This window comes from Pannonibacter sp. (assembly GCF_051860505.1).
GTDB lineage: Bacteria > Pseudomonadota > Alphaproteobacteria > Rhizobiales > Stappiaceae > Pannonibacter.
On record NZ_JBHYDX010000009.1, the window covers coordinates 1 to 167,492 of the forward strand.

The 167,492-nt window shown below is 63.5% G+C and carries 131 protein-coding genes, 6 tRNA genes and 1 riboswitch; of the genes, 47 read left to right on the forward strand and 90 right to left on the reverse strand.

The features are described from left to right. Positions 1-171: 171 nt before the first annotated feature. The 9 genes from paaZ to ACTIFE_RS08095 form a co-directional block, all read right to left on the reverse strand. Positions 172-2,238 carry a phenylacetic acid degradation bifunctional protein PaaZ gene (paaZ, locus tag ACTIFE_RS08055; protein WP_439528649.1) on the reverse strand — a complete coding sequence of 689 codons (2,067 nt, stop codon included), beginning with the start codon at positions 2,236-2,238 and terminating at the stop codon, positions 172-174. Between the two features lie 26 nt (positions 2,239-2,264). Next, positions 2,265-3,032: a Phenylacetic acid catabolic protein gene (locus ACTIFE_RS08060; RefSeq protein WP_439528650.1), complete on the reverse strand. Its 768-nt coding sequence runs from the start codon at positions 3,030-3,032 to the stop codon at positions 2,265-2,267. A 34-nt stretch (positions 3,033-3,066) separates the two neighbouring features. After that, positions 3,067-4,146: a 1,2-phenylacetyl-CoA epoxidase subunit PaaE gene (gene paaE / locus ACTIFE_RS08065; protein WP_439528651.1), complete on the reverse strand. Its 1,080-nt coding sequence runs from the start codon at positions 4,144-4,146 to the stop codon at positions 3,067-3,069. 59 nt (positions 4,147-4,205) lie between these two features. Next, a complete protein-coding gene (paaD, locus tag ACTIFE_RS08070) occupies positions 4,206-4,706 on the reverse strand; it encodes a 1,2-phenylacetyl-CoA epoxidase subunit PaaD (protein WP_439528652.1) in 501 nt (166 codons plus the stop codon). A gap of 7 nt (positions 4,707-4,713) precedes the next feature. Beyond that, positions 4,714-5,469, reverse strand: coding sequence for a 1,2-phenylacetyl-CoA epoxidase subunit PaaC (gene paaC / locus ACTIFE_RS08075; protein ID WP_439528653.1), 756 nt, complete (start codon positions 5,467-5,469; stop codon positions 4,714-4,716). After that, a complete protein-coding gene (gene paaB, locus ACTIFE_RS08080) occupies positions 5,469-5,750 on the reverse strand; it encodes a 1,2-phenylacetyl-CoA epoxidase subunit PaaB (RefSeq protein ID WP_106753251.1) in 282 nt (93 codons plus the stop codon). Before paaB ends, paaC begins: the two co-directional genes overlap by 1 nt. A 29-nt stretch (positions 5,751-5,779) precedes the next feature. Beyond that, a complete protein-coding gene (gene paaA / locus ACTIFE_RS08085; RefSeq protein WP_439528654.1) occupies positions 5,780-6,772 on the reverse strand; it encodes a 1,2-phenylacetyl-CoA epoxidase subunit PaaA in 993 nt (330 codons plus the stop codon). A gap of 55 nt (positions 6,773-6,827) precedes the next feature. Continuing rightward, complete coding sequence (gene pcaF, locus ACTIFE_RS08090; protein ID WP_439528655.1) at positions 6,828-8,033, reverse strand: 3-oxoadipyl-CoA thiolase; 1,206 nt, start codon at positions 8,031-8,033, stop codon at positions 6,828-6,830. 427 nt (positions 8,034-8,460) lie between these two features. Then, a complete protein-coding gene (locus tag ACTIFE_RS08095; protein WP_439528656.1) occupies positions 8,461-9,411 on the reverse strand; it encodes a PaaX family transcriptional regulator C-terminal domain-containing protein in 951 nt (316 codons plus the stop codon). A 169-nt stretch (positions 9,412-9,580) separates the two neighbouring features. Between ACTIFE_RS08095 and lexA the strand changes: the two genes are divergently transcribed. Further along, positions 9,581-10,297 carry a transcriptional repressor LexA gene (gene lexA, locus ACTIFE_RS08100; RefSeq protein ID WP_439528657.1) on the forward strand — a complete coding sequence of 239 codons (717 nt, stop codon included), beginning with the start codon at positions 9,581-9,583 and terminating at the stop codon, positions 10,295-10,297. A 187-nt stretch (positions 10,298-10,484) separates the two neighbouring features. Here the strand turns inward: lexA and ACTIFE_RS08105 are convergent, their stop codons facing one another. After that, positions 10,485-12,635, reverse strand: a complete 2,151-nt coding sequence (locus ACTIFE_RS08105) for a ComEC/Rec2 family competence protein (protein WP_439528761.1) — start codon at positions 12,633-12,635, stop codon at positions 10,485-10,487. A 330-nt stretch (positions 12,636-12,965) separates the two neighbouring features. On the opposite strand from ACTIFE_RS08105, the gene gltX reads away from it, so the two are divergent. Continuing rightward, positions 12,966-14,390, forward strand: a complete 1,425-nt coding sequence (gltX, locus tag ACTIFE_RS08110; RefSeq protein WP_439528658.1) for a glutamate--tRNA ligase — start codon at positions 12,966-12,968, stop codon at positions 14,388-14,390. Between the two features lie 234 nt (positions 14,391-14,624). Further along, entirely contained in the window at positions 14,625-15,917 is a 1,293-nt protein-coding gene (gene gltA, locus ACTIFE_RS08115; protein WP_439528659.1) for a citrate synthase, read from the forward strand. A gap of 374 nt (positions 15,918-16,291) precedes the next feature. On the opposite strand, the gene lpxB is transcribed toward gltA, so the two are convergent. The 41 genes from lpxB to ACTIFE_RS08320 all read right to left on the reverse strand — a co-directional run bounded on the left by lpxB (position 16,292) and on the right by ACTIFE_RS08320 (position 60,629). Next, positions 16,292-17,500 carry a lipid-A-disaccharide synthase gene (gene lpxB / locus ACTIFE_RS08120; protein WP_439528660.1) on the reverse strand — a complete coding sequence of 403 codons (1,209 nt, stop codon included), beginning with the start codon at positions 17,498-17,500 and terminating at the stop codon, positions 16,292-16,294. Next, positions 17,500-18,384, reverse strand: coding sequence for an LpxI family protein (locus tag ACTIFE_RS08125; RefSeq protein ID WP_439528661.1), 885 nt, complete (start codon positions 18,382-18,384; stop codon positions 17,500-17,502). Before ACTIFE_RS08125 ends, lpxB begins: the two co-directional genes overlap by 1 nt. A 3-nt stretch (positions 18,385-18,387) precedes the next feature. Beyond that, positions 18,388-19,185 carry an acyl-ACP--UDP-N-acetylglucosamine O-acyltransferase gene (gene lpxA / locus ACTIFE_RS08130; RefSeq protein ID WP_439528662.1) on the reverse strand — a complete coding sequence of 266 codons (798 nt, stop codon included), beginning with the start codon at positions 19,183-19,185 and terminating at the stop codon, positions 18,388-18,390. Positions 19,186-19,254: 69 nt separating this feature from the next. Further along, on the reverse strand, positions 19,255-19,719 hold the full coding sequence (fabZ, locus tag ACTIFE_RS08135; protein ID WP_439528663.1) for a 3-hydroxyacyl-ACP dehydratase FabZ: 465 nt from the start codon (positions 19,717-19,719) through the stop codon (positions 19,255-19,257). A gap of 64 nt (positions 19,720-19,783) precedes the next feature. After that, positions 19,784-20,827 (reverse strand): UDP-3-O-(3-hydroxymyristoyl)glucosamine N-acyltransferase, encoded by a 1,044-nt coding sequence (gene lpxD, locus ACTIFE_RS08140; protein ID WP_439528664.1) that lies wholly within the window; start codon positions 20,825-20,827, stop codon positions 19,784-19,786. Between the two features lie 92 nt (positions 20,828-20,919). Further along, complete coding sequence (bamA, locus tag ACTIFE_RS08145) at positions 20,920-23,292, reverse strand: outer membrane protein assembly factor BamA (protein ID WP_439528665.1); 2,373 nt, start codon at positions 23,290-23,292, stop codon at positions 20,920-20,922. Between the two features lie 158 nt (positions 23,293-23,450). Continuing rightward, positions 23,451-24,587 carry an RIP metalloprotease RseP gene (gene rseP, locus ACTIFE_RS08150; RefSeq protein ID WP_439528666.1) on the reverse strand — a complete coding sequence of 379 codons (1,137 nt, stop codon included), beginning with the start codon at positions 24,585-24,587 and terminating at the stop codon, positions 23,451-23,453. Between the two features lie 172 nt (positions 24,588-24,759). Then, on the reverse strand, positions 24,760-26,010 hold the full coding sequence (locus ACTIFE_RS08155) for a 1-deoxy-D-xylulose-5-phosphate reductoisomerase (RefSeq protein WP_439528667.1): 1,251 nt from the start codon (positions 26,008-26,010) through the stop codon (positions 24,760-24,762). Positions 26,011-26,028: 18 nt separating this feature from the next. Further along, a complete protein-coding gene (locus tag ACTIFE_RS08160) occupies positions 26,029-26,889 on the reverse strand; it encodes a phosphatidate cytidylyltransferase (RefSeq protein WP_439528668.1) in 861 nt (286 codons plus the stop codon). Beyond that, the gene (locus ACTIFE_RS08165; protein WP_439528669.1) at positions 26,889-27,668 is read right to left on the reverse strand and encodes an isoprenyl transferase; all 780 of its coding nucleotides are present in this window, start codon (positions 27,666-27,668) and stop codon (positions 26,889-26,891) included. The genes ACTIFE_RS08160 and ACTIFE_RS08165 overlap by 1 nt, the downstream gene beginning before the upstream one ends. Before the next feature lie 31 nt (positions 27,669-27,699). Then, positions 27,700-28,263: a ribosome recycling factor gene (frr, locus tag ACTIFE_RS08170; protein ID WP_439528670.1), complete on the reverse strand. Its 564-nt coding sequence runs from the start codon at positions 28,261-28,263 to the stop codon at positions 27,700-27,702. Positions 28,264-28,445: 182 nt separating this feature from the next. Next, on the reverse strand, positions 28,446-29,168 hold the full coding sequence (pyrH, locus tag ACTIFE_RS08175) for a UMP kinase (protein ID WP_439528671.1): 723 nt from the start codon (positions 29,166-29,168) through the stop codon (positions 28,446-28,448). Between the two features lie 87 nt (positions 29,169-29,255). Next, positions 29,256-30,179 (reverse strand): translation elongation factor Ts, encoded by a 924-nt coding sequence (tsf, locus tag ACTIFE_RS08180; RefSeq protein WP_439528672.1) that lies wholly within the window; start codon positions 30,177-30,179, stop codon positions 29,256-29,258. 305 nt (positions 30,180-30,484) lie between these two features. Further along, positions 30,485-31,258 carry a 30S ribosomal protein S2 gene (gene rpsB / locus ACTIFE_RS08185; protein WP_439528673.1) on the reverse strand — a complete coding sequence of 258 codons (774 nt, stop codon included), beginning with the start codon at positions 31,256-31,258 and terminating at the stop codon, positions 30,485-30,487. Between the two features lie 207 nt (positions 31,259-31,465). After that, a complete protein-coding gene (gene dnaE / locus ACTIFE_RS08190; protein ID WP_439528674.1) occupies positions 31,466-34,909 on the reverse strand; it encodes a DNA polymerase III subunit alpha in 3,444 nt (1,147 codons plus the stop codon). A 573-nt stretch (positions 34,910-35,482) separates the two neighbouring features. Then, positions 35,483-36,163 carry an ABC transporter ATP-binding protein gene (locus tag ACTIFE_RS08195; protein WP_439528675.1) on the reverse strand — a complete coding sequence of 227 codons (681 nt, stop codon included), beginning with the start codon at positions 36,161-36,163 and terminating at the stop codon, positions 35,483-35,485. Positions 36,164-36,202: 39 nt separating this feature from the next. Continuing rightward, on the reverse strand, positions 36,203-37,426 hold the full coding sequence (locus tag ACTIFE_RS08200) for a lipoprotein-releasing ABC transporter permease subunit (RefSeq protein ID WP_439528762.1): 1,224 nt from the start codon (positions 37,424-37,426) through the stop codon (positions 36,203-36,205). A gap of 353 nt (positions 37,427-37,779) precedes the next feature. Beyond that, a complete protein-coding gene (proS, locus tag ACTIFE_RS08205; protein ID WP_439528676.1) occupies positions 37,780-39,108 on the reverse strand; it encodes a proline--tRNA ligase in 1,329 nt (442 codons plus the stop codon). 579 nt (positions 39,109-39,687) lie between these two features. Next, positions 39,688-39,948 carry a DUF1467 family protein gene (locus ACTIFE_RS08210; RefSeq protein ID WP_439528677.1) on the reverse strand — a complete coding sequence of 87 codons (261 nt, stop codon included), beginning with the start codon at positions 39,946-39,948 and terminating at the stop codon, positions 39,688-39,690. 100 nt (positions 39,949-40,048) lie between these two features. Then, on the reverse strand, positions 40,049-40,453 hold the full coding sequence (gene mce, locus ACTIFE_RS08215; protein WP_439528678.1) for a methylmalonyl-CoA epimerase: 405 nt from the start codon (positions 40,451-40,453) through the stop codon (positions 40,049-40,051). A gap of 60 nt (positions 40,454-40,513) precedes the next feature. Next, positions 40,514-42,181, reverse strand: coding sequence for a ribonuclease J (locus ACTIFE_RS08220; protein ID WP_439528679.1), 1,668 nt, complete (start codon positions 42,179-42,181; stop codon positions 40,514-40,516). A 40-nt stretch (positions 42,182-42,221) separates the two neighbouring features. Continuing rightward, entirely contained in the window at positions 42,222-43,001 is a 780-nt protein-coding gene (locus tag ACTIFE_RS08225) for a biotin--[acetyl-CoA-carboxylase] ligase (protein WP_439528680.1), read from the reverse strand. Positions 43,002-43,008: 7 nt separating this feature from the next. Continuing rightward, positions 43,009-44,451, reverse strand: coding sequence for an NADH-quinone oxidoreductase subunit NuoN (gene nuoN, locus ACTIFE_RS08230; RefSeq protein ID WP_439528681.1), 1,443 nt, complete (start codon positions 44,449-44,451; stop codon positions 43,009-43,011). Between the two features lie 27 nt (positions 44,452-44,478). Beyond that, a complete protein-coding gene (locus tag ACTIFE_RS08235) occupies positions 44,479-46,005 on the reverse strand; it encodes an NADH-quinone oxidoreductase subunit M (protein WP_439528682.1) in 1,527 nt (508 codons plus the stop codon). Then, entirely contained in the window at positions 46,005-48,032 is a 2,028-nt protein-coding gene (gene nuoL / locus ACTIFE_RS08240; protein ID WP_439528683.1) for an NADH-quinone oxidoreductase subunit L, read from the reverse strand. Before nuoL ends, ACTIFE_RS08235 begins: the two co-directional genes overlap by 1 nt. Before the next feature lie 6 nt (positions 48,033-48,038). Beyond that, positions 48,039-48,347, reverse strand: coding sequence for an NADH-quinone oxidoreductase subunit NuoK (gene nuoK / locus ACTIFE_RS08245; protein ID WP_439528684.1), 309 nt, complete (start codon positions 48,345-48,347; stop codon positions 48,039-48,041). 90 nt (positions 48,348-48,437) lie between these two features. After that, on the reverse strand, positions 48,438-49,052 hold the full coding sequence (locus ACTIFE_RS08250; protein WP_106753281.1) for an NADH-quinone oxidoreductase subunit J: 615 nt from the start codon (positions 49,050-49,052) through the stop codon (positions 48,438-48,440). A 132-nt stretch (positions 49,053-49,184) separates the two neighbouring features. Further along, positions 49,185-49,673, reverse strand: coding sequence for an NADH-quinone oxidoreductase subunit NuoI (gene nuoI / locus ACTIFE_RS08255; RefSeq protein WP_106753282.1), 489 nt, complete (start codon positions 49,671-49,673; stop codon positions 49,185-49,187). Between the two features lie 22 nt (positions 49,674-49,695). Further along, the gene (locus ACTIFE_RS08260; RefSeq protein WP_439528685.1) at positions 49,696-49,926 is read right to left on the reverse strand and encodes a hypothetical protein; all 231 of its coding nucleotides are present in this window, start codon (positions 49,924-49,926) and stop codon (positions 49,696-49,698) included. A 4-nt stretch (positions 49,927-49,930) separates the two neighbouring features. Next, positions 49,931-50,980, reverse strand: a complete 1,050-nt coding sequence (gene nuoH, locus ACTIFE_RS08265; RefSeq protein ID WP_439528686.1) for an NADH-quinone oxidoreductase subunit NuoH — start codon at positions 50,978-50,980, stop codon at positions 49,931-49,933. A 16-nt stretch (positions 50,981-50,996) separates the two neighbouring features. Further along, positions 50,997-53,066 (reverse strand): NADH-quinone oxidoreductase subunit NuoG, encoded by a 2,070-nt coding sequence (nuoG, locus tag ACTIFE_RS08270; RefSeq protein WP_439528687.1) that lies wholly within the window; start codon positions 53,064-53,066, stop codon positions 50,997-50,999. A 28-nt stretch (positions 53,067-53,094) separates the two neighbouring features. After that, positions 53,095-54,396: an NADH-quinone oxidoreductase subunit NuoF gene (gene nuoF / locus ACTIFE_RS08275; protein ID WP_439528688.1), complete on the reverse strand. Its 1,302-nt coding sequence runs from the start codon at positions 54,394-54,396 to the stop codon at positions 53,095-53,097. Positions 54,397-54,405: 9 nt separating this feature from the next. Then, a complete protein-coding gene (locus ACTIFE_RS08280; protein ID WP_439528689.1) occupies positions 54,406-55,590 on the reverse strand; it encodes an NADH-quinone oxidoreductase subunit E in 1,185 nt (394 codons plus the stop codon). Positions 55,591-55,807: 217 nt separating this feature from the next. After that, positions 55,808-56,992 carry an NADH-quinone oxidoreductase subunit D gene (locus tag ACTIFE_RS08285; RefSeq protein WP_439528690.1) on the reverse strand — a complete coding sequence of 395 codons (1,185 nt, stop codon included), beginning with the start codon at positions 56,990-56,992 and terminating at the stop codon, positions 55,808-55,810. A gap of 10 nt (positions 56,993-57,002) precedes the next feature. Beyond that, a complete protein-coding gene (locus ACTIFE_RS08290) occupies positions 57,003-57,608 on the reverse strand; it encodes an NADH-quinone oxidoreductase subunit C (protein WP_439528691.1) in 606 nt (201 codons plus the stop codon). Between the two features lie 126 nt (positions 57,609-57,734). Further along, positions 57,735-58,316 (reverse strand): NuoB/complex I 20 kDa subunit family protein, encoded by a 582-nt coding sequence (locus ACTIFE_RS08295; protein ID WP_198647003.1) that lies wholly within the window; start codon positions 58,314-58,316, stop codon positions 57,735-57,737. Continuing rightward, entirely contained in the window at positions 58,307-58,672 is a 366-nt protein-coding gene (locus tag ACTIFE_RS08300; RefSeq protein WP_106753291.1) for an NADH-quinone oxidoreductase subunit A, read from the reverse strand. The genes ACTIFE_RS08295 and ACTIFE_RS08300 overlap by 10 nt, the downstream gene beginning before the upstream one ends. 432 nt (positions 58,673-59,104) lie before the next feature. Further along, positions 59,105-59,181 (reverse strand) — tRNA-Asp (locus ACTIFE_RS08305). Between the two features lie 42 nt (positions 59,182-59,223). Further along, a tRNA-Asp gene (locus ACTIFE_RS08310) sits at positions 59,224-59,300 on the reverse strand. A gap of 436 nt (positions 59,301-59,736) precedes the next feature. After that, positions 59,737-59,812, reverse strand: a tRNA-Val gene (locus tag ACTIFE_RS08315). 277 nt (positions 59,813-60,089) lie between these two features. After that, on the reverse strand, positions 60,090-60,629 hold the full coding sequence (locus ACTIFE_RS08320) for a winged helix-turn-helix transcriptional regulator (protein ID WP_439528692.1): 540 nt from the start codon (positions 60,627-60,629) through the stop codon (positions 60,090-60,092). 39 nt (positions 60,630-60,668) lie between these two features. On the opposite strand from ACTIFE_RS08320, the gene ACTIFE_RS08325 reads away from it, so the two are divergent. Next, the gene (locus ACTIFE_RS08325; protein WP_439528693.1) at positions 60,669-61,049 is read left to right on the forward strand and encodes a VOC family protein; all 381 of its coding nucleotides are present in this window, start codon (positions 60,669-60,671) and stop codon (positions 61,047-61,049) included. 244 nt (positions 61,050-61,293) lie between these two features. On the opposite strand, the gene ACTIFE_RS08330 is transcribed toward ACTIFE_RS08325, so the two are convergent. From ACTIFE_RS08330 to ACTIFE_RS08360, 7 genes are all read right to left on the reverse strand, one after another. Further along, positions 61,294-61,569 (reverse strand): HU family DNA-binding protein, encoded by a 276-nt coding sequence (locus ACTIFE_RS08330; RefSeq protein ID WP_106753294.1) that lies wholly within the window; start codon positions 61,567-61,569, stop codon positions 61,294-61,296. Positions 61,570-61,757: 188 nt separating this feature from the next. Next, positions 61,758-64,193, reverse strand: a complete 2,436-nt coding sequence (gene lon, locus ACTIFE_RS08335; RefSeq protein ID WP_439528694.1) for an endopeptidase La — start codon at positions 64,191-64,193, stop codon at positions 61,758-61,760. Positions 64,194-64,514: 321 nt separating this feature from the next. Further along, positions 64,515-65,777 (reverse strand): ATP-dependent Clp protease ATP-binding subunit ClpX, encoded by a 1,263-nt coding sequence (gene clpX / locus ACTIFE_RS08340; protein ID WP_106753295.1) that lies wholly within the window; start codon positions 65,775-65,777, stop codon positions 64,515-64,517. A gap of 207 nt (positions 65,778-65,984) precedes the next feature. Beyond that, positions 65,985-66,620 (reverse strand): ATP-dependent Clp endopeptidase proteolytic subunit ClpP, encoded by a 636-nt coding sequence (gene clpP / locus ACTIFE_RS08345; RefSeq protein WP_106753296.1) that lies wholly within the window; start codon positions 66,618-66,620, stop codon positions 65,985-65,987. Between the two features lie 210 nt (positions 66,621-66,830). After that, entirely contained in the window at positions 66,831-68,201 is a 1,371-nt protein-coding gene (gene tig / locus ACTIFE_RS08350; RefSeq protein ID WP_439528695.1) for a trigger factor, read from the reverse strand. 214 nt (positions 68,202-68,415) lie between these two features. Continuing rightward, positions 68,416-68,500, reverse strand: a tRNA-Leu gene (locus tag ACTIFE_RS08355). Positions 68,501-68,598: 98 nt separating this feature from the next. Then, complete coding sequence (locus tag ACTIFE_RS08360; RefSeq protein ID WP_439528696.1) at positions 68,599-70,170, reverse strand: NAD(P)H-hydrate dehydratase; 1,572 nt, start codon at positions 70,168-70,170, stop codon at positions 68,599-68,601. Between the two features lie 412 nt (positions 70,171-70,582). Between ACTIFE_RS08360 and ACTIFE_RS08365 the strand changes: the two genes are divergently transcribed. Both ACTIFE_RS08365 and glnA read left to right on the forward strand, forming a co-directional pair. Continuing rightward, positions 70,583-70,921, forward strand: coding sequence for a P-II family nitrogen regulator (locus ACTIFE_RS08365; RefSeq protein WP_106753298.1), 339 nt, complete (start codon positions 70,583-70,585; stop codon positions 70,919-70,921). Positions 70,922-71,041: 120 nt separating this feature from the next. Next, positions 71,042-72,451, forward strand: coding sequence for a type I glutamate--ammonia ligase (gene glnA, locus ACTIFE_RS08370; protein WP_439528697.1), 1,410 nt, complete (start codon positions 71,042-71,044; stop codon positions 72,449-72,451). A 279-nt stretch (positions 72,452-72,730) separates the two neighbouring features. Here glnA and ACTIFE_RS08375 read toward each other — a convergent pair whose 3' ends face one another. Further along, entirely contained in the window at positions 72,731-73,969 is a 1,239-nt protein-coding gene (locus ACTIFE_RS08375) for a hypothetical protein (protein ID WP_439528698.1), read from the reverse strand. Positions 73,970-74,152: 183 nt separating this feature from the next. Here ACTIFE_RS08375 and tyrS point away from each other — a divergent pair, with 183 nt between their 5' ends. Further along, the gene (gene tyrS, locus ACTIFE_RS08380) at positions 74,153-75,406 is read left to right on the forward strand and encodes a tyrosine--tRNA ligase (protein WP_439528699.1); all 1,254 of its coding nucleotides are present in this window, start codon (positions 74,153-74,155) and stop codon (positions 75,404-75,406) included. Between the two features lie 71 nt (positions 75,407-75,477). Here the strand turns inward: tyrS and ACTIFE_RS08385 are convergent, their stop codons facing one another. Beyond that, positions 75,478-78,768 carry an AsmA-like C-terminal domain-containing protein gene (locus ACTIFE_RS08385; protein WP_439528700.1) on the reverse strand — a complete coding sequence of 1,097 codons (3,291 nt, stop codon included), beginning with the start codon at positions 78,766-78,768 and terminating at the stop codon, positions 75,478-75,480. Positions 78,769-78,959: 191 nt separating this feature from the next. Here ACTIFE_RS08385 and bcp point away from each other — a divergent pair, with 191 nt between their 5' ends. The 3 genes from bcp to ACTIFE_RS08400 all read left to right on the forward strand — a co-directional run bounded on the left by bcp (position 78,960) and on the right by ACTIFE_RS08400 (position 81,746). Further along, positions 78,960-79,427 carry a thioredoxin-dependent thiol peroxidase gene (gene bcp / locus ACTIFE_RS08390; protein ID WP_439528701.1) on the forward strand — a complete coding sequence of 156 codons (468 nt, stop codon included), beginning with the start codon at positions 78,960-78,962 and terminating at the stop codon, positions 79,425-79,427. 33 nt (positions 79,428-79,460) lie between these two features. Next, the gene (locus tag ACTIFE_RS08395) at positions 79,461-80,297 is read left to right on the forward strand and encodes a ferritin-like domain-containing protein (RefSeq protein WP_439528702.1); all 837 of its coding nucleotides are present in this window, start codon (positions 79,461-79,463) and stop codon (positions 80,295-80,297) included. A 114-nt stretch (positions 80,298-80,411) separates the two neighbouring features. Continuing rightward, positions 80,412-81,746: a M23 family metallopeptidase gene (locus ACTIFE_RS08400; protein WP_439528703.1), complete on the forward strand. Its 1,335-nt coding sequence runs from the start codon at positions 80,412-80,414 to the stop codon at positions 81,744-81,746. Positions 81,747-81,825: 79 nt separating this feature from the next. On the opposite strand, the gene prfB is transcribed toward ACTIFE_RS08400, so the two are convergent. From prfB to ACTIFE_RS08415, 3 genes are all read right to left on the reverse strand, one after another. Then, positions 81,826-82,960, reverse strand: a protein-coding gene (prfB, locus tag ACTIFE_RS08405; RefSeq protein WP_439528704.1) for a peptide chain release factor 2 whose coding sequence is annotated in 2 segments (ribosomal slippage) — positions 81,826-82,890 and positions 82,892-82,960 — 1,134 coding nt in all. Because the reading frame shifts where the segments join, the coding sequence is not laid out codon by codon here. 125 nt (positions 82,961-83,085) lie between these two features. Next, complete coding sequence (locus tag ACTIFE_RS08410) at positions 83,086-85,527, reverse strand: penicillin-binding protein 1A (RefSeq protein WP_439528705.1); 2,442 nt, start codon at positions 85,525-85,527, stop codon at positions 83,086-83,088. A gap of 169 nt (positions 85,528-85,696) precedes the next feature. After that, positions 85,697-87,007 carry an N-acetylmuramoyl-L-alanine amidase gene (locus ACTIFE_RS08415; RefSeq protein WP_439528706.1) on the reverse strand — a complete coding sequence of 437 codons (1,311 nt, stop codon included), beginning with the start codon at positions 87,005-87,007 and terminating at the stop codon, positions 85,697-85,699. A 780-nt stretch (positions 87,008-87,787) separates the two neighbouring features. On the opposite strand from ACTIFE_RS08415, the gene ACTIFE_RS08420 reads away from it, so the two are divergent. Continuing rightward, on the forward strand, positions 87,788-90,478 hold the full coding sequence (locus ACTIFE_RS08420; protein ID WP_439528707.1) for an Rne/Rng family ribonuclease: 2,691 nt from the start codon (positions 87,788-87,790) through the stop codon (positions 90,476-90,478). A gap of 79 nt (positions 90,479-90,557) precedes the next feature. On the opposite strand, the gene ACTIFE_RS08425 is transcribed toward ACTIFE_RS08420, so the two are convergent. Together ACTIFE_RS08425 and ACTIFE_RS08430 are read right to left on the reverse strand one after the other, a co-directional pair. Continuing rightward, complete coding sequence (locus ACTIFE_RS08425) at positions 90,558-91,370, reverse strand: hypothetical protein (RefSeq protein ID WP_439528708.1); 813 nt, start codon at positions 91,368-91,370, stop codon at positions 90,558-90,560. A 59-nt stretch (positions 91,371-91,429) separates the two neighbouring features. After that, a complete protein-coding gene (locus tag ACTIFE_RS08430; RefSeq protein WP_439528763.1) occupies positions 91,430-92,545 on the reverse strand; it encodes a pyridoxal phosphate-dependent aminotransferase in 1,116 nt (371 codons plus the stop codon). Between the two features lie 307 nt (positions 92,546-92,852). On the opposite strand from ACTIFE_RS08430, the gene ACTIFE_RS08435 reads away from it, so the two are divergent. From ACTIFE_RS08435 to aat, 6 genes are all read left to right on the forward strand, one after another. After that, a complete protein-coding gene (locus tag ACTIFE_RS08435) occupies positions 92,853-94,286 on the forward strand; it encodes a M48 family metalloprotease (protein ID WP_439528709.1) in 1,434 nt (477 codons plus the stop codon). A 52-nt stretch (positions 94,287-94,338) separates the two neighbouring features. Beyond that, a complete protein-coding gene (locus ACTIFE_RS08440) occupies positions 94,339-95,097 on the forward strand; it encodes a DsbA family protein (RefSeq protein ID WP_439528710.1) in 759 nt (252 codons plus the stop codon). 125 nt (positions 95,098-95,222) lie between these two features. Further along, on the forward strand, positions 95,223-95,663 hold the full coding sequence (gene aroQ / locus ACTIFE_RS08445; RefSeq protein ID WP_439528711.1) for a type II 3-dehydroquinate dehydratase: 441 nt from the start codon (positions 95,223-95,225) through the stop codon (positions 95,661-95,663). Between the two features lie 24 nt (positions 95,664-95,687). Beyond that, positions 95,688-96,158, forward strand: a complete 471-nt coding sequence (accB, locus tag ACTIFE_RS08450) for an acetyl-CoA carboxylase biotin carboxyl carrier protein (RefSeq protein WP_439528712.1) — start codon at positions 95,688-95,690, stop codon at positions 96,156-96,158. Between the two features lie 11 nt (positions 96,159-96,169). After that, positions 96,170-97,516: an acetyl-CoA carboxylase biotin carboxylase subunit gene (gene accC, locus ACTIFE_RS08455; RefSeq protein ID WP_439528713.1), complete on the forward strand. Its 1,347-nt coding sequence runs from the start codon at positions 96,170-96,172 to the stop codon at positions 97,514-97,516. Between the two features lie 28 nt (positions 97,517-97,544). Continuing rightward, complete coding sequence (gene aat, locus ACTIFE_RS08460; protein ID WP_439528714.1) at positions 97,545-98,243, forward strand: leucyl/phenylalanyl-tRNA--protein transferase; 699 nt, start codon at positions 97,545-97,547, stop codon at positions 98,241-98,243. A gap of 255 nt (positions 98,244-98,498) precedes the next feature. Here the strand turns inward: aat and ACTIFE_RS08465 are convergent, their stop codons facing one another. From ACTIFE_RS08465 to ACTIFE_RS08485, 5 genes are all read right to left on the reverse strand, one after another. Beyond that, positions 98,499-99,029 (reverse strand): DUF2155 domain-containing protein, encoded by a 531-nt coding sequence (locus ACTIFE_RS08465; protein WP_439528764.1) that lies wholly within the window; start codon positions 99,027-99,029, stop codon positions 98,499-98,501. A gap of 140 nt (positions 99,030-99,169) precedes the next feature. Continuing rightward, positions 99,170-102,001: a valine--tRNA ligase gene (locus ACTIFE_RS08470; protein WP_439528715.1), complete on the reverse strand. Its 2,832-nt coding sequence runs from the start codon at positions 101,999-102,001 to the stop codon at positions 99,170-99,172. 158 nt (positions 102,002-102,159) lie between these two features. After that, a complete protein-coding gene (locus ACTIFE_RS08475) occupies positions 102,160-102,843 on the reverse strand; it encodes a PopZ family protein (protein ID WP_439528716.1) in 684 nt (227 codons plus the stop codon). 343 nt (positions 102,844-103,186) lie between these two features. After that, a complete protein-coding gene (locus ACTIFE_RS08480; RefSeq protein WP_439528765.1) occupies positions 103,187-104,500 on the reverse strand; it encodes a TolC family outer membrane protein in 1,314 nt (437 codons plus the stop codon). A 309-nt stretch (positions 104,501-104,809) separates the two neighbouring features. Continuing rightward, positions 104,810-105,472, reverse strand: coding sequence for a protein-L-isoaspartate O-methyltransferase family protein (locus ACTIFE_RS08485; protein WP_439528717.1), 663 nt, complete (start codon positions 105,470-105,472; stop codon positions 104,810-104,812). A 291-nt stretch (positions 105,473-105,763) separates the two neighbouring features. Here ACTIFE_RS08485 and ACTIFE_RS08490 point away from each other — a divergent pair. Then, a tRNA-Cys gene (locus ACTIFE_RS08490) sits at positions 105,764-105,837 on the forward strand. Positions 105,838-105,893: 56 nt separating this feature from the next. Here the strand turns inward: ACTIFE_RS08490 and ACTIFE_RS08495 are convergent. Next, complete coding sequence (locus ACTIFE_RS08495; protein WP_439528718.1) at positions 105,894-108,218, reverse strand: sensor domain-containing protein; 2,325 nt, start codon at positions 108,216-108,218, stop codon at positions 105,894-105,896. 308 nt (positions 108,219-108,526) lie between these two features. Here ACTIFE_RS08495 and cobD point away from each other — a divergent pair, with 308 nt between their 5' ends. The 3 genes from cobD to ACTIFE_RS08510 are packed head-to-tail and all read left to right on the forward strand — an operon-like array spanning position 108,527 to position 111,150. Beyond that, complete coding sequence (gene cobD / locus ACTIFE_RS08500) at positions 108,527-109,528, forward strand: threonine-phosphate decarboxylase CobD (RefSeq protein WP_439528719.1); 1,002 nt, start codon at positions 108,527-108,529, stop codon at positions 109,526-109,528. 3 nt (positions 109,529-109,531) lie between these two features. Continuing rightward, positions 109,532-110,506 (forward strand): adenosylcobinamide-phosphate synthase CbiB, encoded by a 975-nt coding sequence (gene cbiB, locus ACTIFE_RS08505; RefSeq protein ID WP_439528720.1) that lies wholly within the window; start codon positions 109,532-109,534, stop codon positions 110,504-110,506. Positions 110,507-110,544: 38 nt separating this feature from the next. Beyond that, on the forward strand, positions 110,545-111,150 hold the full coding sequence (locus ACTIFE_RS08510) for a DUF938 domain-containing protein (RefSeq protein WP_439528721.1): 606 nt from the start codon (positions 110,545-110,547) through the stop codon (positions 111,148-111,150). Positions 111,151-111,172: 22 nt separating this feature from the next. Here the strand turns inward: ACTIFE_RS08510 and ACTIFE_RS08515 are convergent, their stop codons facing one another. The 6 genes from ACTIFE_RS08515 to ACTIFE_RS08540 form a co-directional block, all read right to left on the reverse strand. After that, positions 111,173-112,624, reverse strand: coding sequence for a cobyric acid synthase (locus tag ACTIFE_RS08515; protein ID WP_439528766.1), 1,452 nt, complete (start codon positions 112,622-112,624; stop codon positions 111,173-111,175). Positions 112,625-112,692: 68 nt separating this feature from the next. Continuing rightward, a complete protein-coding gene (cobO, locus tag ACTIFE_RS08520; protein ID WP_439528767.1) occupies positions 112,693-113,328 on the reverse strand; it encodes a cob(I)yrinic acid a,c-diamide adenosyltransferase in 636 nt (211 codons plus the stop codon). A 35-nt stretch (positions 113,329-113,363) separates the two neighbouring features. Further along, a complete protein-coding gene (cobN, locus tag ACTIFE_RS08525; protein WP_439528722.1) occupies positions 113,364-117,254 on the reverse strand; it encodes a cobaltochelatase subunit CobN in 3,891 nt (1,296 codons plus the stop codon). Between the two features lie 203 nt (positions 117,255-117,457). Continuing rightward, complete coding sequence (gene cobW, locus ACTIFE_RS08530) at positions 117,458-118,567, reverse strand: cobalamin biosynthesis protein CobW (RefSeq protein ID WP_439528723.1); 1,110 nt, start codon at positions 118,565-118,567, stop codon at positions 117,458-117,460. Continuing rightward, positions 118,564-119,121: a bifunctional adenosylcobinamide kinase/adenosylcobinamide-phosphate guanylyltransferase gene (cobU, locus tag ACTIFE_RS08535; RefSeq protein WP_439528724.1), complete on the reverse strand. Its 558-nt coding sequence runs from the start codon at positions 119,119-119,121 to the stop codon at positions 118,564-118,566. The genes cobW and cobU overlap by 4 nt, the downstream gene beginning before the upstream one ends. A gap of 6 nt (positions 119,122-119,127) precedes the next feature. Continuing rightward, positions 119,128-119,769 (reverse strand): HupE/UreJ family protein, encoded by a 642-nt coding sequence (locus ACTIFE_RS08540; protein ID WP_439528725.1) that lies wholly within the window; start codon positions 119,767-119,769, stop codon positions 119,128-119,130. Positions 119,770-119,802: 33 nt separating this feature from the next. After that, a riboswitch (cobalamin riboswitch) is annotated at positions 119,803-120,022 on the reverse strand. Between the two features lie 320 nt (positions 120,023-120,342). Here ACTIFE_RS08540 and ACTIFE_RS08545 point away from each other — a divergent pair. Beyond that, positions 120,343-120,418 (forward strand) — tRNA-Asn (locus tag ACTIFE_RS08545). A gap of 178 nt (positions 120,419-120,596) precedes the next feature. Here the strand turns inward: ACTIFE_RS08545 and ACTIFE_RS08550 are convergent. The 7 genes from ACTIFE_RS08550 to ACTIFE_RS08580 form a co-directional block, all read right to left on the reverse strand. After that, positions 120,597-121,352, reverse strand: coding sequence for an SDR family NAD(P)-dependent oxidoreductase (locus ACTIFE_RS08550; protein WP_439528726.1), 756 nt, complete (start codon positions 121,350-121,352; stop codon positions 120,597-120,599). 387 nt (positions 121,353-121,739) lie between these two features. After that, a complete protein-coding gene (locus ACTIFE_RS08555) occupies positions 121,740-123,191 on the reverse strand; it encodes an aldehyde dehydrogenase (RefSeq protein WP_439528727.1) in 1,452 nt (483 codons plus the stop codon). An 80-nt stretch (positions 123,192-123,271) separates the two neighbouring features. Beyond that, on the reverse strand, positions 123,272-123,985 hold the full coding sequence (locus ACTIFE_RS08560) for an ABC transporter ATP-binding protein (protein WP_439528768.1): 714 nt from the start codon (positions 123,983-123,985) through the stop codon (positions 123,272-123,274). Continuing rightward, positions 123,972-124,709, reverse strand: coding sequence for an ABC transporter ATP-binding protein (locus tag ACTIFE_RS08565; protein WP_439528728.1), 738 nt, complete (start codon positions 124,707-124,709; stop codon positions 123,972-123,974). Before ACTIFE_RS08565 ends, ACTIFE_RS08560 begins: the two co-directional genes overlap by 14 nt. Continuing rightward, the gene (locus ACTIFE_RS08570; RefSeq protein ID WP_439528729.1) at positions 124,706-125,692 is read right to left on the reverse strand and encodes a branched-chain amino acid ABC transporter permease; all 987 of its coding nucleotides are present in this window, start codon (positions 125,690-125,692) and stop codon (positions 124,706-124,708) included. The genes ACTIFE_RS08565 and ACTIFE_RS08570 overlap by 4 nt, the downstream gene beginning before the upstream one ends. Continuing rightward, on the reverse strand, positions 125,689-126,564 hold the full coding sequence (locus tag ACTIFE_RS08575; protein WP_106752383.1) for a branched-chain amino acid ABC transporter permease: 876 nt from the start codon (positions 126,562-126,564) through the stop codon (positions 125,689-125,691). The genes ACTIFE_RS08570 and ACTIFE_RS08575 overlap by 4 nt, the downstream gene beginning before the upstream one ends. Positions 126,565-126,690: 126 nt before the next feature. Beyond that, positions 126,691-127,923 carry an amino acid ABC transporter substrate-binding protein gene (locus ACTIFE_RS08580; RefSeq protein ID WP_439528730.1) on the reverse strand — a complete coding sequence of 411 codons (1,233 nt, stop codon included), beginning with the start codon at positions 127,921-127,923 and terminating at the stop codon, positions 126,691-126,693. A 214-nt stretch (positions 127,924-128,137) separates the two neighbouring features. Between ACTIFE_RS08580 and ACTIFE_RS08585 the strand changes: the two genes are divergently transcribed. From ACTIFE_RS08585 to ACTIFE_RS08650, 14 genes are all read left to right on the forward strand, one after another. Then, positions 128,138-129,058, forward strand: coding sequence for a helix-turn-helix transcriptional regulator (locus ACTIFE_RS08585; RefSeq protein WP_439528731.1), 921 nt, complete (start codon positions 128,138-128,140; stop codon positions 129,056-129,058). Positions 129,059-129,224: 166 nt separating this feature from the next. Then, a complete protein-coding gene (locus ACTIFE_RS08590) occupies positions 129,225-130,256 on the forward strand; it encodes a TRAP transporter substrate-binding protein (protein ID WP_439528732.1) in 1,032 nt (343 codons plus the stop codon). A gap of 10 nt (positions 130,257-130,266) precedes the next feature. Further along, positions 130,267-130,839, forward strand: a complete 573-nt coding sequence (locus ACTIFE_RS08595) for a TRAP transporter small permease (RefSeq protein ID WP_439528733.1) — start codon at positions 130,267-130,269, stop codon at positions 130,837-130,839. Then, positions 130,836-132,131: a TRAP transporter large permease gene (locus tag ACTIFE_RS08600; protein WP_439528734.1), complete on the forward strand. Its 1,296-nt coding sequence runs from the start codon at positions 130,836-130,838 to the stop codon at positions 132,129-132,131. Before ACTIFE_RS08595 ends, ACTIFE_RS08600 begins: the two co-directional genes overlap by 4 nt. 24 nt (positions 132,132-132,155) lie before the next feature. After that, entirely contained in the window at positions 132,156-133,397 is a 1,242-nt protein-coding gene (locus ACTIFE_RS08605) for a M24 family metallopeptidase (protein ID WP_439528735.1), read from the forward strand. Positions 133,398-133,549: 152 nt separating this feature from the next. Next, positions 133,550-134,974, forward strand: coding sequence for a sigma-54-dependent transcriptional regulator (locus tag ACTIFE_RS08610; protein WP_439528736.1), 1,425 nt, complete (start codon positions 133,550-133,552; stop codon positions 134,972-134,974). Beyond that, the gene (locus ACTIFE_RS08615) at positions 134,964-137,015 is read left to right on the forward strand and encodes a sensor histidine kinase (RefSeq protein ID WP_439528737.1); all 2,052 of its coding nucleotides are present in this window, start codon (positions 134,964-134,966) and stop codon (positions 137,013-137,015) included. The genes ACTIFE_RS08610 and ACTIFE_RS08615 overlap by 11 nt, the downstream gene beginning before the upstream one ends. A 261-nt stretch (positions 137,016-137,276) precedes the next feature. Beyond that, positions 137,277-138,938 carry an OFA family MFS transporter gene (locus tag ACTIFE_RS08620; RefSeq protein ID WP_439528738.1) on the forward strand — a complete coding sequence of 554 codons (1,662 nt, stop codon included), beginning with the start codon at positions 137,277-137,279 and terminating at the stop codon, positions 138,936-138,938. 86 nt (positions 138,939-139,024) lie between these two features. After that, positions 139,025-139,972 (forward strand): LysR family transcriptional regulator, encoded by a 948-nt coding sequence (locus ACTIFE_RS08625; protein ID WP_439528739.1) that lies wholly within the window; start codon positions 139,025-139,027, stop codon positions 139,970-139,972. 100 nt (positions 139,973-140,072) lie between these two features. Continuing rightward, on the forward strand, positions 140,073-140,552 hold the full coding sequence (locus tag ACTIFE_RS08630) for a formate dehydrogenase subunit gamma (RefSeq protein WP_439528740.1): 480 nt from the start codon (positions 140,073-140,075) through the stop codon (positions 140,550-140,552). Next, positions 140,549-142,093 carry a formate dehydrogenase beta subunit gene (locus ACTIFE_RS08635; protein WP_439528741.1) on the forward strand — a complete coding sequence of 515 codons (1,545 nt, stop codon included), beginning with the start codon at positions 140,549-140,551 and terminating at the stop codon, positions 142,091-142,093. The genes ACTIFE_RS08630 and ACTIFE_RS08635 overlap by 4 nt, the downstream gene beginning before the upstream one ends. Then, positions 142,090-144,969, forward strand: coding sequence for a formate dehydrogenase subunit alpha (fdhF, locus tag ACTIFE_RS08640; RefSeq protein ID WP_439528742.1), 2,880 nt, complete (start codon positions 142,090-142,092; stop codon positions 144,967-144,969). Before ACTIFE_RS08635 ends, fdhF begins: the two co-directional genes overlap by 4 nt. A gap of 31 nt (positions 144,970-145,000) precedes the next feature. After that, positions 145,001-145,855: a formate dehydrogenase accessory sulfurtransferase FdhD gene (fdhD, locus tag ACTIFE_RS08645; RefSeq protein ID WP_439528743.1), complete on the forward strand. Its 855-nt coding sequence runs from the start codon at positions 145,001-145,003 to the stop codon at positions 145,853-145,855. Next, positions 145,845-146,060 carry a formate dehydrogenase subunit delta gene (locus ACTIFE_RS08650; protein ID WP_439528744.1) on the forward strand — a complete coding sequence of 72 codons (216 nt, stop codon included), beginning with the start codon at positions 145,845-145,847 and terminating at the stop codon, positions 146,058-146,060. Before fdhD ends, ACTIFE_RS08650 begins: the two co-directional genes overlap by 11 nt. A 118-nt stretch (positions 146,061-146,178) precedes the next feature. Here ACTIFE_RS08650 and ACTIFE_RS08655 read toward each other — a convergent pair whose 3' ends face one another. From ACTIFE_RS08655 to ACTIFE_RS08675, 5 genes are all read right to left on the reverse strand, one after another. Beyond that, positions 146,179-147,714: an indolepyruvate oxidoreductase subunit beta family protein gene (locus ACTIFE_RS08655; protein ID WP_439528745.1), complete on the reverse strand. Its 1,536-nt coding sequence runs from the start codon at positions 147,712-147,714 to the stop codon at positions 146,179-146,181. After that, complete coding sequence (locus tag ACTIFE_RS08660) at positions 147,711-149,873, reverse strand: thiamine pyrophosphate-dependent enzyme (protein ID WP_439528746.1); 2,163 nt, start codon at positions 149,871-149,873, stop codon at positions 147,711-147,713. Before ACTIFE_RS08660 ends, ACTIFE_RS08655 begins: the two co-directional genes overlap by 4 nt. A 110-nt stretch (positions 149,874-149,983) precedes the next feature. After that, on the reverse strand, positions 149,984-150,454 hold the full coding sequence (locus tag ACTIFE_RS08665; protein WP_439528747.1) for a MarR family winged helix-turn-helix transcriptional regulator: 471 nt from the start codon (positions 150,452-150,454) through the stop codon (positions 149,984-149,986). Further along, positions 150,451-152,013 carry a phytoene desaturase family protein gene (locus ACTIFE_RS08670; RefSeq protein WP_439528769.1) on the reverse strand — a complete coding sequence of 521 codons (1,563 nt, stop codon included), beginning with the start codon at positions 152,011-152,013 and terminating at the stop codon, positions 150,451-150,453. The genes ACTIFE_RS08665 and ACTIFE_RS08670 overlap by 4 nt, the downstream gene beginning before the upstream one ends. 4 nt (positions 152,014-152,017) lie before the next feature. Then, positions 152,018-152,809 (reverse strand): cyclase family protein, encoded by a 792-nt coding sequence (locus ACTIFE_RS08675; RefSeq protein ID WP_439528748.1) that lies wholly within the window; start codon positions 152,807-152,809, stop codon positions 152,018-152,020. Positions 152,810-152,907: 98 nt separating this feature from the next. Between ACTIFE_RS08675 and ACTIFE_RS08680 the strand changes: the two genes are divergently transcribed. The 6 genes from ACTIFE_RS08680 (at position 152,908) to ACTIFE_RS08705 (ending at position 159,609) form a co-directional block, all read left to right on the forward strand. Beyond that, positions 152,908-154,473: a phytoene desaturase family protein gene (locus tag ACTIFE_RS08680; RefSeq protein ID WP_439528749.1), complete on the forward strand. Its 1,566-nt coding sequence runs from the start codon at positions 152,908-152,910 to the stop codon at positions 154,471-154,473. 25 nt (positions 154,474-154,498) lie between these two features. Further along, a complete protein-coding gene (locus tag ACTIFE_RS08685) occupies positions 154,499-156,016 on the forward strand; it encodes an ABC transporter substrate-binding protein (protein ID WP_439528750.1) in 1,518 nt (505 codons plus the stop codon). 76 nt (positions 156,017-156,092) lie between these two features. Further along, a complete protein-coding gene (locus ACTIFE_RS08690; protein WP_439528751.1) occupies positions 156,093-157,103 on the forward strand; it encodes an ABC transporter permease in 1,011 nt (336 codons plus the stop codon). Continuing rightward, entirely contained in the window at positions 157,096-157,947 is an 852-nt protein-coding gene (locus ACTIFE_RS08695; protein ID WP_439528752.1) for an ABC transporter permease, read from the forward strand. Before ACTIFE_RS08690 ends, ACTIFE_RS08695 begins: the two co-directional genes overlap by 8 nt. Then, the gene (locus ACTIFE_RS08700) at positions 157,944-158,816 is read left to right on the forward strand and encodes an ABC transporter ATP-binding protein (protein WP_439528753.1); all 873 of its coding nucleotides are present in this window, start codon (positions 157,944-157,946) and stop codon (positions 158,814-158,816) included. Before ACTIFE_RS08695 ends, ACTIFE_RS08700 begins: the two co-directional genes overlap by 4 nt. After that, a complete protein-coding gene (locus tag ACTIFE_RS08705; RefSeq protein WP_439528754.1) occupies positions 158,809-159,609 on the forward strand; it encodes an ATP-binding cassette domain-containing protein in 801 nt (266 codons plus the stop codon). The genes ACTIFE_RS08700 and ACTIFE_RS08705 overlap by 8 nt, the downstream gene beginning before the upstream one ends. A gap of 332 nt (positions 159,610-159,941) precedes the next feature. On the opposite strand, the gene hemA is transcribed toward ACTIFE_RS08705, so the two are convergent. Further along, positions 159,942-161,159 (reverse strand): 5-aminolevulinate synthase, encoded by a 1,218-nt coding sequence (gene hemA / locus ACTIFE_RS08710; protein WP_439528755.1) that lies wholly within the window; start codon positions 161,157-161,159, stop codon positions 159,942-159,944. A 767-nt stretch (positions 161,160-161,926) separates the two neighbouring features. Here hemA and ACTIFE_RS08715 point away from each other — a divergent pair. From ACTIFE_RS08715 to ACTIFE_RS08735, 5 genes are all read left to right on the forward strand, one after another. Continuing rightward, the gene (locus ACTIFE_RS08715) at positions 161,927-162,514 is read left to right on the forward strand and encodes a hypothetical protein (protein ID WP_439528756.1); all 588 of its coding nucleotides are present in this window, start codon (positions 161,927-161,929) and stop codon (positions 162,512-162,514) included. Between the two features lie 228 nt (positions 162,515-162,742). Beyond that, positions 162,743-164,068, forward strand: a complete 1,326-nt coding sequence (locus ACTIFE_RS08720; protein ID WP_439528757.1) for an NAD(P)/FAD-dependent oxidoreductase — start codon at positions 162,743-162,745, stop codon at positions 164,066-164,068. A 14-nt stretch (positions 164,069-164,082) separates the two neighbouring features. Further along, positions 164,083-164,973 carry a DUF1365 domain-containing protein gene (locus tag ACTIFE_RS08725; RefSeq protein ID WP_439528758.1) on the forward strand — a complete coding sequence of 297 codons (891 nt, stop codon included), beginning with the start codon at positions 164,083-164,085 and terminating at the stop codon, positions 164,971-164,973. 11 nt (positions 164,974-164,984) lie between these two features. Beyond that, complete coding sequence (locus ACTIFE_RS08730) at positions 164,985-166,265, forward strand: class I SAM-dependent methyltransferase (protein WP_439528759.1); 1,281 nt, start codon at positions 164,985-164,987, stop codon at positions 166,263-166,265. A gap of 156 nt (positions 166,266-166,421) precedes the next feature. After that, entirely contained in the window at positions 166,422-167,225 is an 804-nt protein-coding gene (locus ACTIFE_RS08735; protein ID WP_439528760.1) for a transporter substrate-binding domain-containing protein, read from the forward strand. Positions 167,226-167,492: the final 267 nt, after the last annotated feature.

The following is a 167,492-nucleotide window of genomic DNA, read 5'->3' on the forward strand; positions in this document are numbered from 1 at the left end:
TGAGCCTCCAAGAGCCAAGCGAAAATACCAGTCAATCAAATGCATAAGTTAGCGCGTATGGGCCTTGTGCCGGGACCCGTCAGGCGCGCACCGCGACACCCCACCAGGTCCCGGCTCAAGGCCGGGACAGCGCGGAGATTGTTTCGCGTGCACCTGACGACCGCCGTTCCCTCAGGCGGCCATGGGCCAGACCTTCGCCACCATCGTCAGCACGTCATACTGGGCCACCACTTCGCTGCGGTGGTTGGTCACTGTAGTGTCCCACCGCACCTCACCATAGTCTGCGCCCTCACGCGGATTGATTTCCTTGCAGGTGAGCGAGACCTGCAGCGTGTCGCCCGGATAGACCGGCGTCAGGAAACGCAATGCGTCGACGCCGTAGTTGGCCAGCACCGGCCCCGGATCGGGCTGCACGAACAGGCCTGCCGCCGCCGAGACGATGTAATAGCCATGCGCGACGCGCCCCTCGAAGAACGGATTGGCCTTGGCCGCCGCCTCGTCCATGTGGGCGTAGAACGTGTCGCCGGTGAACTCGGCGAAATGCTCGATGTCCTCCAGCGTCACCGTGCGGGTGCCGGTCACCAGTGTGTCGCCGATCTCCAGCTCTGCCAGAGACTTGCGGAACGGATGCTCATTGCCGGTCCGGATGGCGGATCCGCGCACCCACTTGCCCGCCACAGCGGTCAGCATGTCCGGAGAGCCCTGAACCGCCGTACGCTGCAGGTAGTGATGCACACCGCGCAGGCCGCCCATTTCCTCCCCGCCACCGGCCCGTCCCGGGCCGCCGTGGATCATCTGCGGCAACGGCGAGCCATGGCCGGTCGAGGACTTGGCCGTGGTCCGGTTGCCGATCAGCACGCGGCCATGCCAGGGCGCAAGGCCCAGCACGGCCTCGCGGGCGAAGCCGCCATCATTGGTGAAGACGGATGAGACCAGGCTGCCCTCACCGCGCGCGGCCAGTTCGATGGCCTCGTCGGTGCTGCGATAGGGCATTACCGTCGCCACCGGACCGAAGGCCTCGACGGAGTGGACCATGGCCGCATCCAGCGGCTGTCCGCAATAGAGCAGAACCGGCGACTGGAACGCGCCCTTGTCCGGATCGCCGGCGATCGGATCGACCGCATCCGGCGTGCCAAAGGCCAGCTCGGCCTCGCGGCAGAGATCCTTGATCCGGCCACGCACTTCCTCGCGCTGCGACAGGCTGGCCAGCGGCCCCATGCGCACGCCCTCGGCGCGCGGATCGCCAATTGTCGTCTTGGCCAGCTTCTCGCCAATCGCCTTGATCACCGCCTCCGACAGGGCTTCCGGCACGATGACGCGGCGGATGGCCGTGCATTTCTGCCCCGACTTCACGGTCATCTCGCGCACGACCTCGCGCACGAACAGGTCGAACTCCTCCGTGCCCGGCACCGCATCCGGGCCAAGCACCGACGCGTTCAGACTGTCGGCCTCCATGGTGAAGCGCACCGAATTGGCGATGATCTCGGGATGCGAGCGCAGCATGCGGCCGGTTGATGCCGAGCCGGTGAAGGTCACGACATCCTGCGCCGTGACATGGTCCAGCATCGAGCCGACCGAACCGGAGACCAGCTGCAACGCGCCTTCAGGCAGCAAGCCGCTGTCGATGATGCGCCGGACCATCAACTCGGTGAGGTAGGCCGTCTGGCTCGCCGGCTTGACGATGGCCGGCATGCCGGCAAGCCAGGTCGGTGCGAGCTTTTCCAGCATGCCCCAGCACGGGAAGTTGTAGGCGTTGATGTGCACCGCCACGCCCTCGAGCGGGCTGAGAATGTGCTGGCCAGCAAAGCTGCCGTCCTTGGACAGGACTTCCGGTTCGCCGTCGATCAGCAGACGCGTGTTGGGCAGCTGGCGGCGGCCAATCGAGGAATAGGCAAACAGCGTGCCGATACCGCCTTCGATGTCGACCCAGCCATCGGTCCGGGTGGCGCCGGTGGCGCTCGACAGGGCGTAGAACTCTTCTTTCGCCTCCATCAGGTGCTTGGCGAGTTCTTTCAGAAGACCGGCGCGCTGGTGATAGGTCATCGCGCGCAGGGCCCTGCCACCGGTTTCCCGGCCATAGGCCAGCATCGCCGCAGTATCGAGACCGGCGGCATCGATGACGGCCACCGGTGCCCCGGTCGAGGCATCGGCCAGCACCTGGCCCTTGCCGGTCCCGGAAACCCAGGCGCCACAGGCGTAACTCTGGAGGCGGCGCGGCGCATCGCTCATAAGGGTCATGTCGTCTCTCTCTTGCAATTCGATGATCAGCCGGCGGCAGGCGCCTGGCTAAGGTCGGTGAAAAGATCGGCCACGTCCTGCTGCCACCGGGCCGCGAGCGTCTCGTTGGGCGTATGGCGCAGGCCAAGACGGGCCAGGCCCTCAAATCGGCTGGACCGCGCGGCTCCGAAGCTGGCGGCCACGCGCGGGTGCCAATAGGCATAGGCCGTCTGGATCGCCGCCATCGCCCCGGGTTCACCCGCCAGCGCCTTCAGTGCCGCAATGCCTGAGGCTGCGTGCCGGGTCTCGACCGCCAGGATCTCCCGCATCACCTCGGCCAGCGGCTGGTAGGAGCAGCGCGCCAGTTCCTCGATCTGCAGCAGGCTCGCCTTGCCCATCAGCACGTTCATGACGACGCTGTCGGTCCAGTCGGTGATCGGGGAATGGAACACCGACAGGCGCATGTCGCCGCCCTGACGGGTCTGGCCGATGTCGGCATCGCGGGACAAGCGCGCGGCCCAGGGGTGCTGCGCGGCATAGCGCCGGATGTCGGCGCCAAAATCGCCCATCACGCTCAGAACCTTGGCCGCATTCTCGAATTTTTCCGCGACAATGCGCGCAGCCGCCGCACGCTGGGCGAGGCCCGGCGCCTCGTTGATCCGGTCGGCAAAGCCGGCGGCCCCCGCCAGTTCGCTGTCGACGAAGCTCGCCATCAGCCGCATCAGCTCGGCCCGGTAGCGCGCAGGCACATTGGCCGGCGACGTCAGCTTGCCACCCTTGGCCAGATAATCGGCCAGTTCCATGTCTTCGCTCATGCTGCCCTCCTCCCGAGGTCCAAGGCCGGATCGCTCACTGGTCGTAATCCACGACCACATGGTCGCTGACGGGGTAGCACTGGCAGGTCAGCACATAGCCGCGCCGCACCTCATAGTCCTCCAGCGCGTAGTTCGCCTCCATCTCCACCTCACCCTCGGTGACAAGGGCACGGCAGGTGGAGCAGACCCCCGCCTTGCAGGCGTAAGGCGCATCAAGGCTCGCCCCCAGCGCAGCATCGAGCAAGCTCTGGCCCTTGCGCGGCATTTCGATCACCCGCGTTGCCCCGTCGACGGTGATGGTGGCCCGGCAGATATCACCGGCAGCGCGGGCGGCGTCGGCCGCTTCCGCACGCTGCTTCGCCCGTCCCGGCTGGCCGGAGGCAAACAGTTCGAACTTGATCCGGTCCTCAGGCAGCCCGTTCTCCTTCAGCGCGGCCGAGACGGCCAGCATCATCGGTTCGGGACCGCAGATGAAGGCCATATCGGCCTTGGCCACGTTGACCCAGGTGCCGAACAGCGTCTTGCACTTCTCAGCATCCAGCCGGCCGGAAAACAGGTCGATGTCCTGCGACTCGCTCTCCAGGATATGGATGATGTTGAGCCGGCCAAGATAGGTGTTCTTGAGATCCTCAAGCTCCTCGCGGAACATGATCGCGTTGATTGACCGGTTGCCGTAAACGAGCGTGAAGTCCGACTTCGGCTCTTCCGCCAGCACCGTCTTCAGGATCCCCAGCACCGGCGTGATGCCCGAGCCGCCGGCAAAGCCGAGATAGGATTTCGGCCGCGCAGGCTCGATCGGCGCATGGAACGTGCCCATCGGCGGCATGGCCTCAAGCACTGTGCCTGCCGTCAGCTCGTCATTGACCCAGGAGGAGAAGGCCCCGCCATCGACCCGCTTGATGCCGACCTTCAAGGCCCCCTCGCCGCGCGCGGCGCAGATGGAATAGGAGCGGCGCAGCTCTTCCCCGTCAAAGTCGCGGCGGAAGGTGAGATATTGCCCGGCAAGGAAATCGAAGGCCGCGCGGTCCTCCTCACGCGGCACCAGCGTCAGCACCACGGCGTCGCGCGTTTCGCGCCGCACCTCGGTCACGCTCAGGGGATAGAACTGCGCCATGTCGCGCTCCTCCTAAAGTCCGCTCGTCAGGCCTGTTGCACGGGGCCCGGCTGAGCCGGTCAGATGCACTTGAAGTAATCGAAGGGTTCCAGGCAGTCGCGGCAGCGGTATCCGGCCTTGCAGGGCGTGGAGCCGAAGCGGCTGACCATTTCCGTGTTGGACGAGCCGCAGCGCGGGCAGGCGACCACCGGGTTCGACAGCACGCCACCGCCACAGGACGAGCCTGCCACCGGCGGGGCAATGCCGTAATCCGTCAGCTTCGCCCGTCCCTCGGCGCTGATCCAGTCTGTGGTCCAGGCTGGGGACAGCTGGCGCTCGAGGCGGAGATCGGCGATGCCGTGATCGCGCAGCGCCCTCTCGATCTCGAAGTTGATGACGCTGGTCGCCGGGCAGCCCGAATAGGTCGGCGTCACCTTCACCACCAGCGTCCCGTCCTGCCAGCTGACATCGCGGATGATGCCGAGATCGACCAGCGAGATGACCGGGATTTCCGGGTCCGGCACGTCAGACAGCCAGCTCCAGATCTCCTCGACAGCAGGATGAAACGGCGCTGTTGTCATCGCTGCCTCACCAGGTCGCGGTCGGATAGGCCCGCTGCAGGAACTGCATTTCGGCCAGGATGTAGCCCAGGTGTTCGCTGTGCAGCCCGCGCTTGCCGCCCTTGTGCATGTAGCCGGAGGCCGGCTTGGCAAGGGTTGCCTGCGTCAAGGTTGCCTCCACATGGGCGTGCCAGGCGGCCGCAACGGGGTCAAGGTCAGGGGCAAGCCCTGCCTCGCAAAGCGCGGCATCGACCTCGTCCGCGACCAGCATCTCGCCCGTGTAAGGCCACAGTTCGTTCAGTGCGGCCTGCATGCGCGCATGGCTTTCCGGCGTGCCGTCGCCGAGCGAGATCACCAGATCGGCGCTGCGGGCGATGTGATAGGACACTTCCTTCAGCGCCTTTTCGGCAATCCCGGCCACGCGGCTGTCGCTGGAGGCGGTCAGCCCCTGCAGCATCGGATAGTGCCAGGCATCAAACAGATACTGCCGCATCAGGGTGTGGCCGAAGTCGCCGTTCGGGCGTTCAGCAATCAGCAAGTTGCGATAGGCACCCTGATCGCGGCGGTAGGCCAGTTCGTCAGCCGAACGGCCCTCGCCCTCAACCTCGGCGGCAAGTCCCAGCCAGAGCTGGGTCTGGCCAACCAGATCCAGCGCGATGTTGGCAAGGCCGATGTCCTCTTCCAGCACCGGCGCATGGCCGATCCATTCCGAGGTGCGCTGCGCCAGGACAAGGCACGTGTCGCCCATCCTGAGGCACAGATCGAAAAGCGGCAGGTCGCTCATCACATCGCTCCGACTTCTTCGGGAATGTCAAAGAAGGTCGGGTGGCGATAGGCCTTGCTGTTCGAAGGATCGAACAGCGGGCCCTTGTCGCCCGGCGCGCTGGCGGCGATGTGGCGGGTTTCCACCACCCAGATGCTGACGCCCTCGTTGCGGCGAGTATAGACGTCCCGCGCGGCCATGATCGCCTTTTCGGCGTCCGGCGCATGCAGGCTGCCGACGTGACGATGCGACAGGCCATGCTGTCCGCGGATGAAGACTTCCCAGAGCGGCCATTCGTTCATGGACGTTTCTCCCTCGTATGCGCGTCGGTTCAGGCTGCAGCCTTTGCGGCATTCTTCTTGCGGGCATGGGCCAGCAGGCCTTCCCGGTACCAGGCGCCGTCGTCCCAGGCCTTGACCCGGGCGGCGAGCCGTTCCTTGTTGCAGGGACCGTTGCCCTTGATCACTTCGTAGAATTCGGTCCAGTCGATCTCGCCGAAGTCGTAGCCGCCCTTTTCCTCGTTCCACTTCAGGTCCGGATCGGGGATCTTCAGGCCAAGGTATTCGGCCTGCGGCACGGTCTGGTCGACGAACTTCTGGCGCAGTTCGTCGTTGGAATTGATCTTGATCTTCCAGGCCATGGACTGGGCGGAATGCACCGAGTCCGCGTCGGACGGGCCGAACATCATCAGCGCCGGCCACCACCAGCGATTGATCGAATCCTGCGCCATTTCCAACTGCTCCGGCGTACCCTGCCGGCACATCTTCACCAGCGCATCATAGCCCTGGCGCTGATGGAAGCTCTCTTCCTTGCAGATGCGGATCATCGCCCGGCTGTAGGGACCGAAGGAGCAGCGCTGCAGCGGCACCTGGTTCATGATCGCCGCGCCGTCCACCAGCCAGCCGATCATGCCGACATCGGCCCAATTCAGCGTCGGATAGTTGAAGATCGAGGAATATTTGGCCTTGCCGGAGTGCAGCTGCTCCAGAAGCTCGTCGCGTGAGATGCCAAGCGTCTCGGCGGCGCAGTAGAGATAAAGGCCGTGCCCGGCCTCGTCCTGCACCTTGGCCAGCAGGATCGCCTTGCGCTCCAGCGTCGGCGCGCGGCTGATCCAGTTGGCTTCCGGCAGCTGGCCGACGATTTCCGAATGGGCATGCTGCGAGATCTGCCGGATCAGCGTCTTGCGGTAGCCCTCCGGCATCCATTCCTTGGGCTCGATCTTGATGCCCGCGTCGATCCGCTGCTGGAAGGCGCGCTCGTCGGCGTCCATCTCATCCAGTGTCTTCACGCTGTTGGCGTCGGTCTTCACCATCTGTGCGTACATATGCGTCCTCCAGAAGCCTGAATTGACCTTGCGGGGCCGGACTGGCCCCCGTTTCTCACACCCGTTCGAGGATCAGGGCGATGCCCTGCCCGACACCGATACACATGGTGCAGAGCGCATAGCGTCCCTGCACGCGCTGCAACTGATAGGCGGCCGTCGTCACCAGCCGCGCGCCGCTCATGCCGAGCGGATGGCCAAGCGCAATGGCCCCGCCGTTCGGATTGACATGGGGCGCATCGTCGGCAAGTCCAAGCTGGCGCAGCACCGCCAGCGCCTGCGCCGCGAAAGCCTCGTTCAGCTCGATCACATCCATCTGGTCCAGCGTCAGACCAGCCTTGGCCAGAACCCGGCGCACCGCCGGCACCGGACCGATGCCCATGACGCGCGGCTCGACACCGGCCGCAGCCATGGCGACAACCCGCGCCATCGGCGTCAGGCCGTGGCGGGCCGAAGCTGCTTCGCTCGCCAACATCAGCGCGGCGGCGCCATCATTGACGCCGGAGGCATTGCCTGCCGTTACGGTCAGCTCTGGACCATTGACGCCCTTGAGCTTGGCAAGCTGCTCGGCCGTCGTGCCCGGGCGCGGATGCTCGTCAACCGAAACGGTAAGCACCTCGCCCTTGGGCCGCGCGACCTCGACGGGCGCAATCTCCTGCGCAAAAAGCCCCTGATCCTGCGCACTGGCCCAGCGGGCCTGGCTGCGGGCGGCAAAGGCGTCCTGATCCGCACGGGCGATGTTGAAATCCACCGCAACATTGTCCGCCGTTTCCGGCATGGAGTCGATGCCGAAGGCAGCCTTCATCTTCGGGTTGACGAAGCGCCAGCCGATGGTGGTGTCGTAAACTGCGGAACTGCGGGAAAAGGCCGCATCAGCCTTCGGCATCACGAAGGGCGCCCGCGACATGCTCTCGACGCCGCCGGCCAGCACAAAATCATAGTCGCCAGCCCGGATGCCCCGCGCGGCCATGCCGACCGCATCCATGCCCGAGCCGCAGAGACGGTTGACCGTGGTGCCAGGCACCGATACCGGCAGCCCGGCCAGCAGCCCGGCCATGCGAGCAACGTTGCGATTGTCTTCGCCGGCCTGGTTGGCACAGCCGTAAATGATGTCCTCGACGGCACTCCAGTCGAGATCAGGGTGGCGCGACACAAGGGCGGCCAGCGGCGCGGCGGCCAGATCGTCAGCGCGGACGGACGACAGCGCCCCGCCATAGCGGCCAATCGGCGTGCGGACTGCGTCGCAGATAAAGGCGTCGGACATCCACTTCCTCCCTCAGAAGCGTCCCAGAAACTGTCACGCGGGCCTGCTCAGACCTGCCGGCGACCGAGATCCGAGCCTCACCCTCAATTCATCGACCGCACGGTCACCATATGCATAGTTTCATCACGCCGCAACAGCTATTTTCGATATTCTTGTGACGCGTTGCGGTATGGCTGTGCTCCTTCAGCGAAAATCCGTACCGGCCTCCACCAAAGGAACGAGGCCCACGGACTTGAACCGGCCGTTCAGTGCCCCCATTTCAGGTGTGTGGTTTCCAAGGTCAGAAACCTCCCGGACAGGCGATCCCGCTCCCCGCAACCCTCGGCGGGATTGCCTGCCTCCCCTTTCCAGAGTCTCGCTCTCAAGAAAATACGCCAACGGCAAGCCATGCCGCAGCACGCCGGACCTGAATCAACCGGTCTTCACGTCAGGATGAAACGCCCGCAAGCCGCGCCTGCCGCTCCAGCACCTCAGGCGGCGTTGCCGTGAGTGCGCCGCCAAGGCCGGCAAAACTGGCGACATGCGCATCAGCGGCGGCACTCAACGCCAGATAGGTCCGGGCAAAAAGGGCCCTCGCCCGCTCGCCGGCCCAGTCGTCCGGCAACGCCGGCCGCGCAAGCCCCGGATCACGCAAGGCCAGGGCACGGAAGCCATGCACCAGCAACAGCCTTGCAGACAGGGCACTCAGCCCGTCCGTCAGTCGCTCCCCTTGGGCGAGCAGCTGAGCCAGCGGCGAGAACCGGGCCATGAACGCATCATATCCCGCTTCCAGCTCGCCAAGGTTCCAGACCCTGCGCACAGCCGCGCGCAGCGCCGCGCCGTCAGTCAGATCACCGGGCGCAACCGCAAGCCGGGCCCATCCGGCGGGCACTGGACGCTCACCGATGGCCAGCGCCAGCCCGTCACCCAGCCGAACGAAGCCTGCCGCCTCCAGCCCGGCGTCGACAGTGGCTGCATCACTTTCCCCACCGCGCAGGGCCAGCGTGAACCCGAGCTCACCTGCCCCTGCCGACAGCGTATAAAGCCGCGCAGCAGCGGCACTGAACTCGGCCCGCGCCGCATCGGTAAGCCCATAATAGCCAAGCCGCCCGACCCGGGTGCCTTCAAGCCGCCCGGTAGCGACAAGCCGCGAGGCGGCCGTGCGCACCAGCGTTTCACTGATCCCGACACGGGCGCAGGCCTCGATCACATTGCCGACCCACAATGATCCACCGCGCGGCACCACCACATCGCCATACAGAGTGACGATGAAGGCCCCGGCGCGCAAAGGCCGCCGGCCAGCAAACTCCTCGACCAGACGGTCGACCGCGGCCGCCGCCGAGCCCGGGGCGCCAGACGCAATTTGGGGCGTTGTGTTCATCTGCATCGGCTCGGGCATGGCAACGGAGATCCGGTCATTTGCCCTTTCCTAGCCGCAGTTGGTCTCCCCGTCCATGACCCCATCACGCGGAACATCCCGCTAACTTCGCCTTAAGACTTGTGGAACACAGTGAGAACGAGTAATCTGCGTTCATGATTTGTACCGCCTCCCGCCACGGGGATTCGCCATGCTGACCCGCAAGCAACACGAACTGCTCATGTTCATCCATGAGCGCCTGAAGGAAAGCGGCGTTCCGCCCTCCTTCGACGAGATGAAGGACGCGCTCGACCTCAGGTCGAAGTCGGGCATTCACCGGCTGATCACCGCGCTCGAGGAACGGGGCTTCATTCGACGTTTGCCGAACCGCGCCCGCGCCATGGAAGTGGTGCGCCTGCCGGACTCCATGTCGCCAGGGCTTGCCGCCCCGCGCGGCAAGGGATTTTCGCCATCCGTGATCGAGGGATCGCTCGGCAAGACCCAGCCTCCCCCACCCGCCCGGTCCGAGCCAGAAACCGTCAGCGGCATGACCAGCATTCCGGTCATGGGCCGGATTGCCGCCGGTGTTCCGATCGAGGCAATCCAGACCCACAGCCATACCATCAACGTGCCCCAGGACATGCTGGGGCGGGGCGAGCATTTCGCGCTGGAAGTGCGCGGCGATTCGATGATCGAGGCTGGCATTCTCGACGGTGATACGGTGCTGATCCGCCGGACGGACGCGGCCGAAAGCGGCGACATTGTCGTGGCGCTCGTCGATGACGAGGAAGCGACGCTGAAGCGGCTGCGCAAGAAGGGCGCCTCCATCGCGCTGGAAGCGGCCAACCCGGCCTATGAGACCCGCATCTTCGGCCCCGGCCGGGTTCGGGTTCAGGGCAAGCTGGTGGCGCTGTTCCGCCAGTATTGAGCCAGATGCAAATGCTGCAGCGCCGGCGCTGCCTGCGAGCCGGGAAGTAGCTGGAGCCGTCCGCCGTTTTCAGGCTGCGTCGGCGTTGCCACTGGTTCTGCTGGCCTTGGTCGTCGGTGTGGTTGTGGTCGTGGGTGTGGTTGTGGGCGTGAATCCACCAGCACACTCCGCCCGCTCGTGCAGAAGATCAGCGCGGCGCATCCGGGTCCGGTCCCGTCACCGGGAGCTGCCAGGGCCGCGTGCCACCGGGGCGGCTGTAGCGAATATGCGAAACCCTTGTTTCACCGGCGACGGTCTCCAGCCACAGCGCGGCCCCACCGAGACGGCGGCTGCCACCGTCGAGGATCAGCGGAGCAGTGCAGTTGGGGGGGGCCGTCAGGCCGGTTACCAGGATGTCAGCGGCAAGGCAGTCGCTTTCAAGAGCATCAGGCTTGCGCGGCATCGCAATGTGCAGCGGTGGCGGATGACTGGAGAGCGTTTTTCCTTTGGCCGGCCCGGTGTCCATCAGGCTGCCTGCAGGAGACCGGCTCCTGGCCGGTGGATAGGCCGCAACGACACAGCCGAGAGGATCGCAGCTGGCCTGGTCGGCGCTCTGTCGATGACTGGCGAACCGGCGCTCGGGCACGCCTTCGCCGGTGAGCCAGACTTCAGCGCTGAACCCGATCCGGCCGCCGGTGATGCGCAACGTTCCGTCCCGGTCCCGCGCCGCGATCTGGGTGCCGCGATCACTGACATAGATGTCAGGCGGGCGGTCAAGGCCCCACAGGATCAGGCCAACCAGAGCCGGGCCGACGGCAAGCAGCCGCTGCAGACCTTCGGCGAGAAACGCCCAGAATACAGCAACTGTCAGCAGAAGCCCGGCAAGGGCTGGCAATTGGCCGATGACCCCGTCGCTGTCGCTGAGGCTGGCCGTGAAGCTGGCCGCAGCCAGCATGAAGGCGATCCCCTGGCCCATCACGGTGAGAGCAGGAGCTGCAAGGCCGAGTGGCTGCATCAGGAAGGCCGCCACTCCGGCAGGCATGATGACCATGGAGACGGCTGGCATGGCCAGAAGATTGCCGAGAAGTCCGTAAGGCGCCAGCCGATCAAAATGGTGAGCCGCGATGATGCCGGTGGCAAGGCCGGCGATCAACGAGGTCGCTGAAATGCCGCACCCCCAGGTCCATAAGCGGTGAACCAGGTGGCGCAGCAGCCCGTGGTCGGACGGCCTGCGCCGGCCGGCGCGGGCGCGTGACCAGCGCCCGTAGTCGCCATAGGCCGCGATCAGGCAGATCACGGCAGCGTAGGACATCTGGAAGCCTGGCGCGAAAAGCTCCTCCGGCCTCAGGGCCAGCAGCAGCAGCCCTGACAGCGCGACACTCCTCAGGCTGAGCCCCCGCCGGCCGGTCATCAGGCCAATGAACACCAGCCCGATCATCAGATAGGAGCGCTGGGTGGCAATGCTTGCCCCCGACAGGAGCAGGTAGCAGGTGGCGGCCAGCAGCGCGGCCGCGGCAGCAAAGCGGGAAATCGGCAGGCGAAGGGCAAGCGTTGGAAACAGGGCGAGCCCGCCAAGGACGACCGCATACATGCCACCGGCAAAGAGCGCCATATGCAGGCCGGAAATCGACAGGACGTGCGACAGGCCGGCCTCGCGCAGGTCCGCTTCAGCCTGGCGCGAGATTTCGCCGCGCAGGCCGACGAGCAGCGCGGCGGAGATGGCGCTCTCATCCCCCTTGCCAAGGGCCGCATCGGCCTCTTGCGCCACATCGATCCGAAGCTTCTGGATCGCGGCCATGAAAGACAGCCAGGCACCGGGTGGACCCAAGTCAATCCGCTCAGGTGCCCCGAAGACAAAGCCAGTGGCCCCTATACCACGAAAATAAGCGGCGAAGGCAAAGTCATAGCCTCCGGGGCGAACCGGTCCGGAGGGCGGCAGCAGGCGTGCCCTCAGGCGGACGCCCTCCCCCGGCAGGAGGTCGCCTCCGCTTGTTCCCCGCAAGGACAGCCGGACGCGGCGCGGCATCGCCTGGCGGCCAAGGCCCTCCGCAGAAGATAGCTCCATCACCAACTGGCTGCCGGCGGCGGTCGGAACCCGCTCGATCACCCGGCCGGTCAGGGTCGCGCTGCGCGGCAGTTCCAGCACCGGCGCGGCGACGCTGGCTGTACGCCAGGCTCCTGCCGCAACGCCGCAGAACAGCGCCAGGGCAAGCAAGGCTGCCGGCGGCAAGCGTCCCTGGCGGTGCGCAACAGTTGCGGCGAGGAGCCCGCCGCCGGCAAGGCAAAGCAGAAGGGCCAGGGAGGGCTCAGCCGGCAACTGGAAATAGAGCGCGATCCCGGCTGCGAAGGCAAAGGCCACATGCAACAGCCGGTGATCCTCGGCTATGCGGCCGGACGGGCGGCTTCTGTCCTCCCTGGCTGGTTGCCTGCGTGCCGCAAGTGTCGTCCACAGCCGATTCGCTGTTGCGGTTGCCCTGGTGGAAGAAAAGGATAACCGGGACGCCGTTGAAGTGCTGGGCGGGGCGTCATCCACCGCCGCAATCCCGGTCTCGCTGCCGTCCCCGCGCTGCATGGCAGCCCTCGAACTGGCCCGGTTTGCCCGTCCGCCTGCCTGTGCTAAACACCGCAGCAGTCTCGCGCTGGCCCCCGGGCCCTCGCCTCACCTTGACAGAGAACCATCCCCAAGACCATGGCCGACCAGATCATCACCCGCTTCGCGCCCTCCCCGACTGGCTACCTGCACATCGGCGGCGCCCGTACGGCCCTTTTCAACTGGCTTTTCTCGCAGCGCCACGGCGGCAAGATGCTGCTGCGCATCGAGGATACCGACCGCGCCCGCTCCACCACGGCAGCGGTGGATGCCATTCTCGATGGCCTGACCTGGCTTGGTCTTTCCTGGGACGGCGAGCCGGTATCGCAGTTTGGCCGCGTCGCCCGCCACCAGGAAGTGGTCACCGAGATGCTGGCCCGCGGCACCGCTTACAAGTGCTACTGCACGCCGCAGGAACTGGACGAGATGCGCGAGAAGGCCCGGGCCGAAGGTCGTCCGCCGCGCTATGACGGGCGCTGGCGCGAGCGCGACGCCTCCGAGGCACCGGAGGGCGTGGCCCCGGCCATCCGCCTGCGTGCGCCGCTGGACGGCGAAACCGTGATTGATGATCAGGTGCAAGGCCGCGTCGTATTCCCGAACAAGGACCTCGACGATCTCGTGCTGCTGCGCTCCGACGGCATTCCAACCTACATGCTGGCCGTGGTGGTCGATGACCACGACATGGGGGTCACCCATATCATCCGCGGCGATGATCACCTGACCAACGCCGCCCGCCAGAAGCTGATCTACGAGGCCATGGACTGGGCCGTGCCGGTGATGGCGCATATCCCGCTGATCCACGGTCCGGACGGGGCGAAGCTGTCCAAGCGGCATGGCGCGCTGGGGGCCGAAGCCTACCGGGCCATGGGCTATCTGCCGGCGGCCATGCGCAACTATCTCGCACGCCTCGGCTGGAGCCATGGCGACAGCGAGATCATGTCCACGGACGAGATGATCGCCTGGTTCGGACTGGAGTCTGTCGGCAAGTCGCCGTCCCGGTTCGACTTCAAAAAGCTGGAGAATCTCAACGGCCACTACATGCGGGCGACGCCGGACGCCGAGTTGCTGGTGCACTGGAAGGCCTGCCTCGCCCATGTCGAAAGCGGCCAGAGCGTGCTCGACTGGATGGCGGCCCCTGGCAACGAGGCAAAGGTGCTCGCCGCCCTGCCCGGCCTCAAGGAACGCGCCAAGACGCTGGTCGAACTGACAGACAGTGCTTCCTACCTGTGGCGCATGCGGCCTCTCGACATTGAAGACAAGGCTGCCGCACTTCTGGATGCCGATGGCAAGGCGATTCTCTCTGGTCTTCTGCCCCATCTGGCCGCAGACGCGGAGTGGTCGCTTGCCAGCACGGAAGCCATCGTCAAGGCCTTTGCTGAGACCGAGGGCCTCAAGCTGGGCAAGGTGGCACAGCCGCTCCGCGCAGCGCTGACGGGTCGGGCAACCTCCCCGGGGATCTATGACGTGCTGGTTGTGCTGGGCAAGGATGAGGCATTGGGCCGCATCGCTGATCAAACCCGCTAATCCACATCGGCAGAGTGCTGCATACTTTCGTATACATTTAGGGCGAGTTGCGGCGTTTCGGCGCTGTGACCCGCCTCCGGCAGCACAGCATGCGCTTGCGGCCCCCCCCCAAATGGGATACGCAATCCGAGGCTATTTCTCTGGCCGCGAGAGCATCGGTGCAGTTTCCAAGGACTGGCCAGGCGTACCCAACGCCAGGATGCAGCGGCAGTTCCAGACAAGGGGGTTACCTGAATGGGCGACACGAAAGCCAACCTGACCATCGGTGGCACCAGCCGCGAATATTCTGTGCTCGACGGTACAATCGGTCCGTCGGTCGTGGACATCTCGTCCCTGTACAAGGACACGGGCATGTTCACCTACGATCCGGGCTTCACGTCCACGGCATCGTGCGAATCGAAGATCACCTATATCGACGGCGATGAAGGCACCCTGCTCTATCGCGGTTATCCGATCGAACAGCTCGCCGACCACGGCGACTTCCTGGAATCCTGTTACCTGCTGCTGTATGGCGAACTGCCGACCCGGCCGCAGAAAGAGGACTTCGTGAACCGTGTGACCAAGCACACGATGATTCACGAACAGATGAGCCGCTTCTTCACCGGATTCCGCCGCGACGCACACCCGATGGCGGTGATGGTCGGCGTGGTTGGCGCCCTGTCGGCGTTCTATCATGACTCGACGGACATCGCTGATCCGCATCAGCGGATGGTTGCCTCGATCCGCATGATCGCAAAGATGCCGACCATTGCGGCGATGGCCTACAAGTATCACATCGGCCAGCCCTTCGTTTACCCGAAGAACGACCTCGATTACTCGGCCAACTTCCTGCACATGTGCTTCGCGGTGCCTTGCGAGGAATACAAGGTGAACCCGGTTCTGGCCCGCGCCATGGACCGCATCTTTATCCTGCATGCCGACCATGAGCAGAATGCCTCGACCTCGACCGTGCGTCTGGCCGGTTCGTCGGGTGCAAATCCGTTCGCCTGTATCGCAGCGGGCATTGCCTGCCTGTGGGGCCCGGCGCATGGCGGTGCCAACGAGGCAGCGCTCAACATGCTGACCGAGATCGGCACTGTGGATCGCATCCCCGAGTTCATTGCCCGCGCCAAGGACAAGAACGATCCGTTCCGTCTGATGGGCTTCGGTCACCGGGTCTACAAGAACTACGACCCGCGCGCCCGTATCATGCAGAAGACGACGCATGAGGTTCTGGCCGAACTCGGCATCAAGGACGACCCGCTTTTGGACGTCGCGATGGAACTGGAGCGCATTGCGCTCAGCGACGAATATTTCGTCAGCAAGAAGCTCTATCCGAACATCGACTTCTACTCGGGCATCACCTTGCGCGCCCTCGGCTTCCCGCCGCACATGTTCACCGTGCTGTTCGCTCTTGCCCGCACCGTGGGCTGGATCGCGCAGTGGAAGGAAATGGTGGAAGATCCGGGTCAGCGCATCGGCCGTCCGCGCCAGCTCTATACCGGCGCACCGCAGCGGGACTATGTCCCGGTGGAACAGCGCCGCTGATCAACCCGCAAGAGCTTGAGACAGACTGAGAGACAAGGGGCGGCCAATGGCCGCCCCTCTGAGCTTGATGACAGACCTCGACCTCACCGAAGTCATCCCGCCAAGCGAAGCGCCGAGCCGGGACAGGGGAGCTGCGGCCACTATGTTTCAATGAGTTATCCCAGGAGAGACCTTGGCTCTCCGATCCCGGGTCTCCGCTCCGCTGCGCCCGGGATGACGATGGAGGGCATGTCAGCAGTCTGAGGGGTGGCCAATGGCCGCCCCTTTTCCGTTTGTCGATCACTCGTCTGCGCCTGCGCCATAGTCATCGCGGGCACCACGCAGGGACGACATAGGTGAGTGGTGGCGCATCCGGGTTCCACCGCGCCGACCGGTCAGGCGCGGCCGATCAGGTCCAGGACCAGATGTGCCGCCGTGCTGCTCTGGCTGTGGCCGTCGGGAAGTCGCATGGCGGTATCGAGATCGGTGAAGGCGTCAACCTGGACCTGCCGCTCCGGCGAGGAGGCAAGCAGCCTGTCCACCACGTCGACAAGCTGCTCCGGTGCTGCTGCTTCATCCAGAAACTCAGGGACGACATTTCGCCCCAGAATGATGTTCGGCAACACCATCGAGGAAACGGACGCGATCGGGAAGATCCGATGGATCTGTTTCAGGCGGCGATAGAACCAGTCGAGGCGGTAGCAGATCGCCATCGGGATACCGGAGGCCGCCAGTTCCAGGGAGACGGTGCCCGAAGCGGCCAGCGCAGCATGGGCGCGGCGGAACGCGGTGAATTTGGCCACCTCTCCCTCAACCACCGTTACATTGACCGGCCAGGTGGAGACTGTGGACCGGATGCGGGCCGCCAGATGCGGGACAGCCGGCAACAGGATCTCAAGGCCAGGACGACGGGCCAGAAGCAGGTCCGCTGTCTTGCCGAAGTCCTCCAGCAGCATGTCAACTTCACTGCGGCGGCTGCCAGGCAGAAGCAGAAGCACATCGGAGCCGCTGCCGAGCAGTGCTCTCTCGCCGGGGCCGGGGCGCAGTTCCGCGACACGCTCGATCAGGGGGTGTCCGACATAGAAGGTCGTCGGCCCACCAAGACGGCGATGCGCCTCGGGCTCAAACGGCAGCAGGGCAAGAAGGCGGTCGACATAGACGCTCATCTTCTTGGCCCGGCCGGGACGCCAGGCCCAGACCGAGGGAGAAACGTAATCGACAATGGGAATATGCGGCGCACGCTTGCGGACCCGCTTTGCGACATTGTGAGTGAAGTCAGGGCTATCAATGATGACGAGAACATCAGGCTTCGCCGCGACCGCAGCATCCACCGTCTGGTAGACCCGTTTCACAATGCTTGGCAGTCGGGCCAGCACCGCTGTGAGCCCCATGACGGCGATGTCGGCCAGAGGAAACAGGCTGACGAGCCCTTGCTGGCCCATGCGATCGCCGCCGACACCGGCAAACTCGATCTCTCCGGGGTATTGCTGCTTCAGGGCCTGCATCAGTTTGGCGCCCAGTGCGTCGCCAGATTCCTCGCCGGCGACTAGAAATACGCGCAATGGTTGACCGTGTCCGGTACCGGCCAGAGTTGGGGACGTCATCACGCTTGTTCCTCAGCTTCCTGTGGCCGGGCGAGACCATATACGAACAGGCCGGAAGCACGGGCGGCGGCAAGCGTTGCGGCCCGACCAGCAATCAGTGACCGGCCCGCTTCAACAGCAATTCCAGCAAGACCGGCGGCGCGGGCCAGATCAATCGTACGCGGACCAATTGCCGGAAGATCCACGCGCAGGTCCTGTCCCGGCTTGGCAGCCTTGACAAGGACACCAAACGCCCCTTTCGCCCGAACCCGGCCGTTGGCGCGCAGGTCGGCGCAGCGCTGCAACATTGCATCGGTGCCTTCCGCCCCTTCCAGTGCGATCACGCGCCCACCGACCGCCACCGCAGCCTGGCCGATATCCAGCTCGCCCAGCCTGCGGACGGCCTGATAGGCCAGATGCATGTCCTCGCTGCTGCCGACATCCAGCGCGCCGCCACTTATGACCCCGCCCGATGCAAGAAGCCCGGGGGCAACCTCTGCAACGCCGACAACCTGCAGATTTTCGCCCTCGAAAATGCGAATGACGCGGGTCAGTAGGCTGTCGTCCCCACCGACCATCGCCTTCACGATGGTTGGCAGCCGGCGCATGGTGCCGAGATCTCCGAGAATCGAAGTGAAGTCCGGACGCCGTGTGATGCCGCCGATGAGGATGACCCGGTCACAGCCGGCCGCATGCAGCGCCTTGAACAACTGGCCGATCTGGCCCCAGCCGAGCTCATAGTCAGCCTGTGCGGCAAGAGCTGGTTCCGTCTCACCCTTGATGGCAATGGTGAGCACGGGTTCGCCGCGTGCCTTGAGATCGGCGAGGATTTCCAGCGGCAGTTGGCCCCCGCCGGCGATAAGACCGAGCGGTGCCCGGCCTCCAGCTGCGGCGCCTGGGGTCATCGATCAGTCGCCCTGCGGGCCACGTGGGGTACAGAACCGCCGTTCACCCTCGACCAGGATGAAGTCCAGCACCTGCCGGACCAAGGGCTCCTCGCCGACGGTTGAAGCAAGTTTCTGTGCCCGGTCACGCAAGGTGCCTTCCTCGCTCTCGAACAGGTCGCGGTAGGCAGAGCGCAGGGCATGGATCTGTTCGCGCGGGAAGTTGCGCCGCTTCAGACCGACGAGATTGAGGCCGCCGAGACGGGCACGGTTGCCGGTCACCATGCCGAAGGGAATGAGGTCGTTCTCAAGGCCGGCAAGGCCGCCAATGAAAGCATGATCGCCAATGCGGGTGAACTGGATGACGGCAGACCCGCCGCCGAAGATGACGTGGTCACCGACAGTGACATGACCGGCAATCATGACGTTGTTCGACAACACGACGTTGCTGCCAATGTGACTGTCGTGGCCAACGTGGGAATTGGCCAGGAAAGCGCATCGGTCGCCAACGGTCGTGGAATGTCCACCTGCCGCCGTCCCGGGGTTCATCGTCACCCCTTCCCGGATCAGACAGTCAGATCCGATGCGCAAGGTTGCAGGCTCACCGCGATACTTGAGATCCTGAGGCTGATGGCCGAGCGATGCGAAGGGAAAAACGACCGTGCGTGCGCCAATGGTCGTATCACCGGCCACCACCACATGCGATTTCAGCTCTACACCGTCGCCGATCTTCCCGTCCTTGCCGATGTGACAGAACGGGCCGATGCGGACACCGTCGCCAAGAACGGCGCCGTCCTCGATCACTGCGCTTGGATGGATCACAGTCTGAACTCCTCGGCACTTACGCGATACCGTTGATGCATTGCTTCAGGAGGGCATGGGCCCGCCCCGTCAGGCATCCACCAGCATGGCGCTGATCTCTGCTTCTGCCACCTTGGACCCGTCCACCATCGCAACGGCCTCAAACCGCCAGATGTTGGAGCGGTTGCGGATCTTCTTCACATGAAAATGGACCTGGTCGCCCGGACCTACCGGCTTGCGGAACTTCGCCTTATCGATGGTCATGAAATAGACCAGCTGCGGCGTGTGGTCACTGCCCAGCGAATGCACGCACAAGGCACCGGCGGTCTGCGCCATCGCCTCGATCAGGAGCACGCCCGGCATGACCGGCCGTGTGGGAAAGTGGCCCTGGAAATGCGGCTCGTTGATCGTGACGTTCTTGATGCCGATGCAGGATTCATCGCCCTTCATTTCGATGATCTTGTCGATCATCAGGAATGGATAGCGATGCGGCAACAGCTCCATCACCTTCATGATATCGGCGGATGCCAGGGTCGTGGTGTCTTGATTTTCCATGTGCTCTGCCCCCGTCAAGGGAAAATGTGCCTTCTTTGCTCTTTAACTGAGCAGCGGCGTCGTGTCAGGTCCCTGAACCGCGTTCGGCCAGTTTTTTCAAAGCTGTCAGCTCGCGGAACCATTGTTTTACAGGCTTTGCCGGCGTACCGCCGTAGCGGCCGCCGGCCGGAACGCTGTCATTGACAACGCTGACGGCGGCAATCTGCGCGCCCATTCCGATCTCGACGTGGCCGGCGACGCCGGACTGGCCGCCAATGGCGACATAATCCGCGAGAGTAGAGGAGCCAGACAGGCCAACCTGCGAGACGATGATGCAATGTCGCCCGATGTTGACGTTGTGTCCGACCTGAACCTGATTGTCGATCCGGGTGCCCTCGCCCACCACCGTGTCACGGTTGGCACCGCGGTCGATGGTCGTGTTGGCTCCGATCTCGACGTCGTCCTGGATGATGACACGGCCGATCTGCGGCACCTTGAGATGCCCCTCCAGCCCCATGGCATAGCCAAAGCCATCCTGGCCAATGGCGACGCCCGGATGCAGGATGACGCGATTGCCAAGCAAGGCATGCTGCACAACCGCATTGGCGCCGATGTGGCAATTCCGGCCGATGCGCACATTCTGCCCGATCACAGCATTCGGACCAATCTGAGTGCCGCTGCCGATCTCGGCGCCTGCCCCGATCACCGCTCCAGGTTCTATGGTCACGTCTTCCTCTAGCCGAGCCTCGGGATGGACCGTCGCGCGAGGCGAGATCCCCGCCTTATCGTCAAAGGCTGGCAGGGGCACCATGGCTTGCGGATAGAGCCGTGCCAGAACCTTGGCCCAGGCGCGGTAAGGATCCTTTGAGACCAGCAGAGCGACGCCTTCCGGCACTTTTCCGGTGTGTTTGGGCGCGACAATGCAGGCTGTTGCACGGGTGGCAGCCAATTGCTCCAGGTAGCGCGTGTTGTCAAAGAACACCAGGGCCCCTTCTCGGGCGTCCTCAAGCGGCGCGACACAGGTAATCGTCAAATCCGCGGCACCACGCTGCAGCTCTGCGCCACACACTACGGCCAAATCGGCAAGACGCAGCACCGGCATCGGCGCGAAGAACACAGGATCTGCCATTCGACGGCTCCTTACAACCGGCGCGACCGGCTTTCAAAAAGCAAACGGCCGCCGAGGCAAGCGGCGGCCGTAGCTCAAACATGTGTACGACCTTAGAAGCGGGTACCGCCGGACAGACGGAACAACTGGGTCTGATCGCCCTTCTGCTTCATGAGCGGCCAGGCGAAGTCCATGCGCAGCGGACCGAACGGCGACACCCAACGGACGCCGAAGCCGGCAGAGGCACGCAGATCGAAGCCGTTCGAGTTGACGCCATTGGTACCGACTGCCTGGATCAGCTTGGAATCTGCATCCCACAGCGAACCGGCGTCGGCAAAGACCGCACCGCTCAGGCCGAACTCTTCCGGAATGACCGGGAACGGGAAGGTCGCTTCCAGCGTACCGGCGACATAGAAACGCCCGCCGATTGCATCACCCGTCTTGCGGTCACGCGGACCGATACCACCGTTCTCGAAGCCGCGAACCATGTCGCCGCCCATCATGAACTGGTCGGAGATGCGCAGACGCTTGCTGCCCAGGGCCTGGATGTGACCGCCACGCAGGGTGATGTTGCCGACGATCCCGGCGTCCGGATAGATTTCCTTGTAGATGCGTCCTTCCGCAGTCGTGCGGATGAACTGGGCATCACCGCCGATACCAGCGAATTCCTGCTGGAACTTGCCGTAAAGGCCATCAGACGGGTTCTGGTTATTATCCAGTGTGTTGTAGATCAGCGCATAGCCGGCCAGCGAGGTCAGGTAGGTGCCGAGCGAGTCGCAGACTGCCGGAGACAGATCCGGGTTCTTCGAACAGTTCGACAGGCCTGTTGCCAGCTTCTTCGGATCGGTGATCTTGGTCTCATAGATGTTGTAGAACAGCTTGAGCGCAAGTTCATCTTCCCGAAGCGGCAGCGTGAAGCCGAAGCCACCACCAGTCACGTCTTCCTTGTAGCTGCGGTAGTCGTTCTTGTCCGAAACGCGGCGATAAGCGTCAAGGTCAAGCGCGATCCGGCGACCGAGGAAGAACGGCTCACGGAACTGGAACTCATAATTCTGAGACGACTTGCCACCGCCGACACCGACGCGCACATACTGGCCACGGCCGAGGAAGTTCTTCTCGCTGATCGACACATCACCGATGATGCCGTCAGAGGTCGAGTAGCCGATACCGAAGGAAACTTCACCGGTTGCCTGCTCTTCAACATCCACGTTGATGATGACGCGATCCGGAGAGCTGCCACGCTCGGACGTAATGCGGACTTCCTTGAAGAAACCGGTGTTGCGCAGCCGGCGCTCGGCCTTGTCGAGAAGGACGCGGTTGAACGCATCGCCTTCGGCAAGATCAAACTCGCGGCGGATCACATATTCACGGGTGCGGTCGTTACCGCGGATGTTGATCCGCTCGACATAGGCACGCGGACCTTCCTCGATGTTGTAAACGAGGTCGATCGTCTTGGTTTCATAATTACGAAGGGCGCGCGGGCGCACTTCCGCAAAGGCATAACCGTCTTCCGACACCTTCAGGGTGATGTCTTCCAGCGTCTGCTCGACACGGCGCGAGTTATATGTGTCACCCGACCGGGTGCGCACGTTCCCCTTCAGCGCTTCCGGATCGATCGAGGACAGCGAGCTCTGGATCTCGACGTTGCCGATTTCGTATTTCTCACCTTCCTCAACGGTGAAGGTAACAAAGAAGACGTTCTGCTCACGATCCAGATCGGCGCTGGTGGCGACGATACGGAAATCGGCATAGCCGTTCTGGTAATAAAACTGGCGCAGCAGTTCCTGGTCAGCAGCAAGACGATCCGGATCATAGGTATCCGTGCTGCGCAGCCAGCTCAGCAGCCCGCTTTCACGGGTGCGAATGACCTCACGCAAACGGCGGTCGCTGAAATTGCCGTTGCCGATGAAGGTGATGCGCTCAACACCGGTCTTTTCGCCTTCGGAAATCTCGAACACGAGATCGACGCGGTTGTTGCCGCGATCAATGATCTTCGGCTCCACGGACGCACGATAGCGACCGGTGCGGCGATAGGCTTCCAGGATGTTCTGGACGTCGGACTGAACCTTCGAGCGCGTCAGCATGGAGCGCTCGGTGGTCCGCACGGCCGTCTTGAGCTGATCGTCGGAAACGCGGCGGTTGCCCTCGAAGGAAACACGGCCAATGACCGGATTCTCTTTCACGGTGACGACAAGTGTGCCGCCCTCGGAACTGATGCGGACATCCTCGAACAGACCCGTCGCAAAGAGCGCCTTGAGGGATTCATCCACATCAGCTGCGGAATAGGACCGTCCACGCTGAATAGTCAGGTAACTGACTACCGTCTCGCCCTCGATGCGCGTATTGCCACGCACAACGATATTGCCGGCGACCGCGGCTTCAGCGCTCGTGACAGAAAGACCGAACGGGTCAGGAATGATCCCGCCAGCCACAAAGAGCGGTGCCGACAAAATAACGGCACGAGAAATTTTCCGCAGTCGCTGCATATCCGAGCTATGCCTTTTTCAATTGAGACCGGATTAGGGCCTTCGTCAGATTCTCAGCATCCGGCATGGTTTTTACATCCTTTTGCCGAATACGCAACCGCAAGCCTCACCCGAAACGGATTTCATTTGAAGGCGTTGCGGCCATGTCACGCCTGCGGTTACCCGCCGGCGAGACGCGATACATCATTCCATGTGGCAAACACCATCAGCATCAGAACCAGGGCGATACCGATCCGGAAACCGACATCCTGAACCCGTTCGCTCAAGGGTTTGCCACGCACGGCTTCCACCGCGTAGTAGACCAGATGGCCGCCATCCAACATGGGGACGGGCATCAGGTTGAGTAGGCCGATGGACACCGACAGGACCGCAGCGAGTTGCAGGAGGGGAATAATCCCCAGTCCTGCCACCTGGCCGGATACCTGCGCCACCCGGATCGGACCCCCGAGCTGATCGGCGGATTCGCGGCCCGTCACCACCTTGGACAGATAGTCGAGCGTGCGGGCAGCGATGAACCAGGTCTCGCGCGCGCCTTCTGCCACGGCCTCCAGCGGTCCGTACTGGATCCGGGTCAGGTCTTCCTGCGCCGGAGAACGGGTAACCCCAAGAAGACCAACTTTCTGAGTGCCGCCAAAGCCGTCGGAGATTTCCTTGTACTGGGGGGTCACGACTACGCGCACCACCTCCCCCTTGCGGTCGACATCCAGCGTCAGCGCGACATCGGCACTCGCGGAGACGATACGCTGCAGATCGGTAAACGTCGTGATCTGGCGCCCATCAACGGAAAGGACCAGATCGCCTGGCTGCAGGCCAGCCTGTTCGGCGGCGCTGCCCGGGTGGATCTCCTGAAGCAGCGGGGACGTGACCACCTTGCCATAGACACCGAACACGAAGGCGAAGATCACGATGGAAAGCAGGAAATTAGCAATGGGCCCAGCGGCAACGACTGCTGCCCGCTGCCAGACCGGCTTGGACGGAAAGGTCCCTGCCCGCTCGGCGTCGGTCATGCCGGCAAGCCCCGTCCGATCCGGCATGCTGGCCGCATTCTCGTCGCCGGCAAATTTCACATAACCACCGAGGGGAATCAGGCTGAGTTTCCAGCGCGTGCCGTGGCGGTCGTTGAAACCTGCCAGTTCGCGGCCGAAGCCAACCGAAAAAGCATCCACCCGCACCCCGCACCAGCGGGCAACGAGAAAATGGCCAAGCTCATGGAAAAACACGACAATCGTCAGGACAAACAAAAACGCGGCGAGCATCGTCACCGACTGGGTCAGATAACCTGAAACAAGGTCCATACGCTTATCCTACGCCAAGGGAGGCGGACCGCAGAGGCCTCCCCGTTACCAGAACCCTAAAGCTCAAATCGTAATTGTAGTTTAACATAGCGACACAGGTTCGCGCTGGCCAGCCCGGAACATGCGGCCTGAAAGATGCACGCGGGATAAAGGCGGATCAATAGCTGGGGTATCAGGCGGCCCGGCGCTCAATCGCCTTCATGGCCTGGCGCCGAGCAGCCCCATCCAGTTCCAGAACCGCCTCGACCGAAGCCGGGGCCGTCAATGCGCCGGCACCGGACAAGGCTTCCAGGACGTCGGCAACCACTGCGGCAATGTCCAGAAAGCCGATGCGCCCGGCCAGGAAGGCGGCAACGGCCTCCTCATCGGCTGCATTAAGCGCGGCAGGTGCCCCACCACCGCTGCGCATGGCAGCCAATGCCAGGCCAAGAGCTGGAAACCGTGTCAGGTCCGGCGCCTCGAAAGTCAGGGTTGCAAGTCGGGCGAGATCCAGCCGCGCAACAGGCAGGTCCAGCCGGTGTGGCCAGGCCAGGCAATGGGCGATGGGCGTGCGCATGTCGGGACTGCCCATTTGCGCCAGCAGCGAGCCATCCTTGTATTGCACCATGCCGTGGATCACGGATTGGGGATGCACAAGGACATCCAGCTGATCATGGGACAGCGGGAACAGGTGCGATGCCTCGATGACTTCCAGCCCCTTGTTCATGAGTGTGGCGCTGTCAATCGTGATGCGGCTGCCCATGTCCCAGTTGGGGTGGCGCAGAGCCTCGGCCGGGGTAACCTTGCGCATGTCCTCAAGCGACGTGGTGCGGAACGGCCCGCCGGATGCCGTCAGCACGATTTTCTCGACCTCGGCAAGGTTGCGGCTTTCCAGCACCTGGAAAATCGCATTGTGCTCGCTGTCCATCGGCAGCACGGCGACCTGCTGTCGCCGGGCTTCGGCCATGAACAGGTCACCGGCACAGACGAGGCATTCCTTGTTGGCAAGGGCGATGGTGCGTCCTGCTTGCAGGGCGGCAAAGGTGGGTGCAAGACCCGCCGCGCCGACAATGCCGGCAACTACGATATCGGCTGGATAGAGCGCTGCCTCGGCAACGGCGGAGGGCCCTGCCCCGCTCGCAATCCCGCTTCCCGAAAGCGCTTCAGCCAGGCGGCCACCGCCTTGCGGATCGGCGATGGCCGCAAAACTGACGTTGAACTCGCGCGCCAATGCTGCGAGGTCATCGGCACGCCGGCCAGCGACCAGGGCGACCACCTCGTAGCGGTCCGGATGATGGCGTACAATATCGAGTGTGCTCTTGCCGATCGAGCCGGTGGCGCCCAGCACCACCAGGCGGACGCGATGTGTGGATCGGGACGGGCGCGGTGCCGGATCGGCCTCAAGGCCGGGGGCCGCGGAAACGAAGCGGTTGCTGGGGGTCACGACAGTCCCTTGTTTGGGTCAGCCAAGGCCAAGGCCGGCGACCGGTTCATGCAGGGTGCCGCCGAGCAACAGACCCAATAGCGCCGCTGCAACCGCTGCTGCGACAAGGCCGTCGACCCGGTCCATCATGCCGCCATGGCCTGGGATGAGCGACCCTGAATCCTTGACGCCAAAGCGGCGCTTGACGGCGGACTCCGCAAGATCTCCGACCTGAGACACCACCGACAATACGACGGCGAGGCCAAACCAGACCAGCAGGCCCTCGCGGCCATAAAAGGCAGCTGCCCCAATCCCCGCCAGCGCCCCGGCAACCAGTCCACCGATGGCGCCGGACCAGGTTTTCTTCGGCGAAATGCGAGACCACAGCTTCGGCCCGCCAAAACGGCGGCCGACGAAATAAGCGGCAATGTCGGTCACCCAGACCGTCGCAATGAGAAAGAAGCTGAAGGCCTCGCCGATCTCGCCGCGACGAACGACCAACAATGCGCCGACAGACAGGGTCGCATAGAGAAGGCCTTCTGCAGTCCAGCGGCCGGGCCGCCCGCCGCCTGCTGCCGCATAAAGCGCGGCTGTCGCGCCGGCAAGGCCTGCCAATGCGACCAGTTCAAAGGACAGGTGTACGAGGATAGTGAAGGCGAGAACCGAAGCATAGCCGAGGTACGGCACCAGACCGGTTTTGGGCGCGCCGATGATCAGCAGCCATTCGCGCAGGATCACCAGTCCGCCAAACGCAATCAGGACCGTGTAGGGTTCTTCTCCCCACCAGACGACGGCCAGAACGAGTGGCCCGAGCACCAGGGCCGAAAGGACACGGGCGCGCAAGTCCGACGCCGGACGCCGAGGTGTTCCGTCTCTGGAACCCGTGTCTGCCTCGCCCATCAGCCCCCTCCTGCCGACACCGCACCAAACCGCCGCTCGCGCGCGGCAAACGCATCGAGAGCCGCGTCAAAGGCCGCCGCATCGAAATCCGGCCATAGCACCGGCGAGAACACGAATTCCGCATAGGCGGCCTGCCAGAGCAGGAAGTTCGACAGGCGCTGTTCACCACTGGTGCGGATGATGAGGTCTGGATCGGGAATGTCCGACGTGTCAAGCCGGGACGCGATATCCTGCTCGGTCAGGCCAGCCGGATCGAGTTGCCCTGCAGCCACCGCCGCAGCCAGCTGACGGGCAGCCCTGAGGATCTCGTCCCGCCCCCCGTAATTGAAAGCCACGACGAGTGTCATGCCCGTGTTGGCGCGTGTGAGAGCCTCCGCCTCCTCAAGCAGGCCACAAATCCCCGGCTCAAGGCCCGTACGAGCGCCTATGACACGCACTCGGATATTAGCCTGGTGCAGTTCCGACAGGTCACGTTGCACAAAGCGGCGCAACAGGCCCATCAGAAAGCTCACCTCGGTCGGTGGCCTGCTCCAGTTCTCGGAGGAGAAACTGTAGACTGTGACAAAGTCGATGCCGCGCTGCCCGGCATGCCGAATGGCACCGCGCAAAGCGTCGAGCCCCTGGCGATGCCCCTCCGTCCGCGGCAAGCCACGCGCATTGGCCCAACGACCGTTGCCATCCATGATGATGGCAACATGTCGCGGAACGCCATTGTGCCTGGCGGCCTCCCGAGGGATCTGACCGGACTTCAGCGAACCGGTGTCAGGACTGGTTGTCATTCACACCCTCGGCGCCGCGCGGGATCAGGTCTCAGACCTGGGAAATTTCCTGCTGCTTCTTGTCCAGCATGCTGTCAACTTCCGCAATTCGGCCGTCCGTCAACTTCTGGACGTCGTCCGATGCGACGCGGGCATCATCCTGGCTGATCTTGCTGTCTTTTTCGAGCTTCTTGATCAGATCCATGCCGTCGCGGCGAACGTGGCGGATCGAAACCTTGGCGGCTTCGGCATATTTATGCGCGACCTTGATCAGTTCCTGGCGGCGCTCTGCGTTCAGTTCCGGGATCGGCAGGCGCAACAGCTGGCCATCGATCACCGGGTTGAGGCCAAGGCTTGATTCGCGGATTGCCTTCTCGACGGCGCTGACCATGCTCTTGTCCCAGACCTGGATCGCGACCATACGCGGCTCGGGAACCGAAACGGTACCAACCTGAGCGATTGGCATGGTCTGGCCATAGGCGGTCACGACAATCGCATCAAGCATGCTGGAAGATGCGCGGCCGGTGCGCAGACCCGACAATTCGGTTTTCAGTACGCCGAGTGCGCCCTGCATCCGACGCTCAAGATCTCCAAGATCGACACCTTCTACCGGCATTTTGATCCTCGCAATTCATGTTTGTAGGGGCCCGGACGGGCCGGGGCGCAACGATGGCACAGTCTTGCCCAAAGACAAGAATTACCGAACCATTGCAATGATAATCACACCCAGTCCCCATGCCTTTGCTCCCGCTCCCGTCGCAGGACGGACGAACGCTGCATAAGCCTGTCAGAGATTTTTCAGGCTGCGCTGACCACAGTATACCGCCCACGCTGCAGAAGCACATCCACAAGCGACCCGGGCGTGTGGATGGAAAAGACAACGACGGGGATCCTGTTGTCCCGGGCAAGCGCGATGGCTGTCGTATCCATGACCTTGAGGTTGCGGTTGATCACATCCTCATAAGTCAGCTCGGTGTAGCGCTCGGCATCCGGGTTGATCTTCGGATCCTCGGAGTAGATGCCGTCGACCTGCGTGCCTTTCAGGAAGGCATCGCACTTCATCTCGGCCGCACGCAGCGCCGCTCCCGAATCGGTGGTGAAGAAGGGGTTGCCCGTGCCGCCGGCGAACACGATGACGTCACCGTCTTCCATGTAGCGTTCGGCGCCGCGCTGGGTGAACGTCTCGCAAATCGAGGGCACCGGTACCGCAGAGAGCACGCGAGCCGGAACCTCCTGGCGACGCAGGGCATCGGCGAGGGTCAGGCTGTTCATGACGGTCGCCAGCATCCCCATGTGGTCGCCGGTGACCCGGTTGCCCCCCTTTGCGGCGACGGCGACGCCGCGGAAGATGTTGCCGCCGCCCACCACCAGGCCGACCTGGGCGCCAAGCTTGACCGCATTGGCCACTTCCACCGCAATGCGCTCAACGACCGAGGGATCGATGCCGAAAGGCTGGCTGCCCATCAGGGCTTCACCGGAGAGTTTCAGCAGGACCCTGCGCCAGCGCAACGTGGTGGTCATCGGCACACCTTCTTTTGAGTTTATGGAATGACGGAAATCAAACAGCAGTCAGAAAAAAGGCGCCGGGGTCGCCGGCGCCTTTGGCATTCAGTGGCCGGCGGCCGCGGCCACTTCGGCCGCGAAGTCCGTTTCTTCCTTCTCGATGCCTTCACCGAGAGCGAAACGGACGAAGCCGGTCAGCTTCACGGGGGTGCCGAGATCCTTGGCCAGGGCCTCGACCGCCTGCTCCACGGTCTTGTCCGGATCGATGACAAACGCCTGCTTCACGAGGGTGACTTCCTCGTAGAACTTGCGGATGCGGCCTTCCACCATCTTTTCGATGATGTTGTCCGGCTTGCCGGATTCGCGGGCCTGCTCGATGAACACGTTGCGCTCACGCTCGACAACGGCCGGATCCAGCTGGTCGACGTTCAGAGACAGCGGGCTGGTTGCGGCGATGTGCATGGCAATCTGGCGGCCGAGACCGTTCAGCTTGTCCTTGTCACCGGCAGATTCAAGCGCGACGAGCACGCCGATCTTGCCCAGACCCTCGGTCACGGCGCTGTGGATATAGGTTGCAACGACGCCTTCCGATACGGCCAGAACGGCAGCACGGCGCAGGGTCATGTTTTCACCGATGGTGGCAATGTTGTCCTTGATGACGGCATCAACGGACTTGTCGGCACCCGGATAGGTGGCGGCGGAAATCGCCTCGACATCCGAACCGGTTTCAATCGCAACGCTGACAACGTCGCGGACGAGCTTCTGGAAACCATCGTTGCGCGCTACGAAGTCCGTCTCGGAGTTCAGCTCGATCACTGCGGCCTTGACACCCTGGGAGGCAACGCCAACCAGACCTTCAGCTGCGACGCGGCCGGCCTTCTTGGCAGCCTTTGCCAGGCCCTTGGTGCGAAGCCAGTCGATTGCCGCTTCCATGTCGCCGCCCGTCTCGTTCAGGGCAGTCTTGCAGTCCATCATGCCCGCGCCGGTCTTCTCGCGGAGCTCTTTTACCATCGCTGCGGAAATGCTCATCGAACGCCTCGTGGATCGGGGGTTACAATTGTTGCCCGGTTTAGCGCATGCGCCACCGCGGCTTTATGACGATATGTATGGTTTATTCACACATATCGGGCCCTCGCTGATGCTGTCTGACAAGCAGACAATCTGAGGGCCGGGCGAATTCTACGGACAGCCGCGGAACGGGCCAGATGACCCAGCGATCCCGGACTTGCCGAGGGACCTGCTCCCGTTAGACAGGAACAGGGCAGAAAACCGAACGACCGTCGGCCATTCGAAACAGGCGGCGCGGCGGTGATCCACCGCGCCTGCCCTTGAACTCAGGCCTCGGCCTGCTCGTCGTCAGCCAGGACCGGCTCGACCGGAGCGGCTTCCGAAGCGCCGACGTCCATGCCCATGTTGCCCTGGGCACGCGAAATGCCGTCGATGGCAGCGCGGGCGATCAGGTCGCAGTAGAGCTGAAGCGCGCGGCCGGCGTCGTCGTTGCCCGGGACCGGATAGGTGATGCCTTCCGGCGAGCAGTTGGAATCAAGGATGGCTGCAACCGGGATGCCCAGACGACGGGCTTCCTGGATGGCAATAGCCTCGCGGTTCGTGTCGATCACGAAGATCAGATCCGGCAGGCCGCCCATGTCCTTGATGCCGCCCAGGTTCCGCTCGAGCTTCTCGCGCTCGCGGTCCATGAACAGCTTTTCCTTCTTGGTCAGACCCGAGGTGTCCGTCGACAGGACTTCTTCGAGCTTGCGCAGACGCTGGATCGAACCGGAGATGGTCTTCCAGTTGGTCAGCATGCCGCCGAGCCAGCGGGCGTTGACGAAATACTGCGCGGAGTTGCGCGCGCATTCAGCAACAGCTTCCTGGGCCTGGCGCTTGGTGCCGACGAGCAGCACGCGGCCGCCATTGGCGACGGTGTCGCTGACGACCTTCAGGGCCTGGTGCAGCAGCGGAACGGTCTGCGCGAGGTCGATGATGTGGATGTCGTTGCGAACGCCGAAAATGTACGGCGCCATGCGCGGGTTCCAGCGGTGCTTCTGGTGACCGAAGTGAACGCCTGCTTCCAGCAGCTGACGCATGGTGAAATCGGGCAAAGCCATGGCCCTAAACTCCTGATTTTTCCGGTTATGACCTCCACGGGGAGTGCAGCGGCGGCGTCAAGCCGCAACGGACACCGGACGGAACCGGGCATGCCGGATCCTTCCCCGTGTGTGGAATGGGCGCCTTATAGGCGTCGAATTCTCGAAACACAAGCCCTTAGGCCACTTCAGACACAAGACAACAGATCCCCGCCGAGGCGGCGGCTATCACGCCATCTGGACGTCCGTGACGCCCGGAACCGCTTTCAAGGCACCGGCGATTTCCGGGGACAGGCGGTATTTGCCGGGCAACCTTACCTCGACCTCGCGCTTGCCCTCGTCCAGCAGCAGAACGACATTCACCTCGCCCTCCCCCTTGGTCGACAGATGGCGGGCAAGGCTTTTCATCGGACGTGCATCGCGCAGGAACACCCGAAGGCTCTTCTGCACGCGCGCGGCCATGGTCTCGATCGGATCGACCTGCTCGATTCGCACCGAGGGCTCGTCGTCCCGCATGTCGGCGCTGACGAGGACCACCATCGACTTGCCCACCTCTAGCACATCGCGGAACTGGGCCAGCTTTTCGGAGAACAGCAGTGCCTCGAACTGGCCGGTGGCATCCGAGAAGCGGACAATGCCCATGCGGTTGCCGGACTTGGTCTTGCGCTCCTGCTTGGAGACGACCGTGCCGGCCAGCCGACCGGCGGATGCGCCGCGTTTGACGGCTTCGGAAAACTGCGCCCAGGGCTGCACCCGCATCCGTTCGAGCAGGGGTTGGTATTCATCGAGCGGATGGGAGGACAGGTAAAAGCCGATGGCCTGATGCTCCCGCTGCAGGCGCTCGGCGGGCAGCCAGCCCGAGACCTCGGCCAGTTGCAACTCGTCCCCTGCCCCGCCCCCGCCGCCGAACATGTCGTTCTGGCCGAGCGTGGTATTGGCCTCGGTGCGCTGCGCCTGGCCGATGATCCGGTCGAGCCCCTCAAAGACACGGGCGCGATTCGGCTCCAGGCAGTCAAAGGCGCCGGCATTGACGAGGCTTTCCAGGACGCGCTTGTTCAGGAACTTCGGTGAAATGCGCGAGGCAAAATCGCCAAGGCTCTTGAAGGGCCTGTCGCCGCGCACATCGACGAGATGCTGGATCGCCTGTTCGCCCGCCCCCTTGATTGCCCCCATCGCATAGACAATGCGGCCGTTGTCGACGTCGAAGGGCACCATGGAGCGGTTGATCGAGGGCGCAAGAACCTCGACGCCCATGCGCCGGGCCTCCTGGCGGAAGTCGCCCAGCTTGTCTGTGTTGCCCAGATCGAGCGTCATAGACGCGGCCAGGAACTCCACCGGATGGTTCGCCTTGAGCCAGGCCGTATGGTAGGAGACCAGCGCATAGGCGGCAGCGTGCGACTTGTTGAAGCCGTAGTTGGCGAATTTTGCCACAAGGTCGAAGATCGTACCGGCCTGGTCCTTGTCGACGCCGCGCTCGACGGCACCGTCAACGAAGCGGGCGCGTTGCACCTCCATCTCGGCCGCGATCTTCTTGCCCATGGCGCGGCGCAGGAGGTCAGCTTCGCCCAGCGAGTAACCAGACAGCACCTGCGCGATCTGCATCACCTGCTCCTGGTAGACGATGATGCCATTCGTCTCGGTCAGGATGGGTTCCAGCAGCGGATGCAGGTAATCAGGCTCCTGTTCGCCATGCTTGACGGCATTATAGACCGGAATGTTTTCCATCGGGCCCGGACGATACAAGGCCACGAGCGCAATGATGTCCTCGAACCGGTCCGGCTTCATGCCGGCGATGGCCCGGCGCATGCCCTGGCTTTCCAGCTGGAACACGCCGACGGTCTCGCCGGCCGCCAGCAGACGATACGTTCGTGGATCATCGAGCGGCACGGTTGCCATGTCGACGTGAATGCCCTTTCGGGCGATCAGCTTCACAGCCGTGTCGATGACGGTGAGGGTCTTGAGGCCGAGGAAGTCGAACTTCACCAGTCCGGCTTCCTCCACCATCTTCATGTTGAACTGCGCCACCGGCATGTCGGAACGCGGATCGCGGTAGAGCGGAACCAGTTGCTCCAACGGCCTATCGCCAATGACCACACCGGCGGCGTGGGTCGAAGCATGGCGGTAAAGACCTTCAAGCTTCTGCGCCATGGCCAGCAAGCGTTCGACGCTTTCTTCGTCGCGCGCGGCCTCACGCAGGCGTGGTTCCTCCGCGATGGCCTGGGCGAGCGTGACCGGATTGGCGGGATTGGCCGGGACCAGCTTGCACAGACGGTCGACCTGGCCATAGGGCATCTGCAACACGCGTCCGACGTCACGCAAAACGGCGCGGGCCTGCAGCGATCCAAAGGTGATGATCTGCGCCACCTGGCTGCGGCCATATTTCTCCTGGACGTAGCGAATGACTTCTTCACGCCGGTTCTGGCAGAAGTCGATGTCGAAATCCGGCATCGACACGCGCTCCGGATTGAGGAAGCGTTCGAACAGCAGCGAGAACCGCATCGGATCAAGGTCAGTGATCGTCAGCGCCCAGGCAACCACGGAGCCGGCGCCCGAACCACGGCCCGGCCCGACAGGAATGTCATGTGCCTTGGCCCATTTGATGAAGTCGGCCACGATCAGGAAGTAGCCTGGGAACTTCATCCGCTCGATGACCGACAATTCGAAATCGAGGCGATCCCAGTAGTCCTGCTCGCCGAGGTCCGGGGCAAGTCCATGAGCGGCCAAACGCATGGCCAGACCATCGCGCGCCTGGCGTCTCAGTTCGTCGGCTTCTGCCCTCTCAGCCTGTTCGGGATCGGCATCGGCACCGGCAAAACGCGGCAGGATCGGATCGCGTTTCAGCGGCCGATAGTGGCAGCGCCGAGCGATCTCGAGCGTGGCGTCGCAAGCCTCCGGCAGGTCAGAAAACAGCGCCTGCATCTCGGCTCGGGACTTGAAATAGTGCTCCGGCGTCAGCTTGCGCCGGTCATCATCTATGAGTACCCGGCCTTCCGAAATCGCGATGAGAGCATCATGGGCCTCGTAGTCGTCGCGCTTGGGAAAGAAGGGTTCGTTGGTGGCGACAATGGGCAGGCCCTTGTCATAGGCCAGATCAAGAAAACCCGGCTCGGTCTTGCGCTCCGCGGCCATGCCGTGACGCTGCAGTTCCACATAGCAACGCCCGTCGAAGGCTGCAGCCAGGCGGTCGAGGCGGATGGCGGCAAGCCTGCGGTTGCCGGTCAAAAGCGCCTTGCCGACTGGCCCCTGCGTACCGCCGGTCAGAAGGATCAGGCCCTCAGCGCGCGCTTCCAGCAGAGCCAGCGGCACATGCGGGCTCTGGCCCGTTGGCGTATCGAGGAACGCCCGGCTCGTCAGTTCCATGAGGTTCATGTAGCCTTGCTCGCTCATGGCGAGCACAACCACGTCACTCAAGGCGGGTTCACCGCGGCGGTCATCGCCGGCCTCGTCGTCAAAGGCTACGGCGAGCTGGCAACCGATGATCGGCTGGATGCCGGAGCCCCAGGCCTTGCCGGCAAACTCCTGCGCCCCGAACAGGTTGCCGGTGTCCGTGATCGCCAGCGCGGGCTGACCGTCCGCCTTGGCAAGGTCGAGCAGCTTCTTGATCGGCAGCGCGCCTTCCAGCAAGGACAGGGCGGAGTGAACACGAAGGTGGACGAAGCCGATCTCGGACATGACAACGGGTCCCGGTAAGAGAGCATCATCCCAACCCGTCACCGGATCCTGGATGATCAGCCGCTTGTCCCTTTGACATGCCCTGAAGCGGGGGGCGCTGTCGAGATGCGATCAGGCCGATCACGGCCCGATCCAGTGTTTCCTGCGCCGGCGGCGAGCCGTGATGGGCCGGTGCACCTCAGTTGAACGCGAGCAGAACCTCTCCCCAGACGGCAATGGTGGCGGCGAAAACAACGAGCGAACCGAAAGCGGCGATATCGCGGGCCAGGAATGTCATGGCATGCTCCTCTCTTTCGAACCGGCAGCTCCGCTGCCTCGGGTTCCGTGGTCTGGGGCCGCACCGGCCCCTTGGTCAGCAGATTGTTCTCTTTTTGTTCTTTTGACAAGCCTCAATCAGACCCGCAGCGTCGGAGGCCCCGTTGTTCTCATGCGAGGGTGAACAAATAATGAACAGAGCAGTGGCGCCAGAGATTGCACCTGCCGAACACTCAGCTCCGCAAGCGCGATACCTACCCCCCTTGCGCGGCTTGGAACGTCGCAGGTCAGGTATAAGAACCAGCGGGCCCAGCGGGATCAGTAATCGAGAATCAACCCGTCACGGAGCGTGATGACACGGTCCATCCGTCCGGCCAGTTCCATGTTGTGGGTGGCAAACAGGGCCGCAACGCCGGTCGCCCGCACCAGCGCCTGCAGTGCTTCAAAGACATAGTGAGCTGTCTGCGGATCCAGATTGCCGGTCGGCTCGTCGAGCAACAGGAGCCGCGGCGCATTGGCTACGGCACGGGCAATGGCCACGCGCTGCTGCTCGCCGCCGGACAGTTCGGACGGACGATGGGTGCCCCTGGCCCCTAACCGCATGTAGGCAAGGAGCTGGCTGGCGCGTTCGGCTGCGGTCTTTTTCGGCAGGCCCTGGATCATCTGCGGCATCATCACATTCTCCAGCGCGGTAAATTCCGGCAGGAGATGATGGAACTGGTAGACGAAACCGATGTCGTTGCGCCGGATGGTCGTGCGGGCGTCATCACCGAGCGCCCCACACGGCTTGCCGTCGACATAGACCTCACCCGAATCAGGCTTTTCCAGCAGGCCGGCGATATGCAGCAACGTTGACTTGCCCGTGCCGGAGGGCGCGACCAGAGCGACCATCTGGCCAGCTTCAAGGGAAAGGTCTGCGCCCTTGAGGATCTCCAGCTTGCCCGACGCTTCACTGAATACACGGGTGATGCCACTCAGGCGCAAAACGGACGCGGACATGGACGAAGTCTCTCCTGGGGATCCTGCGGCGGCCATTACTTACTCGTACCGCAACGCTTCAACCGGATCGAGGCGCGCAGCACGCCAGGCCGGATATATCGTTGCCAGAAGGGACAGCACCAGCGCCATCACCAGCACCATGATCGTCTCGCCCTGATCCATTTCAGCCGGCAGGCGGGAGAGGAAGTAAAGCGTCGGGTCAAACAGTTGCGTGCTGGTCAGCCAGGAAATGAACTGGCGGATGCTCTCAATGTTGAGGCACACGACCAGACCCAGAAGGAAGCCCGCAAGCGTACCGACAACACCAATGCTGGCACCGGTGATGACGAAGACGCGCATGACCGCCCCCCGCGTTGCCCCCATGGTGCGCAGGATGGCGATATCGCGCCCCTTGTCCTTCACAAGCATGGTGAGGCCGGAAATGATGTTGAGCGCGGCCACAAGCACGATCAGCGTCAGGATCAGGAACATGACATTGCGCTCCACTTCCAGGGCGGAGAAGAACGTCATGTTGCGCTGGCGCCAGTCACTGACAAATGCTGGTCGCCCTGCCCCTTCCTCGACCGCCGTGCGATATTCGCCGACCTTATCGGGATCATCGGTGTAGACCTCGACACCCGTCGCCTTGCCGTCCATGCGGAAGAAGCCCTGGGCTTCGGGCAGCGGCATGAAGGCGATGGTGCCGTCATATTCCGACATACCGATCTCGAAGATGGCGCTGACCGGATAGGCCTTGGTGCGCGGCGTTACACCCATCGGGGTCACCGCACCACGCGGCGAGATGATGGTGATGCTGTCGCCGACCTGCAGGCCGAGCTGCTGCGCCATGCGCGTGCCGATGGCAATGCCGCCGCCCGTGTCAAATCCCTCCAGAGAACCCTGACGGATGTTGCCGGCAACCAGGGGCAGGCGCTTCAGATCGCTCTCGTAAAGCCCGCGTACCAGCGCCCCGAGGTTGCCAGCCGGGCCCGCCACAAGGGCCTGGCCCTCGACAAAGGGAATGGCGGCAACGACACCGGACACACCCTGCAACCGTGACGCAACTGCGTCGTAGTCGGTGAGCGGTTGATCAATCGGCTGAACCAGCATGTGGCCATTGATGCCGAGGATCTTGCTGAGGAGTTCCGTGCGGAAGCCGTTCATCACCGCCATAACGATGACGAGGGTCGCAACGCCCAGCATGATGCCGGCAAAGGAAAACCCGGCAATGATCGAGATGAAGCTGTCGCGGCGACGTGAACGCAGGTACCGACCGGCGATCATCCACTCGAACGGCGCAAACGGACGAACCGCACCCGGACCGCTCTCCCCCTTGGAGTTGCCCGCACTCCCGGGCTTCTCCGGCTTGGCATCCTTCGATTGCGGCGATGTGGTGCGTGCGCTCATGATCTGCCTTGAAGGTGGAGCAAGGGCTCGGCCCTGGCACCGGACGTCCTGCACTGTCGCGAGAGCGTCCGGTCTGCCTGCTTGTTCTGTTTCCCGAATCTGCCCCGGCACTAGAGCTTGGGGCAACAGGACCGCGCTCTACTCGCCAAAACAGGCAGGATTGCGAGCACATCGGCTGTTTCTGCAGCCAAGTGCAACGAATCCCCTGTCACGAGGATCCGCGAGTGGGATCACGAGGTCAATGCATCGCGGATCTTGTTGAAGGCCGTCTCAATGGACAAGGTCTCGCGCGCGCCTGTTGCGCGCTCCTTGACCTCGACTTGCCCGTCTTTCAGGCCACGCGGACCTGCGATCAGCTGGAACGGAAGGCCAATCAGATCCATCGTAGCGAACTTTGCACCGGCGCGGGTGTCCGCGTCGTCGTAGAGCACTTCGATACCGGCATTCTCGAACCGCTGGTACAGCGCCTCGCAAGCCTGATCCGTCTCGGCGTCGCCGGGCTTCAGGTTGATCAGGCCAACGTGGAACGGGGCCACCGAGGCCGGCCAGATGATGCCGTCATCGTCATGGCTCGCCTCGATCAAGGCCCCCATCAGGCGCGACACGCCGACGCCATAGGATCCCATGTGGACCGGCACTTCGGTGCCTTCCGACGTCATGACCTTGGCGCCCATCGGCTCGGAATACTTGGTGCCGAAATAGAAGATGTGTCCCACCTCGATGCCACGGGCCGAAACACGGTCGTCTTCGGGGATGGCATTGAAAGCCGCCTCGTCGTGCATCTCTTCGGTCGCCGCGTAAGGCGTCGTCCAGCTGTCAACGACTGGCGTCAGGTCGGAGGCAAAATCGGTATCGAGGCCGGGCGTTGCCATGTCCAGGAGGCTCTTGTCGCAGAACACGGCGCTTTCGCCGGTGGCGGCCAGGATGATGAACTCGTGGCTCATGTCGCCGCCGATCGGGCCGGTGTCGGCGCGCATCGGGATCGCCTTCAGCCCCATTCGGGCGAAAGTACGCAGATAGGCGACGAACATGCGATTATAGGCGTGACGGGCCGATTCCTTGTCGATGTCGAAGGAATAGGCATCCTTCATCAGGAACTCACGGCCGCGCATGATGCCGAAGCGCGGACGGACCTCGTCACGGAACTTCCACTGGATGTGATAGAGATTGAGCGGCAGGTCCTTGTAGGACCGCACGTAGGACCGGAAGATCTCGGTGATCATTTCCTCGTTGGTCGGCCCGAACAGCATCTCGCGCTCATGGCGGTCGGTGATGCGCAGCATTTCCTTGCCATAGGCATCATAGCGTCCGCTCTCGCGCCACAGATCCGCCGTCTGGATTGTCGGCATCAGCAGTTGGACAGCCCCTGCCCGGTTCTGCTCTTCCTCAACGATCTTTTCGATCTTGCGCAGCACGCGAAAGCCGAGCGGAAGCCAGGAGTAGATACCCGCAGACTGCTGGCGGATCATGCCGGCACGCAGCATCAACCGGTGCGAGACGATCTCGGCTTCCTTGGGGGTTTCCTTCAGGATGGGCAGAAAAAAGCGGGACAGTCGCATGTCAGGTTCCTGAATATCGCGGGCACCCACCACCGGGCCGCGCCGCAGTCAAACCGCATGCATCTCCAAAACACAAGTCCCTTGCAGAAATGCGGCAGGAAAAGCTTGGGATTCCAGGGGCCAGGCCACCTTCCCCGGGGGACATCCCCTTGAGGAATAAGACTTTCCGAAACGCCCCCGGAAGCAGCATGCAAAAATTTTGGGCTTATGCGCTCAAAATAGTGACAAGTTTGTGTCAATGCGCTAGTTTGCCTCTCCATAAGAACAGAGGCAGTGAGCGGCAACGTTCTAAGCCTTTCATAACAGGCATCGCGGTCTGAGTCTTGGGAGGAAGATCCCTCTGGCGCACCCACAAGGTTCGCAGCCGACACAGTGAAGTTTCCAAAAGGAACGCACTGATGTATCGAGGGAGTTTTGGACGCGGAACTAAAAAAGCAGGGCAATCGCCCTGCTTTTTTTTCGTCTTCAGCACTGTTTCCACTCAGGAGATTTTATCGGGCGTCTGCCACAGGGCATCGGTCCGAAGGCTGCACACGGAAGCCAGCCCCCGGCCTGCCGTTCATCGGCCGGAACCTCGGCTCAGCGCGGTCCGGGCAGCGGGATGTCGTCCAGGGTGATGCCGGACTGACGCAGCCAGACAAAGCCCGCGAACAGCACCGTTGTGACGATGGTTGTCCAGATCGCCGTGCGCAGCATGCGGAACCGGGCCGGGGCGCTTGCTTCGGTACCGGGCACCACTTCGCCTTCTTCTGCCTGGGTCCTGACGCCGAAGGGCAGGATTGCAAACAGCACGATCCACCACATCATGAAATAGATGGCGAGTGCAAAAGGGACTGACATGTCGCAAGGGTCCTAAGGTTCAACTGCTTCGCCTGGCTGCCGGGGTCAAGCGGGTAGATGCGGAGCCAACCGGCCAGCCAGCCGGCTCCAACTGGAGTGATCAGGCTTGTTCGAGTTCGGTCAGGGTACCGAGAAAGTCCTTGGGGTGCAGGAACAGCACGGGCTTGCCATGAGCACCGATCTTCGGCTCGCCGTCCCCAAGGACGCGGGCACCGCGCGCAACCAGTTGATCACGTGCGGCCAGGATGTCCTCGACCTCGTAGCAGACATGGTGGATGCCACCGGACGGGTTCTTTTCAAGGAACCTGGCGATCGGAGAGCCGGCGCCCAGCGGTTCCAGCAACTCGATCTTCGTATTCGGTAGGTTGATGAACACGGTCGTCACGCCGTGTTCCGTCTGCGCCACCTTGGCCGAGACCTCCGCGCCGAGCGTATCGCGATAGACGGCGGTTGCCGCGTCAATGTCAGACACGGCAATCGCCACATGGTTCAAACGTCCGATCATGCACACTCCCCCAGGGGTCGGGGGTGCGGCCTTTGCGGGAACCAAACACCCACCGGGTTGTCAAACTCGGGTGACGAGTGCCTTGCAGAGCGCCTTCTTGCCCCACACGGATGTCACCGATGCACGCGCCGCACGCCGCAGAGCCTCCGCGACCATATCATCGTCCTTGCGGCGGGCTTTCGGGATGCCAGACAAGGCCCCTGTGACCGCCTTACGGACAATTTCCTCCATCGGATCGCCCTCGGTATCCGTTTCCGGAATGCCGAACAGGGCAACGGCCGGATCGTCCATCATGTCACCGGCCCGGTTCAACACGACGGAGACCACCAGAGCGCCGGCGATGGCCAGCTTGCGCCGTTCCTTGACGCCGGTCATCTCCGGGTCGCCCATGACATTGCCATCGACGACCGTGAGGCCAAAGGGGGCCTCGTCGATCACCTTGGCATCGCCCGGGAACAACCGGATGATATCGCCATTGCCGGCAATCACGACGGAGCCGATGCCCTGACTGCGCGCAAACTCGCCATGGGCCGCAAGATGGAACGGTTCGCCGTGCACGGGAACCACCACCTTTGGCTGAACCAGCTTGTAGAGCTCGGCCAGTTCTCCGCGACGCGGATGGCCCGAGACATGGACCAGCGCATCGCGGTCGGTGACGATCTGTACTCCGGTCTTTGCAAGACCGTTGACGACGGCACCGACTTCCTTCTCGTTGCCCGGAATGGTACGGGCTGAGAAAATCACGGTATCCCCCTTGGCCAACGCGATGTTGCGATGGGACCCTGCCGCAATTCGGGACAGGGCTGCGCGCTCTTCGCCCTGCGACCCCGTGCAAAGCAGCACGGTCTTCTCCCGCGGCAGGAAGCCATAGCTGTCCTCGTCGAGGAATGGCGGCAACCCATCAAGATAGCCAAGCTCGCCGGCCACATCGATGACGCGGCGCATGGAGCGGCCAACGACAACCAGGTTGCGATCCGCAGCAGCGGCGGCCTCCGCAATGGCCCGAATGCGGGCCACGTTGGAGGAAAACGTTGTTACGGCAACGCGGTGCTTGGCTTCCCTCATAATCCGGGTGAGCTCGGCACCAACATCCGACTCACTCGGGCTGAAGCCGTCGCGATAGGCGTTGGTGCTGTCGCAAACCAGCGCCGTGACGCCTTCGTTGCCCAGTTCCTCCAGACGCTTGAGGTCGATCGGCAGGCCAAGACCCGGCTTCAGGTCGATCTTCCAGTCGCCCGTATGCAGCACCATGCCTTCCTGGAACCGCAGCGCAAGCCCGCAGGGCTCCGGGATAGAGTGGGACATGGCGACAAACTCGACATCGAACGGTCCGATGTTGAGCCGCTGGCCCTGCTGGACGACCGTCACCGGAATGTCTTCCGCACCGGGTTCGCCCTCGACCTTGGCCTCGATCATTCCAGCCGTGAACGGCGTCGCATAAACCGGCGCCCGCAGGAGCGGCCACAGATGCACGAGACCACCGTAATGATCCTCATGCGCGTGGGTGATCACAATGCCGGCAATGCGATCCTTCTCAGCCTCGAGGAAGCTGATATCGGGCAGAACCAGATCGATGCCAGGCAGTTCCGGGCCGGCAAAGGTCACGCCGACGTCCACCACCAACCAGGTGCGATCATCCTCCGGACCATAGCCATAAAGGCCCAGATTCATGCCGATTTCGCCAACACCGCCGAGCGGCAGGAAGACGATTTCGTTGGCCTCAGCCATGCGTTCAAACTCCTTCTGTCATCTTGCGCGGCGGGCTGGATCAGCCCTCAGATCGCGCACCGAAGAACACGTCTCCGGCCGAAACAATGCGTCTTTTCCCGCCTGGAAGCTCAAGCACGAGCTGTCCGCGCGGGTCGATATCCCTGAAGTACCCGATCAGGTCCTCTTCAGGCAGGCGAACGGTGATGGTCTCACCCAATTTCAATGCCCGTTCCAGCCAGGCGCGCCGGGCGGGCTCAAAGCCATCCTTGCGCCAATTATCCAGCCGGCTTGCGACGCTGGCCGACAGGCAGCGGAACATCGTTCCGGCCTCGACCCTGTAGCCAAGCGACGCCAGATCCGTTGCCGGATAGTTTTCTGGCTCCGGATGGCTGGCGCAATTGACCCCGAACCCGCAGACGACCGCCAGATGGCCATCCGCCAGCGGCTCTGCCTCCAGAAGGATGCCGGAAAGCTTGGCGCCGCCAACGAGCAGGTCGTTGGGCCATTTGAGCCGCGCGAGGCCAAAGGCCCCAACGGCCGTATCCACCGCTTCTGCGAGCGCGACTGCCGCAACCAGCGGCAGTTCCCCGATCCGTTCGCGCGGGCCCGGATCGATCAGCAGCACACTGGCGAACAGGTTGCCGGCCGGCGACACCCAGTTGCGGCCACGCCGTCCACGCCCTTGCGTCTGCACATCGGCGAGAACCCAGAGCCCACTCGCCTGCCCCGCCCGCGCCGCTGCCATCGCCGTGCTGTTGGTCGAGGGCAGACTCGCGTGCCTTTCAAAGCGGAAGCCCGGCGCCTGAGGCACCGGGCCGAAAGTCAGGTCAGCTGACATCCGCGTCTCAGAACAGGCTCTTGGCCGCAAGCGCTGTCGCCGTCGTGATCGGCTGCGGCAGCACGATGTAGAAGATCACGAAAATGCTCGAGAGACCCAGCACCACCTTCAGTTCGGCAGGCATTGCCTCGAACTTCTCGGCCGGCTCGTCAAACAGCATCACCTTGATGACGCGAAGGTAGTAATAGGCGCCGACCACAGACGCAACCACGCCGATGATCGCCAGCGGATAGAGCCCAGCTTGCACGGCAGCCGAGAACACATACCACTTGCCCCAGAACCCGACGAAGGGCGGAATGCCGGCGAGCGAGATCAAGATGACCGACAACAGCATCGCCATCGGCAGGTTGGTGCGCCACAGACCGGAGAGGTCAGCGATCTCCTCGACCATGCCATCCTTGCGGCGCATGGACAGGATGCACGCAAAGGCGCCGAGCGTCATGCCGAGATAGGCGGTCATGTAGAACAGAACGCCTTCCACGCCTGTCTCCGTGCCTGCGGCAAGACCGACCAGGGCATAGCCCATGTGGCCGATCGAGGAATAGGCCATCAGGCGCTTGATGTTGCTCTGTCCGATCGCCGCGAACGCACCCAGCACCATCGAGGCGATGGAGACAAAGACGATGATCTGCTGCCACTCATGCGTCACCGGCTGGAACACATCGACGACGACGCGAACCAGGAGCCCCATGGCAGCAACCTTCGGTGCGGCGGCAAAGAAGGCCGTGACCGGTGTCGGAGCGCCTTCATAGACGTCCGGCGTCCACATGTGGAACGGCACGGCCGAGATCTTGAAGGCGAGGCCCGCCAGCATGAACACCAGGCCGAAGATCAGGCCGAGCGAGGCACCATCCCGGGTCAGGACTTCGGCAATCTGCGGGAAGCCGACATTGCCGGTGAAGCCATAGACCAGCGACATGCCATAGAGCAGCATGCCGGAGGACAGCGCACCAAGCACGAAATACTTCAGGCCGGCTTCCGTCGAGCGGACACTGTCACGGTTGATGGCGGCGATGACATAAAGCGACAGGCTCTGCAGCTCAAGGCCGAGATAGAGCGCGATCATGTCATTGGCCGAGAGCATGAGCATCATGCCGACGGTCGCCAGCAGGATCAGCACCGGATACTCGAACTTGTCGAAATTCTGGCTGCGCGCATAAGCCCAGGACATCGCAATGGCGAAGAACGAGCCGATCAGCACGAGCTGCTTCAGGTAGTAGGCGAAGCTGTCGAGAATGAAGGCGCCCTGGAACGTGGTGCCAAGCTGCGCGCCGAAGGGCATCACGAACAGGGCCGTGGCGGCGATGAGACCCATCGCCATGCCATTGACCAGGAAGCTGATGCGCTGACCGCCGAAGACGCCGATCATCAGCAGGGCGAGTGCCCCTACGGCCAGAAAGATCTCCGGCAGCACGGGCAGAAGGTCGGGCAACTGGGTGAGTTCAGTCATTGCACGCGTCTTTCGTCCTGTCGGGGATCAGTGGGCAACCGCCGGGGCGCCAGCCTGGACCGTATGTCCCGCCGCCTCGATGGCTGCCTGATAGTTGGTGATGAGCGCATCCACGGAGCCCTGCGTCACATCCAGGATCGGAGCCGGATAGAAGCCGAACAGGATCGTCAGGATGATCAGCGGAACCAGGATCACCTGCTCGCGAAGCGACAGATCGGTGATCGACTTCAGGCTTTCCTTGTCCAGCGCGCCGAAGACGACGCGGCGGTACAGGAAAAGCGCATAGGCAGCCGAGAGAATGACGCCTGTTGCAGCAAAGAGCGCAACCCAGGTGTTGACCTCGAATGCCCCCATCAGCGTCAGGAACTCGCCGACGAAGCCGCTGGTGCCCGGCAGACCGACGTTTGCCATGGTGAAGATGAGGAAGGCCACCGCATAGAACGGCATCCGGTTGACAAGGCCGCCATAGGCCGCGATGTCGCGGGTATGCATCCGGTCATAGATGACACCGACGCAGAGAAACAGTGCGCCGGAGACGATGCCATGCGACAGCATCTGGAACAGCGCGCCCTGGATGCCCTGCTCCGTCATCGTGAAGATGCCCATGGTCACGTAGCCCATGTGGGCGACGGACGAATAGGCAATGAGCTTCTTGATGTCTTCCTGAACCAACGCCACGAGCGAGGTGTAGATGATCGCGATGATCGACAGGGTGAAGACCATCGGTGCGAACATCTCGCTCGCTTCCGGGAACATCGGCACCGAGAAGCGCAGGAAGCCGTAACCACCCATTTTCAGGAGAATCGCAGCGAGCAGGACCGAACCGGCTGTCGGGGCTTCCACGTGTGCATCCGGCAGCCAGGTGTGCACCGGCCACATCGGCATCTTCACCGCAAAGCTGGCGAAGAAGGCAAGCCACAGCCATGTCTGCACATCGGAGGCAAAAGGATACTTGGCCAGTGCCGTGATGTCAGTGGTGCCGGCGCTCCAGTACATCGTCATGATGGCGATGAGCATCAGGACCGAGCCAAGCAGCGTGTAGAGGAAGAACTTGTAGCTGGCGTAGACGCGGCGCCTGCCACCCCACACGCCGATGATCAGGAACATCGGCAGGAGGCTGGCCTCGAAGAACACGTAGAACAGCACCAGATCCTGGGCACAGAACACCCCGATCATCAGCGTCTCGAGCACCAGGAAGGCGATCATGTATTCCTTGACGCGCTTCTGGACGCTCTCCCAGGAGGCGAGAATGCAGAAGGGCATCAGGAACGTGGTCAGGATCACGAACAGCATCGAGATGCCGTCGATGCCCATCTTGTAGCCGATGTTGCCGCCGAGCCATTCCTGGGTCTCGACGAGCTGCAGGCCCGGGTTGGCGTAGTCGAACGCGCCCCAGATGAACAGGGAGAGCACAAAGGTGAAGAGGGTCGTCACCAGCGCAACCATGCGGATGTTGCGCTTGGCGCCCTCGTCTTCCCCCGGCACCAGGAGAATGGCCAGCACACCTGCCAGCGGCAGGAAGGTGGTGGTCGTCAGGATCGGCCAGTCGATCATCAGTGCGCTCCCCCGCCGGTCGAAACACCGGTGAACATCGACCAGGTGACGAGCGCCGCCACACCGATCAGCATCGCAAAGGCATAGTGGTAGAGATACCCGGTCTGCAGGCGCACGACCCAGGTGGTGACGTTCTGGACCCGGGCCGCGACACCATCGGGGCCGCAGCCGTCGATGACCACGCCATCGCCCTTCTTCCACAGCATGCGGCCAATCCACATCGCCGGGCGGACGAAGATCCAGTCATAGAGTTCGTCGATGTACCACTTGTTGAGAAGGAACTTGTACAGCCCCTCCTGCTCGACCGCGAGACGCTTCGGCGTCTCGGGCGAGCGGATGTAGAAGTACCACGCCACGATAAAGCCACCGGCCATCATCACGAAGGGCGACACCTTCACCCATTTCGGGACGTCATGGATCGCATGCAGGATGTGGTTATCCGGTCCGGTGAACAGTGCCCCCTTCCAGAACGCATCATAGGCATCGCCGATGAACTGGGGCTTGAACACCATACCGGCTACAATCGCGCCCACCGACAGGAGGAACAGCGGAACCAGCATCACCATCGGCGACTCATGCACGTGCTTCATGACATCGACCGGGGCACGAGGCTTGCCATGGAAGGTCATGAAGGTCAGGCGCCAGGAGTAGAACGAGGTCAGGCCAGCTGCGACGACAGTCATCCAGAAGGCATACTGAGCCGCCGGATTATGGCCGGCAAACGCCGCCTCGATCACCGCATCCTTCGAGATGAAACCGGCAAAGCCGATATAGGTCAGCGGAATGCCGACGCCGGTGAGCGCCAGCGTGCCGATCATCATGGTCCAGTAGGTGTAGGGGATATGCTTGCGCAGACCGCCCATGCGCCGCATGTCCTGCTCGTCCGAGACCGCGTGGATGACCGAACCGGCGCACAGGAACAACAGCGCCTTGAAGAAGGCATGCGTGAACAGGTGGAACACGCCAATCGAATAGGCGCCGACGCCGAGAGCCACGAACATGTATCCAAGCTGCGAACAGGTCGAATAGGCGATGACCCGCTTGATGTCGTTCTGGACCAGACCGACGGTCGCGGCAAAGAAGGCCGTGGTCGCACCGAAAATCGTCACGACGGTCAGGGCAGTCGTCGACAATTCGAACAGCGGCGACATGCGGGCGACCATGAAGACGCCTGCGGTCACCATCGTTGCGGCGTGAATGAGAGCCGACACCGGGGTCGGGCCTTCCATCGCGTCCGGCAGCCAGGTGTGCAGCAGGAACTGCGCCGACTTGCCCATCGCACCAACGAACAGCAGGAGGCAGACCACGGTGATCGCCGACTGGGCATCCAGATGATAGCCGAGGAAGTTCAGGACCTCCGGACCATGCGCGGTTGCAGCTGCTTCCGCCCCATGGGCAACGACCCCGACCACCGCCGGAGCATTGGCGAATATGGTCGACAGGTTGATGGTGTCGAACATCACGAAGACACCGAAGATGCCAAGGATGAAGCCGAAGTCACCGACACGGTTGACGACGAAGGCCTTCATCGCCGCAGCGTTGGCCGACGGCTTCTGATACCAGAAGCCAATCAGCAGATAGGAGGCAACGCCCACGCCTTCCCAGCCGAAGAACATCTGCAGCAGGTTGTCGGCCGTCACCAGCGACAACATCGCAAAGGTGAAGAAGGACAGATAGGCAAAGAAGCGCGACCGGTGCGGGTCGTGGTGCATGTAGCCGATGGAATAGATGTGCACGAGCGCGGACACGCTGTTCACCACCACCAGCATCACCACGGTCAGCGTGTCGATGCGCAGAGACCAGGACACATCCAGCGTGCCGGAGGTGATCCAGCGCAAGATCTCGACCTGAACCAGCGCCGTTTCACCATAGCCGATCTGGAAGAACGCGACCCAGGACAGGAGCGCTGCGATCACCACCAGGGTGGAGGTCACCAGTTCGCTCGCCTTGTGGCCGATGGCGCGGCCGAAGAGGCCGGCGATCAGGAAGCCGATCAGGGGCAGGAAGACAATAGCCTGAAATAACATCTCTCCTCACCCCTTCATCATGTTGACGTCTTCCACGGCAATCGAGCCGCGGTTACGATGGAACACGACCAGGATGGCCAGACCGATGGCAGCTTCCGCAGCCGCGACGGTCAGGACGAGCATCGTGAAGATCTGGCCCATCAGGTCGCCGAGGTACGACGAGAAGGCGACGAAGTTGATGTTGACCGCGAGCAGGATCAGCTCGATCGACATCAGGATGACAATGACGTTCTTCCTGTTCAGAAAGATCCCGAAGATCCCGATCGTAAACAGGATGGCCGCGACCGACAGGTAGTGCGACAGACCGATTTCCATGGGCGCCGCTCCGTGCTCCCTCGTTTATCCAGATCCGGCCGAACGCGGTTTCAAGGACCGCCAGGCCGGGTTTCATGCGCGTTGCAGCGCTCAGATGCCTTTGCCCGGCTCCACTTTGCGGATCTCGATCGCGCTCGCCTTGTTGCGGGCGACCTGAGTTGCAATGTCCTGACGCTTGACGCCTTCCTTGTGGCGCAGGGTCAAGACGATGGCTCCGATCATGGCCACCAGCAGCACGAGGCCGGCAGCCTGGAAGAAGAAGATGTACTTGGTGTAGAGCACCTGGCCGATGGCCTCGATGTTGCTCACCTGATCGATCGGCGGCGTCGGCTCAGACCCGTGTCCCAGCATCTCGGGTGCAATCACCCAGGCGCCGATGCCCATCAGCAGCTCGACAAGCATGATCAGCCCGACGAGGCCGCCAATCGGCATGTACTGCAGGAAGCCCTGGCGCAACTCGACGAAGTCCACGTCGAGCATCATGACAACGAACAGGAACAGCACCGCCACCGCGCCGACATAGACCACGATCAGCAGCATCGCCAGATATTCGGCACCGAGCAGGATGAACAGGCCGGACGCATTGACGAAGGCGAGGATGAGAAACAGCACCGAGTGAACCGGGTTGCGCGAGGCAATGACCATCAAGGCCGATGCCACCGTCACACCGGCGAACAGATAGAAGAAAAGGGCTTTCAGGATCATGTCAGGACCTGCCTGTCTCGGTCTCTTGCCTAAACACTCACCGGCCAGTGCAGCCAGTGAGCCTTCGTCAGCGTCTGGTCCCCTGCCCGGCTCGCGTCTGCCTGGCCGGGGAACCCGGAACTGGACGCTCCCTCAGCGGTAGGGCGCGTCCATTGCGATGTTGCGTGCGATCTCGCGTTCCCAGCGATCGCCGTTCGCGAGAAGCTTTTCCTTGGAATAGTAAAGCTCTTCGCGCGTCTCGGTGGCGAATTCGAAGTTCGGTCCCTCGACAATGGCATCCACCGGGCACGCTTCCTGGCAGAAGCCGCAATAGATGCACTTGACCATGTCAATGTCATAACGGGTCGTGCGGCGGGTGCCATCGTTACGGCGTGGGCCGGCCTCGATGGTGATCGCCTGCGCCGGGCAGATCGCCTCGCACAGCTTGCAGGCGATGCAGCGCTCTTCCCCGTTGGGGTAGCGCCGCAGCGCATGTTCGCCGCGGAAGCGCGGGCTCACCGGTCCCTTTTCGAAGGGATAGTTCACCGTCGGTTTCGGCTTGAAGAAATAGCGCATGGCGAGAAAGAACGCCGACACGAATTCCTTCAAGAAGAGCGATTTAGCGGCCTGATCAAGTCCCATCGCCGTTGCCTTCCTCTCGCGTTCAGCCAACCAGCTGCCACGCGGCCAGATACCCGATCACCGGAAAACCGAAGACCGGGAGAATGAACACCAGTTTGCGCAGGACGGGTTCAAACCGAACGGCGAAGCCGCCGCCCTTGCGCTTTTGCTTTTCCACCATCGCCGCCAGCAGCCCGTTGAGGATGCCGTAGTCGATCCAGCCGATGTAGAGGCCGATGGCGCCTCCGATCAGCCCGGCGATGGACACCTCCATCGCCTTACGGTGCCCAGCCCATCAACTGCAGCATGCCGGCCACGAGGACCACCATGAACAGCGACAGCGGCAGGAACACCTTCCAGCCAAGGCGCATCAGCTGGTCGTAGCGATAGCGCGGGACCATTGCCTTCACCATGGCGAACATGAAGAAGACCAGCAGCGCCTTGAGCGAGAACCAGACAATCCCCGGCACCCAGGTGAAAGGCGCGATGTCGAACGGCGGCAGCCAGCCCCCCATGAACAGGATCGTCATCATCGCGCACATCAGAGCGATGGCAACATACTCACCCAGCATGAACATCATGTACGGGGTCGAGCCATATTCCACCATGAAGCCGGCAACCAGCTCGGATTCTGCTTCGGCAAGATCGAACGGCGGGCGGTTCGTCTCGGCGAGGGCCGAGATGAAGAACACGACGAACATCGGGAACAGCGGCAGCCAGTACCAGTTCAGGATCGACAGCCACGGCAGACCGACATAGCTCGCCAGACCCGTCTTCTGGGCATGGACGATCTCGGTCAGGTTCAGCGAACCGGCGCAGAGCAGGACGGTGACGATCACGAAGCCGATGGAGACTTCATAGGACACCATCTGCGCAGCCGAGCGCAGGGCCGACAGGAACGGGTACTTCGAGTTCGACGCCCAGCCCCCCATGATGATGCCATAGACGCCGAGCGACGAGATCGCGAAGATATAGAGAATGCCAACGTTGATGTCGGCAATCACCCAGCCTTCTGCCACCGGCATGACGGCCCAGGCGCTCAGGGCGAGGAGCACGCTAAGCAGGGGAGCCAGAAGGAACAGGCCCTTGTTCGAGCCTGCCGGGATCACCGGCTCCTTCAGCACGAACTTCAGAAGATCGGCGAAGGACTGGAAAAGCCCCCAGGGGCCAACCACGTTCGGGCCACGGCGGATCTGGACGGCGGCCCAGATCTTGCGGTCGGCGTAGAGGATGTAGGCGATGACCACCAGGAGCACCACGAGCATCACCACGCTCTGAAGCGCCATCCAGAGGAAAGGCCAGCCGTAGGTCGTCATAAACTCCGACATGTCTGTCCCCTGCCCCTTATTCCGCAGCCGCTGCCATGCGTGCCTTGGCCAGGGCGGAACATTCCGCCATGACCTTCGACGCACGGGCAATCGGGTTGGTCAGATAGAAATCGCTGATGACGTTGTGGAACGCCGCCGAGTTGGCCTTGCCGCCGGCTGCTGCCAGCTTCGCCACATCCGCCGGGTCACCGGCGGCAATGCTGTCGATCCCGGCCATGTGCGGATGCGCCTCGAACAGCTTGGCGCGCAGCTGCGCCAGCGTATCGAACGGCAGCGCCTTGCCCAGCACCGCCGAGAGCGCGCGCAGGATGGCCCAGTCTTCGCGGGCCTCGCCAAGCGGGAAGCCGGCGCGCTCGCCGAGCTGAACGCAGCCTTCGGTGTTGACGTAGATCGCCGACTTTTCCGTGTAGGCAGCACCCGGCAGGATGACGTCGGCGCGATGTGCGCCCTTGTCGCCGTGGGTGCCCTGGTAGATGACAAAGGCACCTGCCGGAACCGAAATCTCGTCGACACCGAGGAGGAACAGCACATCGAGGTTGTTCTCGGCCAGGATCTGGCCGGTGGTCAGGCCGCCCTCGCCCGGCACGAAGCCGATGTCCAGCGCGCCAACCTGGGCTGCTTCCGTGTGCAGGATGCTGAAACCGTTCCAGTCGGCACGGACTGCATCGCGGCTTTCGGCAAGCTTTGCAGCCAGCGCCAGAACGGCAGCCCCGTCCGGACGGTTGATAGCGCCCTGGCCAACGGTGATCAGAGGCTTCTTGGCGCCTGCGAGGAACGACGCATCGTCGATAAGCGCAGCGAGCGTATCCGGGCCAGCGCCGCGATAGGTCGCCGGGTAGGTCAGATCCGCGTTCTGGCCGATGATGTTGACCTCGACCGGACCCTTGACCCAGCGCTTGCGCAGACGGGCGTTCAGGACCGGAGCCTCGAGGCGCGGGTTGGTGCCGATCAGGACAATGGCGTCGGCCTCGTCGATGCCGGCGACCGTTGCATTGAACAAGTAGCTGGCGCGGCCGTTCTTCGGATGCAGCGGCGATCCGGGATAGCGGCTGTCGAGGTTCTTCACGCCCAGGCTCTCCATGAGCAGTTTCAGCGCAAACATTTCCTCAACGCCAGAGAGCTGGCCAGCAAGCGCGCCAATCTTGTCGGCGCCCGTCGCCTTCACCCTGTCAGCGATAATCTGGAACGCCTCGGCCCAGGACACGGGCACGAGCTTGCCGTCCTTGCGGGCATAGGGGCGATCGATGCGCTGTGTCTTGAGGCCATCCCAGATGTAGCGGGACTTGTCCGAAATCCACTCCTCGTTGACCTCTTCGTTGAGGCGCGGCATGACGCGCATCACTTCGCGGCCACGGGTGTCGACACGAATAGCCGAGCCGAGGGCGTCCATGACGTCGATGCTTTCCGTCTTCACCAGTTCCCAGGGACGGGCCTTGAACTCGTAGGGCTTGTGCGTCAGCGCGCCCACCGGGCACAGATCCGCAACATTGCCCTGCATTTCGGACGACAGCGCAGCTTCCAGATAGGTCGTGATCTCGGCATCCTCGCCGCGACCGATCAGCCCCATGTCGGCGACGCCGCAGACTTCGGTGGTGAACCGGACGCAGCGCGTGCAGTGGATGCAGCGGGTCATGATCGTCTTGATCAGCGGACCGATCTGCTTGTTTTCGACCGCGCGCTTGTTCTCGTGGAACCGCGACCCGTCGACACCATAGGCCATCGCCTGGTCCTGCAGGTCACACTCGCCGCCCTGATCGCAAATCGGGCAATCCAGCGGGTGGTTGATGAGCAGGAACTCCATCACGCCTTCGCGCGCCTTCTTGACCATCGGGCTCTTGGTCAGGACGACGGGCGGTTCGCCATTCGGTCCGGGACGCAGGTCCTTGACGCCCATGGCGCAGGACGCGGTCGGCTTCGGAGGACCGCCCTTCACTTCGACAAGGCACATGCGGCAGTTGCCGGCAATGGACAGACGGTCATGATAGCAGAAGCGCGGCACTTCCGCGCCGGCCTCTTCGCAAGCCTGCAGCAGGGTGTAGTCCGCCGGAACGTCTACTTCATTGCCGTCGATGATCAGTTTTGTCATCGCGTGTCTCCGAATCCTCGTTCCCGGTTCACTCGGCCGCAACCAGCGTCTTGGGCGCACGGGTCTTGGCGACATAGTCGTCAATCCGCGCCTCAATCACCGGACGGAAGTTCTTGATCAGGCCCTGGATCGGCCAGGCAGCCGCATCCCCAAGGGCGCAGATCGTGTGGCCTTCGACCTGCTTGGTCACGTTGAACAGCATGTCGATCTCCTCGCGCGAGGACTGACCCTTGACCATGCGTTCCATGACGCGCCACATCCAGCCGGTGCCTTCACGGCACGGCGTGCACTGGCCGCAGCTCTCATGCTTGTAGAAGTAGCTGAGACGGGCAATCGCCTTGATGATGTCGGTCGACTTGTCCATGACGATCACCGCCGCCGTGCCAAGGCCGGAGCCCAGGCCGCGCAGGGTATCGAAGTCCATGGCGACGTCCTTCATCTGCTCGCCAGTAATGCAGGGCACGGACGAACCGCCCGGGATCACCGCCAGCAGATTGTCCCAGCCGCCACGAATGCCACCGCAGTGACGTTCAATCAGCTCGCGGAACGGAATGCCCAGCTCTTCTTCAACCGTGCAGGGCCGGTTCACATGGCCCGAGATGCAGAACAGCTTGGTTCCAGTGTTGTTCGGCTTGCCGAGACCGGCGAACCAGGCACCGCCACGACGCAGGATCGTCGGAGCGACGGCGATAGACTCGACGTTGTTCACGGTCGTCGGGCAGCCATAGAGGCCAACGTTGGCGGGGAATGGCGGCTTCAGGCGCGGCTGGCCCTTCTTGCCTTCCAGGCTTTCGAGCAGCGCGGTCTCCTCGCCGCAGATGTAAGCCCCTGCGCCGTGATGGACGTAGATGTCGAAATCGTAGCCGTTCTTGTTGTTCTTGCCGATCAGGCCAGCCTCATAGGCCTGGTCGATGGCACCCTGAAGGCGCTCACGCTCGCGAATGAACTCGCCGCGCACATAGATATAGGCCGCAATGGCGCCCATGGCGTAGCCGGCGAGCAAGCAGCCTTCGACCAGCGTATGCGGATCGTGGCGCAGGATCTCGCGGTCCTTGCAGGTGCCCGGCTCGGACTCGTCGGCGTTGACGACGAGGTAGGACGGACGGCCATCGCTGGCCTTCGGCATGAAGGACCACTTGAGACCGGTCGGGAAGCCTGCGCCGCCACGACCGCGCAGGCCCGACCCCTTCATCTCGTCGATGATCCAGTCACGGCCCTTTTCGATCAACGCCTTGGTGTTGTCCCAATGGCCACGCTTGCGCGCGCCCTCAAGACCCCAGTCGTGCAGGCCGTAAATATTGGTGAAGATCCGATCCTGATCCTTCAGCATCTCGCCAACTCACCCCTCACTCTTGCTGGACGGCACATCGCCACTGTCCACGCGCTTGGAGAATTCCGTTTCGCCGCCAGTCGCCAGGGTCTTCGCCTGAGCAATCCAGTCTTCTCGATCGACACGGCCTTTGAAGCTCAGGCGGCTTTCCACCCAGGCCTTATTCGCATCGGTCCAACCGGCGATCTGGTCGAAATGATGCACCCCAATTTCATGCAGGGTCGCCTCGATCTTCGGGCCAATCCCCTTGATCCGCTTCAGATCGTCACTCGATCCGCCACGCGGCGCTGACAGAAGCTCAGGCTTTTCGCCTTCTTCGATCGGCGCGTCCGGCTTGGCAGGTGCGGCCGCTGCAGGAACTGCGGCGGCGGGTGCCGGTGCCGGCGCAGCAGACGGTGCGGGCGCGGCGGCAGCAGCCGCCTTGCGGGCCGCAACTTCGGCCTTGACGCGGGCGACCGCATCTTCGGCTGGCGTCGGTACGCCATTGTAATCATGACCGCCGCCGTTGATCGACGCGCCGGCGAAGGCATGCGATGCCTTGGCGTTGCCGTCGACGACATGGGCGAAGGGCAGCGCGCCGACCGTGTCGTCGCTGAGGGTCGTCAGCGTCGTCGCTCCACCTTCCGGGGCGCCAAAGCGGCGGTCGATCTGCGGACCGGGGGTGACTTCACGGCCAGCAGCGATATCTTCGATCAGCTTATCGAGGCTCTCCGGTGTCAGGTCCTCGTAGGTGTCCTTGAAAATCTGGACCATCGGCGCGTTGACGCAGGCGCCAAGGCACTCGACCTCTTCCCACGAGAAATTGCCGTCAGCCGAGAGTTCGTGCGAATGCGCCGCGATCTTCGACTTGCAGACACGGATCAGGTCTTCCGCTCCGCGCAGCTGGCACGGCGTGGTACCGCAGACCTGGATATGCGCCTTCTTGCCCACCGGCTGAAGCTGGAACATCGTGTAGAACGTGGCGACTTCCAGCACACGGATATGCGGCATGGCCAGCATGTCCGCCACATAGCGGATCGCCGGCTCGCTCACCCAACCCTCGTTCTGCTCCTGTGCACGCCACAACAACGGGATCACTGCCGAGGCCTGACGACCTGCCGGATAGCGGTCAATCACTTTCTGAGCCCAGGCAAGGTTCTCCGCTGTGAAGGCGAAGCTGTCCGGTTGTTCCGCGGCAAGTCTGCGAACCGCCATGGTCTGATCCCCGTTCCGTATGTCTCAGGCCGCTTGGCCCTGTCCTGAAGCAGCCCGATCCGGACGACTTCACGATAAGGCCCGCGGCGACTGCGGGTTGCGCCAGGGCAAGGCCCCGGTGCTGATTGAACTGTTGCCGGACAAGGGCAATCCCCTGCCCGGCTTCGAAATCTTGCTCCGGCAACCGGTCACGCCGGAGCCGAAAAAACTGGCCGCACTAGCGGTCAACCTCACCGAACACGATGTCGAGCGAACCAAGGATCGCCGACACGTCCGCCAACTGGTGGCCACGGCACAGGTAGTCCATCGCCTGCAGATGGGCATAGCCGGGAGCCTTGATCTTGCAGCGATACGGCTTGTTGGTGCCGTCGGCTACGAGATAGACGCCGAATTCGCCCTTGGGCGCCTCGACAGCGGCATACACTTCGCCGGCCGGGACGTGGTAGCCCTCGGTGTAGAGCTTGAAGTGATGGATCAAGGCTTCCATCGACCGCTTCATCTCGCCGCGCTTCGGCGGAACGATCTTGCCGTCGGTGGACGAGATCGGACCCGTCTCCTTGGTCAGGCGCTCAAGGCACTGCTTCATGATGCGGATCGACTGGCGCATCTCTTCCATGCGGATGAGATAACGGTCGTAGCAGTCGCCGTTCTTGCCGATCGGAATGTCGAAATCGAGATCGCCATAGACCTCGTAGGGCTGCGACTTGCGCAGGTCCCAGGCCGCCCCAGAACCGCGCACCATGACGCCGGAGAAGCCCCAGGCCCAAGCCTCCTCAAGTGTCACGACGCCGATGTCGACGTTGCGCTGCTTGAAGATGCGGTTGTCGGTCAGCAGGCCTTCGATGTCGTCCAGCGTCTGCAGGAAAGGGTCGCAGAAGTCCCAGATGTCGTCCAGCAGCGCACGCGGCAGATCCTGGTGCACACCACCCGGACGGACATAGGCTGCATGCATGCGGGCGCCGCAGGCGCGCTCATAGAACACCATCAGCTCTTCGCGCGGCTCGAAACCCCACAGCGGCGGGGTCAGCGCGCCGACGTCCATGGCCTGCGTGGTCACATTGAGGAGATGCGACAGGATGCGGCCGATCTCCGAGAACAGGACGCGGATCAGCTGGCTACGCATCGGCACGGTGATGCCGAGCATCTTTTCCACGGCCAGTGCGAAGGCATGTTCCTGGTTCATCGGCGCCACGTAGTCGAGGCGGTCGAAATAGGGAACGGCCTGCAGATAGGTCTTCTGCTCGATCAGCTTTTCGGTGCCGCGATGCAGCAGGCCGATATGCGGATCCACGCGCGTGACCACTTCGCCATCCAGTTCCAGCACGAGGCGCAACACACCGTGCGCCGCAGGATGCTGCGGACCGAAGTTGATGTTGAAATTGCGAACCTGAGCCTCAGCCATCTCGCCCGCCTTAATTCGTCGTGGCCTTCTCGTCGCCGGGCAGCACGTAGTCGGTGCCTTCCCAGGGCGAGAGAAAGTCAAAGTTACGGAATTCCTGGTTCAGACGCACGGGTTCATAAACCACGCGCTTCTTCTCGTCGTCGTAACGCACTTCGACGTATCCAGTGACGGGAAAGTCCTTGCGCAGCGGATGGCCGTCAAAACCATAGTCGGTCAGGATGCGGCGCAGATCCGGGTGGCCGGAGAACAGGATGCCATACATGTCGTAGGCTTCACGCTCGAACCACTCGGCGGCAGGAAACACCGGAATAAGCGAGGGAACCGGCGTGTCTTCGTCGGTAGCGACCTTGACGCGGATGCGCTGGTTCTGGACCGGGGACAGGAGATGATAGACCACGTCGAACCGCTTTTCGCGGGCCGGGTAGTCGACACCGCAGATGTCCGTCAGATTGAGGAACTTGCAGCTTGCATCGTCCCGCAGATAGCGGATTGCATCCACGATTGCCGGCGCCGCGACCACAACGGTCAGTTCGCCATAGGCAACGGTCCAGGACAGGAGCTTGCCCTGCAGCCCTTGCTGGATGTGCTCGCCGAGTTCCTTGAGCGTCTCGTCCATCGTATCGACCTCGACAATGGCCCCGTGCGCGTCACGCGGGGCTCTCCCTCAAGACACCGTTGCCGGTGCCGCTGGCAGGTTGTCCCCGCCCGTCCTACCCGGCCAGACTTTCGCCTGGCCCGGGCCTTAGCGTTCGATCGTGCCGGTGCGGCGGATCTTCTTCTGCAGCATCAGCACGCCATAGAGCAGCGCTTCAGCCGTCGGCGGGCAGCCCGGGACATAGATGTCAACCGGAACGATGCGGTCACAGCCGCGCACCACCGAATAGGAATAGTGGTAGTAGCCGCCACCATTGGCACAGGAGCCCATGGAGATGACATAGCGCGGCTCCGGCATCTGGTCATAGACCTTGCGCAAAGCCGGGGCCATCTTGTTGGTCAGCGTGCCGGCTACGATCATCACGTCCGACTGGCGTGGGCTGGCGCGCGGCGCGAAACCGAAGCGCTCGGCATCATAGCGCGGCATCGACATCTGCATCATCTCGACGGCGCAGCAGGCCAGACCGAAGGTCATCCACATCAGCGAGCCGGTACGGGCCCACTGGATCAGGCTGTCGGTCGAGGTGACGAGAAAGCCCTTGTCGGCCAGTTCATCGTTGACCTGCGAGAAAAAGGCATCGTTCGAGCCGATCGGCTTGCCGGTGGCCGGATCGATCAGGCCCTTTGGCTGCGGCGCGACGAGCGGGCCGGAAGACGTGGTCAGTCCCATTCCAGAGCCCCCTTCTTCCATTCGTAGATGAAGCCGATCGTCAGCACGCCCAGGAACACCATCATCGACCAGAAGCCATACCAGCCGAGATCGCCGAAGACGACGGCCCAGGGGAAGAGGAAGGCGACTTCCAGATCGAAGATGATGAAGAGGATCGAGACGAGGTAGAAGCGCACATCAAACTTCATGCGCGCATCATCAAAAGCGTTGAACCCGCACTCATAGGCGGACAGCTTTTCGGGATCCGGCTTTGAATAGGCCAGCAAAAACGGCGACACCAGCAACGCCAGGCCGATGACCAGCGAGATGCCGATGAAGACGGCAATCGGGATGTAATCCCGCAACAGATCTTCCATGTCTTTCGCGTCCTTGCATCTGGCGGGCCGGATCGGGAGGAGATCCAGTCGCAACGGACAGGCGCGATGACGCGACTCATGCCCGCAGCGGCCCCGGTTTAACCAATATGCGAGGGCACGCTTAGCCCACGTCCATGGGCAACGCAAGAGCCCAGACCGGTCAAACACAAGCACAATTCGTTCCGCCCGCTGCTTTGAGACGGCGTTTTCCGGCCCAGACGCCTTGCAAGCGGCAGAAAACCGCCCACAAGCCGCCGCAATTCATGCCCTGCCTGCATGGATGTACGGCGACACCTCGACGCAGGACGGAGTGCGGGGATGGTTATTGGCTGGCAAACGAGGGCAAGAGAGCGGAAGGAGAGGAATTGGCGCAGCGCAGGCTCGCCGGCAAAAAGAAGAAGGCCCCACAAGGGGGCCTGTTCTTTTCGTGAGTGGCGCGAGTGACGGGGCTCGAACCCGCGACCTCCGGCGTGACAGGCCGGCACTCTAACCAACTGAGCTACACCCGCACATCTCACGAAGCGGTCGCCACTTGTCCAAAACCAGGAAAGTGGCGCGAGTGACGGGGCTCGAACCCGCGACCTCCGGCGTGACAGGCCGGCACTCTAACCAACTGAGCTACACCCGCTTCGCTCCCGCAAGCCATGTGGCCCGCAAGAAGTGGGCGTGGTGTACGGCGCGGCGAGCGGGAAGTCAAGCACCTGAAACAGCGTTCGGTGAGGTTTTTCAGCGATCGCAGAAACTGCGCCAGACCCTCGCGGAAACTCTCGCTTTCACTTGCGAAAAAGCGCCCTGTCCGCAGCCAACTAAGGATCTACACAGGTAGAAATCTCTTCTGCTGCAAAAGGTTATCCACAGCCAATGCGAGAAAGCCGGTCCGAACTGCAAAAGGTCCGAAGCGCGCGAGAACAGGCAAATTTTGCGCAAGTCCCCTCGCCTGCAATCTGCCTTGCTTTTTCGCGGAAGACCGCCGGCAAAGCTTCAGGCGTCGCGAGACACAAAAAAACCCGGCGCCTTTCGTGCCAGGTTCGTCTCATCCAGTTGTCCGCGATGATCGGGCGGGATGGTGGGCGGTGAGAGACTCGAACTCCCGACATCCTCGGTGTAAACGAGGCGCTCTACCAACTGAGCTAACCGCCCGCCGATGGAAATGCCTCTTAGGGGCTTCGGTTCAGCTTGGCAAGAGGCAATCGAAGCAGCCATTTCTTTTCATTAATAACCTGTGGGCAACCTTTTGCGCCCTGCCCGCCCGGCCAGAGGTTTCCGGAGGCTTCCACGCGCTCCGAAAATGAGACGACAAGCATCAGCACACACGAATTTCAAAATGGAGCTGCAAGCTGGAAGCCGAAGCATGCCACTTTCCAACCTTTCAAATTCTATCGTGGCGAAAGTGCTTTATGCGAAGTCTTCATCAGTTTCATTTCACAAGTATTTCATTTGTCAGACTGCTGATCATAGCACCGTTGTTTATAGCAGAGTAAAATGGTCTTGGCGGTCGCGTTGCTTCGTCAACGCGCCTGAGGACCCAGGTTCTCTGCTCCATACAGCGCAACGACTGCGACAAGGCCCGATCCGTGATCGATGCCAAGCTCCGCTTTATTTCACCGAACTGATGTGCCGTCTGCAACGTTGTTAGCACCGGCAAAGTCCAGGACAGACGCAGGAGATCCTGCTCGTCCGTCTTGGCAATACTGAGAACCTCATTTGCCAGTTTGGCCGCCACCTCCCCCGCCGGCGTCAGCCGAAATTCCGGGCGCAAGGGATGCCCGTAGCCAGGATTTCGCTCCAGCAGCCCAATCATCAAGAGATGATCCAGGCTTTGCAGAAAAGCCGTCCTGCCGGCTCCGGTGGCTGCCAACAGCGCAGCCTGCCGCCCGGGAATGCCGAGATGCAGCTTGTCGAGGATGGGCAACGCCCAGGCCCTCGACGTGATCTTGACAATGAGATTTATGTCCATATTGTATAGTTACTATATTTTGGAACGAAAGGATAGCCCGTGGCACTCATCGCATTGGATCAGACAATCACCATCGCCCTATCGGTCAAGGACAGGCACAGGAGCGCAGATTGGTACCGGGAGGTGCTGGGCTTCGAGACAATCGTCCACATCGATGACGCCGGCTGGTCAGAACTCCAGACGAACACTCAGAATGTAACGCTCGGCCTTGGGGAGCATGTAGAGCCGGTGCCAGGGAACTGTGTTCCGGTCTTCGGTACTGCCGATCTCGATAATGCACGCGCCAGCATGGAGAAGATCGGCATCCGGTTTGATGGTCCGACAGTCGTCATCGAAGGCATGGTCAAGACCGCGACCTTCTATGATCCCGACGGAAATGCCCTGATGCTTGCCGAGAACCTGATGGCATCCCCATCGTGATGCACCGCTGAGGGTATAGGCGGTCGTTGATCTCTTGATCGCACCTTCCGATTGCACGGAGTGAACGCCCGACACGACCGGCCGCCCTTCGTTTCGCACAGTGCCGCGGAAGCATGCGTCACGCTTTGACCGGCGCGACGTCACCGCAAACGTCCGCAGTTAAAATCGCATCAAGGCAAGAGCACAAAAAAACCCGCGCATTCAAACGAATGCGCGGGACATTTTGTCCTGACGGACCGCCTGATCAGGCGTTCACAGAATCCTTCAGGCCCTTGCCGGCCTTGAACTTCGGCGTCTTGGAGGCCGGGATCTGGATCGTTTCGCCGGTGCGCGGGTTGCGACCTTCGGTGGCGGCGCGCTCGGAGACCGAGAAGTTGCCGAAGCCGATGATGCGGACTTCATCACCGCCCTTGAGCGCCTGGGTCACGGCTTCAAAGGTCGCATCAACGGCTTCTCCAGCCTGCGCCTTGGTCAGGCCGGTCTTCTCGGCCACAGCCGCGATCAGATCGTTCTTGTTCATAGCAGTCCCTTTCTACAAAACGGCGAAAAGCAGGCGATTCACGCCAAAAGCCGCTGGCCGGAAATTCGTGGGAAACGCCCCTCAAATCAAGCCATTTCTCGCAGAAATCCGCCATTTTCACGCGATTCAGATGCAAAAAGCCCCGGTGGGGACCGGGGCTTTCGCTCGTCTAGACAAATTTTGCCGTATCAGTGCGCCACAACGCCCGATGCATCATCGTCGGCGGGGCGTTTGTCGGCCGCCGCAGCAGCGCGCGCCTCGTCCCATTCGATGGCTTCCGGCATGCGCAGAAGGGCGTTTTTCAGCACTTCCTCCATGCTCGAGACCGGGATGATGTCGAGCGCGTTCTTCACGCTGTCAGGAATATCCGCCAGATCCTTGGCATTGTCTTCCGGGATCATCACGGTCTTGATGCCACCACGCAACGCCGCGAGCAGCTTCTCCTTCAACCCACCGATCGGCAGGATCCGCCCGCGCAGGGTGATCTCGCCGGTCATGGCAACGTCGCGGCGGACCGGAATGCCGGTCATGACCGAGATCACGGCCGTTGCCATTGCAATGCCCGCTGACGGACCGTCCTTCGGTGTCGCACCTTCCGGCACGTGCACGTGGATGTCGCGCTTGTCGAACAGCGGCGGCTCGATTCCGAAATCGATGGCGCGGGAGCGGACATAGGATGCTGCCGCCGAGATCGATTCCTTCATCACGTCGCGCAGGTTGCCCGTGACCGTCATCTTGCCCTTGCCGGGCATCATGACGCCTTCAATGGTCAGCAATTCGCCGCCCACTTCCGTCCAGGCAAGGCCCGTGACCACACCGACCTGATCCTCAAGCTCGGCCTCGCCATAACGGTAGCGTGGCACGCCGAGATATTTCTCGACCATGTCGCTGTCCACATGCACCGTCTTGACGCCGGTCATGAGGATGTCCTTCACGGCCTTGCGGGCCAGTGTCGCCATTTCTCGCTCAAGATTACGCACGCCGGCTTCACGGGTGTAGCGGCGGATCACCTTGCGCAGGGCTTCCGCATCGACGGAGAACTCACCCTCGCGCAGGCCATGGTCCTTCTCGGCCTTCGGCAGCAGATGGCGGCGGGAGATCTCAACCTTCTCATCCTCGGTGTACCCGGCGATGCGAATGATCTCCATGCGGTCCATCAGCGGCGCCGGAATGTTCAGTGTGTTTGCCGTCGTCACGAACATCACGTCCGACAGGTCGTATTCGACCTCCAGATAGTGGTCCATGAAGGCGTTGTTCTGTTCCGGATCCAGCACCTCAAGGAGGGCCGCCGACGGATCGCCACGGAAATCCATGCCCATCTTGTCGATCTCGTCGAGAAGGAACAGCGGATTAGATTTCTTGGCCTTCTTCATCGACTGGATGACCTTGCCGGGCATCGAGCCAATGTAGGTGCGCCGGTGGCCACGGATCTCGGCCTCGTCGCGCACGCCGCCGAGCGACATGCGAACGAACTCGCGGCCCGTTGCCTTGGCAATCGACTTGCCAAGCGAGGTCTTGCCGACGCCCGGAGGGCCGACCAGGCACAGGATCGGTCCCTTCAGCTTGTTGGCACGCGCCAGCACCGCGAGATATTCGACGATGCGTTCCTTGACCTTGTCGAGGCCGTAGTGATCTGTGTCGAGCACCTGTTCGGCAAGCGCCAGGTCGTTCTTGACCTTGCTCTTCCTGCCCCAGGGAATCCCGAGGATCCAATCAAGATAATTGCGCACCACGGTGGCTTCCGCCGACATGGGGCTCATCTGCTTGAGCTTCTTGACCTCGGCATGAGCGCGTTCGCGCGCTTCCTTGCTGAGCTTGGTCTTCTTGATGCGCTCTTCCAGTTCGGCCAGCTCGTCGCGGCCGTCTTCGCCGTCACCAAGCTCCTTCTGGATCGCCTTCATCTGCTCATTGAGATAGTACTCGCGCTGGGTCTTCTCCATCTGGCGCTTGACGCGCGAGCGGATGCGCTTTTCCACCTGCAGGACCGAGATCTCGCTTTCCATCAGGCCCAGCACGCGCTCGAGGCGTTCGGCGACGGAATCGATGGCAAGGATGTCCTGCTTTTCCGGGATCTTGATCGCCAGATGCGAGGCGATGGTGTCGGCCAGCTTCGAGTGATCCTCGATCTGGTTGACCGCGCCGAGCACCTCGGGCGAGACCTTCTTGTTCAGCTTGACGTAATTCTCGAACTCGGCGACCACCGAGCGGGCCAGCGCCTCGACCTCGATGTTCTCGCCATCCTTCTCCGGCAGCACTTCCGCTTCGGCTTCATAAAAGTCAGTGCGGTCGGTGTACTGGGTGATGCGCGCACGGGCGCCGCCCTCGACCAGCACCTTGACGGTGTTGTCCGGCAGTTTCAGCAGCTGGAGAACGGTCGCAAGCGTGCCGATCTCATAGATGTCATCCGAGGCCGGATCATCATCGGCAGCATTCTTCTGGGTGGCAAGCAGGATGTGCTTGTCGGAGGTCATGACCTCTTCGAGGGCGCGGATGGATTTCTCACGCCCGACGAACAGCGGGACAATCATGTGTGGGAACACAACGATGTCGCGCAGCGGGAGCACCGGATAGACGCTCTTTCCGGCCTCGTCGAGGGAGCGCGTTTCGGATTCGCTCATGTCCATTCCTTTCTGCGGGCCCATGGCACCCCGGGGAGGAAGGGGGTACCTGCGGCTCTCCTTGGATGGTCTTCCGCCCCGGAAGTGGTGCGGATCCTGGCCGGCTCCGGACGTCCCCACTGGGCAACGACGCTGAACCGCCGAACCATCGTTCTGTCTATTAGGTGGACACCGGGGGGCGAGGTGTCAAGGCAGCGGCGGAAGATGGTGGGTCAAGGTTGTTGAAGACACCCGCCTTCCCACCGCTTCCTGCAGAATTGGTATCAGAAATGCAAAATGCCGCCCGAAATCCGGGCGGCATCTAATGCATTGGGCAGGTCTGGCGGATCAGGCCGAGGTGGCTGTCTCAGCGCGGTCTTCGTAGATGTAGAGCGGGCGTGCCTTGCCTTCCACCACATCTGGCGAGATCACGACTTCCTTCACGCCCTTGAGCCCCGGCAGTTCGTACATGGTGTCGAGCAGGATCGATTCCAGAATAGACCGCAGGCCGCGCGCGCCAGTCTTGCGCTCGATGGCGCGGCGAGCGATGGCCTTGAGGGCATCCTCATGGAAGGACAACTCGACGTTCTCCATCTCGAACAGCCGCTGGTATTGCTTGACCAATGCGTTCTTCGGCTCGGTCAGGATCGTCATCAGGGCCTCTTCATCGAGGTCCTCAAGTGTCGCGATGACCGGCAGACGACCAACGAATTCCGGGATCAGGCCAAACTTCAGCAGATCCTCAGGCTCCAGTTCCGAGAACAATTCACCGATGCGGCGGTCATCGGGACCGACCACGTCGGCCTTGAAGCCCATCGAGGACTTGCGGCCGCGATCGGAAATGATCTTGTCGAGGCCGGCAAAGGCTCCGCCACAGATGAACAGGATGTTGGTCGTGTCCACCTGCAGGAATTCCTGCTGCGGATGCTTGCGCCCGCCCTGGGGAGGCACGGAGGCCACGGTGCCTTCCATGATCTTCAGCAGGGCCTGCTGTACGCCTTCCCCCGAAACGTCACGGGTGATCGACGGATTGTCAGCTTTGCGGGAGATCTTGTCGACTTCGTCGATATAGACAATTCCGCGCTGTGCCCGCTCGACATTGTAGTCGGCGGCCTGCAGCAGCTTGAGGATGATGTTCTCGACATCCTCACCGACGTAGCCAGCTTCCGTCAGCGTCGTCGCATCAGCCATGGTGAACGGCACGTCCAGGATGCGCGCAAGGGTCTGGGCCAGCAGCGTCTTGCCGCAACCGGTCGGGCCGCAGAGCAGGATGTTCGACTTCGCCAGTTCCACGTCGTTGTTCTTCGACGCGTGGTTCAGGCGTTTGTAGTGGTTGTGCACGGCCACCGACAGCACCTTCTTGGCGCTGTTCTGACCGATCACATAATCATCCAGGACATGGCGAATTTCCTGCGGCGTGGGGATGCCATCGCGCGATTTCACCAGCGAGGACTTGTTCTCCTCGCGTATGATGTCCATGCACAGCTCGACACATTCATCGCAGATGAAAACAGTCGGGCCGGCGATCAGCTTGCGAACTTCGTGTTGGCTCTTGCCGCAAAAGGAGCAGTAGAGCGTATTCTTGGAGTCGCTGCCGCTGGCCTTTGTCATCTAATCAACCCCGCAGGTTCCGAGAGGGCATATGCCCATCCCCTTGTCGTTCCGGATCGGGCGTTGCCCACCTGATCCGACAATCGGTCCATGACCGCTTTTCTGGCGACTTCCACGGACGATGATCGTTTCATGCTTCGCCCGTAAAAATCAATATTCGTTTAAGCGGGCCAGACGAAGCTGGCCCTTTTGCCAAGGCGGCCTGCGTCAGGTTGCAGGCGTGGCCGACAGGCTGGCCCGATCCGTGATCACCGCATCGACAATACCGAAGGACTTCGCCACTTCGGCAGTCATGAAGTTGTCACGTTCCAGCGCTTCTTCCACCTGGTCAAGCGACTGACCGGTGTGCTTCACGTAGATTTCATTCAGCCGACGCTTCAGGCTCAGGATTTCCTGGGCATGCAGCATGATGTCGGCGGCCTGGCCACGGAAACCGCCGGACGGCTGGTGCACCATCACGCGGGCGTTGGGCAGCGAGAAGCGGCTGCCCTTGTGGCCGGCGGCCAGCAGCAGCGAGCCCATCGAGGCGGCCTGGCCGATGCACAGCGTCGACACTTCCGGCCGGATGAACTGCATCGTGTCATAGATCGCAAGGCCAGCCGTCACGAGGCCGCCGGGCGAATTGATGTAGATCGCGATTTCCTTGGTCGGGTTTTCCGATTCCAGGAACAGGAGCTGGGCGCAGACGAGCGTTGCCAGATGATCCTCGATCGGACCGGTCAGGAAAATGATCCGCTCCTTCAGGAGGCGGGAATAGATATCGAAGGCCCGCTCACCCCGGTTCGTCTGCTCGACAACCATCGGCACGAGCGTGTTCGTGTAGAATTCGACGGGATCCTTCATACCTTATCCATTTGCTGGCGCGTGCCGGACCGGGGGATGCCGGCCGACAGGCGAAGACACGCGATGTTCGAGTTCACAGCGACGCTCTGGCCCCATGAGTCGAAAAGAGCGACACCCATACATAGGGGATGCCGCCCAGATCGCAAGATTGTGGTCGATGCGGCGTGAAGGCAAGGTTAAAGCGATCACGCCGCCGGAACACTGAAACGGTCAGCCGGCGGCTGCCTCGTCTTTTTCCTCGTCCTCAGCCACGAGCTTCTGCAGCTCTTCCTTGGTCACGGTCTTGTCGGTGACCTTGGCAAGGGTAAGGATGAAATCCACGACCTTTTCTTCGTAGATCGGGGCGCGCAGGGTTGCGAGAGCCTGCGGGTTGTTCTTGTAGAACTCGAACACCTGACGCTCCTGGCCCGGGAACTGGCGCACGCGGTCGAACAGCGCGCGCTGGACTTCCTCGTCGGTCACCTGGACAGCGTTCTTCTCGCCGACTTCCGACAGCACCAGACCCAGGCGCACGCGGCGCTCGGCAATCTTGCGGTAATCGGCCTTGGCGGCCTCTTCCGTGGTGCCTTCGTCTTCGAAGGTCTTGCCATTGCGGGTCATGTCGTTCTCGACCTGGTTCCAGATGTTCTGGAATTCGGTGTCGAGCAGCTTGGACGGCAGGTCGAACGTGTAGACGGCATCGAGCTTGTCGAGCAACTGACGCTTGACGCGCTGGCGGGTCATGGCGCCGAACTGGCTCTCAATCTGGCCGCGAATGATGTCCTTCAGGCTGTCGAGCGATTCAAGGCCGAGGCTCTTAGCGAACTCGTCATCAACCGTGACTTCACCCGGTGCTGCCACGTCCTTCAGGACGATGTCGAAGGTGACTTCCTTGCCGGCAAGATGCTCGGCCTGGTAGTCGGCCGGGAACGAGACGGTGATGACCTTTTCTTCGCCCTGCTTCATGCCGACAATGGCTTCTTCAAAGCCCGGGATGAACTGGTTCGAGCCAAGGACCAGCTGGCCGTTGTCGTCGGCACCGCCATCGAACGGCACGCCGTCGAGCTTGCCCAGATAGGACATGGTGACACGGTCGCCATTCTCGGCAACTGCACCCTCACCCTTGCTGACGAACGGACGGTTGTTGGACGCAATCGCCTCGACCTGCTCCATCACACCGGCTTCGGAAATCTCGACGATCTCGCGTTCCAGTTCGATCGTGGAAAAATCGACGATGTCGAAGGTCGGCAGCAGGTCATAGATGACCTTGAAGGCCAGATCCGCGGTGCCTTCGATGATGGCTTCCGCCTCGTCATCGGCCAGATCGATATCCGGCTGCAACGCCGGACGTTCCGAGCGGTCCTCGATGGCCTTCAGGCTGGTTTCCTGAATGGTCTTGGAGACGATTTCCGCCATCGCCTGACGACCGTACATGCGCTTCATGTGCGCAGCCGGAACCTTGCCCGGACGGAAGCCGTTGATCCGGACCTTGTCCTTCAGTTCATCGAGGTACGAATCAAGCTTGGACGCCAGCTCGGTTGCCGGGATGACGATCTTCAGTTCGCGCTTGAGGCCCTCGGAAAGGGTTTCGGTCACCTGCATGATAGTGTGCTTCGTCCTTGGTGTGGAACCCGGCTGGATCCCAACTCATGTTTTCAATCGGCCCCGGAGGGCCCTCATCAGGGCGATCGCGACGCTCAGGATCCACATGACTGCCTGCAATCTCGACGAAGTATCTGTCGGATCTTAGGAAGATGGGGACCGGCGCGCAGTCGACCGGTTCAGCCTCGGCTGGCGGATCCGGGCCATATCGCCATGGTGCGGGCGGAGGGACTTGAACCCCCACGGCTTACGCCACCAGAACCTAAATCTGGCGTGTCTACCAGTTCCACCACGCCCGCGACGGCTTAGGACGCCCGAAGCCGGGGCGCGGCCTCTATAACACCCGACTTTGCCGCATCAAAGCAAAAATGCCGCACACGGCTAAAACACGCAGCCTTTATTCCGGCAGCTGCCCGGCCAGCACCTGCGGCAGAGCCGGCAAAAGGTCTTCGGCTGTCATTGCCTCGCCGCACTGCGCTCCGGCAGCCCCGTGAATATACACCGCCATGGCCGCTGCCTCGAAGGCAGGAACAGCTTGCGCCAGCAGGCCGGCGACCAGCCCGGCCAGCACATCGCCCGACCCCGCCGTTGCAAGGCATGGCGGGGCATTGTCATTGACATAGATCCGCCCGTCCGGTGCCGCGATGAGGGTGTCTGGACCCTTGAGCACGACGATCGCCCCCGACCGTTGCGCAGCTGTTCGCACCGAAGACAGCCGATCTATTTGGCCAAGGTCGGGAAAAAGCGCCCGGAACTCTCCGGCATGCGGCGTCAGGACAGCCGGATCAGACCTTTGCTTCAACCGCATAAAGAGGGGATCCGGCTCACCTTTGAAAACCGAAAGGGCATCTGCATCCAGCACCAAGGCGGGCCGGGCGCCGGCAAGATGCAACACAAGATCAACAAGTGCCGGCGCACGGGTTTCACTGCGCCCTGCCCCCGGCCCCACGAGGCAGGCCGACAGGCGCGGGTCGGCCAATGCGGCCTCAAGCTCGGCAGGATCGCGCAGGGGCCGGACCATTACGGCTGTGAGATGCGACACCAGCGCCGCCGTTGATGATGGATCGCAGGCCACCGTGACGAGACCCGCCCCGACCCGCAGCGCCGCCTCTGCCGACAGGCGAATGGCACCGGTCATGCTGAAGGGACCGGCAAAGGCGAGAACGGATCCCCGCGAATATTTGTGGGCATCCCGCCGAGGACGCGGCAACGGACAGGGCCAGGCAGATGGACCGTTTCGACGGACTGACGGCGCAACGGCGACTATCGTTTCATTGGTGATGCCAATATCGCAGACATCTGTTAATCCGCATAAAAGGCGGCCGGAAAAGAGAAGATGGCCGGGCTTCTTTCGGGCAAAGGTGACGGTGCGATCGGCTTGGACAACTGCCCCTGTCGCTGTTCCGCTGCCGCCATCAAGGCCGGAGGGAACATCCACAGCCAGCACCGGACACCCCGACCGGTTGATGGCCTCGACCACCGCAGCCGCGAGCCCCTCCAGCGGCCGCGAAAGCCCGGCGCCATAAAGTGCATCGATCACGACGAGCCCCTGGGTCTCCTGCAGTGCAGCCCGGATCGGACCGACGTCAGCCAGCGCCACGGTGCCACCCCCTGCCCGTTCGAATGCATCGGCGGCCTCGCCGGCGTCTGAGGAAAGCGTTTCCCGCTTCGCCAGCAGGAAAAGCTGGACAGGCACACCCCAGCTGCGCAGGACCGCAGCTGCAACAAAGCCGTCGCCGCCATTGTTGCCAGGACCGCACAACACCAGGACCGGTCGCCCGGCCCGTCCTTTTTGCTGCTGCAGCACGAGGGCTGCCCGGGCAACAGCCGCGCCAGCGCGCCGCATCAGGACGATCCCCGCCGTACCTGAGGCAATGGTTCGCCGGTCTGCCTCGGCCATTTCTGCCGGGGCCAAGAGGGCCGATGAGGCCTGGCGGGCATCCCAGCCCCAGGGAATATTGCCTGTCATGTAATTGGTCCAATCTGCGCCTTGTCTGTTCAGCATAGCCGCGAACCGGTTTCGTGGCAGCCACTGACCAGGCCAGCCCTGCACAGATCCCCTATGGCAACCCGGACGACAACACCTGCTGAGCCGCCCGGCATCCTGCCCAAGGATTCGGCGGCACCATTCAAACCAGCAGCCGGCAATCGCTGCTTATTTGGTATGCATCTGCCTATTTTGCTGGCAGCATAAGGTGCGAGTGCCGAAAGCTGCCCCGTTTTGGCCGGTAGACTTGCTGCTTTTTTCACCGTTTCGATCCCTTGCGGGAACTGGCACGGCATGTGCTTACATGGAGGCGACCACGGCAGGCCCGATACGACGTCCGCCCACGCAACACCACCGGCCTCAAGGCCTCAGACACGGAGAGAGACCCAAGGCGATGAAAAAGATCGAAGCGATCATCAAGCCCTTCAAGCTCGACGAGGTGAAGGAGGCGCTGCAGGAGGTTGGTCTGCAAGGCATTACCGTGACCGAAGCCAAGGGCTTCGGCCGCCAGAAGGGCCACACCGAGCTCTATCGCGGCGCGGAATATGTCGTCGACTTCCTGCCGAAGGTCAAAGTCGAGGTCGTATTGCCGGATGAAATGGTCGAAAAAGCAGTCGATGCGATTCGCAACGCTGCCCAGACCGGTCGCATCGGCGACGGTAAGATCTTCGTCTCCAACATCGAGGAGGCGGTCCGCATCCGCACCGGCGAATCCGGCGTCGACGCGATCTGATCCCTTTCGCGGGCCACGCCCGTTCCCCCTTTCGGTCCTGATGGATCCGGCGCCCTCGAGCGCCATCCCGGGCCCGAGAACAAGCCCAAGTGACAACCAGAACACCAGGGAAGTGAATACATGACCACCGCTGCTGAGATCCTCAAGGATATCAAGGACAAGGACATCAAGTTCGTCGACCTGCGCTTTACCGATCCGCGCGGCAAGATGCACCATGTCACGATGGACGCCGGCCTTGTCGATGAAGACATGTTTGCCGAAGGCGTTGCCTTCGACGGCTCGTCGATTGCAGGCTGGAAGGCCATTGATGCCTCGGACATGACGCTGGTCCTCGACCCGGCCACCGTGCACATGGATCCGTTCTTCGCCCAGTCCACGATGGTGATCCTGTGCGACATCGTCGACCCGCGCACCGGCGAGACCTACAACCGCGACCCGCGCACCATCGCCAAGAAGGCCGAGGCCTATGTCAAGGCTGGCGGCTTTGGCGACACCATCGTGTTCGGTCCGGAAGCTGAATTCTTCATCTTCGACGACGTCCGCTTTGCGTCCGACCCCTACAACACGGGCTTCAAGCTGGACTGCTCCGAACTGCCGACCAACCTCGACACCGAGTATGAAGCCGGCAACATGGGCCACCGCCCGCGCATCAAGGGCGGCTACTTCCCGGTTCCGCCGATCGACAGCGCCCAGGACATCCGTTCCGAGATGCTGTCCGTCATGTCCGAAATGGGCGTGGTTGTTGAGAAGCACCACCACGAAGTGGCTGCTGCCCAGCACGAACTTGGCATCAAGTTCAACACCATGACCACCTGCGCCGACCACATGCAGATCTACAAGTACGTGGTGCACCAGGTCGCCCATGCCTATGGCAAGACCGCAACCTTCATGCCGAAGCCGGTGTTCGGCGACAACGGTTCGGGCATGCACTGCCACCAGTCGATCTGGAAAGACGGCAAGCCGCTGTTCGCCGGCAACCTCTATGCTGACCTCAGCGAGATGTGCCTGTACTACATCGGTGGTATCCTGAAGCACGCCAAGGCCCTGAACGCCTTCACCAACCCGTCGACCAACTCCTACAAGCGTCTGGTCCCGGGCTATGAAGCTCCGGTGCTGCTGGCCTACTCCTCCGGCAACCGTTCGGCCTCCTGCCGCATCCCCTACACCTCGTCCCCGAAGGCCAAGCGCGTCGAAGTCCGCTTCCCGGATCCGGCTGCGAACCCGTACCTGGCTTTCGCTGCACAGCTGATGGCCGGTCTTGATGGCATCAAGAACAAGATCCATCCGGGCGATGCCATGGACAAGAACCTCTACGACCTGCCGCCGGAAGAGCTGGCCGAGATCCCGACCGTTGCCGGCTCGCTGCGCGAAGCCCTGCAGTCGCTGGACATCGACCGCGAGTTCCTGAAGGCCGGCGGCGTGTTCGACGACGACTTTATCGACAGCTACATCGAGCTGAAGATGGAAGAGAACATGCGCTACGAAATGACCCCGCATCCGGTTGAGTTCGACATGTACTACTCCGTCTGATCCCTACCGGGATGGAACAGGAAAGGCCGGGCAATCGCCCGGCTTTTTCGTTTGTGGGGTCAGAACTTCCGGTATCAAATTTGAACCGTCATTCCGGACAAGGTGAGCGTTCAGCGAACCGCAGATCCGGAACATGTCCCGGACCTGATCCGGGAGCCAGCGCGTCAGCGCGAGCGCAAGCGAGCCCGTAGCCGGACCAACATCTGCGGGAGACTGGAGTTTTTTTGTCGCGCTGCGCGCGGCTGATGTCTGGATCCCGGCTCGGCGCTTCGCTAACGCTCAGCTGGGCCGGGATGACGGCATCACGACCGCCCGTTGCCGCTCCCGGTCCGGGGCCCAGGCGACAAGCATCTCGCGCACCGAACTGGGTCCGAGCGTCAGTTTGTGGAAATCAAACGTATCGTCCCGCTGCGAGGCGAAGAAGTAGCAGAAATGCAGCGCGAAAAACCGCCAGCGCAGTCGGTTGAAACGGTCCCGCCCCAGAGCATCAGGCGCCCTGCCGCTGTAGCTGCGCGGTGCCAGCATCGGCGTCTCACTCCATCGCCGGCCATAGTCGGCGACCGGGTTGGCCCGGCCACAGCACAGGGCGTCCTGCGGCACGTAGATGTCGCTCCAATCGATCCCGGGCGCCTCTGCGACCTTTGCCACCGCCCGCTCGAACGTGCCGCCCGCATGGTAGCCGCCGATGTAACCGAACGCCGAGCCAAGCGTCGCCAGCGCAATGCCGCCCCGTGCGACACCGAGGTCCGGTTTTTGCTCCAGCGCCTTGGCAAGCGCCATGACGAGGACGAAGGCACCGGAGCTGTGCGCACACAAAAGGATATCGTCATCCGCCCCCGCCTCGCGCTCCACCTGCAGGATCTGACCGGCGAAATGCTCGATACGTGCGGTCATTTCCGCATCGCGGTCAAAGGCAAGCTGACGGATCGCGTGCCAGTCGTTGACGAGATACCAGAAGTAGGTCGATGGCTCGCTGAGACGGGATAGGCCATGCACCGCGACCGCCCAGAGCCCCCATCCGGCGATCCAGACTGGCCAGGCCACAAGCTCCGGCAAGCCGACCTCGTTCACCACCCCTCGCACCGGCTCAAGCAGGGCGGCGGGCACACACAGGAGCATCAGATAAATCACCAGGAGGAGGACCGGATAGACATGAAAGATGCCGTTCGGCCAATGACGACGGAAGCTGTCGATATATCCGCCGCTGATCGCAAAACCGGCGAAACTTGCAAAGGCTCCCAGCATCCGCTTCGGCCAGGAGCGCTGGAAGTCGCGCTTGGCGAGATCGCGCCAGCCAAGGAGATGGAACACCGTTCGCACCTCCCCCTCTGGCCAGGTCGCCCGGCCGCTCCAGGTCGCCGACGCACCGCCCGGCCCCTGGCCATCCACGAAGCCGGCAAGCTCCGCATCAACTCCGCGGATCCGGCCCATCGCCTCGGCTTCCTCAGCCATCGTCGACTGGAGCAATGATGGCCGGCGCAGGTCATAGCCCGGAATGAAGACGACATGTCGCAGCACGGGATCGGCACCAGTTGGAAATCAAGGGAAGCGGCTTATGCCAGAGCTTGCGGACCAGATCAGGATTTTTCCGGCTGAACCGGTGAAATCACCACTGACTTCCGATATAGCGGACACAATCAGTTTCAGACTAGGGTCAAGCCTCGACGCCTGTACCCGCTTTTGACATGGAATGCGCGAAAGATGACTGAATACAAGTCGGAGTTCCTGAAAACGCTCGCCGAGCGCGGTTTCATCCATCAGGTGTCGGATCATGAGGCGCTGGACAAGCTCCTCACCACGGAAACCGTGACCGCCTATATCGGCTTCGACTGCACCGCACCGAGCCTGCATGCCGGGTCGCTGGTCACCATCATGATGCTGTACTGGCTGCAGCAGACTGGCCACCGGCCGATCGCTCTGATGGGCTCCGGCACCACCCGCGTCGGCGATCCGACCGGCAAGGACGAAAGCCGCAAGATCCTCTCCGACGAAGACATCGAGGCCAACAAGGCCGGCATCCGCAAGGTCTTCGAGAAACTGCTGACTTTCGGCGATGGCCCGCGCGACGCCATCATGCTCGACAATGCCGACTGGCTGATGAAACTCAACTATGTCGAGTTCCTGCGCGACATCGGCCGCCATTTCTCGGTCAACCAGATGATCCAGCGTGACAGCGTGCGCCTGCGTCTTGAGCGCGAGCAGCACCTGTCGTTCCTGGAATTCAACTACATGCTGCTGCAAGGCTACGACTTCCTGGAGATCTACCAGCAGACCGGCTGCCGCCTGCAGATGGGCGGTTCCGACCAGTGGTCGAACATCCTGTCCGGTGTTGACCTGATCCGTCGCAAGGCCGGCATCGAGGCCTTCGCGCTGACCGCGCCGCTGCTGACCACCTCTTCGGGCGCGAAGATGGGCAAGACCGCCGCAGGTGCTGTCTGGCTCAATCCGGAGCAGCTTTCGGCCTATGACTATTGGCAGTACTGGCGCAACACCGAGGATGCCGACGTCGAGCGCTTCCTGAAGCTGTTCACCGTCCTGCCGCTCGACGAGATTGCGCGGCTCGCTGCACTGGAAGGCGCAGGCATCAACGAGGCCAAGAAGGTGCTGGCGACAGAGGCGACCGCCATGGTCCATGGCCGGGAAGCCGCGGAAGCGGCCGCTGAAACCGCCCGTCGTGCCTTCGAGGAAGGCGCAATGGCCGAAGGCCTGCCGACCGTCGAGATCGCCGCCGCCGACCTTGCCGCCGGGATCGGCGTCCTGTCCGCCTTCGTGACCGCAGGCCTGTCCGCCTCCAATGGCGAGGCTCGCCGCAACATTGCCGGCGGCGCGCTGAAGATCAACGACGTCTCTGTCACCGACGACAAGCGCGTGCTCGGCACGGCCGATCTCACCGGCGAAGGCGTCATCAAGCTGTCGATGGGCAAGAAGAAGCACGTGCTGCTGAAGCCGGTCTGACACCTCAATTCTGGTTCCAGACCCAGAGCCCGGCCCTGTGCCGGGCTTTGTTGTTTTCGCGGGCGTGGGGCTTACCGGAACTCGAACATCTTGCGGAAAATGCCCGGAGCAATCGCAGACACCGGATTGACGGTGAGGATCGGTGCGCTGATCGGGCCAGACAGGCGATAGGTGACGCCAATCAGCCCCTCCTGGCTCCCCCCACCCAAAGCAAAGCCGAGCAAGGGGATCTTGGCGAACAAGTTGTTGAGCGCAAAGATCGGCACGAATGTCCCTGTCAGGGACATTTCGCGGCTGCCCAGATCGACAGTCCCACCGACGGTGCCGCCGACCACAGCCCCCTGAAGAATTCCTTCTTCAAGGGTCAGTGTTTCGCCTTTCCTGGAAAACCGGATGTCCATCCGGTCGAAGGAGGCCTCGCCACTTTCGCTTACAATCGCGCTGCCCGACACAGGTCGATTATCGGGTCCAGGAGCCGAGACCTGAGGCAACTCGGCGAGCTTACGCAGCGCCGGATCCTCGGTGATTGAGAACCCGCGCACGCCGAGCGTACCGAACCAGGACGTGTCTCTTGGCAGGGAAACCAGGAGACGTCCCGTCCCTCCCCGCATCCGTTCATAGAGGTCGAGAAAACGCAGCACAGCACCGGTGTCCGAAAACTCCGCGCTTGCGGCCCGCGCATCTCCCTCGCCGGTGATCTCGAACCGGAAGGCGCCGCGATTGTTGGTGGCGCCTGTCACTTTCAATCGCGACAGTTCCCCCTTCTCCGCCAGGATCTCTCCGGTCACATCCGTCGCAAACACGCCCTGGAAGCCCTGAAGCCGGCCGATTTTCAGATTAATACGATAGGACGACGTACCGTTTGCCTTGCCATTTTCTTCAGACTTCTTGTCCCGTATCTGTTTGATCAGCCCACGCCCGTCGAACTGGGCCCCGGAGAGAGACACCCGATAACGGCCAGCGCCTTCTCGCATGATCCTGAGAGCTGCAGAATCGCCCGGCCGGATCTGGAAGGTCCCGAAATCGGCTTCCCGGAATTCACCGGACTTGGTCAGGAGAACAGATCCCTCGAGCGCAACCCCTTCCGAGCGCAGCGAGAAATTCTTCAGGCGCCGCTCCGTCGCTGTCTCAGTCAGGAGAAACGAAGCGCTGGCCGGAACGCCCGGCGTCTTCTCCCACCCGATTTCGGCAAGCCGCAGGCTCGCGTCCTTCAGATCAATCTCGAACCGCTGGCCTTCCGGGGTGTCTGCAAGCTTCAAGGCCAGCGCGCCGGCCACCAGCGTGCCAAGGTCAATGCCACGCTTGGCCAGTTCCGCCGCCGTCACTTTCAGTTCAACATCCTGACGTGCAGCCACATTGCTGTTGTCGAGCGGATAGACGATGTCGAGATTGGCCAGCAGACCGTCGATCCGGCCTCGCCCCTTGATGTCCACCTGTGTCGGATCCGCCGTCAACTGGAGCGCTGCATCCGTGATCCTGTATCCCCGGATCGGCTTGTCTGCTGAAAAGCCGGACAGCTTTGCCCGGGCAGCCCAACCCACCTCATCAACGGACAGGGCGAGTTTCAGCGGAAGTTTCGCCGTGATGTCAATGTCACCGGACCCTTTCAGCTCGACACCACCAAGGTCTGCCTTGTCGAGAATGCGGAACGGGGCGGAATTGGCAATCTCGGCAAGGGGACCCAGCGCACCTTGCAGTTTCAGGTCCAGGGTACCGGTCTTGATGCCTCGGTCTGCAAGATCGGAAATATCAAAACGCCCTGCTGGCACGGCCACAGAACCGCCCTTGGGAGTAACAATGCTCCCCGACCGTAGATCCACGGACAACCGTTCGTTCTCGATCCGCACGCTGCCCGCAAGATCGCTGATGACCGGCAAAGTCGCCAACGGCGCAACTTCTGTATTGATCAGGCTGAGGTCCAGCTTGAGATCGTCCCCGCCCCAGCCGGGATCCGGGTGGGCCTCATCAAAGGCTGGCGGGCGAACTGAGGCATCGACACGCGCGCTCTGGATAAGTCCGCCTTTCAGATGTTCAATGACCCAGCGCCTCGCCGGCGGCGTCAGCGTGATCGGCCAGATCTGCTTCAGCATCGCGACAGGCATGTTTTCCGCATCAGCAGCCAAAGCCAGGTAGGGCCCGTCATCGCGCAGGTCGAGAGAACCGATCGCGCGAAAGACGGCCGTTCCCGAATGTAGTTGCAGCCGGTCGAGAAACAGAACCTTCGCGGCAAGGTCGACGCGTCCGTCAAGACTGAGGTAGTCGGCGACAACGGTCGGTTCTGTGACATCAGCGGAGCCGAACCGCGCCCGATCAGCGTCAATTTTATACGTCCAGTCTGCACCGTCGTCCGCAGGCGGCTGGACGGCACCGGTGAAAAAGATCTCCGTCTCCCCGCGAATGACATGCGACTTGCCGATCATCACGCCGGGATGCCCCGCCGCCCAGCCGAGCGCCAGTGCCACATCATCGAAACGGATGACGGTTTGCCCGGACCTGAACCAGCCATCCTGTCCGCGCGCAACCAGGTTGGCCGCTTCAAACCTGCCGTCGGCACCGAGATTGGCGTTGAACTGGATCTCCAGCGGCAAGCCCAGTCCCTTGCCGCTGTCGACCTGCTCGTTGGCGGGAAACAGTTCCGCCAGCGCCATGTCGCGAATGAAGAGGCCGATCTGGCGTTCGCCGTGTTCCGGGTTTACAGCCCGGCGTAGGCCGAGATCCCAGAGCCCCATGCGACCGGCAATCTCGGCTTCCGCCAGAATGCCACCCTGGCCGTCGCGGCGCAGAACGGCGTCTATCTCGTTGATTCGCCTGGGCACCGGGCCAACAACATCGACCCGACCGTTGCGCAGGCGAACCTCGGAGAGGTCACGCTTGCGGAACTCTTCGTCGACGATGGCGGCGATCCGGTCAACGGCTTCCATCATCTCGCCCATTGACAGGATGTCAGTCTCGGCATCATCCGGCCTGAGGCGCAGATGCGGGCGATCGATGTCGAGGGCGGTGAAGCGCAACGAACCGGACAGCAGTGGCTCCAGTTCTAGGACGGCTTCAACCCGCGGCAATGTCAGGTCGATGCGAGCCTCACCAGGAACGGTCAACTGGGCCGTCTCGATGATCACCCGGCTGCCGCCGTCCGCAAAAAGATCGAGAAGCACGTTGCCAACGGTCAAGCGCGCGCCCTCGGCCCTCGCCTGCTGCTCGATGAAACCCGCAACACCGGGAATGGACGTCGCGCCGTTCGACAACAGCAGCAGCAGGCCACCAATGCCAACCATCACGACCAGCACCAAGGCAATCAGCACCCGGCGCAGCCAACGCAATCCGGCACGACCCGATGCTCGTATGGCAGGCAGGTTCGACATGGTCTGGGACTGCGGCTGGGGCTGGGGCTGTGTCAGCGCGTTTTGTCCTTTTGCAGTTTGGCCAATGATCGAGTCGGCTTGCAAACTATGATAATTCAGCCTGGCCAAAAACCAGAACCTCTGTCGCAGAGACCGGGTCGGACCTATTCAGTGCCGGATAAACCGGTGCAGTATGACGGAAGGAAGGCAGCATGAGCGAATTGCAGATTGGCGACACCGCCCCGACGATCGACCTGACCCTCGACAATGACCGGTCCGTGCCCTTGTCGTCGCTCCAGGGCAAGTCCGTTGTCCTCTATTTCTACCCCAAGGCCGACACACCGGCCTGTACACAGGAGTGCATCGCCTTCAGCCAGATGAAGGGCGAATTCGCTGCTGCTGGCGCGGAGGTGATCGGCGTTTCTCCCGACGAGGTCAAGAAGAACGCAAAATTCAAGACCAAGCATGAATTGACGGTCGATCTCGCATCGGATCCCACCAACGCCATCTGTGAAGCGTTTGGCGTCTGGGTTGAAAAAGCCATGTATGGAAAAAAATACATGGGCGTTGAACGCAGTACCTTTCTGATCGGGCCGGATGGCAAGATTGCCGCAATCTGGCGCAAGGTAAAGGTTCCGGGCCACGCCGAAGCTGTGCTGCAAGCCGTCAAGACACTCTAAGTCCCATACCTCCGTCACCGGGTCCCAATTCCGATGTCCCTGTCCCCAGAAGCCGGTCGCGCGGACACGCTCGTTGCCCGCGCCAATGCCATCGTCAGTGCCTGTGACACGGCCGAGAAGGTCCGCCTCGCCTATGACACGGCAAAGGCTTGGTTTTCCCGCCAGATGGCTCTCGGCAGCCCCTCGCTCAGCGGTCCGATGCCGGACCGACCCGGGCGGCCGGAGCAGCCTGTCCTGCTGGCCCCGCGCGACATGCCAAAGCGGGCGCTCGGCGGGGAAGCTGGCAGGGTCGCGCTGCTGCACTCCCTTGCCCATATCGAGCTCAATGCGGTCGACCTGACCTGGGACCTGATCGGCCGCTTTGCCGACACCCGCCTGCCGCGCTCCTACTATGACGACTGGGTGCGGGTGGGGCTGGAGGAGGCCAAGCATTTCTCGATGCTGGAAGACCGGCTGGCGGAGCTTGGCTCCTTCTATGGTGCCCTTCCGGCCCATGACGGGCTGTGGCAGGCCGCGCAGGCCACAGGGCGTGATCTGGCAGCCCGACTGGCAATCATCCCGCTGGTGCTCGAGGCGCGCGGTCTCGACATCACGCCGCCGATGATCGCAAAAGCGGAGGCACTCGGCGATCATGCAACGGCACGGGTGATGGGCATCATCTATCGCGACGAAAAGAATCATGTGGCGTTCGGGGCGAAGTGGTTCCGATTCCTGTGCGACCGCACCGGTGAACGGCCTGAGCCGAAGTTCCACGAGTTGGTCCGGACGCATTTCCGCGGGCCCCTGAAGCCGCCCTTCAACGATCGCGCCCGATCCGAAGCCGGCCTGACGCCTGGGTTTTACCGACCTCTGGCGAAACTCGTCGGATGAGGCCGGCCAGGCGCTTCCGTTTCGTCAGTCCGCAAGGGCTTTGTTAACCTTACCGCTTTCTAATCACCTCAAGCGGCGGGCATGAAGCCTGCCTTGAGGATGACGGCGAGCGACATGTCCGACACCACAGCCAGTTCCCGCCATGGCTTCGGAAAACGTAAGTCCCTGCATCATGTCACCATAACCACGGGTGACCGAAGCCGTACCTTCACGTTCCGCCCTTGGGTGCTGGGATCTGTTGTCGGCTGTGTCGGGATCTTTGCACTCGGCTATCTCTCCGCCACGGCTTATCTTTTCTGGCGCGATGACATTCTTGCGGCCCGGGCAACCGAGCGGTACCAGATCGAGGCGTCCTACGAGAACCGCATTGCCTTCCTGCGGGCGGAGATCGACCGGCTGGCCAGTTCGCAGGTGTTTGAGCGGCGGTCTGTGGAGACAATGGTCGATTCGCTGATCGAGAGGCAAAACAGCCTCTCCGACAAGCACGCCCGAGTCCGCGCCGTCCTGGACAAGGCCGCAGCCACCGGACTGACTGCAGGTCTCTCCACCCCTGTTCCGGCCGAAAAGCCTTCCTTGCCCGCAAGCGCCCTGTCCTTCCTGCCAACCGGCGATGCCCAGGCCATCGGCGGCGAGCCCGCGCCGCTCCCCTCCGGCCCCCTCCCCTCGCTTGGACTGCGTGGATCCTCGTCCGATGTCGGCACCGACGATGCCGCTGCCCCGGCAGCAGGTACTGGTTCGTCGGCGCTTGCCCCGCAGGCGCGTGCCGACGATCTCCTTGGGCTTGGCGCGACACTGGACCAGATGAATTTCGAAAGCGAACGGGTGCTCGATGCGCTTGCCTTCAATGCCGAACGCAACATTCGCACGCTTACGGCGACTTTGCAGCCGCTCGGTCTCGACCTGAAGACACTTGCGCCGGAAGCCATGGGGGGGCCCTTCGTGCCGCTGGCGACAAATTTTGACGATCGGCTGCTGCGTGCCGAACGGGCGATCTCAGCCTACGATGTGTTGCGCGGAACTGCCCGCCGTTTGCCGCTTGCCCGACCGATCCGCAATGTCGAGGTCTCCAGCGACTTCGGACCGCGGCTGGATCCGTTCCTGGGCACGCTTGCCATGCACACGGGCATCGATTTCAAGGCCGATTACGGTACAGCCATTCGCGCTGCTGGCGCCGGACGCGTGGTCACCGCCTCCTATCAAGGCGGGTACGGCAACATGGTCGAGATCGAACATCCCGGCGGCTATTCTACGCGCTATGCGCATATGAGCCGGATCATGGTCAGCGAAGGCGAAGAGATCCTCGCCGGCGAGATGGTGGGCCGTGTCGGCAGCACTGGGCGGTCAACAGGGCCGCATCTGCACTATGAATTGCGGCGCGGCGCGACCCCGCTCGATCCCTCGAGCTTCGTCATCGCCGGCGACCGGCTCGCGGCCCTTCTGCAACGGTGACATCCGCGATCTGACAAACAGAAGCCGCCCAGTTGCCCGGGCGGCTTTTGTCTTGTCTTGAGCCTGTTTGACGACCGACTTACTCGACGTCGCGGATCTCGGTTCCATCGTCCTTGCCATAGACACGCTGGGCGAGCGCTGCCTCCATGAAGGCATCGACATCGCCATCCAGCACATCGCTCGGTGCGGTGCTTTCCACGCCCGTGCGCAAGTCCTTGACCAGCTGGTAGGGCTGCAGAACATAAGAGCGGATCTGATGCCCCCAACCGATAGCTGTCTTGGAGGCGGCTTCCGAGTTGGCCGCCTCTTCACGTTTCTGCAGTTCGGCCTCGTAGAGCCGCGCCTTCAGCATGCTCCAGGCCGTTGCACGGTTCTTGTGCTGTGAACGGTCGTTCTGGCACTGCACGACAATGCCGGTCGGGATATGCGTGATGCGCACGGCAGAGTCGGTCGTGTTGACGTGCTGGCCACCGGCTCCAGACGCGCGATAGGTATCGATGCGGCAGTCGCTTTCGTTGACTTCGATGTCAATCGAATCATCGATGACCGGATAGACCCAGGCACTGGCAAAGGACGTGTGACGGCGGGCCTGGCTGTCATAGGGCGAAATGCGCACAAGGCGGTGAACACCAGATTCGGTCTTCAGCCAGCCATAGGCATTCTCGCCCTTGATCAGCAGCGTTGCCGACTTGATGCCGGCTTCTTCGCCGTCATGATATTCAAGCAGTTCGACCTTGTAGCCGCGCTTTTCCGCCCAGCGGCGGTACATGCGCAGCAGCATTGACGCCCAGTCCTGGCTCTCCGTGCCACCGGCGCCGGAGTTGATTTCCAGATAGGTGTCGTTGCCGTCGGCCTCGCCCGACAGGAGAGAGGCAAGCTGCAGCTTGTTGACCTCGGCCTTCAGGCTGCGCATGGCGGCCTCTGCCTCTTCGACGACCGACTTGTCACCTTCGTCGGTGCCCATTTCGATCAGCTCGATATTGTCGGCCAGTTCGCCCTCAAGCCGGCGGACGCCGGTGATGCCATCTTCAAGCTGTTGACGTTCACGCATCAGCTTCTGGGCTTTGGACGGGTCATTCCAGAGGCTCGGATCTTCGGACAGGGCGTTCAGTTCGTCCAGCCGGACAAGGGCCTGATCCCAGTCAAAGATGCCTCCTCAGCAGGCTGAGGGCCTGCTTGATCTCGTCGACGACGGCTTCCATTTCGGCGCGCATCGGATACCTCGCTACGGGGTTGCCGGAAGGGTTGAATGAGCACCGGCCCGCCTTTGGGACGGGCCGGAACTTTGGGGCGTGAACCTAACTGCGCAGGGCGCCCGTGTAAACTGCGGTCTCGGCGATCAGTAAAGGCCGCCGGTTCCCGTCAGCACAGCCTCGCCGGCTTCCGGCGAAACGGTGCGCGGAATGCCCATTTCGTCCTGGAACCCGATCACCGAATAGGTGTCCGGAGGCGCTGTGCCCGGCTTGAAGGCTTCGAGGATCGTGTCGGATCCGCCTGCCACTGCCCGCAAGCCTGTGCGGCGGTTGATCGGGATCAACTGCAGGCCTTTCGGGACGCGAAACTCGACCGGTGGCTTGTCCTTGAGAGCCATGGACAGGAACTCGGTGAAAATCGGGGCCGCCACCTGGCCACCCGTACCACCGCGCCCCATCGGCCGCGGCTGGTCATAGCCGAGGAAGACGCCAACCGCCAGGTCCGGGGTATAGCCGATGAACCAGGCGTCCTTTTCCTCGTTCGTGGTGCCTGTCTTGCCCGCGACAGGACGGGCAAGTGCCTTGACGCTGGTCGCCGTACCGCGCTGGACCACGCCTTCCATCATCGACGTGATCTGGTAGGCGGTCATCGGATCGAGCACCTGCTCGCGCTCGTCGATGAGGTCCGGCTCGTCCTGGCCACGCCAATCGGCATCGGAGCAGGATTCGCAGATGCGACTGTCGTGCTTGTAGATGGTGCGGCCGTAACGATCCTGGATGCGGTCGATCAGGGTCGGGGTGATCTTGCGCCCGCCATTGGCGAGGATCGAATAGGCTGTGACCATGCGCAGCACGGTCGTCTCACCGGCCCCCAGTGACATCGACAGGACCGGCAACATATTGTCATAGATGCCGAAGCGCTTGGAATACTCGGCAACCAGCGGCATGCCCATGTCCTGCGCAAGCCGGATGGTCATCAGGTTCCGCGACAACTCGATACCCGTACGCAGGGTCGAAGGGCCATAGAACTTGCCGCCATAGTTCTGCGGGCGCCAGACGGCCTGTCCAGGAACAGCAAGTTCCAGCGGCGCATCCATGACCACGCTGGACGGGGTATAGCCATTGTCGAGCGCTGCCGCATACAGGAACGGCTTGAACGATGAACCCGGCTGGCGCATCGCCTGTGTCGCCCGGTTGAACTCGCTCTGGGCAAAGCTGAACCCGCCGACCATTGCCAGGACACGGCCGGTAAACGGATCCATGGCCACAAGCGCGCCCGAAATTCTCGGGATCTGCCGCAACTGATAGCCGCCATCCACGGCTTCAACATAGACGACATCGCCCTGTTTCAGGACATCGCTCACGGCTCCCGGCGCGCGGCCGTTGACCCTTGCCCATTTCATGTCTGCGAGCTTCAGGGTCGCTGTCTGGCGCTCAGGAGCGAGCTGACCGCTGATGAGACGCCCCGGCTGCAGCCCGACATCCGCCTCGTCCTTGCCGGCTGAAAGCACGACGGCCAGGCGCCATTCCGGCAGGTCGGACAGGGCCTCGACCTTGCCAAGATCAACGCCCCAATCGGCGCTCAGCGCAAGCTCCGCGACCGGACCACGCCAGCTGCCTCGCTTCTGGTCAAAGTCCAGCAGGCCGTCAATCAGCGCCTTGCGCGCCATGATCTGCATCTTGGGGTCAAGCGTCGATCGAACCGACAGGCCGCCCTCATAGAGGCTGTTCTCACCATAGATGTTCGCGACCTCCCGGCGAACTTCCTCGGTGAAGTATTCGCCGAACACCAGCTGGGAGCCGGTTTCGCGCGGGGTCACTTCCAGCGGCCGCGCCTTGGCACTTTCGCCGTCGGCAGCTGTCACATAACCGTTCTCGACCATCCGGTCGATCACCCAGTTCCGACGTTCGATGGCGCGTTCGCGGCCGCGGAACGGATGGTAATTGTTCGGAGCTTTCGGCAGGGCAGCGAGATAGGCGACCTCCTCCAGCGTCAGCTCATGCACGGACTTGTCGAAATAGACCAGCGAGGCGGCGGCGACACCATAGGCACCAAGTCCGAGATAAATCTCGTTCAGGTACAGTTCGAGGATCTCGTCCTTGGTGTAGGCCTGCTCGATGCGCAGCGACAGGATCGCTTCCTTGATCTTGCGGTCAATCGAGACCTCATTGGTCAAGAGGAAGTTCTTGGCGACCTGCTGGGTAATGGTCGAGGCGCCTTCCGGGCGGCGGCCTGAGCCGTAATTCTGGACGAAGCGGATGGTCGCACGGGCAATGCCCTCCGGATCAATCCCGACGTGGCTGTAGAAGTTCTTGTCTTCCGAAGAGATATACGCCTGCTTGAGCAGATCCGGGATCGCCTGGATCGGCAGGAACATGCGGCGCTGCTTGGCATATTCGGCCATCAGGCTGCCGTCAGAGGCGTGGACGCGCGTCATCACCGGCGGCTCGTAGTTCTTGAGCGCGGTGTAGTCCGGCAGATCCTTGGACAGATTGTCGAGATAGACCCAGACACCGGCGGCCACCAGCAGCGCAAGCACGGCGCCGATGCCAAACAGATACCCGAAAAACTTGATCAGAAACTTCATGCGTCCGGCTCGCCCTAAATCCAGGCCTCAGGTCGTCAGGCGCCCCACCTAACACACTCGTGACGGAGCGGCACCGGTTTTCGGTGCGGGCGCGATCTTACGCTCCTTAGTCCTTGAGCAATATGGCGATGCTGAGGCATCACCGGCATAGCACCTTGCAGATGCACGCCTATTGCGCTGTCGCCTGCGCCGCAGCCGGCTTTTCCATCGCAAACCGCGGCTGGAAGAACGCGTCCACCGCCTCCGCCACCGCTGTTGCAGTCCGCTCCCGCCACTCCGGTGAGATCAGGAGCTTCTCGTCGTGCTCATTCGACAGATACCCAAGCTCGACCAGAACAGACGGGACATCATGTGCTTTCAGCACAAGGAAGCCGGCCGAGCGATGCGGATTGTTGATCAGCTTGACCGCGCTCTTCAGTTCCTCGACCAGGGTGCGGGCGAAGTGGATCGAAAACACTTTCGTCTCACGCCGGGCAAGGTCGATCAGAATATCCGTGACCTCTGCCGGCTCGGCACTCAGTTCAACGCCGGCAATGACGTCCGACAGGTTTTCAGACTCAGCAATCTGCGCAGCAACGTCGTCCGAGGCCCGGTCAGAGAGAGTATAGACCGTTGCACCCCGGACAATGTCCTTGCCGCTGCGCACGGAATCGGCGTGAACGGAAATGAACAGGTCAGCGCTCTTTTCGCGTCCGATGGTCACGCGCTTGCGCAAAGGAACAAATGTGTCGCTGTCGCGGGTCATATGAATTGTATAACGGCCGGTCGCCTCGAGCTTGCGTTGCAACTCGCGGGTAAACTCGAGCACGACTGCCTTCTCCAGCGTCCCATGCACGCCGACAGCCCCTGTGTCGAGACCACCATGCCCGGCATCCAGAACGATGACGGGTTTGGTCTTTGCTCCTGTATCAAGTCGATCCCCTTTTGGCGCGGCAACCGGATCGGCACCTGCAGCAGGCTGGCGCGTCGCCTCCACGGCAGCAAGGAAGGTCGTCCGGTCAGACTTCACCAGATCCAGAACCAGCCGTGCCGGCTGATCCTCGACTGCGGGTAGAACGAAACTCTTGTCGAGATCGACCGGCTCGCCCACATCCAGCACGATGCGGGACTTGCCCGGCGCAAAGGACCCGTAGCGCCACGCCTTGATCAGGCCCCGCCCCTCTTCGCCGGCGCGCGGCGGCAGGCGGAAGTCCATCGCCGGCAGATCGATGATCAGGCGATAGGGATCGGCCAGCTTAGAGACGGAAAATGTGATCGGCGTATCAAGGTCAAGCACGAACCGGGTCCGCGTTTCGTCACCGGCGATTCGCGCGTCTGTCGCCGCAGCAACCGGCTGGGAGGCCGCAGCAACCGGTTGTGGCGCAAAAACAAGCGTCAACAGAAAGACGGCAAACAACATTGCAAGCGCACCGAACCGCCCGTCGAACGGACGCGGCACGGACACCTGAGGATGTGTCAGCGGGCGGCGGCTGCGATACATTCCGTGAAGCTCCAACTCTGCCAACACGCCAGCGGCGGCTTTTGAAGCCCCGCGATGGCCGGTTTCCAGCCGTTTCTGCCCTAGCGGCACCATCAGCGAAGACGGGCATCCACAGACACACGCTTGCGCCAGCTCGCCGGATTGTTTGCCCGACAAGGCTGCCCGTCTCAGGTTAACCTTTCGCTAACGCTTGACACAGTTCGATGCAAGCGTCCCTCCTCCATTTCCATTGCTTGCCAAGGCGCGCAACGGACCGTAAAAGGGACTTTACGGATTTCGGTTTGCAACCGATACCGGTTAGACAGATGGAACAGCATGGCTTTCCACATGTCATCGCAGGTTTGACCGGACGCACGGCAGGGGAAGAGGCCAAATCATCCCCGCCTTCTGCGGCCCGACCGGATGGCGAAACAACCGGCAGCGTGTTGCAGGCTTCACGGGAATGCCCGCCTTTTTTGACGTGGTTGCTTGCCGGGAGTGCGGCCCGGATCCGGATCATCAGAGACAGGGTGCAAAGGCAAGGGCCGGCGCACCAGGCCTCATAGCGTAACACCAGTTCAACGACGGCAGGCACTGCCTTGACGATTTTCGCGATGCAGGCGGGGACAAGACAAGCGGCGGATCATCCCTTCAGGGGCCGCCGGTCCGCAGGTATCAGCGCGCGCAGGCCCGCCTTTTTCATCTTCACATCAAGCGACAAGAAAACGATCAGCCGTGCCCTCAGAGATGGAGCGCGTTCGCCGCGCCCAGAGGGATCGGTGATCGTGGAGATCCCAGTCTATGGCAAACAAGATGCTGATCGACGCGGCGCACCCGGAAGAGACCCGGGTCGTCGTGGTCCGTGGCAATCGGGTTGAAGAATTCGACTTCGAGGCAGCTAATCGCAAGCAACTGCGTGGAAATATCTATCTGGCCAAAGTGACGCGTGTCGAACCGTCCCTGCAGGCCGCCTTTGTGGAATATGGCGGCAATCGCCACGGCTTCCTTGCCTTCAGCGAAATCCACCCGGACTATTACCAGATCCCGATGGCCGATCGGCAGGCGCTGATCGACGACGAGCGCGCCGAGGACGAACGTCGCGAGGCAGCCGAGCGCGCCGCCCAGGCCCGCCGGGGCGAGGACGATCATTCCGACGAGGACGGCGACAGCGAAGCCAACGGCGACGGCGAAAATGGCCACGGCGACGATGACGCCGATCACGTTGAATCCGTCGGCGCAGAAGACGCCATGGAAGAAGTGCCGGAACGCCGCCAGCGCCAGCGCCGGCAGTACAAGATCCAGGAAGTGATCAAGCGCCGCCAGGTGCTGCTGGTCCAGGTGGTCAAGGAAGAGCGCGGCAACAAGGGCGCGGCCCTCACAACCTATCTCTCGCTCGCCGGACGCTATTCGGTGCTGATGCCGAACACCGGTCGCGGGGGCGGCATTTCCCGCAAGATCACCCAGCTGACCGACCGCAAGCGCCTGAAGAAGATCGCCTCCGAGCTGGACGTGCCGGAGGGCATGGGCGTTATCCTGCGCACCGCTGGTGCCAGCCGGACCAAGGCCGAGATCAAGCGCGACTTCGAGTATCTGATGCGCCTTTGGGAGAATGTGCGCGACCTGACGCTGAAATCATCGGCGCCCTGCCTCGTCTACGAGGAAGGCAGCCTGATCAAGCGCTCGATCCGCGACCTCTACAACAAGGATATCGACGAGGTTCTCGTCGCCGGCGAGGACGGCTACCGCGAGGCCAAGGACTTCATGCGCATGCTCATGCCGAGCCATGCCAAGAACGTCCAGCCGTACCGCGATGCGACCCCGATCTTTACCCGCTTCGGTGTCGAGCCGCAGCTGGACGCGATGTTCTCGCCGCAGGTCACCCTGCGCTCGGGCGGCTATATCGTCATCAACCAGACCGAAGCGCTGGTCTCCATCGACGTCAACTCGGGCAAGTCGACCCGTGAGCACAACATCGAGGACACCGCCCTCCAGACCAACCTTGAAGCCGCTGAGGAGATCACCCGACAGTTGCGCCTGCGCGACCTGGCCGGCCTCATCGTCATCGACTTCATCGATATGGAGGAAAACAAGAACAACCGGTCCGTCGAGCGCAAGCTCAAGGATTGCCTGAAGAACGACCGCGCCCGCATCCAGGTCGGCCGCATCTCGCACTTCGGCCTGCTGGAGATGTCGCGCCAGCGCATCCGCACCGGTGTTCTGGAAAGCTCGACCACGGTCTGCCCGCATTGCCATGGCACCGGCATGATCCGCTCGGTTGAATCCGTTGCCCTGCATGTGCTGCGGTCGCTGGAAGATTTCCTGCTGAAGGGCGTCACGCACAACATCATCGTGCGCACCAATGCGTCGGTGGCCCTTTATATCCTGAACCAGAAGCGCAAGCATCTGGGTGACCTTGAGGCCCGCTTCGGCCTCGAGATCAGCGTCCTGGCCGAGGACATCGGCCATGGCCAACATTACGTGCTGGAGCGCTCGACCCTGATCGACCGGGACCGCATTCCCCTGCCGCCCCCGCCGATGGTCCAGCCGCACACGATCACCATCGAGGAGATGGATGACATCGTCGAGGAGATCGAGGACGAAGACGAGGACGACGAGGAAGAGGTCGCCGCGCCTGATGCCAAGCGGTCCCGTGGTCCGAAGGCTGCCGAAGAGGGTGACGGCGAGAGCGAGGGCGAGCGCAACCGCCGCCGCCGCCGCCGCAAGCGTCGGCGCAGCCCGGATGCCGGCCAGGCTGGCGAACAGGACGAAAGCCGCGCCTCCCCAAGGGCCGCAGGCGATTCGGAAGCTTCCGACGACCAGGACGGCGATGAGGATGGCGAAGGCGACGACAATGGCGACGAACAGTCGGCCATCGGTGCCGATGGCGAGACCAAGCGCAAGCGTCGCCGGGGCCGGCGTGGCGGGCGTCGCGGCCGCCGCAATGGCGAGCGCGAAGGCGGTCTGGACGAAGAGGGATCCGAGGACGGCGACGGTGAGGCGCTGAACGACAATGTCGACGCGTCCGAAGCCCCGGCCGCCGCGCAGGACACCTCCGATGCATCGGAAGCGGGTGACGTGAGCGGGGCAAGGACGGCCGAACCTGTCGCCGTGACTGCTGAGCTCGAGATCCACGCCGAGGCTGCAGAGCCGGTTGTATCTGCAACGGATGTTGCAGCAGGCGGCGCATCCACGGACGTTGAAACGCCGGCGGTTGCGGAGGCTGACGGTTCCGACAGCGCCGAAGCAACCCTGGACACGGGCGGCGAGGTTACTGTCGAGACTGTCGCTGACAAGGTGGACGTTGCAGCGCCTGAGGTTGCAGCTGAGGCCCCTGCCACAGAAGCGGTCCCTGCCGAGCCGGTTGTCGAGGCCCCTGCCCGGCCCCGCGCCCCGCTGACGCCGGTCGTGACCAGCGAAGGCAACGGCCAGGGTGACGGCGGCGATGACAAGCCGAAGCGTTCCGGCTGGTGGCAGCGCCGCTCGTTCTTCTGAGCTGGTAAGCACTTGAAACTGAAAACACCTCCGGGATCGCTCCCGGAGGTGTTTTCTTTTCAGGCCCCTGCCCTGCCACTCAGGGACAGGCAACGCCATTGGCCGTGCCACACTGGAAGAACTCCTCGCCTCCGGTGTTCCACTGGATCAGCAGTCCGTAGTTATGGCTCTCGCCAATCGGATAGACTGGCGCATTGAGGAATGTCGCCTGGACCGCGAGCCGGAACGCTTCGAGACCGGCCATGTCGGCATCATCGGCAAACTGCCTGCAGGCCGTTTCCCAGGGCTGGCCTGTGCCGGCGTAATCACCATTCTGCCAGATCGCCATGATGTTGCCGGCGACCGCGTCGAACTGGTTCTCCGGCAGCAGTTCCGCATTGTAGCGGCTGGCGGCCGTGGCAAGGTCCGGGCTGCCGTTGCCGACAATCTTGCAAAGGCCCTTGGGCCCAAAGATCTCCGGAACCAGATTGCCATAAGCGGCATTGGTCAGCGCCAGCACCGTATCGTCGCCAAGTGCCGTATTGCAGCTGTCAAAATAGACCTTGTCCGGCCGGGTCGGATGCGCAGCAAGAAGGTTCGCGGCAAAATCCGCCTTCGGGAACGGCCCGACATCCTCTTCATTGCCATGCGAAACAACATAGATATCGGCATAGGTGTCGAACCCGTCAGCCGCGTTCATGGCAACGACCGCACCGGTGTCTTCCCGCATGAAGAAGACATCCGTTGCCCCGTGATGCAGGGCGAACCATTGGCTGTCGATGGAATCCCGAGGGTTGTCGCAGATGGCCGAGGTCATCAGCACCGCGCTGTCGGCAAGGGCTACGGAAACCTGCGCAGCCGCCAGGGCAGCCCCGATAATCAGACGTTTCAGGATAGAGAAATGGAACGACATTGGCGTCTCCCGGTGGTTGGTCACACCGGGAGAGACGCCGGACAGGACGATCTGTGAGTTCAGCCGCGCCGCTGCATCCAGACGGAGAGACGATCCAGCGCTTGTGCGATATCGCCTGTTGCCCCCGCGAACGAGAACCGCATGAAGCTGGCCCCGTGCACCGGATCAAAATCCGCGCCGGGCGTTGCTGCAACCCCGGCCTCGGTCAACATCGCCCGGGTAAAGCCAAGCGAATCATCACAGAAACCGCCGATGTCCGCGTAGACGTAAAAAGCGCCATCCACGGGCAGCAGCCGGTCAAATCCGATGCGCGGCAAACGCTCGAGCAGCATCGCCCGGTTGGCCGCATATCCGGCTTTGACCAGTTCCAGTTCGGCTGTCGCATCAAACGCCGCCGTGGCGGCGATCTGGGACAGTTCCGGCGGCGAGATGTAGAGCGACTGGGCAATGCGCTCGGCCGGCCGCATCAGGCAGTCCGGCAGGATCATCCAGCCGATGCGCCAGCCGGTCATGCAGTAATATTTCGAGAAGCTGTTGATCAGGATGACATTGTCGGAGGTCGACAGGGCCGTGGCCTGCTGCCCCTCATAAACCAGCCCGTGATAGATCTCGTCGGAGATGAACCAGATGCCTTCATCCTCGCAATAGCGCACCAGGTCCGCAAGGGCCTCCGGCGCCATCATGGTCCCTGTGGGATTAGCCGGGCTTGCAACGAGGACGCCCTTTACCGGGCCATTGGCACGGGCGGCATCGATCAGTTCCGGGGTCAGGCTCCACCGCGTCTCGGGTCCCACTTCGATTTCGACCGGCACCAGCCCCAAAGCCCGGATAATGTTGCGATAGGCTGGGTAACCCGGCGCCGTCAGGACAATCCGGTCACCGGGGTCAAAGGCCGCCAGAAAGGCGAGGTTGAAGCCGGCTGAAGAACCGGTTGTCACCATGACGCGGCTCTCGGGCACATCAACACCGTATGCGTCGAGATAGTGCCGGGAAATGCGTTTGCGCAGGGGCAGGATACCGGCAGCTTCCGTATAGCCAAGGCGGCCGCTTTCCAGGGCCTGGCGTGCGGCCTGCAGAACAAGAGCCGGCGCCGGCGCACCAGGCTGCCCCACCTCCATGTGGATAATACTGCGACCCTCTGCCTCGAGCTTGCGGGCCGCGGCCAGAATGTCCATCGCGATGAAAGGGTCGACAGAACTGCGGCGTGAGGGGATGAGTTGGGGCGAGGACACGGCAATACTCCAGGTACTTGGGCATCGGCATCAAGGGAAAAGCCGCCACAAAGCGGACCCGGTCGCTTCCCTACCCCATCGGCGTCGCGCTGTCGCCTCAATCCATGGGTTGACTTGATGCTTCGGGGTGAGGTTGACCTGCTGTCCGGTCCTGCCTACCTTTTCAGGCAGCATTGCCCAGACGGAGCGGGTGACGCCCGTTCGCCGAAGTCTGTTCCGGTTGACCACGAGACCAAAGGTGCGCGCGCCCGTGAGCGACAAGACACAGCAGCCGACCGATCGTCGCCCCTCTGGTACACAGGCCTCCTGCCGCCGTTTTCTGGCGCTGGCGCTAGCCTGTGCCCTTTCGTTTTCCCTTGCCTTCTCGGGCCCGATGGCAAGCGCGGAGGCCCAAGGGCGCAAGATCCCCTTGGTGCGCGACGCGGAAACCGAGGAACTGCTGCGGGACTATGCCAGGCCGATCTTCAAGGCGGCAGGCATCGCACAGGGCCAGGTCGAGATCATTCTTGTCAATGACAAGGACTTCAACGCCTTCGTTCCCGATGCCAGGCGCATGTTCATCAACATCGGCGTCATCATGGACGCTGAAACGCCTGGCGAAGTGATCGGGGTGATCGCGCATGAGTCCGGCCATATCGCCGGCCGCCATCTGGTGCGTTTGCGCGAAGCCCTGGCGAATGCGCAGATCATGTCGGTCATCGGCACCGTTCTGGGCGCTGGCGCGGTCGTCGCCGGTGCCTCGCAGGGTGCCGGCGGGATCGACGGGCGGGGCGCTGCCATGGCGCTGAGCGCCGGCAGCATCGGTCAGCGCTCGCTGCTGGCCTATCAGCGCGGCGAAGAGGCCGCTGCAGACAAGGCTGCGCTTCGGTATCTCGAAATGACCGGACAGTCGGCCAAGGGGATGCTGAAGACATTCGAGCGCTTTGCAGACCAGCAACTCGTTGCCTCGAAATACGCCGATCCTTACGCCCTCAGCCATCCGATGGCGCGCGAACGCTTTGCAGCGCTTGAAGAGGCTGCCGCCAAGAGCAAGTTCTTCGACAAGCCGGCCGATCCGGCGCTCCAGGCCCGGCACGACATGGTCCGGGCGAAGTTGATTGCCTTCTCAAGTCATCCCAATGCAGTCGCCCGCGTCTATCCCAGTTCGAACACCAGTCTGCCGGCTCAATATGCCCGCGCCATCGCTGCGATGAAGTCGCGCGGCAAGGGAGCGCTGAAGGACATCGATGCGCTGATCCGGCAGCAGCCGGACAATCCGCATTTCCATGAACTGAAAGGGCAGACCCTGCTCGAATCAGGGAGCCCACGCGAAGCGATCCCATCGTTCCAACGCGCGCTTGCCCTGCGCCCGAACGAAGGCCAGTTCCACATCTGGCTTGGCTACGCTCTCGTGGGCGCGAATGACAAGTCACTGTTGCCGGAGGCCGAGCGGGTGCTGCGGGCCGGGATCCAGCGCGATCCAAACTCAGGCATCGGCTACAGCCAGCTCGCCATAGCCCTTGGGCGTCAGGGCAAGCAGGCCGAGGCCGATGTTGCCACCGCGCAAGGCCTGTCGATGGCCGGTGATTTCGAGGGCGCGCGACGCTATGCCGCCCGGGCTCAAAAGAATTTGAAACGCGGATCCCCCGCATGGCTGCAAGCGGATGATATTGTCGCGTATAAGCCACCTACGCTCGGGCGTTGAACGCCGCCCCAGACTTTCCAGGCCCGGTTGTCGGGTCCTGCCGGAGACAACAATGAACCGCCTGCTTGCTGCTGCCCTTGGCACCCTGATGCTCCTGACCCTTCCGATGTTGCCGGCTGCAGCTGAGGGCAAGCCGCTCAACAAGGCTGCCGTCGAAGCGATCGTGAAGGAATATCTCCTCACCAACCCGGAGGTGGTGCGCGATGCCCTGATTGAACTGGATCGCCGCGAAAAGGCGGAGGCAGAGGCCGCCACCGCCAAGCTGGTCAGCGACAGCTCCGGCATCCTGTTCAACTCCACCCGACAGGTGGTTCTGGGCAACCCAAAGGGCGATGTCACCCTGGTCGAGTTCTTTGACTACAACTGTGGCTACTGCAAACGCGCCATGACCGACATGGAGCGGCTGATCGAGGAAGATCCGAACCTGCGCGTCGTGCTGAAGGAATTCCCCGTGCTCGGCCAGGCGTCCATCGAGGCCGCACAGGTTGCCATTGCCGTGAACACGGTCGCTCCGGACAAGTACGGCATTTTCCATTCGGCCCTGATGAGCAATCGCGGCAAGGCTGACAGGACTGTCGCCCTGGAGATGGCGAAGGATGCCGGCGTTCCCGTCAAGGACCTTGAGGCGGCGATCCGTTCGGACGAGATCCTGGCCACGCTTGAGGAGGTCTATGGCCTGGCCAACCAGCTTGGCCTGTCCGGCACACCGGCCTATGTCATCGGTTCGGAGGTCATTCCCGGCGCCGTCGGCTACGACAGCCTGAAGACGGCGATTGCCTCGGTCCGCAAATGCGGCCAATCAAGCTGCTGACCTCGACACCATTCATCTTGGCGTTACACTTCCTGGGGGCATGAAGGCCATGCCCCCTGATCTGGGCTTTTCCTGAGGCCTGCAAGTCCCTATAAGAGAGCGGACTTCGCGGCCCTGGAGACGGAATGCCCGCACCCCTGTTCATTCTGAACGGCCCCAATCTCAACAGGCTCGGCAAGCGCGAGCCGGAGACCTATGGCCGGACCACACTTGCGGATATCGAGGCCCAGTGCCGCGCAACAGGCGCGCGCCATGGTTTCGACATCGTCTTCCGCCAGTCCAACAGCGAAGGCACCCTGGTCGACTGGATCCAGGAGGCTGGCGATGTCGCGCGCGGCCTTATCCTCAATCCGGCGGCCTACACCCACACCTCGGTGGCCCTGCACGATGCGATCCGCGCAGCAGGCATTCCGACGGTGGAGGTGCACCTGTCCAATGTCTTCGCCCGTGAGGCGTTCCGGCACCATTCCTATGTGTCGCCGGTTGCCCTGGGCGTGATCTGCGGCTTTGGCGCCAAAGGCTATGACCTGGCGATCGAGGCCCTGGCACATAAGATCGGCGCTTGACGCCAGAACCGAAAGAACTCCGTGATGACCAAAGAAAACAACGGTTTCGACAAGAATCTCATCCGTGAGCTGGCTCTTCTCCTCGATGAGACCAACCTGTCCGAAATCGAGCTGGAACAGAAAGACTTCCGAATCCGCGTCGCGCGCCAGCTGCGGATCGAAGCCTCTGTTCCGACCTATGCCGCACCGGCACCAGTTGCGGCAGCAACCGCAGCAGCTCCGGCTGCAGCGGTGGTGGAAGTTGCGGATCCAGCCCGGCATCCGGGCGTGGTGCCCTCACCGATGGTCGGCACGGCTTACCTGTCACCGGAACCGGGCGCACGGCCCTATATCGAAGTTGGCGACCGCGTCAACGAAGGCCAAACGGTCCTGATCGTCGAGGCCATGAAGACCATGAACCAGATCCCGGCTCCGCGCAGCGGCGTGCTGAAGCAGGTCCTCGTCAAGGACGCACAGCCGGTTGAATACGGCGAGCCGCTCTTCATCATCGAATAAGGGGCGACCTCATGTTCACCAAGATCCTGATCGCCAACCGCGGCGAGATCGCCCTCCGGGTGCTGCGCGCCTGCAAGGAGCTCGGCATCTCAACGGTGGCCGTGCATTCCACGGCCGATGCCGATGCAATGCATGTGCGCCTTGCCGATGAAAGCGTCTGCATAGGCCCGGCGCCGGCGCGCGACAGCTACCTCAATATCCCGTCGCTGCTGGCCGCCTGCGAGATCACCGGCGCGGATGCGGTGCACCCGGGTTACGGCTTCCTGTCGGAAAACGCCCGTTTTGCCGAGATCCTGGAAGCGCACAACATCACTTTCATCGGACCGACTTCAGACCACATCCGCATCATGGGTGACAAGATCGAGGCCAAGCAGACCGCCAAGCGCCTCGGCATTCCGGTGGTTCCCGGCTCCGACGGGGCTGTCGGCCCGAAGGACGACGCCCATGCGATTGCCCGCGAAATCGGCTTCCCGGTGCTCGTGAAGGCCGCTGCTGGTGGCGGTGGTCGCGGCATGAAGGTCGCCCTCACGGCAGATGACCTCGACAACGCGCTGGCCACCGCCCGCGCCGAAGCCAAGGCCGCGTTTGGCGATGACGCGCTCTACATGGAGAAGTATCTCGCCAAGCCGCGCCACATCGAGATCCAGGTTCTCGGCGATGGCCAGGGCAATGCGATCCATCTGGGCGAGCGCGACTGCTCGCTGCAGCGCCGTCACCAGAAGGTGCTGGAAGAGGCTCCCTCGCCGTCCCTGAACGCCGAGCAGCGGGCGCAGATCGGCGAGATCGTTGCCGATGCCATGCGCAAGCTGAAATATCGCGGCGTCGGCACGGTTGAATTCCTCTATGAGGACGGCGAATTCTATTTCATCGAGATGAACACCCGACTGCAGGTGGAACATCCGGTGACGGAAATGATCACCGGCATCGACCTCGTCAACGAGCAGATCCGCATTGCCGCTGGCGGCACGCTGAGTTTGCGGCAGGAGGATGTGCTGTTCGAAGGCCATGCCATCGAATGCCGCATCAATGCCGAAAACCCGCGCACCTTTGCTCCGTCTCCCGGCATGATTACCTATTACCACCCGCCCGGCGGGCTCGGCGTACGAGTCGATTCCGGCGTCTATCAGGGCTACAAGATCCCGCCCTACTATGACAGCCTGATCGGCAAGCTGATCGTGCACGGCCGGAACCGGGTGGAATGTATGATGCGTCTGCGCCGCTGCCTCGACGAGTTCGTCGTGGACGGCGTACAGACCACGATCCCGTTGTTCCGCGACCTGGTCGACAATCAGGACATCGCCAATGGCCAGTACGATATTCACTGGCTGGAGAAATACCTGGCGGAAGACAAGGCCTGAACGGGAGCCGTCAGCCCCGGAAACGGTCATGACAAAGCGAAAGAACAAGAAAGGCGACCTGCCGGAAATTACGCCGCAGCTGGTGCTTCGCGCCTATGCCTGCGGCATCTTCCCGATGGCAGAGTCTGCGGAGGATCCAGACCTGTTCTGGGTCGAACCCGAGCGGCGGGGTCTCCTGCCGCTCGATGCGTTCCATGTACCCCGGCGTCTCGCCCGCACGGTGCGCAGCGACCTGTTCGAGGTCCGCATCGACAGCACGTTCGAGGGCGTCATCGATGGCTGTGCGACGCCTGCCCCTGGACGGCGCAAGACCTGGATCAACAACGAGATCCGCCGGCTCTATGGCGAGTTGTTTGATCTTGGCCATTGCCACACGGTGGAAACCTGGCGCGAGGGACAGCTCGTCGGCGGGCTCTACGGCATCAGCCTCGGCGGCGCGTTTTTCGGCGAAAGCATGTTTTCCTTCGAGCGCGATGCCTCGAAAGTGGCCCTGATCCACCTGGCCGCACGGCTGATTGCTGGCGGCTACCGTCTGCTCGACACCCAGTTCGTCACTGACCACCTTGCACGCTTCGGCGCCATCGAGGTGGACAAGCAGGACTACGAGATCCTGCTGCAGGGCGCCCTGCCGCTTGAGGGCGATTTCCACGCCCTGTCCGCTGTCACGACAGGCGCGGTGGTGATGGACGTTCTGGATTGCGTTGCCAAGACTGACAGCACTCGCTGAACAAGCAATCACGAAGACCCGTCGGGACCGGTTGAAGGGCGTAAGCCGGCAAGCTAGCTGACAAACCTCGACCTCACCTCCGTCATCCCGGCCCAGCGAAGCGCCGAGCCCGGACCGGAGAGCCGATGCCTCGATGCTTCAATGAGCCATCATCCGAGGGACCTTGGCACTCCGGTCCCGGATCTCCGCTTCGCTGCGTCCGGGATGACGATAGATAGCTTGTCAGCGGTCTGACGGGCGATAAGCCTGCTGTGCTTAGAACAAAGGCGGCTTGGGACGCGGTGCCGGGACATTGGCCCCATCCAGCGGGGCTGCAGCGGCGTCTTCTGCAATCGGCGCTGCAGAGCCAAGCGTGTCAGCGCCCTCCTCCACCACCTGGACCGGTGGGCCGGCGTACCCTTCGGGCGGTGCGACCGTCGAGGTCTGGCTGCAATCGGTCAGCCAGACGTCATAGACAGGGTGCTCAACCGCATGGAGGCCCGGGCTGGCAGCGAACATCCAGCCGGAGAAGATCCGCCGGACCTCGTTGTTGAGGGTAATCTCGTCGACCTGGACGAAGGAGGTCGTCTGCGGGTTTTCCGTTTGTGGCCTGGTGTTGCAGACGCGCGGCGTCACCTGCAGCGCGCCGAACTGCACCGTCTCACCGATATAGACATCGAAGCTGGTGATCCGGCCGGTGATCTTGTCAAGACCGGCGAACACGGCGACCGGGTTCTCGATCTTTTCGGCAAGGGCCGGCGCGAGCCACGGACCCGCCAGAACGGTCAAGCCCAACCCGATCTGCATCATCCTGATAGAAAGCCGCATGACATCCTTCGGCAATGAAATTGCTGCACCAAACCAACAGGGCAACTAGCACCCGATTGCGGCCCCGAAAAGGCCGGCAAAGCAGCCGGAGCCCTGCTGATGGCAAGGCCCCGGTTCTGTCAGCCAATCTGCGCCAGTCGGCTCAGAGCAAGTTCTGTCTGGACCTTGCGGGCGGTGAGTTCGACGAGTTTCTCGCGTTCCCCCTCGACCACTTCTTCTTTCGCCTTCTCGATGAAGGCCGGGTTCGACAGCTTCTTTTCGATACGGCCAGTCTCGTCGGTGATCTTGGCCAGTTCCTTGTTCAGGCGCGCCTGCTCTGCGGCCAGGTCAATGACGCCGGCCAGCGGCAGGCAGATCGTGGCTTCGCCATAGATGATCTGCGCCGCGCCCTTCGGCAATTCATCGGCCTGGGTCAGGCGGTCTGCCCGGGCAAGCCGTTGGATCGCGCCCTCATGGGTCGCCAGGCGGCCTTGCGTGCGAGCATCGGCCCCAACCACAACAATCGGAACCTGCGCGCCTGCCGGCACATTCATCTCGGAACGCACCGACCGGATCTCACTGATCAGGCCGACCAGCCAGTTGATCTCGTCAGCAGCGGCCGCATCGACCAGCGCAGGAGCCGGCCAGCGGGTCAGCATCAGGATCTGTTCGGGCTTGCCCGTCTCCTCGCCAAGACGCTCCCACAGCTCTTCGGTCAGGAAGGGCATGAAGGGGTGAAGGATCTTGAGGATTTCATCCAGCGTCCAGGCAGCCGTGGCCCGCGTTTCTGCCTTTGCCGCTTCGTCATCGCCGTTGAACACCGGCTTGGCCAGTTCCAGGAACCAGTCACAATAGGTGTTCCAGACGAACCGGTAGACTGTGTTGGCCGCATCATTGAAGCGGTAGCCCTCGAGTGCTGCCGTGACCTCTTCGGCACAACGGCCAACCTCGGTCGCGATCCAGCGGTTGAGCGTGTGGCTCGTACGGGCGGGATCAAAGCCGGCAACGCGCTTGCAGCCGTTCATCTCGGCAAAGCGGGCGGCGTTCCACAGCTTGGTGGCGAAGTTGCGATAGCCGCCGACGCGGCTCGTCGCCAGCTTGATGTCGCGCCCCTGTGCAGCCATCGCCGCCAGTGTGAAGCGCAGCGCATCGGCGCCGAACTCGTCGATCAGCTGCAGCGGATCGATGACGTTGCCCTTCGACTTCGACATCTTCTGCCCCTTCTCGTCACGGACGAGGGCATGGATGTAGACGGTCTCGAACGGCTCGGTCTTCATGAAATGCAGCGACATCATCATCATCCGGGCAACCCAGAAGAAGATGATGTCGAAGCCGGTGATGAGAACCGAGGTCGGGAAATAGCGGGCGAGTTCCGGCGTCTTGTCCGGCCATCCGAGCGTGGAGAAGGGCCACAGCGCGGAGGAGAACCAGGTGTCGAGCACGTCCTCGTCGCGGTGCATGAGGACTTTGTCCCCTGCCCCGGCTTCCCAGGAGGCGATGGCCACTTCCGTATCCGTCACCTCGACCGGCTTGCCGTAGAAGGCGCTTGCGGCAGCAACCGCCTCGGCTTCCGACTTCTCGACGAAGACCTTGCCATCCGGACCGTACCAGGCCGGGATCTGGTGCCCCCACCACAGCTGGCGCGAGATGCACCAGGGCTGGATGTTCTCCATCCACTCGTAATAGGTCTTGTCCCAGTTGGCCGGAACGAACTTGGTGCGGCCTTCGCGGACGGAGGCAATCGCCGGCTTGGCGAGCGTTGCCGCATCGACATACCACTGATCGGTCAGCATCGGCTCGATCGGCACGCCGCCGCGGTCGCCATGCGGCACCATGTGCGGGTGATCGTCGATCCGGTCAAGGAGGCCCTGCTCTTCCATGCGGGCGACCAGCGCCTTGCGGACGACAAAGCGGTCCTGGCCGTGGTAGGCGGCAATGGTCGCCTCCAACTCGGCCGACGCGGCCACGCCCTCAAGAAACTCCGGATTGTCCTTGAGGACGACTGAGGCTTCGCGATCAAGGATCGAGATCATCGGCAGATTGTGACGCTTGCCGACCTCGAAATCATTAAAGTCATGCGCCGGGGTGATCTTCACCGCACCGGAGCCGGCAGTCGGATCGGCGTAGTCGTCCCCAACGATCGGAATTCGGCGGCCGACGAGCGGCAGGATGACATGCTTGCCGATAAGGTCCTTGTAGCGCGGATCTTCCGGGTTCACGGCAACAGCCGTATCGCCCAGCATGGTTTCCGGGCGCGTGGTGGCGACGACGATATAGTCGCGGGTCTCGAACTCGGTCGGATTGCCCTCCTCATCAAAGGCAATCGGCGCCTGATAGGTCGCCCCGCCTTCCAGCGGATAGCGGAAGTGCCAGAGGTTGCCCTTGACGTCCTGCTGCACGACTTCAAGGTCCGAAATCGCGGTCAAGAGCTTCGGGTCCCAGTTGACGAGCCGCTTGTCCTTGTAGATCAGCTTGTCCTTGTACAGCGAGACGAAGACCTCAAGGACGGCGGCCGACAGGCACTCGTCCATGGTGAAGCGCTCGCGGCTCCAGTCACAGGAGGCGCCAAGGCGCTTCAACTGGTTGAAGATCATGCCGCCGGACTCGGCCTTCCAGTCCCAGATGCGCTGGACGAAGGCATCGCGGCCCATGTCGCGGCGGCCCGGCTCCTGCCGTTCCATCAACTGGCGCTCGACAACCATCTGCGTCGCGATGCCTGCATGGTCCATGCCCGGCTGCCACAACACGTCCTTGCCGCGCATGCGTTCGAAGCGAACGAGGATGTCCTGCAGCGTGTTGTTCAGCGCGTGGCCCATGTGCAGCGAGCCGGTGACATTGGGGGGCGGAATCACGATGGTGTAGGACGGTGCGCCCGCGTCAGCGCCGGCTCCGGCGCGCGAGGCTCCGGCCTGTTCCCACATGTCGGTGATACGCGGCTCGACGCTTGCCGCGTCATAGGTCTTGTCCAGCATGAAACTACTCGAAGCTCGAGGATATGTGATCCCGTGTAAATCGGATGGCCGGAGCCGAGTCAACCGGCCACAGCGGGATAGGCAGGACGGAATGGCAGAAACGGCAACGCCGCCCGGCGGGCGGCGTCTCCAGACTGGTCGGCTCCGTCCGCGATCTGTCAGCGGCGGCGCGATACGCGCTCGATCTCCTGACGGACGAGACGCTCGACCATCACCGGCAGGTTCTGGTCCAGCCAGTTTTTTAACATCGGTCGCAGCATGTCGGTCACGAGATCTTCAAGGGTCCTTGCATTTGCCGAAAGGATCGTGGTGGACAGGTTCTCAAAGGCTGCGTGGACAGCTGCGCCCGCGTCACCCGACACAAGCGGCTCGCCCTCTTCAAGGTCATCGAGCTGGCTCATGTCGACCGGCTTTGATGCCATAACCGGCTTTGGCGCCGGCTTGGGCATCGGCATCTCGAAGGCGTCGTCCTCGTCTTCTTCGATGAAGGCTATGTCACCGCTGTCGCCGTCGACGCTTTCGGCAAGTCCCTCGACCATGTCGAAGTCATCCGCCTCGTCATCGTCAAGGGCGAGTTCTTCGGTCAACTCAAGGACATCCTCGGCGCCGTCCTCGGCGAATCCGATGTCATCGTCCATCGAGACGTCGTCGTCCGAACTGTCCATGTCGAACAGCTTGTCCAGGTCGTCCTGGGACATTGCGACGTCTTCCTCGGCCTCGGCGGCTTCAAAGGCATCGTCAATGTCCAGCTCTTCCTCGACAAGCGCAGGCGCGGCATTCTTGGCGGCCGGAACTTCCTCGTCGGAGATAATACGGCGGATCGACGCCAGAATTTCTTCCATCGAGGGTTCTTGGGCCTGACTCGCCTTCGACATGAGTTCCCCCAGCACTTCAATCAGATACGCACCGTCGCAAGGACCAATCGTTACGATTCGGTTAAATCAATTATGAGGCGTCAAGTCCTTGCCGCATAGGACGCGTAGGGTCCCAATTCAGCCTTTTCCCCTTCAAAAGCCGCAGCAGCGTCAATGAACGGTCAATGCAAGCCGGCGGATTTGAAAAAAGCAGCCCTGACACGCCAGAAGTCAGCCCCCTTAGCCCGGGAGAGCGACATCCACCATAAAAAAACAAAAGCCAGGCATTGAGCCTGGCCTCTGCTGATTCGTCCTGGGCCCTGACCTACGCTCAGCGGCCGTCCGGCGTGCGCATGCCGAACCACTTGTCGCGCACCTTGTCATAGTGCTCCTTCGGGTCGTAACGGGCGACCTTGAGGCCAAGATATTCGGCATCCAGCCTCCCCGTTGCAGAGATCAGCTGGAACGCGGCGACAATGCGATTGCGCTGCGCGGTCACCAGATTAACCCGCTGGTCGACCAGTTCCCGCTGGGCATCCAGGACATCCAGTGTGGTGCGCTGACCAACCCGCTGTTCCTCGATCACGCCTTCCAGCGCGAGTTGCTGCGCCTCGACGGCGGCCTGCGCGGCGCTGATCGATGCTTCGGCGGCCTGATACTGGCCCCAGGCGGAGATCACATTGGCGCGGATCCGGTCACGAACCACGTCCAGCTGGATCTGGGTGCGCCCCAGTTCCTCTTTCGCCTGACGCACGCGCGACGACGTGGTGCCGCCCTGATAGATCGGTACCGAAACACGGCCGAACACGGACGCAGAGTTCGAGACCGCCACATTCGAGGACGGGTTCCAAGACCGTTCGATCGATCCCTCGACGGAGACGGTCGGCAGCGCTTCGCCTTCGATGGTCTTCACGGCAAACTGTGCCGCGTCGACCAGGTGCTGTGCCTGCCGGATCAGCGGCTGGCTTTCTTCGCTGGTCCTGAGGGCAACCTCGAGCGATTTCGGCACCAGCTTGCCAACCGGCGTGCTGGCCGACAGGCTGCGCGCCTCGATGCCGACGATCTGGCGGTAGATTGCCCGGCTGGAATTGAGATTGGCCATGGCGCTGTTGAGGCTCGCCTGCGCTTCCGCACGACGGGCTTCGGCCTGCGACACATCTGTCCGGGTGCCCTCGCCGACCTCGAACCGGTCACGGGCTGCCCGCACCTGCTCGGCCAGGAACTCCACGTCCGAGCGCTGCAGCGAGACCAGGGCCGTGTCGCGAATAACGTTGACATAGATCTCGGCCGCCGAGAGCAGGATATCCTGCTCGGTGGCGCTGAGGCTTTCACGCTGTGAACGGACAATCGCTTCGGCCTGGCGGGTCGAGTTGACCGTCCGGAAGCCACGGAACAGCGCCTGCTGCACGGTCAGCGAGATGGAGGCGTTGTTGCGGTAGTTGCTAAAGCCAGATCCGCTCGAACGGATGCTGCCGACGCCAGCATTGGCGGTAATGGTCGGACGCCAGCCGGCAAGAGCCTGCGGCACGCGTTCATCGACACCACGCAACTCGGCGCGCGCCGCGTTCAGCGTCGGGTTGTTGGCATAGGCCAGAGCCAGCGCCTCGGCGATGGTTTCTGCCCGGCTGCCGGAGACCGAGGCCATTGCGGCAAGGCCAACAACTGCGGCAGTCAGAGATACGCGAAAATACACTGAAGTCAGCCCCTTATGTCACGGACCCCCACCCGTGCCGAAAGATGGTGGCAGTATAGCCACCGGAAACACCCTGCCTACCCCGAACGATCCGGAAGGATCGATATTCCGGCACCGTGCGGCACGGGAGCAACATGTTGCGAAACGGTTAACAAGTCAAAGGCGAAAACTGGCTGGCTTGCACGCCTGTGCCGGGACTGGCGGCGGCCGCCAAACTCCGGGCAGGCAAGAGCGCAGACATACAGTCTGCCCGGATCCAGATCAGAATACGAACTGATGCGCCTTTTCGAAGCCGGGCAGCAGATGCGCATTGGCATTGAAGCCGAAGCGGGCCCCGATGGTCTCGCCGGAATCCTGATAAAGACGCGCGACGCCGGCGCGGCCAAGGCCCTCGATCGCCACCAGGCGGCCGCCCGACTTCAGCTGACCAACCAGCGCTTCAGGAAGCACCTCGACGGCACCGTCGAGGACGATCACGTCATAGGGGCCTTCCGACGCACAGCCGGCGGTGAGCTTGCCCTCGACCACTGCGGCATTCTCGATGCCCAGTTCGACAAGGGTCGCCGATGCGCGTGCCGCAAGTTCCGAATCTTCCTCGACCATGACGACAGCTCCGGCCAGGCTTGCCAGCACGGCGGCGCTATAGCCCGTCGAACCACCGACGACCAGAACCACATCCGTCGGCTTCACCAATGCCAGTTGGACCAGCTTGCCGAACACATGCGGCTTCATCAGATAGCGGTCCAGGCCGAGATCGGACACAAGGATGTCCTCATCGATATAGGCGACCGGGCGCTTGGAGGCTGCCACGAACATCTCGCGCGGGATACGCTCCATCGCATCGAGAATCCGGTTGTCGGTGACATCATTTGTCCGAAGCTGGTTGTCGACCATTTTCGTGCGAGACTGTGCATAATCAGCCATGGCGAGCCTCATGCCTTGCGCGGCCGCGCGGTGCGACCGTCCTCTTTCACCCGTTCCCTTAACGAGGCAGACCCGTGCTGACAAGGCCCACATGCGCTGCAACGCGGCCTCGTCCCCGCGTCATCGCGCCCCGCATGCCATTCGACCGGAGTTCAGCATCGGGATATCGGGCGTGTCGGGGGTCCAACCGACCAGGCTGCGCCCCTGTCACGAGGCATTTGTGCAAATTCGGTGACAGGGGATGCGCCAGCTCTTGACAGGACGATGCAACTCCTTGAAAAGGCACGCATCGGCCTCGTGGCGGAGTGGTGACGCAGCGGATTGCAAATCCGTGAACCCCGGTTCGATTCCGGGCGAGGCCTCCAAGATCTTGAAAAGGCACCGGTTTCCGGTGCCTTTTCTGATTCAGATGCCTTCGGAATCAGGGACCTTGGAAAACGAAGGCTGTCCCGAGTCTGGTCGCCAGATCCGACGGCGACATCGGCCGCGCGATCAGGAAGCCCTGGGCTTCGTCACAGCCTGCCTCGCGCAGGAACGCCAGTTGCTCCGGTGTCTCCACCCCTTCGGCAATCACCCGCAGATGCAGTTTGTGCCCGAGCGAGACGATGGCCTCGGCAATTCCGCGGCCGCTGCTGTCCTCCGCGACATCGCGAACAAAGGCCTGGTCGATCTTCAACCGGGAGACAGGGAACGACCGCAGGGCACTGAGACTGGAGTAGCCGGTGCCAAAGTCGTCGATCGCGAAGCGCACACCGATGCTGCACAGGTCATTCATGGTGGCGATTGCCTGCTCGACGTTCCGCATCAGCATGCTTTCCGTCAGCTCCAGTTCCAGCGCATGCGGGTCAAGGCCGGTGCGGTTGAGGATACCTTTCACCTGCTCTGCCCAGCCGCGCTGGGCGAACTGGCGCGCCGAAACATTGACGCTCATGGTGACGGGCGGCAGCCCCTGGAGCTTCCAGGCCTGCGCCTGCCGGCACGCCATCTTCAGCACCTGCTTGCCAAGCGCATTGATCAGGCCGCCCTCTTCCGCAACAGGAATGAACAGATCCGGCGCCAGCAGGCCGCGCTCCGGATGCTGCCATCGAACGAGAGCCTCGACGCCGCAGATTTCACCGGTCAGCAGGTCGATCTGTGGCTGGTACTGCAACACGAACTCGCGGCGCGCGAGGCCGGCCCGGATCTCCTCCAGCAGGACGAGATTGGGGGCGCTCTCATCCGCGCGCAGCGGACTGTAGATCTCAAATGTGTTCCGGCCAGCCTGCTTGGCGCCATACATGGCCGCATCGGCATGAACCAGCAGTGTGTCTGCGTCCTCGCCATTCTGCGGATAGATGGCGATGCCCATGCTGCAGGTAACGTGAAAGGCTTGGCCGAGGACTTCGACCGGTTCTGCGATTGCCGCCCTGAGCCGGACAAGCAGAGACTGCAAGGCCGCCGGTTCTGCCGCCTCCCCGGTCAACAGCAGGACGAATTCATCTCCGCCAAGACGCAGCACCACATCGCTTGACCTCAAATGCGCCTTCATCCGCTCGGCAGCAATGACCAGAAGCTGGTCCCCGGCCGCGTGACCGAAGCTGTCGTTTACCGCCTTGAAATGATCAATGTCGAGAAACACGACGGCAATACGTGGGGTCTGCGGCGAAGCCTGGCGAACCGCCCGATCCAGGCATTTTGCCAGCTGGCTGCGATTCGGCAATCCGGTCAGGGGGTCATGGTGTGCGAGGAAGCGGATCTGCTCTTCAGCCTGCTTGCGCTCGATTGCGATGGCCGCAATGCGTGCCGTGTCATTGATGAGGCGCAGTTCCGCCGGATCCGGTGCCTTGGGAACACGGGAGTAGATCGCGAATGTTCCAAGCACCTTACCGGCCAGCGACTTGATCGGTGTCGACCAGCAGGCACGAACTCCGCCCAGTTCGGCCAGGGCATGGAAATCAGCCCAGAGCGGATCGGTGAAGATGTCGGATACGATCACCTGCTCGCGCCGATAGGCCGCCGTGCCGCACGAGCCGATGCTGGGGCCGATCTCGATGCCGTCCACGAGCCGGGTGTATTCCGGATTGAGGCTCGGGGCGGCACCATGGCGCAGGTGAACCCCATCCTCGTCCAGCAGCAGGATCGAGCCAAGCAGCCCGTCGAGTTGATCCTCGATCAGGCGGACAAGGCAATCCAGCACTTCAGACAAGGGGGCGCTGGAGGAAATCATTTCCAGCACCTGAGCCTGGCCGTCCCGCAGCCGGTCAGCCTTCTTTCGCTCGGTGATATCACGGGAAATGCCGAAAACGCCGATCAGTTCCCCGGTCGAGGCGCGAAGCGGAAACTTCGATGAAGCAAGCCAGCGCTTGCTGCCATTGGGCAGGACCACGAATTCTTCCTGGTCGATGATGGGCTTGTCGGTCCGCATCACCTGCTTGGCGTCGCGGTAGAAAGTCATGGCGATCGGAAAGGGATACAACTCAAGGTCCGTGCGCCCGATCAGGTCTTCCGCGCTCTCGAAGCCAAGGTCGCTTGCCATGGCACGGTTCGCCATAATGAAGCGACAGTTCGTGTCCTTGACGAACATGTAGTCGGACACCTGGTCGACCATGGTGCGAAGCCATGTCTTTTCTTCGCGCAATACACGCAGAAACGATGCCTCGTTCGCATCCGCTTCGGCTTCCACCGCCTTTGCCACGGAGCCCGCACTTGTTCCGCGGTCGTCGTCTCTGACGATATCGTCTCCATAGGATGTCAAGCGAGCAGCCATTCAACGGCCCCTGTATTAACTTTCGAGTTTTCCCTCATTCAATCCAGACTTGCCAAATGAAACATAATTTCACGTTAAATCAAAGTTCGAAACCAGTTTGCTTTATGAATTATAGATAATATTTCTTAGCAACTCAGTTGCATCTTCCTCCATCTGCGTAAGTCACTGATGATGCACCAATTTCGTTGCAACCACGGCCATGTCGCATAGAAGCAAGATCGACCCGTTTGCAGTCTCCTCACACCGGCACGGATCAGATAGACAAGTGCACACACGCCCGCTCAGGGCCAGGGAGGTGCAATTTCATCATGCGGCATGGCGGTGATCTCGCGGAAGCCCGCGCAATTCATGGCGGCGAGCGCCATGACTGGCTTGATCTGTCGACAGGCATCAACCCGCATGCCTGGCCGGTCCCTGCGCAACTGGAGCACCGGTTCTGGACAGACCTGCCATCATCGGCGGATCTCGCCGACCTTTTGGCAGCGGCAAGGCATGCCTATGCAGTGCCATCCCACCTCGGACTGGTTGCCGCTCCAGGCACCCAGGCGATCCTGCCGCTGCTGCCCCGGCTGGCGCCGGAGGGACCTGTCGCCATCGTCAGTCCGACTTATTCCAGCCACGCTGATGCCTGGCGGAGAGCCGGACGCGAAATCCTGGAGATCCCCTCCGCTTTTGACGCGCCACCGGACACGAAAGTCCTGGTTCTGGTCAATCCGAACAATCCCGATGGCCGCCTGCTCGCGCCTTCAGCCCTGCTCCATCTTGCAAGCGAAATGCAGGCGCGCGGCGGCCTTATCGTGGTGGACGAGGCTTTTGCCGATGTCGTCCCTGGCTTAAGCGTCCTGCCGCACCTGACCTGTGAGCCGGTGCTGGTGCTGCGGTCCTTCGGAAAGTTCTTCGGCCTTGCAGGCCTGCGGCTCGGGTTCCTGGCTGGTCGGCCCGACCTGGCGGACAAGGCGGCCATCATGCTGGAAAGCTGGGCGGTCAGCGGCCCGGCCCTGGCGCTTGGCCAGACTGCGCTCCGTGACACTGCCTGGCAGGACGCCATGCGGCGTCAGCTTGCCGACGAGATGGCCGACCTCACACTCGCCCTGTCGATGGCCGGCCTCACCGTGTTCGGCGGAACGGCCCTTTATGCTCTTGCCGGCCTGCGCAAGGCTGAGGCCCTGCACACGGCCCTCGCCCGGCGCCACATCTGGACCCGGCGTTTTGAGCATTCCCCGACGTGGCTGCGGTTCGGACTGCCGGGAAGTCCGGCGGCACTGGTGCGGTTGAGCGGCGCTCTGGCCGAAGCCGTGACCGAGATCTGACCCATGCTGCTGGATCCCTTGCTGCTGTTTGTCCTGCTGGCGGCGCTTGCCATTGATGCCCTTGTCGGCGACCCGGACTGGCTGTGGCGCCGCCTGCCGCATCCCGTGGTCTGGATCGGCAGGCTGATTGCCTGGCTCGACACCAGCTTAAATCGCCCCGAGTGGACCGCCGGCACCCGCAAGACAGCCGGTGTTCTGGCACTTGTGATTCTGGTCACATTGGGGCTGGCGCTCGGTTCCCTGCTCCAGACCGCCCTGCTCTCTCTGCCGTTCGGCTGGATTGGCCTTGCCATCATTGCCAGCATCCTCCTGGCGCAGAACAGCCTTTACAGCCATGTCCGCGCGGTCGCTGATGGGCTCGAAGGGGATGGGCTGGCCGGCGGACAGCGGGCCGTGTCAATGATCGTCGGGCGAGATCCCGAGCAACTGGATACGGCCGGCGTTTCCAGGGCGGCCATCGAATCCTGTGCCGAGAATTTCTCCGACGGAGTTGTTGCCCCCGTCGTCTGGTTTGCCCTCCTCGGCTTACCAGGCCTCATCGCCTACAAGGCCGTCAACACCGCCGATTCCATGATCGGCCACAAGACCCAGCGGCATCAGGCCTTCGGCTGGGCCTCTGCCCGCTTCGACGACCTCGTCAACCTGCCGGCCTCGCGCCTGTCTGCCTTGTTCATCGCGCTGGCTGCACCGCTGGCGGGCGGCTCGACCGCGCGTGCCCTCGCGTGTGTCGCCCGCGATGCCGGGCAGCACCGCTCCCCCAATGCCGGCTGGCCGGAAGCCGCCATGGCCGGGGCGCTGGACATTGCACTTGCCGGCCCCCGCGCCTATGCCACCTACAGGGTCGAGGACCCGTTCATGAACCCAACCGGCAACAAGGTGATCGGCGCCGGGGAAATCCGGCGCGCGCTTCGGGTGCTTGCAGGGGCTTGCGTCATCGAGGCAATGCTGGTTCTGATACTCGCCTTGGTGCTTTTCTGAAGGGGTGTCCCTTCGTTCCTCTCACCTGCGACCCGTCCATGCTCCCCTTCTCCGCAGCCGCTGAAACCAACAAAACGCCGATCCTCACCATTCTCAAGAATGCCTTCGCCGATGTGGCCCGGGTGCTGGAAATCGCCAGCGGCACCGGCCAGCACGCGGTGCATTTTGCCAGGAACCTGCCGCATCTGACCTGGCAACCGAGCGACATTCCCGAGCATCTGGCAGGCCTGGAACAGCGGATCATCGAGACCGATCTCGAAAATCTGTACGAGCCCATCGGCCTTGACGTGCGCGACCTGCCCTGGCCGACGCCCGACCAGGACGCGGACGACGCCTTTGACGGCATCTTCACCGCCAACAGCCTGCACATCATGAGCTGGGCCGGGGTCGAGGCCTTCTTCGCCGGCGTTGACGAAACGCTCGCCTCGGGCGGCACGCTCGCCATCTATGGCGCGATGAAATACGGCGGCGCCTTCACCACGCCGAGCAACGAGGCCTTCGACCAGAGCCTGCGCAAGAAGGATCCGGAGAGCGGCCTGCGCGATTTCGAGGCCATCGACGCGCTCGCCCGCAGCATCGGCCTGACGCTCGTCGCCGATCATGCCATGCCGGCGAACAACCAGTTGCTGGTGTATAGGCGCTGAGGACTGGCGTAGAGGACTGGCGTTACCGCTGCTGCGCCAAATGAAGGATCTGATCCGTATCCAGCACCGCCTCCAGATGCCGGGCCAGATCGTCCAGAATCGCGTCGATCCGCTTGTTGTAGGCAAGGTCCGACACGGCGCCGAAGCCTGACAGGAAGGCCGTGCGGTACGCGTCGTCCGTGAAAAGGCCGTGAAGGTAGGTCCCTGTGACCCGCCCGTCGGTTGACGATGCGCCGTCCACTCTCGGCGCAGCGCCCTCGCCGTCGAGGCGGAACACCGGGCGAGCACAGTCCGCCCCCGTGGTGCGACCGATGTGGATCTCGTAACCGCTGACGCTTGCCCCGCTTGCCAGATGCGTGCCCGTCGCCTTGACCAACGACTTGTCAGCCGTCAGCACCGTCTCGACATCAAGGTATCCCAGCCCCTCGACCGTCCCGGCCCTGCCCTCGATCCCCTCGGGATCGGAAATGGTACGCCCGAGCATCTGGTAACCGCCGCAGATCCCGAGCACATGGCCGCCGCGCCGGTGATGCGCCTTCAGGTCGATATCCCAGCCCTGCGCCCGGCAGAATTCCAGATCACCGATGGTCGACTTGGACCCAGGCAGCAGGACCAGATCCGCATCCAGAGGAAGCGGCGACCCGGGTGGAACCAGCTCCAGCGTGACATCAGGCTCCAGGCGCAAAGGGTCGAGATCATCAAAATTGGCGATCCTGGAGATGATGGGGACGACGACCTTGATCGGGCCATTGCCTTCCCCTCGCGCCAGATCCAGCGCATCCTCCGCCGGCAGCTTGCCTGCGTCCGCAAACCAAGGCACGACACCCAGCGCCGTCCAGCCCGTGCGGGTGACGATTTCCTGCATTCCCTCGTCGAACAGCGAGGGGTCGCCGCGAAACCGGTTGATGAAGAACGCCTTGATCCGCGCCCGCTCGGCCGCCTCCAGCACCGCATGGGTGCCGACCACCGAGGCGATGACGCCGCCCCGGTCGATGTCGCCGCACAGGATCACGGGCAGGTCGGCCGCCTCGGCAAAACCCATGTTGGCGATGTCGCCGGCCCGCAGGTTGATCTCGGCCGGGCTGCCGGCACCTTCGACGATCACCAGATCCGCCGTTGCGGCAAGATGTGAAAAACTCTCCAGAACCTTCGGCAGAAGCTCGGCCTTGCGGGTGCCGTACTCGCGCGCGCGCATCGTGCCGAAGCGCTTGCCCTGCACGATCACCTGCGCACCCGTGTCCGTCTCCGGCTTCAGGAGCACCGGGTTCATGTGCACGCTCAAGGGCCTGCGACACGCCATCGCCTGCAGCGCCTGCGCCCGGCCGATCTCACCGCCATCGGCGGTGACAGCGGCGTTGTTCGACATGTTCTGCGGCTTGAACGGGGCAACCTTCATGCCCCGGTTGGCAAACAACCGGCACAGGCCCGCCACGATCAGGCTCTTGCCGACATTCGAGCCTGTGCCCTGGATCATCAGGGCGGGTGTGCGGGATCGCTCATCAACCACGGGACCTGTCTCCAAGCCGGACCGGACACATGTCCTCAGTACTCGATGCCGGACTGCGGCTTCACGCCGGAGCGGAATGGGTGCTTCACCTGCTCCATCTCGGTGACAAGGTCAGCCACCTCGATCAGTTCGTCCTTGGCGTTGCGTCCGGTGATGACGACATGCACGTCCTCCGGCTTTTCGGTCTTCAGGAACTCCACCACTTCCTCGACCGGCAGATAGTCGTAGCGCAGCACGATGTTCAGCTCGTCGCAGAGCACCAGGTGATGCTCGCCCGAGACGATCAGCTCCTTGGCCGCTTCCCAGGCCTCGCGGGCGGCGGCGATGTCGCGCTGCCGGTCCTGGGTCTCCCAGGTGAAGCCCTCGCCCATGCGCCGCACGGTGACGAGGTCGCCGAAGCGCTCCAGCGCGTGGGTCTCGCCGGTGTCGAGCCGGCCCTTGACGAACTGCACCACGCCCACCTTGTAGCCATGGCCGAGCGAGCGGAACACCATGCCGAAGCCGGCAGTCGACTTGCCCTTGCCCTTGCCGGTGTGGACGATGATCAGGCCCTTGGCGATGGTCTTGGTGGCCATGATCTTGTCGCGCGCCGCCTTCTTCTTGCGCATCTTGTCGGCGTGGCGGGCGTTCAGCTCCTCCTCGGTCATCGTGCGTTCGGCATCGTCAGGCATCTTGTCGTCGGGCGTCGTGTCGGAGGTCGTATCGGTCACGGGATCAGTTCCTTGGTGGCAGCCTGTTTCAGGTCGGAAATCTCGGCGTGGACGGAGTTGCGGCGCGGGATCCAGAAGCCGCGCCGGATGGCTTCGCTGAAGCGGTCCAGCATGGACGCGAGCGCACCCGGATTGGCGGCGCGGATGAAGTCGCGCACCGTTTCATTGCCAATGTAGGCATCGAAGAGCTGGTCGAAGTGATGGTCGCCGACCGCCCGCGTGGTGGCTGCAAAGGCGTGCAGGTAGTCGAGCGTCGCCGCCATTTCGGACGCGCCCTTGTAGCCATGCCGCATGGCACCAGTTATCCATTTCGGGTTGGCCGCCCGGCCCCGGACGACGCGCGAGATTTCTTCCGACAGCGCCCGCACCACGGGCCGCTCGGGCCGGGAGTGGTCAGCGTGATAGCTCGTCGGCACCGCGCCGGTCAGGCTTTCGACCGCCGCCGCCAGCCCGCCCTCGAACTGGAAATAGTCGTCGCTGTCGAGAAGGTCATGCTCGCGGTTGTCCTGGTTCTGCAGCACGATGTCGACGCCCGACAACCGGCTCTCGAACTGCCCCCGCGCCGCCTCGCCGCCAGCCCCGCCGCCATAGGCGTGCCCGCCCCAGGCCAGAAAAGCCTCGGCCAGATCGCCGCGTGTCTCCCACTGGCCATCATCCATCAGGCCCTGCAGGCCGGCACCATAGGCCCCGGGCTTCGCGCCAAAGACGCGGAAAGCCGCCTGCCGGGCTGCCTCGGCAACCGCCAGACCATCGGCGGCAAGCCGGGCGGTCTCGGCGCGGACCCGCGCGGCAATCGGATTGGCTTCTTCCGGCTCCGCCAGGTCTGCAACGGCGGCCACCGCACTCTGGAACAGGTCGATCTGATGCGGGAAGGCATCGCGGAAGAAGCCGGAGACCCGCAGTGTCACGTCGATGCGCGGCCGCTGCAGCGCGGACAGGGGAAGGATCTCGAAGCCGTTGACCCGGCCCGAGCCCGGCTCCCAGACGGGCCGCGCGCCGATCAGCGCCAGTGCCTGCGCCACGTCATCGCCGCCGGTGCGCATGTTGGCCGTGCCCCAGCAGGTGAGCACCAGCGCCTTTGGCCACTCGCCCTCCTCCTGGAAATAGCGCTCGGCCACCAGCGCCGCCGACGCCTCACCGATGCGCCAGGCGGTCTCGGTCGGAACAGTGCGCACATCGACGGAATAGAAGTTGCGCCCGGTCGGCAGCACGTCCGGCCGCCCCCGCGTCGGCGCGCCGGAGGGACCGGGCGGCACGAAGCGCCCGTCGAGTGCCGCAAGCACCGCAGCCAGTTCGGCAGGTCCAGAACCAACCACGGCGGGCCGGATCCGCGCGTCGATCTCGTCGAGAACTGCTTGTGTCTCAGGTAGATGAAGCCCTTTCTTCTGACCTGCAACAAGCTGCGCCGCCAGCAGCTCCAGCCGCTCGACCGTATCGCCGCACGTCCGCCAGGGCTGCTCCGTCAGCCCGGCCAGCAGCGCCGGCTTCGGCCCCTGCCAGGGGGCAGCATAGTCGCAGGCCAGGGGATCGAAGGCACCGGCTGCAGCTCCTGGCTCCTCTCCCCCTCGTGGGGGCCGAAGGCGGGTCGAGTCCGTTGGCTCGACCCAGGTAGGGTTGGGGGTGGGAGGAACGGCGGCGCGGATGTCGCCAGCGCCAGTCTCAATTCTCGCCTCCCCCAGAAGGTCCCGTGCGAGCGCCCGCAGCAGGCTGTCGGCGGCGGGACGCGACCCGCGCGGCACCCGCGCCAGCGCCACCAGCAAATCCGTCAGCAGCCGGCCCTCCGGCGACAGGCCCAGCACATGCAGCCCATCGCGGATCTGCAGTTCCTTGAGATCGCAGAGATGTGCATCGAGCCGCGCCAGCCGCGTCGTCTCGTCCATGTCCGGCGTCAGGCCGATGTCGCGGTCAAGGCCATGGGCGGCGGCCAGGTCGAGAATATCGCGGGTCAACTGCTTCAGGCGGCGCGGATCGACGCCGCTGGCGAGATAGTACTCGTCGAGGAGCGTTTCCATTTCATTGGCAACGCCATGACTTTCCGCCCGGGTCAGCGGCGGCGTCAGGTGGTCGATGATGACCGCCGCCGTCCGGCGCTTGGCCTGCGCGCCCTCGCCCGGATCATTGACGATAAAGGGATAGATGTTGGGCGTCGGCCCCAGAATGGCATCCGGATAGCAGCCCTCGCTCAGCGCCAGCGCCTTGCCCGGCAGCCATTCCAGGTTGCCGTGCTTGCCCAGATGCACCACCGCATCGACGCCGGCCTGATGGCGCAGGAAGGCGTAGAAGGCGAAGTAGTTGTGCGGCGGCACCAGGTCCGGATCGTGATAGGTGGCCTTCGGGTCGATGTTGTAGCCGCGCGAGGGCTGGATTCCGACCAGCACCGCGCCGAAGCGGGCGAGCCCGAGGCGGAAGGCGTTGCCCGCGACAAACGGGTCATCCTCCGGCGCGCCCCAGCGGTCGCTCACCGCCTGGCGCATCGGCTCGGGCAACCCGTTGAAAAAGGCCAGATACTGCTCGAGCGGCAGGAAACTCTCGCAGGTTCGCTGGTCGAGGGCGGCAATGGCATTGGTCACGCCGCGCGTCAGCCGGGCGATCAGGGCCGCGCCGTCAGCGGGTGCTCCCTCGATCCCATACCCAGCCGCCGCCATCGCCTGCATGAGATGGGCGCAGGAGGCGGGCGTGTCGAGGCCGACGCCATTGGCCAACCGGTCATCGGCATTGGGGTAGTTGGCCAGGATCAGCGCCACCTTGCGCTCCGCCGGCGTCTTGCGGCCCAGCCGCGCCCAGGCTGCCGCAAGCCGGGCGACATGGCCCATGCGGTTGGCATCCGGCACGAAGCGCACCGAACGGAACTGCGTCCGCGGGTCATAGACCCCCTCTTCCTTGAAGGAGACCGCACGGGTCATCAGCCGGCCGTCGATCTCCGGCAGGACCACATGCATTGCGAGGTCACGGATCGACAGCCCCTGCGGGCTCTCAAGCCAGCCCTCGCGGGAGGAGGACGAGAACACCATCTGCAGCACCGGACGCCCCGGCCGGTCGAGCGGCGTCGGCTGATGCGGCCCGCCGGTGCTGGAGACCGCAAAGGCGGTGGCATTGAGGACAACCGCCGGCGGGCAGGCCTCCATCAGCCCGCCGAGGATCGCGGCAGACTCGGCCTCCTTCAGCGACGAGACGAAGACCGGCAGCGGATTGATTCCGTTTGCCGTCAGTTCCCTGCACAGGGCCTCCACCGGCGCGGTCTCGCCCGCCTGCACCAGCGCCCGGTAGAAGACGACCGCCGCGACGGGCCGGTCCGGCTCCGGCCAGCTCGCGATCAGATCGGACAGGGCTGGCGCGCCATGGCCGGGCAGGAACAGGCCGGCACGCGGCAGCGGCGCGGGCGGGGCCGGCTCCTCGGAGAGGCCCGCCAGATGGGCGCCGTAGCGCAGCACATTGGCATGGTTTTCCGGACCACCCTCGAGGAAATAGCGATAGAGCCGGCGCACCGCCTCGACAGGAACCGAGGAGCGGGCCGCCAGCGCCTCGTCCCACTTGTCGCAGCCGGACATGATCGCAAGCTTCGCCCCACCCCGGTTGGCCTCCTCGCAGAGCCGTTCCACGCCATAGGGCCAGTAACTCTCGCCGCCGAGCAGCCGCACGATCACCAGTTTCGAGCGCCAAAGGGTTTTCTCGGCGTAAAGGTCGACCGAATAGGGATGCCCCAGCGCCATCAGGCTGGCGAGCCGCAGGCTGGCAAAGGCCTCGCCCTGCTTGCCCCGCGCCGCACAAAGGGCCGCCAGTTCCGTGTCGGCCGCCGACAGCACGACGAGATCGGCCGGATCCTGGGCGAGATCCACCGCATCGTTGCCGTCTTCCACCCGTCGGGTCTGGCTTGCGAGAATATGCATCACTGGTCCATCTGCACGGACACCCGGTGTCCGGTTCGTTTGGTCGGGTCAGGGGCCGGTCTCGGGGCCAGTTTCTGGACACGTCCTGGCCCCCCCCCGCATCGCCTCTCCGCCCCTCCCCCTCGTAGGGAGGGACGCTGAGGGGCCGCGCCACACGAGACAAGTCACTTGCAGACCCGGCATTTGCTGCAGCGCCGCTGCCTTCAGGCCGCCTTGACCTCGCCAAGGGCCCCGGTGATGGCCGAAAGATCCAGCCCCTTCAGGCCGATGACAACGAAATGGCCGGGCATCCTGGCCGCGGCGGCGAACCAGGTCTCGACGCGTGGGCCGACCGCCTGCACCAGCGCCGGCGCCGCCTTGCCCGTCACCGATGCAGCTCCCTTGATGCGCAGCACGCCGGGCAGCGCCATCGCGCGGGCGACGGCCTGCTCCAGATCCTTCAGGCTGGCGAAGGCCGCGACCGGCACCACATGGCTCTCGAAGTCATCGTGGTGATGATGATCATGATCGTCGTCCTCATGATCGTCGTCGTGATCATGATCGTGGTCATCATCGTCATGGTCGTGATGGTGATGATGATGCGCCCGGCGCGCGGCCAGATCGTCCTCGGCGGCGGCCGCGCGGCCGAGCAGCACGTCAACCGGCAGGTTGCCCTTCTCCGCATGAATGATCTCGACGCCGGACCGGACATCCTCGGTGATGTGCTCGCGGATATGGGCCAGCTGGTCCGCGTCCACCAGATCGGCCTTGTTCAGCACGACGAGATCGGCGCAGGCGAGCTGGTCGTGGAACAGCTCCTCGACCGGATTGTCATGGTCGAGCGAGGCATCGGCGGCACGCTGCGCCGCCAGCGCCTCCTCGTCGAGCGCGATGCGGCCTTCCGCCAGGGCGGCGGCGTCCAGCACGGTGATGACACCGTCCACCGTCACGCGGGTCCTGACGCTCGGCCAGGAGAAGGCGCGCACCAGCGGCTGCGGCAATGCGAGGCCCGAAGTCTCGATGACGATGTGATCGGGCGGCGTCTCGCGCGCCAGCAGCATTTCCATGGTCGGCAGGAAGTCGTCGGCCACGGTGCAGCAGATGCAGCCGTTGGTCAGCTCGACCACATCGTCGGCGCTGCAGGTGGGGTCGACGCAGCCGTCCAGCAGCGAGCCGTCGAAGCCCATGTCGCCGAACTCGTTGACGATGAGCGCGATGCGGCGGCCGCCCGCATTGAGCAGCAGGTTGCGGATCAGCGTCGTCTTGCCGGCACCGAGGAAGCCGGTGACGATGGTGGCGGGGATCTTGCCGCCTTGAGTGAGCACGGTGGTCATAACTGGATATCCGGACAGGAATTGGGTTTGAGGAGCAGCGGCAGCCCGCAAGCGACCAGCACGACGCGGTCGCAGACCCGGGCAAGCTCCTGGTTGAGGCGGCCCTGCGCGTCGCGAAACGCGCGCGCCATGGCATTGTCAGGCACGATGCCGAGGCCGACTTCGTTGGTCACGAAGATGACGGGGCCAGCGAGATCGGGAATTGCAGCAGCAAGGCTTGCGGTATCCGTGGCAAGGTCCCGGTCGGCCAGCATCAGGTTGGTGAGCCAGAGGGTCAGGCAGTCGACGAGCACGATCCGTTCGGGGCCGCAGTGCAGGGTGATCGTGCCGACCAGATCCAGTTGTTCCTCGACCGTCGTCCAGCGTTCGTCGCGCCGGGCCTTGTGATGGCCGATGCGGTCGGCCATCTCCTTGTCCCAGGCGGCGGACGTGGCGACATAGATCGGGCAACGCCCGGCTTTCAGCGCCAGCTGCTCTGCAAAACCACTCTTGCCGGACCGGGCGCCGCCGGTGACCAGCACCGACCGCGCGGGCTCAAGCCCTTCAGATTGCACGGGATCTCAGCCGAACAGCTGCGAACCGACGGCACTGAAGCCGACACCAACAATGCCGGCGGCAACCAGTCGCGCCGTCACCGGGGTCGAAACGGCTGCCGTCTTCGGGTTGGTCAGCATCATGGCGAGGCTTGCGATGGCAAACTGGATGACAGCAAAGCCGATGAAATAGGCGTAAAGCGGTGCCGGCTCGGCGCCGATGATGGACTCGCCATAGGCGTAGCCGTGGAAAAGCCCGGCAATTGCGAACAGAACAGCCCAGGCGCCAGCCGGAAGCTCGGTTTCAGAGACAATAAGCCCCCCGGCGATGACAACCGAGAGCGCGATCACAAGTTCTGCCAGCGGCAGGTCAAAAGCCGCCATATGCACCAGAACGCCGGCGATGGTGGCGAGAACAAAGGCGGCCGGCAGGACGAGGCTGCGGCCGACGAGACCGGCGGCAAGGCCGACGGCGATGATGAAGGCGAGATGATCGAAGCCGATCACCGGATGACCCAGCCCGGACAGGAGGCCCTGGACGAAGGTCTGCGGCATCTCGCCATCCATCATGTGATGAGCACTGGCCGGACCAGCGACCAGAAGCGCCGGGATCGAAACGGCAAATACCTTGCTGCCAAGGCGGCAACATGCGCGGAAATTCATGTTCATTTTCAAGGCTCCATTCCGTCCACCCGACGGCGAGGGGTTGCAGTGCGGCAGGCCGGTCTCCTGGCTCGCGGGTCGCAGCCCATGCCACGCCTTCCCGGACTTGCATCCAGTGGCTGTGTGCGGCAGGGCTCGCCGCTGACAGTTGCGGGGGCAGCTGCGGATTCGGAGCCTCGAAGTGAGTCGCTCGCCACCGCATTCCCGTTTCATCCCTTAGGGCTTGGCCCGACAGGGAACCTGACAGGATTGTTCTAACCCTTCGGGAGGATGGGAACAAGGACGCCCTTTGGCGGGCGGGCGGACAAAGCGGCATGGGGCTGGCCGGAAAGCGACACCACCGGACCGGGGTCGGCGGACATTCGGGTCGGGATTCGCCGGCAAAGGGTCCGCGCCAGCTATGGCATGGGCGCACAAGCTTCTGATTTTTCGCGGAATTCCGCGACTATACAGCCTGTGGAAAAGTTTCTTCAAGAAAGGGCTTGGCAAAGGGGGAGAGCGTTTGTTATACGCTCGCCACCGACAACGACCCACCCGGTCGTTCACCACGGCGCCCTGCTTCAGGGCCTTTGACGGTGATCCGCGATAGCTCAGTTGGTAGAGCGTTCGACTGTTAATCGAATGGTCGCAGGTTCGAGTCCTGCTCGCGGAGCCATCTTTCTTCCCCAGAAAGCCAGCCAGACAAAACAATGTCAATCCCGGACAATTGGCTGTCCAGGACCGACAATTCGCGACATTTTTTTGTAGCTGCCCCGCACCGCAAGACATAACGGGCCGGCTACAGCGTACCCGAAGGTACTCCGGCGGCCTTGGCCATCATTTTCTCACCCTGATCAGACGCTCATGCCGCCGTCGACCATCAGCATCGCTCCGGTAGTGAAGCTGCTGTCGTCGCTGGCAAGATAGAGCACCGAGCGCGCCACTTCCTCCGGCAGGCCATGGCGGCCGAGCGGGATGAGGGAGTTGAACATGGCCGTTCCATCAATCCCCAGCTCCCGGCTGAGACCGGCTTCGACCGCATGCTGGAACCCGTTGTCGAGGGGGCCAGGGTGGACGGAGTTGACCCGGATCCGGCGCGGAGCCAGTTCCTTTGCGAGGCACCGCATCAGCCCGATCTGGGCATGCTTGGCGGTGATATAGGCATAGACGCCCGGATCACCGCGGGTGGCGGCAACCGACGAGGTGATGATGAAGCTGCCGCCGTCGCGCATCTTTGGCGTGGCGTATTTGGCGCCAAGGAATGCGCCAGTGACGTGGACCCGCTGGACGGATTCGAACACGTCCAGCGCATAGCCGGCGATCGGCCGGACCTCGCCGAAATTGCCGGCATTGGAAAAGAAGATGTCGATGGGACCAAAGGCTGCAACCGCCGCGTCGATGTAGGCCTTCGTCGCCGCTTCCGAGCCGACGTCGGCGGCAACTGTCAGAACGTCGCCGGCCGGAAGGCTCGCCCGTGCGGTTTCAAGGGCTTCCTGCGAGAGATCGACCAGAACCACTCTGGCTCCCTCCTCAAGGAACAGGCGGGCCGTTGCGAGCCCAAGACTGCCGGCGCCGCCTGTGATGATGGCGGTCTTCTGGTTCAGTTTCATTTTTATTCTCCCGGGGTGTTGGGCAGTTGGGATCTGGGGGTGGGGTGGGATGCAACCTTGAAGAAGGCTCTCGGCTCCCCTCCGAAACGAAGGCAGGGCTGTCGCATATGTGGCCAGACAGCTTTCGCGGCGTCTCAGCTCCCCTCCCCCTCGTGGGGAGGGGCTTGGGGGTGGGGGGAGCGGACTAAAATCCAGGTTTCACGTTCCTGACCAGTCGTACTTCAGACGCTTTGTGATCTGACGGCCTCCCGTGCCCCCCACCCCTCACCCCTCCCCACGAGGGGGAGGGGGGCTGACAGGCCACGAAGAGCATCTAACTTCATATGCGATAGCCCTGCCCCACGAGGGGGACCGGAGAGGCCGCTCCCCTCCCCTTTTGCCAGTGCGTCAGAACGGGTAGTGGATCGGGCCGTCCTGGATGGTGATCCAGCGCAGTTCGGTGAACTCGGCAATGCCTGCCTTGCCGCCGAAGCGGCCGTAGCCGCTGTCCTTGACGCCGCCGAAGGGCATCTGCGCCTCGTCATGCACGGTCGGACCGTTGATGTGGCAGATGCCGGATTCGATGCGGCGGGCGACCTGCATGGCGCGGGTGATGTCACGGCCGAACACGGCGGCCGAGAGGCCGTATTCGGTGTCATTGGCGATGCGCACCGCCTCGTCGATGCCATCGACACGCACGACAACCGCCACGGGCCCGAAGCTTTCCTGGCCGTAGATGTGCATGGTCGGGTTGACCCGGTCCAGGAGCGTGGCCTCCATCACTGCGCCCTGCACGCCGCCGCCGGCGGCCAGCACCGCGCCCTTGGCGGTGGCGTCCTTGATGAGATCCTGGATGCGCCGCGCCGCATGGGCATCGACCACCGCGCCGAGCGGGGTCTTGCCCTCGCGCGGATCGCCGGCCTTGAGCGACCGGGCCTTGGCCGTCAGCTTGGCGATGAAGGCATCGGCGATTTTTTCATCGACGATGATGCGTTCGGTCGACATGCAGATCTGGCCCTGGTTCATGTAGGCGCCGAAGGCTGCCGCATCGACGGCGGCGTCGAGGTCGGCGTCGTCGAGCACCAGGAACGGCGCCTTGCCGCCCAGCTCCAGCAGGGCCGGCTTGAGGTTGCGGCCGCACATTTCCGCGATGATCCGGCCGACACGGGTCGAGCCGGTGAAGTTGACGCGGCGCACCGCCGGATGGGCGATGAGGGCTTCAACGATCTGCGGCGCGTCGTCCGGCGCATTGGAAATGGCGTTGAGCACGCCATGCGGAATGCCGCCGGCCTGCAGCGCGTCGATGATCAGGCGATGGGTGCGCGGGCAGATTTCCGAGGTCTTCATGACGACGGTGTTGCCGCAGGCGAGCGGCGTTGCCAGCGAGCGGACGCCAAGGATGACCGGCGCGTTCCACGGCGCCATGGAGAGCACCACGCCGACCGGCTGGCGCATGGCCATGGCCATGCTGCCCGGGCGGTTGGACGGGATGATCTCGCCGGCGATCTGCGTCGTCAGGGATGCGGCCTCGCGCAGCATTTCGGAGGCAAGATAGACGTTGAACCGGGCCCAGCCTTCGGTGGCGCCGATCTCGTCAGCCATCGAGCGGACGAAATCGTCCGCCCGGGCGGACAGCGCGTCGGCGGCGGCCAGCAGGACCTTGCGGCGCGGACCGGGCCCCATCTGGGACCAGGCCGGGAAGGCGGCAGCGGCGGCGTCACAGGCGAGCTGCGCATCCTCGATGGTGGCCGCTGCGACACGGGTGGCGACATCGCCGGTGATCGGGTTGCGCCGCTCGAAAGTCCGGCCGTCGGAGGACTGGGTGTCGTCCGCGCCGATCAGAAGTCCAAGAGCATCCATGGTTTTGTCCTTGAGGTCAGTGCATGTCATGTGAAGTATCAGAGCCGGGGCACCAGTGATATCGGCCCCCGGCCGACGGATCAGTGGGTGAGGCCGAGGAAGGCGCGCTGGACCGCCGGGTCGGCCTTGAGATCGGCAGCCGATCCTTCGCCAACCAGCCGGCCGACCTCCATCAGGTAGCCCCGCGAGGCGAGCGCCAGCGAGAGGCTGACGTTCTGTTCCACGAGAAGGACGGAGACGCCGGCATCGCGCACCCGGCCAAGGGCCTGGAACAACTCGCCGACGACAACCGGAGCAAGGCCAAGGCTTGGCTCGTCCAGCATCAGGAGATCCGGGTTGGACATCAGCGCCCGGCCGATGGCGACCATCTGCTGCTCGCCACCGGACATGGTGCCGACCTGCTGGGCCCGCCGTTCGGCAAGCTTCGGGAACAGGTCAAAGATGAAGTCACGCTGACGCGCCTCCCCTGCCCGCGCCCGCCGGGCATAGGCCCCAAGCCGCAGGTTCTCCTCCACGGTAAGATCGGCAAAGACGCCGCGCCCTTCCGGCACCAGCGCGATGCCAGCCTCCAGCACCTTGTGCGCGGCAAGGCCGGCAATCGGGCGGCCGCCGAGCTGCAGCGACAGGCCGGGATCCGGCTTGACCAGCCCGGCGATGGCCTTGAGCAGGCTGGACTTGCCCGCACCGTTGCCCCCCAGGATGACGACGGTCTCGCCGCGATCGACACGGATGGAGACAGTGTCGAGCGCCAGGTGCTTGCCATAGCGCAGGCTCAGGCCTTCAAGCGACAGCAGCATGGGGCTCTCCCAGGTAAGCGCGGACAACCTCTGGGTCGCGCAGGACATCGGCGGTCGGGCCATCGGCCAGTTTTGACCCGGCATTCATCACCACCGCACGCGGACACAATGCGCGCACGGCGTCCATCACGTGCTCGACCAGCAGGATCGTGATGCCGCGGGCATTGAGCTTGGCAATCAGGTCAATGCCGATGCGCAGTTCCGACGGGTTGAGACCGGCGAGCCATTCATCAAGGAGCAGCAGCTTCGGCCGGGACGCCAGGGCGCGCGCCAGTTCCATGCGTTTCTGGTCGATGTAGGTGAGGTCCGTCGCCTTTTCCCCGCCCCGGCCTTCCAGTCCCACCGCCGCCAGCAGGTCTGCGGCCTCGATCCTTGCCTCCTGCTCGGAGGTGTGACCGGCGCGGAACAGAATGGCGGCGAGGATGTTTTCGGACACCGTCAACGACGGCAGCACCCGCACCAGCTGGAACGTGCGGGCCACACCGGCGTGGGCGATGCGATGCGCCGGCAGGCCGGACAGGCGCTTGCCCTGCAGCGTGATGGTGCCACCAGACACCGGCAGCAGGCCGGAGATCATATTGAGCACCGTGGTCTTGCCCGACCCGTTGGGACCGAGCAGGGCCACGACCTCGCCCTGGGCAAGCTCAAAGGAGACGTGGTTGACGGCGGTGAGGCCACCGAAGCGCTTGGAGAGATCGGAGATTTCCAGGAATGCCATCACTTGGCCTCCCCTTCTGCGAGCCGGCCCTTGCCGTGTTCCGGTGCCGTGCCGGCTGCCTGACGGGAGCGCTCGGACTTCATCCGGGCGATCAAGCCTTCGAGGAAGTCGAGCACGCCACGCGGCAGCACGAAGACAATGGCCATGAACAGGAGGCCGAGGATGATGGAATAGTGGTCCGGGAAGTTGGCCGAGAGCCACTCGAACAGCAGGAACAGCGGCACCGCACCGACAGCAGGCCCCCAGAGCCGGGTCGCCCCGCCCAGAAGCGCCATGATCAGCGTCAGGAACGAGATGGTCGGATTGAAGACGATGGTCGGCTCGATATAGGTCCAGCGCGGGGCCTGGATCGCCCCCACCAGCGTGATGATGACGGAGCTGAGGGCAAAGAGCGCCAGCTTCACCCGCGCGGTCGGCAGGCCGCAGTGCTCGGCCACCACCTCGTCATCGCCGATCATCTTGAGGGCGAGACCCAGTCGGCTGCGCTGGATCAGGTAGCCGATGCCGAAGGTGACGGCGCAGAGCACCAGCAGCTGCCAGTAGACCACTTCCGGACCATAGGAGACGAACAGGTAGCGCCCCAGCGTGCCGGTGATGTTGACCTCGTACCAGGTGACGAGCTGGCGGATCAGCTCGGCGAGGCCGAAGGTAAAGATGACGAAATAGACGCCGGCGAGCCTGAGGGTGGCAAGGCCGACCAGAAGCGAAACGCCAAGGCCGATGAGCGCGGCGAGCCCCAGCACCATGAGCGGCGGGAAGCTCTCGTAGAAGACGGAAACCGTATAGGCACCAATGCCGAAGAAGGCGACTGTTGCCAATGACACGAAACGCGTCGGCCCCGAGAACAGCGCCCAGGCGCTGGCAAGCGTGACGTAGCCGATGAGGCCGATCATCAGGCCGATGCCATAGGTGCCGAGATAGAGCGGCGCGGCGGCGAGGCCCGCGAAGGCGATGGCGGCAGCGGCAAGTCCAAGGATGGTCTTCATCTGACGGCCCGCCCGAAAAGTCCCTGCGGCCGCCACAGCAGCACGGCCAGGAAGATGGCATATGTTGCCGCCAGCGTCAGGCCCGGGTCGGCGTAGGTGGAGACGAGGGTTTCGACGAGCCCCAGGATCAGGCCGGCGGCGAGCGCACCGACAAGGTTGCCGACCCCGCCCATGATGACGACGATCAGCGCCTTCATGGTGAAGACGACGCCGCCGGTGGCCGTGAAGGTCTGGTACATGGAAATCACCACGCCGGCCGAGGCTGCGAGCCCGCCGCCCAGCGCGAAGGCAAAGGCTGCTGCGCGGTTGATGTCGATGCCGACGAGCTGCGCCGACTGCGGCGAGACGGCAACCGCGCGCAGGGCCGTGCCCCAGCGGGTGCGGGTGAGCAGCAGATAGAGCGTGATGCCGAGACCCAGCGCCAGGATGAGCGCGATCAGCCGGTTGGCGGCAATCGTCGCGCCCAGCACGTTCACCGGCTCGTTGAGGAACGTGTAGCTGGTGTAATTGCTGCCGAAGAGCACGAGCAGGATGCCCTGCACGACGAACAGCAGGCCGAAGGTGGTGAGGATGGAATCCACTTCCAGGACGCCGCGATTGGGGGCGCGGGCGACCAGCGGGGCGAGAATGACCGTGTAGACGGCATAGCCGAGCAGGAAGCCGCCTGGAACGGCAATGAGCAGGCCAAGGATCGGATTGATGCCGGCCGCGCCCTGCAGGACGAAGGCGGCGAAGGCGGCGGTGATGATCATGTCACCATAGGCAAGGTTCATGATGCGGGCGATGCCGTATTGCAAGGTGAGGCCCATCGCGGCGAGCGCGTAGGTTCCCCCCAGAACAAGGCCCGCGATAAGGGCTGTCATCAGGGTCATGAGATCTCCGGAGCCCGGGAACGGGCATCTCGATGGTCTGCTGGTCGGGCGTAGCGGTGCGTTGAGGCGAGAGCGACGGGCCGGGCTGCGGACCGGCGTAAGGGTCCGCAGCCCGGTGGTCAGGGCTTACTGCCAGGCCTTCTTCGGCAGCACGGGCTTGGAGGCACCCGGACGGTCTGCCGGCTCAATGCCGACGAGGTTGCCATCCTGCCACTGGCCAAGCAGCCAGAGCTGGCGCAGCTGGTTGTTTTCCAGCTTGGTCTCGCCCAGCACGGTGTCGAAGGTGGCGGTGGACAGTTCCTTGGCAACCGCATCCCGGTCGAGGCCGACGCGCTTGATGGACTCGGCCAGCATCTGCAGCGAGGCGTAGGTGATCACGCTGCCCCACAGGTCCGGATACTCGCCGTTGAGCGCCTTGTGACGCTCGCGGTAGGCCATGTTGCGCTCGTTCTTGATGTCGATGCCGCCGAGGGTCATGATCCCGTCCGCCTTGGGGCCGAGGTTGCGGCCATAGGTCGGGAAGCCGGCGCCGACGCCCAGATACAGCACCTTCGGGTTGAACGCCTGCACCTGCGACTGCTGGGTCAGGGCGAAGGTGTCCGGCGGATAGGAGAAGGCGACGAAGGTGTCGGCGCCGGAATTGGCGGCCTCATTGATCAAGGTGGTGAAGTCCTGGGTGCCGACCGGATAGGTGCGATCCATCACCACTTCGAGGCCGGCTTCCTTCATCGCCGGGCGGGCGGCGTTGACGAGATCGATGCCGAAGCCGTCAGCAACCGAGATCATCGCGACCTTCGAGTTGATCACCCCGGCTTCGGTCTGGGCCGCTGCCATCTTGGCCAGCGCGCCGGCATAGTCACGGCCGCCGCCGAGGAACCAGTAGCTCTTTGGCCAGCGCTTGACGAAATCCGGCGCCTTGTCGGTGACGGACGACACGGCGAGCTGCGGATAGCCGTAGCGGTCGAACAGCGGCGCGACGGCGAGGTTGAAGCCCGTGCCCCAGGGCGGCAGGATGAAGTCGACCTTGTCCTGGCCAGCCAGTCGCTCGACCGCGCGCACGACTTCCTCGGCGCTGGAACGGTCGTCGTACTCGACAACCTCGACCGGCAGCTTCGTGCCATCGGGCAGTTCGAGGCCGCCGTTGGCCGCAACATCGGCGAGCCAGAGCTTGTAGTTCGGGATCGTCGTCATGGCCGCGCCGCCGGCATTGGCACCGGTCTTGGAGACGGCGTAGCCGATCTTGATCGACTTGCGCTCCTCGGCTGCAGCGTCTCCCGCAGACAGAGCAAATGTGGCAAGGTGAGCCGCCGCGAGCACGGCAAATGTCGACAGGCGCAGCCTGTCCTTCAAGCTTTTCATGTCTTTCCTCCCAAGGCTCCGCGCTTGTTCCTCCCACGCGGACGGATCACAGGTCGGGGTTTCCCTGCCTGTAGATCCCTGGCTCTCAAGATGGGGCCGCTTAACATGTGAAAAAATGGACATATTGAAAAAGAAATTGTACTTTTGATCGGTTTCCGAAGGCGCGATCACGTAGCAACCCGTAGACGTGCCCCGTTAATGACCGGTCCCTGCCATGCCCCTGTCTGACAGTCTGCCGAGGAACACCGCCGGGATCGCGCTGGTGGAAAGCTATCCGCAGCCGATCGAGGTGCTGCCGGACACGGAAGCAACCGTGATCCGCACCGCGCTGTCGCCCATGGGCTGGACGCTGCGTGGCTTGCGCAACCGCGCCTTCGTTCTGGTCGCCGGAAGCGGACAGCTCGACATCGGCGCCGCCACCATGCCGATGACCGGCCCTTGCGCCCTGTGGCTGCCGGCGGGCCGCAAGGCCCGGCTGACGCTGAACCCCGGCTCGCGCGGGGCGGCGCTGATCGTGTCAGAACTGGCGCTGGGCCGTGCGGTGCCCTCTGGTCCGGTGGGACGGCAGGTGAAGGAGGCGCTGTTTCATCCGATTATTGGTGGCCGCCTGACCCCGGCGCAGGCGCAGGATCTCAGCCGCGCCATCGAACAGGTGGGCGTTGAACTGAAAAGCAGCCTGCCCGGCGCGCAGGAAGCGGCGCGGCATCACCTCGTGCTGGCGCTGATGAGCTTCTGGCGCATTTCCAGTCCGGTGCCGCAGAAAGTCCAGGCCGCACCGCGCGCCATCGTGCGCAACTTCCTGCATCTGATGGAGCTGCATCTGCGCGATCACTGGACCGTGGCGGACTATGCCGATTTCCTGTCCGTGTCACGGGCCCGGCTGACCAGCGCGGTCAAGCGCGTGACCGGCCGGACGCCGCTGGCCCTGATGCACGAACGGCTGGTGATCGAGGCCGAGACGCTGCTGGCCGATTCCAACCTGCAGGTGAGCGAGATTGCCGAGACGCTGGGTTTCAAGGATGCGGGCTATTTCAACCGCTTCTTCAAGCGCGAGACCGGCCGTCCGCCCGGCCGGGTCCGGCAGGCCGACAGCCGTGATGCCAAGCGGCATCCGAACTTCGCGGAATGGCCGTGACACGAAGGCGTGCAAATTTGGAAAAGTTTTGCCACCTTACTGCACGTCAGACGGGTGAAGCATCGTTGCCCCGGATCGGGCCCTGTGAGACAGTCCGAGCTGACAGATGCAACCGGTTCCATAGACAGGTTGCCTCGGCCTTCACGTTACACGAGAGGATACCCTGATGCGCCGTTTTGCAAAGCTTCCCGCCCTTGCCCTGGCTGCTGCCACGATGACCTGCGGCCTCGTGCTGGCCGGCGCCGCCTCGGCCGAGCCGGTCACCTGGCGCTTCAACAACAATTACGCGCCGACCCGGCCGGAATCCGAGCACATTCGCAATTTCGCCAAGGACGTCGAGGCCCGCTCGGGTGGCGAGCTGAAGATCAACGTGATCGAAGGCGGCGGCATGAACCTCAAGGACGCCGACGCGCTGCGCTGGATGCAGACCGGCACGCCGGAAATCGCCTTCATCTGGCCGACCTTCATCGGCCGCGACGCGCCGGATCTGGCCAGCCTTTATGTCTATGGCTCGGTGTCGACAGCGGACGAACACCTGAAGGCGCTGCCGGCCGTGAAGGGCGCGCTGAAGGACGGCTTCGAGGAGCGCGGCATTCCGGTCGTCGGCTACATGGCGCTGCCGATCATCGATGCGTCGCTGTTCTGCCGCGAGCCGGTGAAGACGCTGGACGAGCTGAAGACCAAGAAGGTGCGCGTAGGCTCGCGCGAGCAGGTGGAGACCTTCACCGCGCTGGGCGTTGCTGCCCAGATCATCCCGCAGAATGAACTCTACTCCGCCCTGCAGACCGGCGTTGTCGACTGCGCCCTCTATGCCGCGCGCTTTGCCAAGTCCGTGTCGCTGCAGGAAGTCGCCAAGCATGCCGTATACACCGGCTTCCCCTTCCCGCCGGTGCCCTATGCCATCGTTGCCCACAAGGGCAGCCTCGACAAGCTGACCGATGCGCAGCGCAAGGCGCTGGACGAGGCAGCGATCGCGCTTGAAACCGCCTCTTCCGACTTCTCCAAGGACACGGCGGCGGAAGCTGCTGCCCGGGCGGCGCTGGCTGAAGCCGGCGTGACCTACTACGCCGACTTCAGCGACGCGGACAAGGACGCGATCCGGGCTGCTGCTGCCACCACCTGGGAAAAGCTGACCACGGAAGCCGGCGACAAGGCCGTCGCCCACCGCGCCGCCATCAGCGACCTCCTAAAGAAGTGAGTGGGCCGGCGTGACGACCGACAAGAACCAGTCCCCGGACGCAGCACCTGCGCCCGGGCCAGTGCTGCACCACCCCGGACGGATCCTGTCCGGGGTGCTTCTGTTGACGCGGACGCTGGCAGCCCTTGGAGCTGCCTGCGTTGCCGTTCTGGCCGTGCTGACGGTGGCCGCCGTGGTGATGCGCTACGGACTTGGCGCGCCGTTCCGCTTTACCGATGAACTGGGCGGGCTGCTGCTGGTCACGTCGGTGTTCTTAAGCCTGCCGCATGTGCTGGCGAGCCATGCCAACATCCGCGTGACGCTTGTCAGTGACCGGTTGTCCGGTCTGCCGCGACGTGGGGTCTGGATTCTCGGCCAGCTGATCCTCGTGGCCTTCGCGGCCATTTTCCTGCGCGATGCCCTCGGCGAGGCGCAGTTCACGCAGAAACTGAACCTCAGGAGCGAAGTGGCGCGCATTCCGCTCAGCCCCTTCGTCTGGCTGATGGTGGCCGGCATGGGGCTCGTTGCCTTCATCGGCGCATTCCAGGCGCTTGGACCCGGTCCAGGCAAAGCGCACTCCTCCGGACCAGGACCCCATCCATGATCTGGACCCTTCTTGGTAGCATGACGCTGGCAACGGTGATGACCGGCGCGGTGCTGGGTGCCGCCCTCGGCCTGACCGGCTTTGCCGTCCTCCACTTCTTTTCCGGCGGGGCCACGAACCTCGGCGTCCAGGCGGTCTGGAACACGTTCAACAGCTACACGCTGACGGCGATCCCGCTGTTCATCCTGCTGGGCGAGATCCTTGTGGCGAGCGGGCTTGCCCGCAATGTCTACCGGGCCATGTCGCCCCTGTTCGCGCGCCTGCCCGGTGGGCTCTTGCACACCAACATCGCCGTCTGCACCCTGTTCGGCGCGGTCAGCGGTTCGTCCATGGCGGTGGCCGCCGCCGTCGGCTCGGTTGCCTATCCCGAGCTGACCCGGCGCGGCTATGACCGCAGCACAGTGGTCGGCTCGCTGGCCGGCGGGGGAACCCTCGGCCTCTTGATCCCGCCGAGCCTCAGCCTGCTGATCTATGGCGCCTTCACCGAGACCTCGATTGGCAAGCTGTTCCTCGCCGGCATCGTGCCGGGTCTGATCGCGGCCGCCGGCTTCATGGTCTGGATCACGATCCACAGCCTGCGCCGGCCCGAGCTTGCCCCGCGCAATCTGGAGCCTGTAGTCGGTCTCGGTCAGGCGCTGAAGGGACTTTTCGAGATCTGGCCGCTGCTGGCGCTGATCGGTGCCGTCCTCGGCAGCCTCTTTGCCGGACTGGCAACGCCGACCGAATCCGCCGGCATGGGCGTGGCCGCCGCCATAATCCTGGGTTTTGCGGTGGGCGACCTGACGCTTGCCGGCATCGGCCGGGCGCTGATGTCGACGGTGACGACCTTTGCCGTCATCGCCATGGTGTTCATGGGGGCGGTGATCCTGGCGCAGTCGATCAGCGTCCTTGGCCTGCCGCAGCAGCTGCTCGGCCAGATGGCGGAGCTTGGCCTGTCGCCGCTGATGGTGCTGATGGCCATTGTCCTGCTCTACATCCTGCTCGGCATGGTGTTCGACGGGCTGTCGATGATGATCATGACGCTGCCCATCGTCTTCCCGCTGCTGACCGGGCTTGGCTACGATCCGGTCTGGCTCGGCGTGCTGATCACGCTGCTGATCGAGATCGGCATGCTGACGCCGCCGGTGGGCATGAACCTCTTCGTCCTCGTCGGCATGAGCAACAACCAGGTGACGCTGGGCGATGCGGCAAAAGCGGCCTTCCCCTACTGGCTGGTGCTGCTGAGTGTCATTGCGCTGATGACCCTGCTGCCTGTCCTTGCTACCGGCCTGCCCGGACTGGTTCGACTGTAACGATATCTGCTGGAAAGCTCCGCCATGCCTGCCCTCAATCGTGACCGCGCCGAACGCCTGATGGCAGATGCAGGACTTGATGCCCTGCTGCTGCTGTCGCCGGAGAGTTTCCGCCATGCCACCGGGGCGCCGGCCGGGGTCGGCACCATGTGGCGGCGGGCCGGCGCGGTGGCTGTGCTCGTTCCTGCCGATGCCTCCCTGCCTGAAATGGCCGTGGCAAGCGACCTGTTTGCGCCCGCCTTCCGGGCCGCAAGTCCGATCAAGGATCTGAGGACGACGCCGCTCTGGGTCGAGACGACGGAGCTTGATGCCGACGCCGAGGGAGACCTTGCTGCGCGCGTGGCTTTCGCCAACCGGCAGGCCGGACGCAGTCCGCGCTTTGCCCGGCCAACAACCTTCGATGCGGGCCTTTGCTATGGCCATGTCGTTGAGGGCCTAAAAGCGCGTGGCATCCTGCCGGGGGCTCGCATCGGCGTGGAACTGGCCGCCATTTCCGCTGCCGACCTGCCTGCGCTCCAGTCCGCGCTGGCCGGCTATGTCCTCACAGACGGCAGCGGCATTGCCGCGCGGCTGAAGATGGTGAAGACCGCTGAGGAAATCGGCTTCCTGCGCCAGGCGGTCGAACTCTCCGAACACGGCATTGTGGCCCTGCGCGATCAGGCCCGCGTCGGCATGAGCCGGCGCGAGATTGCCGCGCTGTGGATCGATGCGGTCAAGGCCGCAAGCCCCGGCCCAGCGCTCACCGGCACCTGGGACTATGTCTCTGTCGGCAAGGATCCCTGGGGCGGCGAAGCAACCGCGACGGAAGGCGATATCGTCAAGGTCGACGTCGGGTGCCTGATCAACGGCTATACGTCGGACACGGGCCGCACCTTTGTCTTCGGCGCACCATCGGATGATGCGCGGCGTGTCCATGAGGCCCTTGCCGCAGGCTTTGCCGCCGGTGAAGCGCTGCTTCAGCCCGGCACCCCGCTGAAAGAGATCCACCGGGCCGCAACCGCCGCCATCCATGCCGCGGGCTTCCCCGAGTTCAGCCGCGGGCATTTCGGCCATGGACTGGGGGCCAGCCTTGGCAGCGAGGAATGGCCGTTCATTGCCGCTGACAGCGACGTGGTTGCCGAGCCGGGCATGGTGCTCGCCTTCGAATGCCCCTGGTATCTCACCGGTCTCGGCGGGTTCATCTTGGAAAACCAGTATCTGATCACCGAAACCGGCGCGGACAACATGAACCGCCTGCCCACGGACCTCGTCACAATCGGCCGCTGAGCCTCCCGAACACCGGAGTGGTGCCCTTGCTCTTGTGCGTCAGGTTTGCAAGGCTGGCACCTTGCCGGCTTGTGACACAGGGGCTCCTAGCCGCCTGACGCTGCGAAAGACAGCCCAGCCGGCGGGGCCGCAAGGCCCGGGAGGGATGAGACATGCAAACTGCCAGCCGCGTCACCGACGCGGAGCCCCTGAGCAATCTTGACCGGATCCTGCGCGAGGCTTCCATTCTGGTCGTCGACGACGAACCGGGCATGCGGCACTTCCTCGACCGGACCTTGCGCCCGCGCTGCCGCTCGGTGGAACTCGCCTCGGACACGCAAGAGGCGACCGCCCTGCTGGAAGGGGCGCATTTCGATGTGGTGATCCTCGATAACATCCTGTCGGGCAAGCGCGGCGTCGACTGGCTGGCGGAGCAGAACGACACGGGCTTTTTTCCCGCCGCAATCCTGATCACCGCCTATGCCGATCTGGAGACGGCGATCCAGGCGCTGCAGGCGGGTGCTGCGGATTTCGTGCTGAAGCCGTTCCGCTCGAACCAGATCCTCAATGCGGTGGCGCGCTGCGTCGAGCGCTCGCGCCTGCAGCGGGAAAACACGGTCCTGCGGCATGAACTGCAGGCAAGTTCCGACCTGATCCTGCTGCGTGACAAGCTGATCGGCAATTCCCTTCCGATCCGCGAGGTGCGGGCGACGCTGGCCCGGGTTGCCCCCCTGCCCTCGACCGTGCTGCTGACGGGGGAATCCGGCACCGGCAAGGAAGTCGCCGCACGGATGCTGCATGACCTTTCGGAACGGGCCGACAAGCCCTTCGTGCCGGTGAACTGCGCGGCGATCCCCGCCGACATGGTGGAGAGCGAACTCTTCGGCCACGTCAAGGGCGCCTTCACCGGAGCATCCGGCGCGCGCGAAGGTCTGTTCCAGCATGCCCGCGGCGGAACGCTGTTTCTTGACGAAATCGGCGAATTGCCACTGGCCACGCAAAGCAAGCTCCTGCGGGTGCTGGAGGACCGGAAGGTCCGCCCGCTGGGCACGGAGCGAGAGATCCCGGTCGATATCCGGCTGGTCTTTGCCACCAATGTGGACCTTGTGCAGGCGGTGGCGGACGGGCGCTTCCGGGCGGACCTGTTCTACCGGCTGAACATCGTCACCATCCACATGCCGCCGCTGAAGGATCGTGGCACAGACGTGCAGGACCTGGCAGACCTGTTCATGGCAAAGCTGTCGCAGCAGCTCGGCATGCCCCCCGTTGCAATTACCTCCGAGGTGCGGGCCGCGCTTGCCGCCTATTCCTGGCCGGGCAATGTGCGGGAGCTGCGCAATCTCATCGAGCGCAGCCTGATCCTTGGTCGCTTCGCCCCGGATTTCCTGGCACAGGCGACGCTGGGGCTGCCGGCCAGCATATCCACTGCCAGCTCAGCTGCGACCGGCGCAAATGACGAGACGCTGGCTGGGATGGAACGGCGGCTGATCCTGTCGACGCTGGCCGCCTGTGGCGGCGACCGGGATGCAGCAGCCGCGAAGCTTGGCATCTCGCGCAAGACCATCGACCGGCGTTGTCAGGACTGGAATGTCAGCTGACCCCACCCCCGATGCTGCATCCCAAAAGGGATCGGCGCCTCGCCCCAGCCGGTCGATCCGCTACCGGCTGCTTGCCATTGCCCTGCTGCCGACACTGGTGCTGCTGCCCCTGGTGGCCGGCGCGCTCATGCTGCGCTGGAGTGGCAAGTTTGACGAGTTGCTGATCGCCAAGGTGAGCAGCGATCTGACCGTGGCGCGGCAGTATCTCGGCCGCATCCTGGAAACCACCGGCGAGCGGGTGACAGCGCTTGGCCAGTCGGCGCGGTTCCAGCAACAGGGCACAGCGGGTACGCTGCCTGAACTGCTCGCCCGGGCAAGGGGTGAGTTGAGGCTGGATTATCTCTATGTGGTCGATGATCTTGGGGCGCTTGTGGCGGCGAGCGCACCGGATCTCGTGGTGCCAGAGGCAAAGTCACCGGTGGTGCGCACGGCCCTTGGCGGACTACCCCGAACGGCCATCGACATTCTCGGCCCGCAAGACCTTGCCGCACTCGGTGACGGGCTCGCTTCCCGGGCAAAAATCGAACTCGTACCGACCCCGAATGCTGCACCAAGCGAGCGGACGGTCGAGGATCGCGGCATGGTCATCCAGAGCGCGACGCCGGTGCTTCTGCCCGGTGGACGGCAGGGCGCGCTGGTTGGCGGGTTGCTGCTGAACCAGAACCTGCCCTTCATCGACACGATCAACGACCTTGTCTACCAGGAGGGCAGCCTGCCGCAGGGCAGTGAAGGCACCGCGACCCTGTTCCTCGGCGATGTGCGCATCAGCACCAATGTGCGCCTGTTCGAAGGGCGGCGTGCGCTGGGCACAAGGGTGTCCGATGCAGTTCAGCGCACCGTGCTGGGTGAAGGGCAAGTGTGGCGGGCCAGTGCCTTCGTGGTCAATGACTGGTACATCTCGGCCTATGAGCCGATCCTGGACAGCCGGGGCGCCCGCGTCGGCATGCTCTACGTCGGCTTCCTGCAAGCGCCCTTCACGGCGGCCAAGCAAAGCACGCTGATCCTTGCCCTTGTCGCCGTCGGCTTGATCCTGGCCATCTCTGTTCCGGTTTTCCTGCGCTGGGCCCATGCCATCTTCCGGCCGCTGGAACGCATGACGGGGACGATCTCCAAGGTGGAGGCCGGTGATCTTGGTGCGCGGACGGGCGTTTCAGCCAGCGAGGACGAGATCGGCCGCGTCGCCGGCCACCTTGATCATCTGCTCGATCTCGTCCAGGAGCGCGACCGTGATCTCAGGCGCTGGAACGACGAGCTGAACCAGCGGGTCGCCGACCGCACGCGGGATCTGGAGGACGCCAACCGGGCACTCGAGGCGACGACACGGCAGCTGATCCTGTCCGAAAAGCTCGCGGCGATCGGCGAGATCACGGCCGGCGTTGCGCATGAAATCAACAATCCGGTCGCGGTGATCCAGGGAAACCTTGATGTCCTGCGCGAGATGATGGGCGCGCGCGCGGACGATGCGGCGACCGAATTCCGCCTGCTCGACGAACAGGTGCACCGGATCAACCAGATCGTCACCCGCCTGCTGCAATTCGCCAGACCCGAGGAATATGCCGGCTGGACCGAGCGGACCTATCCCGCAGACGCCATCCATGACTGCCTGCCCCTGGTGCAGCACCTCCTCAGCAAGGCCGAGATCGAGGTCGTCATCGACTGCCAGACAACCCGGCAGGTGCTGATGAACCGGACAGAGTTGCAGCAGGTGCTGATCAACCTCATCGTCAACGCCCTGCATGCCATGCCGGACGGCGGAAAGCTGACCCTTGCCTGCCGCGATAGCGATGAAGATGACCAGCCACAGGTTGAGATATCCGTTCAGGACACCGGCCGGGGCATTCCTGACGACATACGAGAGCGGATCTTCGATCCGTTCTTCACCACCCGCGCCGCCCAGGGGCCGGACAACCGGCCGAAGGGTACAGGCCTCGGCCTGTCGATCTGCCAGACCCTCCTCGGCCGGCAAGGCGGCAGCATCCGGCTGGATCGCAGCGATGCATCGGGAACGAGGTTCGTGATCCTCCTGCCCGAAGCCAGGTGAGCACTTTTACGGACAACTTGTCGCAGCAAGGCGGACAAACTGTCTGACAGCGAACGAACATGCTTATCAAATGATTGATAAGTCACGTGTCCTCGACTTGGCACGATCCTCGCAAATGCGTTGCCGGGAAGAGGACAAGGTTCGCCGATGGAGCCCGCCGGGAGGAAACGGGCGGCTCCGGACGGCACGCCGACGACGCGGCCACGCGCGAACCGGAACTCCTGCCCATTCACCCCGTCAGGGGCTCACGGGAGGAACCACATGTCGACAACGGCAGATACATTTACAGGCGCTGGCGAGCCAGGGCTGCTCGACCGCGAACGCATCATCACAAAACCCGGCTTCAATCGCTGGCTGGTCCCGCCGGCGGCTCTGGCGATCCATCTGTGCATCGGCATGGCCTATGGCTTCAGCGTGTTCTGGCTGCCGCTGACCCGTGCCATCGGCATCGACAAGTCCGTCAGCTGCGACGGCATGAGCCTGATGAGCGCCCTGTTCACCACCAGTTGCGACTGGCGCGTCGCCGACCTCGGCTGGATCTACACCCTGTTCTTCGTCCTTCTGGGCAGCTCGGCAGCGATCTGGGGTGGCTGGCTGGAAAAGGCCGGCCCGCGCAAGGCCGGTGTCGTCTCGGCCCTGTGCTGGTGTGGTGGCATCCTGCTGGCCGCCCTCGGTGTTGCGACGCACCAGCTTTGGCTGATGTGGCTCGGCGCAGGCGTCATCGGCGGCGTCGGTCTTGGCCTTGGCTACATTTCGCCGGTGTCCACCCTGATCAAGTGGTTCCCCGACCGGCGCGGCATGGCAACCGGCATGGCGATCATGGGCTTTGGCGGCGGTGCGATGATCGGCGCGCCTTTGGCAGACCGGCTGATGCGCAGCTTCGCGACGCCGGAAAGCGTCGGCGTGTGGGAAACCTTCGTGGTCATGGCGGCGATCTACTTCGTCTTCATGATGGCCGGTGCCTTCGGCTACCGCCTGCCGCCGGCCGGCTGGCGTCCCGAGGGCTGGACCCCGCCGCAGAACAAGACGACGTCCATGATCACCCAGCACCATGTCCACCTGCGCGACGCACACAAGACGCCGCAGTTCTGGATGATCTGGATCGTGCTGTGCATGAACGTCTCCGCCGGCATCGGTGTGATCGGCATGGCTTCGCCCATGCTGCAGGAGATTTTCTCCGGCAAGCTGATCGGCCTGCCCGAGCTGACCTTCACCGACCTGTCGACGGAGCAGAAGGCAGCCATCGCCGCCATCGCTGCCGGTTTCACCGGGCTCCTGTCTCTGTTCAACATTGCCGGGCGGTTCTTCTGGGCATCGCTCTCGGACAAGATCGGGCGCAAGAACACGTACTTCACGTTCTTCATCCTCGGCATTGTTCTCTACGCCCTCGCCCCGACGGCGGCACAGATGGGCAGCCAGCTGCTGTTCGTGTCGATCTTCTGCATCATCCTGTCGATGTATGGCGGCGGGTTTGCCACGATCCCGGCCTATCTCGCCGACATCTTCGGCACCCAGTTCGTCGGCGCGATCCACGGCCGTCTGCTGACCGCCTGGGCAACTGCAGGCATCCTCGGACCGGTCGTCGTGAACTACATCCGTGAGGCCCAGATCGCGGCCGGGATCCCCCGCGCCCAGGTCTATGATTTTACCATGTACATCCTGTGCGGCATGCTGGTGGTTGGCCTGATCGCCAATGCGCTTGTCCGGCCATTGGACAAGAAGTGGTTCATGTCCAATGAAGAGGTTGCCGGCCTGCAGGCAAAGGCCCGTTCGGCTGACGCCAGCATCACCCATGGCTCCTTCGGCATCGGCAAGGGCGGGCTCGACCTTCCCGCCGCCATCGCCTGGGCCGTGGTCGGCGTGCCGATCCTGTGGGGCGTCTGGATCACGCTGGAAAAGACAGCAGTGCTTTTCAAAGGCTAAGCTGGCGGAATCAGCAATCTGGAAGGGACCGGTGACCTATCATCGGCCCCTCTCCCGTCCCTGATGGCCAGACAACCGGTGCCCGGATGATCGACAAGCTGGAAATGTTCATTGCGCTCGCCAACGAGAAGCATTTCGGCCGTGCGGCCGAGGTGATCGGGGTGACGCAGCCGACCCTGTCCTCAGCCATGAAACAGCTCGAGGACCAGCTCGGCGTGCAGCTGATCCATCGCGGGTCGCGCTATCAGGGCCTGACGCCGGAAGGTGAGCGGGCGCTGGACTGGGCTCTCAGGATCGTGGCTGACGCAAGAGCCCTGAAGGCGGACATGCGCACGGCACGGTCAGGCCTGTCGGGCAACCTGAGGCTCGGCGTCATTCCGACGGCGCTGCCGATGGTGGTGGATCTGGTCGCGCCTTTCACGGAGAAGCACCCGAAGGTGCGCGTCTCGATCCTGTCGCGTACATCGGCCGAGATCCTCGAGCAGATCGAACGACTGGAACTGGACGCCGGCATCACTTACCTCGACACGGCGCCGTCGCGCCGCGTCGAGGTCCGGCCGCTGTATCTGGAGACGTATTGCCTCCTGATGCGGGCCGACACGCCGCTGGCACAGCGACCATTCCTGACCTGGACCGAGGTCGGGCAGCAGCCGCTGTGCCTGTTGTCGAGCGACATGCAGAACCGGCGCATCGTTGACCGGCATCTGACCGCAGCGGGTGCCGCCTCCGCGCCGATGGTGGAATCCAATTCCATCATCGTTCTGGTCTCGCATGTGCAGACCGGCCGGTGGATGTCAGTGGTTCCGGCCAAGCTTGCCGATCATTTCGTGACCCGGCGCGAACTCGCCGCCGTTCCCATTGTCGCTGATGCGCCAGAGGAGGCTCCAGAGGACGCGGCAGAGGACGCGCCAAAAGCTGGCCAGCAGGTCGGCCTGGTCGTCGCCCAGCGGGATCCGCATACGCCGATGCTGCAGGCCCTGATCGATCTGGCCGAAGCGATGGCCCGCAAACGCGCCGGGTCCGGAAAGGCTTGATGTTGGCCGTCACGATAGAGCGAACCTATCGGCCAACGATTTGACGAAATTGAACAAAGCGACGCACAGGCTCAAAGTGCAGCCTGGAGAGGAGACGCTTATGTCGGCACATTTTTCAGCCGACACGATTCGTGCGACCACGCGCGAGATCGTGACGGCACATGAACCCCTCGAAGGCCCGCTGCTTCCCATCCTGCACGCTGTGCAGGAAGCCTTCGGTTTTGTCCCTCAGGAAGCGCTGCCGGTGATCGCAGACGGGCTCAACCTGTCGCGCGCCGAAGTGCATGGCGTCATGAGCTTCTACCATGATTTCCGGGCAGAGCCTGCCGGCCGCCACGTGCTGAAGGTCTGCCGGGCCGAGGCCTGCCAGTCCATGGGCACGGATGCGCTGGCCGACAAGCTGAAGCGCCGGCTCGGGATCGACTGGCATGGCACCACCCGCGACGGCGCGGTGACGCTGGAGCCGGTCTTTTGCCTCGGCCTCTGCGCCCAGTCGCCGGCCGCCATGCTGGACGGCGAGCTGTTCGCCCGGCTGGACGACGACGGCGTCGACGAGATGCTGGGAGGGATCGGCAAATGAGCGTAACCGTCTTCGTTCCCCTCGACGCGGCAGCCCTTGCCGTCGGCGCGGACAAGGTGGCGGCGGCCATCGAGCGCGAAGCGTCTGCCCGCAATCTCGATGTCACCGTGGTCCGCAATGGCTCGCGCGGCATGCTCTGGCTGGAAACGCTGGTCGAGGTGCGCACCGACAAGGGCCGCGTCTCCTATGGCCCGGTGAAGGCCTCCGACGTGCCGTCCCTGTTCGACGCAGGCTTCCTGACGGGCGGTGACCACAGGCTCGCCCACGGCGTAACCGCCGAGATCCCCTTCCTGAAGGGCCAGACCCGGCTGACCTTTGCCCGCTGCGGCGTCACCGATCCGCTGTCGCTCGAGGACTACCGTCATTACAAGGGCCTGAAGGGCCTGGAAGCTGCCGTCGCCATGGCACCGGCCGAGATCGTGAAACAGGTCACCGACAGCGGCCTGCGCGGCCGTGGCGGTGCAGGCTTCCCGACCGGCATCAAGTGGAAGACGGTGGCGGACGCCAGGGCAGACCAGAAATACATCGTCTGCAACGCCGACGAAGGCGACAGCGGCACCTTTGCCGACCGGATGATCATGGAAGGGGATCCCTTCGTGCTGATCGAGGGCATGGCGATTGCCGCCATCGCCGTGGGCGCCACCAAGGGCTATATCTACACCCGGTCCGAATATCCGCACGCCATCGCCATCATGCAGGAGGCGATCGCGATCGCCCGGCGCGAGGGCATGCTTGGCGCGTCCGTGCTGGGCTCCCCCCATGCCTTCGACATGGAGGTGCGCGTCGGTGCGGGCGCCTATGTCTGCGGCGAGGAAACCTCGCTGCTCAACAGCCTGGAAGGCAAGCGCGGCATCGTCCGCGCCAAGCCGCCGCTCCCTGCGCTGGAAGGCCTGTTCGGCAAGCCGACGGTCGTCAACAACGTCATGTCGCTGGCCTCCGTTCCGGTCATCCTCGACCGGGGCGCGCAGTTCTACCGTGACTTCGGCGTCGGCCGCTCGCATGGCACGATCCCGATCCAGCTGGCCGGCAACCTGAAGCACGGCGGCCTCTACGAGACCGCCTTCGGCCTGACGCTGGGCCAGCTCGTCAACGACATCGGCGGCGGCACGATCTCCGGCCGCCCGGTGAAGGCGGTGCAGGTCGGCGGCCCGCTCGGCGCCTATTTCCCGCCGGCCCTCTTTGACACGGTCTTCGACTACGAGGCCTTTGCCGCCGCCGGCGGTCTCATCGGCCATGCAGGCATCGTCGTCTTCGACGAGACGGTGGACATGCTGGCCCAGGCCAGGTTCGCTATGGAGTTCTGCGCCATCGAATCCTGCGGCAAGTGCACGCCCTGCCGCATCGGCGCCGTGCGCGGCGTGGAGACCGTGGACCGGATCGCCCGCGGTGACGCCGCTGCCATCCCGCTGCTCGAAAGCCTTTGCAGCACTATGAAATCCGGCTCGCTCTGTGCGCTGGGGGGCTTCACGCCCTACCCGGTCATGAGCGCCCTCACCCACTTTCCGCAAGACTTTGACAGGATGAAGGAGGCCGCGGAATGAAGGACTCCCGCTTGCTTGACCGCGACTTCGGCACCCCAGCTGCCCGGTCTGAAAAGATGATCACCCTGACTGTCGACGGTTTCGAGGTCAGCGTGCCGGAAGGCACCTCCGTGATGCGGGCGGCGTCGGAGGCCGGCATTTCCGTGCCCAAGCTCTGCGCCACCGACATGCTGGATGCCTTCGGCTCCTGCCGCCTCTGCCTTGTCGAGATCGAGGGCCGCGCGGGCACCCCCGCCTCCTGCACCACGCCGGTTGCCCCCGGCATGGTGGTCCACACCCAGACCGGTCGCCTGAAGGACCTGCGCAAGGGCGTGATGGAGCTTTACATTTCCGATCACCCGCTCGATTGCCTGACCTGCGCGGCCAATGGCGACTGCGAGCTGCAGGATATGGCCGGGGCCGTCGGCCTGCGTGATGTGCGCTATGAGGCCGTGGACACCCATTTCCGCGCCCGCAATGCCGGCGGCGATGTCAATCCGCAGTGGCTGGCCAAGGACGAGAGCAATCCTTATTTCACCTATGATCCGGCGAAGTGCATTGTCTGCTCGCGCTGCGTGCGCGCCTGTGAGGAAGTCCAGGGAACCTTTGCACTGACGATCGAGGGCCGTGGCTTCGACAGCCGGGTTTCGGCCGGCATGATGGGCGACACGTTCCTCTCCTCCGACTGCGTGTCCTGCGGCGCCTGCGTGCAGGCCTGCCCGACGGCGACGCTGCAGGAAAAGAGCGTCATCGAGATCGGCACGCCGGAGCGGGCCGTGGTCACCACCTGCGCCTATTGCGGCGTCGGCTGCTCGTTCAAGGCGGAAATGCGCGGCGACGAGCTGGTGCGCATGGTGCCCTACAAGGACGGCAAGGCGAACCGGGGCCACAGCTGCGTCAAAGGCCGCTTCGCCTGGGGCTATGCCCAGCACAAGGACCGGATCCTGAAGCCGATGATCCGCGAGGCGATCACCGATCCCTGGCGCGAAGTCTCCTGGGACGAGGCGCTGAACTTTGCCGCCGACCGGATGAAGGTGATCCAGGCCAAACACGGCCGCCAGTCGGTCGGCGTCATCACCTCCTCCCGCTGCACCAACGAGGAGACCTACCTCGTCCAGAAGCTGACGCGCGCGGTCTTCCGCAACAACAACACGGATACCTGCGCCCGCGTCTGCCATTCGCCCACCGGCTATGGCCTCGGCCAGACCTTCGGCACCTCGGCGGGCACGCAGGACTTCGACAGCGTCGAACACACCGATGTGGTCATCGTCATGGGCGCCAACCCGACGGACGGCCATCCGGTCTTCGCCAGCCGCCTGAAGAAGCGTCTGCGCAAGGGGGCCAAGCTGATCGTCATCGATCCGCGCCGCATCGATCTGGTGCAGTCGCCGCATATCAAGGCGGCGCATCACCTGCAGCTGAAGCCAGGCACCAATGTCGCCGTCATCTCTGCGATCGCCCATACGATCGTCACCGAGGGCCTGTTCGACGAGGCCTTCATCCGCGAGCGCTGCGACTTTGACGAGTTCCAGGACTATGCCGAGTTCATCGCCGATCCGCGCCACAGCCCGGAAGCCACGGCGGCGCTGACCGGTGTCCCGGCGGAAGAACTGCGGGCAGCGGCAAGGCTCTATGCGCGCGGCGGCAACGGGGCCATCTACTATGGCCTCGGCGTGACCGAGCATTCGCAAGGGTCCACCACGGTCATCGGCATTGCCAACCTAGCCATGATGACCGGCAACATCGGCCGAAAGGGCGTCGGCGTGAACCCGCTGCGCGGTCAGAACAACGTGCAGGGCTCCTGCGACATGGGCTCGTTCCCGCACGAACTGCCGGGCTACCGCCATGTGAAGCATGATCATGTGCGCGAGATTTTCGAGAGCCTGTGGGGTGTGGAGCTGGACAAGGAGCCCGGCCTGCGCATCCCCAACATGCTGGACGCCGCCGTCGAGGGCACGTTCAAGGGCCTCTATTGCCAGGGCGAGGACATTCTCCAGTCCGATCCGGACACCAAGCACGTGGCCGCAGGTCTTGACGCCATGGACTGCGTCATCGTGCATGACCTGTTCCTGAACGAGACGGCCAATTACGCCCACGTGTTCCTGCCCGGCTCGACCTTCCTCGAAAAGGACGGCACCTTCACCAACGCCGAACGCCGCATCAACCGCGTGCGCAAGGTGATGGCGCCGAAGAACGGCTATGCCGACTGGGAGATCACCCAGATGCTGGCCAATGCCATGGGGGCGAACTGGACCTACACGCATCCGTCTGAGATCATGGCGGAAATCTCGCTGACGACGCCGTCCTTCGCCGGTGTCAGTTACGAGCGGCTGGAGGAACTGGGCTCGGTGCAGTGGCCCTGCAACGAGAAGAACCCGGAAGGCACGCCCTTGATGCACATCGACGGCTTCGTGCGTGGCAAGGGCAAGTTCATCCGCACAGAATATGTGGCAACGGACGAGCGCACCGGCCCGCGCTTCCCGCTGTTGCTCACAACCGGCCGCATTCTCAGCCAGTACAATGTGGGTGCACAGACACGACGCACGGCCAACACCGTCTGGCATGAGGAAGACGTGCTGGAGATCCATCCGCATGACGCGGAAAACCGGGGCCTCAAGGACGGCGACTGGGTGCGGCTGGCCAGCCGCTCCGGCGAGACGACCTTGCGCGCGAAGATCACCGAGCGGGTGTCGCCGGGGGTCGTCTACACCACCTTCCACCACCCAACGACCCAGGCCAACGTGATCACCACGGACTTCTCCGACTGGGCGACCAACTGTCCAGAGTACAAGGTGACGGCGGTGCAGGTGGCTCCCTCCAACGGGCCAAGCGCCTGGCAGGAGGACTATGCGGCCCAGGCCGAGATGTCGCGGCGCATCCTGCCGGCCGCGGAGTGAGGCAGATGGCAGCATGGGGCCGGACAAGGACATGACGAGTGCAACCGCAGCGCCCCGGCTGCGCCTGCGCGTGCGGGCGGGAACGGCCCGGCAGGAGGACGCCCTCCTGCCGGCGGAAGTGCCTATCGCCCTTACCTACAACGGCACGACGCAGGCCGTGATGATGGCAACGCCGGCGGACCTTACCGACTTTGCCCTCGGTTTTTCGCTGAGCGAGGGCATCGCAACACCTCAAGACATTCGCGAGATCGAGACAGTCGAGACCGAGGCCGGCATTGACCTCAGGATCTGGCTGAAGGACGAGGCCGGCAGCAGCCTCATGGCGCGGCGGCGAACGATGACCGGCCCGGTCGGCTGCGGCCTGTGTGGTCTCGACAGCCTAACCGAGGCCAAACGGCATCTGGCCCCCGTGCCGACCAGTCCGCTGCGCCTGACCCGCCAGGACATTGCCGAGGCCATGGCCTCGCTGACGCGGCATCAGCCCCTGCATGACGCCACACGCGCCGTGCATGCGGCCGGCTTCTGGCAGGAGGGCAAGGGGCTCGTCTGCGTGCGTGAGGATGTCGGGCGGCACAATGCACTCGACAAGCTGATCGGCGCGCTGGTCGGCGCTGGGACCGTAGTCCCCGGTCAGCCGGTCAATGGCGCAGTCGTGCTCACCTCGCGCATCTCGCTCGACATGGTGCAGAAATGCGCCGCCCTGGGCGCTCCCGTCATTCTTGCCGTCTCCGCGCCGACACTGGCGGCCATCGAGGCGGCGGAGGCTGCAGAAATCACGCTCGTTGCCCTTGCCCGCAGCGAAGGCTTCGATCTTTACACCCACCCCGGGCGGATCACTCTCGATCCCACCCCCCATCCCGTCGCAGAGACCGCCGATGTCCCCTGACAAGCTTGTCTATATGGCCAACCAGATCGCCCGGTTCATGGAAACCAAGCCGCATGCCGAAGGCGTCGCCGGTGTGGCCTCACACATCAATGATTTCTGGGAACCGCGCATGCGCAAGCAGTTCTTCGAGATCCTGGAAGCCGGCGGCGACGGCCTCCGCCCGCTCGTCCGCGAGGCGGCAGAGCAGATCCGCCGGCCGTCCTGATCCAGAAGAAAAAGCCCCGGAAGCAAAGAGCTTCCGGGGCAGCTGTGAACGAAGACCGGTTTCCTGAGGGTGGGCAGAAACCGGCCCGCACAGAAACGTGAACCAGACCCTTGCTGCCTCAGACGAAGCTGCGGATGGTCTGGAGCGCGCCGTCGAGTGCCTTGCCTTCCTCGTCCTTCAACGCTGCCTCTCGCAGGCGCCGCGTCCAGTCAGCCGCATCGGCACGGCCTTCGACCATCCGGGCCCCATCCAGCACCTTGTCGAACTTGCTGAGCCCGCGCGCGTGGGTGTCGGAATAGCCCTTCACCAGCCGGCGGCAGCGGATCACCTCCACGGCAAGGTCATAGTCGCGCGGGGCGAGCGCCAAGGCCCGGTCGAGCCAGGCCGCCAGATGCGCCATCTCCTGCGCATGGCGCAGGGTGCGCCGACGCCAGCCTTTCAGGCCGCCCAGAATGTAGAGCTGCAGGAAAGCGGTGAGACTGTCGGACCGTAGCCGCTTGCCCTTGTCAAACAGCCGCCCGAGCAGCGCCATCCGGTCGGGATTGGCGGCCCAGCGGGCGCCCATACGCGCGGGAAACAGCGAGACGATTTCCTCCGCGCGCGGATGCAGGAACTCGGTCACCTGCAGCAAGTTGCCGGACTTGGCGCCCATTTCCTTGGCAATACGGTCATGACGTCCGGCCTTGGTCTTTGTATCTGCGACGCGGATGATGTCGTCATAGGCCATGGCATTGGCGACGTATTTCGCAGCCTCCCGGGTCAGGTCATGCGGGGTCCGGTCGACCGCAGCGACCCGGTCCAGCCGGTCGAGATACTCACTGCCATAAGCGATGTCCTGGAAGTCGACCACCTTGCGCAGCCCGGCCTCGGCCATGGCCCAGGCAGGCTCCGGCAGACGGCGGATACGGTCGAGCAGCGCCCGATAGGCTTCGACCTGACGCTTCGGGCCGCGGAGGCCGGGTGCGGCACTGGCGGTTGGAGCCACCGCTTCCGGCAAGGTGCCCTGCGCCGCCGCAAAGCCGGCGTTGAAGGCACGGAGCGAGCCCTCCACACCCTTGCCGCTGCGCCGGATCGCGTCTTCAAAGGCCTCACGCGGGAACGGCAGCGCGCCGCTGCCGGCAAGGGCCCCAAACAGGCTCGCTGAGATGACAGATCCGTTCTTGACCGCCAGCGTATCGAAGTCGGCATAGATGAAGCGTTGCGCGGCGATGTCGGCCGCAGCCATCACTTCCTCGCTGGAGGCAATGCCGTCGCCGGGCACCATCTTCTCGCTCACCGCGAGAGCCCGGTGCGTGGAGGCAATGAGGGTGGTGCGGTCCGGCGTGACGAAGCCGCGCTGGATCGAGCGCCCGGCCTCCATCATCTCGGCCGCGATCATGATGTCGACGTCGCCGGCTGCCGGCATCAGGGAGAACACCGGACTGGCTTCGCCCTTCGGTGCCATCTCGACGTAGTAGACCGTGGCGCCGGTTCGCTGTGCAACGCCGGCAACGCTGGTTGCCTGGGCGTCATAGCCGTTCGAGCGCGCCACATCCTCGATCCAGCTGGTGAGCACGCCGCCGCCCTGCCCGCCGACGGCGAGCGCCGCCAGCTTGATGATGCCGCCGAGGCGCGGATCGGCCGCGCGCCGTTCGAGAAGACCGGCCATGGTCATGATTGCACCCCTCCAAAATCAATCCGCCGCGCCGTGCGCCGACGGATCAACCAGCCGATGACGGTAGAGCGGACACCGGCCCACCAGGCTTCGAAGCCACCCGGGTTGTGCACCACGTCGGCGCGGTAGAAGCTCGGGCAGAGAATGGCCGCATCCGCCACCTCGCCGCAGTTGCCGCAGCCGACACAGCTCTGGTCGATCGAGGCCACCGGATCATCCCGCAAGGGATCATCCAGCCGCTTCAGCGACAACGACGGGCAGCCCGAGAGGCGGATGCAGGCGTGATCGCCGGTGCAGACCTCCTCGTCGACGCCGAACTTCGGCGCCTCGACGCGGCGACCGGCCTTGATCGCCTTGGCGACCAGCGGTTTCTCGCGCCGCTGCCGGTTCAACATGCATTCCGACGAGGCGACGATGACCTTCGGTCCTTTCTCCGGCGAGGTCAGCGCCTCGCGCAGCGTGTCGCGCATGCGGGCCACGTCATAGGTCCGGTCGATTTCGCGCACCCAGTTGATGCCGATGCCCTTCAGGGCGCGGGAGATCGGGTTCTTCGTCGACTTGGTGTCGTTGTCGGCGCGCGAGGACATGATGTCCTGACCGCCCGTTGCCGCCGAATAGTAGTTGTCGACGACGATGGCGACGCCATCCGACTTGTTGAAGGCCATGTTGGTGAAGGACGACGACAGGCCGTTGTGCCAGAAGCCGCCATCGCCAATGATCGCAATCGGCCGCTTGGCGCCGCCACCATCAAAGGCACCGTTGGCCGCCGGACCAAGGCCGTAGCCCATGGTCGCCCCGCCGATCTCGAAAGGCGGCAGCGAGGCAAAAAGATGGCAGCCGATGTCGGCGGCAATCTGGTGCTTGCCGAGTTCCTTCTCCACCAGCTTCATCGCGGCAAAGATCGGCCGTTCCGGGCAGCCGGTGCAGAAGCCGGGCGGGCGGATCGGCACGGTCTTCGACAGGTCCGGGATCTCGGGGCGCTCCTGGTTGGGTGCGCGCACGACCGCAGGCAGGGTCTCAGGCGCGACCTTGCGCAGGAAGGCCTCGATGGCATCGAGCATGACGGTGCCATTGTAGTCCCCGGCCAGCGGAAACAGGCCCTTGCCATGCAGGGCAACACTCGCCCCGGCGCGGTAGAGATACGAGCCAAGCTGGGTTTCGATGAACTCCGGCTGGCCTTCCTCCACCACAAGGACATGCTCCTTGCCCGCACAGAACTCGAGGAATTCACCGGACAGGAGCGGATAGGTGACGTTGAGCACGTAGATCGGAATGTCCGACTGGCCGTGGATATCGGCCAGCCCGAGACGCTGCAGGGCACGGACGACGCCATTGAACATGCCGCCCTGCACGACGATGCCAAGGCGCGGGCCATCCGTCCCCGGTGCCGGGCCGAAGAACTCGTTCAGCTTGCGCTTGCGGATGAACCGTTCTGCGGCCGGCCAGCGGTTCTTCACCTTGTCCTGCTCATGGGCAAAGGACATCGGCGGCAGCACGACGCGGGCAAAGTCGGAGCGCGGATTGGCCACCGCGTCCTTGACCGTGAAGGCTGGCGCGCGGTTGTCGCGGCAGGTGAAGCTGCCGGTCACATGGCACGAGCGGATGCGCACCATAAGCATCACCGGAGTATTGGAAGCTTCTGATAAATCAAAGCCATCCGATACCATCTTTACAATTGAAGTGAGATTGGGGCGCGGGTCCAGCAGCCAGAACTGCGACTTCATCGCGAAGGCATGGGTGCGCTCCTGCATGATGCTGGAACCCTCGCCATAGTCCTCGCCGACGATGACCATTGCCCCGCCCGTCACACCTGAAGACGCAAGATTGGCGAGCGCATCAGAGGCGACATTGACGCCGACGGAGCCCTTGAAGGTCACGGCGCCACGGATCGGGTAATGCACAGAGGCGGCCAGCATGGCACCTGCGGCGGCCTCGTTGGCATTGGCCTCGAAGCGGACGCCCAGTTCCGACAGCAGTTCCTCCGCGTCGGCCAGCACGTCCATCAGATGCGAGATCGGTGCGCCCTGATAGCCGCCGACATAACCGACGCCGGATTCCAGCAAGGCCTTGGTGATGGCCAGAATGCCTTCACCGGTGAAAACCTCGCCCTCCCCAAGGCGCAGATGCTCGACTTCGGCCTTGAAACTGCGTTCGGCCATTTTCCTCTCCTCCTCACCGCTCCAGCCCTGAGGCCTGGCGAAAGACACAGCTTTCCCGTTCCCTTCCGCTGGTGCGGAAGGGTCAGACACCCGTCGCGCCGGTATCCGTCCTAGATTTCGTGTTTGCGGATGTTCGTCAGCATCTTCTGCAAGGTCGCCACGAAGGCGCGTTGCTCCTCGTCTGGTATGCCCTTGAACAGCCGCGCGGCCGAGGCCGCCATATGCGGCCACAGCGTCTCGAAGGTGGCGCGCCCGGCATCGGTCAGGAACACCCGCACGGCGCGGCTGTCGCTGGCGTCGGCCTCGCGCCGGATCAGCCCCTCGGTCTGCAACTGGTCCAGAGCACGGCTCAACGTCGACTGCTCGACGACCGTATAGACGGCCAGTTCGCGGATCAGCGGCCCCTCGACGACTGCAAGCACCGCCAACGTGCGCATCTTCGGCGTCGTCAGGCCGACATCCGCCATCTCTTCGCGGACCATGGCGTTGTAGCGGCCCATGATCCGGTTCATCAGATAGGGGGCAAAATTGCTCAGGCCAATTTCACCAAGCCTTGCATGGGTTTCGGTGTCTTCACTCATGCACCAAGCCTCTTTGCGGCGTTGAACCCGGATCCTCCTCCAAGACCCGGCCCAGGATGGGTCGAAGCACCGATATGGATAAGTCCTTTGACCCTGCCAAGACCATTGGTCGAATGGGCAAGAGGCCGCCAGATGAAGAACTGGTCGATGCCGCAATGGCCGCCGTAAGGATCACCGCCGACAAGATTGACGTTCATCGCTTCAAGGTCCTTCGGCGAATAGGCGCGGCGGGCGAGCTTGATCGCGGCAAAGTCGCGGATGTGACGGGCAAGAATGGCCTCGATGCGGTCGGCAAAGGCCTCGCGCGTGGCGACATCCCAGCTTCTGCCGCCGATCCTGCCGGCAGCATCGCCCTTAATCAGCCGAGGCGCATCGGGGATCTGCAGCCAGAGAACCGCCTTGCCATCCGGCGCGCGCGACGGATCCAGCGCGCTCGGCTGCCCGACACAGATCGTCGGCACCTCCGGCAACAGGCCGCGCTCGGCCTCATTGGCGGACTTCGACACGGCATCGATGCCGTCGCTGAGATGGATCAGCGCCACTTTTTCAAGCCCGTCCGCCATCCAGTCTGGGGCGCGGTCAAGCGCGTAATGCAGCTGGAAGTCGCCGCGGCCATGCCGGAATGTCTTTGCGGCGCTTGCATCCTCGGGCGGCGCATCCGACCCCAGCAGGCGTCCGAAGAGTTGACCCGGCGCGACGCTGGCGAGCACGGACGGTGCGGCGATTTCCTCGCCCGTGGCCAGGCGGACGCCGGTGACGCGGCCATCGCGCACCAGAATGCGCTCGACATCGGCACCGCTGCGCAAGACCCCGCCGCGTTCCTCGATCAGCCGGCGAAAGGCGTTCACCGCCGCCCCTGCCCCGCCCCGCACCACAGGTGCACCTGCGGCCTCCAGCGCGAAGGCGATGACTTGGCCCATCTTGGCCGAATAAGCGCTTTCCGGCGTCAGGCCGCAGTGCAGCACCCACGGCGCCCACAGCGCCTGCACCAGCGGGCTCTGGTAGCGGGTTTCGAGCCAGCCGCATGCCGGCGCCAGCGCTTCGCCCATCCAGGCCGCAAGCCCACGCAGGCCCCGCCGGCGAACCTGTCCGAACATCAGGCGGGCCGTGGCAAAGGACCACAGATCACCGCCCAGCAGCGAAAACAGGAACGGCGCCTCGGCAGCAATCGACCCGACATCGCGCCCATGCTGGTCGCCGTCGCCGGAGGCCTGGGCATTGAACGCTGTGATGTTGCGAGCCTGATCGGTCGACAGCACCAGGGACGAGCCGTCCGGCCGCAGCACAGCGGTCGGATGCGGCGTGTGGCAATAGTCCATGCCATGGCGGGCGAGATCCGGGGCAAGCAGCGCCCCGGCTGGCGATGTCATGAACAGGACGAAGGTGGCGGCCATCACATCATGGCTGAAGCCCGGCAATGTGACCTCGCCGGTGCGCATGCAGCCGCCGAAGTCTGCCTCGCGCTCGAGCACGAGCACGCGGCGGCCTTTTGCGGACAGCATCGCCGCTGCGACCAGGCCATTTATCCCTGAGCCGATGATGATGTGATCGACCGCCATCGGATCAGCCCCGCGGGACCAGCGCCAGGGCGCGGATCGGCGATCCCGTGCCATTCTTGATCTTCAGGGGCGCCGCGATGAGGATCGCGCCCTTCGGCGGCAGCTTGTCCAGATTGGCAAGGCTCGCCAGACCATAGCGATTGTGCTTGTGCAGGAGGTTATGCGCCGGGAACGGCGGCGTCATGCCACCGGCCTGCCCTGCATCGGTGCCGATGCACTGGCTGCCCCAGCCGACAATGCCCTTGCCGATCAGGTATTCGATGGTCTCCGCCGTCGGTCCGGGCGTGTGCGGCCCGGTCTCGTTGGCATTGAGGAACAGGGCTTCGTCATCAGCGCGGGAATCCCAGTCGGAACGCAGCACGACCCATTCGCCAGCGCGGATTTCGCCGTGGCGGGCTTCCCATGCCTTGATGTGTTCGACAGTCAGCAGGAAATCTGGATCAGCGGTGCACTCGGCGGAAAAGTCGAGAACGTTCACAGGTGCCACAAGCTTCTGGACCGGAAGCGTGTCGGTGTAGCCGTCCGAATAGTCCTTGCCGGTGATCCAGTGATGCGGCGCATCGAAATGGGTGCCGGAATGCTCGCCCAGTTCCAGCCAGTTCCAGGCCCAGAAGGGACCGTTCTGATCGTACTCGCTAATGCGGTGGATCTTGATCGGCGGCGTGTCCTTGGCGAAGTCCGGCGGCAGCTTGATGAGGGGCGTCTCTGGCCCCAGCACGCCGGAACAATCCACCACTTCGACCCCTCCCGAGGCGAGCAATTGCCCGAGGTCCGCAAGCATAGCTGCAGCTGTCATGTCTCTCTCCCTAGAACGAGGTCCTCCAACCTCTGAAATCACTCTAGACAGAATTAAATGCAAATGCAAATATCCTTCTGTCATTGGGAGGTGGCAAAATGTCAGACAGTTTCGACGCGGTGCTGATCGGTGCGGGCCACAATGCCCTGGCTGCCGCATTTCATCTTGCCAAGCGCGGCTGGAAGGTCGCCGTCTATGAACAGGCCAAGGTGGCCGGCGGCGCGGTCAAGACGCTGGAACTGACCCTGCCCGGCTTCCGCCATGACTGGGCCGCGATGAACCTGTCGCTCTTTGCCGGAAGCGCCTTTTTCAAGACATATGCATCCGACCTGACCGCCCAAGGTGCCGCCTTCGTGCCGGTTAACCGTCCGTTCGCCTCGGCGTTTCCAGGCGGTCGTTGGTGCGGCGTTGCAACGGACATCGCGGAAACAACGCGCAACATCGCCCGTTTCTCCGACAGGGATGCCGAGACGTGGCAGCGGCTGGTCAACGGCTTTGCCAAAGAGGCACCGCATCTGTTCGGCCTGCTCGGTAGCCGGATGAATTTAAATGCGTTTGCATATTTTATTCTCAAAGCGCTGCGCGGCAAGGGCGTGGCCGGATCACTCGATCTCGCCCAGTTCCTGCTGAAGTCACCGCGTGCCTATCTCACCGAGACCTTTGAGGCGCCTGAAGTGCGCGCCATGCTGGGTGCCTGGGGCATGCATCTCGACTTTGCGCCTGACGTCGCGGGTGGCGCGCTGTTTCCCTATCTGGAAGGCATGGCTGGGCAGGCCTTCGGCATGGCCATCGGCCAGGGCGGCGCTGACACGATCATCCGTGCCATGGTCAAGGGGATCGAGGCCCATGGCGGGCGTGTCGAGACCGGTATCGCAGTCGCGCGAATCCTGAAGGACGACGATAAGGCCAGCGGCATTGAACTGGCGGATGGCCGGCGGATCGCGGCCAGACATGTGATTGCCGGTGTTGCCCCGTCCGCCCTTGCCCGCCTCACCGGCGGGACAGAGCCGGGTTTCGACAAGGCGATGCAGGACTTCCGGCACGCGCCCGGCACCCTGATGATCCATCTGGCCCTGGACAGCCTGCCCGACTGGGCGGCTGGCGATGCGCTGAAGTCCTATGCCTATGTGCATCTTGCCCCGAGCCTCGACCAGATGGCGCGAACTTACCAGGAGGCTGAGGCAGGACTGCTGCCCAGCGAGCCGATCCTCGTCGTCGGTCAGCCGACCGTGTTTGACCCCACCCGCGCACTGGCGGGCAAGCATGTGCTGTGGGTTCAGGTGCGGATGGCACCGGGCACGATCCGAGGCGATGCAGCCGGCGAAATCACGGCGACAAGCTGGCCCGAGGCCGCCGAGCCCTTCACTGAGCGCGCCCTGACACTGCTCGACCGCTACGCCCCCGGCATCCGGTCAAAAATCCTCGGTCGCCACGTCGTCACCCCGACGGACCTCGAAAGGGACAACCCGAACCTTGTCGGTGGCGATCAGGTCTGCGGATCGCATCACATCGCCCAGAATTTCCTGTTTCGCCCGGCCCGCGGCCACACGGACGGGTCGACACCAATCAAGAACCTCCACCTCACCGGGGCAGCCGTCTGGCCCGGCGCGGGCACGGGGGCAGGCTCAGGCTTCCTGCTGGGCCAGAAACTCGCTGGCAAATAACAAATAATCCAAAGGGAACAGAAACATGGAACTGACACGCCGTTCACTCCTGCAAGGGGCCGCCGCCGGTGCGCTGCTTGCTGTCTCGGGCCTGCCAACACTCGCCGCCATCGACGAACTGGTCATTGCCTATAACGTCAACCTGCCGAGCTGGGATCCGACCGTCGGCCCGTCCGCCGTCAACCCGACCATCCAGGGCCTGTACCTGTCGGTTTTCGACCAGTTCATCCTGCAGCAGCCGGACCTGAAACCCGCCCCCGGCATCCTGACCGACTGGGGCTGGAATGAGGACAAGACCCAAGTCTGGATGATGGTGCGCGAAGATGTCACCTGGCATGACGGCTCGCCGCTGACGGCAGAAGATGTAGCCTGGTCGCTCGCCCGTGCCGCCAACCCGGACAGTGGCAACCCGATCAACTTCATCTGGAGCACGCTGACCAACCACCGCACCGAAGGCAATATCGTCACGGCCGACGTGAAGCAGTTCGACCCGACGATCTTCAAGTGGATGTACTTCCTCACAGGCTATGTCATGCCGAAGGCCTACTTCGAGAAGGTCGGCGCGGAAGGGTTTGAAGCCGCTCCGATCGGCAGCGGCCCCTACATGGTCGACAAGTTCGAGCGCAACGCCTTCGTCCGCCTCAAGGCCTATCCGAACTACTGGGGCACCAAGCCGGAGTTCGAGACGGTGACGATCAAGTTCGTCACTGATGCCACCGCCCGCGTCGCGGAAGTGGAATCGGGCTCGGCTCACGTCACGCTCGAAATGCCCTACGAGGAGTTCGACCGGCTGAAGGCAAAGCTCAACGGCGTTGCCGCGCCGATCTCCGACATCGGCATGATCTTCCTGAACGACGTGGACGTTATGAAGGATCCCAACGTCCGCAAGGCAGCCGCCCATGCAATCGACAAGCAGACGATCATCGACCGGCTGATGTCCGGCTATGGCGTCAAGATCGACACCCTGCAGACGCCACAGTATGACGCTTTTGATCCTTCGATCACGGTCGCCTATGACCCGGCGAAGGCCGTCGAACTTCTGGCTGCGTCCGGCTACTCGAAGGACAATCCGGTCAAGTTCAAGATCCAGACCACCAAGGGCTTCAAGCCGAAGGACTATGAGGTCATCCAGGCCATTGTCGGTCTGTGGCGCAGGGTCGGCATCGAGGCGGAAATCGAAGTCTACGAAATCGCCAAGCATTACGAGCTGCGTGCCGCCGACACCCTTGCCCCGGCCGCCTTCTACAACTGGGGCAACTCGGTCGGTGACCCGACCACCTCGACCGGCTTTGCCATGTTCGGCCCTTCGCCGCACTCGGTCTGGGATGGCGAGGACCTGATCGCCAAGATCGCGCCGCTGTGGGGCGAGAAGGACGAAGGCAAACGCATCCTCGGCTGGCAGGAGGTTGACCGGACCATTGCAGAGGACGCGCTGGTGATCCCGCTGCTGCAATATGTGCAGCCGATCCTGTCGGCCAAGGGCGTGACCGTGACGCCGCATGCCTCCGGCGCCCTGCTGCCGCATCTGATGAAGCGCGGCTGAGACCAGCGTCACATGGTTCGGCCAGCCTGACGAAAGCTGGCCGAACCAGTCAATACGCGCTGGGGGACACGAGCGCATGCAGATTTTTCGGACGCTACTCTTGCGGCTGGCGACGACGGCGGTGACGCTTGTCGGGGCTGCCGTCATCGTTTTCTTTGTCATTCGCGTGGTACCTGGCAATCCGATTGCCATGATGCTGCCGCCGGGGGCAACAGAGGACGACATCCGCCGGCTCACGGCTCTCTACGGTTTTGACAAGTCGATCCCGGAACAATTCGTCATCTGGGCTGGCGGTGTGCTGAGTGGTGACTTCGGCATGTCGATCACGGCGCGCCAGCCGGTGCTGGACCTCGTTCTTGGCCGCCTGCCAGCGACGCTGGAACTGTCGCTGATGGCCCTGGTCATCGCCGTGTTCATTGGCGGTGTCAGCGCCCTGACCGGAACGCGCGAGCGCGGCACCCGGATCGAAGCCGCAATTGACGTGTCGAATGGCATGGCGCTGTCGGTGCCGGATTTTCTCTGGGGGCTGATCCTGGTGCTTGTGTTCGGCGTTGCGTTCCCGATCTTCCACATCTCCGGCCGGGTCACGCCGTCACTCGACCTGCCCTTCTCGACCGATTTCTATCTCATCGAAAGCGTTATCCGGCTGCGCTTCGACCTGTGGCTGGATCTTGTCAGCCACATGCTGCTGCCCGCCCTGGCGCTGGCGATCCCGCTGGCGGCGATCATCAGCCAGCTGCTGAAGCAGAGCCTCAAGGAAACGATGCATCTCGACTATGTCACCCTGTCCCGGACCAAGGGCTATGGCGAGACGCATGTGATCACCCGCGAGGCGCTGCCCAATGCCATCCTGCCGACGCTGACCCTGGTCGGCGTACAATTCACCTTCCTCATCGGCGGCACCGTCATCATCGAGCGGCTGTTTTCCTATGAAGGGCTCGGCAACATGGCCATCGACGCGGTGATCAACCGCGACCTGCCGCTGATCCAGGGCATCGTGCTGTTGTTTGCCCTGATCTTCACCGGCGTGAACCTCGCCGTTGACCTCCTCTATGCCGTGCTGAACCCGAGGCTGCGCCATGCTTGACGGACGTTCCCTGATCAAACGGCGGGCCGGAGCGCGGCTGTGGCTTGCCGGACTTTGGCTGGGCGGACTGTTCACTGCCGCCCTCGCCGCACCCCTGATCGCGCCGCAAGACCCGCTGGCGCAGGACCTGTTCCTCGGCCGGATGCCGCCCTTCTGGATGGCTGGCACGGAACCGGGCTATTATCTCGGGACGGACAGCCTTGGCCGCGATGTGCTCTCACGCATTCTGTACGGTGCCCGCATCGCCTTCCTCGTCGCGATCATCGCCGGCAGCCTGACCTGTCTGATCGGCGCTGGCCTTGGCCTTGCCGCAGGTTTCCTGCGCGGCTGGGTCGACCTTGCCGTATCGCGTCTGATCGACATCTGGATGGCGTTTCCGCCGGTGCTGTTCGCGATCCTCCTGATCGCCGTAATGGGACCGGGGCTGTTCTCAATCATCCTCGCCATTGTCGTCATCGACTGGACGCGCTTTGCCCGGGTCGTCCGGGCCGAGGCGATGGCCCAAGGGGCGATGGACTATGTCGCCTCGGCGGAAGTTGCCGGTCGCAGCCGGTTGTCGACGATGATCGTCGAGATCCTGCCCAACGTGCTGCCGACCATCGTCGTGCTGCTGACGCTGGAAATGGGCATTGCCGTGATCGTCGAGGCGATCCTCTCCTTCGTCAACTTGTCGATCTCCACGGATGATCCGACCTGGGGCGGCATGATCGCCGAAGGGCGCACCTCGATCCATCAGGCCTGGTGGGTGATCGTGTTCCCGCTGATCACCCTGTTTCTCACCGTCCTGTCCTTCTCCCAGCTGGGCGAAGGCCTCAAGGACCGTTTCGATCCGGTGCTGCGATGAGCTTTCTGACACTTGAGGGCCTCTCGGCGCGGCTGAAAGGCACGGACCATCGGCTGCTGCGCAAGGTGTCCCTGTCCGTCGCGGCAGGAGAAGTGCGCGGTCTCGTGGGCGAGAGCGGTGCTGGCAAGTCGATGATCGGCAAGGCCATCCTCGGCATCCTGCCGCGCTCGGTCGAGATCGTGGCCGGCTCGATCGTGCTGGACGGGGTGGATCTTCAGTCCCTCGCCCCGCGCGAGCGCCGGCGGCGGATGGGGGCAAGCTGCGCCCTGATCCCGCAGGATCCGCTCACCGCGCTCAATCCATCGCGCCGCATCGCGCCGCAGATCACGGACCGGCTGGTGGACATCCTCGGCTGGGACCGCAAGCGCGCCGAAGACCGGGCGCTGGAGCTCCTCTGCGAAGTCCATATCGCCGAGCCTGAACGGGTCCTGCGCTCCTATCCGCATGAGCTTTCCGGCGGCATGCGCCAGCGCATCCTGATCGCCTCGGCCTTTGCCGCCGAACCGAAGCTGATCGTCGCCGACGAGCCGACAACGGCGCTGGACGTGACCGTGCAGAAGCAGATCCTGAAGCTGATCGGCGAGATGCAGCGCCGGCATGGCACGGCGCTGCTGTTCGTCACCCATGACCTCGGCGTGGTGTCAAAGGTCTGCCAGACGCTCAGCGTGCTCTATGGCGGCATGGTGGTGGAGGACAGCGACGTGCGCTCCTTCTTTGCAGCGCCCGGTCACGCCTATTCGCGGGCCCTGCTGGCCGCAAGCCCGAAATACACCGACCCGGACGGCAGCCTGACCCCGGTGCCCGACGCCGTCATCGAGGCCGTTCGGCAGGAAGTCGCGGCCGCAGACAGGACATGGTCCCATGGCTGATCTTTATGAACTGGCAGACGTGCGGCTTGCCTTGCCGGACATGACGCGCAAGCCCTTCCTGGGGGCCGCGCCCCGAACCGAGATCCTGAAGGGTCTCAGCTTCTCCATCGGCCGGGGGGAGATCCTTGGCATCGTCGGCGGATCAGGATCGGGCAAGTCGACGCTCGGACGCTGTCTTGTGCGCCTGCTCGAGCCGACCGGCGGACAGATCCGGTTTGACGGCGTGGACATCACGCATCTGGATGCCAGCCAGCTCAGACCGTTGCGGCGACGCTTCCAGATGATCTTCCAGGATCCGATGTCATCGCTGAACCCGCGCCACAAGGTGGGGCAGCTGATCAGCGCGCCGCTGCGCCTGCATGGCGTCGACCAGCCGGATCGCGCCGCCGTCCTGGCTTTGGAGCAGGTCGGCCTGCCGCGCAGCTTTGCTGACCGTTATCCGCATGAACTGTCCGGAGGCCAGCGCCAGCGGGTCGGCATTGCCCGGGCGATTGCACTGAAACCGGAGTTCATTCTGGCCGACGAGATCGTATCGGGGCTGGATGTCTCCTCACAAGCGCAGGTGCTGACCCTTCTGAAGGATCTTGTCCGCGATCTCGGACTGACCCTCGCCTTCATCAGCCATGACCTGTCGGTGATCCGCAGGCTCTGCAGCCGGGTGCTGGTGCTCTACGAGGGCGAGATCGTCGAGAACGCAGCCACCGCTGACGTCTTCGCTGCCCCGAAGGCCGACTACACCCGTGCCCTGCTCGCCGCCATTCCCCTGCCCGACCCGGATCAGGTCTGGGCTTGATGTGAGTGGGACGTCGCCCGGCCGGAAGCGGCATTTGCACTTTCGACAAGTCCATCGGCGTCACCCCGGGCGCAGCGAAGCGAAGACCCGGGGCCTACTCGTTCGCAGAGCGGAAGGAATATGGGCTGCGCTGCAACTCGCTTGACGATGGTCTTGCTTGGGCAAGGCGACGCGGTGCCCGCATCAACGCTCTGCAAGCGAGTAGGCCCCGGCTCGGCGCTTCGCTTGGCCGGGGTGACACGGAACAAGTGTCAGTACACCCACACGATCTGCCACAATCAAAAAACGCCGCCCTTCGGGCAGCGTTTTCATTTCACAACACATGATCAGGATCAGGCGACAGCGCGGGCCAGGGCGCAGCGGGACCACAGGTCGTTCAGCGCACCGACGAGATGATCGATGTCCGCATCGCTGTGGAACGGGGTCGGCGTGATGCGCAGGCGCTCCATGCCCTTGGGCACGGTCGGATAGTTGATCGGCTGGACATAGATGCCGTAGTTGTCGAGCAGGATGTCCGAGATCCACTTGCACTTGGCGGCGTTGCCCACCATCACCGGGACGATGTGGCTGGGATTGTCCATGTGCGGGATGCCGCGGCGATCCAGCAGGCTGCGGACCCGGGCGACGCGCTGCTGATGCTGCTGGCGTTCGACCGAGCTGGCCTTGAGGTGACGGATCGCAGCCGTGGCACCGGCGGCAAGTGCCGGAGGCAGCGCGGTTGTGAAGATGAAGCCGGAGGCGAAGGAGCGAACGAAGTCGCACAGGTCCTTCGAGCCGGTGATGTAACCGCCCATGACACCGAAGGCCTTGCCAAGCGTGCCTTCGATGACATCGAGGCGGTGCATCAGGCCTTCGCGCTCGGCAATACCGCCGCCGCGCGGACCATAGAGGCCGACCGCATGAACTTCATCGAGATAGGTCAGTGCGCCGTGCTTCTCGGCCACGTCGCAGATCTCGGCGATGGGGGCAATGTCGCCATCCATGGAATAGACGCTCTCGAAAGCCACCAGCTTCGGGCGTGACGGATCATCGGCCGACAGGAGACGGTCGAGATGCTCGGGGCTGTTGTGCTTGAACACGCGCTTGTCGGCGCGGCTGTGGCGGATGCCCTCGATCATCGAGGCATGGTTGAGCGCGTCCGAGTAAACGATGCAGCCTGGGATCTGGGCGGCAAGCGTGCCAAGGGCGGCCCAATTGGACACATAGCCCGAGGTGAAGATCAGGGCGGCGTCCTTGCCATGCAGGTCGGCAAGCTCGGTCTCGAGCGCGACATGCGAATGGTTGGTGCCGGAAATATTGCGGGTGCCACCGGCGCCGGCGCCACAACGGTCAATGGCGTCCTTCATGGCCGCGACCACATCCGGGTGCTGGCCCATGCCGAGATAATCGTTCGAGCACCAGACCGTCACATCATGCGACGAGCCATCCGCACGGTAGCGAGTCGCACGCGGGAAATTGCCGGAGTGGCGTTCAAGATCAGCGAACACCCGGTAGTTCCCGGCCTCCCGCAAGCCATCCAGCGCCTGCGCGAAGAAGCTGTCGAAGTTCATGCCCTCATTCCCTCTCACTCACGGCTGCAATCACCGCCCTCATCCGCCCACTTAAGGGGCCCTGCCCTGGCACGGCCATGATCTCGATCAAATGACCCGATCCTCATGGAACCGCCGTACCCAGCCTGTCGAGGCTGCGATCTGCGCCATCGGGCTGCGAGAGCCCCGTCGCGATGATCGATACCGTATGCGTCCGACACAACACATAGTGTAAAACGCCGCAGGCTGTCATTATTCTAATTTCGGGTTTCCGAATTCTTTCTGGTGGCGCAGAAACCCGCTTCGGTCCGAGCCAAGCCCCCCGACCAAGTGCAATTCCGGACATTTTAGGTCGTGGCGCCCAAGAAACTTGCCATTTTCATCGCTGAAGCGGAACCAAACCCGCCGCAACGCGTTAATCATTTGGCAAGACGCCCGCAAGTCCGGGATCACGAAAGTATGAATGCAGGAAAGCGCCCCTGTCATTTTATCGAATCCCCAGCGGAAGTCCCTGATTTGCTTTGTTGGTTCTTGCAGAGCCACAAATCACCAACAATAAAAATGGTTAAAACTTTAATGTTCACACCGCCAAAATGTGATCTGCACTACAGGTTTCTTAGGAACTGTGGTGTAATGATGGTTCTCGCCAGGCGGCACGGAGGCAACAGGTCGGATACCAGCCCGGGACCATAACCCGGACAACCGACCCACGCGCTGGAGTTCCAGCGCAAGCAGACTTCCCGACGCCTGGTGACCCGGACGTGAATGTCATGCCGTGGGAGGCACAAATGACTGGTCCCTTTCGAATCGCCGCTCTGGCGGCAACCGCATCGCTTTTCCTGTTCGCAGGCGCGGCCCATGCCGGACTTGCGGAAGAACGCCACATGCTGCCGGACGACAATCTGGCCGTGACCGTCGCCAGCGCCACGGCAACGGTCACAGAGGGTGAAGACCTGTCGATCTGGGTCGGCGAAGTCGAACTCCAGGGCCGCTCGGCCATCTGGGTCGAACTCATCGATGCCGAAGGCGAAGTCATCTACAACGCCGAGATCGGACAGAACGAGACCCATCTGCTGCCGGACGGACGGGCCATCATGGTCACCGCGCTGAACACCGAGACGACCGTCGCCAAGCAGGATGACTCGCGCGTTCCCAGCGAAACCTCGATCCTCGTCACGCGGCGGATTGTCGACGACAAGGGCGACAGGACAGCTGTGGAGTTCATCGAGGAAACGCCACGCGACACGCAGCCAAAGCTGATCGAGGTCGCCCATGTGGGCGAGGCGATCTGGGCGGCCGTCGTGGCATTGTTCACCGGAGCTGTGGACACGGTGCGTGTCGCCTGGTCCTGGCTGGTCGAGACCCTGCACGCCTGATCGCGCGCCACCTGCCCCTTCCACGTTGCCCGTTCGCGGCCGCGGCCTTCTCGCTGCGGCCCTTTTGCTGTCCGCCAGCCTGTGCCGAACGGCTTTCAGGCGCGGTGCGACAAAAAGCTCACCCTGCCTGATCCGCGCCCGCCGATGTCGCGTAAGATCCACAAATGCAAGGATATTCGGCGACGTTCAGCAGGCCGGACCTATCCGACCTGCTCAGAAGGACCATACATGCGCATTGCGATCATCGGTTCCGGCATTTCCGGCAACAGTGCCGCCTACGCCCTTTGCGATCAGCACGACGTGGTCCTTTACGAAAAGCGCCTGCGCCCCGGCGGCCACAGCGCCACCGTCGACATCGACTATGACGGCGTAGAAATGGCGGTCGACACCGGCTTCATTGTCTACAATGAACTGAACTATCCCAACCTGACCGCCCTTTTCGCCCATCTGGGTGTTGCGACCGAGGCGAGCGACATGAGCTTTGCCCTGTCGGTCGACGGCGGAGCAAGGGAATGGGCTGGAACCAACCTCGACACGGTGTTTGCGCAGCGCTCCAACCTGGTCTCGCCGCGCTTCCTGTGGATGCTGCGCGAAATCCTGCGCTTCAACCGCATCTGCCCCAAGGACCGGGCAGCGGGGCTGGTGAAGGGGCTGTCGCTGGGCGACTACATGGCGCTGCGCAAGTTCTCCCGCGCCTTCATCGACGACTATCTGGTGCCGATGGGCGCTGCGATCTGGTCGACACCGCCGAGCCAGATGCTGGCTTTCCCGGCGGAGTCCTTCATCTCCTTCTTCGAAAATCATCGCCTGATCAACTTTGACCGGCCGATCTGGCGCACCGTCTCGGGCGGCAGCCGGAATTACGTGCACCGCCTGATCGATCCGCTGAAGGGCAATGTCCGGCTCGGAACGCCGGTGGCCGGAGTGCGCCGCGAGGGCGGCAAGGTGCATGTGCGCGATGTCTCGGGCCATACGGATGTGTTCGACCAGGTGATCCTGGCCAGCCATACCGACCAGACGCTGGCCATGCTGGAAGACCCGAGTGACGACGAACGCCGGATCCTCGGCGCGATCCGTTATCGCCCCAATGCAGTCTACCTGCACCGGGACCTCGCCCTCATGCCGAAGCGCAAGCGGGTGTGGTCATCGTGGAACTACATGGCGCGCACCGATGCCGAGGCTGGCACCGATGTCAGCGTCAGCTACTGGATGAACCTGCTGCAGAACCTTGACAGGTCCCGGCCGCTGTTCGTCAGCCTCAATCCGCCCGAGGCGCCGCGCGAAGAGCTGACCTTTGCCCGCTTCACCTATGATCATCCGCAATTCGATGCCGCCGCACTGGCCGCACAGAAGGAATTGCCGCGCATCCAGGGCGTGAACCAGCTGTGGTACTGCGGGGCCTGGGCGGGCCATGGCTTTCATGAGGACGGTCTCGTCTCCGGCCTCAAGGTGGCCCGAGCCCTCGGCGCGGTCTTGCCTTGGGACACGGTTGCGGGCACGCTCGATCCGTTGCGGGATGGCAGACCGGCTTCGGTGGCCGAAGCCGCACAGTAAGGCGGCCCTGTGCCATGGCAGACACGTCTCATCATCAGCGGGCAGGAAACGGCCCGCCGCCGCATGCTCCGGTGACGCTTTACACCGGGCAGGTGATGCACGCGCGCATGAAACCGGTGCCGCACCGGTTCACCTACGCCGTGTTTTCAATGCTGATCGACCTCGACCAGTTGGACGCGGCCAACGCAACATCTGCGCTGTTCTCTGTCGGACGGTTCAACCTTCTGTCGTTCCACCAGCGCGACCATGGCCCGCGCGACGGCAGTTCGCTGCGGGCCCATGTCGACCGGCTGCTGATGGAGGCGGGACAGGGGCGACCGGCGCGGGTGCTGCTGCTCGCCTATCCGCGCCTCCTTGGCTACGTGTTCAACCCGCTCGCGGTCTACTATGCCTATGATGCCGCAGGGACGCTGAGCGGCGTCATCTACGAAGTGCGCAACACTTTCGGGGACCTGCATACCTATGTTGCGCCAGTGACCGACGGGCAATTGAGTGCAGCGGGCCTGCGCCAGGACCAGGTGAAGGCCTTCTATGTCTCGCCGTTCCTGGACATGCAGCAGCATTATCATTTCCGCCTACTGCCGCCAGGCCAGTCGGTCCGCATCCGCATCCTGGAGACCGATCCGGAAGGCCCGATCCTGTCGGCGACCTTCACCGGCAAGGGCGAGCCGGCGACCAGCGCCGCGATCGCAAAGGCCTGCCTCCGGTTCCCGCTGATGACCCTGAAGGTCATCGCCGGCATTCACTATGAGGCCCTGAAGCTGTGGCTGAAGGGCATCCGCTTCCATTCCCGCCCGCGGACACCGGACACCGGCCCTGCCAGTTCAGCCAGTCCGGCCAACCCGGTCGTTCCAGACAGAAAACCCATGCCAAGCCCCCGCCCTGAACCTTACGGGCATGCCTGATGGAGGTTCCAATGACCCATGTTGCCGAAGCCGCAGCCCCGAGCGCGGCCCACGCTGCCCCCCTTTCCTCCGCCATCAAGGTCACGCCGGACAATGCCAGGCAAGTGCTTGCCGGCCTGCCGCGCTTCGTGCGCATGGGCATGCGCATCGTGCTGGGACTGGAATATGGACGGCTGACCATCACCACGCCGGACGGGCGCTGCTTTCTCATTGAAGGAAAGCACCCGGGGCCGGACGGGGTGGTCAGCGTGCATGACTGGCGCTTTGTCCGGATGGCGGTCGAGGGCGGCGATGTCGGTGTCGGCGAGGCTTTCATGCTGGGCTTCTGGTCGAGCCCGGACGTGACGACCTTCCTCGAGCTGTTCTGCGTCAACCGGGATGCGACGGAGAAGAAGCTGCAGGGCAGCGCCCTTTTCCGCATCGCTATTTCGCTGCGCCACTGGTTCAACCGCAACACCCGCAAGGGCTCGCAGAGGAACATTTCAGCGCATTACGATCTCGGCAATGCATTTTACCGCGAGTGGCTCGATCCCTCGATGACCTATTCCTCCGGTCTCTATGAGGGGCGGGCCGCTACGCTGGAGGAAGCCCAGGCGCAGAAATACCGCGCGCTGGCGGAGGCTGCCGACATCCGGCCCGGACATAAGGTGCTGGAGATCGGCTGCGGCTGGGGCGGATTTGCCGAGTTTGCGGCACGGGAAGTTGGCGCGCATGTGAAGGCGCTGACAATATCCCGCGAGCAGTTCGACTATGCGCGCGAGCGCATGTTCAAGGCCGGGCTCAACGACAAGGTCGAGGTGGTGTTCCAGGACTATCGCGACGAGCGCGGGGTCTATGACCGGATTGCCTCGATCGAGATGTTCGAGGCCGTGGGCCGCGAGTACTGGCCGACCTATTTCGAGAAGCTGGCAACCTGCCTGAAGCCAGGCGGCATGGCCGGGCTGCAGATCATCACCATCCAGGACCGTATGTTTGCCGACTATGCCCGGCGGCCGGACTTCATCCAGCGCTACATCTTCCCAGGTGGCATGCTGCCGCCGCCCGGCAAGCTGACGGAAATCGGCGGCAAGACCGGGCTGGACCTGAAGACCCAGAAGATCTTCGGCCAGGACTACGCCCGCACGCTGGCCGAGTGGCGCGACCGGTTCCGCGAGGCCTGGCCCCGGATTTCCCCACTCGGCTTCGACGAACGCTTCAAGCGGCTCTGGGAGTTCTACTTCCATTATTGCGAGGCCGGCTTCCGCGCCGGGAACATCGATGTGCGCCAGATGGTCTATGTGAAGGCGGGCTGACCCACTGACTGCTTCACTGACTGCCCCACTGGCAGACAAACAGGCTGACGGACCGCAAGGCGAAGGGCTGTTTTCCTGCAGCCCTTCGCCTTGCAACCGACAGGGCAGCCAGCTAACAGTGACGGACGTTCCGAACCTCACGGGAGTAGAGAATCCATGCGTCTTGCCACCACCTTTTTCCGTCTCGCCGGCGGTCTTGCAACCGTCCTCCTGCCCGTTCTTGCTGGCGGAGCCATGGCTTCCGAGGTACCGGACCTGAAGGGACGCGAAGTGGTGGTGGTGACGGAGAACGCCTATCCGCCGCTGCAGTTCATCGACAAGTCCGGGCAGGCGGTCGGCTGGGAGTATGACGCGGTGGCCGAGATCGCCAAGCGGCTCAACATCAAGGTCATCTATCAGAACTCCAGCTGGGACGCGATGATCCCGGCCGTCTCAGCCGGCGAATACGACATCGGCATGACGGGCATCACCATCCGCGACGACCGCAAGGACAAGGTGGATTTCTCCGAGCCCTACATGCGCTCGGAAATGATCATGCTGGTGCGGGCCGACGAGACGCGCTTTACCGATGCCAAGGGCTTCGCCGCCAATCCGGACCTGCTGATGGCGGCCCAGCCGGGCACGACGCCGTTCTATGTCGGTGTCTATGAAGTGCTGGACGGCAACGAGGCCAATCCGCGCATCAAGAAATTCGAGACCTTCGGCGCCGGCGTTGCCGCCCTGCGCGCCGGCGATGTCGACCTGGTGCTGACCGACGGCACCGCCGGGCCGGGCTATGTCTCGACCTCGAACGGCACGCTGAAGATCGTCGGCGAGAAGCTCGGCACCGAGGATTTCGGCTTCATCTTCAAGAAGGGCTCGGACCTCGTCACCCCTGTCTATCCGAGCGCCTCTTGCCAGATTGATCTGGTGGAGCGTGAATGGTCCGCGGGCGGAGCACCGTGTCATCCCTGGTTTTGAGAACCGTTGGCCAGCGTGGTGTCCGCCCGCGTACCTGCGTCATCCCGAACAGTTGAATGAGGGCCGCAGTTGCGGCGCCTCGCAGGACAAGGACGGGCGATGAACACTCTACCATCTTCAATATTGTCCATCGACATCTCAAAAGATCATCTCGACACGGACGGCTGGCCTGTTTCGTGGCGGCGGCACCTGGGCAACACGAGGGCCGGGATTGCCTCGCTGATCGAGAAAGCCAAGGCTCTTGAGGCCTTTGTCATCTTCGAGGCG

Bases quoted from the DNA above. Each gene is read 5' to 3' on its own strand.
- ACTIFE_RS08610 (WP_439528736.1), top strand. From the start codon at position 133,550: ATGCAAACTGCCAGCCGCGTCACCGACGCGGAGCCCCTGAGCAATCTT.
- ACTIFE_RS08410 (WP_439528705.1), bottom strand. From the start codon at position 85,527: ATGAAGTTTCTGATCAAGTTTTTCGGGTATCTGTTTGGCATCGGCGCC.
- pcaF (WP_439528655.1), bottom strand. From the start codon at position 8,033: ATGTCCGACGCCTTTATCTGCGACGCAGTCCGCACGCCGATTGGCCGC.
- lexA (WP_439528657.1), top strand. From the start codon at position 9,581: ATGCTGACCCGCAAGCAACACGAACTGCTCATGTTCATCCATGAGCGC.
- ACTIFE_RS08220 (WP_439528679.1), bottom strand. From the start codon at position 42,181: ATGGCTGAGGCCAACGAAATCGTCTTCCTGCCGCTCGGCGGTGTTGGC.
- mce (WP_439528678.1), bottom strand. From the start codon at position 40,453: ATGATCGGACGTTTGAACCATGTGGCGATTGCCGTGTCTGACATTGAC.
- nuoN (WP_439528681.1), bottom strand. From the start codon at position 44,451: ATGACTGAACTCACCCAGTTGCCCGACCTTCTGCCCGTGCTGCCGGAG.
- cobN (WP_439528722.1), bottom strand. From the start codon at position 117,254: ATGCATATTCTCGCAAGCCAGACCCGACGGGTGGAAGACGGCAACGAT.
- nuoG (WP_439528687.1), bottom strand. From the start codon at position 53,066: ATGACAAAACTGATCATCGACGGCAATGAAGTAGACGTTCCGGCGGAC.
- ACTIFE_RS08675 (WP_439528748.1), bottom strand. From the start codon at position 152,809: ATGACAGCTGCAGCTATGCTTGCGGACCTCGGGCAATTGCTCGCCTCG.
- ACTIFE_RS08260 (WP_439528685.1), bottom strand. From the start codon at position 49,926: ATGGAGGTGTCCATCGCCGGGCTGATCGGAGGCGCCATCGGCCTCTAC.
- clpX (WP_106753295.1), bottom strand. From the start codon at position 65,777: ATGACAAAGGCCAGCGGCAGCGACTCCAAGAATACGCTCTACTGCTCC.
- ACTIFE_RS08470 (WP_439528715.1), bottom strand. From the start codon at position 102,001: ATGCTGGACAAGACCTATGACGCGGCAAGCGTCGAGCCGCGTATCACC.
- ACTIFE_RS08200 (WP_439528762.1), bottom strand. From the start codon at position 37,426: ATGATCGCCGGTCGGTACCTGCGTTCACGTCGCCGCGACAGCTTCATC.
- hemA (WP_439528755.1), bottom strand. From the start codon at position 161,159: ATGAACTTCGACAGCTTCTTCGCGCAGGCGCTGGATGGCTTGCGGGAG.
- ACTIFE_RS08630 (WP_439528740.1), top strand. From the start codon at position 140,073: ATGTCGGCACATTTTTCAGCCGACACGATTCGTGCGACCACGCGCGAG.
- ACTIFE_RS08060 (WP_439528650.1), bottom strand. From the start codon at position 3,032: ATGAGCGAAGACATGGAACTGGCCGATTATCTGGCCAAGGGTGGCAAG.
- ACTIFE_RS08650 (WP_439528744.1), top strand. From the start codon at position 145,845: ATGTCCCCTGACAAGCTTGTCTATATGGCCAACCAGATCGCCCGGTTC.
- nuoH (WP_439528686.1), bottom strand. From the start codon at position 50,980: ATGTCGGAGTTTATGACGACCTACGGCTGGCCTTTCCTCTGGATGGCG.
- ACTIFE_RS08695 (WP_439528752.1), top strand. From the start codon at position 157,096: ATGCTTGACGGACGTTCCCTGATCAAACGGCGGGCCGGAGCGCGGCTG.
- rpsB (WP_439528673.1), bottom strand. From the start codon at position 31,258: ATGGCTTTGCCCGATTTCACCATGCGTCAGCTGCTGGAAGCAGGCGTT.
- ACTIFE_RS08655 (WP_439528745.1), bottom strand. From the start codon at position 147,714: ATGACCATGGCCGGTCTTCTCGAACGGCGCGCGGCCGATCCGCGCCTC.
- ACTIFE_RS08385 (WP_439528700.1), bottom strand. From the start codon at position 78,768: ATGTCGAACCTGCCTGCCATACGAGCATCGGGTCGTGCCGGATTGCGT.
- tig (WP_439528695.1), bottom strand. From the start codon at position 68,201: ATGCAGGTGACCGAAACCCTTTCCGAGGGCCTCAAGCGCGAACTGAAG.
- ACTIFE_RS08555 (WP_439528727.1), bottom strand. From the start codon at position 123,191: ATGGATGCTCTTGGACTTCTGATCGGCGCGGACGACACCCAGTCCTCC.
- ACTIFE_RS08600 (WP_439528734.1), top strand. From the start codon at position 130,836: ATGATCTGGACCCTTCTTGGTAGCATGACGCTGGCAACGGTGATGACC.
- nuoI (WP_106753282.1), bottom strand. From the start codon at position 49,673: ATGGGACTTGATCAGGCCGCTAAATCGCTCTTCTTGAAGGAATTCGTG.
- ACTIFE_RS08165 (WP_439528669.1), bottom strand. From the start codon at position 27,668: ATGACAACCAGTCCTGACACCGGTTCGCTGAAGTCCGGTCAGATCCCT.
- ACTIFE_RS08280 (WP_439528689.1), bottom strand. From the start codon at position 55,590: ATGGCGGTTCGCAGACTTGCCGCGGAACAACCGGACAGCTTCGCCTTC.
- ACTIFE_RS08320 (WP_439528692.1), bottom strand. From the start codon at position 60,629: ATGGACATAAATCTCATTGTCAAGATCACGTCGAGGGCCTGGGCGTTG.
- ACTIFE_RS08570 (WP_439528729.1), bottom strand. From the start codon at position 125,692: ATGAAGACCATCCTTGGACTTGCCGCTGCCGCCATCGCCTTCGCGGGC.
- tsf (WP_439528672.1), bottom strand. From the start codon at position 30,179: ATGAGCATTTCCGCAGCGATGGTAAAAGAGCTCCGCGAGAAGACCGGC.
- ACTIFE_RS08125 (WP_439528661.1), bottom strand. From the start codon at position 18,384: ATGACCCCAGGCGCCGCAGCTGGAGGCCGGGCACCGCTCGGTCTTATC.
- ACTIFE_RS08605 (WP_439528735.1), top strand. From the start codon at position 132,156: ATGCCTGCCCTCAATCGTGACCGCGCCGAACGCCTGATGGCAGATGCA.
- ACTIFE_RS08495 (WP_439528718.1), bottom strand. From the start codon at position 108,218: ATGGCTGCTCGCTTGACATCCTATGGAGACGATATCGTCAGAGACGAC.
- ACTIFE_RS08540 (WP_439528725.1), bottom strand. From the start codon at position 119,769: ATGAACATGAATTTCCGCGCATGTTGCCGCCTTGGCAGCAAGGTATTT.
- ACTIFE_RS08715 (WP_439528756.1), top strand. From the start codon at position 161,927: ATGACTGGTCCCTTTCGAATCGCCGCTCTGGCGGCAACCGCATCGCTT.
- rseP (WP_439528666.1), bottom strand. From the start codon at position 24,587: ATGGACCTTGTTTCAGGTTATCTGACCCAGTCGGTGACGATGCTCGCC.
- ACTIFE_RS08625 (WP_439528739.1), top strand. From the start codon at position 139,025: ATGATCGACAAGCTGGAAATGTTCATTGCGCTCGCCAACGAGAAGCAT.
- ACTIFE_RS08330 (WP_106753294.1), bottom strand. From the start codon at position 61,569: ATGAACAAGAACGATCTGATCGCGGCTGTGGCCGAGAAGACCGGCCTG.
- cobD (WP_439528719.1), top strand. From the start codon at position 108,527: ATGCGGCATGGCGGTGATCTCGCGGAAGCCCGCGCAATTCATGGCGGC.
- ACTIFE_RS08550 (WP_439528726.1), bottom strand. From the start codon at position 121,352: ATGAAACTGAACCAGAAGACCGCCATCATCACAGGCGGCGCCGGCAGT.
- ACTIFE_RS08250 (WP_106753281.1), bottom strand. From the start codon at position 49,052: ATGATCCTGAAAGCCCTTTTCTTCTATCTGTTCGCCGGTGTGACGGTG.
- dnaE (WP_439528674.1), bottom strand. From the start codon at position 34,909: ATGTCCGAGATCGGCTTCGTCCACCTTCGTGTTCACTCCGCCCTGTCC.
- accB (WP_439528712.1), top strand. From the start codon at position 95,688: ATGACCAAAGAAAACAACGGTTTCGACAAGAATCTCATCCGTGAGCTG.
- ACTIFE_RS08620 (WP_439528738.1), top strand. From the start codon at position 137,277: ATGTCGACAACGGCAGATACATTTACAGGCGCTGGCGAGCCAGGGCTG.
- cbiB (WP_439528720.1), top strand. From the start codon at position 109,532: ATGCTGCTGGATCCCTTGCTGCTGTTTGTCCTGCTGGCGGCGCTTGCC.
- frr (WP_439528670.1), bottom strand. From the start codon at position 28,263: ATGCCGGTAGAAGGTGTCGATCTTGGAGATCTTGAGCGTCGGATGCAG.
- ACTIFE_RS08660 (WP_439528746.1), bottom strand. From the start codon at position 149,873: ATGGCCGAACGCAGTTTCAAGGCCGAAGTCGAGCATCTGCGCCTTGGG.
- ACTIFE_RS08510 (WP_439528721.1), top strand. From the start codon at position 110,545: ATGCTCCCCTTCTCCGCAGCCGCTGAAACCAACAAAACGCCGATCCTC.
- clpP (WP_106753296.1), bottom strand. From the start codon at position 66,620: ATGAAGGATCCCGTCGAATTCTACACGAACACGCTCGTGCCGATGGTT.
- ACTIFE_RS08615 (WP_439528737.1), top strand. From the start codon at position 134,964: ATGTCAGCTGACCCCACCCCCGATGCTGCATCCCAAAAGGGATCGGCG.
- ACTIFE_RS08680 (WP_439528749.1), top strand. From the start codon at position 152,908: ATGTCAGACAGTTTCGACGCGGTGCTGATCGGTGCGGGCCACAATGCC.
- pyrH (WP_439528671.1), bottom strand. From the start codon at position 29,168: ATGACCACCACGTTGCGCTGGCGCAGGGTCCTGCTGAAACTCTCCGGT.
- gltX (WP_439528658.1), top strand. From the start codon at position 12,966: ATGGCCGACCAGATCATCACCCGCTTCGCGCCCTCCCCGACTGGCTAC.
- nuoF (WP_439528688.1), bottom strand. From the start codon at position 54,396: ATGCTGAAGGATCAGGATCGGATCTTCACCAATATTTACGGCCTGCAC.
- ACTIFE_RS08415 (WP_439528706.1), bottom strand. From the start codon at position 87,007: ATGTATCGCAGCCGCCGCCCGCTGACACATCCTCAGGTGTCCGTGCCG.
- bamA (WP_439528665.1), bottom strand. From the start codon at position 23,292: ATGCAGCGACTGCGGAAAATTTCTCGTGCCGTTATTTTGTCGGCACCG.
- ACTIFE_RS08580 (WP_439528730.1), bottom strand. From the start codon at position 127,923: ATGAAAAGCTTGAAGGACAGGCTGCGCCTGTCGACATTTGCCGTGCTC.
- ACTIFE_RS08360 (WP_439528696.1), bottom strand. From the start codon at position 70,170: ATGACAGGCAATATTCCCTGGGGCTGGGATGCCCGCCAGGCCTCATCG.
- ACTIFE_RS08425 (WP_439528708.1), bottom strand. From the start codon at position 91,370: ATGTCGTTCCATTTCTCTATCCTGAAACGTCTGATTATCGGGGCTGCC.
- ACTIFE_RS08465 (WP_439528764.1), bottom strand. From the start codon at position 99,029: ATGCAGATCGGGTTGGGCTTGACCGTTCTGGCGGGTCCGTGGCTCGCG.
- fdhF (WP_439528742.1), top strand. From the start codon at position 142,090: ATGAAGGACTCCCGCTTGCTTGACCGCGACTTCGGCACCCCAGCTGCC.
- ACTIFE_RS08585 (WP_439528731.1), top strand. From the start codon at position 128,138: ATGCCCCTGTCTGACAGTCTGCCGAGGAACACCGCCGGGATCGCGCTG.
- ACTIFE_RS08665 (WP_439528747.1), bottom strand. From the start codon at position 150,454: ATGAGTGAAGACACCGAAACCCATGCAAGGCTTGGTGAAATTGGCCTG.
- paaE (WP_439528651.1), bottom strand. From the start codon at position 4,146: ATGGCGCAGTTCTATCCCCTGAGCGTGACCGAGGTGCGGCGCGAAACG.
- ACTIFE_RS08195 (WP_439528675.1), bottom strand. From the start codon at position 36,163: ATGTCCGCGTCCGTTTTGCGCCTGAGTGGCATCACCCGTGTATTCAGT.
- ACTIFE_RS08440 (WP_439528710.1), top strand. From the start codon at position 94,339: ATGAACCGCCTGCTTGCTGCTGCCCTTGGCACCCTGATGCTCCTGACC.
- ACTIFE_RS08720 (WP_439528757.1), top strand. From the start codon at position 162,743: ATGCGCATTGCGATCATCGGTTCCGGCATTTCCGGCAACAGTGCCGCC.
- nuoL (WP_439528683.1), bottom strand. From the start codon at position 48,032: ATGTTATTTCAGGCTATTGTCTTCCTGCCCCTGATCGGCTTCCTGATC.
- ACTIFE_RS08590 (WP_439528732.1), top strand. From the start codon at position 129,225: ATGCGCCGTTTTGCAAAGCTTCCCGCCCTTGCCCTGGCTGCTGCCACG.
- ACTIFE_RS08685 (WP_439528750.1), top strand. From the start codon at position 154,499: ATGGAACTGACACGCCGTTCACTCCTGCAAGGGGCCGCCGCCGGTGCG.
- ACTIFE_RS08730 (WP_439528759.1), top strand. From the start codon at position 164,985: ATGACCCATGTTGCCGAAGCCGCAGCCCCGAGCGCGGCCCACGCTGCC.
- ACTIFE_RS08480 (WP_439528765.1), bottom strand. From the start codon at position 104,500: ATGGCCTCGGTCTCCGGCAGCCGGGCAGAAACCATCGCCGAGGCGCTG.
- ACTIFE_RS08285 (WP_439528690.1), bottom strand. From the start codon at position 56,992: ATGGCTGAGGCTCAGGTTCGCAATTTCAACATCAACTTCGGTCCGCAG.
- lpxB (WP_439528660.1), bottom strand. From the start codon at position 17,500: ATGACGTCCCCAACTCTGGCCGGTACCGGACACGGTCAACCATTGCGC.
- ACTIFE_RS08705 (WP_439528754.1), top strand. From the start codon at position 158,809: ATGGCTGATCTTTATGAACTGGCAGACGTGCGGCTTGCCTTGCCGGAC.
- ACTIFE_RS08235 (WP_439528682.1), bottom strand. From the start codon at position 46,005: ATGATCGACTGGCCGATCCTGACGACCACCACCTTCCTGCCGCTGGCA.
- gltA (WP_439528659.1), top strand. From the start codon at position 14,625: ATGGGCGACACGAAAGCCAACCTGACCATCGGTGGCACCAGCCGCGAA.
- paaC (WP_439528653.1), bottom strand. From the start codon at position 5,469: ATGAGCGACCTGCCGCTTTTCGATCTGTGCCTCAGGATGGGCGACACG.
- paaA (WP_439528654.1), bottom strand. From the start codon at position 6,772: ATGTACGCACAGATGGTGAAGACCGACGCCAACAGCGTGAAGACACTG.
- paaD (WP_439528652.1), bottom strand. From the start codon at position 4,706: ATGACAACAGCGCCGTTTCATCCTGCTGTCGAGGAGATCTGGAGCTGG.
- ACTIFE_RS08725 (WP_439528758.1), top strand. From the start codon at position 164,083: ATGGCAGACACGTCTCATCATCAGCGGGCAGGAAACGGCCCGCCGCCG.
- lpxD (WP_439528664.1), bottom strand. From the start codon at position 20,827: ATGGCAGATCCTGTGTTCTTCGCGCCGATGCCGGTGCTGCGTCTTGCC.
- ACTIFE_RS08690 (WP_439528751.1), top strand. From the start codon at position 156,093: ATGCAGATTTTTCGGACGCTACTCTTGCGGCTGGCGACGACGGCGGTG.
- tyrS (WP_439528699.1), top strand. From the start codon at position 74,153: ATGACTGAATACAAGTCGGAGTTCCTGAAAACGCTCGCCGAGCGCGGT.
- ACTIFE_RS08400 (WP_439528703.1), top strand. From the start codon at position 80,412: ATGTCCGACACCACAGCCAGTTCCCGCCATGGCTTCGGAAAACGTAAG.
- aat (WP_439528714.1), top strand. From the start codon at position 97,545: ATGACAAAGCGAAAGAACAAGAAAGGCGACCTGCCGGAAATTACGCCG.
- ACTIFE_RS08210 (WP_439528677.1), bottom strand. From the start codon at position 39,948: ATGTCAGTCCCTTTTGCACTCGCCATCTATTTCATGATGTGGTGGATC.
- cobW (WP_439528723.1), bottom strand. From the start codon at position 118,567: ATGACCACCGTGCTCACTCAAGGCGGCAAGATCCCCGCCACCATCGTC.
- glnA (WP_439528697.1), top strand. From the start codon at position 71,042: ATGACCACCGCTGCTGAGATCCTCAAGGATATCAAGGACAAGGACATC.
- ACTIFE_RS08735 (WP_439528760.1), top strand. From the start codon at position 166,422: ATGCGTCTTGCCACCACCTTTTTCCGTCTCGCCGGCGGTCTTGCAACC.
- paaB (WP_106753251.1), bottom strand. From the start codon at position 5,750: ATGAACGAATGGCCGCTCTGGGAAGTCTTCATCCGCGGACAGCATGGC.
- ACTIFE_RS08095 (WP_439528656.1), bottom strand. From the start codon at position 9,411: ATGCCCGAGCCGATGCAGATGAACACAACGCCCCAAATTGCGTCTGGC.
- ACTIFE_RS08420 (WP_439528707.1), top strand. From the start codon at position 87,788: ATGGCAAACAAGATGCTGATCGACGCGGCGCACCCGGAAGAGACCCGG.
- paaZ (WP_439528649.1), bottom strand. From the start codon at position 2,238: ATGACCCTTATGAGCGATGCGCCGCGCCGCCTCCAGAGTTACGCCTGT.
- accC (WP_439528713.1), top strand. From the start codon at position 96,170: ATGTTCACCAAGATCCTGATCGCCAACCGCGGCGAGATCGCCCTCCGG.
- ACTIFE_RS08575 (WP_106752383.1), bottom strand. From the start codon at position 126,564: ATGACCCTGATGACAGCCCTTATCGCGGGCCTTGTTCTGGGGGGAACC.
- ACTIFE_RS08700 (WP_439528753.1), top strand. From the start codon at position 157,944: ATGAGCTTTCTGACACTTGAGGGCCTCTCGGCGCGGCTGAAAGGCACG.
- ACTIFE_RS08290 (WP_439528691.1), bottom strand. From the start codon at position 57,608: ATGGACGAGACGCTCAAGGAACTCGGCGAGCACATCCAGCAAGGGCTG.
- bcp (WP_439528701.1), top strand. From the start codon at position 78,960: ATGAGCGAATTGCAGATTGGCGACACCGCCCCGACGATCGACCTGACC.
- nuoK (WP_439528684.1), bottom strand. From the start codon at position 48,347: ATGGAAATCGGTCTGTCGCACTACCTGTCGGTCGCGGCCATCCTGTTT.
- ACTIFE_RS08430 (WP_439528763.1), bottom strand. From the start codon at position 92,545: ATGGACATTCTGGCCGCGGCCCGCAAGCTCGAGGCAGAGGGTCGCAGT.
- cobO (WP_439528767.1), bottom strand. From the start codon at position 113,328: ATGCCTGACGATGCCGAACGCACGATGACCGAGGAGGAGCTGAACGCC.
- ACTIFE_RS08295 (WP_198647003.1), bottom strand. From the start codon at position 58,316: ATGGGACTGACCACGTCTTCCGGCCCGCTCGTCGCGCCGCAGCCAAAG.
- ACTIFE_RS08160 (WP_439528668.1), bottom strand. From the start codon at position 26,889: ATGGGCGAGGCAGACACGGGTTCCAGAGACGGAACACCTCGGCGTCCG.
- ACTIFE_RS08485 (WP_439528717.1), bottom strand. From the start codon at position 105,472: ATGGCTGATTATGCACAGTCTCGCACGAAAATGGTCGACAACCAGCTT.
- lon (WP_439528694.1), bottom strand. From the start codon at position 64,193: ATGGACATGAGCGAATCCGAAACGCGCTCCCTCGACGAGGCCGGAAAG.
- ACTIFE_RS08670 (WP_439528769.1), bottom strand. From the start codon at position 152,013: ATGGCGGTCGATCACATCATCATCGGCTCAGGGATAAATGGCCTGGTC.
- proS (WP_439528676.1), bottom strand. From the start codon at position 39,108: ATGCGACTGTCCCGCTTTTTTCTGCCCATCCTGAAGGAAACCCCCAAG.
- ACTIFE_RS08635 (WP_439528741.1), top strand. From the start codon at position 140,549: ATGAGCGTAACCGTCTTCGTTCCCCTCGACGCGGCAGCCCTTGCCGTC.
- aroQ (WP_439528711.1), top strand. From the start codon at position 95,223: ATGCCCGCACCCCTGTTCATTCTGAACGGCCCCAATCTCAACAGGCTC.
- fabZ (WP_439528663.1), bottom strand. From the start codon at position 19,719: ATGGAAAATCAAGACACCACGACCCTGGCATCCGCCGATATCATGAAG.
- ACTIFE_RS08225 (WP_439528680.1), bottom strand. From the start codon at position 43,001: ATGTCAGCTGACCTGACTTTCGGCCCGGTGCCTCAGGCGCCGGGCTTC.
- ACTIFE_RS08475 (WP_439528716.1), bottom strand. From the start codon at position 102,843: ATGGAAGAAATTCTGGCGTCGATCCGCCGTATTATCTCCGACGAGGAA.
- ACTIFE_RS08515 (WP_439528766.1), bottom strand. From the start codon at position 112,624: ATGATCCAGGGCACAGGCTCGAATGTCGGCAAGAGCCTGATCGTGGCG.
- ACTIFE_RS08365 (WP_106753298.1), top strand. From the start codon at position 70,583: ATGAAAAAGATCGAAGCGATCATCAAGCCCTTCAAGCTCGACGAGGTG.
- fdhD (WP_439528743.1), top strand. From the start codon at position 145,001: ATGACGAGTGCAACCGCAGCGCCCCGGCTGCGCCTGCGCGTGCGGGCG.
- ACTIFE_RS08300 (WP_106753291.1), bottom strand. From the start codon at position 58,672: ATGGAAGATCTGTTGCGGGATTACATCCCGATTGCCGTCTTCATCGGC.
- ACTIFE_RS08395 (WP_439528702.1), top strand. From the start codon at position 79,461: ATGTCCCTGTCCCCAGAAGCCGGTCGCGCGGACACGCTCGTTGCCCGC.